This is a genomic window from Paucidesulfovibrio longus DSM 6739 (assembly GCF_000420485.1).
Classification (GTDB): domain Bacteria; phylum Desulfobacterota; class Desulfovibrionia; order Desulfovibrionales; family Desulfovibrionaceae; genus Paucidesulfovibrio; species Paucidesulfovibrio longus.
This window is the reverse complement of record NZ_ATVA01000014.1, coordinates 1-225,841: the sequence shown is the minus strand read 5'-3', so window position 1 is coordinate 225,841 and position 225,841 is coordinate 1. Positions and strand designations below refer to the sequence as shown.

Genomic DNA, 225,841 nt, shown 5'->3' with positions numbered 1-225,841 from the left:
CCGCTCCCGCGCCTCCTGCTCGCTGAGCGCGGCCAGCCGCTCGTAGTCCCCCGCCTTGTCCGCTGCGCCCCGATCCGCACCGGCCCTGGTCAGGACGCCCAGCGTCCCGCCCACGTCCCTGATGACCTTGCCGCCCTCGGCACTCACTCCCATGATTCCTCCTTTCGGCCTCCGCGGCAGCACCGCAAGCCGTGTTTCCTTGCTGCATTTTCAGTTGCTTCAAAATCTCAATTAGTTAAAAATATAACATGATAACAGCTAATTAATATGTGCATCAATCGTTGACGATCACCTCCGGGACAACCATGAGCACGGTCATGGGCAGGGGCTGGGCCTGGACGATGGAAAGCAGGCCGTCCTCGCTCCAGCCCTTGGGGAACTTGACCTTCTTGTCCCCGGTCCAGAGCGGAAGAGCCCGGCCCAGGGGCGCGGAAGGAGTCAGGTAGTGGATCGGCTCCAGATGGTCCTCATCCGGCCCCACCCCGCCGCCGAGGGTGTTGTGGAAGCGCACGGAAACCTGGGTCACGCGCTTGTTCTTGGTCTGGGCCGTGCCCCGCTGCGACCCGCCCTCGCTGCGCATGGGCCGCAGCACGGAAACATAGGGCAGACCGGCATGCACGCGGCTCGCGGGTCGCGGCAGGGCCACGCTGCCGTCCGCCTCCACGGGCACGTCCGAATAGATCAGCCCGTCCGCCAGCACGCTGACGCTCTCCCCGGCGAGATGGGCCAGCCCTTCCAGCCGTTCCAGGGGCTCGCCCTCGTAGGAGAGGCCCGCGTCCAGGAAATAGGCGTCCGCGGTTTCCCCGCTCTCGAAGATCGGCTCCAGGTATTCCACGAACCGTTTCCAGACCCCGGCCACCTGCCGCCGGACCACGACCCAGAGCTCGTCCGTGAGGCTCTGTCCGTTGTAGACCGTGCAGATGCGCTCGACCCGGCCGCGCGTCTCGTGCCTGGCCCAGGCCAGCACGTCCTGGTCCGGCTGGTAGGTCAGGGACAGCAGCACCCCGTCCTCGCGCAGGCACCAGACCAGCGAATCCGGTTCCTGGGCGTAGGCCAGCTGCTTCAATCCCGGCGCGGTGACGTGCTCGGAGAGGATGGTCAGGTCGCGGGAAACGTAGGCGTCCGAGTCGAAGCGGTAGCGCATTTCCCGGACCTTGCGCCCTGCGCGCTGGATGAACAGGCTGGCCGAGGCCACGGATTCGGGCCGGGCCGGGGACGCGCCGCAGGTGCCCTCCTGCCCGGCCTTGATGCTCGACGGCGTCAGAGCCTCCCCGGACGACGCCCCGCCCACGGTCCATTCCCCTCCGCTGGTGCCGATCCAGAGCCGCGACTTGGGCGCGAGAAACTCGATGGCGTTGGCCTGGGCCGCGGAAAGAGTGATCTCGATGCCGTCGTCGGCCAGCGGCTCGCCCGCGTCGGGATTCTCGATGCGGTCCCCCACGGCCAGGGCTTCCCACTTGTCTCCGTCCAGCTCGCCCGTGGCCGAATGCACGCACTCCACCTGGCTGCCTGCGGGCGCGGCCGCAAAGCTCACGGTCTGGTCCGCGCCGTCCGGCAGGAATTCGCGCCCGCCCTTGTAGCGGAAGAAGCGCTTTTCCTTGTCCGGACTCTGCCCGCGCACCACGGAGCCGTTTTCGAAGCGTCCGCCGTCGAGCACCACGAAGCTCTGCCCGGCCCGGCCGTCGCGCGGGGTTCCGCCCGCCTCGCCCACCTCCATCTCGTCCCAGTCCTCCAGGGGCACTTCGCGCGTATTGATGCGGAAATCGTAATGGTCGCCCGTGCGCGAGAACCAGAGCGAGTTCGGCTCCCGCGGGGTGGCCGCGAGCACGAGACGCTGCTCGTAGAAGCAGGCGGTGGAAGGCCAGTTGCCCTCGTCCCATTTTTCCGGCCGACCCGTGAACTGGATTTCCTCCAGGGTCCAGACATGGTGGTCCGAACGCGTCAGCTTGTGCGGCGGGATGTTCGGATGGGTCAGGATCAGGGTGTCGTTGGACTGCACATGCTTGAGGCGCTCCAGATCGGCGGCGGCATACGGCGTGGCAATGGCGGCCTGGAGCCCGGTGTCCGGGTCGAGCACCCTGCCCCTGTCCATGAACACCCGCATCAGGCCCTGGCCTTCGGCGTCCGCGCCGAATTCCAGAACGTAGGACTGCTCGGCGTTGTATTCGAAAGGGACGAGCAGCGAGGGCGCGTCCTGGCTGGCGGCCTCGCAGACGAAGCGCAGCCCGCTGCGGCGCGTGGCCCCGCCGTGGGGGTGGACCACGAAATTCAGCAGGGTCTGGCAGCCGTTGTAGTATTTGGAGAGATCCACCCGCCCTGCCAGGCGGGGGCTGATCTCTCCGGCGGTGAAGTTGGTCAATGCCGGTGTGGCGATGCTCACGACGATTCCTCCTTGGTTTGGACGCGAGCCTAGCCCCGGTTTTTCGGGCCGGATGAAAAGGGAAGCAAAGGGGAAGGCAAAAGGATGTTTTTCCCCTGTTGACAGGGTTTGCGGCCCGGAGCATTCCTTGCGGGCTTCCCCAGGCGGGCGCGCTTTGCTATCGTGCCTGTCTGCGCAGCGCAGGAAGAGCGGGCAGCTTGCGTTCCACGGCCCGCCGGGACTGCACCCCGGCGTCGTCAATCCAGCCGCGCCCTCTTCGGAAACGACCACGACCGGGAGACGATCCGCCATGACCGCACAGGAAATCATCGAACTGCTCCAGCTGACGCCCCACCCGGAGGAAGGCGGCTTTTTCGCCGAGACGTACCGCGCGGACGAGGGCGCGCCGCTTTCCGCGCTGCCCGCGCGCTACTCCGGCCCGCGCAGCTTCGGCACGGCCATCTACTACCTGCTCACGCCGGGCACGTTCTCGGCCCTGCATCGACTGAAAAGCGACGAAATCTTTCATTTCTACGCGGGCGGACCAGTGCGGATGCTCCAGCTCGGCCCGGAGCGGAACCAGGAGCCGGGCGCGCGCGAACTCGTCATCGGCCCGGACCTGCGCGCTGGCCAGCGGCCCCAGGTGGTGGTGCCGCGCGGGGTCTGGCAGGGCGCGCTGCTGGAGCCGGGCGCGGAATTCGCCCTGCTCGGCTGCACCGTTGCCCCGGGCTTCGAATACGCGGACTATGAGCACGGCCGGCGCGAAGCGCTCCTGCGGGAATGGCCCGAACACGCCGCGCTCATCACGCGGCTGACCACGAAGTGAGGACCATGGCTTTGCTGAGACAGTTTTCCCGCTTCCTGCGCTCCGCTGCGCGCCGCATTCCGGCCCTGGCCGCCGCGGCCCTGGCCTGCTGCTCCCTGACCCTGGGACCGGCGGCCCCGGCCAAGGCCGCGAGCTTTCTCTGGCGCGTGGAACGCAACGGCCGCATCGCCTACCTCGCGGGCTCCATGCATTTCGCGGACGAGAGCATGTATCCGCTGGCCCCGGCCTTTGACGAAGCCTTCGGCAAGAGCGCGATCCTGGCCGTGGAGGCCGACGTCACCCGGATCACCCCCGAGCAGGGCCGCATGATGCGCGAGCTGGCCGCCTGCCCGCCGGGCAAGACCCTCGGCGACGAGCTTTCGGACGAGGCCAAGGCCGCCTTCGAGCGCGCGGGCCAGGACTGGACGCGCTATGAGGGCTTCCGGCCCTGGTACGCGCTCACGGCCATGCAGTCCGAGCAGATGGTCCGGCTCGGTTTTCGCTCCGAGCTGGGCATCGACATGCATTTTCTGGAACGCGCGCACGAACGCGGCATGCCCGTGCGCGAGCTGGAAGGCGTGGAGGAGCAGTTCCGGATGCTCGCGGGGCTGGAGGAAATGAACCAGGACGCCTACCTGCGCTTCTCCCTGCTCCAGATGCGGACCATGGACAAGCTGGCCCGCAGGCTGGCCGAGGCCTGGAAGCGCGGCGACGTCCCGGAGCTGGAGCAGATTCTTTTCGGCAGCCCGCTCTTCAACGCCGTCTTCCGTCCGCTGAACGAAAAGCTCTATTTCGAGCGCAACCGGAACATGGCCTCGAAAATCCTGGACTATCTCGAATCCGGGGAAATCCACTTCGTCATCGTGGGCGCCGGCCACGTGGTCGGCGACCAGGGCCTGCTCCAACTGCTTCGGGACCGGGGCTGCGCCCTGGCCCAACTCTAAAGGAGGACGCTCTTGCTCGTCATCGACCTCAGCCACCCGCTTGTTCCGGGGATGCCCGTCTTTCCGGGCACGCCCGAGCCCGCCTTCGACAACGCCGCCACGCTGGAGACCAAAGGCTTCCTGGAGGCCCGCTTCACGCTGACCTCGCACATGGGCACGCACTGCGACGCACCCGCGCACCTTGTGCCCGGCGGCGCGACCCTGGACAGCCTGCCCGCGGGCACCTGGATCGGCCAGGGACGCAGGCTCGACCTGCGCGCGGCCTGCCGCGAGTCCGGCGGGCGCATCGGCCCGGAGCACCTGCGGCCCCACCTGCCCGCGCGCTGCGACTGGCTGCTGCTCCAGACAGGATGGGAGGAACACTGGGGAGCGCCGGATTATTTCACGGAGCATCCGGAACTGACCCCAGCCGCCGCGGAACTCCTGGCCGGGACAGGCGTGACGGGCCTGGGCCTGGACACGCCCTCCCCGGAACGCTGCACCGACACGGACCTACCCGTGCACCGGACCCTGTTCCGCGCGGGCGCGCTGATCGTGGAGAACCTGCGCAACCTGGAGGCCCTGCCCGATTCGGGCTTCACCTTCATCTGCGCGCCCCTGCCCCTGGCCGACGCGGACGGCGCGCCCTGCCGCTGTCTGGCCGAGGTTTTGCGGAGAATCGCGTGACGAACAAGGAGAGCGGGATGGAAAGCAGATTGGTGCGGTTGGAAGAGCTTCAGGCGCTGCGCGACCGCGAGGTCGAGGAACTGAACCGCGTCGTCGCGCAGCAGCAGATGGAAATCACCGAACTGCGCAGGCAGATGGAAATTCTGGCCGGACGCTATCGCGCCCTGCGCACGGCCCTGCCCGAGGGGGAGGAGGGCGAGGATCCGCTCCCGCCCCACTACCTCCCTCGCTAGGCCGCAGCCGCCGCGCCCGGCCCCGGAATCAGCCCCTGCCGAGCTTGGCCGTGAGCCAGGCGTTGGGGGCCACGGACTCGGCCACGCCCTCGCGCGCGTCCACGCCCCGCGCCTCCAGCACCTTTTCGTTGTAGACGTCCCAGTATTCCCTGGCCAGGCTCGTGGACCCCGTGAGCGGATAGGCCAGGACAGCGGCCAGCCGCGCGGAAAAGGCCTCGGAGAGCAGCGCGTCGAAGCGTTGCGGATCGGTCTCGCGCCGCACGTAGGCGATGTAGATGGGCGCGTCCTCGTCGCAGAGGATGTGACGGCCCTGTATTTCCCAGCGGGCGACCTCGTTCTGGCGGCTGTCCACCACGCCCACGATGCGCAGAAAGTCTGCGGGCAGCTCGTAGCGGCAGCGCCATTTCCAGAGCGGCGCGCCCAGGTTCGCGGCCAATTCCGCCTGGGACATGGCGCAGTTCCACGGGTGCGCCCGGAGCACCGCGTCCCGCACGGAGGGCCAGCGCTGGTTGCAGAGCCGGGCGGCCTTGTTCCCTTCCACCAGCGAGGAAATAGGATCCTCGCCCAGATCCTGGAGGGCGTTGTTGCAGATTTCAATAACGCTCGTTGCCATTTGATTCCCCCTTTCGTAAGGTTTGCGCATTGTTCGCGCCGGTTCGCCGACTTCGGCAGGACGCCCCGCGCGCACTCCGCCCGCAGGTAGGCCCATGAACGACTCTGAAAAAGCCCTGGTCCGGGACGTGCTCGGCTGGTACCGCAAGGATCTCGGCCTGCCCTCCCTGGGCCTGAAGCGGGACATGCTCCGCTTCGCGCCCCCGCTCTCCGAGGAGCTGCTGGAAGCGGACCCGGATCCGGGAATCCGCCTCGGCGGATCCAAGCTGCGCCGCGCCGCGCTCTATTCCGCGGTCGGCGCTCTGGCGCTGGCCCTGGTCCTGTTTCTCTGGGCGGGATGGTTCAACCCCGGCGTGGCCCTGTTCACGGCCCTTTGCATCGGCCTGCTCTATTTCTTTCCGCTCCTGCCGAGCATCCTGCCCGACCGCGAAATCGTGATCCGCTACGGTCCGCGCGCCGAGCAGGAACTGGCCCGCGCCCTCGCCCTGGCCTACCTGAACAGGCCCGCCCCGCGCGAAGCGATCCATGCCCTGCTGGACGCCCTGCTCTTCCCGCTCCTGCTCTCCTATCAGGAAGGTCTGGCCTACTGGTTCACGCGGGAGTATTTCCGCGCGCGAGGCCGGGACGGCTTCGACCCTTCCGCCGCGCCCCTGCGCGGGCGCATCGCCTGCGACCTCGTGAGCCTGGCCGCCCGGCTGAGCAAGGGCAGGCTGCCCCGCCTGCTGCTTCTGTACGGCTGAAAGACGCCTCGCCCCGACCTCGCGCTCCGGCGGCCTCCTGCCGCGCTGCGGCGCTTTTTTGGCCGCGTCTGCGACGGATTCCATTCCAAGGCACGTTATAGAAATATCCGAGGCAAACATGTCCCGATCCCGTGTCCCTGAACCGGGAATCGCTGTCTGCGACCCGGCATTCGTGGACATTGCTGTTCTCATTAATTTGTGCTTAAGTTGCATTATTCCATTTTAATTCAGTATAATGATCATATCATTTTTACTGCGATTGGAACCGAATGCATGGCTGCCCGCCAACGCGGGTTTTGTGCAGATTTCACTCCCGAAATCCGCATTCCAGCCCCTGAAAAGATGCATTCCTGCAACCGGATTCAGGCACCTAGGACATTTTGCCTTGCGCTTTACCCATGATTCTTTTACCGAGAGACACCCGTGAAAGCGGAGCCGCTGCATTTCGCACCTGTTTCCTTCTCTCCGCCGCTCGCGGGAACCGAGGTTCCCATGCACAAGACGATCATATATATGGCCCTGGCCATGGTTTTCACCGTTCTCGCCGCCCTGGTTTCCAACGACTTCAACAACCGGACCCCGATGGTGGCCGATGCCGGGCACAGACTGACCATTGCTCCCTTGCCGCCTTCGACCGAACTGGAGACGATTCGGCCCGACCAGCCCCAGCCCGAATCCGAAGGCAACATCACCCTGCCGCAGAAACGCGCCGCCGCCCTGCTCTTCATGGGCGTCCTGCGCGACAACTGACGCGCCCGCGCCTTCGGGCGGCCCGGCCGATGCCGGAACCGCCCTTCCTTGCCCGCCCGGTCAGTTCCGCGAGCCCGGCTCGTATTTGCCGGGGTAGAGCGCCTCAAAGCCCTTGGCCACCTGTTCCACGAACGCGGGGTCGCGCTGCAACGGATCGTGATAGCGCGGATCGCGCATCATTTCCTTGAGCTTGGCCAGGGTCAGGCCCTGGGTCGCGCCCGCGTCGCGGAAGCGAAACCGGCCTTCCAGCATGACCGGGGCAAGCCGCGATAGCGCGTTCACGACCACGGCCCGGTCCGCGGCTCCGGTTTCCTCAAAGACGCGGAGCAGCTCCTCGCCGCCCAGGGCCAGCGCCGCCTGGCGCGCCGCCTCCAGCACGGCCTGGGTCTCGCCGCGATGCACGCTGCGCAGGCTTTCCAGCTCTCCGCCCCGCCGCTTCTCCTGGTCCAGGCTCAGCTCCTGCGCCGCCGAGACGTTCAGCGGCACGAACCACTCGAACAGCCCGCTGACCTGCGTCGGGGTCAGGCCCAGCTCATGCGCCTTGGCCAGGTAGGCGCTGCGCAGCTCCTCGCGCAGCTCGAACCCGTCGGGCAGCTCCACATCGGGCAGGCCGTACCCGTCCGGAGCCTCGGGCAGCCCCAGGGCCGCGCGGAATTCGGCCTGCTCCTCGGGAGCGGCGGCCTCGCCCGGCACGCGCACGTACCCCTCGGGCCGGCGGCCCAGCATGCGCTGCGCATGGACCAAGACCTTCACGGCCTCGTCCTTGCTGGCGTACTTGCGCAGGGCAGGATGCTCCCGCAGGGGCACCTGCCGCTCCACGCCGTCCTCCCCGCGCAAAGGCGCGCTCCATTCCGCAGGCAGTTCAACCCACCAGCCTTGCTCCTGATTCACCTGATCCATGATTTCCTCCATTTTCTCTAGAGTTTTTCTAACATGTCCAATGTTTCCGCTGGCATAGCCCTTGCTCACCCTTTCGGACCGGAAACACGTTCCGGGAACCGGAAACAGGAGAGACCGCCATGCGCCGCCTTCGGTCCTTTTTTCGCGTCACCCTGCTCGGCGTGGCCGCGTACGCCGCCAGCCTGGCCCTGAGCACCTGGGTCACGCACCTCAACTCCCTGCACGCCCTGCAATAGCGCCGCCCGCACGGCCCCGCTCGGCCATGCGCCGGACGTGCAGGGCCAGGCTCCGGCGCCCTTCGGCGTGGGCCAGTTCCAGCGCGTCCGGCGAGAAGATGGGTGCTTCCAGCCGCCCCTGCCGCATCAGATCCGCGAACACGGCTTCGCCTTCCGGACCGTCAAAAACCCGCGCATAGGCCCGCTCCAGCTCGGCCTGCGCCACCGGTCCGGAACCGAACCGGGGAGAACCGCCGCCGTTTTGTCCGGCTCCGCTCATGGCCTTGCCCCTTGTTCCCGCGGCTCGTCGCTCTCCTGGCCGCTGCCCGCGCTGCGCCGCGCGCGGACCTCGACTTCCGGACGCAGGTAGTCGCCGGGCGTGCCGAACATTTCCGCGGCATGCCGCGCGATGCGGTCCGTCTCGAAGTTGTCCATGACTCCGTAGGGGTCGCCCTCCCGCAGGAACGGGCCGAGATATTCGACCACCTGAAGCAGGGACTGGGCCTCGTATTGCTTTTGGGCGCGGGCCACGGGCGAGAGGTATTCCACGTCCAGGTCGCGGGGCCGCAGGCCCGGCGGCAGGGGCGGCAGCTCCCCGGCGCGAAGCAGGATGTTGAAGACCCTGCGGATCAACGGGCTGAGGAATTCGGTCTGCATCCGGCCCAGCACGGGGCCGAGCAGGCGCATCTTTTCGCTCTGGCGGATGACCGCCTCGGTGGCGGTCAGGCCCGGCCCTTCCGGGGAGAGCTGGTCCGTGAGGAAAATCCGACGCACCGACTCCCTGCGCGTGCGCATCATTTCCTCGGCGGCCTTCAGATCCACGGCCACGGGCAGGGCCTCGATGCGGTCGCGGCTTCCGGCGCGGTAGTAGGACAGCCCGCCCGGCCCGGTGTGCACCGGACCGAGAAATCCGTCGTCCGGCACCATCAGCGGCGGATCGCTCATTTTCTCGGCGGCCATGAGCGCTGTGCGCGACATGGCGCTGAGCACGCGCACGTCCGACAGGGAGGTCAGCCCCGGCCCGCGGCCGTACGTCTCCCCGGCGGCCTTGGACCAGCGGGGCACCATGTAGGGCATTTCCAGGTAGCCGCTTTCCTCCAGAACCCGGCCCGTCGCGGTTTCCAGCTGCACGCTGGCCCAGGGAAAGTCCGCGCAGGTGAAGCCCGCGGGGTCGCGGTCGGCGCGGGGAAAGACCGCGTGCAGAATCTCCACCTTGTTTTCGGGCCTGTCCGCCGCCAGGACGCGCACCGCCTCCGAGCAGTCCTCGCCCCATTCCTGCACCGCCTGCCGCGCGGTCAGCTCGTATTGCCGGAAAACCGTATCCACCACGCCGCGCACGTTCTCCGCGACGAAGACCTCGCCCAGGGGCCGGGTGGAAAAGCGCACCACGGTGTCCGGGTCCGCCTCCACGTACATGACGGCCGTGCCCAGGAGCACGATGTCCAGATACAGCTCGTGCACATGGGCCTGAAAGCCGGTGGATTCCGTGTTGAAAAGCCGGACCATGCGCTCGCGCGTCTCCTGCAGGAATTCGCGCACCTCCCTGCGGTCCGCCGTGCGCCTGTCGCGCACGCGGATGCCGAACCAGGGCAGGGCCGGATTGGTCAGAAGCCCCCCCAGGCCCGAAGCGAGCTGCTCCAGGGCATGGGTCGGGGTCGAGTCGAAAATCAGCTCGTCCCCGGCGGAGCCCCGGCCCGCGCCGCTGCCGAAGGAATTCTTGCGCGGCAGTATGTAGTCGCTGAGATCGCGCCAGACCGGTTCCCACTGGGAGCGGCCAGCGCGCATGGCTTCCAGCCGGGCGCGGACCCGCTCCGCAAGTTCCAGTTCGATGCGTGCGTCGCGCGGCCTCATTCGCCCAACTTCCCTTTGAGCCCGGTGCGGCTCACGTCCGGCTCTCCAAGCAGGACCGCGCCTCCGGAGAGCAGCGAGCCCACGCTCGCGCGCTTTTGCCGCGCGTCGGCAAGCTCCCTGGCCTCGTCCTTGCGCTCCCTCGCCTTGCGCCTTTCCTCGGCCTTTCGCTTGCGCTGCTCCTCCAGCTGCTGCGCGCGCAGGTCCGCCGCGCTCGGACCGCTCGTCCCGCCCCCGGAACGCGCCGACCCGGCCCCGGAAACCAACCCCGCCACCGTGGCCACCACGGATGCCGCTCCTCCCATGATCTTCCTCCTTGAGGTCTTTCGCGCCGGGTCATTCCGGCACGAGGCCCATGCTAGGCCCGGTTTTGCGGGGCGGATGAAAATGGCTGGAAGAAGGAAAGGAAAAGGACGGATTTTCCCTGTTGACAGGGTTTGGAGCGCAGCGCTTTCCGGGCGGGCCACGCCCGGCTCGCTTGACAGGTCTTGGCAAACGTGGTTTCGTCGTTATCTGGGATAGACTAGGGGAAGGTTGCGCACGCGCGCCAACACGAATCGGGAGCCCTGCTCATGAACGGCGTCACCGACTTCATCGTGGCCGGACCTCCGGGCCACACCACAGCCGGACCTCCGGGCCACGTCACCGCGGGCCCGGCAGGAGAAGTTCGGCCCGCGCCCGCAGCCTCGGTTCCCGTGTCCCCCGCCGGATTCGTGCCCATCGACACGTCCATGGCCCGCGTGCCCATCGACACCACGCCGGGCTGGGTGCCCATCGACGGCTCAGGCTTCGGCCACGGCGGCGGAGGCGGCGGAGGCGGCCTGGCCACCAGCGGCATGATGGTCTCGGTCGCCCAGAACGCGCCCGCCACGGGCGGTGCGAACCATTTCACGCCCTCCGGCAGCACCCCGGTGCACTCCACCACGGGCGGCGTGTTCACTCCGTCCGGGCATGTGCCCGTGGGCAGCAATTCCGGCGGACACTTCACTCCCGGCGGGGACGTGCGCCCCACTCCCGGCTACTTCCACTTCACGCCCGGCGGAAACGTGCAGCCCACTCCCGGCTTCAGCCATTTCACGCCCGGCGGCAGCGTGCCCATCGGCCTGGGCGGCAGCCATTTCATGCCAGGCGGCTACGTGCCCATCGCGCCCAAGCTCGGCGTCTCCCCGAACACGCCCCCCGGCAGGGTCAACCCGCCGAGTCCCGGACGCGTCTTTCCGCACCAGATGTCCGAGTTTCACGGGCCGCGCTTCCAGCACAACCAGAACTGGCCCAGCGACGAATACAAGCACGTGCTCGACATCAAGGGCTGGGAGCCCAAGGAAACGCATTCCACCTGGAAGCCCATCGAAAAGATGGACTTCATCCTCAGCACCGACGTGGTGGACACCGGCGCCCTGCTCGACCTGCTCGACAACAAGGTTCCGCCGGACCAGACCCGGCCGCAGTCGGTGACGAACTTCAACGATTTCAGCCAGAACACGAGCAACCAAACCGTGAACAACTTCACGGACGTGGACGCCTCCAGCGTGTCCTACAACGATCAGCACCTGCCGACCTTCCTCTTCGAGGACAACCGCGCCAACACCTACGTGCTCGCCGCTCCCGAACGCACCGGCGGAGCGCTCGTCGCCCAGAACGGATAGCCTTCCGCACGCGCGCGTTTCGCACCGGAGCGCCTCGGCTTGCGATCGAGGGGCTTTTGCTCGGCTTTCGCCCGGAAGAAGGCATTGCCTGCTCAAACGCGGACGAGGCCCCGCCTAGGAACCGTTTGCCCTTGGGCTGCTTCTTTTTTTTGGGGGGCGGCGCTAGTGCTGAATGCCGCGTTTTCGCATCTCGATGGCGGTGTCCACGCGCCGCTGGCGCAGCGGGTCGCTTTTGCAGCCCTTGCTCACCGGCTGCCCAACGCTGACCCCGACTCCGGACCAGCCGCCCGTGCCCACTCCGCCGCCCACCGAAACAGTGGCGTCGCCCTGCCCGGAGCGTTCGCAGGCGTCGATGGCCTCGCCGAGATCGTAGTAGTAGCGCACCAGCCCTTCATCGGTCATTTTCGCCGGCTCGTACTGCAAGAGCGGGTGGCTCTGCTTGGCGACGCAGGCGCAGAGCAGCAGCACCGGCAGCAGTACGGCCAGGGTCGCGGCGAAACGGGTCCAGCCCGGTCTGCGGCGAAGATCATGTCCAACGGCGAATCCCATGCGGCCTCCGTGATTGTCGTGCAGAATCAGCCCAGATACTCGCGCGAATCGATTCTGGGCATCAGGGGATCGTCCTCGTAGCTCTCGATGGCCGAGTCGATGCGCGGCGCGTCCAAGCCCATCTGCTCGGCCAGGGCGGCCAGATCCAGATCATGGGGACGCGTGCGCACGCGGTTGCGGTCGAGCACGACGCGCACCGTGGGCAGCAGCGGGGTCGGCGGCGCGCCCTGGACCACCACGCCCGTCTCCCCCGTGGTCAGCCGCACCACCGTGCCCACGGGGTAGATGCCCAGGCAGCGGATGAACCGCTCCACATAACCGGGATGAAAATCGCTTTCGCGCATGCCGTAAATGATCCGCAGGGCGTTGCTCGGCGTCATGCCCCGCTTGTAGACCCGCTCGCTGGTGAGCGCATCGTAGACGTCGGCCACGGCGATGATCCTTCCGAACTCGCCGATCTCGTCCCCGGCCAAGCCGTCCGGATACCCGCCGCCGTTGAATTTCTCATGGTGTTCGAGCGCGCCTCGCAACACGTCCTGGCTCGGACCGCGCGCGCCGTGCAGCAGCTCGAATCCGTTGACGGGGTGGTCGCGAACCACGGCGAATTCCGCCGGGGTCAGCCGTCCGGGCTTGTTCAGGATCTCGTCCGGCACCAGGGCCTTGCCCAGATCGTGCAGAACCGCGGCCTGGCAAAGCTCGCGCAGGCGATCTTCGGAATACCCCAGCGACTTGGCGAAGACCGTGGCCACCACGGCCACGTTGATGCTGTGGTTGTAGGTATATTCGTCGAAGGATTTGAGATACTTGAGCGCGAGAAGCGCGTCCTCGTTGCGCATCACGGAATCCACCAGCGCCCCGGCCAGGGGTTTGGAGGATTCATAATCCACGGGCTTGCCGAGCCTGGCGTCCTTCATGACGCCGCGCGTGTACTCCACAAGCTGGGAATGGACCTGGCGCGCCGTTTCTATCTCCTTGCGGATCGGCACCTTGCGCAGGCGTTCGCGGACGCGGGCCTCGGCTTCCTGCTCCTTCGGCAGGGGGGCCAGCTCTTTCCCGGCCATGCGCCGGGAGAGGTTCGGGCCGCTCCGACCGCGCTCGTCGCCCTCGCGGACAAAAGCGGAAAGATACCCTTCGCCCTGAATGCGCCGCACGTCGTCGGGACCGAAAATGCGCCCCTCGGTCGAGTAGACGAACGGGCGGTCCATCCAGGACAGGCCGGTATCCACCACATACATGCCCGGACGCAGCTCAGAGATCGGAACTTCCTTGACCATCAGGCTCCTCCCATTCCAGGATACAGGATCATGCCCTCCTTGTCTGCCGCAAATCGCGTCCCCGCGCATCGCGCGCAGGTTACGCCTTGACGCGAACCGGCCCCTGGGGGAGAAAAGCGTATGGATCAATGCCTGCTGGATCGCCTGCTCGCGCGCACGGGGGTCGCCGACCTCGTGGAGCGGCTCGGACCTGTCCGCGTGTTCGCGCCGGACGGCGGGGTGCTGCTCGACGGCACAAGCCCGCAGGACATGTGCGGCCCGGCGCACGAAGTCCGGCTGCACGGCAGGCTGCTCGGCTCGGTCGCCGGGGGCGAGGACGAACGCGCCGAAACCGTGGCCGCCCTGCTGCGGCACCTGGCCCTGGCCAGCGAATCCTCCCTGGAGGCGCGCCAGGAGGAAGACCAGTTCCGCGAGGTCATCCTGGCCCTTTCCTCGGAGCTGAACCTGGACCGCCTGCTTGCGAAAATCATGGATTCGGTGACGCGCCTGCTCGGCGCGGAACGCTCGACCCTGTTCCTGCACGACGAAGAACGCCACGAACTCTGGTCCCCCGTGGCCCAGGGCCTGGACGTGGGGGAAATCCGCATTCCCCAGGCAGCGGGCATCGCGGGCCGGGTCTTCAGCACGGGCGACCCCATCAACATCCCGGACGCCTACGCGGACGAACGCTTCGACCCGGAAACGGACCGCCGCACGGGCTACCGCACCCGGACCATCCTCTGCTGCCCGGTCGTGAACAAGGAAGGGCGCATCATCGGCGTGACCCAGGCCCTGAACAAACGGGGCGGACCGTTCAGCCCGCGCGACGAAACGCGGCTCCTGGCCTTTTCGGCCCAGGCTTCCATCGCCATTGAAAACGCAAAGCTCTACAACCACATGGAAGAGCTCGTCAGCGAGCGGACCCGCGAGCTGAACCAGACCCTGGACCTGCTCTCCGCGGAGCTGGAAGCCGCCGCCGAATATGTGCGCCGCCTGCTGCCCCCGCCCCAGGCCGCCGGCCCGCTCCGCTGCGACTGGCGCTACGTGCCGTCCAGCTCCCTGGGCGGCGACGCCTTCGGCTATCACTGGCTCGACGACGAACACTTCGCCATCTACCTCAACGACGTCAGCGGCCACGGCGTGGGCGCGGCCCTGCTTTCCGTCTCGGTGATGAACGTGCTGCACTCGCGGATGCTCCAGGACGTGGACTATCGCGATCCCGGCCAGGTGCTGGCCGCGCTCAACGACGCCTTTCCCATGGAGCGGCACAACAACATGTTCCTGACCATGTGGTACGGGGTTTGGAACCGGCGCGAACGCACGCTGACCTATGCGGGCGGGGGCCACCCTCCGGCCCTGCTCTTCGGGCCGGACGGAGCGCGCAGGCTCTTCACCCACAACATGCTGCTCGGCTGCGTTCCGGGGCAGGCCTACGTCACGGACGCAGCGGACATCGCTCCGGGCGAACGGCTCCTGGTCTTTTCGGACGGGGTCTACGAAATCGAATGCACGGACGGGCGCATCTGGACCTTCGAGGAATTCGAGGGATTCATGGCGGGCGGGAACGGCTCCGGAAAAGGCGGGCCTGCCGGGACGAAAAGCCCCTGTCTCGACGAACTCATGCGCCACACCCAGAGCCTTGCCGGGCGCGAGGGCTGGGAGGACGATTTCTCCATTCTGGAAATCCGCTTCGACTGAATCGGCCCGCAGCTTTCATCCTTCCGGCGCAGAACCTTGCGCGGCGGCAGAGAAGACCGCGCCGACTCCTGCTCCGCCTTTCTCTAGCGAAGCGAGGGGCGCTTGTCTCCGGCGTCCCGACAGAGGGAGTCGAGCGTGCCCGCGAGCTTCTCCATCTTCACGTACTCCTCGGCGGCGCGGCAGTAGAGCCAGTAATTGTTGCGCGCCAGCAGCCAGTCCATGCGCTTGAAGAAGATGGCGTAGGCCGCGCCGGAATCGGTCAGCTCCGAGAGCCAGGTTTCTTCCGGGTCCAGGGTCGCGGGGTCCACGAGCCTGCCGGGCAGGGCTTTCTGCTCCTCCGCGTCCAGGGAGGTCCGGGGATCCGGCTCGGAAGTGCGGCGAATGCGCATGACCACGCCGTTTCCGGAAGGCCTCGCATCCACGTACCAATAGTCCCCGGCTTCGGCGGAAAACAGGCTCGCCTCGCGCTCGCGGTGGGCCACGACGCCCCCCTTGCCGATCAGCACGGCGTATCCGCCGTCGGCCAGCTCGAAAACCCGCGCGGCAGCGGCCAGGGCCTTGTCCACGCCGACATCCGGATATTCATGCGTGCGCTGCTCGTCGTAGGCCCGGCGCAGGGCAAGGGCCTCCTCCCGGGAGATTTCGTCCTCGGCCAGGGCGGGGCGGGCAGGCGCCGCTGCGATCAGGCAAAGGCAAGCCAGCAACAGGGCGGCGATCAAGGGACTGCGGAACATGGGCATGAAGTTCTCCTCGGCAAAAGTGGGCACACCCTAGGCAGGGCCGGGCCGCCTCGTCAAGCGCTCCGCGTGCGCGCGCCCGTTCATGGCAGCGCCGTCCTCCAGAGGATTACCGCTCTCCGTCCAGCTCCAGGAACGCGGCCTGAAGCACGCACTGGCCGGTGAAGCCGTACAGCCGCGTGAACTTGGCCCAGCGCGGGTCCGGCCTGTTGTCCGGCTCCTGGCGAATCCCCGTGATGCGGACCTTGCCCAGGGAACGGGCCTGCGCCTTGAGCCATTCCAGGTCGCGCAGCAGTCCGAGCCTGGCCCGCGCGCCCCAGCGCGTCACCTCCAGGTGCAATTCCAGGCAGTCCTCCCGTTCGGCAACCGCGGCGTATCCGTAGGTTCCGGCATCGTCGAAAAGCCGCAAGTGCCGATATTCCCCAACCGGATAGTGCGCGTGGCAGGGCGGCGGCACCAGCAATCCCGAGCGGCTCATGCGCGCCTCCGAAACGGATCGTAGGCGTTCTCTGCCCTGGCGGGTCGCGGCCCGGATTCGCAGCCGAGCACGGCCCGGCCCTCGCCCGCCCCGATCATCAGGTATTGCGCCGCGTCGCAGACGTGGGAATAGCGGTTCTTTTCCGGCTCGTCCTTGTAGCGTTCCTCCCCGGCCAGCTCCACGCGCCGATAGCGGTAGGCCCCGGCCATGCCCTTGATGAGCACCCGGCACTGCGGATCCACGAGCAGGCCCGGCCTGCCGTCCACCATGCGCGTCAGGGGCAGGGCCACGGCCTCGCGCCGCAGCAGCGGATCGTTGCTCGGAGCCGGACGCGCCGCAATGCCGGAGGCCCGCAGAATGTCGAAGGGGGTGCGCTCGTCCACCTGGGAGCGCTGGGTTCCGGCGGGGTCGCCGTGCACGAGCACCTCCAGGCCGGGCCAGCGCTCGGCGAGAACCCGGCGCAATTCCTCGGCGAAGCGGGTCATGGCCATGTCCTCGGCCACCAGTTCGCCCAGCCAGAGCCAGGCTCCGGAAGCAAGGCGCTGGCCGAACACCGCCGCCGGGGTCAGGCCGAAGTCGAGCCCCACCTGCAACGGAGCGCCTTCCACGGCGCGCAGCTCCTCGCGGGCCACGTGCACCGAGGTGCGAAACTCCGGGAACACGGGCTTGCCGTCCTGCACGCTGCCGTACTTGGAACAATAGTAGACGCGGACGTGGTCGGCGGGCTTCCCGGCCATGCGCCGGGCATAGTAGTGCGGCGGCAGGTTGTCGAGGTTCTCGGCCTGCGGGTTCGGGGCGAAGCGCGGCCCGTCCCCGTCCGGGGAAAGCTCCACCACGCCGCCGGGCTGGCTGAAGAACTCCCATCCGCCGGGCCGCTCCTCCTCGGCGAGCCGATACCACCAATGGTCCGTGTCCGGCGGGTTGGTGTCCATGATCACCCCGGCCCAGGCGCAGCCGCCGTCCCGCTTCGCGGGATACCGCTCCACGCGGTCGCCCATGGCGTCCACGATGGTCTTGGGCATTTCGCGGGCCTCGTTGAACCAGGCCCCGGTCAGCTCCAGGGAAAGCAGCTTCTTGAGGTCGCCGGGCCGCTCCAGCGACCGGAAGAGCACCTCCATGCGCACGTCCGCAAAACGCAGCACGTGGGTCATGGACGAATGTCCGAAGCGCCCGAAGAGATCTTCCGGAAACCAGTCCAGCCAGGTCTTCAGCGTGGTGTCCGCGAGTTCCCGATACGTGTTTCTGACCACGGCGAAGCGGCTCCGGCGAATGCCGTCCGGGCCGGGCCGCTGCCGCTGGGCGCGCTGCACCAGCTCCATGCACATGGCCGTGGACTTGCCGGAGCCGACAGGCCCCATGACGCCGCGATAGAAGGCGTTCGAGGCGTGGAAGCGGGCCAGGGTCGGCGAGGCCACGTACCGTATCCGTCTTGTGAGTTCTGCTGTCGTGTTCATGGCCGGAGCCTAGCCCCGGTTTTTCGGGCCGGATGAAACGGGCGGGAAAGAGGAAAGGAAAAGGACGTTTTTTCCCTGTTGACAGGGGGCCGAGGGAGCGGCCCGCAAACGTTCCGGCAGAATGCGGCGGATGCGCGCCGGAGGTGCGTGACGGACGTGCGCGGCAAACGTGCGCGGCAAACGTGCGCGGTGAATGTGCGCACGGCATGAAAACGGGCGGGCGCTAACGCGGTATCCGCCCGGACAGGTTGCTCCCGTGCGCGGCCAACGGCCCGACCGGAAGACCGCGGCTGCCGGGAGCCGCCCCGGCTGCAAAATCAGCAGGGAAGCTCTTCGCTTTCGTCCGTTGCGGGCGGCTCCCCCGCAAGGTGCAGCTCGAAGACCACCGAGCCGGAACCGGTCTGCCCGGAACCGTCCTCCTCCCCGGCCGCTCCTGTCCCGAAGCGATCGGGTCGGCGCGACTTGAGCAGAAACATGAGCAGCTGATCCGAATACTTCCGCGAAGCGCCGCGCTGCTCGCCCTGGTAGAAATACGGCTCCTCCACTCCGTCCACGGCCCGGCGCACGGCCTCGGCCTCCAGCCGGTCCTCGCTCTCGCGCAGGGCTTCTTCCCATTCGCGGGCGAACTCCGCATCCTGCTTGCGAAGCTCGTAGACCTTCCAGCGGCCCAGCCCCGCATGCTGCGCGGCCTGGGTCACGTTGCCGTGCTGGGCCAGCGATTCCAGAAACGCGCTCCGCTGTTTCCGGGAAAACGTCCTGGCGGCCATCACGTCCTCCTGCGCAGTTCCGTGCGGATGTCCACGAGCATTTCCTGAATGCCGCGCACGCGCTCCTCGATGCGCTCGACCTTGATGGCGGCCTCGCGCGCTTCGTCCACGCGCCGCTCCAGGGTGCAGAGCTTCTCCTCCAGCACCTGAAGCCGCGCGCCCAGTCCGGCCCCGGCGGTCACGGCCATGAGCAGGCAGGAACCGAGAGTCAGCAGCGTGGCCAGATTGATGCGCCGATCCACCCGCCAGCCCTGTGCGTCAACGCTCATGGATCGATCCTCCCACCAGGCCCGGCGCGGACGGGCCGCTTCCCGGCGTGGGCGCTGCGCCCTGGTCCGCTCCGGCGTTTTCCGCGGCCGCTTCCCGCCCCAGGGCCGAGCGCACCCCGCGCAGGGTTCCGGGCAGGTAGTCGCCGATCTTCTTCACGCCGAGCACGGCCGCCACGATCCAGAACGTGACCTGAAGAAACCAGTCGGGCAGGGCCTCCCAGGCCCGCAGCACCTCGCCTGCGCCCGCCGGGTCGAACCCGGACCAGACGAAGAACGCGAGCCAGGCGTAAAAGAGCACGTCGTCCTTCCAGCCCGCGTTTTCCAGTTGCTTCATTTCCCAGGCCTGGTTGAACTCCTGGCTGGACTGGGCCAGCCTGACCTTGTTTTCCACCACGGCGCGCCGGATTTCCTGATTGCCTCTGAGATGCTCGCGCACCCCGTCCACCACGAGGGAAAGCAACCCTGCCAACGCGCCCACGATCGGTATCGCCATGCAAACCTCCTTTGATTTGCCCGCAGCCTAGCCCCGGTTTTCCGGGTCGGACAAAACAGGAAGCCGAAAGCGGCGCAAAAGGACGCGATTGCCCCCTTGACGACGGCTCGGCGGGCGATTCCGCAGGGGACGGCCCCAAAAAAAAACAGCCCCGCAAGGGGCTGCTTTTCAGCAAAGGGCAACGGTCCGGACAACCAAGGCCCGCGCCGGATGCGTCATTCGCAGACGACCCAGCGGCCGTCCTCGGCCTTGAGGGTGAAGAGCTGGTTTTCCTGCTGCTCCTCGCCGCCCAGGGTCGGATGCTCGCGCCTGTAGGTGCCGGTGAGCCGGACCTCGGCCATGCCGCCTTCCTGGCGGACCAGCTCGTAGCGCAGGCCCGAAAAATCGTGCTTCACGTCGGCCCACTTCACGTCCATGCCCTCGAACTCGCGCAGGGCTCCCTCGGCCATGTCCACGAGGCCGGAATCGCGCATGGCCTTGCACATGTTGGCCTGCATGGCCTGGGCGTCGATGCGGTAGACCGCCTCGCAAAAGGCGCGGGCCACCTCCACGGGCGAGGGACCGGACTCCGGCGCCTCCCCGGCCAAAGCCGAGGGGTTCTCAAGCCAGACCCGGTAATCCGAAAGGGGCAGGTTGGAACGGGTCTGGTCGCCGCACATCTTCCATTCCCCGCCGATGCGCTGAACGATGACCACGTCCGGATCCTCGTCCCACTGCGGGCCTGTGGGCGAGAGGATCGCATACGGGCCGCTGATGCGCACGCGGGCGAGATCCTGGTCCTGTTCCAGGAGCGTATATTCCACCTTGCTGAAATCGTAGCCGATCTTGTCGAAATCAACTCCGGCGGCGCGCAGCTCGGCGATCTGGGATTCGAAAAAGGCCTTCAGCTCGGCGCGGTCCTGTTCGCTCATGCAGGCGTGCCGGGCCATCATCTCGTAGTTCAGGCTGTGCCCGCCCTCGTAGACCATGCGCGCGGCATATTCCGGGGAATCGGGAGCGGGACCGGCAACGAGACCGGAATCGTTCGCGGACGATGTTCCGGCCTGGACCGCGACGGCCAGAAGGAACTGAAGAAGGACGATGGAAATGGATGCGAGGCGGGGCATGGGCTTCTCCGTTTGCAGGTTGCTCTGCCCAGGCTATACGCGGCGCTCCTGCCGGGGGTCAACGGGGAAGTGGAACTCCGAAAGGAATGGAAGCCGATATGGCCGGGCGCGGCCGAGCCGGGCGGGCCGCACGGCGGCGACCCCGCAGCCGGGGAGCGAAGCCCCCGGAATCAGGACTGGAGCTCGCTGCAGACGAGCCATTCGTTGTCTTCCTTGCGCAGCTCGATGTCCTGGTTCTGTTCCTGGGACTCTTCCGGCAGGCCCGGAACCTTGACCTTGAGCACGCCGCCCATGTGCACCTTGGCCGTCAGCTCACCCTGGCTGACCACCTCGAAGGTCACGCCGCTCATGTCGTAGCGCACCTGGCTGAGATCGACGCCCATGCCCTTGAGGATGTTCATGGTCTCCTCGAAGTCGCCGCGCTGTTCCTCGATTTCCTTGCGCATCTGCGCGCAGGAAAGGGCGCTCAGCCCGTCCATGTCGTAGGCCAGGGAAACCTCCACGGCCTTCTTGGCCACGGACAGGGGATCGCCGGGCTGCTCGCCGGTCTGGGCGCAGGCCCCCAGCAGCAGCAAAAGACAGAGCGGCGCCGCCAGGGAAGCGATCGCCGGGATTCGTTTGCTCATTCCGATTCTCCTTGCATGCGCGAAACCGCGTCCTTCTGGGTAGCCCGAAAGCCGGAGAGGGTCAACGCGATCCCGGCGAAGAAAGCGTCACATCAGCCCGCCGCAGATCTTCCAGCGGCCGTCCTCCAGACGCAATTGCACGGTTTCGTCCAGCCGCTCCCGGCTGGGGCCCTGGCTGGGATGGTCCGCCTTGAGCAGTCCGGTCATGCGCACGCGGGCCTCGTCCCCGTCCTGCTCCAGCAGCTCGTAGCGCATCTCGGCCAGCTCCATGCGCGCTCCCTGCGCCCTGGCCTCGGCCATGCTTTGCCGCAGCTCGTCCACGGGCGGAGCCGTTTCCGCGCAGAGATAATGAACCAGGCCCACGGCGTCGAGCCGTGCCAGGGCCTGCATGGCGCACTCCACGCTCCGCTCCGGCCCTGCCGAGGGTCCGCAGCAGCAAAGAGAGAACGCCAGCGCGGCGCAAAGCGCGGCCCGCCCTATGTCCCGGCCAATGTCCCGGCCAATGTCCCGGCCAATGCCTCGGCCAATGCCTCGGCGCACCATGCCATTCATTTTGCAAACCTCAATACGCAGGCATATCGAAACATACTGAGACGATATAAGAAAATTTGCATTTTGAAAAGTTGAGAAGATGCGATCCGGGAAAGCCCATTTTCAGCGTCCCGCCCTTTGGAGCGGAGTTCGCAACGCTCTTTCCGCAAGGGCGCTCCCTTTCGCCTCCCCGGACGATGCGGAGCCACCTGCCCGGCGCTCTTTCGTGCCCGGCGCTCTTCCCTACCCGGCGCTCTTCCCTACCCGGCGCTCTTTCGTGGCAGGCGCTCTTTCATGGCCGACGCTCTTTCATGGCCGGGCAAAGCCGCGACACCTGGGCCAAGGCTGCGGTCGTCTTTCCGCAGGTGTGGATTTTCCTTCATGAATGCGCTATCGGTGCGGAGAAAATATCCCTGTGGCCCGAACCCTCGGCAGCAGGCAACGAGGAGTAATCCGATGAAGAAATTCTTTTCCTTCCTGATCTTCGCGGCGGTGGTCGCGGGCGCGGTCGCCTTTGCCCCGGTCATCGGCCAGAAGCTGGACATGCCCTACGAGACGGGCAAGCTCCACGCCCCGGACATCGAGCGCCACCACGGCGCCGCCGCCGGGACGGGTCACGAAGCCCCGGCCCACGAAGAGGCTCCGGCCGAAAGCCACGGCTGATCAGGCTTTGCCCGATCCCCTGGTGCATGACGCGCGCGGGGCTCAGATGTTCAGGACGGAGAACGCGTTCCAGGTCTGGCTGCGTTCCCAGACGCGCATGTAGTCCTCGTGTATGCGCGCGCTGAGCGGATCGGCCGCGGCCGCCTCGTCGATGACCTCGCGGCTGAGCACCCAGATCCGGTTCAGGAACTCATCCGGCAGGGAAGCCACCCGCACCCCGGCCAGCCCGCGCAGCTTGCCCAGGGAGAGCGCGTTGGCCGCGTCGAACCGCGCCTGCATCCAGAGGTCCGTCTCGGCGGCGGCGGCCCGCAGTGCCGCGCGCTGCGGCGCGTCCAGCTGCTCCAGGGCGGCGCGGGAAACCAGCCCTTCCATGCGTCCGGACGGCTCCTGCCAGCCCGGCCCATAGTACCACGCCCCGGCCCCGGCCAGCCCCAGCGCGAGATCATGATGCGGGCCGATCCAGTTGACCCCGTCCAGCGCGCCCGAAGCAAAGGCGTCGCGCAGCTCCTGCCCGGGCAGCATGACCACCCTGGCCCCGGCCCGCTCCAACACCTTGCCCGCCAGGCCGGGAAAGCGCAGGTTCAGGCCCACGAGGTCCGAAACGCTGCGCAGCTCCTTGCGAAACCAGCCGAACATCTGCGCGCCCGTGTCCCCCATGGGCAGCGGCACGACCCCGTAAGGCTCGTAGGCCTGCTCCCAGAAGCGCAGCCCCTCGCCGTCGTAGAGCCAGGAGTTCAGGCAGTTCTTGTCCATGCCGAAGGGCACGGAGGAAAACCACTGGGCCGCCGGGATCCTGTCCGCCCAATAGTAGGCCGAGGCGTGGCCCATTTCGGCGCGGCCCTCGGCCACGGCCTGAAAGACATCCAGCGGACCGGCCAGCTCCCCGGCCGGAAGCGGGGTGATGCGCAGGCCCCCCCCGGTCAGCTCGAAGACGCGGGCCGAAAAACGCTCCAGCCCGTCCCAGAACACGTCCATGTCCCGGCTCCATGCCGTTGCCATACGCCATTCCCGGCGCTTGGCCGCAAAGGCCGCGGGCGCTCCCGTTCCCGCGACCGCCACGGCGGCCGCAGCCAGTCCCACACCCTTGAGCAAATCCCTTCGACGCATGTTCCTCCCGAGGGCCGCGCAGGGCGGCCTTCAGCGTTTGCGGTAGTAGATCACGCTGTCCCCTCCCTGGCCCTTGCCAAGATTGGGATAGTGTCGCACATAGTCGCGGGTGCAGCGCAGAAAGCAGGCGTTGTAGCGGTCCTCCTGGGCGATGCGCTCGCGCTGTTTCGCGGCGGTCTCCCCGGCCTGGTACCGCAGCGAGGGCTTCGGGCAGGCCGCGATGCAGGCGCGCTCCCGGCGCTTCCAGTCCTCGGTACCCTGGGCGCGGGCCAAGCCTGCGCAGAGGCAGAGCTGGCCCAGCAGCAGCGCCGAGACAAGCAGCAGGGGCACCCCCTTCCGCGCGGCGGCGCAGCTTCGTTCGTGCCCGGAATCAGTGGTTCGCCTTGCTTTGCGCATGCTTTCACCATGCCGCCGCGCGCACCGGGAGTCAACAGGGCGGCGGGGCTGCGCTTCGCACTGAAAACTGGTATGAGACCTGCACCGCAGCGGTATGGAAACGACCCAATCCTCGGTTTGAACGGATGATCCCCTTTCGGAGGTAGCATGACCCGCCTGCTCGCCCTGTTCGCGTTCTTCGCCGCCGTCGCCCTGGCGGGGCTTCTTGTGGTCAATAATTTGACCACGGGCATGTCCCAGAACGCGGACGCCTTTTTCCAGACCGTACGGGACGGACGTTTCGACACAGCCTATAATTATCTTTCCAAGGGCTTTCGCAACACGGTCAGCCCGGAAGAGCTGCGCGCGTTTTTGCGGCGCGGCTCCCTGGACCGCTACATGACCTCGGTCTGGACCTCGCGCAGCTACGTCGGCGACAGCGGCGAGCTGGAAGGCACCGTCTACGCGGACGACGGTTCCGTGACCCCCCTGGTCCTGACCTTTGTCCGCGAGGAAGGCGAATGGCGCATCCATTTCATCGACGCGCGCCTTCCCGGCCTGGCCCGCCGGGAGATCACCAAGGATCTCCCCGACCAGGAAGTGCTCGAACGCATGGCCTCGGACACGGCCAAGCTCTTTGCCGAGGCCGTGGAGCAAAAGGACTTTCATCAGTTCCATGCTTCCATATCGGCGCTTTGGGCCAGCCGCATCAGTCCTGAAGAGCTGCTCGAGGCCTTCGAGCCCTTCATTTCCAAGCAGGTGGATCTGACCGGGTTCGACCAGATTTCCCCGGTCTTCAGCGAACCTCCCACGGTCAACGCGGACGGCGTTCTCGTGCTCAAGGGATATTTCCCGCATGAACGCGGCACGCTGCGCTTCCGCATGGAATTCGTGTTCGAATACCCGGAATGGAAGCTCCGGGGCATCGACATGCGCATCTAACACCATGAGCCGCATCGCCAGCACCGCCCTTCTGCTTTTCCTGATCTGCATCGCGCTGCCCTGCGCGGCATCCCCGGCGGACGTGCGCAAGATTCCTGCGGAAAATCTCGTGCGCCAGCTCGACGACAAAAACGACGAGGTGCGCGCAGCCGCACTGGACGAGCTGCTGCGCCGCGGCAGCGAGGCCGTGCCCGCGCTGGTGGACGCCCTGCGGGGCAACAGCCCCGCGCTGCGCGGAGCCGCCACCCAGGCCCTCTCGCGCATCGGCGCTCCGGCCGTGCCGGAACTGGCGCGCGCCCTGGAAGACCAGTCCCGCTTCGCCCGCATCCAGTCCGCCATCGCTCTGGGGCTGATGGGCTCGAACGCCTCGGACGCGGTCCGTCCGCTTTCGCGCGCCCTGGACGACCACGTCGAGGACGTGCGCGGCAACGCCGCCGCAGCCCTGGCCGAGATCGGCGCGGACGCCGCGCCCGCAGCGCCGGAGCTGGAGCGGCTGCTGGAAGACCCCAGCCCCTGGGTGCGGCGCAACGCGGCCATGGCTCTGGGCCGCATCGGCCCCGGCGCGCGCGAATCCGCCGACGCGCTGATGCGGGCCATGCGCGAGGACAAGAGCCCCAAGGTCCGGGCCGAGGCGGTGCGCTCCCTCGGAAAGATCGATCCCGACCCGGCCAGCGCGCGCGATGCCCTGGACGGGGTCATTTCCGGCGACACCACGCAATCGGTCCGTGACGTGGCTTCGGAAACCATTAAAGTATTCAAAAACAGCGGCAAAGAAGATCGGCACCCTTCGGAAGGTGACGATTACGGTTCGGAAGAAGACTCGGAAAACGCTACGAGGCAACACTCCGGCGCTTCCGAAAGCACCCCCGTGGCCGACCTCGTCCGTGACCTCGGCAAGGACGAACACACCGCGAACGCCGCCGCCGACCTCATCGTCAAACGCGGAGCGGACGCGGCTCCGGCCCTGGCCTGGGCCCTGGACAGCGAGGACGCGACGCTGCGCAGGCGGGCCGCCCGGACCCTGGAACGTCTTGGTCCGGACAGCGCTCCGGCCCGCGCCGCCCTGGCCCGGTCCCTGAGCGATACGGATGCGCGCGTGCGCGAAAACGTCGCCCGGGCCCTGGGGAGCATGGGCGAGGCCGGGCTGCACGCCCTGGACGAACTCGGACGGGCCTTGAACGACACCGACCCGTTGGTGCGCACGGCCGCTGCCCAGACCCTGGCCTCGTTCGGAGCCGCTGCCGCGCCTGCCGCGTCTTTCCTGGCCGCGCTGCTCCAGCGCGGACCGGACCAGGCGGCCGTGGCCGCGGCCAAGGCACTGGGCAACATCGGTCCCAAGGCCGCGCAGGCCGTGCCCGAACTGCGGGACGCCCTGACCAGCTCCGACCCGGAACTCCGGCAGGTCGCAGCCGAAGCCCTGGGCAAGATCGGCCCCATATCCCTGCCTGCCGCGCCCAAGCTGCGCGCCCTCAAGAGCGACTCGGATCCCGCCGTGCGCACAGCTGCGGAAAAGGCCCTGCGCGAAATCGACCCCACCGGAGCGCCGCTGGAAGCGGACGCAGGCTCGCCCGCCGAGACCAACGCCTCCGCTGAAACGGCAAATGCGGCCGAAGGAACCGGCAACGATCCCTGGCCCACTTCGCTGGAAGATCTTGCGCCGGATCCGCGCTATCCGGATTTCGCCCGCCAGGAAGCCGCGCAGCCTCCCGCCGCTCCCGCGCCCGAAGCGGAAAAGCCTGCCGATGCTCCCCCGCCGCCGTCCGCTGCGGCCCCGGCCGCGCCCGAAGCGCCCGGAAGCCCGCTGGCCAGGGAATACGCGCAGGGAAGAACGCTCTACGAATCCGGAAAATACGAAGACGCCGCCCAGGTGCTGCTCCGGGCCGCGCGGCAGAACCATTCGCCTTCCCAGGTGCTGCTCGGCCAGATGCGCCGCGACGGCCTGGGCTCGCCCCCGGACAACGAGAAGGCCCTGCGCTGGTTCCGGAGCGCCTCGGCCCTGGGCGACGCGGCGGGATATTTCAACATGGGCTGGATGTACGAGCACGGGCTCGGAGTGGAAAAGGACATACCCACGGCCCTGCGCTGGTATGACCGCGCGGCCAAGCGCGGACACCGGGGCGCCCTGGAGCGCGCCCGGACGCTGCGCCGCTGAAGCCGGGAGGAATCGATGCGCCTGATCCGCATGATTGGACTGACGTGCTGCGCGGGCCTGCTTTTCGCGGGCACGGCCCAGGCCCAGGGGGGCGGATTTCCCAATGCGCGCTGGAAGGCCGAAGAACAGAAGTGCATTGCGGCCTGCCCGCCGTTCCCCCGCTTTTCCGGAACGGAAACGGACGCCCAGTACCAGCGGCGCATCAAGGCCGAAAACGCCTACAACCGCTGTTACGCCGCCTGCACCAAGCAGTACGAGGACCGGGTCAACCTGCCCTACAAGCCCTATGACGACGGAAGTCAGGGCTACATGAAGAGAAATCAGTAAGCGCGAAAACGCTTGAAAGAGCGCCTCCGGCAGCCGGGGATTGCCTCGCCCGACCGCCGGAGGCGGTTTTCCGTTCTAGAACGCCTTGACCTTCTCCATGGCGGGAATCATGGCCTGCACGGCCTGGACCGTGATGTCCTGGAGTCCCTCGGCCATGATCTGGGATGTGGCGTCGCGTTCGAGCACGATGGGCTTTTCCACGACGCCGGTATGCGTGGCGGCGTAGAGCTGCTCGCCGTCGCGGGTCAGGGTGTAGCGCACCTTCATCTGGGTCTTCCAGGTGCTCAGCCCGACCTTGTCGAGCTGGACCTGCTGGACCTCGCCCGTGATGACGAAGCCGGATCCGGCGTTGTCCGCCGTGGCCACGTAGCGGCAGGAGCAGCCCCGGCCCTTCATTTCCTCAAACATGGCGCGGGTGGCCCACTCGGCCACGTCCGATCCCGCGACGTAGCTGGTCTGCTCGTCGAGGGTGCCGAGCAGCTTCGGGGCGGGACGCTGGTCCTGGAAGGCGACCACGGTGATGTCCCAGCGGCACCAGGGCGCGTTGTCCACGGTGGCGGGGTAGGTCAGCGGCACGACGTTCTGCGCGGCGCAGCCCGCAAGGGTCAGCGCCAGAACCGCCAGGCCGAAAATACGAACAGGGAATCGTGAGCGTTTCATACGCGTTTCTCCTCTCTAGTGGTTGGCATGTGCCCGAAAGGGCAATACCCCGCCGCAGGGAAAATGTGAACCGCCTGGAAGATCGAGGCGGGCGGGCCTTTCCGGGCATTGGCTGTCGGGCTGATTTTGTGTATGCACTAGGTCATCGGCGAATCGGCCCTTTTCAAACCGTGAGGTTCGCGTGCTGCTACGACAGGTTCTCGCCCCCGTGCTGCTCGTATTGCTGCTCTGCTCCCCGGCCCTGGGACGCGGCGCGGTTTCCGGCGTTGTCGTGGGGCAGAGCGGACCGCTTTCCGGGGTGCGGGTCGAGGCGCTGGAAACGGGCGAACATACCGTCACCGGCCCGGACGGCCGCTTCACTCTTTCCATTTCCACGGACGGGCCAACCACGCTGCGTTTTTCGCGCAGCGGCTACAAGCCCCTGACCCGGCACATGGACGAAGCGGCCACGGACGTGATCGTTTCCATGAAGATCATGCCCTGACAGCCTCGTCCTCTTGCGTCAAACCTCGTTTTCCCTCATTATGCCACTATCCAATCCTTTGCATCGCCGAAAAAGGCAGGGGGCATGAGCAAGAAAATTCGCGTACTCGTGGTGGACGATCAAGCCCTGGTCCGCCAGACAATGACGGAAATATTGGAATCGGATCCGGACATCGAGGTCATGGCCACGGCTCCGGATCCTTACGTCGCCGCCGAACGCCTGCGCCATGAAATTCCTGACGTGATCACCCTGGACATTGAAATGCCGCGCATGGACGGATTGACTTTTCTGCGCAAGATCATGTCCCAGCATCCCATCCCCGTGATCATCTGTTCCTCCATGGCCCAGGACGGCAGCGACAACGCGCTCAAGGCCCTGGAATACGGGGCGGTGGAGATCGTGACCAAGCCCAGGGTGGGCACCAAGAAATTTCTCGAGGAGTCGCGCATCCGGCTCTGCGACGTGGTCAAGGCCGTGGCCAGGGTCCAGCCCCGCAAGCGCGAGATCTTCTCGGCCCGCGACGCCAAGGTCCAGCCCAAGCTGGACGCGGACGTGGTCATCGCCAAGGGCAAGGGCTACACCATCTCGACCACGGAAAAAATGATGGTGGTGGGCGCGAGCACGGGCGGCACCGAGGCGCTCTCGCAGTTCCTTCAGGCCCTGCCCCTGGACTGCCCGGCCGTGGCCATCGTCCAGCACATGCCCGAAGGATTCACCGCGCGCTTTTCCGAGCGGCTGAACCAGATCTGCCGGATCACGGTCAAGGAAGCCCAGGACAACGACACCATGCTGCGCGGCCAGGCGCTCATCGCGCCCGGCAACAAGCACATGCTGCTCAATCGCGCGGGAGCGCGGTATTACGTCCAGATCAAGGACGGCCCCCTGGTCTCGCGGCACCGCCCTTCGGTGGACGTGCTCTTCCGCTCGGCAGCGCAGTATGCGGGCAAGAACGCGGTGGCCGCGATCATGACGGGCATGGGCGACGACGGCGCCAAGGGCATGCGCGAGCTTTTCGACGCGGGCGGCTGGACCATCGCCCAGGACGAGGCCACTTCCGTGGTTTTCGGCATGCCCAAGGAGGCCATCAAGCTCGGCGGCGTCCGCGAGGTGCTTCCGCTCGGCTCCATCGCTCCGGAGATGGTCCGCCGGGCCTTGACCAACTGGAGCTGAGCAGGCACGCCCCTGCACGAAAACGGACCGGAAGCGCGCCTCGTTTCCGGTCCGTTCTGGTCTCCTTCTCCCATCCGCGCGGCTCAAAGCCGAAGATCATCGCAGCAGCCCGGATCAATGTGGCGGTTGCGCTGGTCGCGCATCCACCGGCTGAGATCCTCGGGCAGCGCCCGCCAGGAACCCCGGTTTTCGCGTTTCCAGGCGGGCAGTCCCTTTTCCCGCACGAGCCGCACTATCTCCTTTGGATTTTCGCCCACCGCCGAGCAGATCGCCTTGGCCCCCTTGATGCAGATGCTGTCGCCCATGCTCGTCCTACCCTGCGTTTCGGATGCGCAGCTCGACCTGGTCGCGGCCTTCCAGAAGCCGCAGAAATCCCGAAAGGGCATTGCGGGAATCCATGATCCCCCGGACCCCGCCGAGCATGCCCACGCCCTGGCCGAGCAGAATGCAGCCGCGCGTGTCGCCTTGCGTGTTGCCGGCGTGGAAGAGGATGTGGTCCCGGCCCGGAACGGCGCAGACCTCGAACGTCTCCCCGAAACGGCTGGAATGTGTCCGACGACAAACATACTCCCCTTCAGGGATGCAGGAGACATTTTGTCGATTGTCCAAATCCTGCGGTTCCAGCGTGCAGCAGACGACACGACCTCCGCAGCGCAAAACCCCGAAGACCCCGTCCTCGGAACGCTCCAGCCGAACCAGATCCATATCCATTCCATTCCCCTTTTGTTTATGAATTTTTTACGCAATTAAACGATAAATTATAGACTGGCGCTTGCAAAGGTCGGGAGAAAACCCACGTCGCCGACCACGCCGCAGCCATGTTTTGAATAGCCATATGACTAATTAATTGTCAACAGCTTTTGTCAAATAACATTAGACAAAAGTCCAAAAATGAGTATATCCAATGTTGAAGACAACATCGCCACCCGGCGGGCAAAGGAGGGTGCATGGGCTTTACGGATGATCTGCGCAACCGGCTGAACAACCTCGTGGGCCGGGGGAGCTGCTTCCCGAACAAGAAGCGCATGGCCGACTCCCTGGAAGTGGACCCCTCCCAGCTGAATCGGTTTCTCTCCGGGGAACGCGGGCTCACGGTGGATTCCCTGGGCCGCATCCTGGACAAGCTCGGCGCGCGCATCGCCTTTCCCGATGATCCGGCGGACGCCGCGCGCGAGGTCTGCTTCGTCACCCCGGAGCGCTCGCAGGTCGGCCGGGATTCTCCGCCGCCCGCGTCCGAAGACTATATCGCCGTCCCCCTGGCCTCCTCTCCCGTGGCGGCCGGGCCGGGCATCATTCCCGAAGACCGCATCGACGGCTGGGTGCTCGTCTGGCGGCACCACGAGGCCGTGCGCTTCCGCTCGAACATGGTCGCCGTGCAGATCGGCAAGTACGAGCAGTCCATGATCCCGACCCTGCACCCCGGCGACATCGTGCTCGTGGACCGCAACGAGCGCGACCCCGTGCCCGCCGGAAAGATCATGCTCGTGACCGAACCCGGCGGCGACGACGCGGGGGCCATGGTCAAGCGCGTGTCCACGCACAAGACCGCCGACGACATGGAGCTGATCTTCTACTCGGACAACAGCAAGGAATTTCCCCCCATGGTCTACCGCCTCGGACGCGACTACGAGGGCGACATCAGCCGCGCCATCGTGGGCAAGGTGGTCTGGGCCTGGAGCGACATGACCCGCAAGTAGCGCGAAAGGCTGGCGCTTCGCCGCGAGTTTGGGTAAACAGGTCTGGTGACCACCCGGTCATCCACCCTTCACAAGGAGCCGTGCCATGAACACCGGAAAAGCTCTCAGGCTGGATCGCATCTTCAACCGCAACACCCGGCGGACCATCATCGTGCCCATGGACCACGGCGTCACGGTAGGCCCCATCAAGGGACTGGAAGACATCCGCGACATCGTGACCAAGCTCGTGAACGGCGGGGCCAACGCCGGGCTCGTGCACAAGGGCTGCGTGGCCTGCGGACACCGCTCCGAAGGCAAGGACTTCGGGCTCATCGTGCACCTCTCCGCCAGCACGACCCTTTCCCCCTACCCCAACCGCAAGGCTCTGGTGACCACCGTGGAGGAGGCCATGCGCCTCGGCGCGGACGGCGTGAGCGTGCACGTGAACATCGGCGACGATAACGAGTCCCTGATGCTCGAACAGCTCGGCCGCACCGCGGAACGCGCCGACTACTGGGGCATGCCGCTGCTGGCCATGGTCTACGCGCGCGGACCCAAGATCAAGAACGAGTACGCCCCGGACGTGGTCGCGCACTGCGCCCGCGTGGGCATGGAACTCGGCGCGGACGTGGTCAAGGTCAACTACACCGGCGACCCCGACTCCTTTCTGCGCGTGACGGAAAGCTGCTGCGTTCCGGTGGTCATCGCGGGCGGCGAAAAGCTCGACTCCACGCGCGACCTGCTCGAAATGGTCAAGAACTCGCTCATGGCGGGCGGCGCAGGCCTTTCCATCGGCCGCAACGTCTTCCAGCACGAAAACCCGACCAGGCTCGTGCAGGCGCTCAACGCCGTGGTCCACGAGAGCGCCTCCGTGGACGAAGCCCTGCATATTTTGGACAACTGACAATAGAGGAGGACCATGCTTCCGAAAATCGTTTACGCGCTGCTTTGCAGCGACGTGATCATCGACCGCGAATCCGGCTCCGCTTCGTTCATCCGCGCCTTCGAGCACGGCACCGTGCGCAGCCTCCCGGCCTCGGTGCCGCCCTGCTACATCGCCACCCTCTGGGAAACCGTGCCCCCGCTGACCGAACCCTTCACCCTGGGGCTGAGCCTTGTGGGCCCGGACGGCGAAGCGCACAACCTGGGCGCGAACACGGTCCAGCCCAACGGCGCGTCCCTGCACAAGGTCAATTTCCGGCTGCCCGGACTGAACGTTTCCCAGCAAGGCCGCCACAACATCGTCCTGGCCGTGCAGATGGGCGAGCAGCGCGAAATCGCCAAGGAATTGCCGCTGTACGTGTTCGTCCAGCCCCAGGAAGAGGGCACGCCCACGGCCTAGCCCCCTGCCCTGCGGGCACACGGGCGGACCTTGCCAAACCACTGGCCGTGCTTATCTCCAGTGGAACAAGGAGGACGCCCATGAGCGAACCCATCCATCTGGTCTGCCCCGGTTGCGGCGCCGTGAACCGAGTGGACCTCTCCCGCGCGGCTCAGGCCGCCTGCGGCAAGTGCGCCCGCCCCGTATTCGAGCCCGCGCCCGCCGAAGCCGACGAACGGCTCTTCCTCAAGCAGACCGCCCGCTCCGATGTTCCCGTGCTCGTGGATTTCTGGGCGCCCTGGTGCGGACCCTGCCGGGGAATGGCCCCGCAGTTCGCCGAGGCCGCACGGCTGCTGCACCCGCACGTCCGGCTGATCAAGGTCAACACCGAAACCGAACAGGCCCTCGCGGCCCGGCTGGGCATCCAGTCCATCCCCACCCTGGCGCTCTACCGGAACGGCAGGGAGATCGCCCGCCAGCCCGGAGCCATGTCCGCCCACGACATCGAGCGCTGGGCAAGGGCAAGACTGGCCTGATGCCGACCGCTCGGAGGGGGGGACTACGGCGCGGCCTTCCGCCCTCCTTCCCTCCTTCGCATCATTGACGCCGTGTCGCGCGGCCCGGTAGAGTTCCCCCATGCGCACCCAGCTTCTTCTTTGCCTGCTCGGCCTGCTCGGCCTGATCGTCCCTGCCGCTGCCTCGGCCGGAAGGCTGGACGTGCTGCGCGTGGCCGCGCCCGAACGCCAGCCCTTTTTCTTCCGCGTGCAGGACGAGCCTGCCGGCCTGGAGGCGGACGTGCTTTCCGAGCTGGCCGAGTCCCTGCGGCTCGACCTTGAATTCGTGCCCTGCGCGGGCGAGCAGTGCCGGGCCATGCTCGCGGACGGCAGGGCCGACCTGGGCTCCGGCGTGCAGGACGAACCCGGCCTTTCCGCAAAACTGCTGTTCGTGCGCCCCGCTTATGCCGTCCGGCCCGATGCGGTCTTCTACCGCCTGCGCGAGGCTCCGCCCGTGACCGGCCAACTGCGCCTGCGCGGCAAGAAGCTGGGCGTGCGCAGCGGCTCCCCCCTGCCCAAGGACATCGCAACGGACCGCCTCATCCCGCTCGTCCGGCAGGACAGCGCGGCCCGGCTGATGAAGCTGCTCCTGGCGGGCACGGTGGATCTGGTCATGCTCGACGAGAACGAGGGCGACGCCGTTCTGCACGCGCTGCATCTGGATCGAAACATCGTCAAATGCGAGTATCGGCTGAAAGGCGGCGAACCGCTCTTCTTCGCCTTTTCCCTGCGCTCGAAACAGCTGGCCAGGGCCGGCGCCTTTGAAAACCGCTTGCGCGACATGGTGGAATCAGGCCGCCTGCGCGAGTTGCAGGATCGCCATCTGAAAGGCGGGGAGTCGAAATGATGCAGGAGTTGATCGAACAGGCCGCGGACCTGCTCCGCGCCTCGCGCTACACCCTGGCCTTCACGGGCGCGGGCATTTCCGTCGAATCCGGCATCGCCCCGTTTCGCGGGCCGGGAGGACTCTGGGAAAAGCAGGATCCGAAATATTTCGAGAAGCGCTACTTCATGCAGCATCCGGGCGAGGTCTGGCCCCTGCTCAAGGAACTCTTCTACGACACCCTGCCCCTGGCCCAGCCCAACGCCGCGCACCTGGCCCTGGCCGAGCTGGAGCGGGCCGGAAGGCTGCACGCCGTGATCACCCAGAACATCGACAATCTGCACCAGCGCGCGGGCAGCCGGGAGGTGCACGAATTCCACGGCAGCATGGCCGCCATGGACTGCCTGCAATGCCGCCGCAAGACGCCGGCAAGCGAGGTCAGCCTGAATCTGCTGCCGCCGCCCTGCCCCATCTGCGGCGGGCTGCTCAAGCCGGACATCGTCTTTTTCGGGGAGCCCATTCCCGAGGGCGCGTACCAGTTCTCCACCCTCGCCGCCCAGAAATGCGAAGCCGTGCTCATCGTGGGCACGTCGGGCAACGTGCATCCGGCGGCGCGCATCCCGCACATGGCCAAACACGCGGGCGCACGGATCATCGAGGTCAACGTCCAGCCTTCTTCCTATACGGAGAGCATCACGGACGTTTTTCTCCAGGGTCCGGCCGGGGCCACGCTCGCGGCCCTGCGGGACGCGCTCTTGGGGTAGGTCAGCCCAGGACCATGAACTGGGCGCTGGCCACGGCCACGCGCGTTTCCCCGGACACGGCCTCGGCTTCGACGAAGAGCACCCGTTTCCCGCCCCGGATCACGCGGGCGAACGCCTCCAGGTCCGCTTCCGGCCTTGCCGGGGCGAAAAACCGCGTTTCCATGGAAATGGTCGCGACCCTGCCCCGGCCCTCGGCCGCGTTCAGGGCCAGCGCCGCGTGGGCCATGGCCTCGTCGAGCAGGGTGGCGAGAACGCCTCCGGCAATCACGCCTCCGCCCTGGACCAGTCCCGGCTTGAAGGGCAGCCGCAGCGTGCATCGGCCTGGGGAAAGCGCGGCCAGCTCCAGGCCGAGAAAGGTGAACAGCGGGTTGACGGTCTGGCCGGGCCGGGCAACGGCCTCCAGATATTCCTTGGGCATGGCCTTCTCCGTTGGGCTTGGCGTTCTTTGCTTTTCGGCCTCGGACGCGAAACGCGCCCTGCCTGCGCCGTGCTTCTGCGTGCATCCTAGCGCGGGAAAGCGCGAAACGCGAGGTTCGCGTTCCTGCGCATCGCAGGCTTCATCTGCCATTATTTCTACATAATTTCAGATCAATGCGCATATTGTAAAGTTTGCGATAGCTTTTCGGTTTGGCAGACGTTTTCCACCCAGTCCGGGCCTCTTTGTGTTGTCGGTGCAACCGGGGTGTGCTAGTTTGCTGAAAATATCGGCAGGATGCGTCGCCTTTCATGCGGCGCACGGCCCTTGTCGGGATTCCCCGGCCACGCGCCGCAACAGCCTGCATCAAGTGACACATCGCGCGGAGCGGCGGAAAGCCGCACCGATCGTCAATTCAAGGAGAAAGACAATGCACGGCATGATTTGGAAACGGCTCGGAGCCCTGTGCGCGATTTTCTGCCTGCTGGCTCTTGCCGCCTGTTCCGGCGGCCTGCCGGACGGCTATTCCGAATACAAGGACGAAAAGGCCGGCTTTGCCCTGGCGCATCCCTCGGACTGGGAAGAGCTGCACGGCATGGGCACGCTCGTCTCCTTCGCCGCCCCCGGCGAATCCACCAAGGGCCGCCCCAATTTCGGCGTCACCAGCGAGCGCCTGGGCCAGGACATGACCCCGGAGCAGTACATCGAGCAGGCCAAGAAGATCATGACACAGGTCATGCCCGGCTTCACGTTCCTGGAGCAGGCTTCCGAAACCATCAACGACCGCAAGGGCGTCCGCTTCAAGTACAGCATCGAGGTGGACGACCAGAAACTGACCCTGGTGGGCTTCGCGGTCATTGAAAAGCAGATGGCCTACGTGGTCACGGGCGGCTGCAAGGACGACCAGTTCAAGGAATTCGAAAGCGTCTTCGACACGGCGGGGCGCTCTCTTCGGGTTCTGTAGCCCGGAACGACGCCCCTGCGCGAGCGCGCACGAGAAGAGCGGATCCCCGGCGGATCCGCTCTTTTTCATTTGTAGGATGGCGATTTTTCGATCAGATCAAGCAGAATCAGCGCGGTCTTCATGTGCTTGACGTTTTCCTCGTCCATGTAGTCGAGGATGTATTCCTTGAGCGGGGCCACTGTCTTGCCGAGATGCGCCTGGCCCAGTTCGTCCACGCGGTAGGCCGCTTCGAGCGCGTCCAGCAGGAGCCTGTCCAGGCCCTCGTCGTACGGCGTGTAGTATCTCAGGGCGTCGCGCACCTTGAGCATTCCGAACAGGATGGCCTCCTCGTCGGTGTAATCGCGGCCCCAGACATCCCCGGCCGTGAACACGGGCCGCCTCGCCTCGACCGGCTCCGGGTCGGGCAGGCGGCGCTCACGCCAGCGGTCCAGGGCGATGACCTGTCCCATCACGCCTCCTTGTCGCCGTTGCAGTCCGTTTTCGGGCGCTTCCCCGCCCGCGTTCTCTTTTCGGACAAAGGGAAAGAATACTTCACCCCTGGCGAGGTTCGCACGCCGAAATCGGACGCGGCCGCACGCGCCCAGGTCGAGCGGTTTCGGCAAAGGCACTCAGGACGTAGCGCTGCGTCCGGATTTGCGTTACCCAAAGAACCAGGAGGTCTGCCCGACGTGCTGCTGGACGTGCCATTTCTGCCCCATGCGGGCTATCTCGATTTCCTGGCGGAAAACGCCCAGGAGCTGGAGTCCGTGCATTTCAGCCTTTACAGCGACCTGCTCGCGGACGCCCGTCCGGCCCTGGAGCGGCGCGACGCGCTGGAAATCGCCGAGATGCTCGGCAGGATCGTGGGGCCGGACAAATACCTGCTGCTCAACGCGGCCTTTCACGGCGAAGCGCATTACCACGACCGGGAGCGGATGCGCTCCGTGGCCAATCTGTTGCGCCTGCTCCTGGAAGGGGCCGAGGTGCGCGGGCTGATCTGGGTGGACGCCTACCTCCTGCGCGCCCTGCACGACGTCGCCCCCGCGCTCTGCGCCCATCTGGAAGCCGTGCCCGGCGTGAACCGCCTCCTGGACCACGAGGACAAGGTCACGGCTCTGCTGGGCTTTGTGCGCGAATGCGGGTTCAAGCAGCCGTCCCGCGTGATCCTGGACCGCAGCCTGAACCGGCGGCCGACCGAACTGCGCCGCGTGCGCGAGGCCCTGCGCCGCAGGCATCCCGACCTGCGCGTCGGCCTGCTCGCCAACGAGGGCTGCCTGCCCCACTGCCCGCACAAGCCTTCCCACGACGCGCTCATAGCCCTGGGACACCTGTCCGGCCATGCCGAACGCACCTTTGCGCTCAACCGCGACTTCGGCTGCATCCGCAGCGTGCTGGAAAAGCCGGAACGCCTGTTTTCCTCGCCCTTTCTGCGGCCCGAAGACCTCGACAAGGTGGAGGATTGCGCGGACCTGATCAAGATATGCGGGCGCAACAACGGCGGGCCCGCTTTCCTGCGGCGGGCCGTGACCGCCTATCTGGACCGGAGCTACGACGGCAATCTGCTCGACCTGCTGGACACCCTCGGCGAATTCGCGGACCGCTACGACGTGCCCAATGCGTCCCTGCCCGCAAACTTCTACGACCAGCTCACCCTCTGCCACGGCATGTGCGGGCTGTCGGAGTCCGGGTGCGAACGCTGCGCCGCCCTCTTTCGCGCGCACGCGCGGCTGCGTCCGAACCCGACATTGCGGCCCATGCCCCGCGAAGACGCATGAACACCCTCGCTTCGATCATGAAATGGGGCCTCGGCGGTGCATTCGCCCTGGCCGCCGCGCTCTGGATCGGGCTGGCTGCTTTTTTGGCGGTCTTTCAATCCCGGCTGATCTACCAACCCATGCGGGGAGTGCAGTCCACGCCTTCGGACGTGGGCCTCGCCTATGAACGGCTCCGGCTTTCTTCCGATTCCGGCGCGCGCATCGAAGCCTGGTTCATCCCTGCCGAGCCGGACCGCATGCCCACGACGGACCTGGGGCCGGGCGGACGCGGCACCGCGCTCTTCTGCCACGGCAACGCGGGAAACCTCGGCCATCGCCTGGAAACCGCGCTGATCCTGCACCGCCTGGGCATGAACGTGCTGCTCTTCGACTACCAGGGCTACGGCGAGAGCGAAGGCCGCCCCTCCGAGGCCGGAACCTATGCGGACGCGCGCGCCTGCTGGGACTGGCTTCTGAACGAACGCGGAGAGAAGCCCGGCCGCGTGGTGGTCATGGGCCGTTCCCTGGGAGGAGCCGTAGCCGCGCAGCTTGCGGAAACGGTCCGCCCGGTCGGGCTCGTGCTCGAATCCACCTTCACCTCCGTCCCGGACATGGGCGCACGCCTCTATCCTTTTCTGCCCGTGCGGGCGCTCTCCCGCTTCCGGTACGACACGCTCTCCCGCCTGGACGCGCTGGCGCGCATGGGCCTGCCCATCCTCTTCATCCACAGCCCGGAAGACGAGATCGTGCCCTTTGCCCTGGGCCGGGAACTCTATGAAAGCTACCAGGGGCCCAAGGTCTTCCAGGAACTCCAGGGCGGGCACAATGAGGGGTTTCTGCTCTCCGGACCTGTGTACGACGACGCGCTCCAGCGCTTCTTCGCGGACGTGCTCGCAGGGGCGTCCGGCACTGCCGCGCGCTGACCTTGCACCAGTCCGCACCAGTCTTGCACGCGACACGCCGCTCCGCCGGGCGACATCCCAGGCCGAGATCACATGCCGACACCATACGCCAACCGACAAGCGACGATTTCGCATGCAACTGAAATACAAATAATAATGACAGACGATTTTGAATGGACTTCATTTATGCATGCCGCGGACCGTGCGCTCCATGCGGGCAACGCAGCCCTTGCCCGGTCCCAAAAATAGCTTGCGCGACACGCCGCGAAGGGGCCGCTTGCGCACGCAGGCGCCATGCGTTTCGGACCCGAAGTCGGGACAGCCCCCTGATACGTGCTTGATTTCGTCCCTGTGTTGCCGGGCGCGCGGCCCGAATCTGCGGCGCGCAGGCGCGAACCCGGCAGGAGTTGCCGTCTTCTGAATATCAACCATATGAAATAATTGCATTCATTCCCTACAGCACGTTCCTTGCTTCATTCCGGGCAACGCAAAGGAGGAACGCTCATGCAGATCAGCAACATCGACCGTCTTTCCCTGGAAAACCTGGCCCCGCAGAAGATGCAGGAAGCCCGCGCCGCGCGCGTGGCCGTCCCCGAAGAAGCCCAGCAAAGCGCCGCTCCCTCGGACAGCCTGGGCATGGATCTCGAAGGACTCGGCGAAATGCACAGCCTGAACGCGGACAGGGTCGCCAGCCTGATCGCGGATCCCTTCGGCGACGAATAGACCGCTCGCGTCGCCCGACGAACAATGGGAAGCAGGCGGCCGGCCACGGGCCGACGGCTCTGAAGCGGGCCGCCGGAGTCTTGGCCGTGCCCTGTCTATTGCGCCTGCGGACCAGGCGCTTCGCATTCTCCTGCGAACATTGGGAAAACCTGCGCCGCAGGAGCGCCCCATCCCAGCGCCGCCGGACAAATCGAGCCTTTGCGCTCCCGGCTGCGCGCACGGGCCGAATCATGCGCCCGAATGCCGTTTTCGACCCCCTGCCTGCTCCGACAACGCAACTTTTTTTCGCGCGCTCGCGCAACTGCCTGTTCACCATGCGGATACGACTGGTGCGGGTTCCTGGAATATTCTGGACACGAAACCATGAGGGGAATATGATGGAATCAAACTTGGAGAGCGCTTCGGCAGCCTCGCCGGAGATGCCTGCAAGAACATCAACGGAGGGTAGGAGGAAATAGACACCGAAGCTTTTCTCGACATGTGGCGAATTGAGTCGCCCCAAGCTGCTACCATGAGCTGTGCGCGGTAAACCAGCCGAGACCCGAAAACCAGCGGTCACGGCAAGCCGGTCACCGGACCCCGCGCACTTTTATTTGCCCGCCATCATTCACTTTTTCTCTCAAAAAATGCGATTTTCCGCCCCTGGAATCTTGACTTCCAGGCTGGCGGGCTTATCATGTAATCGAGGCTGAGGAACAGGTCGCCAACCGCAACGGAGGGTAGAAAGAAATAGAAACCGAGCAGAACATACTGGCGGATGGAGCCGCCCCACACAACACATGAATGCGCAGCATCAGTCTCCAGGGCGATAAGCCGGGGAACCGCCGGGAAAACCGGCCAGCTGCGCAACTCTTTTGTCTTCAGGAATCCTGCCGAACGGGCCGCCGCGCCCGCCCTTTCCTTCCGAATCGCAATCCGGCCTCATCGGCCCGCTGTTTCCCGTCCATGCCTGCCCGGCTCGCGCTCAGGCAGCCCCCATGCACGTCCGCGTTCTTCACCTTCTTGCAGCCGCCGCCCGCGCGAGCGCGGCAGCGGTCCCCCATGCCCCGCTAGGGGCGGCCGGGACGGCAAAGATCGTCCGCGAAGTCGTAAAAATCGTAATTGTCCTGGAGCTTGCCGTTGACGAGAATATCCGTCAGCTCGGCTTCCTTGGTCTCGGGATGGTAGACGAAGCGGTACTCCACCTGGTTGATCCTGCCGTCCGCCGGAGAATAGTAGCTGCGGTGCAGGGCGTGTCCGTTCTTGAGCTGCACGTAGGTCAGTTCGCCTTCCGCCTCGGAGAGCATGTCCACCAGGGGGCGGTTGTACTGCACGATGCGCGCGGACACGCTGCGCGAGGAGAGAAAGTCCGGCGGCACTCCGTCCGAGGTGGCCTGGGCGAAAAAGTCCGGCGAGCCGGTGTGCAGCTCCACGCCTTTGCCCGCTTCCGCGGCCAGCGCAGCGCACACGGGCAGGGCGAGCAGGAGCAGAAGCACGGGGACGCAAGGGATTCGACGGCGGAAGATGCTCGTCGCGCGCGGCGTGGACATGATCGGATTCCTCCCTGTGGCAGACGGATGAAGGGAACGGGCTGCCGGTTTGCGGCAGAATACTTCCTTAGATGTCGAAGGTCCAGGCCTTGCGCAGAAAGATGCCCTTGCGGAATTCAGGCCGCTCGCTGATGAACACGGCGCGCTGCCCCGGATGGACCACGGAAAGCGCCTCTCCGTTCTCGTCCTCCAGGCCGAAGTCCTCCAGAGGGAGACCGGGCCGCTCCAGGCCGGGCACGAGAATCTCCACCGGAAAGCCGAGCACGTCCCAGCGGTGCTTGACCTCCACCCGCCAGCGCCCGTCGCTCAGCTCCTCCTCGATCCGCGCGAGCACGGGCCGGGCATATTCCGCCGCGGGCGGCTGGGCGATGGGCTGCTTTTCCCCGGCGTCGAAAAACCCCCGCGTGAGCGGACGGGACGAGGCATTGACCAGTTCGGCGAGATAGGTTTCCGGGTGAAAAGGCGCTTTGGCCTCGCGCAGATCGCGCAGGGCCGAGGCGTAGGCGTCCGTGACCTGGGCCAGATAGGCCGAGCTTTTGTTCCTGCCCTCGATCTTCAAGGCGGCCACGCCCATGCGCCGCAGCCAGTCGAGATAATGCAGCAGGCAGAGGTCTTCCGCGGCGTAAAACTGGGTGAAGTTCTCCCCGGCGCCGTCTTCCAGCTCCTCCAGTTCCCACATGGGCTTGCCCTTGCGGGTTTCCTCCTCCACGCGCAGCCCCGTGACCCGGTACTCGTAGCGGCAGGGGTGGGAGCAGCGCCCGGAGTTGCCGGAACGGTCGTTGAGATAGGCGGACATGTAGCAGCGGCCCGAAAGCGCCATGCACTGCGCTCCGTGCACGAAGACTTCCAGCTCCAGGGGCGGGTCCAGGCGGCGGCAGACCGCGAGCATCTCCTTGAGCTCTTCGGAGCGCATCTCGCGGGCCAGGTTCACCCGCGCCGCGCCGAAGTCGCGCCAGAAGAGCGCGGCCTGGCTGTTCATGGTGTTGGCCTGGGTGCTCACATGCAGCGGCAGGTCCGGCAGACGCCGCCGCACGCGCCGGATCACGCCGAGGTCCGCCGCGATGACCGCGTCCGGCCCCTTGCCCAGCGCGCAGAGCTTCTGGACGAGATCCAGCTGGGCCTCCACGGCCCGGAGCTGGTTTTCGCGCGGGTAGGCGTTGAGAAGGTAATAGGTCTTGACCCCGTTGGCCCTGGCGTGGCCGATGCCGCGCTTGAGCTGCTCCTCGTCGAAGCCCGCTCCCGTGCGCAGGTTCAGCGCCTTGCCTCCGAGATAGACCGCGTCCGCGCCATACAGCACGGCGGTTTCCAGCTTTTCCAGGTTGCCCGCCGGAGCCAGCAGCTCCGGCCCGCGCTCGGCTGCGTCTAGACCCATTGTCCCCGCTCCCTGCGATGGGCCTTCATGGCCTCCAGCAGATTGTCGTCCACGTAAAGATCGCCCTTGCCCCGTCCGAGGTGGATTCCCGGCTTGACCGAGCCGTGGAAGTCCGAGCCGCCGCTGACCAGCAGGCCCAAACGGTCGGCCAGGGCGCGATACGCCCGGCGGATGTCGTTGGAATGCTCGGTGTAATAGACCTCCATGCCTTCCAGGCCCAGGTCCATGAGCTCGCGCAGGCGCACTTCCAGTTGACTCAGGGGCAGCTGGAGGAGGTAGGGATGGGCCAGGATCGGGGTCGCGCCTTCGGCGCGCAGAACCTCCAGGGCCTGGGCCGGGCTCAGCCGGGTGCGCGGAACGTAGGCCGCGCCGCTGTTGCCGATGTATTTCTCGAAGGCTTCGTTCACGCTGGAAACCAAGCCCCTGGCCATCAGAGCCTGGGCCATGTGCGGCCTGCCCACGGTTCCCCCGGCCCGTTCCGCGACCTCTTCATAGGTGATGTCCAGCCCAAGCTCGTTGAGCTTGGCGATGATCTTGTGGTTGCGGTTGCCGCGCTCGCGGATGACGAACTCCAGGGCCTCGCGCAGCTTCGGGGCCTCGGGCGTGAGCCAGAGCCCCACGATGTGCATGGACTGCCGTCCTTCACCGACGGACAGCTCGCAGCCCGGAATGACTTCCTGGCCAAGTTCGCGTCCGGCCTCCAGGGCCTCGGCCAGCCCGCTCACGGTGTCGTGGTCCGTGACGGCCACGGCCTTCAGGCCGGTCTTCTTGGCCAGGGCCACCAGCTCGCGGGGACTGAGCGTGCCGTCGGAGGCCGTTGTATGCGCGTGCAGATCAATGGTCATGGATGATGTCCTTTGCGGGGTTGCCGCCGTGCGGTTATGGGCCGGACCGCCCGGACGCGGAAATGGGCGCCGCGCACGGCGTAGCCTGGAAGGATGCGGAGTCGGCACGACCCTGTTTCGTCGGGAACCGCTTCTCCGGGCAGTACATCATGCTCCCCGGAGTACGCAAGGGTTCCCGGCCGAAACGGACGCCGCCGGGGCAAGGCCATGGAGCCCGGAAAGGAGACGGCACGAATAGCCTAGCGCAGCCCGCCGCGCTGGGCCGGCCTGCGGGTCGCCCGGCCGAGGAACATCAAAAGCGCGCCGAAATGGACCAGCCAGAGGCCGCCCGTCTGGCGCAGGTCGAAGACCATCGTGTGCAACGAGCCGTAGAGCTCCCGAAGCAGGGGGTGCGAGGCGCTCCCCTCGGCCGCGAACAGATAGCCGTGCACGGCCGCGAGCGTCAGCGCGGGCAGAAGAAAGACCAGGGTCGCCAGGGAGCCGTTCCTGTTCAGCGGCTTGACCATGCAGTAAAGAAAGGCCAGGATCGCCGCCAAACCCGGCAGGGCCAGCGCCGCGAAGTCGAGAACATAGCTCTGGTCGTAGATTCCCGCTTCGTACATGGGCCGGAGCGTGGAAAATCCCTCGGCCACGAGGCTGAACCCGGTCTGCGGTTCCCCCTGGGCCAGGGTCCACGGCAGGAAGTACCCGCCCGCCAGGAGCAGGCATCCGAATACAATGATTTTCTTATACCCGTCCACAGACCACCCCCATGGCGGCGCAGCGCCGTTCCCCCCAGGCCACGGCAGCGCGCCGAATTTGCAGCAAGCATAGACCAATCCCCCGAACGGGTCAACGATCGAATAGCATTCGTGCATAAGCTCAATGCAATTCCAGCACGTTGCACAAAATATCGAGAACTTTCCGATAACCGCTTTCCTGCGCCGTCCCCGCCTGCGAATCCCCCGGCCGGGCGGCCATGCGGCGGCGGCCCGCGCCCATGCGCCTGCGCCCGCCGTTTTTCCGGCCTGCGCGGCCGGCAACGTCATCGTCACATTCTGCTTGCCCTCTTTCAGCCGCTTCGCTAGCTTTGAAAGCTAATTGGGGTAGATTTCAGACCGCACCGAGCAGATGCCTATGACGAACACTCTCCGGCAGGGCAGGTCGCCGGAAACCCTGCAACTCCGCATCGCACTCCCCGCCCTTCTCACGGTGGCTCTTTTCGTGGGCGCCATGCACTTCTATTTCTTGCCCGCCTTCGAGCAGGGCTTCATGAACCAGAAGCGGGAATCCTGCCGCCGCCTGACAGAAGCCGCCTACACCATTCTCTCTTCTTACGGAGCCATGGAGCAGACCGGGCGCATGACCGGGGCCGAAGCCCGCGAGGCCGCCATGCGGCAGCTGCGGACCATGCGCTACGGACCGGAGAACAAAGACTATTTCTGGATCAGCGACTACGATGGGCGGGTTGTCATGCACCCCTATCGCCCGGACCTGGAAAACCGCGACCTCTCCGACTTCCACGACCGCGAGGGCACCCAGGTCTTCGCCCTCTTCGCGGACATCGTCCGCAACCGGGGCGAGGGCTTCGCCGAATACTACTGGCAATGGAAGGACAAGCCCGGCGGGGAACGGCTCAAGATCTCCTACGTCAAGGGATACGCCCCCTGGCGCTGGATCGTGGGCACGGGCGTCTACGTGGACGACGTGCACTCCGAGCTGAACTCGGTGCGCCGCGACATGACCCTGGCTTCCCTCGGCATTCTCGCGGCGGGGCTGGCCCTTGCCGGATACATCATCTTCCAGGCGCGGGCCGCCGGGCGCGAGCGCCAGGACATCTGGCAGCACCGCGAATCTCTGATCCGTGCGCTCGGCGAACAGGAACGGCTCTACCGCAGCCTCGTGGACAACATCACCACGGGCGTGGCCCTGATCAAGCCGGACAAGGAAATCGCGGCCCTGAACCGCCAGATGCTGCAATGGTTTCCCGACCTGGACGCCACGGGCAAGCCCGCCTGCCATCAATTGCTGGCCCCCGGCTCGCTGCCCTGCGAGGTCTGCGCCGTGCAGCAGACCTTCGAAGACGGCCAAAGCCACGAAAAGACCGCGCTGCTCGCCGTGCGCGGCGAGTTGCGGCACTTCCGCGTGGTCGCCAGCCCGGTCAAGAACGTCACGGGCGAAGTCACCGCGGCCATCGAAATGTTCGAAGACGTCACGGACAGGCTGCTGGCCGAGCAGAAGATCCGCGACGCCGAGCAGCGCTATCGCGGAATCTTCGAGAACGCCGTGGAGGGCTTGTTCCAGACCACGCCGGAGGGCCGGTTCCTGACCGCCAACCCCGCCATGGCCAGGATGCTCGGATTCGACAGCGCCGAGGAACTCATGAACTCCGTGACGGACATCGGCAAGGATATCTACCTCACGACGGAAGCGCGCGAGCGGTCCATGCTCGCGCTTGATGAGAACGCCTCGCTCTCGGACTACGAGGTCATGGTCCGCCGCAAGGACGGTGAAACCATCTGGATTTCCGGAAACGTGCGGGTCCACCGCGACGAGAGCGGCAATCCGGTCTGCTTCGAAGGCTCCGCCGTGGACATCACCAAGCGCCGCGCCGCAGAGCTGGAGCTGGCACGCCAGCGCGCCTACTTCCAACAGCTTTTCGAAAGCTCGCCGCTGGCCATCATGCTCGTGGACCCGGACGGCCTGATTCTCGACGTGAACCCCGGATTCACGGCCATGTTCGGCTACGATGCCGAACAGACCAAGGGCAGGCGCGGGCGAAGCCTCCTCGTGCCGGAAAAGCTCATCAGCGAAGGCGAGGCCTTCCACCGGACCATCTTCATGGGCCGGTCCATCCACAAGGAAAGCGTCCGCCGCCACGCGGACGGCAAGCACGTCCCCGTTTCCATCGTGGGCTACCCGCTGCGTTTCGGGGAGCAGATCGCCGGCGCCTATTACATCTACCAGGACATCACTGAGCGCAAGAGCTTCGAACGCCAGCTTTCGCACCAGGCCTTCCACGACTCCCTGACGTCCCTGCCCAACCGCAGCCTGTACATGGAACGGCTGGCCCACGCCCTGGAACGGCTCAAGCGCAGGGACGACTACCATTTCGCGGCCATGATGATCGACCTGAACCGCTTCAAGCGCATCAACGACACCCACGGCCACCAGATCGGCGACCAGCTGCTGATGACCATCGCCCTGCGGCTGCTCTCCTGCATCCGCACCGTGGACACCGTGGCCCGCCTCGGCGGGGACGAGTTCGCCGTGCTCCTGGAGGAATTCGAAAGCCCGCGCGAGGTCATCCAGGTGGCGGACAGGATCACCAAGATGCTCGACGAGCCCGTGCTGCTGGAAGGCCAGGAGCTGCACACCAGCGCCAGCATCGGCATCGTGCTGGACACCCGCGACTACGAGAGCGCCGACGACATCCTCCGCGACGCGGACATCGCCATGTACCAGTCCAAGGAGCGCAACCGCCCCCGTCTGGTCTTCAACAGACGCATGCACACCCAGGCCGCGGAGCTGGGCCGCATGGAGGCGGAGATGCGCCGGGCCTTGGACGAGGGCCAGTTCGTCCTGCACTACCAGCCCATCTACTCCGCCATGAGCAGCGAAATTCAGGGCTTCGAGGCCCTGGTGCGCTGGAACCATCCGGAAAAGGGCCTTATCGGCCCGCTGGAGTTCATCCCCCTGGCGGAAGAGACGGGATTGATCATCCCCCTGGGCCGCTGGGTGCTGCGGGAAGCCTGTCGGCAGATGGCCGCCTGGCGCACGGGCGCGACCTGCTCCGACGACGTCAGCGTGAGCGTGAACATTTCCGCGCGCCAGTTCGCCCAGTCCGATCTCGTGGAATTCATCCGCGGCACCCTGGAAGAGGAAGGGCTCTCCCCCTGTTTCCTCAAGCTGGAGATCACCGAAAGCGTGCTCATGGAAGACGCGGACGGCGCTTCCGCGAAGCTCCGCAGACTCAAGGAGCTGGGCATCAAGCTCATGATCGACGACTTCGGCACCGGATATTCCTCCCTTTCCTACCTCCAGCGCTTCCCGGTGGACTATCTCAAGATCGACCGCTCCTTCATCAGCGGCGGCAGGAACGAACTGGAAAACCGCGAGATCGTGGGCACCATCATCGCCCTGGCCCGCAACCTGGGCCTGCGCGTGGTGGCCGAGGGCGTCGAGGAAATGGGCCAGTTCGAAATGCTCCGGGACATGCACTGCGACGACGTGCAGGGCTTCATGTTTTCCCGCCCCGTGGAGAGCGCCAAGGCGGCGGACCTGCTCGAGGAATACATTTCCGCCATCCGGGCCGGCGCCGTGGTCGAGAAAGACGCGGACGCAGCCCCGGAGCAAGACAACGAAAGCGACAAGGAGTGAACATGCCCCTGGATGAGGAAATGCTCAAACTGCTGGCCTGCCCGAAATGCAAGGGCGGACTGCTTCCCTGCCCGGACCGCGACGGGCTGCTCTGCGCGGCCTGCGAGGTGGTCTACCCCGTCAGAGACGGCATCCCCGTCATGCTGGTGGAAGAAAGCGTGCCCGAAGCGCAATGGCAGGGCAGCCGCTGATCGCGCACCCAGGCCCCGGCTTCCGGACCGGGGCCTTTCTCTTGTTTTTCACCAGCTTTCCAAACAGCTTCACCCCCGCCCTCATTTTTTTGCACACCCTGTTGACAATTCCATGCGCGTACCTATTTCTTTGCTCGTGAGATTACAACAAAGGAGGTATGACATGGTGTTGGACTTCAATACGTTATACCCGTTTCCGGGTCGTTTCGACCGGGTTTTCGAGGATCTGTTCAAAAACCCGTTCCCGGAGTTCCGGCAGATGGCCTATCCCCCGCTGAACCTCAGCGAAGACGGACACACCGTGTTCGTGCGCTGCCAGGCTCCCGGCCTGAGCCTGGACGACATCGACCTGACCCTCACGGACAAGAGCCTGGTCATCAAGGGCGAGCGCAAGGCTCCCGAAGGGAAGTACTACCGCCAGGAACGGCCGGCAGGCTCGTTTCAGCGCGTTGTCCGGCTCAATGTTCCCGTGGACAGGGACAAGGTCAGGGCTTCGCTCGCGGACGGCGTGCTCAGCGTCACCCTGCCGCGCGCGGAAGAAGCCAGACCCCGCAAGATCAGCATCGAAGCGTCCTAAGGAGGTGCGGCATGAGCAATGAGATCAAAAAGAACGAAGCGCGAGCGCTGCCCCGGGTCCGCCCCGCCACCGACATTTTCGAGCGCGAGGACGGGTTCCACGTGATCATGGACGTGCCCGGCGTGCGCAAGGAAAACCTGGTCCTGGACCTGCGGGAGAACGAGCTGCTCGTCAGCGGCAAGACCGGCGAGTTCGGGGGCGCGGAGGAACGCTACGCGGAAGTGGAGTTCGGTCCCGTGGAGTTCGCACGAACCATCTCCATCTCCGACCTTGTGGACCGCGAAAAGATTTCCGCCAATCTCAAGGACGGCGTCCTGGTACTGGACCTGCCCAAGGCGGACAAGGCCCTGCCCCGCAAGATCGAAATCCAGGCGGGCTGACCCCTCCCGTCTGTTCCGACATTCCCTCACCCTCCAGGCCCCGCAAGGGGCCTTTTTTTTCGGCGGCGTTTCGCGTTCCGCCCGCAAAGGCTGACGGCGCGAGTCGAATCAAGTATAAGAATCCGCAATGAACGTTTCCAAACAGCGCATCGGCGGGATCCCTTTTCCGGCAAGCCTTGCGGTCCCAGGCGGGAAGCCGCGCACGGCGGGTTTCCTGCGCGCGGGCGCAGCCGCCGTCTGCGCGCTCCTGCTCGCGGCGGCCACGGCGAACGCGGCCCCCCTCGGCCCCTTGCAGACCGAAGAAATCTTCGGCTGGCTCTTCCTTGCCGTGGCTCCGGTTTTGGTCTTCGCCGTCTGGTGGCTGACCCTGTGGATCAGACGCTATCGCCGCGTCCAGCTTCTGGGACTGGGACTGGATTCCTGCGGCGACGCCATGGCCCTGATCAATGAAAGGCATGTCTACGTCGCCGTGAACGACGCCTACGGCCGGATGCTGGACATCCCGCCGGAAAGGATCGCCGGAAAGCACGTCTCGGAGATCTGGGGCCGGGACATCCACGAGCAGATCATCCGTCCGAACCTGAACCGCTGCTTCGCCGGAGAAACGGTCTACGGCCGGGCCGTGGTTCCTCTCCCTTCCATGAAGGGCCGATACATCGAGGTCGTCTACAATCCGGTGGTCCGCAACGGGCAGGTGCGCTACGCCTCGGCATTCCTGCTGGACGCGACCCGCCGCGTGAAGGCGGAAACGGCGCTGCGGGAGCGCGAAAACATTTACTCCACGCTGGTGGAAGGGGCCAACAGCGTCATCCTGCGCGTCAATCCGGAAGGACGCATCAACTTCATCAACAGCTACGGGCTCGCTTTTTTCGGCTACACCCAGGAGGAAATCCAAGACAGACACCTGCTCGGACTCATCCTGCCGGAAACGGATTCCGAGGGGCGCAATCTGCGGCGCATGTGGTCCGACGTGCTCGCGGACATCGACAAGTTCGCACTGAACAAGAACGAAAACATCAAGAAAAGCGGGGAACGGGTCTGGATGCTCTGGAGCAACCGGGCCTTGCGCGACGAGAACGGCAAGATTTCCGAGGTGCTCTGCATCGGCAACGACATCACCCCCCTGGAAAAGAGCCGGCGCGAAATGGAAGGGCTGCGCGAAGCGCTGAACCAATCCGGCAACGGCATGGCCGTCACCGAACTGGACGGGCGCATCCGCTTCACCAACCCGGCCTGGGACGCGATGCACGGCCTGGAACCTGACGGGCTTGAGCCCATGGAAAACATCGGAGAAAGCTTCGACCCCATGGCCGAGGGCCTGCGCCTGGCCGAGATGCTCGGCCAGGTCCGCACCAAGGGAGGCGTCCAGGCGGAAATGCTGCACCTGCGCAGCGACATGAGCAGCTTCACCGCCCTGACCACCATGACCCTGATGCGCGACCCCGCCGGAAACCCGGACGGACTCGTGTTCATGGCCGTGGACACCAGCGAGCATATCCGGCTCAAGGCCGACCTGGACAAGAATCGGCAGCGCCTCAAGGTCATCGTGGACAACATCGCCGACATCGTCTTCAGCCTCGACCCTTCCGGACGCTTCATCTACATGTCCCCTGCGGTCCGGGAAATGTTCGGCTACGAGCCTTCCGAGGCGGAGGGGCGTCATTTTTCCCTGCTCACCCACCCCGACGACGTGGAAGCCTGCGAGCGGAGCCTGGAACAACTGCGCCGGGGCGAAGAATCCCCCCTCAAGCTGGAGTTGCGCGGCTGCCGCAAGGACGGCGCCGTCATCTGGCTCGTGGTCGGTTTTTCCGGGATCGTGGATCAGGACGGCAAGCTGACGCAGGTGGTGGGCGTGGTCCGCGACATGACCGAACGGCGGCGCATGACCGAGGAGTTGCAGGAAAGCCGGGAGCGCTTCCGGGAGCTGGTCAAGGCCATCGAGGAAGCCTATTGGCTCCACGACGGACAGGGCCTGATCTACGCCAGCCCCGGTTTCCAGCCCATCTTCGGCCTTTCCGGAGAATCGCTGCACACGGACCCGAAACGTCTCCTCGAAGTGATCCATCCAGAAGACCGGCCCATCGCCGATTCTCTCTGGAACGGCAAAAGGAGCCTCTGGGCCTTCCAGGACGTGACCCTGCGCGTGCTGGACCCGGAACAGGGCGTCCGCTGGGTGCGCGCGCGAACCTTCCCCGTGGTCCGCGACGGCGTTGTCGTGCGCACCGCCGGAGTGGCCCAGGACGTCACGGCCTACACCGAGGCCGTGAACACCATCCGCGAGGCCAGGGACGCGGCGGAAAGGGCCAACCACGTCAAGAGCGAATTCCTTTCGCGCATGGGCCACGAATTCCGCACGCCGCTCAACGGCATTCTCGGCATGCTCCAGCTTCTCGAGATCGGCGGACGCCTCGACAAGGACGATGCCGGCCGGGCCGCGGAGGCGGCGCATTCCGCGCGCACCCTCCAGGGCCTGCTCGACCGCCTGCTCGAATACGTCGATCTGGAAGACTGCGAAAGCAATCTGCAGAACATGCCCTTCAGCGTGCGCGACCTGCTGCGGGGGCTCGAATCCGCCTACGCCCCGCTCGCCGAGGAAAAAAATCTCGAACTCCGCATCGATCACGGCAGCACGCTGAAGGACGTGGAAGGCGACGCAGGCATGATTCGCCGCATCCTCAACCAGCTCATGGACAACGCCATCAAGTTCACCGAGGAAGGCACCGTGGCGGTGCTCGTCAGCCAGGAGCCGGAACCGGGCAAGACCGGCATCGTGCGGACCACGTTCCGTGTCGAGGACAGCGGGCCGGGCATTCCCAAAGAATCGCGCACATCCGTCTTCGACCCCTTTGTGCAGGCGGACGGCTCCTACACCCGGCGGCACGGCGGCGCGGGCCTTGGCCTGGGCATCGCCCGCCAGATCAGCCGCTGCATCGGCGGGGAGCTGCTCGTGGACGAAAGCCCCCTCGGCGGCGCGGCCGTGGAATTGATCGTTTCTCTCCCCAAGGCGTGAGCCTCCGGGGTCGGGAGTGGACATTTCGGGCCAGAACGCATACCTATGCCTTTCCCTCAACGTCAAAAAAACGATAGCCTACTGATTATGCGTACTATTCTCTTTAAACACGCTCAAAGCCTGATTCTTATCCTGGCTTTTGCGGGCGCGGCTTTCGCCGTGCAGGGCGCGGAACCCAGCCAAAGCGTCATCAGCCAGGGAGGCGTCTGGGAGCATCCGCTCGCTCCGGGCGAATACGCCTACTGCATCGACTACCTCGACGGCGACATGTTCGTGACGGTCAAGACCCAGTTCCTGGGACCGGAAGGCAACGTGCTCGCCGAGGCGACCCATACCCTGGTCCGCGAACAGCGCATGAGCGTGCGCAAGCAGTTCCGCACGGAAAAGGTTTCCGACCTCGCGGAACCGCAGCGCATCCGCTTCGCGTGCGACTCCGGCAGGGTCCGCGTCTCCCTGCTGCCCGCGGATTCCGAAAAGCTGCTCTAGCCGCCGCCCTTTCCGCCCGCGGCCCCGACAAGACAAGGCCCCGCACCATACGGCGTGCGGGGCCTTGTCTTGTCGCGCGTCGGCGGCTCCGTCTCGTCCCGGAGCCGCGCCCCGGCTAGGGGCTCTGGCTGTCGTCGAGGTATTGCGCCTCGGACAGCCCGGCCCCGCCCGCGAATCCTGGCGCGCGGCTGGCACGGTAGACCGTGCGGTCCTCGTTGAACTGCAAAACCCTGGTGACGTTCTCGCCGTCGCTGTTGCCGATGAGGATCTTCATCCAGGAATCCTCCTCGTTGACCAGCAGCACCCGCCAGGGGTGGTAGCTGCGGGTTCCCTCGGAGCTGACGCCCACGGCCTTGCCCGGCGCGTAGTAGATCTCCATGCCGTCCGCCGTGCGCCAATGGCCGAGCAGGGATTGCTCCAGCCCCTCGGCCGGACGCCCGGAACAGGTCCGGAAGAGCAGCAGCACGGTCAGAACCAGGGCCAACCCGATGGCGTAAGGAAGAAAACGCTTATACATGGCACCTCCGCCCCGGCGCGCCGGAAATGGTCCGGTGCGGCGCGGCATTCGCTTGCGCGGGGAGAGCGCCCCGCATCCTCTCCTCTCTTATGTGAAGAGCGCGAACCGGAGTCAAGGCGCTTCTCCCCTGCCCAAAGCACAATACGCCCCTGAACGGCACGTCCAGAGGCGTTTTCGCGATTTATCGCCGCGCGGGCGCTTTGGCTTACGCGCCGAGCCACCAGCGCGCCCCGGCGACCAGGAACATGCCCACGGCCACCGTGCCGAAAAAGCTGCGCGTCTTGATGCAGAACGGCAGCAAGAGAAGACTGACCCAAAGGAAGACGTTTCCGATGGAAAAGTCCAGGCGCGCGTCCGTGACGACCAGCGAGGGCAGGAGCAGGGCCGAGAGCACGGCCACGGGCACGAAGGAGAGGAAGCGCCGCACGGCGGGGTGCAGGGTGCGCGAGGAGAGCGCCAGGGCAGGCAGCGCCCGCGGCACGTAGGTCACCAGGGCCATGCCCAGAATGGTCAGAAAGAGCGTGCGCTGGTCCATTTTTCCTCCAGATAGGCGCCCAGGGCGGCGGCGCCCACGGTCGCGAAGATGACGTTCCATTGATCCACGCCCGCGAGCAGCAGGCCCGTGGAAAGGGCGCCCGCGCCCAGGCCGATGAAGATGTGCAGGCGGCTCTTCATCTGCCCCACGATGAGGGCGATGAACATGGCGGGCAGGGCGTAGTCCAGGCCGATGGGCCGCACGTCCGCGATGAGCGTGCTGGCCGTGACGCCCAGCCAGGATCCGAAGACCCAGGCGCAATGGGCCGTGACGTTCAGGGCGAAGGTTTCGGCCTTGGCTCCGGGACCGGCCGGGTCCGTTCCGGGCTCCGCGAAGCGGCCCGAATGCAAAGCGAAGGTCTCGTCCGTCAGCTCGAAGGAGAACAGGGCCTGCTGCACCTTGCCGTAGCTCCGCAGGTGCGGGGACAGCGCCGCGGACATGAGCAGGTGGCGCAGATTGACGATGAAGGTGGTGACAACGATGGTCAGGGGCGTTGCCCCGGCCGCGAGCAGCCCCGCCGCGATGAGCTGGGCCGAGCCCGCGTAGACCAGCACGGACATGAGCACCACGTTGAACACGGACGCGCCCACCTTGGCCCCGAGCACTCCGAAGGCGAAGCCCACGGGGATGTAGCCCAGGACCACGGGAAGGGCTTGTCGCATGCCTGAAAAAACATGGCCCGGCATGGCGCTCTCCAATGTGGCTGTTTCTGTCTGCTGCACGGCGGCTCCTTTGCTCCCCGGTCCCGCGTCCGCGGAACTTCCGGCCCGCGCGATTTTCGCAGCCCGGAGGACGGGGTTCGTTTGCTTTTGGCCACTGGAACAGATAACCTGTCACCAGTACAGATACAGATTCAACCGAATTGAAGCAATACAGTTTACGGAGCGACCATGCAGACGAACTGGCAGGAACCGTTTCTCTATCAGGCCGTGGAGCGCCAGATCATGGAGATGATCGAAAGCGGCGCGCTCCTGCGCGGGCAAAAGCTGCCCTCCCTGCGGGCCATGCGCGTGCGCACCGGGCTGTCGCTGTCCACGGTCAACCAGGCCTATCTGGAGCTGGAGACCAAAGGGGTCATCGAGTCCAGGCCGCGATCCGGATTCTTCGTGCGCCGCTCGTTCCGAACCCTGGAAACGCCGCAGGCGCGTCCGGCGGACTCGGCCCCGCGCGCCGTGAGCCGGGGCCAGCTCATCCAGACCGTGCTCGAAGCCGTGGGCAGCCCCCGTCTGGCCCCGCTCGGCGTGATCTGCCCCACTGAGGAGCTGCTGCCCACCAAGGCCCTGGGACGCATCCTCTCCCGCGTGCTGCGCGAGCGGCCGGAACAGGCCATGAGCTACGAAAGCATTCCCGGCAACGCGGAACTGCGCCGCCAGATCTCCTTCCGCTGCACGGACCCGGAAGCCGGCCTCGCCCCCGATGATCTGATCATCACGTCGGGAGCAATGGAAGGACTCTCCATCTGCCTGCGCGCCCTGACCCGCCCCGGCGACAACGTGCTCATCCAGTCGCCCACCTACTACTGCTTTCTCCAGCTCATCGAGAACCTCGGCCTGCGCGCCGTGGAGGTGCCTTCCTGCCCCGGCTCCGGGGTGGACCCGGCGGACGTGGCCGCGGCCCTGGACAAATACCAGGTCAAGGTCTGCATCCTCTGTCCCAACTTCAACAATCCGGACGGCGCGTGGACCCCGGACGCGGCCAAGAAGGACATCCTGAGACTCCTGGAGGCCCGCGACATCCCCCTTGTGGAGGACGACGTCTATACGGACCTGCACTTCACCGGCCCCAGGCCCGGCAGCTTCAAGGCCCTGGACGACAAGGGGCTGGTGCTGCTCTGCTCGTCCTTTTCCAAGACGGTCTGTCCGGGCTGGCGCGTGGGCTGGCTCGCGCCGGGCCGCTTCCGGGACAAGGCCCTTGAGGTCAAGGCCACGACCAACGTCTGCACGGCCAGCCCGAACCAGATGGCCCTGGCCGAGTTCCTGGCGGCCGGACTCTACGAGCGCCAGCTCAAGCGCCTGCGCAGCGCCGTGGAAAAACAGATGCGCCTGATGCGCGCCCACCTGGGGCGCTGCTTTCCGCGCGGCACCCGCGTCACCGAGCCGCGCGGCGGCGTGGTCCTCTGGGTCGAGCTGCCCGGCGAGGCCGACGCCGTGGAATTGTTCTACCGGGCCAAGGCCGAGGGCATCGGCATCGCGCCCGGTCCGATCTTCACCACCCAGGAAGGCTTCGACAACTGTTTGCGCCTGAGCTGCGGCGGGGTCTGGTCCGAGGAGCTGGAACGCGCCCTGGAAACCCTGGGCGCGCTGGCTTCGGACCTGGCCGGGGGCGGCTCCCCGGCCTGAGTTCCGGCCCGGAAACGAAAACGGGCCGGACAAGTCCGGCCCGTTTCATTTCGCCTTGCGGCCCCCGCTAGAAGGTATCCAGCTTGCGCCGCGCCGTCCCTTTCCGCGGAGCTGCGCCCCACTCCCCGTCCGGGGAATTCGGTTCCTCTTCCGCATATTCCCCGTCCCGGCCCGGCAAGTCCGCGTCATCCGCGTCCGCGCCGTGCCCGTTCGCGTAGCCGCCGGGCAGGGCCTCGGCCGCCGCCCTGGTCCGGAACCGGGCCAAGACATTGCGCAGCCAGCCCGCCTGCGAGGAAAGCTCCTCTGCTGCGGAAGCGGTCTGCTCGGCGCTGGCCGTGTTGGCCTGGGTGACCTGCTCCACCTGGGTCAGGCCCTGGTTGACCTGCCCCACGCTCTCGGCCTGCTCCCTGTTGGCCAGGGCGATCTCGTCCACGAGATCCGCGGCCTTGGACGCGGCGCTCACGATGCTGGCCAGGGATTCGCTGGTCTGGGCGGCGATCTCGCTGCCCACGCCGACCTTGCCCAGGGACTCCTCGATGAGCTGGGTGGTTTCCTGGGCGGCCTTGGCGCTGCGCGAGGCCAGGTTGCGCACCTCTTCCGCCACCACGGCGAAGCCCTTGCCGTGGCTGCCCGCCCGCGCCGCCTCCACGGCCGCGTTCAGCGCCAGGAGATTGGTCTGGAAGGCGATCTCGTCGATGACCTTGTTGATCTTGGCCACGGCCTTGCTGGACGCGCTGATCTCCTCCATGGCCTGGATCATCCCGCTCATGCGCTTCTGGCCCTCTTGGGCCTGGTCGCGCGCCTCGCCCGCAAGGCGGGTGGCCTCGCCCGCGTTCTCGGCGTTGATGCGGGTGCGGTTGGCGATCTCGGTCACGGAACTGGTGATCTCCTCCACGGAGGAAGCCTGCTGGGTCGCCCCCTGCGAAAGCTGCTGGCTGGAGTCGGAAACCTGGGTCGATCCCGCCGCGATCTGGTCGGAAGCCGTCTGCACCTGCGTTATCAGATTTTGCAGATTATTCGTCATTTCCTTTAATGATTTTCCAAGAGTATCATTCTCAGATGCTAGTACGACATCCTCGGTCAAATCGCCCTTGGCAATGCGCCCGGCCAAGGCGGCCCGGCCGGACAGCGCCTCGATCAGTTCGCCCAGGGCGCTGTCCATTTCCTCCAGCTCGTCCCCGGTGCACATCCTTTCCCCGCAGGTCAGGTCGCCCAGGGAGAGACGGTGGATGGTGTCGCGCAGGCCGCGCATGGGCAGCAGGACCGCGTAGCGCAGGGCCACGAGGACCAGCAGGCCCGGCAGAAGCAGCACGAGCACGAACGCGCCGGAAAGGGTCGTGAACAGCTCGGTCATGGAAGCGCGCTGCGCCTCGGCGTTCATCACGTAAGCCATGACCCCGATCTGCTCTCCGCGATAGTCGAGCACGGGAAACGCGGCCAGGGCGCGCTCGCCGTCCCAGCGCACGGCGAGCTGCTGCTTGCCGCTTGCGATCAGCGCCTCGTCGATGCCCTGTTCCTCGGCCTTGGCCTTGTCGCCGGCCACGAGCACGAACTCGCCCAGGTGCGGGAATTTGGCCTGGTCCTGAAGCTGGCGGGTGATGTTCAGCCTGTCCGCGTTCATGTAGAGCAGAACGCTGGAGCCGTCCTCGTCCTGGGCCGCGTCCAGGATGGGCTGGAAATCGACGAGCACCTCCACGGAGCCGAGCTGCGTTCCGTTCTCGTCTTGCACCGGGGCCAGCCCGCGGAGCACGAACCCGCCGCGCCCCAGCTCGATGCCCTGCACGGGCTTGCCCGTGCGGTTCACGTCCAGGACGGTCTGGCGGAAGGAAGAGATGTCGTCGGAGACGTCCAGCCACTTGCCGTCCCGCTTGACCTGCTGCTTGCGCCAGAGGCGCACCAGGCTGCGGCCGTTGGGCAGGTGGAAATGCAGCTTGAGCGCTTTTCCTGTCACCTGCTTGAAGCCCGCGAGATCCTGCGCCAGTTCGCGCCGGAGCATTTCGCGCGCGGCCTGGCCCATGGCGTCGTTTTCGTCGTCCATGTTTCCGCTGCGCGCCGTCTCAAACGGCCGGACCACGACGGGACGCGAGCTGAACAGCGCGGCCGTGTCCCTGGCGAGTCCGGAAGAGAGGTCGATCTCCTCGCGTATGGACTCGGCCTTGGCCTCGGCCCGCGCGCGCAGCGAGGCCACATGCAGGCTGTCCAGCTCGGAGCGCACGAAGAGCATGGAAGCCAGTCCGAGCAGCAGGACGCAGATCGCGAAGGGCGCGATCATTTTCCAGCGGATGCTGATGCGATTCAACTTCATGGGAATCCTCCAAATGCAAAACAGGGGATTGGCAGACTGGTTACCAGCTTTTTGCGCGCAGAGGAACGCCTCCCGGCTCTTGTGAGAGATGGCACAAGCGCCTTGGAAGAAGCTGTTCAATGAGGTATGATTATTGCTGAAACATCTCATTCCAACCAGGGAGGCGAAATGACGAACGAGGAAATCCGCGCCGCTTTCGAGGCCTACTTCGAAAAATATAAAAAGACCGAGGGAGACCGCAGCTCCTGGTCCGCGCACTGGATGGACCAGAACGCCGGGGGCGTCTTCGAGATCGTGATGACGAAGTGCCCGGACGGAACCACCTTCAAGCCGTACGCCGACAAGAAAAAGCTGCCGGAAATAGCGGGCTGGGACGATTTTTTCGCGGCCCTGCCAGAGCTGGAACAAAAGCACCCGGCTTTCGACGCGGAGAGCTTTTTCTCCTCCATGCGCGACATGACCTAGCCCCCCGGCCTTGCACAGGGATTCTCTCCTTGCATGTTGCCCGGCCTTGGGCTAGGCCCATTTTGTCACAACAACCCCGCAGAGACCGGAGGGAGCTATGAAACGTAGCCTTATCGTGCTTTTTGTGCTAGCGGCCATGTGCCTGGCCGTCACGGCCCAGGCCGAGGATTCCTGGCAGAAAGTCCAGGCCAAGGGCGAAATGGTCATCGGCCTTGACGATGCCTTCCCGCCCATGGGCTTCCGCACCGACGACGGCAAGCTGGTCGGCTTCGACATCGACGCCGCCGAAGAGGCCGGACGCCGCCTCGGCATCAAGATCGTCTGGCAGCCGACCGCCTGGGAAGGCGTGATCAACTCGCTGAACAGCAACAAGTTCGACGCCATCTGGAACGGCATGACCATCACCGAGGACCGCGCCAAGCAGGTGCTCTTCACCAAGCCCTACATGATGGACGGCCAGATCGCCCTGGTGCGCATGGACGAGAAGAATCTCAAGCAGCTCACGGATCTCGGCGGCAAGAATATCGGCGTCCAGGCCGGCTCCTCCGCTGTCGAGGCCGCCAAGGCCCTGCCCGCTGCCCCGGCCCAGGTCCGCGAGTACGACGACAACCCCAAGGCCTTCCTGGACCTGGAGTCCGGCCGTCTTGACGCCGTGGTCGCGGACAACCTCTCCGGCCTTTATTTCACCGCGGCCCAGCCCGGCAAGTACAAGTCCCTGCCCGGCTTCATCACCAAGGAGCCTTTCGGCGTGGCTTTCCGCAAGAACGACGTCTCCCTGCGCGACAAGATTCAGGAGACCATCGACGCCATGATCGCCGACGGCACCATGGCCAAGATCTCCATCAAGTGGTTCGGCGAGGACATCACCAACCCCGAGAACTTCTAGGCGGTTCAGATCGATGAAAACGCGCGCGAACAGCGACGCGATGAAGCGGAGCGGGGCCGTGCTGGTCCCGCTCCTGATCGTGTTTCTTAGCTGGGCATGGCCCCTGGCCGCAAACACCGCGGCCGCTCCCGCCGACCCGGCCGAGCTGGTGGGGCAGGCCAAACAGGCCCTGAACCAGGGCGACATGGACGCGGCCCGCGAGCTTTTTTCCGGGGTTCCCGCGCCGGACAGCGCCGAGACCGGCGGCGTGTACCTCTTCGCCCGGATGCAGCTTGCGCGCATCGCCTGGGCCGAAAAGGACATGGACGCGGCCGAGGCCTACGTCAACGACGTGCTGCGGGTGTTTCCGGACAACATCGAGGCCAGGACGCTGCTGCGGTCCATTCACGAGGCCCGGCTCCCGGCCTGGAAGAAACTCCTGCAGGACGCGCGGCGCTTCCTGCCCGCCCTGCTCCACGGCACGCTGATGACCCTGCTGCTCGTCTTCGTGACCATGCTCGTCTCCCCTGTGGGCGGGCTGTTCATCGCCCTGGGGCGGCTCTCGCGCTTCAAGCCCCTGTCCACCCTCTGCTGGATGGACATCTGGATCTTCCGGGGCACCCCGCTGCTTCTGCAACTCTTTTTCATCTACTACGGCCTGCCCGCCGTGGGCATCACCTTCGATCCCCTGACCGCGGCGCTCCTGGGCCTGACCCTGAACTACTCGGCCTATCTGGCGGAGATCATCCGCGCCGGCATCGAATCCATCGACGACGGCCAGACCGAGGCCGCCAAGGCCCTGGGCATGACCTACCGCCAGACCATGCGCCGGGTGATCATTCCCCAGACCTACAAGCGGATCATCCCGCCCTTCGCCAACGAGTTCATCGCGCTGATCAAGGACACCGCCCTGGTCTCGACCATCGCCATGGTCGAGCTGATGCGCGCGGCGGACCAGATGTTCAACGCCTACTTCAACGTCAGCGTGCTCTTCTTCGCGGCGCTCATCTATCTCGCCATCACCACGGTCTTCACCGTGACCTTCGAGTGGATCGAACGGCGCGTGGGCGTGTACGAACGGCGCTAGCCCGGAGAATCCGCATGCAGCCCATCCTACAGCTCAAAGGCGTGGTCAAGCGCTTCGGACGGACCCTGGCCGTGGACCACATCGACCTGGACATCCAGCGCGGCGAAAAGGTCGTCATCGTCGGGCCTTCCGGCTCCGGCAAGTCCACCCTGCTGCGGACCATGAACTTCCTGGAAAGCATGGACGAAGGCGCCCTGCTCTTCGAGGGCCGCGAGCGCGGCTGGGTCGAGCGCAAGGGCCGCCGCGTCCCCGCACCCCTTGCCCAGCTCTGCGCGCTGCGCGCGGAAATCGGCATGGTCTTCCAGCAGTTCAACCTCTTTCCGCACATGACCGCCCTCGGCAACGTCATGGAAGGTCCGCTCACGGTCCAGGGCATGCCCCGCGCCGAAGCGGAAAGCATCGCCCTGGCCATGCTCGACAAGGTCGGCATGGGCGACCGCAAGAACCGCTTTCCCGCCACCCTTTCCGGCGGCCAGAAGCAGCGCGTGGCCATTGCCCGCGCCCTGGCCATGCAGCCCAAGCTGATGCTCTTCGACGAGCCCACCTCGGCCCTGGATCCCGAACTGGTCGGCGAGGTCTTCGACACGATCCGCTCCCTGGCCGAGGAAGGCATGACCATGGTCATCGTGACCCACAACATGGGCTTTGCCCGCGAGGTCGCGGACACGGTCATCTTCATGGAGAACGGCAAGTTCCTGGCCAAGGGCGCGCCCGCCAATTTCTTTTCCGAAGGCGCGGACAACGAGCGCATCCGCTCGTTCCTGGACAAGATGCTCTGATCCCTTGGCGGCTTCGCGCCCCTTGCGGGGCCGGGCGTCCCCTTCCGGTCGCCCGGCCCCGTTTTGTTGCCGTTGCGGTGCTCCCCATGCTATTCTCTCAGGCAACAATGCCGACGCTGGAGACACGCATGCGGATACCGTCCCTGTTCCTCGCCCTGTGGATTTTCTGCCTCGCCGCGGGCCACGCCCCGGCACTGGCCGCGGGCCCGGAAGACCTGACCTACCTCACCGAAGACTATTTCCCCTTCAACTACGAACGCGACGGAAAACTCCAGGGACTCTCCGTGGACCTGCTCAAGGAAGCCTGGAAACGCATGGGCGTGGCCGAGCAGCCCATCCAGCTGCTGCCCTGGGCCCGCGCCTACGACATCGTTCAGACCGAGCCGAACACCGTCCTCTTCGCCATGGCCCGCAACGACTCGCGCGAAACGCTCTTCCGCTGGGCCGGTCCCATCTCCCAGGCGCGGTTCGTGCTCACGGGACTGCGCCACCGCCACTTGCAGGTCCGGGACATCGAAGAGCTTCGGAACTACTCGGTGGGCACCGTGATCAAGGACATTTCCGACCTGCTGCTCGACCCGTACAAGGACCGCATCCAGGTGGAACCCGTGACGAGCATGGAATACAACCTCAAGAAGCTCGTGGCCGGACGCATCGACCTCATCTCCTACGAGGAGGGCGCCATGCACCGCTACCTGATCCGCCACGGCTTCAGCCCCTCGGACTTCGAAACCGTGTTCGTGCTCACGGACATGGACGTGTACTACGCCTTCCACAAGGACACGGATCCCGCCCTGGTGGAGCGTTTTCAGAAGGCGCTGGACGAAATCCGCGCCAGCCTCCTGTACCAGCAAATCCTCGACAGGCACCTGGACTAAGGCCCCCCTCGCGCGCGCCGGAACTGTCGGCCAGCCGACGCTTTCCGGGCTTGATCTCCGCAGGCCCAAGGGCCAAGATGCGCTTCCCCGCTTCGCCCCAATCCCGGCTCCGTCCCGCTCTTCGAGGTCGACCGTCCGAAAGGTTATCGAATGCCTACCGAATCTTCATCCAGTGGAAAACTCACGCATATTATTAAGACTCGCATTCTTGGATCGCCCATCCGCCTGCGCCTTGCCGTGCAGGGCGCGTTCGCCCTGTTCCACGTCTATCTGGCCTGGGAGCTGGCCCTGCATGTGGCCTGGGCGCTGGGAGCAAGAGACGTCTATGCGGCCAAGCCCGCCGCTGTGGAGGGCTTTCTGCCCATCGTCTCGCTCATGAGCCTGAAGCGCTGGCTGCTCACCGGGCAATGGGACACGGTGCACCCCGCCGCCCTGACCATTCTCCTGGCCCTGGTGGCCATGTGCATGGTCTTCCGGCGCGGCTTCTGCGGCTGGATCTGTCCCCTGGGGTTCCTCTCCAACCTGCTCGACCGCCTGGGCCGCAGGCTGGGCCTGGCCAAACGCGTTTCCGGGCGCACGCGCTACCTGCTCTGGGTTCCGAAATACCTTCTCCTGGCCGGAGCGCTTGCGGCCTTCGTCGTCTTGCTGACCCTGCCCGCCATCGAGCAGTTCCGCACCACGCCGTACTATTTCGCGGCGGATTCGCGCATGCTGATGTTCTTTGCCCGGCCGTCCCTGCTCCTGCTCGCGGTCCTGGCCGGGCTGGTCCTCGCTTCCCTGCTCGTGCGCAATTTCTGGTGCCGCTTTCTCTGTCCGTACGGCGCGCTGCTCGGGCTCGTCGCGCTCTGCTCGCCCGTGGCCGTGCAGCGCGAGCCGGATTCCTGCATCGCCTGCGGCAAGTGCGCCCGGACCTGCCCCAACGGCATCGCCGTGGACAAGGCCGAACGGGTGAACACGCCGGAATGCGTGGGCTGCGGGGAATGCGTGGGCGCGTGTCCCGTGCCGGGCTGCCTGAGCCTGCGTGCCGGGAATCGGCGCGTGCCGTATTGGCTGGCCGGAGCCGGGGCCGTGGCCGTGCTGCTCGGCTTCTACGCCTGGGGCCGGGCCAGCGGACACTGGGACGCGGACATGCCCCGCGAAATGCTGCGGGGCATCACCCGGCGCGCCCTGGGCATGTAGCCGCAAACGCGCGGGGCCGACGCACGGGTTTCCCCTTGCGCCGGCCCCGTGCCGAAAATCCATTCAATCCCACCGGACGCCGCGCTAGAACGCAGGCTCCTGTCCGGGCTCGGCCGCGTAGTCGTCCGCAGCCCCGGACCCGCCTCCGTAGTGTCCGGCGTCTCTCGCGTCGTCCGGCGCAGGCTCGCTCCCGGCGTGGTCCGCGTCCGTATCCCACGGGCGCACGCCCACGCTGTCCGGATAGCTTTCGTCCGCGCCGCCCGCGCCCGCGCTCTGGCCGGGTTCGGGAAGATCATGCGACACGACCTGCTCATCGGGCCGGACGAGCACGCCCTTTTCGAAAACGCCCTTCACGGATTTGCCGTCCGCATAGGTGAATTCCCCCACGCCGTCGGGCAGGTTGTCCTTGAACTCGCCCTTGTAGCGGTCGCCGTTGGCGTAGTGGTAGACGCCCTGTCCTTCCATGTCGCCCTGCACGAATTCGCCCGTGTACGTGTCGCCGTTGGGAAATTCATATGTGCCGTAGCCCTGGCGATGGTTGTCCACAAACTCGCCGGAATATTTGTGCCCGCGGGTGATCTTGGTTCCCGAGCCGTTGATGCAGTTGCCCTCGACGCATTGCGCGACGGCGGGCGCGGCAAGCAGAAGTCCAGAAAGGACGGCCAGGCCGATGGTACGAGTCAGGCGCATGTATGCTCCGGTCTGCGAGGTTGCGATGAGTTTCGCGGCGCAGCTTACATCATCATCGTGCAGGGGGAAAGAGGGCGGAGCCGCGTGCCGGACCCGCTGAAGGCTCAGCCCGGAATCGAAGAAGTCTTGAAAAAACCGTCCGCCCATTCGTAGGCTTCCACGTACGCCTCGGACACCGAGCCCGTGGGCAGATTGAGATTCAGGGCCAGATGCCCCATGGCGTCCCACTCCCCGTTCTCGATGGTGCGCGCCAGGGCCAGCCAGGGGGAGAACGCGCTCTCGTCTCCGCACAGCGCCTCGGATATCTCGGGAGAAAGATGCACGAGCCGCACGACCTCGGACATGGGCATGTCCAGCAGCGCGTCCAGAAGGGAGAAAAGGCCTACGAGAAACAGGCTCTGGGCCTGTTCCGCCTGCCCCGCCGACGTGGCCAGCAGCTCCAGGAACCTTGCCCGGTGCGCGGAGAGGTAGAGCAGTTCGCTGGTTTTTTCCTGGGGGGTGATGTCCGAGAGCAGGATCAGGCGCAGCCAGTTGCGGACCTTGTGCCAGCCCGCGAGTACAATGGCTTGCCGTACCGAGGAGATTTCCCTGGCGAATCCGAAATGCGGCGAATTCAGGAAGTTCAGCAGCCGGAAACTGATCACGGGATCCGGTTCGATGGCGGTGGCGATGACGTCGAAATCCGGCTCGTCCTGGCTGAGCAGCTCGAAGAGGCGCATGCGCGCCGCCCGGACCGTGGACAGCTTGCGGCCCTCGTGGATGTCCGGCTGCTGGTAGAAATAGCCGTGGAAAAGCTGCACGCCCAGCTCGCGAGCCAGGGCCATCCCCTCGCGCGTCTCGACCTTCTTGGCCATCAGCGTCAGTCCGCCGCGCACAGCCACCCGCGCCAGCGCACGCAGCTGATCCTCGCTCTGGGTGGCGAAATCGAGCACCAGGATGTCCGCCATGCCCACGAGCTTGTCGCCTTCGCAACCAGGGGAAAGATCGTCCACGGCCACGAGGTAGCCTTCCTCCTTGAGCCGCTCGAGAACGAGGATGTCCTCCTGGCTGGAGCAGGACAGCCGGGCCATGATCATGGCCGTGGATTCGGGCCGCAGCGTCACCGGCATTTCCTCGCGGATGGCCCTGGCGGGAAAGCGGATCATGGCCCTGGCGTGCTCCGGCAGCCCCTCCGTGACCATGGGCAGCGTGGAGAGCACGTCCGTGGTGGCCTCGAAGGGATTGTCGATCTCCGCGCAGGTATCCTCCCCGCAGGCCCTGAACAGGAGCATGTACCCCCAAGTGTTCAGAGTCGCATCAAAAATCGGCTGCCGCGCGAGAAAGGATTTTGTGAAATGCGTAATATCGGACACTGTTGAACGAATATTCCTCGGTTTGTGACCTCTTCTTCCACATATGGATTAAGCGCTGCCGTGTGTGCTGTCAATGACCGCGCCTCAAGCCTCCTCCGACCGGACCGGCAGCGGTTCGGAGCGGGAATTCTCGAATTCCTCTTCATCTGGACAGCCTTCATTCCGCCCGCGCGGAGCGACTGCGCACGCCTCTGACACCTGAAATCCCAGGTTCGACAATTCCTCGGCGCTGACCAGGCGACCGCATTCATCCCTTTTGATTATGTAATAATTCATGGTAATGCCCCCCTTCCATCGACTGATTCGATACGGTTTTACGGGACATCTTCTATATGCAGCATACAGCATTGTCAATCGTTAACGCTATATTTTGATGCTATATCAGACATTTGTGTTTGGATATGACTTCAAATAACATTTAATATTTTTGCTTTTGCTATTGTACAACAGTATAATGCTGCCTTAATGCATAATTCGAAATCAATCTAATGTATATTCACCAATTGTATTGGCTTGATTTTCCTTCAGCTCGTACTGCCCTATGGAAATGCAGCCGAATATGTTTTACATCAGAGCCATGAACAATGCGCTGCGCGGCAACCGCGCCTCGACCCTTCCCCCACGGCGCGTCCAGCTCCTCTCGCTGCTCTGCGGCCCGCGCTCCGCGTCGCTGCGCCACATTCTGCTCACGGCTGTTCTGGCCGCGCTGCTCCTGGGCGGCTGCGCCGCCCAGACCCCGGAACCTCCCGCGCCGGGAGCGTCCCTGCCTTCCTTTCCGACGGAACGTCCAGGGCCGGAACCCGCCCTGGCGCCGGATTTCGCCTCCCATGTCCGCAGCGGCGTCGGGTTCGCTCCTCTTCTCGGCGGCAACGCTTCGCAGGCAGACGTCCGCAAGGCCGCCTTTGCGGCCGCCCTGGCCGACGCCCTGGCCTCGGTCGCGCGGCCGGACTCCCTTGAAGCGGACGCTCCGAGCGGCATCCTGGCCGAGACTCTTTCCGGAAAGGCCGGGGAGTTCACGGTCTGGAGGCAGCGGGCATCCTGCGGCGCGCAGCCCCTCACGGACGTGATCCTCGTGAAGAGCGGCGATGCCTATCTGGTCACCGTATCTGGACGCCTGGAGCGTCTTGATCCCGGCTTTCCCCTGCCCGACTGGAGCGATCCCAGGTCCGAAATCGCGGGACTGCGCGTGGTCGAGGCGTCCTTCGAGCCTGTTCCCCAGGGACTGCGCTGCCGCCTTCTGCTCAGCCCCAACAGCGGGCCGCGGGAACCGCCCATCGACGGCGTCGTGGTGGACGCGCGGGATTGCGGCTTTGCGCCCGGCCGCGTTCTGCGGCTGGTGGACCAGGACGGAGAAGCGCTCTACGCGCCGGAGATGGTCGCCGCCGATGTCATCGTGCGGCGCGGCATGGCCGGGTTCACGACCACGCCGGCAAAGGCCGAATCCCTGATCCGCGCCCTTGGAGCCCACCGAGCCCTGACCGTGCAGTGCCTGCGGGCGACAGCGGACGGCGCGCTGGTGCTCAGCCGGGAAGGCGCGGCCGCCCTGCGCAGGGCCGACGCCGAGGAACGAATTTTTGAAAATGCACGGGTCGTGGTGCTGGTCCGCGGCACGAACTGAACCAACGCGACGAGAACAGGAGTCTGCACATGCTGGTACGTTACTGGATGACCGACAAGCCCATGACGCTCGGCAGAAACGAAAACGTGGTGGCGGCGGCGGAAGTGATGCGCGCACAGCACATCCGGCAATTCCCCGTGGTGGAGAAGGACGGAACGGTCGTGGGCATCCTTTCCGACCGGGACATCCGCGACGCCATGCCATCCAAATATCTGCCCGGCGGCATGGCCGCGGAGCAGGGCCACGGCCTCGCCGACCTCAAGGTCGATTCGATCATGACCGAGGATCCCCTTTGCGTCAGCCCGGAAACGGCCATGGACACCGTGGCCGACCTGCTGGCCAAGCACAAGGTCGGCGCGCTGCCCGTCACGGACGCCGCAGGCAAGCTCGTGGGCATCATCACCGAAGTGGACGTCTTCCGCTTCCTGGTCTCGGCCACGGGACTCGCCCGGGGCGGAGCCCAGTTCGCCTTCCGCCTGGAGGCCAAGCCCGGCCCCCTGGCCTCCCTGCTGGAAGACCTGCGGGCGCAGAACGTGCATTTCTCCAGCGTGCTGACCTCCCACGACCTGCAACAGGCCGGCTACCGCCACGCCTACATCCGCGTGGAACACATGGGCGACCACAGCCTCGGTTCGCTGGTGGCCTATCTCAGCGGTGAGCACGACCTGATCTATTACATACTCGACGGCCAGGTCACCTGCCTGGACGACTAGACACGACGAAGGGGCCGCTCCGTGGAGCGGCCCCTTTGCGCGGCGCGGCGCGAAATCGGCTCAGGACACGACCTTGAGGATCTTCCTGCCCAGGTCGTCGGGCTTGAAGGGCTTGACGATGTAGCCGCTGACCCGTTTCTGCACGGCCTCCACCACGGCCTCCTTCTGGGCCTCCGCAGTGACCATCACGAACGGGATGTTGCGGTGCTCCCGGCTCTCGCGGACCTTTTCAAGGAGTTCCATGCCGCTCATGCGCGGCATCTTGTAGTCGCTGAGGATCAACTGTATCGTTTCGGCCTGCAAGACCTCCCAGGCCAGGGCGCCGTCCGCGGCCTCGGTGATGTTCTTGAAGCCGATCTGCTTCAGGGCGGAGGTGACGATGCGCCGGATCGCGCTGGAATCGTCCACGACGAGGATGCGAATGTTCTTGTCCACGGCCATTGCTGCACTCCGGAAAAATTGCGTTGCGGCGCGAAGGGGCTGCGTCGGCAGGCGAAAACGCGCCCCGACATGCCTCAGGAGCCTACTTGATATCCGGCGGCTTCGCAATCCGGACCGCTTTCAAGACCATCTGCTTCAAAGGAGGAAATCCATGAACGGAGCGCCGCAAGCCAACGGCCAAGGGAACCCGGCCGTCCATCGGGCCGCAACGGACACCCTGCGCCGGAGGAGCGCCCTTCTGCTCTCGGCGCTGACGCTGCTCCTCCTCCTGGCAGCGCCCGCTCTGGCGGCTTTTTCCCGTCCCGCCGCCGCTCCCGCGCCTTTGGACGACTATGGGGAGCTTGTCCGCCGGGCGTCCGCACGCGCCTCGGCCCTGGCCGCGCACGAGTTCACCCGCGCGCTGGACGCCGTCACCGCCGTGCACGGCCCGCAGGAACTGCGCGGCTTCACCCCCCGCGAGGTCATTGAACGGCTTCGCGGCGACGGCTGGACCGACCCCATGCTGCCCTATGATTTCGACGCCGCGCCCCTGACCCTCGGACCGGACCAGCGTTTCCGGCCGGCTCCCGAACCGGGTGCCGCACCGGGCGACGAGACGGATACGGACCTGATCCTGAAATGGACGGAGCCGGGAAGAATCACCCCGGAACTGGCCGAACGCGGCCTTGCGGACGAGCGCTACGCCGTGCGCTGGTATGTGCTTTCCTGCCTCGCGGAGTATCCCGGAAACGGGGAACAGGCGCTCGCCGTGCTCAAGGCGTTCCTGCGCGAGCCCCTGCCGTCCATGACCCGCGCCTACGCCCGCGCGCTGCGCCCGCTGCCGCTGTATGCCCGCCTTGCCCAGGGAGCGGACCTGCCCGGACTGGACGCGGCCCTTGCGCGGCTCGCCTCGGACCCGGTCCTTGTGGACGCGCGCTGCCTGGGCCTGCTCCTGGCCTCGGCCACGGGCCGCTCCTTTCCCGGCGCGGACGCCGCCCTGGTTCTGGCCCAACTGGCCCGCGACTACCCTGTCCAGTCGCTGGAAAAGGAAGTGCGCGGCCTGCCCGCCGACGTCCTGAACACCCTGGCCGACGGGCTTCGCCACGCCTGGGCGCAGCCCCAGGACAGGCTCGTGGCGCTGCTGGCCCGCTTCCCGGAGCACGGCCCCAGCTTGGAAGCCCTGGCCCACGCCCTGCTCAACCGCAACCACCCGGACTACTCGGCCTCGCACCGCGCCCTGGTGCGCACCTGGGAACAGCTCACCGGCATCGATTTCAAGGGAAACGCGGAACCTTTTCTGCAATGGTACCATGCGCATAAGCCCATGCCGGGTCCGTCCGGGGCCGGGGGTTGACATGTTCTTTTGCAACACATACCATGCCTATTAGTATAAACTCATAATTTCAGCATGGTAGGTGGTGCAAAATGACGATCGACAACACTTTTTCCATGCATTTCGATCCGTCCCGCGTCCTGCCCCTGGCCGGACGCGCACGCGGACTGAACGACGCCCTGAACAAGCTTCCGATGCTCCCGGCCCTGGCTGACCAGCTGGAACAGGAACTCGTGGAGCTGTCCATCCACGCCACCGCCGCCATCGCGGGAAACCCCATGCGCCTCGACGAAGTCCGCGAGCTGCTGGCCCTGGACTACGCCCAGGCGGACGTGCCCGCCGGCCCCACGGTGGCCCGCGCCCGCCGCGAAATAACCAACCTGGGACTGGCCTACGCGCCCCTGCCCAAACGGCGCGTCGAATCCGGCGTGTTCGGCGTTTCCGAGGGCTTCATGCGCAAGGTCCATGCGGTCATGGTCCAGGGCACCGTGTCCGGCGGCATGGGCGAATACGCCAAGGAGGTGCAGAACAGGGTTCTGGACCTGATCACCCGCACCAACGCGCAGGATCTCTACGACCTGGAACAGGCCGTCCGGGCGGGGCTTTTCCACTACCATCTCTTCCGGCTGCGCCCCTTCAACGAGGGCAACGGACGGGTGGCCCGCTTCTTCGAAAGCTCCATCCTGGCCGTGGGCGGCTTCCGCTTCGCCTGCATGATGCTGCCCATGTACTACCGCCGCCACACGGACGAGTATCTGCGCTTCTTCCCCCTAGACGACTCCCCGGCGGACAACGCCGACCTGACCTCGTTTCTGGTCTTCATGCTCGAAGGGCTGCTGGAAAGCCTGGAGGTGCTGCGGGAACGGCTGACCGCGCCGCTCCGGCGCCTGGCCCTGACCGAACGTTTCCGGCTGCTTCTGGAGGCGAGGGAAATCAACAGGCGCAGCCACGACCTGCTGGTGCTGCTCCTGGACCGGGAAACGGTTCCGGATGCGGAATGGAAGACCGGACTGGGCGCGGAATCGACCGGGCTGCACAAGGGCGGAAGCCCCCTGCCCTTCCAGCTCAAGGATCTGTTCCTGAAGACGCCCTACAAGCTGCTCTACGACAAAGTCAGCGAGCACACGGCGCGGCGCGACCTGAACCGGCTCCTGGAACTCGGCCTGCTCGCCAAGGACGGGACCAGCTACACCTTCCAGGACCGCTGCCTGGGCTGACCGTGGGCACGCGCCCGCCCTCCGTCATTCCCCGTCCGGCGCATCCGGCTCGGCGCGGCCGTCCGCGTCTTCGACGCCCCGGATCCGGGTCACGCTCAGGCGCGGCCCGGTTTCCGCGTCCGGCGAAAGCTGGCAGACGCGGTCCGCGGCCGAGGCAAAGGCGTCCACGGGATGGTGGGAAATGACCAGCAGCTGAAGTTCCAGCCGGCGGGCGATCTGGGCGATGAGCTTCATGAACCGGGGAACCAGTTCGGGCTTGAGCCAGCAATCCTGCTCGTCGAGGACCAGGAAGGGGCGATGCCGCCGGGGATCGAGCTGGGAAAGCGCGATGAGCCGCAGGCCCACGGAAAGGATGTTGGCCACGGACCCGCCCTGGCCGGAGAGGATGTCCTCCTGCCGCTCCTCGTCGCCCCCGCTGTAGATGGAAAAATGGACCTGGAGCTTGTTGTTCTTGGTGCTGCGCTCGCTGGTCACGGTGCGGTCCTGGCCGAGCACCTCGCGGATGGCGTGGGTCAGGTTGGCCTCGATCTCGTCGAGCACCTCGCCGAAGAGCGCGGAGGAAAGCTCCTCCAGGGTTTTTGCCGCCTGGGGCGCCAGGGCCAGAAACGACTCCACCCCGCACAGCTCGCGCCGGGCGCGCACGAATTCCTCGTGGCGGGCCTGGGCCAATCCGGAAAGACGCGCGGCCCGTTCCGCCAATTCGTCCAGCTCGCTGAAATCCATAGCCTAGAATGTTCCTTCGTCGCCCGCGTTGCGCTCGGCGCTTTCCACGGCTTCCAGGTCCGCCCGGATGGCCCGAAGGTGTTCGCGGTAGTCCGCCACGAGGCGCGCGTTTTCCTCGCGCTTTTGCTCCAGCAGGGCGAGCAGCCGCTCCGGGTCCGAGGTGCCGTACTCGGCCTCGGCCTGGAGCTTGAGCTCTTCCAATTGCCGGGTCAGGGTTTCCACGTCCCTGTCCGCACGGATCTTCTCGTCGCGCAGCCGCTCGTACTCGCGCTTCAGCTCGGCCAGCTCCTGCTGGAGCCGGGCGTCCGCGTTTCCGCCGGTTCCGGGAGCGGAGCCGTTGCGGTTATTCACGCTCATTCTTGACGACCTCCTCGTACAATTCCCAGATCAATCCTGTTTCGGGCCGCTCCGGGTTCAGGTTGGCGCTCAGGAAATCCCTCAGACCAGTGCCCTCCCGGCTGCGCCGCCAGGCAAGGCGCTCCAGTCCGGCCAGAAAACGCGATTCGCCTTCGCTCTCCTGTTCCTCCGGCGGGAACTCCTGGCGCGGAAAAACCTCGTAGAAATCCAGATGCGGCACGACCCAGCGTTCCAGCTCCGCGCAGCCCGGCGTCCAGATGGCGGCGGCGGGTTCCCGCTTCAGGGAGCGGCGCGAAAACGTCAGCCGGGTGATGTTGCCGGGATTGGCCCAGAGAGTCCGGCCCGCGCGCACCTGGGGCTGCGGCCTGTGGATGTGCCCGTTGATCAGCCAGTCGATGCCGGGCAGCTCCTTGATGCGCCCGGCCCGGTCCAGAAAATCGGGAAAGCTGATGTTGTGGTGCGCGCACCAGAGCACGGTCTCCGGGTCGCCCTCGGCAGGCATGAACCCCGTGGGCAGCCGCCCGCCGTCCGGGGTCGCGCCCACGAGCACGCGGCCCGCCGGGGTCTTGAGCACGAACTGCGGACCCGGCTCGCCCATGAGCCGGACGACCCCGGCCTCGTGCAGCACGGCCAGGGACACGTCGCGGGTCCAGCGGGCCAGGTGCTTGTCGTGGTTGCCCACGAGCACGAAAGGCCGATGGGGCCGGAAAAGCTCCATCAGGGCCACCAGGAGCGCATTGGAGTTGTCGCGCGGCCAGTGGAACAGGTCGCCCAGGAAAACGGGCACCAGGGACCGTCCGGCGGCCTCCTGGAGGCATCTCTCCAGCTTGTCGAGGATCTGCTCCCGGTAGCCGGGCAGCCGGTGTCCGGGAGGCGCGTCCGCCACGTGCGGGTCGCCCACGAAGAACAGGCCCTCGCCCCGGACCTCCGGCAAATCGTGAACAACGGGCGCGGCGCAGCCGAGGCCGTGCTCCGGGACGTTCGTCGCGCTCATGGCTGGGATTCCTCCCCGCTTCCGGCGCAGGCCCCGGCGCAGCCTTCCGACGCGCCGCCCCCGGTGAAGGCCTCGGCGTCGAGCCTGCCGCCGCAGAGCGGGCAGGAGCCGATGCTGTCCAGCTTCCGCCGAATGTCCTCGCGCACGGCGGCCAGCCGCTCGGCGCGCGCCCCGGCGACCTTGACGCCCGCCTCGAGCCGTTGCCCGGCCAGAGCCAATTCGCCCAGAAGCCCGGACAGGGGATCCTGGTTGAAGAGTTCCGGCGGCGCTTGCAGTCCGGTCAGGGACGCAGCCTTCCCATTTGTAGCTTTCATTAATTTATTCAGCATGTTGATGCTGTCCACAAGCTGCTTGAGCTCGGTTGTGGATGCCGGGGACGGGGTTGCGGTCAAGGTCGCGAGCGCCTGAGCAAGCGCGCGGCTGCGATCCTGCCGAACGCGCAGACGCGCCATCTCCACGATGCGGCGTTCCAGTCCGGGCGCGTCCCAGGGCTGCGGGGGAGCCGCGAGCGGCTTTGTGGCGGCGCTGCGCCTGGCAGCCGCGCGCAGCCCGGTGCGCAACGACCGTCCCCGCGACAGGGCGCGCTCCAGCTCGGGCAGCGCCTTTTCCAGGGCCTGCGCGGCCTTGCCGCTTTCCCTGGCGAGCATTCCGCGCCGAGTGATTTCCGGCAGGGGCGCGAGCCGATCCAGACCCTGGGCGAGCTGCTCCAGACGGACCCGGAGCGTGCGCTCGCGGGTCTTGGCCTCGCGGTTGCGGCTTTGCAGGCTTTTCTGCATGGCCATGAGATGCGCGCTCTCGCTGGACGCGGCAAAAAACTCGGCCATGCGCGCGTCCGCACCGTCCATATCCAAAAGAAATATCGGCTTTTTCTGGTCGCCCACGTGCACGTCCACGGACACGCCGCTTTCCAGGTCCACGAGATCGAGCCGCAGGGCCTCGCGGATTTCATCGGGAACCATGCCCCGGCCGAGCTTGCGGAAATATTCGGGTTCTTCGGCTCCCGGCGGCTTCAGCTCGTACCAGGCCGTGTTCTTCTTGCGGCACCAGGCCACGGAGGTTCCGTCTTCCAGCACGACCTCCACCCGCGCCAGGGTCGCGCCGTGCCGGATGACGTGGCGGGGGGGCGGATTGGTGGCCACGCAGCGCAGGGCCTCGACCATTGCGGACTTGCCGCTGTTGTTGGGGCCGGTCAGCACGGTCACCCCGGGTCCGAGGGCCAGTTCCGTGTGCTTGTGGGCCAGGAAGTCGTCGAGGATGATGCGTTGTATCATAACGTTTTATCGTCGTGGCGGTTTCGTTGTGGCCGTGGCCGCAGCCGCGCCCTACGGATACCTGGGTTTGTCCTTGACGGCTTCGTGGTAGGCCTCGACTCCAACGGACTTCATGCGCTCGTTGTTCGCCTTCCAGCGCGCTGCGAGCATTTCGGGCATGCCGTGCCGCCCGCAGGGGAATTCCGCGCACTGGAAGCAAAAGTCCACTCCCTGTTCCCGCACGCAAAGGCCGACCTTGCAGGCCGTGAACAGGCAGCCCTCGCCCCGGCAGCCTTCGCAGGAACCGGAAGCCAGCCAGTCCAGCAGCGCCTCGAATTGCCCGTAGCCTTCGAACACGGGATTCATGCCCGCGAACCGCTCGGCATAGCTCGCGAAATTCGGGCCGAGCAGGCCGCGCAGGGCCTGGGCGTGCGCCCGGACCGGGCCATCCGAAAACGCGACGCAGGCTCCGCAGTTCAATCCGCACGGGGCCAGCCGTCGCAGCAATTGCTCACGCTCCATGTCCGCTTCCTCCCTTTGCCTCGTCCCCGCGGGCATTGCACTGCAAATACGGGCAAAACGCAAGGGCGCTCGCGGTCACCCCGGAGCGGGCGCTCCGGCCCTCGTAGAGCACCAGGGGCGGCTCCACGCTCATGCCGGGCTTGCCGTTCTTGCGCGCCTCCAGCAGCACCACCCGCGCCTCGGCCTCGGCGTGCCCGTGCACGAAGCGCATCCGCTTCGGCTCCAGGCCGTTGCTCCGCAGCACCTCGACGATTTCCGGCAGGCGCTCCGGGATGTGCACGAGGTAGAGCGGGGCCTTGTCCTTGAGGCTGACGCGCGCCGCAGCCGCAAAGGGCTCCAGCCCGTCCGAGCCTTCGAAGCGGGCCGAGGCGCGCGCCGAGTTGGGGCTGACGCGGCCCCTGTGTCGGGGCCGGAACGGCGGGTTGCAGAGGGCGAACTCGAAGTGGTTGCCCTGGAAATCATAGTCCGCGACGTCGGAGAGCTTGACCGCGAAGCGATCCTCATAGCCGAGGAGCCTGGCGTTTTCCCGCGCGGCGCGGGTCATTTCCGGCTCGCGGTCCACCCCGGTCACGTGCAGGTCCGCGTCCGGGTGGCGCAGAAGATAGGCCAGCCCCACCACGCCGCAGCCCGTGCCCAGGTCCAGCCCCGGGCCCGAGGCGAAGGAGCGCGCGAAGCTGGCCAGGAGCAGGGAATCCCCGGAAAAGCGATAGCCCCCCTCCGGCTGCCGCAGTCCGCGCGGAAACCGCTGCCGGGCCAGCGCGACCTCAAAATCCTTCATGGCGCTCCTCCTCCGCGCTCATCCCCGGTCTTCCCCCTTGCCGCCGCCTTCCGCGTTGGCGCTGCCGGGCTGTTCCTTTGCGGGTTCAGCGCCTTCCGGCCTGTTGCGGCGCACGCGCCTGCGCAGCGCCCCCAGGAAGAGGTCCGCCTCGGGCACGCGCAAGGCCACGGCCCCGGCGACGTAGAAGACGATCCAGACCGGAATCAGCCCGAACCAGAGCAGGGACGGCCCCAGGGCGCTGGCCCAGGCTCCGGCGTAGACCACGGCGGAAAGGCCGAGGCACTTGGCGAAGCTGGCCAGGGGCAGAGGCGCGCGGTCGAGCCTCTTGCGCAGAAAGGTCAGCAGCAGCCCGAAGTTGACCGCCGCGGAAACGCTCACGGCCACCGCCAGACCCACATGCGCGAAATACTGCATCAAATACGCGCCGAGGCCCACGTTGACCACCAGGCTGACCACGGCCACAATCACGGGGGTGCGCGTGTTTTCCAGGGAGTAATACGCCGCCACCAGAGGACGCAGGGCCGCGATGAACGGCAGGCCCGCGGAATAGGCCACCAGGGCCGAGGCCGAGGCCTGCACCGCCTCGGCGGTGAACGCGCCGCGCAGGAAGAGCAGGCGCATCACCGGCTCGGACAGGGCCAGCAATCCGGCGGTGGCCGGAAGGGAAATGAACATGGTCAGGCCCACTGCCGTGCGCAGGGTCCGGTTGAATTCCGGCATGCGTCCCTTGGCCGCCAGCACCGAGAGGCTGGGCAGGGCCGCCGTGCTCACGGCGATGCCGAAAACGCCCAGGGGGAACTGCACGAGCCGGTCCGCGTAGTAGAGATAGGAGACGCTGCCTTCGGGCAGATACGAGGCCAGCAGGGTGCCGAGCAGGATGTTGACCTGATAGACCGCCGCGCCGAAGACCGTCGGCAGCATGAGCAGGGCCATGCGCCGCACGCCCGCGTCCCGCCAGGACCAGGCCCCCCGCCACGTGAAGCCCTGGGCGCGCAGGTAGGGCTGCTGGAGCCACCATTGGAGCAGACCGCCCGCGAGCACGCCAACGGCCATGCACAGGGCCACGTCGCCCCCGGAGTAATACCCGGCCAGGGCCGCCGCGATGAGCGCGATGTTGAGCATCACGGGCGACAAGGCCGGGGCCATGAAGTGGTCGTGGGCGTTGAGGATGCCCATGCACAGCGCCACGCCGCAGATCATGAGCACATAGGGAAAGCAGATCCGCAGGAGCTTCGCGGTCAGCGCGAAGAGTTCGGGATTGTCCGCGAATCCGGGCGCGATGAGAAAGGTCAGAGGCCCGGCGAACACCTCCACCAGCAGCGTGAGCGCTCCGAGGATCAGGCAGAGCCAGATCATGGCGGAGCGGGCCATCTCCCTTGCCGCGGCCTCGCCCTGCTCCTCGCGCACGCGGGCGTAGACCGGGATGAAGGCCATGGTCAGCGAGCCCTCGCCGAAAAGGCGGCGCATCAGGTTGGGGATGCGGAAGGCCACGAAAAAGGCGTCCGCCGAGGCTCCCGCGCCCAGGGCGAAGGCCACGATCACGTCGCGCACGAATCCAAGCCCGCGCGATATCAACGTGGCAGCGGCCACCACCATGGTGTTCCTGGCCAGCCCGCCCCCGCTTCCCGCCTCTTTGGAGGCCTTTCCGCCCGATTCCGGGGCTGCCTTGCAACCTGTCGTATTCATTATTGCTCGATTCTCTAGAAAATGACTAGAGACTTTCTACATATTGAAATTGAACACTGTTTATCTTTCGAGTGCCCATACGTTCGCAATAACGACTATAACCAAGCATTTCAGGTTGTTTGGCAATTGTCGCAATATGTGGACGAACGTCCGGCCACCCGGCAGCCGCAGAGGGTGCGCCCGCAGCGCCCGCAGGGTTCTCCGGCTTTCCCATAGACCTGAAATGAATTCTGAAACGCGCCAGCGTCTCCCCGCGCATTTCTATAGTCACTGATGGAACTGCCGTTTTCCGCAATGGCCTGCCGCAGCACTTCGCAGAGCACCTTGCGCAGACGCTTCAGCCGGGCCGCCGAAAGCCCGGAAGCCACGGCATCCGGGCGGATTCCCGCGCGAAACAGGCTCTCGTCCGCATAGATGTTGCCCACGCCGGCGATGACGCGCTGGTCCAGGAGCAATCCCTTGATCTTCGCCCTGCGGCCCCGGAACAATGCGACGAATTCGGACTCGCCGATCTCCAGGGGTTCCGGCCCCAGGACGTTCCAGAAGGTCCATCGCTCCAGCTCCGCCGGGGTGAAAACCCGGCAACCGCCGAAACGCCGCACGTCCGAAAAGGTCAATACGCTGCCGTCGTTCATGGAGAAACGGATGCGCTCGTGGGATTCCGGCGCGCGGTCCGGTCCGTGCACGACCCGGCCCGTCATGCGCAGGTGCACCGTGAGCACGGACTGCGGCGCGGCGTCGAACTCCAGGTCGAGGAGCAGCAGCTTGCCCCGGCGACGGACGCTCGCCACGGTGCGGCCCCGCGTGCGGCGCACGAACTCCTCCGGCTCGTGGCCGGGCACGGCCCGCAGATCGTAGACCGCGACATCGGCAAAGACGAGCCCCGGCAGGGTTTCGCGCAGCCCGCGAGCGATGGTTTCCACTTCGGGGAGTTCAGGCATCTTGGATTCCTAATGACGGCGGGATGTTCCGCACCAACGGGACCACATGCCCCGGTAGGCCGCTTCCATGTCGCGGGCAAAGCGTTTCGCGTCGCAGAGCGGAGAGGCCAGCAGACGTCCGCGCAGATCGCTGCGCAGCAGGGCGAGGCGCTCGGGCTCGCGCGCAAGACCCACGGCACACGCGATATAGTCGTCCAGGGTCCGAGTTGCAAGCTCTCCGAGGCCCGCCGCCTCCAGGAGGGAGGTGGACAGGCGGCCGGAAAAGCGCCCGCCGCGCAGGCTGACCACGGGCACGCCCATCCAGAGGGCGTCCGCCGTGGTGGCGCCGCCGCCGTACGGGAAGGGGTCCAAGGCCAGATCCACCTCCTGATACGAGGCCAGATAGCCGCGAAGCTCCATATGTGGCCGAAACGCCACGCGATCCCCCACGCCACGGTCCGAGAACATGCTCTGATAGCGGGCGCGCACGTCCTTGTCGGCAAAGGAGCCGGACTGGAGCAGAAGCTCCGATTCCGGTACTTGGCGAAGGATCGCGGCCCAGGCATCCACAACCGTATTGTTGATTTTTGCGGTATTGTTAAAGCACCCGAACGTAATGCTTTTTCTCTCGAAGAAGGGAGTTTCCACAGGCTCCACTTCAACGTCCGGCGGACCATAGCACCAGAAGCTCACCGGCAGCCGCCAGACCCCTTCCGAATAGAATTTTCCCTGTTCCTCGGGGCAAACGTGCCGATCCGCGATGATCCAGTCAACCGCCCGCATTCCCGTGGTGTCGAAATATCCGAGCCAGAGCGCCTGCACCGGAGCGGGCTTTCTGGCCGTGGTCAGGAGTCGGTTGTGCGAGGAATGCCCGCTGAGGTCCACGAGAATGTCTATCTTGTCTTCTCGCATTATTTCGGATGCTTCAATATCTCCGGTTGTACGGATATTACGCCAGAGACTGCAAATTGACCGTAAATGATCTGTAGTACCATCTGAATACGGATTGTTCGCGTAACAGTAAAACTCAACATTTTCAGGATTATGCTCGGCCAAAAGAGGAACGAGAAAACTGCTCACGGCATGACGGCGCAGATCGCCGGAAAGATAGCCGACGCGCAGGGGACGGTCCGGGTCCGGGTCGTTGTCGTGGCTCCTGGCACGCGAAGTCAGGGGATCGGCCAGGTCGTGTCCGAAGGCGAGCGCCTCTTCCAGAAACGTTTCGCGTTGCTCGTCCGCAAGGTAATGCCGGGTCAGCAGGTAATTGCTGCGCGCCGCAGCGAAGTCCGGGTCGGCTTTCCAGGCCTTGCGAAACCAGGATACCGCGTCCCGGATGCGGCCCTGGTCCCGCTTGAGCACGCCCAGGTTGTTCATGGCCCCGCTATGGCCCGGCTCCAGCTCCAGCGCGGCCAGATAGGCCGATTCGGCCTCGGTGGTGCGCCAAGCGTCGTGCAGGGCCGCGCCCAGATGCAGATGCGCGCGCACGGCCAGGGGCCGCAGCTCCGCAGCCCGGCGTGAAATATCCACCGCGTCGCGCCCCCGGCCCAACTCCAGCAGCACGCCGCCCATGTTCACCAGGGACGCGAAGTGGTCCGGGTCGCGGCGAAGCGCCCCGGCATAGCAGGCCAGGGCTTCGCGCAGCTGGCCGTTGTCCTTGAGCAGGTTGCCGAAGCGGGCATACGGTTCGGCCGCGTCCGGGTCCAGGGCCATGCAGGCCTTGTAGGCTTCCACGGCTTCGCCGAGCCTGCCGCAGCCCTCCAGGGCCATGCCCAGGTGCAGACGGACCTGGGCGTTCTCCGGAAGCAGCTCCACGGCGCGGCGCAGCAGGGTTTCGGCGCGGCGATGGCGTCCGGACTGGAGCGCCACCGCTCCGAGCAGGCGCAGCGCGTCCGGCTGGTCGGGTTCCAGCTCCAGGGCCTTGCGGCAAAGCAGCCGCGCCTGGTCCAGACGGTCGAGCCGGTGCTCCGCCGCGGCGCGCTCCAGCAGTTCCCGCACCTCGCTTCCCCCTGCTTCGCGCATCACTTTTCCCCCGGCTCCAGGAAGACCTTCAGGTAAGCTTCCTCCTGCCCCGGCAGCACGGCCAGCCACCAGACCAGCTCGTCGCGGCTCCAGATCAGATGCACCATCCCCAGGCCCTCGGTCCGGTAGAGATCGACCCCGGCCCGGCGTTCCTCCGCAGGCTTCCCAAAGGGCGTGGCCTTGCCGGTGAGCATCCGGTTGACCATCACCGCCAGCTGCTCGCGGGCGGCCGCGCCGTTGGACGCGGTGGACACCCAGACCTGGGCCGCCGGGGGGTGGCCCGCGCCGTACACGGCAACCGCCGCGTCGCGCGCCTGGATGCTCTTGCCGTGCAGCTTGTCCACGGCGCGGAGCGCATCCTCTCCGAGCAGGAATTCCGTGCGCTCCGCTCCGGCGATGTTTTCGGGAAAGAGCGCGGCCAGGTCGCGCTGCTCCCCGCAGCCGCCAGCGCTGAACAACAACAAACCGCAAACGAGCAAGGAGATGAAATATCCAGCTTTCATTTATTGCTTTTCCTCTCCGGACGTACCAGATTTTCCGAGTTTTCCGAGATCGACAACAACAGGCTCCCCGCGCCGGGAGAGGGTGAATACGAGAGACTCGTCCCGGTCGTGGGCCCGCTTGCCCGCGAAGTGCAGGTCGAGCAGCGACTTCACGGCAAGGCCCTGCGCGACTTCGAGCACGTCGCCGGGCCGGATGCCCGCCGTGTCGGCTCGGCTGCCCCGCTCCACCGCGCGGACCACGATGCGGCCCTCGCGCGCTTCCAGGGTCATGCCCATGCGGCTGCGGTACGTTTCCGGGCAGTAGAAGAATCCGTCTCCGTCGCGGCGGTCGAAGTCCGCGCTGTCGCGCAGGGGCAGCAGGAGCACGATGCGGGCCTGCGGGTCCAGGGTGCGCAGGCGGGAGGCGATTCCCCAGCCCCGCTCCACATGTCCGGCTCCGGCCATGATCACGACCGGACGCCCGGTGCTCTTGCGCAGGCCGAAAGCGTTTTCGGCCATGGAGGTGTCCCAGAGAGACTGCACCAGGAGGAAGCGGTCGAGATCTCCGGAACTCCGGCCCTGGCGGGCATGTTCCTCATAGACGCTCTTCAGCTCGTCCCGCTGTTCGGGGATGGGGGGGACGATGACCCGGGGCAGCCGCTCGCGGTCGGCGGGGCTGAGCGCGTCCAGCCCCTTTTCGCTCACGGCCTTGACCAGGGCGCGGGGCGCGTTCAACGCCCCCACGGGCAGGGCGTAGCGCCGGGCGATTTCAAACAGCGGCTCGAAGAGCGAAAACGGGTAGCCCCAGTTCTCCTGCCAATCCAGCGCCTTTCCCATTTCCGAGGGCGGCAGCTCGCCGGAGTTGAACCGGTCCAGCACGGGCTGAAGATCCGTGCCGACCATTTCCAGCCCCACGGCGGGCGGCCGCCCGCCCTCGGCCAGTTCCCGCACGAGAAGCTGCTGCACCGAATGGTCGCAGGCATTGCGGTGCCCCTCGCCCAGGAGCAGATAGTCCGCGGACTTGGCCAGGGCGAGCACCTCTCCCGGCGCGGCCTTGGAACCGTCCACGGTGATGAATTCGCCGCTCTGCGGGAGGAAGTCCATGCCCATGGGGCTCTGCGGCGCGGTGCGCTGCGCGGCGCACGCGGAAAGCAATAACACGGCCAACAGCAAGATTCGCTTCGTTTTCATCATCCATCATCTCCCTGACGGCCCGGCCTCCGGTGACGGATCGCGGGGCTGGGGCGCCCCGCCCATGCCCGGCGGAACGTGAATGACCATGGGCAGCCCCGCCGCGTCACAAGGCGCGTTCCCGCTCAGCGGGTCCAGGCCCAGCCGGGCCAGCCCGCTCCTCGGCCCCCTGTTCGGCCTCGCGTCTCCCGGCGGTTCGGCCAGGGCGAGGCAGACAGCCAGGACCAGCGCATCCAGAAAATCGTCGTGCGCGCAGAGACCGGCGTAGTTTTTCAACCCCTGCACGATACGGTCTTTGGCCTCCGGGCACAAGCCAAGGAGGGTTTTCAGCCGCTGCTCGCGTCCGGCGCGGGTTTTTTTGGGGTGGGTCGCGGGGGCTCCCAGGAGCGCGGCGAAACACAGCTCCGGATGGCACTCCAGCAGCCGCCCGGAAGCTCCCGGCTCGGCCCGCAGCAGCTCGTCCAGCTCCCGGATGCGCCGGGCGATGTTCCAGGCCTGGATGGACAGGCCGCGCCCCGTGACGGCACGGTTCACGGCGCAGGCCTCGGCATGGTCCCCTGCGGCGAGCGCCTCGCGGCAGGGCGGGGAAAACACGCTGGCACGGCGGGGCCCGAGCAGCCTGCGCGCCTCGGCGTCGCAGCGCCGAACGGGCTCCCCGGCATGGGGCAGGCCCATGGGCATGTCCACGAGCATGGTCGTGTCCCGGTGCGCTCCGAACAGCCCGGCAACGGTCCGGTGCAGCTCGAACCGAAGGCCGTCCGGACCGATCGCCGCGGCCAGCCATCCTCCCCGGCAGCCGTCCACGCCGATGTATGCGCGCCCCTGCGGCGTCTTCAGTCCATGCGGCAACTTCATTCCATGCCCTCCTCAGGTTTCGCGGCCGCCCTGCGCGGGCAGTCGTCGCGGCTCCGTGCGCTTGTTTTCCCACAACGCGGCAGCACAGGGCAATGCAAACGAAAACCCCCTGAAAGAAGGCCTTTCAGGGGGTCGGAGATGCCGTTCGCAGCCGGGACTAATCCCAGGTGCGCTTGTCCTCGATGGGACGGATCTGCGGCGGCAGCGTTCCCGGCGCAAGCACCTTGAGCACGGGGCGCAGCTTGATCTTCTCGCGGAAGGTATGCAGCAGCTCGTCCTCGCGCTTGAAGGAGCCGGACTCGATGTTCAGGACCATCTCGTCCACGCCGCCGGGGTTGGTGACCTCGATCTGCCAGCGCTTGATCTCGTCGAACTGGGCCATGACCTGCTCGACCTGGTGCGGGTAGACGAACATGCCCTTGATGCGGGCCGTGGTGTCCACCCGGCCGACGATGCCGCCGAGGCGGGGGCTGGTGCGCCCGCACTGGCAGGAGCTGCGGTCCAGGTAGCCGAGGTCGCCCGTGGCCAGGCGGATGAGCGGGTAGGTCTTGTTGAAGGCCGTGACCACGATCTCGCCCACTTCGCCGTCCTTGAGCGGGATGCCCGTGTCCGGATGGCAGATTTCCACGAAGGCGCGGTTGCTCAGGTGCAGGCCGGACTTGTGGAAGCACTCGTAGCCGATGCAGCCCACGTCCGCTGTGCCGTAGCCCTGGCGCATGATGCAGTCGAACTTCTTCTCCAGGGTGGTGCGCATCTTCTCGGAGAATTTCTCGCCCGTGACGAAGGCCACTTCCATGAAGAGATCCTTGCGCAGGGAAAGTCCCATCTCCTCGGCCTTCTGGGCCAGGTGCATGAGAAAGCTGGGCGTGCCCACGTATCCGGTGACGCGCAGCTTCTGCATGATCTCGATCTGGCTGGCGGTGCTGGAGGGGCCGGCCGGAATCACGGCGCAGGAAAGCGCCTTGAGCGGCTCCTCGAACATCAGGCCCGCCGGGGCGAGATGGTAGTTGAACGTGATCTGGGTCACGTCGCCGGAGCGGAAGCCGGCGGCATAAAAGCCCTCGGTCCAGCCCCAGTAGTCCTCGGTGCGGTCTTCGGGGTCGAAGATCGGTCCGGGGGAGAGAAACACGCGGCGAAGCTCGCCGAGATCCTTGGTCAGCAGTCCGCCCAGGCGCGGTCCCATGGACTGCAAAAAGATCAGCTCTTTCTTTTTGATGATGGGGATATGCTTGAGGTCGGACAGGGTCTTGAACTTCTCGACGTTGAACTGTGCCCTGTCGAAACGCTTCTTCACGTCCTCCGAATACCGGTAGGCGTAGCTCAGAAGCTCCTTAAGCTGCAGCTGGTAGTATTGCCGCCTTTCGGATTCGTCCAGGACTTCGCGCCTGGAGTAGATGCCTTCGGTGCGGTCTTTTCGGGTCATTCTCATATCTCCCTTTCGACTCAGGAGGGTTTTTTGGGGGTAAATGGGATTTGTTCTATACACCAAGCAATGCCCTATTTCAAGCATTATCTTTTTTCGTCAATCATACTAAAGTATTAGAGATTCGTCGTTTGCTGATTATTTTTCTGAAGTTCGTGCTTGACACGCACAAGGGCAAACGTATATCAAAGCGTTCCCTTAACGGGGCCGTTCCAAAGTGGGCCGTTAACTCAGATGGTAGAGTATCTGCCTTTTAAGCAGAGAGTCATTGGTTCGAGCCCAATACGGCCCACCAGTTAAGCTGTGTCCCCATCGTCTAGTGGCCTAGGACGACGGCCTCTCACGCCGTTAACAGGGGTTCAAATCCCCTTGGGGACGCCACGAGAAATCAGGCGGTTAGATCCAGAATCTAGCCGCCTTTTTTTGCGCCCTTGGCCCTCTTCCCTGTTTCGACCGCGAGGACTAAAGCGGTTTTCCTTTCCAATCCCACGGCTGCAATTGCCCCTTGACCGGAACATTTTCCACCATGCGGGAGCCGGAAAGCACCCATGCCCATTTGCCTGCGCACTCGTCACTCGTGAAATCGCCACAATCTCCATCCATGCAAGCCGGGAAAGCATCGTCTGGCCGCAGTGGTCGGCAGTCAACCATATCCACTATGGCGACGGCACACCCCACGGGCAGCGGCTCCCCGTCGTCGTCGAGTTCAATCGGCCGAGCCGTCGCGCAGATCACCAGCTGGTCCCTGTAGGACCACGGTCGATTGCGCACCTCGATAGTTTTATCACCTTGAGCGATGAGCTGCGCCCATGGCTGGCGTACCGACAAAGCCTTCAGATGTACCTCCCAGCAAAACCGGTTGGTTTCCTCTCCCCCCATTTCAACGCATCGACTCCCAGGAGGGTTGAATCCTGCGCCGCCTTCGTCCCAATTTCTGCCCAAAAGCCGCTTTTTGAGTCTCAAAAGAGCTGACAAAATTCTATCAATTTCCTATTTTTAATTCGTATTACTAGATGATTATGATTTGCATAAGCATGGATACGAATCGGCGTGACCCGCTGCCGCGAATTCGCCCCCTCATCCGGGGTGCAGGGCGATGCGCTGAATCTCGCCCGGCAGCCAGAGCCGCATGCGCGGCCCCCAGGTTCCGGTCCCGCGCGAGACGATCAGGGTCATGGGACCGAGGCGATAGGCGCCCGTGAAATAGCGGAATTGCCGTTTCACGAGATAGCCGAAGGGCCAGATCTGTCCGCCGTGGGTGTGTCCGGCGAGCATCAGCCCGATGCCCTTGGCCTCTGCCAGTTTCGCGCCCACGGGCGCGTGCGAAAGCAGAATGGCGGCTCCTTGGGGACGGCCGTCCAGCGTCCTGGAAAAATATGCCGGAATGTTGCGCTGGTCCCCGCGCGAAGAGAGATTGTCCACCCCGGCCAGGACCAATCCGGGCGCGAGCTGCACGCGGGAGTTGCGCAAAAGGCGCACCCCGGACCGGGCAAAGACCGGTCCGATGTCCATGCCGGGCATGTGCAGGTCGTGGTTTCCCAGCACCCCCCAGACGCCGAGCGGCGCGGAAAGCCCGCGCAGCCCCGCGATCAGATCTTCTCCGGGAACGCCGTGCCCCTCGAAGACGTCTCCCGTGAGCACCACCAGGTCGGGGCGCAGGGCCTCGACCTGCCGGACGCGCGCATCCAGCCATTCCCGGCCCAGCAGCGTACCCAGGTGCAGGTCCGAAAGCGCGACCAGCACGGTGCCGTCCAGTTCCGCGGGCAGCCCCGGCAGGTTCACGTCGTATTCCTCGACCTCGGGCGGCCGGAGTCCCTGGATCAGGGCCAGGCAGGAAAAGGCGATCCCGACCAGGAACGCCGCGCCGCGCAGGGTCGGAGCCCGCCGCCGCAGAAGCAGCCCGAAGCAGGTCGCCGCATCCACGGCAAAGACCGCCACGAACATGAGAAAAAGCATGGCCATCCAGGACATGCTCCAGAGTTCCAGAAACACGCCCAGGGCGCTCGCCGCTTCCGGAGCGAGAAGACGGTCCAGGAAGAAGCAGCCCCAGAGCGCCGCTGCCAGTGCGAACAGAACCGCTCGCGGCACGTGCCGCCGGACAACCGGAATCGAGGACAGCCGCCAGAACAGATAGCCGTGCAAAGCCGTGACCACGAGGGCGAGAATGGTGTGAAACAATGGCTTCGCCTAGACCTGCAATACGGTGCAGCCGCTGGTGCGGCGGGATTCCAGATCCGAGTGGGCCAGTCCCACCTCGCGCAGGGGGTATTCCTGATTGATCTTGGCCTTGACCGCGCCCTGTTCCAGCACTCCGAAGAGATCCTCGGCGTGCGCGAGCAGGTCTTCGCGCTTGCGGGTGTATTCCATCAGGCTGGGCCGGGTCAGGAACAGGGAGCCCTTGGAGGCCAGCAGCCCCGGGCTGAACGGCTCCACGCTGCCGGAGGACTGGCCGAAGGAAACCATCATGCCCATGGGCCGCAGGCAGTCCAGGGACTTGAGGAACGTGGCCTGTCCCACGGAATCGTAGACCGCGTCCACGCCCCGGCCCCGCGTGAACTCCCGCACTCCGGCCACGAAGTCCTCCTCGCGGTAGAGGATGACATGGTCGCAGCCGTTTTCCCTGGCCTGGACGGCCTTTGCCTCGCTGCCCACGGTGCCGATGACCGTTGCGCCGAGGGAATGCGCCCACTGCGTCAGCAGCGTGCCCACGCCCCCGGAGGCCGCGTGCACGAGAATGACGCTCTCCGGACCGACCGGGTAGCAGCCCTTGAGCAGGTAGCGCGCGGTCATGCCCCGGAGCATGACTGAGGCGGCGTCGTGAAAGGAGAGAAAAGCGGGCAGCGGCACGAGGCGGTGCGCCGGGATGAGCCGTTTTTCGGCATACGCGCCCGGAGGCCCGCCCGCATAGGCGACCCGGTCGCCCACCGCGACCTCGGTCACGCCCTCGCCCACGGCCTCGACAACTCCCGCCCCTTCCAGGCCGAGCACGGCAGGCAGTTTCGGCAGGGGGTAAAGCCCTGTCCGCTGATAAATGTCGATGAAATTCACGCCCACGGCCTCGTGAGCCACCAGCGCTTCGCCCGGACCAGGGGTTCCGGGTTCGAAATCCTCCCAGGAGAGCGCTTCCGGCCCGCCTGTGGCGTGCAATACGACCGCCTTGCCCATTGCTGAACTCCTTTGCTCACGTGTTGCGAAAAAACGCGCCCGGCCCTTTGTTGTCCGGACCGTCCGCGCTCTGGCGCGACCATATCACGCGGACGGGGTTCTGTCCCGGACGGGCTGCGCATCCGGGCTGCGCGCGCCTGGACCATTGCGCCAAGACCATTGCGCCGAGAACATCCGCACGAACCATCGCGCACGGACCATTGCGCCGCGCGCGTTACATTTTAACCTGTTTTCCGGGCCGCCGGGTGTACTCGTACCGCGCGCCGTGCTAGGTTTGGTCCTTCTCCGGCCTGTGCGCCGTTTCCCATAACCAAGGAGCAATTCATGCTGCCCGCGCCGTATGATGAAATCTACAAGGAATTGGTCAGGGTCATCCCTGAAGACAGACTCTACACGGACCCGCTCCGCACGCTCGCCTACGGCACGGACGCGAGCTTCTACCGCCTGATCCCGAAGATCGTGGCGGACACGGACCGCGAATCCGAAGTGGTGGAGATCCTGCGCATCGTGAACCGGCACCAGGTTCCCGTGACTTTCCGCGCCGCGGGAACCAGCCTCTCCGGCCAGGCCATCAGCGATTCCATCCTCGTGCGCCTGGGCGACGGCTGGAACCGATATGAAATCCTGGACAACGCGGCCAGGATCGCCCTGGAACCGGGCATCATCGGCAGCCACGCCAACCGGATTCTCGCGCCGCACGGCAAGAAGATCGGCCCGGACCCCGCGAGCATCGACACCTGCAAGATCGGCGGCATCGTGGCCAACAACGCCTCCGGCATGTGCTGCGGCGTGGCGGAAAACTCCTACAAGACCCTCGACTCGCTGCGCATCGTGCTGGCCGACGGCACGCCCCTGGACACCGGGGACGCGGCCAGCCGCGAGGCTTTCGCCAAATCCCACGGAAAGATCCTCGACGGGCTCGCGGACCTGCGGGCGCGCGTGCTGGCCGACGAGGAACTGGCCGGGCTCATCCGCCACAAATTCAAGATCAAGAACACCACGGGCTACAGCCTCAACGCCATCGTGGATTTCGAAGACCCCTTCGAAATCCTCCAGCACCTGCTCGTGGGTTCCGAGGGCACGTTGGCCTTCATTTCCCGCGTAGTCTACCGCACCGTGGTGGAGCACGCGCACAAGGCCTCGGCCCTGATGCGTTTTCCCGACATCCGCAGCGCCTGCCGGGCCGCCACCATCCTGCGCGGGCTGCCCGTGGCCGCCGCCGAGATCATGGACCGCGCGGCCATCGCCTCGGTGGAGGCCAAGCCGGGCATGCCCGAAGGCCTGGCCGGGCTCGGTCCGGACGCCGCGGCCCTGCTCGTGGAAGTGCGCGCCGAAACCGCCGCGGAGCTGCAAACCAAGATCGAGGCCGCCCTGGACCTGGTCAAGGACATCCCCCCGCTGGAGCCGCACCGCTTCACGCCCGTGCCCGCCGAGTACAACGTGCTCTGGAACGTGCGCAAGGGACTCTTCCCGGCCGTGGGCGCCGTGCGCGACGCGGGAACCACGGTCATCATCGAGGACGTGGCCTTCCCCATCGCGGACCTGGCGGACGCCACCCTGGAACTTCAGGAACTCTTCCGCAAGCACGGCTACGACAAGGCCATCATCTTCGGCCACGCCCTGGAAGGAAACCTGCATTTCGTCTTCACGCAGGATTTCAACGTCCAGTCCGAGATCGACCGCTACGCGGCGTTCATGGAGGACGTGACCCACATGGTCGCGGACAAGTACAAGGGTTCGCTCAAGGCCGAGCACGGCACGGGCCGGAACATGGCCCACTTCGTGGAGCTGGAATGGGGCCGCGCCGCCTTCGAGCTGATGCGGGAGGTCAAGAACCTGTTCGACCCCAAGGGGCTGCTCAATCCCGGCGTGATCCTCAACGACGACCCCCAGGCGCATCTCAAGGATCTCAAGCCGCTGCCCAAGGCCGACGACCTCATCGACCGCTGCATCGAGTGCGGCTTCTGCGAGCCCATCTGCCCGTCCAAGTCCCTGACCCTGACCCCCAGGCAGCGCATCGTGGCCTTCCGCGAAATCTCCCGCCAGCGCCAGGGCGGCGCGTCCGAGGAAGCCGTCAAGGCCTTCAAGGAACGCTACGACTACGACGGCGACGCCACCTGCGCCGCGGACGGACTCTGCGCCCTGCGCTGTCCCGTGACCATCGACACGGGCAAGTTCATCAAGCTCTACCGCTCCTGGCAGCACGGCGGGTTCGGCAACCGGCTGGCCTCGGCCGCGGCCGGACAGTTCGCCCTGAGCGCGACAGCGGTGCGCGCGGCCCTGAAGTCCGCCGGAGCCGCGCACGACCTGCTCGGCGACCGGATCATGGACGGGCTCTGCAACGGCCTGCACAAGTATTCCGGCAAGCGGATGCCGCGCTGGAACACCTCCATGCCGCGCGCGGGCAACAGCGCCTGCGAACCTTCCCGGCCCGGCGGCGGGCTGCGCGTGGTCTACTTCCCCAGCTGCATCGCCCGGCACATGGGCCCGGAAAAGCGCGACACGGACAAGAGCACCATCTGCGAACACACCCGCAGCGTCCTGGCCAAGGCCGGATACGAAATCGTGCTCCCGCAGGGGCTGAAGAAGCTCTGCTGCGGCCAGCCCTGGGAATCCAAGGGATTCCTCGAACAGGCCGACGCCAAGCTCGCCGAGTTGGAATGCGCGCTGCGCTCCGCCAGCAACAACGGCGAATTCCCCATCCTCTGCGAAACCAGCCCCTGCCTCTACCGCATGAAGGAGCACATCAAGGGGCTCAAGCTCTACGATCCCATCGAGTTCGCGGTCACCCTCCTGGCGGACAAGCTCGAATACACCCCGGTGAACAAGCGGGTGGCCCTGCACGTCACATGCAGCGCGCGCAAGCTCGGCCTGGCTCCGGCCGCCGAGGAGCTGGCCCGGCGCTGCGCCCGCGAGGTCGTGGTTCCGGAGGAGGTCTTCTGCTGCGGCTTCGCCGGGGACCGGGGCTTCAACTACCCCGAACTCAACGAGGCGGCCCTCAAGGGGCTGCGCAGCCAGATCGAGGGCTGCACCGTGGGCTACTCCACCTCGCGCACCTGCGAGATCGGACTCTCCCTGCACGGCGGCGTGCCCTACAAGAACCTCATGTTCCTGCTGGACGAGGCCAGCTGGCCCAAATCCTGACCGCTTCGGAGCAACCTTCGTCCCTTGTGCGGGACGGCGACCCGTCCGGGGATCGCCGTCCCGTTTTTTTCCCTCGCGCCGGTCTTGCGCACGAAGCGCCGTCAAAAGATTTTCACGTTCCCCGACAGCAATTCAACGGCGTTTTGCAATCCGCATCGACTCATATATTTCCTTGCCGGCAAACGTGCATCGTGCAGCAACGAATTCTTTGACGTACATTCATTTGTTGCTGTAGGTTCATCTTGTGTTTCGCCGTTCATCGGCATCGACAATGGCGTGGAGCGATTTCGGAAACCATCTGCGACTTCGGGACAGGCATTTCATGAGCGAAGAGAACAGGGACGAAGAGCTGCAATCGCTCCGGGCGGAAAACCGCCTGCTTCGCCGCCAGATTCTGGAATTCCAGAACGTCTGCACGGAGTACGGCTCGGACAGCGCCTTGTTTCTTTCCGGCCCCATGGTGCTTTTCAAATGGAGCACCGGACCGGGCTGGCCCGTCAACTACGTCAGCCCCAACGTCCACGAACTGCTGGGCTACACCCAGGACCAGTTTCTTCTGGAGGGCCTGGACTACTCCAGCCTGGTTCACCCGGACGATCTCGACCGCGTGGTTGCCGAAGCGAAGGCCAACATCGCCTCCGCAGCCGCGAGCTTCACCCACGCCCCCTATCGAATCCGGCGCAGCGACGGCAGAGTGCGCTGGCTGCTGGACCACACCGTGATCGTGCCGGATGGGGAAGGCTCCCCGGTCTGGTTCGTGGGCTACATCCTGGACATCACGGACCGGGTCCGCATGGAAGAGAGCCTGCGCCGCAGCGAGGAGCGCTGGCAGTTCGCCCTGGAAGGAAACCGGGACGGCGTCTGGGACTGGAACGTGGGCACGAACGAGGTCTTCTTCTCCCGCCGCTGGAAGGAAATGCTCGGCTACGAGGACCATGAGCTTGCGAGCGCCTTTGAGGAATGGGACAATCGGCTGCACCCGGACGACAGGGATCGCGTCTACGCGGATCTCGACGCGCACATGCGGGGCGAGACGCCCTACTACGAGACAGCGTTCCGGCTGCGGGCCAAAAACGGGCGCTGGGTCTGGATCCAGGCCAGGGCCAAGACCATGGAACGGAGCGCGGAAGGCAGGCCGCTGCGCATCATCGGCACGCACACGGACATCACCCAGGAGAAGCGCGCCGAAGAGGATCTCAAGCGTTCCCAGGCCCGGCTGGCCATGGCCCAGCAACTGGCCAAGCTCGGAAGCTGGGCCTGGAACAAGGACAGCGGAGAAATCTACTGGTCCGAGGAAGTCTTCCGCATTTTCGAGCGCGACCCGGCCCAGGGGCCGCCCGATTACGACGAATACATGTCGTACCAGCATCCGGACGACAAGGCGGACATCGACAAGACCATCGCCCGCTCCCTGGAAACCGAAGGCGAATACGACCTCGAACATCGCATCATGCTGCCGTCGGGCCGGATCAAGTACGTTCACGGAGCCGGACGGGTCGATTACGACCCCAAGGGCCGGCCGGCAGGGCTTTTCGGCACTGTGCAGGACATCACGGAACGCAAGAACGCCGAGCGCGAACTGCAATCCTTTGCCGAGCGCATCGCCCTGGCCTCGGACGCGGGCGGCGTGGGCATCTGGGAATGGAACCTGGTCACGGACGAACTGACCTGGGATCAACGCATGTACGGGCTGTATGCGGTCAAGGCCGACGAATTCAGCGGGCTCTACGAAGCCTGGACAGCCAGATTGCACCCCGACGATCGCGCCATGGCGGAAGACAGCCTCAGAAAGGCCATGAACGCCGACCAGGAATGGCACTGCCGCTTCCGCATCCGCCTTCCGGAAGGCGACGTTCGGCACATCCAGGCGGCGGCAAGGGCCGTCCGCGACGCGCACGGCCGCCTCGACCGCGTGTACGGCATCAATCTGGACATTACGGAGAGCGTCCTCGCGCGAGTCCAACTGGAAAAGCTGGCCCACCACGACAGCCTCACCGGACTGCTCAACCGGGGACGGTTCATGGAATTGGCGGCGCTGGAGTTGGAACGGGTGCGCCGCTACCCGCATCGCGTATCCCTGATCATGTTCGATGCGGACCGCTTCAAGGTCGTGAACGACACCCACGGCCACGGCGTGGGCGACTTGGTCCTGAAGCGCATCGCTGCCACCACCAGCGCAATCCTGCGCGACGTGGACATCCTCGGCAGGCTCGGCGGCGAGGAATTCGCCGTGCTGCTTCCGGAGACCGACCTGGAGGGGGCGCTGCTCGTGGCCGAGCGCATCCGCGCGGCCATCGAGGCCGATTCCGTCGCCCTGGAGCAGGGAGGCCGGGTACGCTTCACCGTGAGCCTGGGCGTCGCCGCCCACAGCCCGGAGAACCTCCCCCTCGACAACCTGCTCCAGGCCGCGGACAAGGCGCTCTACAAGGCCAAGGAGAACGGGCGCAACCGCGTGGAGCGCAGCTGATCGCCGCCCCCCGGCACGAAGGCGGATTCTCTTGCATTGTTCTCTCGTGGGATAACTGATAAGCGCCTCTCGAAGAGAGGTAATCACGTCTCATGAGCGGATTCAACCACCTGGGCGAATTCACCGACGCCGCGCTGGAACGGGACTTCCTCGCCGAGGACTGGGTTCCGGCCAGAAAGAGAATGCGCTTCATCTGCCTCGTGACCAGCGTTCTCTATTTGTTCGCGGCCCTCGCGGACTACGGCGAACTCGGCCCGGGTCCGGCGTTCCGCCTGCTCCTTTGCGCCCGCAGCGGCGTCTTCCTCTTCGGGCTTGTCTGCTACGGTTTTTTGTGCCGGCGCGAGAAGCCGAACCATTACCAGAACGTCCTGCTCTGCGGCTACATGTCCGCGATCATGGCCTGCGAATGCCTGGAACTGGGCCTCAAGGCCTCCTACGCCGGCCCCATGAGCATCCCCGGCACGGTCTTCATCGTCCTGGCCTACTATCTCTTCATCCCTCCCCGGCTCTTCGTTCCCCTTGTGGCGGGCGTCGGGGGGACCGTCGCCTATCTGACCACGCTTTTCCTGGCCACCCCCGCCCCGGCTTCCAGCGCGCTCTCCACGGCCTTGTTTTTTGCCCTCGCCAATCTTTTCGGCATCTACTACATGGTCAATTTCGGACGCTCCCGGCGGCGCGAATTCCAGTCCATGCGCCAGCTCCGGGAGCAGGCCGACTTCGACGACCTCACCGGCGTCTGCAACCGCAGACGCACGCTGGAAGCAGGGGAAGCCCTCTTCGTGAGCGCGCGGCGCTACGAAACCCCCTTCTCCGTTCTGATGCTCGACGTGGACAGGTTCAAGCAGATCAACGACCGCTACGGCCACGCCGCCGGGGACGCGGTCCTGCGGGAACTGGCGACGCGCTGCCGCAACCATCTTCGCGAAGTGGACGTATTCGGCCGTCTCGGCGGCGAGGAATTCGCCGCGCTGCTGCCCCATTCCGGGCTGGTCCAGGCTCGGACCGTGGCCGAGAGGATTCGTTCCGCCGTTTGCACGGAACCTTTCATGGACGGCAAGACCAGGATTCAGGCGACCGTGAGCATCGGAGTGCAGACCATGATTCCGGAAGAAGACGAGCGCTTCAGCAGTCTGCTTCGCCGGGCGGACAACGAACTCTACCAGGCCAAGCAGAGCGGGAGAAACCGCGTCTTCCCTCCGGCGGGCGACGCTTCCGGCCCCGCGTCCAAGAACTGAGGCGGCAAGGGTCCGCGCCTGCCGCGTGTTGGTTTCGGATGCGCGCCTTGCACGCGCAGACCGCGCGCAGAGCGGACACGCAATCCGGTTGCCTGGACCTCCCGTGCGGACATGGCGCGCAGGCATGGCGCGCAGACATGAACGGCCAGCGCGCCCGCCTCGCGAGGCAAGCGCGCTCAGGCCTCGGTCTGGTCCGCCGCCGCCACCACGCGACGCATGACTTCCAGCAGCTCTCCCAATTCCACGGGCTTGGAAAGATACCCGCTCATGCCTTCGGCCAGAAACTTCTCCCTGTCGCCGACCATGGCGTGGGCGGTCAGCGCCACGATGGGAACCTTGGAATGGGCCGCGTACTTCTCGTCATAGCGGATGCGGCGCGTGGCTTCGATGCCGTCCATCCTGGGCATGCGGATGTCCATGAGCACCACGTCGTACTCCTCTTCCAACAAACGCTTCAGCGCCTCGGCCCCGTCGGGCACGGCGTCCACCACATGGCCGTTGTGCTCCAGCAGCTTTCGGACCGTGATGCTGTTCACTTCGTCGTCTTCGGCCAAGAGTACCCGCATCTTCTTCATTTCCATATTCATCTCCGTTTTCAGGCGGCGCGGCGAAGGCGCAGCACGCAGCCCACGTCGGTACCCGCGCCCGGTTCGCTCGCTATGCAAAGGCTGCCGTCCATGAGCCGCACGAGCCGCACGACCACCGCGAGGCCCAGTCCGGCACCTTCATACTTTCTCTGATAGGAGACCTCACCGGGGACAAAGGTTGTGAGCAAGTTGCCCACCTGCTCTTCTTCCATGCCGATCCCGTCGTCTCCAACAAGCACCAACAGCGCGACCTCGCCGTCCCGGCCGTTCGTCCCAGCCCGCATCCAGACACGCACGACGCCGCCCTGATGCGTGAATTTCACGGCGTTGCCCACGAGGTTCAGCAAAATCTGGCGAAGCCGCGTCGCGTCGCCGAGAAGGCTCGGCGGCACGCTGTCGTGGCAATCCGTGGTCAACCGCAAGCCCTTGTCCTCGACCGAGGGCTCGAACAAGGCTCGCACCGATTCCAGGACGGACCGGGGATCAAAAGGTTCCGAAGCCAATTCCAGCCGCCCGGACTCGATGCTCGAAAGATCGAGAATGTCGCTGAGCAGCCGGGTCAGCCGCCGGGTGGACGTGATGGCCTTTTCCACGAAGGACTGCTGCTCGCTGTCCAGCGTCGTGGTCTGCATAATCTGGAGCATGCCCTGGATGCCGTTCAGGGGGGTGCGGATCTCGTGGCTCATGTTCGCCAGGAACTCGCTCTTGGCCTGGTTGGCGGCCTCTGCCGCCTCCTTGGCGCGGATCAGATCCTGCTCGGCCAGCTTGCTCTCCGTGACGTTCTCCACCTGGGAGAGAATCGAGACCACCTCGCCGTCCGTATTCCGCAGCACCGAGTTGTACCAGCGACAATAGACCACCTCGCCGTTCTTGTCGTAGTTGCGGATTTCGCTGACGGTCTGGGTCTTGTCCCCCGAAAGCAGGTCGCTCGCCTCGGCCCGGACCCTGGGAAGATCATCCTCGTGGACGAATCTCCACTCTTCCAGAGAACGGCCCAGCACTTCTTCCAGGCGCCAGCCGAAGATGGCCTCGGCCTGGGGGGACCAGCCCGTGACCCGCCCCCGGTGGTTCCATTCGACCACGGCCAGCGGGGAGTTGTGCACGTGGAAGGTGATGCGTTCCAGGGCGGCGCTCAGCTTCTCCTGGTTCATGCGCAGGGTTGTTTCCGCCCGCTTGAGGCGTTCATAGTCCTCGCGGATGGTCAGGGTCTGCCGCCGGACCGTTTCCCGCAGGGACCGCAACAGCAGCCAGAGCCCGCCCGCTCCCATGAGGACAAGGACCGCAAGGGCCCAGAGCAGCCGGACGCTGCGCTCGCTGAGGTGGACATACCCGGCCTCCGGGTAGACCCATCTGCGAAAGAGTTCCCTGTGCCGCGCTTCCGGGATGCTCGCCGTGGCCTTTTCCAGAATCCCGAACAAGACCGAATCGCTGCGGGAGCAGGCCGCCGAAAGGTAGTTCATATAGCCGCTCGCGCCCGCGATCCGCAGTCCCGTCAGCCCTTCCGTCTCGATGATGTAGGACGCATAGGCCTGGTTCAGGATCATGGCCACGCTCTTGCCCGTGGCGACGGCCCGCAGTCCTTCCAGATTGTCGTCGACCTCATGGATGCGGACGGCAGGATGGTTCTCCCGCAGATAATCGTTCACGGCGTAATTGCGCACCGTGCAGACGCTCTTGCCTGCAAGGTCCGCAATCCCGTGCACCTCGGAGGAATCCTGGGTGACGATGGTGTAGGGAATTCTCACGAACGGCGGGGTGAACTGCAAATAGCTCTTCCTGTCCCCGGTCTCGGCGATCCCGACCACGATGAATCCGCTGTGGGTCTTGGAATACTCGATCAACTCGCTCCAGGTCTTGAAATTGCGGAACCGTATCCTGATGCCCATGTTCCGCTCGATTTCACGGAAATAGTCCACCATCAGCCCCACGTACCGGCCCTTGTCATCCGTGAAGGCGTTGGGCGGAGCCTGGTATCCGAAGAGCACCTCGATATTTTCGGCATGGTCCTTGAGCCAGGCGACCTCTTCCTGCGAGTATTCCGGCAGTTCCGAGCCCTCCTGCGAATACAGCTGGATGACGAGCAGCACGCCCGCCGCGACAAGCGTCAGCAGGAGGAGAAGGATATTCAATTTCTTCATGCTGTTCGGCACAGAAAAACTCCAACGATCCGGCAACAAGGGGTGCGAGATTCGCCCGGCTTTCCCAGAGGTACACCGCAGCATCCATCATATACCCTGTATTCCCGGTCGATACAACCTGGTGCGGTTATTTCTCCATCATCCGATTTGCGCACGCAGCCACGCCGGAGGAACGCGGGCCGACAACGCCGCCCCAGACGCGGCGCGATTCCGGACGGCAAGCATCCCATGAACCACCTGGCAACAACCGCGACTTTGCCGGGAGCCGCTTCACGCAACGTTTTGGATCGTTCCAAGACCACCGCGCAGGATATGCGCAAGGCTCCGTCTCTCCAGATGTTTACAATTTGATTCCAATTTGACTTGTTATTGTCCACCATAACGTAATCAAAACACCTCAACCCAATTCCGATTCGATTCGACCCGTTTCGGCGCGCGCAACGGCAAGCCCTGCGGACGCCTCCGCGGTGGAACGAAAAAGGCGGCGCCCGGAGTGGTTCCGGACGCCGCCTGGATACGACGTAATCAGGCCGCTCGCGGCCCAGGCGTCAGCCTATTTGAAGGAGCGGGCAAAGAGGTCCGCGATGGCCTTCTTGCCGTTTTCCTCCAGGAAGCGGGTGCCCATGCCGGAAAAATGCGCATGGGAAATGACCGGGTCGGCCACTTCGACCCATTTCTCCTCCTTCCAGGCGAACCATGCGTTCTTGGCCTGGCTGAAGACGAAAAGCGGCTTGTTGCAGATCTTGGCGTACTCCGCGCCCCAGCCTGTGCCGCCCTTGACCGTGCCGTCGTCCTGCACCGTGCCGATGACGAAGATCTCGTGCCCGGCCTCGACCTGATACATGATGGTCTGGAGCACCTTGCGCATCAGCGTGGCGTTGGTGAACTTGCGGTTCAGGAGCTTGGAAACGTAGGAAAGGCTCACGTCCTTGCGGACGAGCTCTTCCTGGGTCAGGACGCGCAGACCGCGCGTGTGCTCGATTTTGTGACCCTCAAAGGTGAAGTTGACTTCTTCGACACCGTATTTTTCGGCCATGCGGCCGAATTCGGCTTCCGCGCCCTGGGCGCCGCCGCTGTAAAGAGTGCTGTTCATGGCCTTTGTCATGGACTCTCCTTGATCGGTTGAGCATGGAATCGTGACGGGCCTTCCCGCCGGAAACTTCATAATGCCCTGCATCGGCCCGCAAGGCAATGCCCGAAGCCGTATTCGGCCGTAAAAACGCGCACTGGGCGAAAACGGGTTCAACCCAGATCGGCAAACGCCTCGGCCAGCAAATCCGCGAGCAGCGCCGCGGCCGGGCTGCCTGCTCCGCCCCGGCAGCAGTGCAGGGTCACATCGACATCCACCAGGGCGGGCAGCTCCTCGTCCTCCTTCAACAGCCGGCAATCCGGGGCCGCGAGGGATCGGGGCACCGGAGCCACGCCCAGCCCGGCGCGGACGGCGGCCAGCGCCCCGGAAAGACTGGGAGTGGAAAATGCGGCCCGCCAGGGAATGCCTGCCGCGTCCAGGGCGCTTTCCGCGGCGCGGCGGTACGGGCAGCCCTGATGAAACACCGCCAGAGGCAGGGGGCGGGTCAGGTGCGTGTCGAACCCGCGTCCCACGGCCCAGGCCAGGGGAGCGCGATGGATGGCTCTTCCGCCGGATTCCGTGCGGGCGGCTCCGTCCGTGCCCGTGGCCAGGGTCAGGTCCAGCCTCCCGGCGGCCAGCGATTCCAGCAGGCGCGGGGTGGCTTCGCAGTGCAGCTCCACGAGCACGCGCGGATGCGCCCTGGCGAACCGGGCCAGAGCCTGCGCCAGGGGCGCCCCGGCAAAATCCTCGGGCGCTCCGAGACGCACGGTTCCGGCCACATCCGGCTTGACCAGGGCGGCCAGGGCCTCGTCGTGCAGGCCGAGCAGCCTGCGGGCGTAGCCGAGCAACAGCTCCCCTGCCTGGGTCGGGCGAACGCCGCGTCCTTCCCGGTGAAACAGCTCCTGTCCCAGTTCCGACTCCAGCCGCTTGATCTGCATGCTCACGGCGGCCTGGGTCCGGTGCACGATCCGTCCCGCGGACGTGAAGCCGCCGGTTTCCGCCGCGACAACAAAAGTGCGCAGGTGATCCAGGGGCAGTTGCAACCCGGTCTTGTCATTAGCCATGCTTATGTATCGCATAAAATCAATTCGTTTGTCTAATTATTTCCAGCGGTGCATCCTTTCTCCCGTCCAGGGCCGAACACGGAAGAACAGTACTTCCGCGCAGCCGCGCCCGCGTGAATCCGTGCGGATTCCACGCGCCGGGACATTTGGGAAAACACATAAAAACAACGGAGTGGAACATGCCGGAATCGCAGTTGGAGCTGTTTAAAGAAATTCATGAGAATTACGTGGTCTTTGGGGAGCATCAGCCGGAAGTCGCGCAAGGCTCTGCGGACCTCGCGGCCGAGGTCTACAAGGACGGAGAATTGCGCGGCCGCGACAAGCGGCTCATGGCCCTTTGCGCGGCCCTGGTTTCGGGCTGCCGGGCCTGCATTCTCTTCCAGACCCGCCAGGCCCTCGAACTGGGCGTGAGCGCGGCGGAAATACTGGAAACCTGCGGAGTGGCCGTCAGCCTGGGGGGAACCATGGCCGCAGGGGAGTCCTGCCGGGTGGTCGCCTACCTGCGCGAGCGCGAGCTGATCTGACGAGACGCTTCCGGACGGTGGGCGGACGCCCGCCGACCGTCCCGGAGCAACTGCCCGCCGACCGTCCCGGAGCACTTGCCCGCCGACCGTCCCGGAGCGGACGCTTGCCCCTTGTTCGGCTTTGGATGCGGCCACGGCGGCATTCCGGCAACGCCGCTGTCCGGCTGCGGGCAACAGGTGCGGAATGCCGGGCAATGAACGCAAAATTCCCGAACATGACGGCCTGAATTCCCGTACGCCGCCGTTCTTGTCCGGGCGGCCCTGCCCGCGCCACGGATCGTCGCGGGTTTATCACGTCCGGCTTCTTTCCAGGGGAGCGTGCCTGCGCTATGCAGGAGCCATGCAGCCGCCTAGCACGCCCCTTTGGCCCCCTTGCGGGAGTCCCGGACTCGACCTCAAGCCCCGAACGGACAAGACGCGTTCCCAGGTCCGGCCCGGCAGCGCTCCCGACGGCAGACCGGGCAGCAGACCGGGCAGCGAAACCGGGGACCGGTCCGGCCGCGTCCTGGTCTGCCGCGACTGCGCCCGGCCCATCACCCGCCCGGAAGCGCGCACCGTGGTCGAAGGCAAGCATGTGCACGTCTTCTGCAACCCCACGGGCGTGGTCTACGAGGTGGCCTGCTTCGCTTTCGCGTCCGGCCTGACGCCCGAAGGCGGAATCTATGCGGAGTTCAGCTGGTTTCCGGGCCACTCCTGGCAGATCGTGAACTGCTCCGGTTGCGGCGCGCACCTCGGCTGGCGTTTCACGTCCCGTTCCGGCAGCGGGTTTCACGGCCTGCTGCCCGCGATGCTCCGCGAGCAAAGCGCCGATCCGCAATAACTTTCAATCATTTGCATCGTCGGCGATATTTCCGGGAGCATTGACCCCTCCCCGCAGGCCCGCTACACCCCGGACATGCACGCGCGCCACCCCATTCCCGCCCGGATTTGCCGGGTCGAGGAGACCATTCGCCGCAGCCGCTTCATCGCCACTGCGGGCCACGCCCCGGACACGGACGCGGCCAGGGCTTTCGTGGCGAGGGTCAAGGAGGAATTCCCGGACGCCGCCCACAATTGCTGGGCCTTTGTGGCGGGACCGCCGGGCAGCACGGCGCGCATGGGCCAGAGCGACGACGGCGAACCCCACGGAACCGCCGGACGGCCCATGCTCAACGCCCTGCTCCATTCCGGCGTGGGCGAGATCGCCGTGGTCGTCACCCGCTACTTCGGCGGGGTCAAGCTCGGTACGGGCGGACTGGTGCGGGCCTACGGCGACATGGCCCGGCTGGCGCTGGAGAGCCTGCCCCTGCGCGAAAAGGTCGAGCGCATCCGTCTGGACGCGCTCCTGGCCTACGAGCACGTGGACGGTTTCCGCCGCCTGCTGCCCGTCTTCGAGGCCGAGGTCGTTTCCGAGGAATTCGCGGCGGACGCGGCCTTCGCGCTGCGGCTCCCGCGCGAGCATGAAGCCGGGCTGCGCCGGGCCGTCGCGGACCTGACAGGCGGCCTGGCCCTGCTGGAACCAGGCCAGGACTGACCAAGGCGACGCCCCCGCCCCCCCTTCCTCAAGACTGAACCATTGACCTTTTTCGCTTCGCGCGGGTATGCAGAAATGGCCCCCTGCCCTAGTTTGCGACCCCAGCAAGGAGGTTCGTCGTGCTGCGTCGGCATACCTTTATTCTCGCCCTGGCGATCCTCGCGGCCCTGCTTCCGCTGCGGGCCATGCTGCATAGCCCTGCCGCTTCGGCCCAGACGCCTCCCCCCGCCACCCAAAGTGCGGAGCAGGCCAGGGAGCTGCGCAACAAGGGCTTCTCCCTGATGCGCGCGGACCGCACCCAGGAAGCCCTGGACGCCTACCGGGACAGCCTGCGCCACGAGGACGACGAAACCGTGCGCGCCATTGTCCGAAAGCTCGAAGCGCAACTGGAAAAGGCCAAGACCGCCCCGGCCCCGGAGCAGTCGCCCGCCCCTCGCCCGCCCGCCCCGAACATGGCCGAACCGAACATGGCAGCGCCGAAAGCCCCTCCGGCAGGGGACGCGAACCTGGAAACGGCGCGGGAGCTGCGCCGACAGGCCTTTACGCTTTCTTCCCAGGGCCGGACCGGAGAGGCGGCTGAGCTGTATCGGCAAAGCCTGCGCTACGAGGATTCCCCCCAGGTGCGCATGATCCTCTCGCGCATGGAGCAGGCCGAAGCGCGCAAGGCTCAGGCCCGCGACCAGGAACGCAGGCAGCGCGAACTGTCGGATCGCCACGCTCCGGGCATGACCGCCGCGCAGATTCACGACGCGCAGGCCGGGCTCGCCTCCCTGGGCTACGACCCCGGCCCGGCGGACGGGATCATGGGCGAGCGGACCGTGCAGGCCCTGCGCGATTTCCAGCGCAACCAGGGGCTGGCCCAGGACGGCGTGCTTAGCATCCTCCTGGCCGCCAAGATCCAGGAGGCCCCGGTCCGCACCGCCCAGGCCCAAGCCGCCCCCAATCCGCCGGGACCGCCCCCCGCCCCGGCCCCCGCTCCTCCGGCCTCCGCCCTGCCCGCTCCGGGTGCGCCGCCCGCCCCAGCATCCGCGCCGCCCGTGGCCGCCCCCGCGCCTCCGTCCGCGATTCCCGCGGATTGCGAGCAGGGCGAAGCCGCGCTCACCGCCGAGATCGAGCGGCTCATGTCCCAGTCGGATAGCCTGGGAATCTGCATGTCCGCGAAGGAATACCAGCGGGTCATGCGCGAATCCGCGGCCCTGATGCGGCGCTGCCCGCAGATGGACCCGGACGGCGCCCAGGCCCGCGAGTACGACCGCGTGGCCAAGGACACGCAGCAGACCATCGACGCCAGTTGCCAATAGGCGTCCGTTTTTGCCAACTCCCCGCCCCCCTTCGGGGAAAGGAGAAGCCGTGTTTCGATTGCCGCGCGGCGGACAGGCTCTTTCCCGCGTCACGTCCTGCCTGATTTTTCTGTTGCTGCTGCCTGCCGCCCTGCCCTGCCAGGCGCAGGACACGGTGCTGCGTCCCGGCGACGGCGTGTTTTCCCGCGACGTGACCCTTGCGGACGCGGCCAAGCATCTTCAGCTCGGCACGGACGGCGCGGACCAGAGCCTCAAGTTCTGGACCTCGTTCCGCAAGAGCCTGCCGGAGAGCGCGGAGAACTTCAAAAACGCCCTGACCATGCTCGTGCTCGTGGACACCATGCTCAGCGGCCCGGCCGATCCGAAACGGTTCCACAAGGCCCTGAAGACCGTGCTGGACTTCGGGGCGGGCGCGTTCGTCACGGCATACGAGGACGCGGGCTACATGCCCCTGGCCACGGTGAACACCCTCTTCACGCTCTACAATGAATCCCTGATCTTCTTCCGCGACCGCGTGTTCCTGCCCGGCCTGGCCGACGAGTTCTACGACGTCTACAAGAGCCACCGGCTCGGAAGCGGGCTGCGCGAGCACGAGGCCGCCTGGAACCTGACCCACATTCCCGAACCCGTGGTGGCGGACGTGGCCCTGAACGTGGTGCTCAAGGCCCACGGCGTGGAGCCCGGACTCTACGAGGGCCTCAAGTTCGACAAGGAACACCTGGCCAGGGCCGCGCGCAGCGCCGAAGGCAAGGCAGCGGGCAGGACCATCCGCATCGACGCCCAGCCCGGCGCGGACTATTCCGGCCGCAGCTTCCTGATCAACCGCGACATCGGCGAGCGCATCGAGATCAAGACCGGGTTCGTGCAGGGCTACGAGCAGCAGATGCTCTCGATCATGACCACCATCACCTCCCGCGACATGGACCAGCGCGCCGACGCGCAGACAACCGGATACAGACCGCTCTCGGCCTCGGACGAAAAGGCCGTGGAAACGGAAATCCGCGCCCTGTTCGAACGCATGAAGGTCATGGACATGGGCGAGAAGCTGCGGGAGGAAGCCGTGGACCACATCGGCAACACCTTCCGGCTGCGCTACGAGCGCGAACTGGCGGAGCAGGTGCTGCGCGAGCGCGCCGCCGTGGCCAGAAAGGCGCTGGCCGCCGAGGCGGCCCGGCTGCGCGCGTATGCGCGGGTCCGGCTGGTCACGGTGCGCGGGCTCGGACCGGACGGAGAACCCGTGCCCCTGGAAAGCGCGGCCCTGTTCGTGGACGGTTCCCTCTGCCGGAGCGAAACCAACGGGGGCAAACCCTGCGCCACCAACCGATTCGGCCTGGCCGCCCTGCACCTGTCTCCGGGCGGGCACGACGTCCAGGCCCGCGCGCCCGGCTTCAAGCCTGCGGAAATCCGCATTTTCGCGGACACGCCGGACACGGCTTCGGCCCCTCCGGAAGAATACGAAGTGCTGCTCGAACCGGACGCGCCCCGCGACGTTGCGGTATTGCTGACCTCCGGCCAGGACGGGCCGCCCCTGGCCGGCGCCCGGCTGAACCTGCGCGTCGGCAACGCCTCCCCCCTGACCGCGACCACGGACCAGGACGGCCAGGCCCTTTTCGCGGCCGTGCCGCCCGTGGGCCCCTATGGCCTCGACGCCCAGGCCGATTCCCACGCGCCCGGCTCGCTGAATGATCCGGACCTGAGCGACGGAACGCTGCGTTTCTTCCTCGAACCCTACCGGACCGAAATCACGGTGCTCGCCCTTGACCTCGAAGGCGCGCCCCTTGTCGGGGCAACGATCCGCATCGGCGAGCACGAGCTGCCCACCGACGCCCAGGGCCTTGCCGTCTTCAAGAACATGCGCCCCTCGCCCGAGGGCGGGTATGCGCTCACGGGCAGGGCGAGCGGCCTGCCCCCTGTCTCGCAAACGCTTACGGTGCGTCCTGCCCGCCCGGACGAAACCCTGCGCGTGGAGCTGCCCTTCAAGGTCAAGACCGGCATTCTGGCCGTGGTCCGCGACGCGAGCGACCGGGTGGTGCCCGGCGCGATCGTGGTGGTGGACGGGGTGGACGGTCCCTCCCGGCACACGACCGACGCCAACGGCTACCTGCGCCTCCAGGACGTGGGGCTCGGCGGCCACTACCTGCATGCCGAGGCTCCGGGATTCCAGCCCGCGCCGGACGCGGAAGTGCTCGTGACCGTGGACCAGCCCATGCACAAGGTCCGGCTGGAGCTGCGCACGGGCGTGACCCTGAAGGTTCTCGCGCTCGGACCGGACGGCTCGCCCGTTGCCGGGGCCACCCTGACGCTCGACAACGGCAAGGGCGTGCGCGCGCCTGCCGGGTCCGCGACCTTTGCGGACGTGCAGCCCGGCAAGCACGTGCTCACGGCTTCCTCCGATCTTGGCTCGGTCCGGCTGGAACTGGACGTGAGCGCGCAGGACGGTCCGGTCCGCACCGTGGAATTGCGCCTCGCCCCTGTGGGCGGCTCCGTGGTGGTGCAGGCGCGCGGCGCGGACGGCAAGCCCGTGACCGGCGTGCGCGTCGTGCTCCTGAAGGACGGCAAGCCCTTTGGGGAAAAAGCAGGAAACGGCGTACTGTTCGATAATTTGACGGAAGGTTATTATACAGCGGAAGTTACCGCGACTTCGCATGATTCCGCCTCCAGCAAGCCGCGCATGGTCCGGCCCGGCGACCCGGCGGCCACCATCACCGTGAGCCTGCCCGCCCGCGAGGAGGAAAAAGCCGTGCCCGGCAAGCTCCAGCACATGCTCAAGGATCGCGTCGCGGAAAACACCTGGCAGTACAGCGGCATCAGCCTGAGAATGCCGGACGGCTCCTCGCGCAAGCTGGCCTTCAGCCAGGAAGACAAAAGCGCGGCCCTGGCGGCCTTCTGCGCCACGGTGGACGGCGCGCCCGCGACCAAGCAGCGCATGCCCCACGTCGGGTCCACCGCGGGCAAGACCTACGACCTCTCCGGCAGGCTGGTCTGCGACGGCAAGTCCCAGGGCGGCGTGACCTGCGCCACGTACATGTCCATCACCTGCGTGGTCCGGCCGGAGTGCAAGCCCGGCGACCCGAAGTGCGACCCCGCGGCGCCGAAACCGACCCCTCCCGGAGCGGACGCCCCCCCTTCCGGCAACTGGTCGTACTCCTCCTACGGCAGTTCCGGACAGCAGCGCACCTACCGCTTCGTGCGGCTGGGAGGCGATCCCCTGGCCGTCACGGACGCGCAGGCTCCGGCGGCGTTCTGCCGCAGCCAGGGCCTTTCCGCAGCCCCCCAGCCCTCCGGCAACATCACCAACTGGCAGGGCCGGACCGTGAACGCTTCCGGAGGGACGGTCTGCCGCACCAAGAAGGCGGGCGGCACGGAATCGGTCTGCCCGGCCTACCGCGACATCACCTGCACGGTCCCGCAGCAGGCTCCCTGCGACCCGAACGATCCGCTCTGCGGCCTGGACAAGGATCTCTGATCCCCCCTTGCCGGGGCGAACAACAAGGGGAGGGCCGCGACGGCCCTCCCCTTTCTCCATGGAGAGTAACGGATGGAGGTGACGGAAACTATCCGAGAATGGCCTTGAGATCCTCGTCCGGCGTGGAAATCGGTTTGATGTCGTAGTTTTCCACGAGGTAGCCGAGCACGTTCGGCGAAAGGAACGCGGGCAGGGTCGGTCCGAGGCGGATGTCCTTGATGCCCAGGGCCAGCAGGGAAAGCAGGATGACCACGGCCTTCTGCTCGTACCAGGAGAGCACCAGGGAGAGCGGCAGGTCGTTGACGCCGCACTCGAAGGCGTCGGCCAGGGCCAGGGCGATCTTCACGGCGGAGTAGGCATCGTTGCACTGCCCCACGTCCAGCAGGCGGGGAATGCCGCCGATGTCGCCGAGCTGCTTGTCGAAGAAGCGGAACTTGCCGCAGGCCAGGGTCAGGACCACGGTGTCCTTGGGGGCCTTTTCCACGAACTCGGTGTAGTAGTTGCGGCCGGGCTTGGCGCCGTCGCAGCCGCCCACGAGGAAGAAGTGGCGGATGGCCCCGGCCTTGACCGCGTCGATGACCTTGTCGGCCACGCCGAGCACGGCGTTCCGGCCGAAGCCCACGAGCACGGAACCCTTGTCCTCGTCCGCGGGGAAGCCGTCCATTTCCAGAGCCTTCTCGATGACCGGGGTGAAGTCCTCGTTGCCCACGTGGACCACGCCGGGCCAGCCCACCAGCCCGGTGGTGAAGATGTTGTCCTGGTACGCGCCTGGCTTCTGGATGCAGTTCGTGGTCATCAGGATCGCGCCGGGGAACAGGGCGAACTCCTTCTGCTGGTTCTGCCAGGCCGTGCCGTAGTGGCCGTGGAAGTGGGAATGCTTCTTCAGCTCCGGGTAGCCGTGGCAGGGGAGCATCTCGCCGTGGGTGTAGACGTTGATGCCCTTGCCCTCGGTCTGGCGCAGCAGCGTGGCCAGATCCTTGAGGTCATGGCCGGAAACGAGGATGGCCTTGCCCGCCTTGGGACCGAGCGGCACGGGGGTGGGCACGGGGTGGCCGTAGGTGCCGGTGTTGCCCGCGTCGAGCAGTTCCATGGCCCGGACGTTGACCCGGCCGCATTCCAGGGCCATCTCGACCCAGAATCCGAGATCCTTGTCGCGGGTGGTGGTGGCGGCCAGGGCGCGGTGCACGTATTCATAGACTGCGTCATCCCACTGGCCGAGGATGCGGGCATGGTCGGCGTAGGCGCAGAGGCCCTTGATGCCGTAGATCACGGTCTGCTTCAGGGACTTGATGTCCTCGTTCGGCTCCGGGTCGCCGGCGATGCCCACGGATTCGCCCTGGGCCACCAGGGCGTCGTGGCCCACGGCGGGCTCGAAGTCGATTTCGTCGCCAGCGGGCACCTGCACGCCCTTGGCCTTGAGCTTGCCCTTGAGCTCGTCGCGCAGGACCACGGCGCGCCGGATCATGGGAGCGAAGCGGGCCGGGTCGAAATTCACGTTGGTCAGGGTGGAGAAGACGGCCTCGGCGCTGAAGCGGTTCACGCCGTCGTCCACGATGCCGTTCTTGCGGGCCAGGTCCGCCGCGATGGAAAGTCCCTTCATGGCATGGATGAGCAGATCCTGAAGCGCGGCGACTTCGGGGGTCTTGCCGCAGACGCCCATCTTGTCGCAACCCTTGCCTTTGGCCGTTTGTTCGCACTGATAACAAAACATGGATGCTTCTCCTTGGTTTTCGTTTCCGTTGGATGCAACTTGCCTCTTTCGTTCCTCCTGCTGTATGATCCAAGTCAAATCTTGCTGTTCAGAATAACCCTTTTTTGCTTTTTTCCGTATTCGCACCCGTTATTTTATGAGGAACGATCCGATGAAACTTCTTTTCCATCGCTTTTTCCCCCTCTTGATACTTCTTATGGTTGCCTTTCCCGCTTTTGCGAGCCAAAACCCCATCGGCGAGGTCCAGACCCTGCGCGGAACCGCCGTTGCCGTCGACGGCGGACAAAAGCGCATGCTCGCCGCCGGGGACAAGCTCTTCCGCAGCGAGACCGTGGCCACCGGGGCCGAAAGCTTCCTCCAGGTCATGTTCGAGGACGGAACCGTGCTGGCTCTGGACGCCCACACCGAAATGGTCCTCAACGACGTGGCCTACGAACCGGGCGACAGCGAGAACCGCATTTTCGACATCGACATGGTGGCGGGCACCTGCCGCTTCGTCACGGGACAGATCACCAAGCACAGCCCGGACAAGTTCAAGATCGGCAGCCCCCTGGGCACCATCGGCATCCGAGGCACCGAAGGCGGCGTGAGCGCTCCCGCGGACAACGCCGGTGAATACGGCGCGGGCCTGGACGCTGCCATGGGCGCGCCCGGCTCCGGCTGGAATCCCGGTCCCCGGCCCGGCGTATCCCAGGAAACCGTGGCCCACATCAACGGCTCCACCCGCAGGCCCATGTCCTTCACGGACACCTTCGGCAAGACCGTGGAAATCGGACGCGGACAGGCCGTGGACGTGAGCGCGGGCACGGGCGCGGGCGCGCCGCGCGGCATCAGCGCCCAGGACCGCCAGACCTTCAGCCCGGCTGATTTCAGCACCTCGGCCAGCGTTCCCTCGGCCTACAAGCCCAACTTCAGCGGCTACAGCGCTTCTCCCGGCCTTTCCGGCGGTGTCATCGGCGGCGGCGCCGGAGACGGCTCCGCAGGCGCTGTCGGCGGCGGCGGCGAAACCGGTGGCGGGGCCCATCCCTGATCCGGCCCCCAACGCCTTCCGCTGCATCCGCGCGCTTCCAGAACGGCTGCGGCCCGCCTCCCGGCAACGGAAGGCGGGCCTTTTTCGTGAGCGGGATGAGCTTATCCCCTCCGGGCGTGGACTTCGTTTTGCGCAGCTTGTATGGAGATATGGAATGAACACTTCAACCTTCGAGGTCGCCATGTTTCCAAAACGGTCCCTGTTCCTCGTCCTTGCCGGGCTGGCGCTGCTCTCTGCCGGAGCCGCTCCCGCCTCCGCCGAGGACAAGCTCATGATCTATACGGAAACGGCCGCGTTCGTGGACTGGATCAACGTGGTTCCCGACGTGGAGCTGACCCCGGAAAACACCCCGGAAACGTTCACGGCGGTGGTGCGCAAGCCGGGCAAGCTCATGGGCTTCGGCCTGCCCGTGCACCTTGCGGACACCGTGACCATCACCCTGGTGGCCCCTTATACCTGGCGCGTGCAAAAGGGCGAGGACAGCGTGGACATCGACACGAAGAACAAGATCCATTTCTCCCACTACCCCAAGTTCCAATAAGGAGCGTTCATGCCCGCCGCAGCCCCTCCGCTTCTCGGCAACGACTCCGACGAGAGCGTCTTCGTCGCCCGGCAGCCCATTTTCAGCGCCGATCAGGAGGTCTGGGGCTACGAACTGCTTTTCCGTTCCTCGGCATCGGCCCAGACCGCGCAGGTCACGGACGACGACCTGGCCACCTCGCAGGTCATCGCGGACGGATTCACCCTGGCCCGCCCGGGGCTGCACGAGGGGCAGCGCATGCTCGTCAACTTCCCGGAGCGGCTGCTCCTGGAGGAAACCGCCCTGGCCCTGCCCCCGGACATCTGCGTCGTGGAAATTCTGGAAACGGTCGCGCCGACGGAAGCGGTGCTCGACAAGCTCCGCCAACTCAAGGCCGAAGGCTACACCATCGCCATGGACGACTACGCCGGGGAGCCGGAGCTGGAACCCTTTCTCGACGTGGCCGACATTCTCAAGATGGACATCCTGGCCCTCGGCTCCGACCCGCAGCGCATCCGGGACGCCCTGGCCCAGATCGGCGGACGCAAGCTGCGGCTGCTCGCGGAAAAGGTCGAAAACGAGGAGGTCTTCCGAACCTGCGCGGAACTCGGCTTCGAACTTTTCCAGGGCTTCTTCTTCAGCAGGCCCGAAATCATTCCCGGACGCAAGGTTCCGGCGGGCATGGCCGCCAAGCTCGGTCTGCTCAAGGAGCTGTCCGATCCGGACTTCTCCGCCGAACGCATCGCGCAAATCATCAACACCGACCCGTCCCTGTCCTATCGGCTCTTCCGCTACGTGAACTCCGCGGCCTTCGGGCTGCGTTCGCGGGTGGAATCGGTCAGCCACGCCGTGAACATGATCGGCCAGCGTCCCCTGGCGCGCTGGCTTCAGGCCGTGATCCTCGCGGACCTGAACCCATCCTCGCGGGCCTCGGAGGTCAGCTTCCTTTCGCTCCAGCGCGCCAGGTTTCTGGAAAACCTGGCTCCTGCGATCGGGCTGCCCCCGCAGAACGCCTTCACTCTCGGCCTCTTCTCCCTCTTGGATTCGCTCCTGCGCGTCTCCATGGATGAAATCCTGGCGCAGCTCCCCCTGGAAGAAGAGATGGCCTCGGCTCTGATGGGCATCTGCGATTGCCGCATGGGCTTTGCGCTCGACCTCGCGCGCGGCTACGAGCGCGGAGACATCAAGGGCATCGGCTCGGCGGCCCAGGCCCTGGGACTGAAGCGCTCCGATGCGGACAGGGCCTGCGTCGAGGCCCTGGCCTGGGTGCAGGACGTGCTCGCGGAATCAAAGCATTGATCCTGTCCCGCGAGACTTGCCCCGCGCGCCCTGTTCCGGCTACAAGGAGCTTCCGATTCCGAAACGCGAGAGGCCAGGCATGAGCGAACACACTTCTTCCCAATACGTCGAGGACGTACGCAACCTGATCTACGAGCTGGCCCTCAAGGCCTGCCGCAAGCAGGTGCTGGTCTTCTCCAAGGAACTCAAGATGAAGATGAGCTCCCTGGGCATGGAGCGTGCCGTCATCGAAGACGTCATCCGCGCCGCCTTCCAGGGCTACTCGACCATGCAGACCTTCAAGGACGAATCCTCCCAGCAGATGCTGACCATCCTGGACGCCTACCTGCGCCCCAGCAACAGAGGCCGCGACGGCATCGGCCGGCTGATCACGGAATACGGCATCGCGCGGGCCTACAAAAAGACCGTGCTCTACCCCGACGGCTCGCGCCAGGACGACGCCGCCCGCGAAAACTTCACCAAGGGAATCATCCCCCGGCCCCTGCTGCGCTATTTCCTGGTGGCCGTGCGCGGCAGCATCGCGGCTCTGGACGGATTTTCGGCCAAGCCCGTGCTCTTCAGCGAGCACAACGAAGCCATGCAGGAACGGCGCGAAACGCTCAAGGAACTCGTGGAGGAATTCACCACCCAGTACAATTACGGCAAGACCGCCACGGACTGGCGCAGGCTCTGCGACGACGACCGCGCCCGCCGCATCGGCCTTGAGCTGCTGAACGACGTGCTCGCGAACATGCAGTCCCTCGGCGCGGAGCGCTTCCTCAAGATCGTCAACAACGTCCAGAACAGCGACAAGTACCCCGAAGAACGCATGCTCATGAAACGGCCCTTCTCCCTTGCGGACGTGAAGCAGCTCACGGTGGCCCTGACCCGGGGACGCCAGCTGCTGGCCGAGTCCCTCGGCGTCCCCCTCCCGAACTGATTTTCCGCCTTCCGCCCCTCAAGTTTTTTCCCTCTTGCGCCGATAAGGCCCATGAGACGCTTTCCGTTTTTCAGCATCCAGGAGCCCCCGTTGCCATGAAGGTTGTCGAAGGCCAGATTCCCATGTTGGAATTTTTCAGCGACTTCAGCAAAGTCAGCCACAGCTTCGCTTCCGAGAACTTTCGGGAGTTCGTAAGGCGCGTCGCCCAGTCGCAGAAGATCTACGCGGACGTGGTGCCCCGCTGGATCCAGCCCAAGCCCCTCATCAACGCGGACGGCTCCATGAGCGGCGATTTCGTGGACCCCTTCCTGGACGAAGGACGCATCTTCAAGGCCCGCACCTGACCGCTCCCGGCCTTGCGCCGGAAACCGCTCCTCTCCCCCCGCGCGGCTTATTCTTTTTCCGCAAGCCCTTGCAATTATCGGCAAGGCGTCGCATCCTGCGTACCATCCAGAATCGGAGGTAGGCATGAAATTTCCATTGCAGACAATAGGCATCCTGTGTCTGGCCGCGCTGACTCTCGCCACGAGCGGCTGCTCCCGCGATCCGGGGCCGGAAAAGGAAGTGGTCCGCCCCGTGGTGACCATGACTGTCCGCTCCCCGTCCGAAGCGCGGGTGCGAACTTTTTCCGGCGTGGCCCAGACCGCCATCGAATCCAACCTCAGCTTCCGCGTTTCCGGAGAAATCCTCGCCCTGCCCGCCAAGATCGGCATGGCCGTGCGCAAGGGCGACCTCGTCGCCAAGCTCGACCCCACGGATTACGAGCTTCAGGTCAAGGAGGCGGACGCGGCCCTGGCCCAGGCCATGGCTTCCTTCAACCAGCTCAAGGCCGACTGGCAGCGCAAGAAGTCGCTCTACGACTCGCGGACCATCTCCAAAAGCGAGATGGACCAGGCCGAAGCGTCCTACCGCTCGGCAGCTGCCCAGGTGGACGCGGCGCGCAAGCGGCGCGATCTGGCCCAGCAGCAGCTCAACTACACCGTGCTCAACGCCCCGGCGGACGGCTCCCTGGCCCAGGTGCCCGTAAACGTGCACCAGACCGTGCAGGCCGGGCAGACCATCGCCTCGCTCTCGACCACGGGGAACATGGAGTTCGAAACCGCCGTGCCCGAACGGCTGATCTCCTCCATCCGCGAGGGGGACAAGGCCGTGGTCCGCTTCGAAGCCATCCCGGACCGCGATTTCGAGGCCCTGGCCGTGGAGGTGGGCGTGGAGGCCGTGCAGCTCTCCACCTTCGCCGTGACCCTGCGCATCGTGGACGACGATCCGCGCATTCTGCCCGGCATGATCGGACAGGCTGAATTCTCCTTCCGCATTCCCGAAGGCGCGGACATGATCGTGCCGCCCCAGGCCGTGGCCGCCTCGCCCGACGGCGGCCGCTTCGTCTGGATCGTGGACCGCAAGAGCATGACCGTGTCGCGCCGCGACGTGCGCATCGGCGGGCTGAGCACGGAGGGACTGGAGGTGCTGGAGGGGCTTGCGCCCGGCGACGAACTGGTGATCCGCGGGGTGCATCGGCTGGAGGAAGGCCGCAAGGTCCGGCTGCTGGAAGCGGAGGGTTAGAGCATGGCCCTTGCCCAATGGTGCATCAAGAACAACCGGACATTCCTCGTGGCCATGCTCTGCATCGTCTTTTCCGGCATTTCCACCTACATGACCATCTCCCGCCTGGAAGACCCGGAATTCACCATCCGCGACGCCATGGTCGTGACCTACTTCCCCGGAGCCACGCCCTACAAGATGGAATCCCTGGTCACGGAGGAGCTGGAAAAGGCCATCCGGACCATTCCGGAAGTGGAGCACGTGCTTTCGGAATCCATGAACGGAATCTCCATCATCCGGGTCAAGGTCTTTGAACGCTACACGGACATGAAGCCCATCTGGGACCGGCTGCGCAACGAGATCGACGACGTGGCCCCGAAGCTGCCCTCCGGGGTGGTCGGCCCCTACGTCAACGACCAGTTCGGCGACGTGTTCGGCATCGTGGCCGCGCTGCGCGGCGACGGCTACAGCTACCGCGAGCTCAAGGAATACGCCGAGCGCATCCAGGACCGGCTGCTGGCCATGCCGGACGTGGGCAAGGTGGCCATCCACGGCGAGCAGGACGAAGCCATCTACGTGGAGTTCTCCGACGCCAAGCTCGCGGAACTGGGCGTGAATCCCAAGCTCATCCTCGACGTGCTCAAGTCCCAGAACGCCATCACCCCGGGAGGCAACGCCCTGGTCGGGCCGGAGCGCATCGTCATCGAGGCCACGGGCGAGTTCAACAGCATGGAGGACATCGCCCGGACCACCTTCGTCATCCCCGGAACCGCCAGAAACGTCTCCCTCGCGGACATCGCCACCATCCGGCGCGGCTATGAGGATCCGGCCGCGACCATGACCCGCTTCAACGGCGAGAACTGCCTGATGATCGCCGTGAACATGGCCAAGGGCGGCAACATCGTGGAGCTTGGAGACAAGGTCGCCGCGCAGTTCAAGGAAATCCAGGCCGACCTTCCCGTGGGGCTGGATCTCGATTTCGTGGCCTACCAGCCCAAGTTCGTGCAGAGCGCCATCAACGAGTTCATGGTCAACCTGCTGGAAGCCTTCGCCTTCGTGGTCATCGTCATGCTGCTCTACGCCGGGCTGCGCACGGCCGTGGTGGCCGCCATGCTCGTGCCCATGGCCGTGCTCATGAGCATCGCGCTGATGCCCTTCTTCAACGTCGTGCTCCAGCGCGTGTCCATCGCCTCGCTGATCATCGCGCTGGGCATGCTCGTGGACAACGGGGTCGTGGTCAGCGAGGCCATTCTCGTGCGCCTCGCCGCCGGACAGGAGCGCATGAAGGCCGTGGTCGAGTCGGTCAAGGGGCTGCGCATTCCGCTCCTGGCCGCTTCCCTGACCACGATCTTCGCCTTCCTGCCCATCGCCACAGCCCAGAGCATGGTCGGCGAATACTGCCTGTCCATGTTCATCGTCATCACGCTGACGCTGCTCAGCTCCTGGGTACTCTCCCTGACCTTCGTGCCCTTCTGCTGCTACTACTTCCTCAAGCCGAAGCTCCAGCGCCAGACCTTCGAGAACGTCTTCTACCGCCTCTATCGCGGCTTCCTGCTCCTGGGCCTGAAGCAGCGCACCCTTTCCGTGGGCGTGGCCGTGGCGCTCATGGCCGTGGCGAGCTGGGGCTTCACCAAGCTGCCGCAGACCTTCTTCCCGCCCAACGAACGGGACATGTTCATCATCGACTTCTGGCAGCCCTACGGCACGGACATCGGCACCACGTCGCAGCGCGTGGCCGACCTGGAAAACTGGCTGCTGGCCCAGGACGAGACCGCCTCGGTCGGCTCCATCGTCGGCTCCGGCGGACCGCGCTGGTATCTGGCCCTCTCCCCGGAGCAGGACAACCCCAACTACGCCTTCATGATCGTGAACACCAAGACCATCGAAGGCGCGGCCACCCTGCTGGACCGGACCCGCGAAGAGATCGCGGCCCACTTCCCGGACACCCGTGCGGACGTGAAGATGCTCGAAAACGGGCCGCCCGTGGGCGCGCCCATCCAGGTCCGGCTCTCCGGGCCGAGCATGAAGACGCTCTATTCCCTGCGCGACCGGGTCAACACGATTCTTGAATCCACTCCGGGCGTCTACGACATCTGGGACGACTGGGGGGAATGGACCAAGAAGCTCCAGGTGGACGTGCAGCAGGAGAACGCCAAGCGCGTCGGCATATCCACCCAGGACATCGGCTTCTCCCTGAACGCCATCGTCAACGGCACCACCCCCACCAAATATCGGGAGGGGACAGAAGACATCCCCATCGTGCTCCGGCTCAAGGAGTCCGAACGCGTGGGCCTGGGCCGCATCGAGGACGCCAGCGTCTACAACGTCAATTCCTATTCCAGGGTGCCCCTCTCGCAGGTCGCCACGGTACGGCTGGTCTGGCAGCCCAGCGACATCCGCCGCCGCGACCACCAGCGGACCATGACCGTCAAGGCCACGCTTTCCGGACGCTTCGCCAGCGACGCCCTGGCCGACATCCAGCCGCGCATCGACGCGCTGACCCAGAGTCCGGACTGGCCGCGGGGCTACAAGGTCGAGTACGGCGGCGAGCAGGAGGAAACCGCCAAGGCGCAGCGCTCCATCTACGTGGGCCTGCCCCTGGCCATGCTGCTCATCGTGCTGACCCTCGTCTCCCAGTTCAACTCCATCCGACGCACCCTGATCATCCTGCTGGCCATCCCGCCCATGATCATCGGCGTGACCTTCGGGCTGCACGTCTCGGACGCGCCCTTCGGGTTCATGGCCATGCTCGGCATGATCAGCCTCATGGGCATCATCATCAACAACGCCATCATCTTCATCGACCAGGTGGACATCGAGAACAAACGGGGGCACACGCCCCAGGACGCCATCGTGGTCGCGGCCCAGCGGCGGCTGCGGCCCATCCTGATGACGGCCAGCACCACGGTCATCGGCCTGATTCCGCTCTCCCTCCAGGGGGGCGAGATGTGGCGGCCCATGGCCAACACCCTGATCTTCGGCCTCTCCTTCGCCACCTTCCTGACCCTCGGCCTCGCGCCCGTGCTCTACTCCATCTTCTTCAAGGCCGGCTTCAAGGGCTACGAGTACGACCCCGAAATCCTGAACGACGGGGACTAATCGCCGTCCGTGAAAAGACGAACCGGGGGAACCCTTTCTTGCAGAAAGGGTTCCCCCGGACCCCCTCCCAAAGACCGTTCATGGGCCGGATGCCGGACGGCATCCGGCGGGAGGGTTGCTTCTTTTCCCGACTGATAGCGGGGGATTCATGCTATCAAAACTTATCGATAGCTTATTTTAAAGACCTTTCACTCCAGACCTGTAATTCCACGAGCACATTCTCCCCTCCGCAGTCCCTTCCGCGCCGAAGCGCGGATGCGCAGCATCGAGCTTCGGCGCACAAAGGGGTTCCAGGGGCCGCGGGCCCCTGGGCCGCCGGAGGCATGCCTTTCTGTTTCGCGCGCCCCGCCGGGCCGCTTCAGGGCAGGAGGTAGCGCGCCTGGATCTTTCGGTAGGTTCCGTCCGCGAGCATGTCGCCGAGCACCAGTTCCATGAGCCGGACGAGATCTTCGGGCTTGTGTCCCCGAATGTCCCTGGCCACGGCCACATAGCTGGAGTCGCGCCCCACGTTCTGCTTTGCGGCGAGGATGGTGCTGGTCATGCCCATTTTGGTGAGCATGTCGTAGCTGGCTTCGGTCTGGCCCACGAAGGCGTCGACCTGGTTCATGAGCAGCAGCCGGACGCAGCCGGATTCGCCCGGCGCGCGCAGGGTCTGAAAGACGCCCTGGGCCTCGGCGTCGCCAAAGGCGCGGCCGGGGTCCACGCCCAGGGGCAGGGCGATGCGCTTGCCTGCCAGGGAGGCGGGACCGTCGTAGGCGACCCGGCGGGCCACATGGGAAAAGAGATCGTAGGAGTTGGAACGCATGGCCTGCCTGCGTGCGAAGAGCAGCGCGGGGACCAGTTCGGACTGGTAGCCGAGGGCCACGGCACCGTCGGCCTCACCGTTCCTGAGCATGTCGATCATCCTGTCGCGGGGCGCGAGTTCGATGACCGCGTCGAGGGAGAGCCGCCGCGCGAGTTCCTGGAACAGTTCGCAATCGATGCCGCGCGCCTCGTCGCCATAGGCGAAGGAATAGGGGGCGTAGCCCGCCTCGGCCAGAAAGCGCAGGGGTTCGGCCTTGGCCGGTCCGGCCGCGAGCAGCGTCAGGCCGAGCAGCAAGGCGAACGCGGCCAGACTCGATGCGCGTTGCGGGTTGGCGGATGTGCTCATGCGGACTCCCGTGTTGGGATTGAAATGCAGGGGGTTGCCCGGGATGAAACCTCATTTGGAGGGTAGCCTTTCGGCGTGGGGAACACAAGCGGGCCGGAATCTCGGCCTTGAGCGTGCGACGCTTCCGGCATGGCCCAGGCCGGGCACCTGCCCCGGCCGGACAACCGGCCGGACAACCTGTGGCGCGAACCGCGCGCCGCGCAGGACTCCGGACGGGAAAAGGCGCAATATCGACAAGCGACGATATTATAATTATCTATTATTATGTATTTTTTAAGCGACGATATTTTTGCGGTCGTCTCTGGCGGCATGAATTTCGCTTCGCCGCTGCGGGGAATTGCGCTGCGGCTCGGACCTTACCTCTGCATCCGGTCCGGGTGGCCCGTCCGGGCCGCAGCGAAGAATGTCTCGGTGCGGCGCACCGCTTGCTCAGACCTTGGTGATTTCTAGGATGTCCTCGAACGCCGCAGTCATCTTGTACTTCTTGCCTCCGGCCTCGTAAAAGAAATCGTTGGACGGGAACAGCGTCACGGCAGGGCTGAAGTCTTCGTTGATCATGATGTCCTTGGCCTCGCCGTTGCTCTCGAAGCGGATGGTGCTGCCGTTGTCCAGCGTCAGCATTTCGCCATGCTTGAGCGACAGCGGAAGATCGGATTCCTTGAAGTTCATGCTCTCATCCCCTGTTTGCGGTTGCCCGGATCGGATTCTTGCCTTCTGCATACTCCCCTTTTTTCGTCTTGTGAATCATAACCGCATGATAACCCGCCCAATCCCGCCTGATTCGGTAGGCTACCCCAGCCCAAACGCACAGCCCCCCCTGGCGCAACCTCTCCGCTCGCGCTATGCTCCCCGCATGAACACGACACCTTCGCGCTCCTGCGTTTATTCCCTGCGTCGATTCCGCTTCGCGGTCCTGCTCGCGCTTTTCGTTCTTCTTGCGGGCTGCGCGGCCAAGTCGCCGCGCGGATTCGTCCGCGACATCGAACGCCTGCCCCAGGATCTGACCGCGTATCTCGACCCGGCCACGGAACACGCGCGCATGGTTTCGCCGGAAGCGCAGCAGGAACTGGCGGCGCATTTCCTCGACCGCCACTTCGAGCCCTGGCGGCGCAGCACGCCGAGCTTCCCTGCGGACGAGTTCACTCCGTACCTGGACCGCGCCGCGACCCGGACGATCTACGGCGAAAACACCCTGCCCCGCCCCGCGAGCTGGGCTGCGGACCTTCGCCGCAACGCGGACATGGCCTCCTTTCCGAACCTGAACCGGAAGGCCGTGGCCGTGGCCGATTCCTCGCTCCGGCTGCTGCCCACCCTGGACCCCATGTTCAACGACTTCAGCGAGCCGGGAGAGGGCTTTCCCTTCGACATGGCCCAGAACAGCGCGGTCTGGGCGGGAACGCCGCTCTTCGTGGCCCACCTCAGCGCGGACCGCGACTGGGCGCTCGTGGAAACGCGCTACGCCGGGGGCTGGATGCCGGTCACGGATCTGGCCTTCACGGACCAGGACTTCATGGACCGCTTTCGCGCCGGGCCGTTCGCAGCGATCGTGCGCGACAGGGTGCCCGTCATCGACGACCAGGGCCTTTTCCGCCAGCGCGCCCGGATCGGCGCCCTGCTGCCCGTGGAGCCCGGCCCGCTCGGAGACGACGCGTCCTCCCTGGCCGAACGCGTGCTCACGCCCGTGCGCCGTCCCGACGGAAGCGCGGACCTGATTCCGGCGCGGCTGCCCAGAGGCGCGGCCTCGCTTTTCCCCCTGGCCCTGACGCCGTGGAACGTGGCCGCCGTGGGCAACCAGCTCCTGGGCGAACCCTACGGATGGGGCGGACTGTTCATGAAGCGGGACTGCTCCGCCACCATGCTCGACCTGTTCGCGCCCTTCGGCGTGATCCTGCCGCGCAATTCCAAGGCCCAGGCCCAGGCAGGACGGTTCGTGAGCCTGGCCGGTCTTTCCGCCCCGAACAAGGAAGCAGCCATCGCGGCCCAGGCCGCGCCTCTGTCCACCCTGCTCTACAAGCCGGGGCACATCATGCTTTACGCGGGTCAGCGGGACGGTCGGGCCGTGATCCTGCACAATCTCTGGGGATTGCGCAGCGACGAGAAAAACGGCCCCACTCCGGGGCGCATCGTCATCGGCCGCGCCGTGATCACCACCCTGACCCCCGGAGCGGAGCGCTCCGATTTGGTCAAGCCGCGCGGCCTGCTGCTGGAGGGCATCAGCGGCATGACCCTGCTGCTCGACCGGAATTGACGCTGGCTTTCGCGGATCAGGGCTGGTATGTTCCTCACGGAGGGACTTTGGGAGCGGATATCGTGGAACAACGGGTCTGGAACATCACCCTGCCCAATCGCATGTCCGAGCTGGAACGCCTGGCCCGCGAGGCCGAACGGTTCATGCTCGCGAACCTGCTTTCCGAACGCAGCCGTTTCACCGTGCACATGGTCATCGAGGAATTGGTGACCAACAGCATCAAGTATTCCTTTTCCGACGAGGCCGAACACATCATCCGGCTTTCCCTGGCCCTGGAGGGCCGCCGGATGCGCCTGACCCTGGCGGACGACGGCGAGGAGTTCGACCCCCGCGAAGCGCCCCGCCCCTGTCTGAACTGCACCCTTTGCGAGGCGCCCATCGGCGGGCTCGGCCTGAGCATGGTCCGCAGCGTGGCCAGCGAATTCAGCTACTGCCGCCGCGACGACCACAACCACATCGAACTGCTCATCGACCTGGACTGATCCGCTCCGGCGGGATCCGCGGCCTGCCCGCGTCCGCGCCCGGACCTCGACATATTCACTCGCGACCCATTCTCTCAGGAGCCTTTCGCCATGATATTCGGCTGTTCCAAGACGATCCCCGCCATGTGCGCGCTGCTGGCCTGCCTGCTCCTCGCGGGCTGCCTGTCCGGTCCGGCGTCGGATCTGGGCATCGATGCCGCGCCCTATGTTTCCAAGCGCTCCTTCCCGGACGGCGCGAAACCGGCCGCGCAGGACGGGAAAGACCTGCTCCAGGAGATCAACCGGACCCGGCTGCGGCTCGGCGCGGCCCCGCTTCGGCCCGACGTCCTGCTCGACGCCATCGCCGCCCGTCAGAACGACTTCATGGCCAGGCAGGGCCGCATGAGCCACGACGGCTTCGACGAACGCTTCGCCCTGTCCGGTTCCGACCACTGCGTTGAAAACCTGGCCTGGAACTATCCGAACGCCGAATCCACGGTCCAGGGCTGGCTGAACTCCCCCCAGCACCGGACCAATCTGCTCGATCCCGAAATCACCCACGCCGGGACCGCCCTGGGCCGCGGCTACGCCACCTTCTTCGCTTGCAGGCGTTCTCTTGCGCCCGCGTCGGATTGAGCGCGCGCACGCCCTGCGCCGCTTTTGCCCACCCCACCCGGAAATCGGCCCGCATCGCCCCTCAGGGCGCACAAAAAGACCCCGGCAGGCAATGCCGGGGCCTCTGTTCCAAAACTACGCCTCAGGGCCGTTTGCACACGAATCAGCGCCTACCAGGACGCCTCCGCCTCGTAGAGCAGGGTCACGGGCTTCGACCCTCCGGGAACCGGGAGAATCCAGCGCGCGGTGTTTGCAGATTCCTTTGCATAATCCTGGTTGAAACTCGTAATCTTCCAGTCTCCCTGGAAGGTTTCCAGTACCACCACGTCCCGCATTTTCTTGCCCGCGTTGCGCAGCTCCACGGCCCAGCGGACCCTGGCCCTGTTCTTGCCGATCCGTTCGTAGGACTGCATGGTCCGGCGTGCCGTCACGTCAAAAGCCGTGCCCAGGGTCAGGCGCGCGGTCTCGCCGGCGGGAAGATTGTCGAGGGAAACCTCGCCCTCGAGAATGCGGCCTGCGCCGGACACGTCCCGATACACGCGCACCAGGGATGCGGGAAGCGGCTCTCCAAGGCCGTTTTCCTTGGTATTTCGCAGCACCAGGACGTTGTCCACGGTCTGGGGCCTCGGCTCGGAACCGCCGGGATTCTGAAAGGCGTGGCCCCGGAGGACCAGCTCCCGCCCGACCGCAACCGGGTCCGCCGCGCTCAGGGCCAGCCGCGTGACCTGTCCTTCGGTCAGATCGGCGGGGTACGGCACCGTGAACATGTGATATTCGCCCGCCTGCATCTGCGGAGCGCCCATGGCCATGTCCGCTTCGAGCATGGGCGCAGCCGCCTTGAAGCGGGCCATGGGAGCGGGAGAGACGGCGCGTCGGGGCTCTCCGGCCACCAGCCGGACCACGGCATCGTCAAAGGCGCGGCCCGTGTCGTTGCGCAGCGTGGCCCAGCAGGACAGCGCGCCCCGTTCGCCGCTCTCGTCCAGGGTCAGGGCGCAGTCGCCGCTCCAGCTCAACCCTGCCGCAAGATAGGAAATTTCCACGCGCTGACGCCGCTCCCCGCTGTTGCGTAAGTCGAGCAGCAGCGCGGCCTCGGCGCGCGGCTTTTCCGCGTCCGCAGGCAGCAGCACCGCCTCGAGCGGCCCCACGTAGATCTCGTCGCCGAGGTCGAGAACCGCCTGGGAACCCACGGAGAGCAACGTGGCCTTGCGCGTGACGCGTGCCCGTGCGTCCGAGGGGTCGGGCAGCACGACGCGGACCTCGCGGCCGATGTGGCTTCGGAGCACGGCGGCCGGGTCCGAGGCCGAAGGCAGCAGCCGCAGGGAACCGACAGCGACCTTGCCCGGCTGGGAAAGGGAGCGCAACGCCACCGAGGTCAGGTCCAGAGTGGAGGGCGCCCCGGCGAAAGGCACCTCCCCGGACGCGGGAAGGTCCATGTCGCGCTCCTCCGTGACCAGGGCCTGGCCGGAAGCGTAGGCTGTGATCGACACGCTCCCGGAGCGCTCCTTTCCGGCTGAAAACGACTCGGAAGCGGCAAGGAGCAGCGAACAGGCAAAAACCAACGACATCATCGCGTATTTCTTCATTTCATTCTCCTGGACCAACCCTGTTCCTAGTTTTCTATATTTTGTCTAGACTATTTCTAATAATTGAAATGCCACATCTTCGTATTTCTCGTATTAATGCGGCCCTTCGTAGAAAAAACGGCCCAGGCCGATGCTGAAGACAAGCAGTCCGTAAACCGCGTGTTCCAGGGATGTCCAGAACAACGACCCGGTTTTCCGGTAGGTGTCCGCAAAGACGAGCCCCCCGATCAGGGAGAGGATCAGGGCGGGCGCGTTGTCGTAGACCACATGCATCCAGGCGAAGGCCGCGGCGCTCGCCGCCATCAGGGAGGCGCTTCGCGGAAAGAGCGTTTCGTATCGCCGGAAAAAGAATCCCCGATAGATCAACTCCTGGGGAAAGGCCGAGAGCAGCGGGTAGAGCACGAAAACAGCCAGCCAGAGCAGGGGCCTGCGCTTCGGAAATCCGAACAGTTGGTCCGGTACGAGCAGCAGGGTCAGCAGGAGCACGGCCGACGCGGCCAGCGCGACGCGAAGGCAGAAGTGCCACAGATTTGGCCTGTTTCCGGCTCGGAGCAGGTCGCCCATGCCCAAGCCGGAATCCCTGGAGAGCCAGAGCAGGCAACCCGCCGTGGCTGCTCCGAGCCAGATGATCTTGTGTCCGGGAAGATACCCGAACGCGAGGAGCAAGGGCGCTCCCAAAAACAACGCTATCAGTTCGAGCCAAAGCAGCGGTCGCCTCATCTCTCATCCCGTTTCCACGCGGCGCGTGCCTGTTTTCCGGAAAGGTCGTCTCTATGCGGAACCGATTTCGAGCACAAGAAAATCTATCCCGGTTTTACTTGAAGTAATTCATTGGCAGTAGTATTTTGAGTCTGGTCCCGGTGGGCGCTGGTTTTTGATATTCCCTCGTGCCCCTCTCGGAAATCGCGCCCATCGGACCATTCCCATCCATGCCCGCCTCTTCCAATCCTTCCCTGTTTCTGGCATTCTGCGCATTCGGGCCACACCAACAGAACACCAGGACGGAACATGGAACCAGCCAAGGGTACGGAACTCGAAAAGTTGCAGACCATCTTGGAACAGGCAGGCCTCGGTCGCAACCTGAATCTCCTGACTGCCGTCCTGTTCGTGCGCAATCTCGTCTGCCATCTCGGCATCTACAGCGAGGCGGACAAGTCCAAGATCCAGCAGGTCGTGCTGCGCGAGATCGGCAAGCGCAACGTGGATCACGACGCCTTTCCCGTGATCATCAAGGCCTTGGAGCAATTCCTGCTCCGGACCAACCGCGTCGCGGACCTCGAGGACCAGCTTGCCCGCGAAAAGCGCTCCACCGAGGCCCTTGTCGAGGAAATGAGCCATTTCTTCGAGAGCATGCGCGCCTCGCGCGACCGCCAGGAACAAAGCCTGACGCAGTTCAACACCGCCACCACCGAAGCCGTCAAGGCCGCACCCAGCCGCAAGGACATTCTCAAGCAGGTCCGCGGGCTGCTCACGGAATTCGTCACCGAGTTCCGCGAAGAGGCGCGCCAATGGGAAGCGCGGGCCAAGGCCCTGGAACACACCGCGAATTTCGACGCCCTGCTCTCCGAACTCTACAACCGCCGCTCCCTGGACGCCTTCCTGGCCGAGAGCGTGGTCACGAGCAACAGCCGCGGGCTGCCCTTCTCCATGTGCATGATCGACGTGGACCACTTCAAGAACGTCAACGACACCTACGGCCATCAGGTCGGCGACGACGTGCTGCGCGCCCTGGCCAAGATCGTCAAGACCCACGCGAGCCAGCACGACGGCTACGCGGCCCGCTACGGCGGCGAGGAGCTAGTCCTGGCCCTGCCCATGCCCATGGACAAGGCCGCCATGGTCGCCGAGGAACTGCGGCGCGACGTGGAGGATTACGACTTCCAGTCACGCCAGGGCGGCAAGCTCACGGGCGACATGATCCACTTCACGGTCAGCATCGGCGTGGCCGAGGTGGTCAAGGGCTGGAACACCGCACAGCTCGTGGAGGCCGCGGACAAGGCCCTGTATCTGGCCAAGCGGTCCGGGCGCAACCTCGTGGCGCGCCATACGGAAGACGGATCCGGTCGGGTGGGCTGGGTCTAGCAGGCCTTTATAACCACATTCCCGTCTCTTTTTTGCTGCAACCCGCAATCATTTCGGCTACCCTGCACCAAGGAGGGTTTTGCCGTGCCTGACTTTCTGACCCAAGCCTACGTGATCTGGTTCGCCATCGGCTTCTGTTTGGCCCTGGCGGAGTTGGCCGCCCCCGGATTCATCATCATTTTTTTCGGAATCGGCTGCTGGCTGACGTCCCTTGCAAGCGCCCTCTTCGACCTCTCCCTTTCCGCGCAACTTGCCATCTTCATTGTCGGATCGCTGGCCTCGCTGATCTTTCTGCGCCGCATCTTCATGCGCGTGTTCACGGGCGCGAGCCAGGAATCGGACGGCGATGACGGCCTGCGCGAACCCGGCGACCTGGGACGCCAGGTGCTCGTCACCCGCGAGGTGCGTCCGGACCTCCCCGGCGAGATCAAGTATCGCGGCAGCTTCTGGCGCGCCGTCAGCGACCGCTCCATCCCCGAAGGGAGCGCCGCATTGATCGTGGCCGAGTTCGAGGACGACCGCAGCACCTTCAAGATCGAACCCCTGAACAAAGGAGAGTGACCGTGGGCTTCATCGACGGTTCCCTGATTATTCTGATTCTCATCGCGGCCCTGGTCATCGTCATATTTCTCAAAACCGCGGTCGTGGTTCCCCAAAAATCCGAATTCGTCATCGAACGACTCGGCAAGTACAGCCGCACCCTGGCCGCAGGCTTCCACATCCTGATCCCCTTCCTGGACCGGGTTGCCTACAAGCGCTCGCTCAAGGAGGAAGTGCTCGACATCCCCTCCCAGGTCTGCATCACCCGCGACAACGTCTCCGTTGAAATCGACGGCGTGATCTACCTCCAGGTCCAGGATGCCAAGATGTCCGCCTACGGCATCACCGACTACTACCGCGCCGCCAGCCAGCTGGCCCAGACCTCGCTGCGCTCGGCCATCGGCAAGATCGAACTGGACAAAACCTTCGAGGAGCGCGAAGCCATCAACCAGGAAGTGGTCCACGCCGTGGACGAGGCCGCCCAGAGCTGGGGGGTCAAGGTGCTGCGCTACGAGATCAAGGACATCACCCCGCCCCAGTCCGTCATGGCCGCCATGGAATCGCTGATGAAGGCCGACCGCGAAAAGCGCGCCGAAATCGCGCGCTCCGAGGGCGAGCGCCAGTCCCAGATCAACCGCGCGGAAGGCGAACGCCAGCAGAACATCCTCGTCTCCGAGGGCGAAAAGATGAAGCGCATCAACGAGGCCGAAGGCCGCGCCAGGGAAATCGAACTCGTGGCCATCGCCACGGCCGAAGGACTGCGCAAGGTCGCGGAAAGCCTCGGCGAGGAAGGCGGCGTGCAGGCCGCGAACCTGCGCGTGGCCGAGCGGTACATCTCGGAATTCGGCAAGCTGGCCAAGACGTCCAACAGCATGATCATTCCCACCAACCTCGCGGACCTCTCCGGCATCGTGGCCACGGCCACCTCCGTTCTCGGCAACGTTCGCGGGAACGAGACACCGGGAATGGCCAAGGGCAAGGCCGAGTAGGCTTCGGCAACAGGGAACAACGCAACATCCGGAGGGAGCATGGCAGACCAGAACGCCAACGAAACCAACCAATATCTGACCTTCACGCTCGGCAAGGAAGTGTTCGCCCTGGACATCTCCACCGTGCGCGAGGTGCTCGAGCTCATCCACGTCACGCGCATCCCCCGCACGCCCGACTACATGCGCGGGGTCATCAACCTGCGCGGCCATGCGGTTCCCGTGGTGGGCATGCGCCGCAAGCTGAACATGAAGGAGATCGAGGACACCATCAACACCTGCATCATCATCGTCGAGGTCGAGTTCGAAGGCGAACGCACCATCCTCGGCGCGCTGGTGGATTCCGTCCGCGAGGTCTTCGAAATGACGCCCGACTCCATCGAGGCGCCGCCCAAGATGGGCGCGGCGGTCAAGTCCGAATACATCAAGGGCATGGGCAGGCAGGCGGACGAGTTCATCATCATTCTGGACATCGCGCGGATCTTCTCCGCCGAGGAACTGGCCGCCGTGCAGCGCATCGGCCAGCAGGCCCCGGTGCCGGCGGAGGCGCAGGCGTAGCGAGCGGCCAACGCCCGGCCTGCGGCGACCATGCGCCTCTCCTCCTCGTTCCCGCTGGAATTCGCCAAGCGATTCCTGCTGCTCGCTTCCGGACTGGCGCTGGTCGGGACGGCCTTTTTCCTGTTCCAGTCCGGGCGCTACGAAGCCTTGCGCCGGGCCGAAGCGGAAGCCCTCGTTTCCGTGGAGAGCCAAATTTTCCACGAAACCCTGGAAAACACCGCCTCGGACGTGCGCTTCCTGGCTTCGGTCTTTGAGGACCGGGCGGACAACCTGCGCGTACCGCCCGACTCGTCTTCCGCCCTTTCCCGCCTTTTGAGCGCGTTCATGCTCACCCGGCCGCAGTATCATCAGATCCGATTTCTCGACTCGGAGGGAATGGAAAAGCTGCGCATGATCCGCGGCCCCAAAGGCCCGCAACTCATGCCCGCCTCGGAGCTTCAGGACAAGTCCCACAGGACGTACTACAAACGCACCGCTGCCCAGGACGCTGAAACCGTCTACGTTTCGGCCTTTGACCTGAATGTGGAGCACGGCGTGATCGAACGCCCCTTCCGGCCGACCTTGCGCGTGGCCACGCAGGTGCGCCTCCCTGACGGAAGCGTGGGCGTCGCGATCATCAACCTGGACGGGTCCAAGCTCATCGAGATGCTCCGCAACGCCCGTCATGGCGAGGACATCCAGGCGCTCATCATCAACGACCAGGGAAACTGGCTGGTGGGGCCGCACCGACGCATGGAATGGGGCAACAGCCTCCCGGAACGCCAGGGCTACACTCTTGCTGCCCGGCAGCCGGACCTCTGGATGCTGATCGGTTCGCAACCCCAGGGCGTCGTTCTCAATTCATCCGGGATGTACGCCTTCTCCCGTGTGACGACGGACGGGGAAAACCGTTCCGGCTTCCGGGTGGAAGGCGACGAATACTGGACCATGCTCGCGTTCGTCCCCAGGCACGCTCTCAGTCCGGACTGGGCGGGTTCGTTCCTGCTCCTTGGGGGGGTGACGCTCCTTTTTCTGGCCCTGGTTTCCGCCCTGCTCACGCGGGCCTTGCTCCACCGCAGGCAGGTCGAACAGTCGCTCCAGGAAACCGAAGAAAAGATCCAGGCCATCAGCCATTCCTCCCACGACGCCCTGATCATGGTGGACGAGCGCGGGCGCATCGCCTTCTGGAACCCGGCCGCGGAATCCATGCTCGGCTACCGCTCCGGCGAGGTGCTCAACGCCCCTGCGGCCGGTTTTCTCAATTTTACTCCCTGCGCCGGAAACAATTCCGGTCCGGCGCTCAAAGCCGGTCCGTTCAGCGACTTTTCCTGCGTAGATCCCATTTCCTTCAAAAGAAAGGATGGCACGGAATTCCCTGCGGAAGTGGCTCTTTCCTCCTTCCGCCTGCACGGCAGCTGGTGGACGGTCAACGCGGTCCGCGACATCACCAAACGGGTTTCCGCCATTCATGAACTGGAAAAGAGCCGGGATTTGCTCATGGAAGCCCAGAGCATCTCGCGCATGGGCGGGTTTTCCCTGTCCACCTCCACGGAATCGGGGGTGGAAACGGTTGGCTGGACCGATGAAATGCGCCAACTGCACGGCGTGGACCGCGACTTCGTCCCTTCCGTGGACGCCATGGCCGACTTTGTGGAGCACAGCCACCGCACGGCCTTCCTGAACGCCGTGGGCGAAGCCCGCAAGGGCAACCCCGTGGAACTGGAAATGCGCCTGAAAACGGCCAAGGGCCGACGGCTCTGGATCAGGCTGAACATCCGCGCCCACTTCAAGGCGGACAAGGTCACCCGCCTTTCCGGCATCTACCAGGACGTCACGGATCGAAAACTGGAACGCATCCGCATGGAGCAGCTTTCCACGGCGGTGGAACACAGCCCGGCCTCGGTCCTGATCATGACCGCCGACGGAGTGGTCGAGTATGTCAATCCGCGCTTTACCGAGGTCTGCGGCTACAAGCCCGCCGAAATCATCGGCAATAGCGCCGAAATGCTGCAATCGGACACGCTGGACGCGAATTTCTACGAGAGCCTGCGCCGTTCCCCGGAAGGGGCGACTCACTGGTCCGGCGAGATATCCAGCCGCACCAAGGACGGCAGGACCATCTGGCAGCAGCTTTCCATCTCGCCCATCAAGGACGAGGAAGGGCATGTCCGCCATTTCGTCGGGGTCATGGAAGACGTGACCGAGCGGCGAAGATCGCTGGAAGCGCTCCAGGCTTCGGAACGCAAGATCAGGGCCATGAGCGAAGCGACCCTGGACGCCATGGTCGTCATCGACGAAACCGGACGCATTTCCTTCTGGAACCCCGCGGCTTCGACCATTTTCGGCTATTCGGAAGATGAGGCCCTGGGGCGGGAAATCCATGCGCTCATCGCCGCGCCGACGGAACGGGTCGCGGCGACCGAGGCCATGGAGGACTTCGGCATGACGGGCCACGGCCCGGTGGTGGGGGTCACCCGCGAACTCATGGCCAAGAGAAAGGGCGGAGCGCTCTTCCCCTGCGAAATCACCGTGTCCTCCTTTGCGCTGGACACCCAGTGGTACGCCGTGGGCACCATCCGCGACATTACCCGGCGCAAGGAATACGAGCGCCGCCTGCGCGCCCTGGCCACCACGGACGAACTGACCGGCCTGCTCAACCGCCGCGCCCTGCTGGAACTGGCGGAAAGCGAACTGGACCGCGCGCGCCGCTACAGGCGGCCCTTCACCCTGCTGATGATCGACCTGGACCGCTTCAAGCGGGTCAACGACACCTACGGTCACGACGTGGGAGACAAGGTCTTGAAGAACGTGGCCTCGACCGGGGCGCAGGCCCTGCGGGAAACGGACACGCTGGGCCGCCTGGGAGGGGAGGAGTTCGCCGCCATTTTGCCGGAAACCTCTGCGGATCAGGCGCTCGAAGTGGCCGAACGCCTGCGCGCTGCCATCGGCCGGGCCGAGGTGGAGGAACCCGCCGCGCCCGGAGGTCGGCTGCGGGTGACCATCAGCATCGGCATCGCGGACTTCCGCCCGGACCGCGACACCGTGGAGGCCATTCTCAAGGCGGCGGACACCGCCCTCTACCGCGCCAAGGACAACGGCAGAAACCGCACGGAAACCGCCTGAGCCATCCGAGCCCTATGCTTCCGACGCTGCGCGGCGCTCACCCGTGAGCCGGGCAATGATCTTGTAAAGCTTTTCCATGTCCACGGGCTTGCTCAGATAGTCGTCCATGCCCGCCTTGAGCATCCTTTCCCGATCGCCCTTCATGGCGTAGGCCGTCAGCGCCACGATGGGAATGTCCCTGGGGGCTGCGGTTTCTCCGGCCCGAATGTGCGCCGTGGTTTCCAGACCGTCCATTTCCGGCATCTGGATATCCATGAGCACCAGGTCGAACGTCTCCTCCCGTAGCGCCGTCAGCACTTCGTGGCCATTGCAAGCCACCCGCACGGAGTGGCCCGCGTCCTTGAGGAAGAACGTCAGAAACTCCTGGTTCAGCTCGTTGTCTTCGGCCAGGAGCACGCGCCGCCCTTCCTGGGACACGTTTTCGCGCTCCGTCTCCTGCGCTTCGGCCGACGGTTCCGCGAACGGCAGTTCGAGCCGGAAGGTGAAGCAGCTGCCCTCTCCCACCCGGCTGCGCACGAAAATCTCACCGCCCATCATCTCCACCAGCCGCTTGGAAATGGCCAGTCCCAGGCCCGTGCCGCGATGGCGCTTGCTCAGGGATGGCTCCAGCTGGGAAAAGACGTCGAACAGGCGTCCCTGGTCCGCTTCGGAGATGCCGATGCCCGTATCCGTGACGCTGAATTCCAGCCGGGCGGAATCCTCGGTTCGTTCGAGCATGCGCACGCGCATCTCCACGAACCCTTCTTCCGTGAACTTGACCGCGTTGCCCACGAGATTGGAAAGCACCTGCCCGATGCGGCAGGCGTCGCCCATGTAGCCGTCGGGAAGATCGTCCGGCACGACGCTGCGCAATTCCAGGCTCTTTTCCATGGCCGCGAGCCGGAACGTGCCGACCACGATCTCCAGCCGTTCCCGGAGCTGGAACGGTTCCAGGGCGATCTCCATCTTGCGTGCCTCGATCTTGGAGAAATCTAAAATATCGTTGATGATTTCCAGAAGCGAGCGGGAAGCCTCCTTGATGCCCTTGACGTATTCCGCCTGCTGCGGCTGGAGGCCCGCGCCCAGGACCATGTCCGTCATGCCGATGATCCCCCCCAGCGGGGTTCGGATTTCATGACTCATGTTGGCCAGGAATTCGCTCTTGGCCTGGCTGGCCTGCTCGGCTTCCTCCTTGGCGCTGCGCAGCGCACCTTCCATGGCCGTGCGCTCGGTGTTGTCGCGGAGCATGGCCAGGATACGCCCCCCTTCCAGCAGACGGGCGCTGAGGTCCGCCGTGATTTCCCGTCCGGAGCCGGTCCGCAGGTTCAGCTCCAGTCGCAGGGTCTTGCCGCTCTTGACCGCCCTCAGTTCCTCGCGGATGCGTTCCATGTCCCGCGTGATCAGGTCGCGCGGATCCATGGCCCGGATTTCGTCCAGGCCGTAGCCCAATATCTCCGTGACCATGGGGTTCGCGTCCAGGACGCGGCCCTTGAGATCAAGCAGGAAAATGGCCTCCGAGGCCTGCTCGTAAAGGATCCTGTAGTCGCGCTGGCTTTGTTCCAGCCGCTGCTGAAAGGCCTTGCTCTCGGACATGTCCTCGATGAAGCCCTCGAGATACGGGTAGTTGTCCCTGCGGTCGCGAAGCAGCCGGATATGCGTGCGCCCGGTGAAGACCGAGCCGTCCGCGCGGCGATATTCGTACTCGAAGGGTTCGAAGTCCTCTCCGGCCAGCAGCCGCTTTTGCAGCTCCTCCCGGTTGCGCATGTCGCCGTGCAGCGATTCCGGCCGCTCCTGGCTGGCCTGGATCAGCTCTTCCGCGCTCTCGTAGCCGAACATCCTGGCCAGGGATTGGTTGCAGACCAGCACCCGCCCGTCCAGATTCATGCGGAAGATGCCCAGGATGGAGTTTTCGAAAATGCTGCGGAACTTCTCTTCGGCGATGCGCAGGCGTTCGTTGACGCCCAAAAGCTCGGCGGTGCGCTGCTCCACGCGGCGCTCCAGATCGTCGTGCGCCTTGCGGATCTCGCCCTCGGCCCGGACCCGGTCCGTGATGTTCTCCACGATGCCGAGAATGGCGTCGGCTTTGCCCTCGGCGTCCATCACCGGGATCTTGACGACGTGATACACGGTTTCCTCGCCGTCCGGAGTGCGCTCGCGCGAGCAGGCCTCCACGGGAAGCCCGGTCCGGATCGCTTCCTGATCCGTCATGTTTCTCCAGTTCAAGCCGTTTTCGCGGAACAGCTCCCGGTCCGTCTTGCCGATGGCCTTTTCCCGGGGATGGCCGGTCATCTCCTCCATCCTGCTGTTCCAAAGCGTATAGCGCAGGTCGTTCTTGACCTTCTTGACGAAGAGCCCCACCGGAAGATTCTTGATGATCTGGGAAAGGAACACCTTCTGTTCCAGGATGATCTCCTCGGCCACCTTGCGCGCCGAGATGTCCCTGGCGATGCTGAGGACCACGTCCTGCTCGCCGTGGGTCACGATGCGCGCGCTGACCTCCACGGGAACCTGCCGCCCCCCCTTGGACACGAAGACCGTCTCGAAGGAGTAGTTGCCCCGGCTGACGACCCTGCCGAGCACGTATTCGATCCGGTCTTTCGTATGCGAGCCGGTGAGCATGCTGAAATGGCTGCCCTGCATTTCCTCCAGCGTGTACCCCAGGCGGTTGCAGGTGATCCGGTTCGCGTCGATGATCTGGCCGTCCAGCCCGTGCATGATGATGATGTCCCCGGCGCAGCTGAAAAAGGTGCTGTATATGTTTTCCCGGGTACGATCCGTATCGGAGGGCAGCGGCGATTCCGGCGCGGCGCGGACCTTTTCGAAGAGTCGCCGCAACTCTTCGGCCCGCTCCTCGTCCAATCCCTTGATGAGTTCTTCGAGCTGCTGTTTCCAAAACACCTGAACGTCCTTTGCTGGATACGCTTCCGTCATGGGGCGTCCCCTCATGGCGACGCTTCTGCCTCATAGCTCATGAACCGTTTGCATGTCCATGTCGCGCAGCACCGCAAGGCTTGCATTCCACGGTTCTTTTCCCAGCGGCGAGCATGAACGCTGTTGACAGCCCGGCAAGTACGTTCTTAAATGGATTCAACACCCTAGACAGCAGGAATATGCAATGCCGACTATCTTTTCCCCTTTCGGGGCGCTGAATCTTTCCGGGATCAAATGGAAGGTTCTTTTCATTGCCCTCTGCGGCCCCCTGGTCATCGCTCTGGTGCTGGCGGCCATGAACATGCGCGAAAGCGAAAGCGCCGCCATGGAAACCGTGCTCGCACGCAGCCGAACCGTGGTCGGCATGGCCGAGTCCATCCGCAACGAGTTCGCCGCCAAGATCCAGCGCGGCGTGATCCGTCCGTTTTCCGAACTTCCTCCGGACCAGGTCATGGACGCCGTGCCCATCGTGGTGGCCATGCGCATGGCCCAGGCCAGCGCGGAAAAGGGCGAGTTCCAGGTGCGCACGCCCAAGGTCGGCCCCCGCAATCCGGCCAACGAGCCTGACGCCGTGGAACGCCGCGCCCTTGAGCAAATCAAGGCAAAGAACCTGAGCGAATACGTTGTCACCGAGTCCGACCATGTGCGCTACTTCCGACCCATCAAGCTCACCGAGGATTGCCTCTACTGCCACGGCGCGCCCAGGGGCGAGCGCGACGTCACCGGCGGAATCAAGGAAGACTGGAAGGTGGGCGAGGTGCACGGCGCGTTCGAAATCATCTCTTCGCTGCAATCCGCCCGGGCCGAAGCGTTTCGATCGCAGCTGACCATCGGCGGCGTCACCCTCGCTGTGCTTCTGGCGGTCACGGCCTTTGCCTGGTTCGTCACCCAGGGCAAGATCGTCCGGCCCATGCGCAGCATCGAACGGTATGCCCGGCAGGTCGCGGACGGCGACCTGGAAGCCATTCCGGAAGGCACGTTCAACGCGGAATTGCTGCGCATGAAGGAATCCATCGCCGACATGGTCGCCCGCCTGCGGCAGAAGATGCTCGAATCGGAACAGACCAGCCGCGAGGCCGAGGCCCAGGCCGAGCGCGCCGAAACGGCCCTTGCCGAATCCCGCCGCCAGGAGGAAAAGGTTTCCGACCTGCTGCGGACCATGCGGGACATCGCTTCCCGCTCCGAAGAAATCGCCCACCAGGTTTCCGCGGCGTCCGAGGAACTCTCCGCGCAGATCGTGCAGGTCAGCGGCGGCGCAAGCGTGCAGGACCAGCGCACCGCCGAGACCGCCATCTCCATGGAGGAGATGACCGCCACGGTGCTGGAGGTGGCCCGCAACTCGGCCATCACCGCCGAAGCCGCAGAAAACACCCGCTCCCAGGCCAACGCCGGCTACAAGATCGTGGACAACGCGGTTTCCTCCATCCTGGAGGTGGCGGAAAGCTCGAACCGGCTCAAGCAGGACATGCTCGACCTGGGCGCGCGCGCCAACGGCATCAGCAAGATCATGGGCGTGATCAACGACATCGCGGACCAGACCAACCTCCTGGCCCTGAACGCGGCCATCGAGGCGGCGCGGGCGGGCGAGGCGGGCCGAGGCTTCGCCGTGGTCGCGGACGAGGTGCGCAAGCTGGCGGAAAAAACCGTCATCGCCACCAAGGAAGTGGGCCAGGCCATCGGCAGCATGCAGGAAAGCGCCCGCGTGAACATCGCCAGCGTGGAGCAGTCCACGGTCACGGCCAACCGCGCCGCGGACCTGGCCGAGCAATCCGGTCAGGCCCTGCGGGAAATCGTCCGCCTCGCCGAGGAAACCTCAGATCAGGTGCGCAGCATCGCCACCGCGGCCGAAGAGCAATCCGCCACCAGCGAAGAGATCAACCGCGCGGTGGACGATGTCCGGCGCATCGCCGGAGAGACCTCCCAGGGCATGGACGAGGCGGCCAAGGCCACCAACGAACTGGCCAGGCTTTCCCAGCAGCTCCTGAGCCTCATCGAACGGATGAACACCGAAGGCTGATCTCCATTCTCCCCTGCGACAGGAAAGGGCGCCCGCGAAAGCGGACGCCCTTTTCGTTTTCCGGTTCGGTCGGCAATTTTCTCCCGGCACGGAGATTGCTTACTCTTCCCCGGCGGCTTTGAAGCCGACCATGAAGCACCGGAGAAACGAACCATGAGCCAGATCCCCATAGATTGCTCTGCCAGCGTCATACAGGAGCTTTTCGCCTCCGGGCAGACTCCCATATACGAACTGACGGAAGAAAAGAGCCTGGACGAACTGATGGCCGAATTCGGCTGGACGGAACAACGCCAGCCCAGGACGGAAGAACCCGATCACCTCCGCCGCAGCGTCGTCAATCCGCACGGAGACAAGGCAGGAGCCTGGTAGAGCCGCAAACCGTCATTTCTTCGACGCCTTGCGCCGCTTGTGATCAGTCCTGCCTACGCGATCCTTCCCTGCTCCCGGTTTCGGGACAATTTCATTTCGTAATACATATGCAATTCTTTTTGTAAACATCTCTCGTCTCCGCCTGCTCGGCATGCCTGCATGAACAACGACGAATGGCCGGCGCCCCGAAAGGCGACCGGCCATTTTTGCCCGCCGCGCGCGGCAGGATGATCGCCCCGACGATCAGGAGCGCATTTCGTCGATCATGCGGCTGAGGTGCTGGGCCACCCGTGCGATCTCGTCCACGGCCCTGGCGGCCTGCCGCATCACGTCCGAAGTTTCCCCCGCAATGGCGTTGATTTCCGTGGTGGCGCGGCCCACCTCCTCGCTGGCTGCGGCCTGTTCCTCGGAAGCCGTGGCGATGTTTCGGACCTGATCGGCGGTGTCGTCCACCAATTCGACGATTTCGCGCAGGGCCGCTCCCGACGCCTCGGCCAGCCGCGCTCCTTCCTCGATGGATGCCGCTGCGCTCTGGGTGCCCTCGATGCTCAGGGCGGCGCTGTTCTGGATGGCGGCGATGAACCCGCCGACCTCCTTGGTGGCGATGACGGTTTTTTCCGCCAGCTTGCGCACCTCGTCCGCGACCACGGCAAAGCCCCGGCCCGCCTCGCCCGCCCGCGCCGCCTCGATGGCCGCGTTCAGGGCCAGGAGGTTGGTCTGGTCCGCGATGTCGTTGATGACGTTCATGATCTTGCTGATGCCTTCGGCCTTGGATCCCAATTCGTCCATGTTCCTGCGCAGGTTCGCCGAAAGCTTCGTGGCTTCCTGGATATTGTTCACGACCTTGGTCACGACCTCGGCGCCTTCCTGGGCCTTTGCGCGGGAACGCTCGGCCAGCTCCGACGCGCTGGTGGCGTTGCGCGCCACTTCGACCACGCTGGCGCTCATCTGGTCCACGGCCGTGGCCGTGGTGTCCGCGCGCTCCTTCTGGGCCACGGCTCCCCGGCTGGCCTGCTCCACCTGCGCGGAAAGCTCGCTCGTGGCCGAGACCACCTGGTCGGAAATGGCGTCCACCTCGGCGGAGGCCCGTTCGATCTTGGCGTTCTTCTCCTCCACGGCCTGGAGGGTCTGCTTGATCTGGGTCAGATCGACCAGCACCGCAAAGGCTCCGATGAGATTGCCGTCAAGGTCGTGCAGCGGAACCACGTCCATGGTCACGAGCACGGTTTTCCCGGAGGGCAGGACGCGCGTCAATTCCACGTCGCGGATAGCCACGTTCTCGCGCATGCACCTGCCCGTGAGGGTGTCCTTTTCCTTGTCGCCGTAGAAGAACTCGTTGAGCTTCTTGCCGTAATGCTCTTCCGGTTCGCCTTCGACCTCGTAGAGCTTCATGTAGGTCTCGCCGATGAAGGTCACCCGCTCTTCCCGGTCCACCACGAAGCATGGCTGCGGCAGCCCCTTGAGCACGCCGGAAACGAAGCCGAAGCGCCGCTTCAACTCCTCGACCATGCCTTCGATGACCCCGCGCAGACGGCCCATCTCCCCCTTGTCCAGCCCTTCCGCCGTGGCGTTCCAGTCGCCCCCGGCAACCTTCTCGGCGTATTCCGAAAGAACCCTGATGGGATGGGAAACGGAACGCAGCAGGGACAGCCCGGCCACCAGCGAGGCCAGCAGGGACACGCCCAGAATGGCGGCGAGCAGCATTTCCGTGCGCAGCGCGTCGGACCGCAGTTCCGCCAGGCTCTGCTCCAGAATCTCGTTGCCCACGCGCGCCTTCTCGAAGGTCGTTTCGAACTCGGCCACCGAAGGTTCCATCGGCTCCATCAACTTGCGGGCGCGCTGCGGATTGACGGACGGGTCGCTTTCGATGCCGGCCATGACCTCTCTGAAAGCCTTGACGTATTTTTCCAATAGCGGGCGCATGCTCTTGACCGCGCTGAGTTCCTCCCGGCGCACCAGGGTGCTCTCCTCGGCCAGTTCGCCCAGGCGGGTCAGCTCTCCGACCATGGTCTGGTATTCGTCCTCGAACCGCTGCATCGCAATCCTGCGCGAAACGCCGTCGTCCACGTAGAGCAGGCTTTCCTTCTCGAATCGGCGCAAGCGCTGAAGCCCGCCCCTTGCGCGGCTCAGGGAGTCGGCCAGGCCGGCTTCGACGCGCAAGAGCTCACCGGCGCGGTTCGCGCCGAGACTCAGCTGCATCCAGCTCAAACCGCCCAGAAGCAGAATGAGCCCCATCAGCACGCCCAGGGTGGAAATCAGCTTGCCACGGATGGAACGCGGCACAAGGCGAATAGCCATGAAGCGAAACTCCTCTTGAAAACATATTTTATTTCGATGAAATAAGTCATCTACAACAATCTACGACACGTAGGTTCAGCCATTGAGCCAGTCTTTCAGGATGGGCGGCGTTGGGCATCCGCGCAGGGTCTTCAGCGCGCAGGCGGCAGTCAGCTCGATGCCGCCCTGGATGATGGACACCGGACGGTCCGAGGACACGACCACCACGATGGCCGAGTCGTGCTGGGCGGTGTAGCGCAGGGCCGAATTGTAGCGCGCGCCCCTGGCCAGGTTTTCTCCGGGAACGCTGTGCCCGTCGAGCAGGCAGCCGAAGCCGTGCAGCTTGAGGTCCGCGCCGATGTGCAGCGCCCCGTCGATCTTGGACAGGGCCTTGGCCAGTTCCAGGAACCGCCCCAGGCGCAGGTCCAGGGGGTGGACCAGATATTGCCCGGACATGCGCTCCGGCGCAGGCGCGAAGTCGAGCACCAGGGTGCAGCCGTGGCGCTTTTCCGTGGAGCTGTCCACCAGGGCCGTGACGATGTTCTTGAGCGAATGCTGTTCCGAAAGATTGAGCCGGGAATCGACGAAGAGTTCCTCCAGCTCCACAAGGTTCGCCTTGCGGTTCGACGAACTGAAATTGCCCTCGGAAAAGCTGCACACCAGCAGGCCGTTGAGCAGCAGGAAACCGTGGGAACCGTGATAGCGCGCCACGATGCAGGAATCCGGGACCGTCCCCACGGCAATGCCCACGATGTTCCTGCCGTCGGAAACGAGCTTGCGCTCCGAGCCTTCCACGCTTTGCAGAAGCTTGCGGACGCGCTTGAAGTTGTGGATTTCCGGCCGGTCGTTGTCCGGGAACAGCGCGAGGTAGTTGAGCTGGTACTGCTCGTTCGGCTCGACAAAGACCAGCTCGCCGCGCGGCCAGCAACCCTCCTCCATGGTCTTGGACACGCCGATGACCGCGTCCAGGATGGGATAGACCCGAAGCTGGGTGTCCCATTTGCCCATGTTCGCGCGCTCGTCCACGATGTAGTCCCGAATGGCGTGGGACGCGCATTGCTGCAGGACATACCCGGACGTGTCGATGTTGAGGACGTTCTGCAGCTCGTAGTTCTGGGAAAACAGCCGGGTCGCGTATTCCATCCAGTGCAGGGTCGGCCCGGTGCTGCACATGGTCGGATGCTCCTCCGTGAACCAGACCTGATAGGGCACGGAGCGCGAGCGGCCCCCAAAGGCCAGCAGTCCCGCCATCTGGAGCTGCTTGAGATGCTCCGGGCGCAGGAAGTCCACTTCCGGCCCTTCGGGCAGCGGGCCGCGCCAGTTTTCCGATTCCAGATAAAAATCCAGCAGCTTGGGTTCGTGGCCCCGCAGAAGATCCTGGGGGTCGTAGACGCGCAGCGGCCCTGCGGGATCCGTGGCGTAGATCAGCGCGGCCCTGGCTCCGTCCGAGAAGTGGGACAACCCGTCGCGCAGGCCGTCCAGGATATGGAATATGCAGATGTTCTCAAACGAGCTTCGCACCATGCCCTCTCCTCGTCCACGTTTGCCCCGCGACGATTCCCCTTGCTTGATTGTGGACCATTCCCCAAGGCATGTCCACGCCGCATGGAACGCCGCCCCCGGTCCCCAGCCGCGCGCAGGCCCGGCCTGCTCTCCGCCGCAGCCGAAACCGCGGCTCCTGCGTCAGGACCGGGCCCGGCCCTCGTTGCCGGACGATCCTGCGCACCCGGCCCCGGCAGCGAAGCGCAGCGCACGCTCCAGAAGCTCGAACGGGTCCAGGTCGCCATAAACCACCTTGATCCTGCCGCTGTTGATCAGGCAGGCCAGTCCGTGGAACATGGACCAAAGGGAGAAGAGCAGCGTTTGTTCGTCCACTCCCTCGAAGCGGCCCGAAGCAAAACTCTCGGCCACGACCTGGGTGAAGTAGTCGAAGGTGGCCGTGGGCTCGGCGCTGCCCTCGAAGATGTCTTCCGGTCCCTGTCCCGCCAGATTGTACATCAGCGCGAAGGACTCCTGGTTGGACGTGGCGAAGCGAACGTATCCGCGCCCGAACTCCACCAGCCGCTCGCACGGGTCGTTGCTGCGCATTTCCGCCCGGAGCATCTCCAACATCTTGTCGAAGCCTTCGTGCCGCAATGCGTCCATGATCTCGCGCTTGTTCCGGAAATGCCTGTAGATGGCCGCCGCGCTGCATCCCACCTTGCGGCCGATGGCGCGCATGGTCACGTTTGAATAGCCCTGCTCCCGAAACAGCGTGCGCGCGCCGTTCATGATCTTCGCTCTCACGTTCTCTCCCCTGTGTGCGTGCTGCGTCCCGAATCCGGCGCTCCGACGCGCTCACTTTGCCGGATTCGACGCCGCACCGTTCGATCAAGACTTGAGCACGTCCAAAATTTCTATCCGCGACGCCTGCCATGCGGGATACGATCCCGCGAACAGCCCCAGCACGCCGGAGCCGACAAGAGTCATCCCGAAGACGCCCGAACTGAGCACCAGGGGATACTCCGTGAACCCGGCAAAGCCCAGGACGCCGAGCAGGCAGACCAGCACTCCGGCGCTGCCGCCGCAGGCCGAGAGCATGCCCGCCTCGTACATGAACTGCCGGACGATGTCCGAACGCCTGGCACCCACGGCCCGCCGGATGCCGATTTCCACCCGCCGCGCGCGCACCATCAGGATCATGATCGAGAGGATGCCCATGCCGCCCACGGCGAACGAAAGGCTCGAAGAGATCAGGCCCAGCGTCTGCATCAGGTCCAGGGCCTCGCGCTGAAGCTGGATGACGTCCTTGGCCTCGAGCATGCTGAAATCGTCCTCGACTCCGGGCCGCAGGCGGTGCCGCTCGCGCATCAGGCTGCGGACGCTTTCCCGGACCGACTCCAGGTCCGCGCCGTCCGCAAGGCTCATGCTCACCCCGCTGATCCAGTCCACGTTGGCGGCGCGCCGCATGTACGTGGACAGGGGCATGAAGATCTGCTCGTCCTGATTGACCCCGGACAAGTCCTGGCCTTTGACTTCCATGACGCCCAGGACGCGGTATCCTGCTCCGCGAATGAGCACCAGCTTTCCCAGCGCGGCTTCCGGCTCGCCGAAGAGCCTGTCCGCGATCTCGCGGCCCAGGACCACGACGCGGGCCTTGTCCCGCACCTCGGCCAGGTTGAAAAACCTGCCGTATGCCGGAATGAAGCTCCGCACCTGCTGGTACTCCGGCCAGGTCGCCGTGATCAGGGCGTTGGTCACGGTGCCCTGCCCGCGCACGGGCAGGCTCAGGTTGATGTAGGGCGCGCCCGCTGCCACGGCCGGAATCTTGTCCAGAATGCTCACCGCGTCGGACAGTTTGAAATTCGTATTGAAGTTGCTGAACTGGATGCCGCCCCCCCGGCGAAACCGCACCCGCCCCGCCAGCACGGAAAACAGGTTCGGCCCCATTTTCTCGGCCTGTATCTCGGCGTTGCGGACCATGATGTCGCTGACGCTCTGCACGCCCGTGAAGGCAAGCGCACCGAGAAACACGCCGAGCATGGCCAGGATCGTGCGCAGCTTTCGGGCGGTCAGCGAGGCGTAGGCGATGCGCATGTTCAGCAAAGCGGACACGTCAGTCCCCCAGGCCTTCGGCCAGTTCGCGCTCGGCGCGGCGTACCGCCTGCAAGGTCAGGTCGGAGAGCTTCTCGGCCACGCCTTCCAGTTGCCTGTCTCCGTGCTGCTGCCGCAGCTTCACGAGATTTCCCAGCGCGTTGCCTGCGGCGCTTGCGCCCCGCCGGGCCGCCTCGCCCGTGCGCTTGAGATGCTCCACGCGCAAGAATCCCTGGCAGACGGCGTAGCCGCCGGACTCGGCAACGCGCAGGTCGCGGTCCAGGTCGTCGAATTGGGATGGCGAGAAGCGGATGTCGAATCCGCCCTGCTCCGTGAGACTGCGGGTGCGGAAGAGGTGGCAACAGCCCGTGACCGAGACGCAGGTACGCAGGCTGTCGAACTGGCCAAGGTCGAACCCCTGGTGTTGCAGATCGCAGACCGGGAGGGCGGGCAGCTGCCCGCCCCCGGCGTCCGCCCGGTTTTCCCGGCCCAGGTCCGGACGCAGATGCAGGTCCGCATTCTGAACGACCCAGGGTCTGCCCGCGTCCACGACCTTGCAGCCCCATGCGTCCGCGCCGGGCTCGGAGCGGACCGCGGCGGCAAGTCTGCCGAGCCAGTCTTCCGGCACCAGGGCGTCGTCGTCGAGAAAGGCCGCGAACGGACGCGCCCGCACATCCTCGCGGGCAAGGAGCCAGTTCCGCGCGGCAGGCGCGCCCACGTTCACGTCCAGCCGCACGGCGGAAATACGTTCTGTGCCCCATTTCGACTTCCAACGCGAAAGCACGGCCGGAGTGGCGTCCGTGCTCGCGTTGTCCAGTGCCACGACATGGCAGCCGTCCAGGCCCGCGGCGTCGAGCCGGGCCAGACAGTTCTCCAGTTCGTCAGATTTTTCGTACGTATAGAGCAGAATGGAGCAATCGCCCGGCAGCGCGGCGGTTTCCCCGTCCCGCCCCAGGAGAACGTCCCTGGCGCGCAGGAGCGTGTTCACGTTCCAGGGCTGGGCCTTGAGCACGCCTTTCCAGAGCCGGAGCGCCAACTCCGGTTCGCCGAGCCCGTGGCGGCAGTGGGCCAGCCGGGTCAATCTGCCCGGCAGGGGCAATTCGCCCGCAAGCCTTTCCAGCTCGCCGCAAACGGAATAATCCCGCAGGATCAGCCGGGTTTCCGCCCGGACAACGTCCAGCAGGAACCGCCCAGGACCGTCCCAGCCCCTGCGCTCCAGTCCGCCGAAAAGCGCGGGCAGGCGCCCCGCATCCCCCTCCACGAGCAGCGACTCCACGCAGGCCCGGAGCAGGAAGGGATCGGCCTCGGCCCGGCCGGAGTGCATGTCCAGAAGCCGTTCATGGTCGCCCTTGGCGAGGTATCGGTCCGCGCGGGCGTCCGGCTTCCATTGTTCCGCGAGCCAGGTCAGCGCTCCGCGCAATTTCGGCGAGAAGGAATCCCGGCCCAGGGTCAGCAGGGGCTCGGCCAGGGAGCCGTTGAGCGGATCCTCTTCCCAGGCCGCCAGGAGGACATCGAACCCCAGCCGGGCCAGAAAGCCCGCCAGTTCGTGATCCGTTCCGGGAACGCGCGCGGAAGAGAGCGCGGCGTGGGCCAGTCCGGCCAGATGCGAACGCCCGACCCCTCCGGCGAGCAGGCCGCGGCGCAGCCTGCAAGGCAATCTTTCCCAGGCGAAATCCATGATGCACCCCCATGCACCCCAACAAGCCGCCGAGGCGCTCCACAACATTGACAAGAGCTTGCAGCCGCGTAAGAACCTTATCAATCCGCAACGGAAAACGCCAGCGCCGCCCGGCTGGACGCCTGTTTGACACTTCAACCCGCAAGGAAGCACCTGCCGAGGGAGTCACGTGGCCCTGCCAACGAGAGTCCGCCCCATACGAATCTGCGCCGTAATCCTGCATTACGGCGATCCGACGCTGACGGACCGGGTCCGGCGGCAGCTCCTGGATTCCGAGCACGAACTCGCGCCGGACATCCGCGTGCTGGACAATGCCGCACCGATTCCAGCGGTCGGAGCCTGGGTCCGGCTGCCGGAAAACATCTACTGGGCCGGAGCGCTGCGCTGGACCCTCGAACGCCTGGAGCAGGACGGCTCCCGCTACACGCATCTCTGGTTCCTGAACAACGACATTTCCTTTGCAACGCCCGGCCCCATGATCCGGCGCGTCGGCCAGCGGCTGGACTGGATCGAGTCCCGGCTCGGACCCGTGGGCGCGTACTCGCCGTCCGCCTTGCGCAACCCCTACCACGCGCAGATGGTCCGCGCGGCGGACAAGCAAATCCGCACGGTCGCCTATCTTGACGGAATCGCGCCTCTTTTCAATCTGGAAGCTCTGCGCGCCGCGGGCGGCATCGATCTGGAGGGCAACCCCTACGGATACGGGGTGGACGTCGTGACGAGCCTGCGCCTGCACGAAGCCGGGTGCGTCGTGGCCGTGGACCATCAGGTGGCCCTGCGCCACACCTACCACAGCACGGCCAGAACGGTTTCCGGTTTTCTGGAAGCCGCGTCCAAGGCCGAACATTCCTACCTTGCCGCCCGATTGGGCCAGGGCTACGCGCGCCGAATCGACGCGCTGCAACACGATTTCACGGACTACGACCGGCTTTGACCCCCCCCGGAGCGACCGCCCACGGTGGAGCCCCGGCCCGTCCCTGGATTGCCTGCCCCGTTCCCTGCCGTACGCAATACTTCAGCCCTGACTGCAACGCTGCCCGCCCCCTCTCAGAGGCGTTCGAAATGCCGCTCCGCAAGCTGAACCACAGCCTTTGAATGGCATTTCTTCATTGATCGCCTTGTAATCTTTCTTTGCGGCAACATGCACGAATGACATGTTTAGCTTTTATGATCGAATGAACGATCGCATATGGCTCACAGCTTGATCTCCGAATGCTCGATGGTCAAACCGCAACACTCCGCAAGTCACATTTTCTTGACTGTTCCGCAGGCTTCAGCGATGTTTTTCGCTGCATCTGCGAATTATCCACTCCAAGCCGAAAAAACGCTCACGTCCATGCTGATCAGTTCATCACGTTTTGCATGTCGGAGCTCTTTTTCACTTCGAGCGCTCTTCACCGACATTGAAAGCGAGAAACGCGATTCCCTTTCCGCATGGCCGGGAAAGGCGCGCACGAAACGGCAAAATGCCACCTCACAACATATCAACTTGAAATAATTGGCAATGCTGAAGTTGAGTCTTTGACGAAGCCCAGGCCGCTCTCCTGCATTGGAGGTCCCGAACCACGGCAACGGCCATTTCTTTCTGGACTATGCCAACCAACTATAATCATGTTCGATTTTCTCCGGAAGCGCGGTAGACATACCCGGCCAGGGTCAGCCCCAGGCCCTTGATCGTCTGCATGATCCTGGCGTGCGCTTTTTCAAGCAATGGTTCGGAACCAAAGGGGATTTCAAGGATCATCTTCAGATCGTCCAGGCGGGCGCGCACATCCTCGAAGCCCTCTTCGCGCAGAACCTCCTCCACGCGGGCCACTCTGGCAAGGTCTTCACGCCGGATGACTCGGCCCGCGATCAAGCGCGTGGCCAAGCAACTGTTCGATGGACGATTTGCGTTGGGAAGACCGAGGTTTTCCGCCAGTTCCCGGACATGATGCTTGCCCAGGCCGCACTCCTCCAGCGGCGAGCGGACATGATACTCGCGCAAGGCGCGCCTGCCCGGACGTGCGGGATCATCGTCGGCGTTTGTTCCGTCCAGCAGCAAGGCGTCCGGTGCGAGTTGTCTGGCCTGCGCGCAGAGAATCCGCTTGCAGCGCAGGCAGCGGTCGCTCTCGTGCGCGAGGATGCCGGGATCGTCCAGAAGACGCACACGCCCGAAGAGGTGGGCAATGCCGATGTGGGCGGCTATGCGCGCGGCCCATTCGGCATCGCAGCCGGAGGTGAACTCGCTGCGAAGGGTCACGGCCACGGCCCTGCCGCCCAGAGCGGCAAAAGCGCACGCGGCCACCACGGCGCTGTCCACCCCGCCGGACAGGAGCACGGCCACGCGCTCTTCCCGGTCCAGGGACGCGAAGAGCTGTTCCAATCGATCACCGAGGACGCTCATTCCCCTTTGTACCCCAGGATTCCGGGCTGTCAAACCCAACAGCGCAAACCTCCCCAAAACGGCAGCGGCTCGCCCTGGGCAAGACGGCGACGGTTCCTCCTGCGCTGCGTCAGGGCTTGATCACGGAAGCCTCGGTCCAGACATCGTCCTCGATGACCCGCATGGAACGCCACTTTCCCTGCCGGAAGCGTAGGCCGAAGATCAGCGCGAGCACGAGCACGTAGAACGAAAGCAGCGTCCAGGGCACCATGTAGCCCGATCCGAACCATTCCACGGCCAGATAGAGCGGCACGACCATGATCCCCAAAGAGCAGGCCCCGATGGTCCACATTACGAAACGGGTATCTCCCGCGCCCTTGAGCGCGCCCGAATACATCAGCATCAAGGCGTCCAGGAGGCTGTACGCCGCCACGAAGCGCAGCATGATCGTGCCCATCTCCAGGACAGGCTCGAACTCCGCGTCGCTCATGCCCAGCGGCCGGAACAGCTCCAGCAGGAAATGCGGCGCAAATAGAAAGAGAAGCGACATGCCGCCCATGTAGAGCATGCTCAGGCGGATGGCGTTGCCCGTGGCGCGTGCGCCGTGGTCCGGCTTGCCCGCGCCCAGGGACTGGCCCACGAGCACGCTGGTGGCGATGTGGAAACCGACGCAGGGCAGGAAAGCAAGGAGATCCAAGGAGATGATGATGTTCGTGGCGGCCAGCTCGGCCTTGCCCAGCCGGCCGATGATGTACACGAAGAAGGTGATCGCGAACATGTCCACGAAGAACTGTACCCCTCCGGGCAGTCCGAAGCGCATCAGCCTGCGGAAAATGCGCCAGTCCGGCCGCCACGCGCTGAGCACGTGGAAAGCCTCCTCGTTCGAGCGCCGGAAGATCAGCACGCCGAACATGACGGAAATGAGCGCGGTGCCTATGACCGTGGCCAACCCCGCTCCGGCGATGCCCAATTCGGGAAACGGTCCGATTCCGTATATCAGCATGTAATCCAAGGGAATGTTCACCGCTGCGCCGATGGTGTTCACGATCATCACGGATTTCGTCAGGCCGCGCCCGGAATAGAAGCAGGCCAGGCTCGCCGAGAGCACCGCGAATCCCGCTCCGAAGCTGAGAATTTGGAAATAGGTCACTTCCAGGGCCAGTATTTCGTGCGAGTGTCCCGCCATGGAAAAGATGGCTTCCCCGGCGAAACCCAGGCTCGCCAGGATGATCCAGGACGGGACGCAGAACCAGATGCCCTGCCAGAGCGAAGCTCCCACACGCTCCAGCTTGCCCGCGCCCATGTACTGGGCCACGAAGACGCTGACGTAATCCGCAACGCCGATGAAGAAGGCGAGGAACAGAAAGCTGGTGATGCTCGCGGGCAGCGATGCCGCGATGGCGTCCAGCGAATAGTTGGCCAGAAAGATCCTGTCCGTGAACTGCATCACGGTATTGGACACCATGCTCATGACCAGGGGCACGCCCACGGAAAGTACCTGGGAATAGCCTCCCGGACCGTTCCAGGCTTTGCGAATGCCGCTCTCGTCCATTTTATCCTTCCGTTTCCTTTTTGATCCGCGCCGCGTTGACATACGCGCCCGCCTATGTATGATCGTAGTGTTTCACTGCATCCGCGACACACCAGAACGAAGGAGAAGCATATGTCCTCATCCCGTTCCAAAGCCTGGAGCCCCTATGTGGCGGGCGCTCTTTCCGGGCTCGTGCTCGTGTTGTCCGTCTGGATCGCCGGAGAGTACTTCGGCGCGTCCACATCCTTTGTCCGCACTGCCGGGCTCATCGAACAAACCGTAGCGCCGGACCATGTTTCCGGACTTTCCTATTTCATGCATTACTTCGAGAAGAACGCGGGCATCGACTGGCAGTGGATGTTCGTTCTCGGCATCTTCCTCGGCTCGTTCTTCTCGTCCAACGCCTCCGGCAGCTTCCGCTGGATGGCGGTTCCGGATTCCTGGAAAGATCGTTTCGGTGCGAATGCCGCTAAACGCGGTCTCGTGGCCTTTCTCGGCGGGACCGTGGCTCTTTTCGGCGCCCGGCTCGCGGGCGGCTGCCCCAGCGGGCACGGCCTTTCCGGACTGGCCCAGCTCGCGGCGAGCGGCTATCTGGCCTTGATCATGTTCTTTGTCGGCGGGCTCGTGGTCGCGCGCCTGCTCTACGGAAGGAGGTAGACCCATGCAGCTCATCTATGGACTCGCCACGGGCATCCTCTTCGGAATCCTGCTCCAGAAGGCCCGCGTGCTGCGCTACGACAAGCAGCTCGGCGCGCTGCGCCTCAAGGACATGACCATCGTCAAGTACATGCTTTCGGCCATTCTCGTGGCCATGATCGGAATCTATCTCCTCAACGACCTGGGCATGATCGCCCTCAAGATCAAGGGCACCTCCCTGGGCGCTCAGATCCTCGGCGGGTTGATCTTCGGTGCGGGTTGGGCCTTGCTCGGCTATTGCCCCGGCACCTCCTGGGGCGCTCTGGGCGAAGGCCGCTACGACGCGCTCTGGGGCATCTTCGGCGGCTGGGCCGGATCCGCGCTCTACGCCGAGGTCTACCCGACCATGCAGCAAAGCGTCCTGCCCCTGGGCGATTACGGCAAGCTGACCTTGCCCGCTCTGTTCGGCGTCAACCACTGGGTGGTCATCGCCGTGCTCGCCGCGGCCTTCCTGGGCCTGTTCCGATTCTTCGAGCGCAAGGGGCTTTGAGCCGCGCCGCCGCACCTAACTCCAACAGACCGCAAAAGGGGCCGCAAGGCCCCTTTTCTCGTCTAAAGCGGACTCTTGCAGGCCACCGGCATTCGCCAGCCTGAGCCGAACGAACGCGCCCTGACCTTGACTCCGGGCACGGCCTGACGGCGTTTGAACTCCGCCCGCCGGACCAGTCCGAGCACGCTGTCCACAACCTCATCCGCAAAGCCCAGGGCCTTGATCTCGCGCCCGGCCATGCGCTGCTCCACGTGCAGCTCCAGGATGGCGTCGAGCGTCTCGTAATCGGGCAGGCTGTCCTGGTCGGTCTGTTCCGGCCGCAGCTCGGCCGAAGGGGCCTTGGTGAGGATCGCGGGCGGGATGATCTCCCCGAATTCCGCGTTCATCCAGGCGGCCAGCCGATACACGTCCGTCTTCGGCAGGTCCGAGATGGGCGCGAAGCCTCCGGCCATGTCGCCGTAGATGGTGCAGTAGCCCACGGCCAGTTCGCTCTTGTTGCCCGTGGCCAGGAGCATGGCTCCCGTCTTGTTCGAGATGGCCATGAGCAGATTGCCGCGGATGCGCGCCTGGATGTTTTCCTCGGTCACGTCCGGGTCGAGCCCCCGAAAAGGCTCTGCCAGCGTCTGCTGCATGGACTCCATGAGCGGGCCGATGGGCAGGGTGTGCGTGCGGATGCCGAGGCGCTTGGCCAGCTCCAGGGAATCGTCCACGCTGCCCTTGCTCGAATGGGGCGACGGCATGAGCACGCCGAGCACGTTGCCCCGGCCCAGGGCGTGCACGGCCAGAGCCGCTGTCAGGGCCGAGTCGATGCCGCCGGAAAGGCCGATGACGGCGCGGTGGAATCCGCTTTTGTTCAGGTAGTCCCGCAGCCCGGTGACCAGGGCGCGGTACGTCTCGGATTCCGGCGTGAAATCATCCTCGTCCAGCCGTCCGGATTTCTCGGAAAGGTCCACGATCAAGGTTTCCTCGCAAAAGCCGCAGGCACGGGCAAAGACCTTGCCGTCCGGGCCGATGGCCATGCTCCTGCCGTCGAAGACGAGATCGTCGTTGCCCCCGGTCTGGTTGGCGTAGACGATGGGGTAACCGTATTTGGCGGCCACCGCGCCGAGCATGGCCTCGCGCATCTGCTGCTTGCCCACGCTGAAGGGCGAGGCGGAGAGGTTGATCATCAGGTCGAGGTGCTCCCTGGAAAGCTGGTCCACCGGATCGTTCCGATAGGTGCAGATCGGATGGAAATCCTTGTCGTTCCAGGCGTCCTCGCAGATGGTCACGCCGATGCGGCGATCCATGAAGCGAAAGGTGTTGCGCGGATATTCCCCGCCCGTGCAGGACTCGGCGGATTCGAAGTAGCGCGCCTCGTCGAACACGTCGTAGGTGGGCAGCAGGGTCTTGCGGAATGTCCGGACAATCTCCCCTTCCATGAGCAGATACGCCGAGTTGTAGACCGGCTTGCCCACCCCGGAAAGGTTGGCTTCCGGCGCGCCCACCAGCAACGGCAGCGAATCCGAAAGCGATTCCGCGAGATTGAGGATGACCCGCTGGGAGGCGCGCACCACTTCGGGATAGAGCAGCAGGTCGCGCGGGGGGTAGCCCAGCAGGGCCAGCTCCGGCGCGACGCAGAAATGCGCTCCGGCGGACCGCGCTTCCTCGACCCCGCGGCGCAGTCGCTCGGCGTTGCCGTCCAGGTCTCCGACCACGGAATTGATCTGAAGTATTGCGATCTTCACAGGCTACCCTTCCGTTTCATCGTTCTGCTGCTGGACGATTTCCCGAATCACGTAGTTCTTGCGGTTCAGGACGCTGTCCAGGGTGTCGCCGAGGGCTTCCAGGATGAAGCCCGTGGACATGGCCCCCAGGGAGGCGATGTAGAGCAAGATCGCCCCCAGAAAAGGCGGACGGGTGCCCATGTGCTCGCCCAGAAAGACCTTTTCGTAAAGCAGCCAGGTCATGATCGCGGAGGCGGCCAGAAAGAGCAGCAGCGCGGCGCGCCCGAAAAGATACAGGGGCCGCTGCTTGAAGGAGTTCTGGAACCAGAGCATGACGATGTCGAAGAGCACGTCCACGCTGCGGCCGATGCCGTAGTGGCTCTTGCCCGCGAAGCGCGGCGGAGCCGTGGTCGGCACTTCCGTGACCGATCCGCCCATGCGGTGGATCAAGGCCGGAATCAGGCGGTGGTGCCCCTCGCGGAGCTGGAGCGACCGGGCCAGGTCGCCCTTGAGCACGGACAGGCCGCCCATGTCCTGGACCTGGCAGCCGCTGCTGCGGCGCAGCATCCAGTTGGCGATGCGGCTCGGCAGGCGGCGCAGGAGCATGCTTTCGCTGCGGTCCGTGCGGCGGCCCGAAACAAGATCCCACCCCTTGCGGATTTCCTCGATGAGCGAGGGCACCTCTTCGGGCTTGTGCTGAAGGTCGCCGTCCATGATCACGACATACCTGCCCCGGCTCTGCTGGATGCCCGCGTAGATGGCCGTGCACTGGCCCCGGTTGCGTGCCAGGAACACGCCGCGCAGGTTCGGGTCCTGCTTTGCCAGCTCGCGGATGATCTCCGGCGTGGAGTCCGTGGAGCCGTCGTTGACCAGAACGATCTCGTGGCTTGCGCCCATGCCCCGCAGGGCCGCGCTGATGCGGGTGTGGAACTCGCGCACGCAGAGTTCCTCGTTGTGCATGGGCGTGACGATGCTGACTTCGATTTCTTTGCTCATTGATTTGCCCCGGCTAGGCCATGGCTTGGATTCATTCGATATCTTCGGGCCGGATCTGGCCGTAGTGGACCAGCCGCGCGTCCATCTCCCGCAGCACGTCGCGCCAGCGGGGATCAGAGAGCCGGTCGAATTCGACGCTCCACTGGGAGCCGACGCGCATGGCCCCGAACTCGACCGGAAGCGGCGGATCACCCTCTTGCGGATCGCCGGGATGGCAGCAGATTTCCACCACCCGGTCGTTGCTGCCCGCCATATACTCTTTGAAGGCGTCGGGCAACAACCGCTCCCCCTGGTCCGCGATGCCCCAGATGCGGTCCGGCCAGGACACCGCTTCGGGCTTCTTCTGCATCAAGGCGCAGACATTGAGGAATTTCGTTCGCAGCCCGCCCTTGTCGAAGCGCAGAAGCCCGGCGCACTCCCGCGGCCTGCGCACCCAGCGAATGCCGTAGCGCTCGGCCAGCCGCCCGGCCACGGCCATCATGCCCGGCCAGGCGTGGATGTGCTTTTCGCTGTCCAGGTGCGTCGGACGCACGCCCAGGTCCATGATTTTTTCGATCTGGGCCGCCCATTCGGACTCGACCTGGCGCAGGTCCACGCGCCCGGCAAAATACCTGCCCATGAGCTTGCCGTAGTCGCCCAGAAAAAGATCGTCGTCCCCTAGGAGACTGGACACGAGGCGCGGCTGGAGCACGGACCTGCCGCGCAGCACGTTCATGTGCACGCCCAGCCCGACCCCGCCGATGCGCGCGGATTCTTCGAGGTCCGGTCCATTGGCCATGAGAGTCGAGGAAGTGACGATGCCCTCTGTCGACAAGGCGACCACGGCCCGCCGCACCGCAGGGTGCAGGCCCAGGTCGTCCACGTTTACGATGATGAACATGCGGCGCATCCTAGTCTTTCCGACCTGCAAGGTAAAGCGTGCGGGAGCGGCGCAATTCCGCTGCGGCATTGACATCTTTCAATTGCGGAAGCTATCTATATTTTCGACTATAAGAATCTCCATCCTGCGAGGTCTGATATGTCTTCCAGCTACGAGCAGTCCCCTTGCTCCCTGGCCGGCGCCCTTGCCCGCCTCCATGTCCAGGCCGTCCAGGCCAGGCTGGCCCCGCACAAGGCCACCGCTGCCGAGTTTCCCGTATTGCAGTGTCTCTGGCAGCGCGACGGCCAAACCCAAAGCGAGCTTTGCCGCAGCCTCAGCGTGGAGCAGCCCACCCTGGCCAACACGCTGAACCGCATGGTGCGCGACAATCTCGTGCGCAAGACCAAGGATACCAACGACCGCCGCCAAGTGATCATCAAGCTGACCCGGCGCGGGCGCGAGCTGGAGAACGTGCTTTCCGGCAGCGTGGACGAGGTGCTCGCCGCCGCGGAGCAAGGGCTTTCCGCAGAGGAGGTCCGGACCTATCTCGAACTGACGAGACGCATGATGGACAATCTCCGCCAGGATCTGGACCAGACTCCGGTGGTCCTGGACGAATCCCTGGCCCTTGCGGAAGAGGCAGAGCCGACGTCCACGCCGCCGCGGCCCGAGGAGGATGCCGCGGAAGAGGAAGTGCTCGTGCTCGGCGACGAGTACGAGGTGGAAGCCTGAGCCGCGCCTTCTTGCTTTCGCGGCCCGGAGAGGCTACGTCAGCAACGACCAGCGCCGCCGGGCCGGACGCCGAGCGCCCGCCTCAATCCCTGGCGCCGGGGGAAACATGCACAGCCTGACCCATTCCATGACCCGCTCCCTCAACGAACGCCCCGGTCTTTGGGCTTTTCTGATCATCCTGACGACCTTCGCCGTCCGCGTCGCCTATGTGGCCAGCGGGCAGGTCACCCTCGTCCAGGACGAGGCGCAATACTGGGACTGGACCCGGCATCTTCAGCTGACCTACTATTCCAAAGGCCCGCTCATCGCCTGGATCATCCATCTCTGGACCAGCGTGTTCGGGGACACGGAACTGGGCGTGCGATTCGGGTCCATCTTCGGGTCCGTGCTCACCCAGGCCGTGCTCTACCTCGGCATCGCCAAGCTCTGGAAGCAGCCCCGCGTCGCGCTCTGGACCCTGTTCATCTACAATACCACCGTGATCTTCAGCGGCCTGAGCATCCTGATGACCACGGACAATCCCTTCACCCTGACCTGGACCTGCTGCCTTTTCCTGCTCTACCTCGGCTCCCGGCCCCTGCGGGGCGAGCGCGCTCCCTGGTGGCCTTTCGCGCTGCTCAGCGTGGCTTTCGGCATCGGCGTGCTGGCCAAGTACACCATGCTCGGCTTCATCGGTCTCGCCGGGCTCTACTGGCTGATCCTGCTGCGCCAGAAAGCCTGCCCCAAAGGATTTTTCGCCAAGCTGGCCACGGCTCTCGGCGTGGGCCTTTTCCTCGGATTTCTGCCCACCCTGATCTGGAACATGCAGAACGATTTCGTGGGCTACAAGCACGTGCTGCATCTCATCGGCGCGCAAGGCAAGGAGGCACGGCACCTCTTCGACCTCCAGCGCGTGCCGGAACACCTGCTCGCCCAGATCGGGCTGGCCCTGCCCTGGTGGCTCTTCTTCATGTTCGTCGGGTCCGGTCGCGCACTGCGCCTCGCTTTTCGCCGCCGCCCGCCCGAAGATCGCGCCGAGATCGAAGAGCGCAAGCGCGCCGCCCTGCTGATGGTCCTGTTTCTCCCGGTCTGGCTGTTCTTCTTCTTCTGGAGCTTCCACGCCAAGATAATGCCCAACTGGACCACGGTCAGCTACGTTGCGGGCTGCATTCTCGCGGCCCGCGCCGTGGACCGCGCGCTCCAGAAGCGGGACGGCTTTCTGCAGCGCCATCGCAAGCTGCTCCCCGCACTGGGCATCGGCCTTTTCCTGTTGATGCACACGGCCCAGCTCCTGCCGCTGCCGAGCAGCATCGACCCCACGCGCCGGGTCAAGGGTTGGCGCGAACTCGGGCAGGTCATCGAAGAGCACCGGCTGCACGACTTCGCCGATCCGGACAAGGTCTTCATCTTCAGCAATCTCTACGACATGACCGCGGCTCTGGCCTTCTACACCCCTGGCCAGCCCCGCACCTACTGCGGCTGGGTCGATTCGCGGCGCATGAACCAGTACGACCTCTGGCCCGGCCCGGACGCGGACAAGGTCGGCTGGGACGCGGTCTACGTGCTCAAAGGCTACGACGACCTGCCCGCCAACGAGGTCCAGAAGATGTTCGACAGCTTCAGCGATCCCATCTACGTGCAGACCACCTTCAATGGCCGCGAGGCCCGGCGCTTCACCCTCTTCCTCTGCAAGGGCTACAACGGCTACTGGCCAAAGCGCCACAACCAGAAATTTTAATCTTTTTTTTCTCTCCTTTTCAAAAGACTCCGCAACCCAGCGGAGTCTTTTCTTTTCCATTTTCTAGACTTTTTTACGACAACGTATGACAGCTTTGACAATCTGTGACCAAGTATGACAAATGGAGTACAACCATTGCCAGCATGGGACAGAACAGTCATGAGCGACTCGCCGAAACCACCGACCTTGCTCACGGTGCAAGAGGTGGCCGACCTGCTCCGGGTGCATCAGCGCACGGCATACCGCCTGATCACGCGTGGAGACATCAAGGCCATCAAAATCGGCAGCCAGTGGCGCGTGGCCGAGGCGGCCCTGCTGGAGTTCATAGAATCTGGCTGGAAAACGGCGGCCAAGCGCCAGCCCAAGCCGGGAAAAGGTCCGCAGCAATTGCGGCTTCCCCTGGACGAGGAGTAGGGACGATGTCGGAGAAAGAGAAAGAGACGATGTGCAGGCAGCTTGTGGAAAACGTTGACCTTCCCAACGACCACGGGCACATGATCCGCGTCAGCGGCGCGATTCTCGCCGAGGACATGCACTTCAACGACAAAACCGGAATGCTCACCGTGGAAAAGGTCTACGACGCCGGGCAGGGCAAGCTCGCCTACGGCGCCATTTCCGCCGTGGACGATCGCCGCGACCGCAGGGCCTACATCATCGAGGAGCGCGGAGAGCGCTGCCTGGCCTCCAACGGCTCCATCACCCTTGATCTGCGCTCCAGCGACCTCATCCATCTGCTCGCGCTGGCACTGGAAGAGAGCAGGAATGTTTCGAGCCGCGCTCCCGGACTCGAACACATCCACCGCAAGCTGGCGGCCAACGCCTAGCTGATCCTCTCCTCATCCGGCTGCCGCGATTTCCACGATGGCAATGAAAAAGGGTCTTTCGGCCCTTTTTCATGTTCCGCGCACGTCCGGATGATCCGATCATCGCGCCGCGCACGCTGCGCACTTTTCCGCCAGGCGACGCCGCCCAGTATCAGCCGTTTTCCGGGAATCCGTTGCGCGTCGCGCTCTTGCAATGCCGCAGTTCCTGTCCCGTGGATTCGAGAACGGCGTGCCAGAAATCGGACTTGACCTTGACCGTTTTCCGGTTGCGGGTCACGAGGTGCAGCGGCAGATGCACGTAGCGGGACTGAAGCTGGGATACGACCATCCCGGTCTTGCCCGCCATGGCGGCGTGCACGGCATGCTGTCCGAGGAATCCGCAATAGACGCGGTCGTTCGCGTTGGCCGGGACCGAGCGGATGATGTAGCTGGGATCGATGAACTTGATGGTCACGTTCTTGTTCTTTTCCCGGAAGTAAGCCTTGATGCGGTCGATGAGCAGGGAACTGATGTCGCAGAGTACGGGATTTCCCGAAGCATCGGTCTGGCCCGAAGAGGAGCAGAACTCCTGCCCTGCTCCCTCCGCGCAGACGATCACCGCATGACGCCGGTTTTCCAGCCGCCGATCCAGAGATTCCAGCAGCCCGTCCGGCCCGTCCAGGTCGAAGCGGCATTCCGGGATGAGCACGTAGTTGACTTCCTTGAGCGCCAGAGCGGCCTGTCCGGCAATGAACCCGGATTCTCGGCCCATGACCTTGACCATGCCGATGCCCCGATCCACACCCGTGGCTTCCACATGCGCGCATTGGATGGCCTCGGTAGCCTTTTCCACCGCGGTATCGAACCCGAAGGAGCGGGTCACGAAGCTGATGTCGTTGTCGATGGTCTTGGGCACGCCGATGACCGCGATCTTGATGCCGCGCCGCGTGATCTCCTCCACGATGGCCTGGGCCGCGCGCATGGTGCCGTCTCCGCCGATGATGAACAGGCAGTTCACGTTCATGCGTTCCAGGGTGTCCACGATCACGGCGGGATCCTGCGGCCCGCGCGAGGAGCCGAGCATGGTTCCGCCGAACTGGTGGATGTTGGCCACGCTTTCCGGAGTCAGGGCTATCGGCTCGTGACCGTAGGACGGGACGAATCCCTGGAGGCCGAAGGGGATCCCGATCACGGACTGGACGTTGTAGTTGTGGAAGGACTCCAGGACGATGGCCCTGATCACGTCGTTGATTCCGGGGCAGAGCCCGCCGCAGGTGACCACGGCGCAGCGCGTCTTGGAGGGATCGAAGTAGAGATATTGCCTGGGACCGGCCTTTTCCATGGTCACGTTCTGCCCGGTCCGGAATTCAGCAAGATCCTCGTCGAGATCCTCGTCCGTGAGGTTGATGTGGTACTCCTCGCAGGAGTCCACGAACCGGCATGTATCCACGCCGGTTTTGACCTTTGGTTCGCCCAGAACCGGAATTGCCGTGTCCAGCCGAATTCCGGTCTCCTTGCTCTTGCTCATTTCCGCTCTCCCGGACAGTTTTGGTTCACCTTCATGCCACTCTACGTCATTGCGGGCGCGTGCGTAAAGCATCCGCCGACGTTCTGCCGTACAATGCCCTTCGCCCCTGGATGAGAAAAAGCCCCGGAAAGGGGCTTTCCTCTTTCCGGGGGGTACAGCGAATGATCCGCAATGCTCCGCGAAGACAACCGCAAACGAAGACATGTGCGAATATCATATTTTACTGCGGCTAGTTATGCCACGTCGATATATCCGGCTCCGGGAGGTTTCTCGCCGCTTCCACAAGCTCATCCAAGGTGGCGACGGCAGCGCCGATCTGACCCACAACGATCCCAGCGGCGTAGTTCGCAAAGACGCAGGACGTGAGCAGGTCGAGATCACTGGCGAGTCCGAGAGCCAGGGTCGCGATGACCGTGTCTCCCGCGCCGGTAACATCGAAGACTTTCCGGGCGAATGTCGGAATGTGATACACCTTGTCCCTGGTATCGAACAGCGCCATGCCCTGCCCGCCAAGGGTGATCAGCAGATGCTTGCAGCTCAGGCGGTCGAAGATCGCCTGACCGGCCGCGATGATCTCTTCGCGGCTGTTCACGGGAAGATGCGCGCCCTCGCTCGCTTCCTTGGCATTCGGGGTGAGCAGATCAACCCCGCCATAGAGATCATAGTTCCGGGTTTTCGGGTCCACGAGAATCATGGGCCGCTGCGGAAGAGCCGCGATCAGGGCATTGAATCTAGTCATAAACTCCCTGGATAGCAGCCCTTTGCCGTAATCGGAAAGGATGATCACCTTGCGTCCCGGAAGTTCGTCGCGGATCATCTTCAGGAGGACATCGTAATCAGCGGGATCAAGCGGATCAGTGTGTTCCTTGTCCACCCTGACCACCTGCTGATTATGTGCAATGATCCTGGTTTTTACCGTGGTCGGGCGCGTGGGAATCCTGTGAACGCGCAGGTTGATGTTTGCCTGGTCGCAGTGTCCGCCAAGGCAGATGGCGTGCTCGTCCTCGCCGGCCACGGTGATCAGGGTCGGCAGACCGCCCAGGGCGGCGATGTTCCGGGCCACGTTGCCCGCTCCGCCAAGGAGGGATTCCTCACGAGTGACCGCCACCACTGGCACGGGGGCCTCCGGTGAAATGCGGTCCACGGTCCCGATGAGATAATGGTCCAGCATCAAATCGCCGATGATCAGCACATCATGCCCGGCGAGCTGGGGAATGCGTTCTTTCATCACGGAAAAAATATCCTCATACGCTTACGCAACAATTCGTATGACCGCGCGCGCGACGTTTGCGCCGTATCTGCCCTGGTCATGTCGTGAACACGCCTGTGGCGGCCGTGATCAGCCTTCCCGAAAAGCAAGGCTCAGCGGACGCCGAGCAGTTCCGCCAGTTCGTGCAGGTCTTCCAAGGAGGAGAACGGCACGGTCAACTTTCCCTGGGTCGCGTCTCCGGAAATGGAAACCTTGCGCGAAAGCGCCTTGCTGAGTTCCCGCTGGACCTCGACGATTTCAGGATTGACCTCCCGCGTCCCGCTCTGTGGGCGCTTCTTCGGCCTTTCATCCAGCCGCTCCAGCGCCTCCGCGTCCGGAAGGGAGCCATGCTCCTTCCAGTAGGAAGCCTGGGCCTCGGCCTGTCGAACCGAAAGCCCCTCGCCGAGGATGCGCTCGTGCAGTTTGGCTGCGGTTTCGGCATCCGCCACGGCCATGAGCGCCCTGCCGTGGCCGGCGGTCATGCGGCCCTGCTTGATGTCGTCCTGCACGGGCTGGGCAAGGTTGAGCAGGCGCATGGAGTTGGCCAGGGCCGAGCGGCTCTTGCCCACGCTCTTGGCCAGGTCTTCCTGGCTGAGGCCGAACTGCTCCATGAGCTGCTTGTAGCCGAGCGCCTCTTCAATGGCGTTGAGATCCTCCCGCTGAAGGTTCTCGATGAGCGCGATGGCCAGGCTTTCCTGGTCGTTCATTTCCCGCACGAGCGCGGGAATTTCCCGAAGGCCTGCCATCTTGGAAGCCCGCAGACGGCGTTCGCCGGCGACCAGCTCGAACTGTCCTGCCGTGAGGGGCCGGACGAGAATGGGCTGCAAGACGCCCTGGGTTTTGATGCTGGCAGACAAATCCGCGAGTCCCTGCTCGGAGAATTCCATGCGGGGCTGGTGCGGATTGGGCCGGATGGAATGAATGGGAAGCTGCCTCACCTCGGCCGGATTGACCGGCTCGTCGCGGTTTGCGCCGCCCAAGAGGGCGTCCAGACCGCGACCAAGTCCCCTCGAACCTGTAGACATGCTCATCTCCTGTTTTTCTTCGCGCATCCCGGCCTTGCCGCCCCGGATGGAGGTGTATATATTCCCGCCACCAATACATGAAGGAGCAAATACGCATGAGCCAGGAACACGTTATTGAAATCTTCGACAAGGAAGGCAACAGTCTCGGCGCGATCATCGACGCCGAAGCCTGGCCGGCCATCAAACCTATCCTTGCGCGCGAGTTCGGCCTTTTCAGCAAGCAGGGTCCGGAAGCGAAACCCGAACCCATGCAGGACTGGGAATATCTCCTGCAATACTGGGACTTCCCCTACCCGCCGGACTACGACGTGGCCTGCGGACACTGCGGCCAGCAGACCGAAAACTGGTCCAAGGACGATCCCAGGCTGTTCCGCCTGCGCGCCGCCAGCCTTTCGGGCCTGGTCACGTTCATCTGCCAGAAATGCAACGCGCGCATCATCAAGAAGCACTTCAAGAACGAAATCCTCACCGAGACGCATCCCTACCTCGACGACAAGGACGCCCTCAAGGAAGCGCGTTACAACACGTCCGCGAAGTAATCCCGCATCTGATCATGGGCGGCCTTCGGGCCGCCCATATCCTTCAAGAATCCCTTCACACGCATGGCTTGCTTCCGTCCCCGCCGCAGCTAGGCCACGGCAGTCTGGCTGTTTTCCACTTCCTGGGCCAGTTGCAGGTACGCCTCGGCTCCCTTGGACTTGATGTCGTAGGTGATTACGGATTTGCCGAAGCTGGGAGCCTCGGACAGGCGCACATTGCGGGGGATGATCGATTCGAAGAGGTGCTGCGGGAACGCCCGGCGAACCTCATTCTTGACCTGCCAGGAGAGCCTGTTGCGCGAATCGTACATGGTCAGCACCACGCCAAGAATCGCAAGGTCCGGATTGAGGCGTTTGCGCACGAGCTCGTAGGTCATCAAGAGCTGCGCAATGCCCTCCAGAGCGTAATACTCGCACTGAAGAGGGACAAGCAGCTCGCGGGCCGCGCACAACGCGTTCACGGTCAGGATGCCGAGCGAAGGCGGGCAGTCGAGCAGGATATAGTCATAATCATCATCCAGAGGCGCAATCAGGTCGCGCACGTAATATTCGCGACCAATCTTGTCGGCGAGTTCGACTTCAGCGCCGGCCATGTCCGGGGTTCCCGGAAGCAGAGAAAGAAAAGGAATCTCCGTCTGGCAAATGGCATTGCGCACGTTCTCAGGATTGAAAAGCGACGTATAGATGTTCTCGCGCTGATCGCTGGGATAAAAGCCGAGGCCGCTGGACGCGTTGCCCTGAGGATCGCAATCCACGATCAAGACTTTCTTTTCCATGACGGCAAGGCAAGCGCCAAGGTTCACTGCGGTCGTGGTCTTACCGACACCGCCCTTCTGGTTTGCCATGACAATGATTCTAGCCACTCTGATACCCCCTGAATTAGGCCGTTCGGCTCCTGAAGCTTCCCGTTGATGGACAGCCCGGCTTACCATTTTGACCATGTTTCACGTGAAACAATTCGGTTGACGGGTTCCATGCGTGAACGTTTCACGTGAAACATACATTCGCATGTGAGAAGGTAGTAAGACGGATGGGGGGAGAAAGCAAGACCAGGAGGGCGGGAAACCGCCCTCCTGCGAAAGAAAAGATGTTACATCTTGAAATAGGAGCGATACCACTCCACAAAACGGGCGATTCCGACCTCGATGGAGGTGCTCGGCTGGAAGTCAACGTCCCGCACCAAGTCGTCCACATCGGCCCAGGTGGCGGGAACATCACCGGGCTGCATGGGCAGGAGGTTGCGCTCCGCCTTCTTGCCAAGCTGTTTTTCAAGCTCTTCGATGTATTTGTTCAGCTCAACCTTGTTGTTGTTGCCGATGTTATAGATCTGGTAAGGCTTGGGGCTCGTGGCCGGGTCCGGATTGTTCCCGTCCCAGTCGGGGTTCCCTTGCGGGATGTGAAACATGACGCGCGCGACGCCTTCGACAATATCATCTACATAAGTAAAGTCGCGCTCCATCTTACCGTAGTTGAATACGTTGATGGGCTCGCCTGCGAGGATGGCTTTCGTGAAGAGGAACAGCGCCATGTCCGGGCGGCCCCAGGGACCGTAAACAGTGAAGAACCGAAGGCCCGTGGTCGGCAGGTCGAAAAGGTTGCTGTAGGAATGGGCCATCATCTCATTGGATTTCTTGCTGGCCGCATACAAGCTCATGGGATGATCGACCGCGTCATGCGTGCTCAGCGGCATCTTCGTATTCATTCCGTAAACGGAGCTGGAAGAGGCGTAGCAAAGATGCTTGACCTTGTTATGGCGGCAGCCTTCCAGAATGTTGAAAAAGCCGACGATGTTGGAATCGACGTAGCTGCGCGGGTTTTCAATGCTGTAGCGCACTCCGGCCTGAGCCGCGAGGTTGACCACGATGTCGAAGCCCTCTTCCTGAAACAGCCGTTCCATGGCGGGCGCGTCGGCAAGGTTGATGCGGGCGTGGCGGAAATCAGGGTTCTTCTGAAGAATCGCCAGCCGGGCCAGCTTGAGGTTCACATCATAATAGTCGTTGAGAATATCCAGGCCAACGACGCTGTGACCCTGTCCCAGCAGTTTGCGGGAAAGATGAAAGCCTATGAATCCGGCGGCGCCAGTGACGAGTATCTTCATGAACATATCCTTTCAGGGGTTGATCGAATCGGACTCATACTTCAGGCCCGCCCGATGCGCAAGAGCGACTCGGAAACGATTTAGAACGAGAGCTGCTTGACGATCTGCAAGGCGATCAGGCGCTCGTGGGGCAGCATGGGCAGAAGCTCCGCCAGGGTGGGAAGCGTATAGAGCGTGACCTCCCCGACCCGGACTCCGGTTGCATGCGCGGGCGCGTCCGGCGCCACCAGCGGCAGCACGTCCGGCCCGAAGATGGCGACATGCCGGGTTCCGAGCCTGTCCACGCCGCGCCAGAACATGTCCACGTTCGGTACGCAGTCCTCTCCTGCAAGCTCGCTCATGGGCCAAAAGGCGATGGTCCCCTTGGGCCACCGGAAATAGTAGATCAGGGACTGCAAAAGCTTGCCGATTTCCGGATCAGGACGTCCGCCCATGTGCGCGCCGAGATCGTAGTAAGTCCAGACGATCTTGGGGTCGTGCGGCGTCTTCAGCCAGAGGGATCGCCATGGTTCAGGCCAGTTCGTATAATCGTCGGACTGCGCCGGACCGGAATCCGGAGAGGTATCCGCAGCAGCAGCGCCCTGCGGAACCATGCCCCCGCCTGCATCGGCTGCGGGGCGGGATATGCTTGGGGTCGGGGACTCTTGCGGGGCGGCTGGGATGCGAGAAGATTCCGCCGCGTGTGCGGTCGTCGCCGCCGGGGATCCGGCGGCCGAGTCGGAACCGGGCGCGGAAGCATCCGCAGGTGCTGTTGGTCCGGCCTGTCCCGCATCGCCCGCAGGGCTTTTCAGAACATAGTGCAGCCCGGCTTCATGCCAGGCGCGCAGCTGTTCCGGTATGTTCAGATTTCGGCCAGGTGATCCCATATCCGCCACGCGACTTCCGATTTATCCAAAGAGGGCCACTCTTCCCTGCGTCCGGTGCGATCAAGGACGAGCACGCTGTTGGTCCTGCTGCCGAATCCGGAACCATGCGCGTTCACGGGATTCGCCACGATAAGATCAAGATTCTTGCGCTCCAGCTTGGCCGCGGCATTGGCGCGCAAGTCGTCCGTTTCCGCGGCAAAGCCGATCAGGCGTTGATCACGGCGCTTGGACGCGCCCAGACCGGCAAGAATATCGGGGTTGGAATCGAACGCGACCGTCAATCCCCCCTCGCCGATGACGTCCTTCTTCATCTTGGTCTCGCCGAAGGGACGAGGCCGGAAATCCGCCACCGCAGCCGTGCAGCAGGCAATGTCCATATCGGGCCAAAGATCGGAAACCGCAGCGTGCATCTCCCTGGCGGAAGTCACGTCCGTGCGCGCGACCCCGTCCGGAAGCTGCAACGAGCATGGACCGGCAACCACGTGCACCTGGGCGCCGCGCAGCCAGGCCGCCGTGGCAAGGCAGGCTCCCATGCGTCCGGTGGAGGGGTTGGACCAGAAGCGCACCGCGTCGAATTTCTCGCGGGTGGGGCCGAGAGTGAGCAGCACACGAACACCGGAAAGATCCTGCGGAGAGAGCAGACGGCACACATGGCCTAAAATCGCCGCCACAGGGGCCAGACGGCCGTTTCCAACATCGCCGCAGGCTACCTTCCCGGAACCGGGAAAAACCAGCTCTACGCCCCTGTCACGAAGACGGGCCACGTTTTCCTTGGTGGCCGGGGCTTCCCACATGGCGGGGTTCATGGCCGGGGCCAAAAGCAAGGGACCGGCATGGGCGAGCACCTGGCAGGAGAGCATGTCGTCTGCCAGACCGCAGGCGAACTTGGCCAGGCTGTTCGCCGTGCAGGGAGCCACGGCCAGAACGTCGGCCGCCCTGCCCGGCCCGAGGTGGGCATAGGGGTCGTCCCCGTCCGCGAACATGGCCCCGTAGACAGGGTCCGCGCCGAGCGCGGCAAAGGAAAGCGGAGTCACGAATTTCGCGGCCGCATCCGTGAGCGTGGCCGAAACGGAAACGTTGCAGTCCAGAAGGCCGCGCACAAGGTCGATCGCCTTGTACGCGGCCACGCTTCCGGTCACGCCGAGATGGACCCGCTTACCCAGATATCCGCGAAAGAGCAGATCGGTGTCCATGGGTTCGCGCCTATTGCGGCAGATCCTGGCCCATGGGCGCGGAGCCGGAGAACGACCCGGCAGCGGCGTCCTTGAACTCGATGGCGAAGATGGTGACCTTGGTCTTGAAACCGTCCTCGATCTGGATCGTGCAGCTCTTGTTGGCCTTTTCAAAGGCCAGGACGGACTTTTCGGCCTTGAGGGAGAACTTCTTGCGCCAGTTGTCCTTGGCCATGTTGTTCACGAAGAAGTTGAACACGTCCTCGGCCACGACGCGGCCGGAGAAAATGCGGAATCCCGCGAGAAAACGGGGATCGTCAAAGACATACTTCTCGTCGTCGATGGGTTCCAGCTCGCGCGGCACGAGAATGTCGTTGAAATCGTAATAGAAATTCGGGTTGTCATACGTTTCCTGGTAGGCCGTGGCCAAGGGCTGCGACTGTGTGTCCTCGCCCGTGGGCTCGGTGCCGGTGGACTTGGTGGCACAGCCGGCCGCGAAAACGATGAGCAAAAGCAGCAAAGGAAGAAGAGCTTTACGCATGGCGATACTCCTGGGCGAAAAGGGTTCTTCGGCGCGAGCGCCGATGGATGGTCTGTTACAACAGAGGCCGAACAACCGCAAACAATGGAGAGAGGGCCGAATCAGTCCTCTTCCCGCATACGGTCTATCTTGGACTGGAAAAACTTTTCCATCTCGCGGCGATCCTTGCGCAGCCGGATCAGTTCGGATTCCAGTATCTGAAGCTTGGCCTTGATGTCGGAGGTATCGAAGGAAAGATTCAAAGCCATTTCTTCCAGCTCGGAATCCTTTTTGGCCAGCAGGGCGGTTCGCTCTTCCAGGACGCTGGTGTCCAGGGCGGCAGGTGCAGGCGCAGGAAGCTGGCGAAGCCGCTTCTGGCTGCGGGAAAGAAGCACGAAGGCGGTCTTCAGTTTTTGAATGTCTTCGCGCTGCCGTTCGATCATGGTTTTCTGGTCCGCGATGATCTGAAGGCATTGCCCGAACTTGTCCATGACTTCCTTGAAGGAGTTCGCAAAATCGCCTCCCATGCCGATGGCGGGTATGTCCGCCTGGTCCGGGGCGAGTTCCGCGGAGCGGGAATACTCCTGCTTGAGGGCGTCCTCGATCTCGCCGGTGACGTGGCCCTCCTGGTAGAGGCTGGAAATGGTCTCGAAGATGCGCACGGCATCCTCGGAATATTTCATGACCCTTCCGACCTTGCGGCTGGGCAGGAAATCACGGAACAGCGAAGCGTAGCGCCGCGCCGTAGGCGCGGGTATCCGGGTTATTTTGGCTACTTCCGCCACGGACAACCAGTTCATGCCACAAGTATGTATCAGGATTATGAGGGGAATCAAGTAAAGAAGCTGTCCGGAAAGCCGCGGCTTGCAAAGTCGTGCCCGGCAAACTAGGATGGCGCGCCGCCAGAGAGGAACAATGCACCCAGACAACGAACTGAAAAGCTACACGTACGAACTGCCGGAAGACCGCATCGCCCAGACTCCTGCCGCCCGCCGCCAGGACTCCAGGCTGCTGCATCTCGACCGCGCGGCCGGGCGCACCAGCCTCGGAATGTTCGCGGACCTTCCCGCGCTGCTGCCGCCGGGCGCCCTGCTCGTGGCAAACAATTCCAAGGTGGTGCCAGCGCGCCTCTTCGGCCAGAAGCCCACCGGGGGCAAGGTCGAATTCCTGCTGCTGACCCCCCTGCCCCTGCTCGACTTCATCGAGGACGCTTCGGGACTGAAAACCGCCGAGGCCTGGGGCCTTTTGCGCGCGTCCAAGGCTCCGAAACCGGGCGAAGCCGTCCAGCTCGGACCGCGCCTTTCCCTGCGGGTGCTGGAGCGGGCCGAATTCGGCCGCTGCCGTGTGGCGCTCTTCTGGCGCGGAAGCATCAAGGAAATCGTCGAATCCGAAGGTCGCATGCCGCTGCCGCCCTATATCCACCGCCAGGCCGGGGACGAGGACGTGAGCCGCTACCAGACGGTCTACGCCCGCGAGGACAAGGCCGGGAGCGTCGCCGCGCCCACAGCCGGGCTCCACTTCACCCCGCAGGTGCGCGAGGCCCTGCTGGCGAAAGGCTGCCGCTGGGCCGAGGTCACGCTCTACGTGGGCTACGGCACCTTCAGCCCGGTGCGGGCCGAAGACATCCGCGAGCACGTCATGCACGAGGAATACATCGAAGTTCCACGTGAAACAGCCGAAGCCGTACGCCTGGCCAAGGCCGAGGGCCGTCCCGTGGTGGCCGTGGGGACCACGAGCGCCCGGAGCCTGGAGGGCATGCACCGCGCCCTGGGCGAAATAGGGCCCTACAAGGGCATGACGGACATCTTCATCAAACCCGGATACGAATTCCAGGTGGTGGATAAACTGCTGACGAATTTCCATTTGCCAGAGTCATCTCTTCTTATTATGGTTTCAGCCCTAGCTGGAAGAGTAACCACCCTCGATGCCTACAGCGAGGCTCTCCGTAACGGATTTCGCTTCTTTTCGTACGGTGACGCCATGCTCATTTCTTGAAGCTGCAACAGGAGGGCAAGATGTCCCGAATCGAAGTATTGGAAGACCGTTGCAAAGGTTGCCTGCTCTGCACCACGGTCTGCCCCGTGCAGATCATCGTGCAGTCCGAGCGGTTCAACCAGAACGGGTACAAGGTCGCCGAAGTGCCGGACGAAGATAAGGACAAGTGCACGGGCTGCACATCCTGCGCGCTGATTTGCCCGGACCTGGCCATCCGCGTGTACAAGACCCCGAAAGCCAAGAAGGGGGAGGACTGATGGCGGACAAGATTTTCATCAAGGGGAACGAGGCAGTGGCGCGCGGCGCGCTGGCCGCGGGCTGCAAATGCTTCTTCGGCTACCCCATCACCCCGCAGAACGACATTCCCGAATTCATGTCCAAGGCCATCGTGGACGCGGGCGGCGAGTTCGTCCAGGCCGAGTCCGAGGTGGCCGCGGCCAACATGCTGCTCGGCGCGGGCGCCACGGGCGTGCGCTCCATGACCTCCTCCTCCTCGCCCGGCATCTCGCTGAAGCAGGAGGCCATTTCCTACATGGCCGGCAGCGGCATTCCCGCCGTGGTCGTGAACATGAACCGCGGCGGCCCGGGACTCGGCGACATCGGCCCGGCCCAGGGCGACTACTACCAGTCCACGCGCGGCGGCGGACACGGCGACTACCGCCTACTCGTCTACGCCCCGGCCACGGGCCAGGAGGCCTACGACCTGACCATCAAGGCCTTTGACATGGCCTTCAAGTACCGCAACCCGGTCATGATCCTGGGCGACGCCATTCTCGGCCAGATGAAGGAGCCCATCGTGCCCTGGCAGCCGGAGCTTCCCGGCGACGAGGAAGGCGCGGAATGGCGTCTGCAAGGCACCGGAGGCCGCGAAAAGAGGCTGATCAAGTCCCTGTTCCTGGAGGAAGGCGCCCTGGCCGGGCAAAACCAGTACCTCCAGGCCAAGTATGAAAAGATGCAGGGCGAGATCGAGTACGAAGCTTTCGAGACGGACGACGCCGACCTGATCGTCTGCGCCTACGGCTCCATCGGCCGCATCGCCAAGAGCGCGGTCCGCAAGCTGCGCAAGGCCGGACACAAGGTCGGACTGTTCCGGCCCATCACGCTCTATCCTTTCCCGGCGGCGCCGCTGCTGGAAATGGCCAAGGCGGGCAAACGCTTTCTCACCGTCGAGCACAACCTCGGCCAGATGGTGGACGACGTCAGGCTTTCCATCCGCACCGTGGCGGATTCGGATTTCTTCGCCATCTACCCCGGCAACCTGCCCACCCCGGACGAATTCGAGGAACCCATCCTCAAGAGCCTGGAGGGGAAATAAATGACCGACATGAATGAAAAACTGGTCTTCGAAAGACCGGAATCCGTGGTGGACCGCGCCACGCACTACTGCCCCGGCTGCCACCACGGCGTAGCCCATCGGCTCGTGGGCGAGCTTCTGGACGAGATGAACCTGCGCGAAAAAGCCCTGCTCATCGGCTCCATCGGCTGCTCCGTGTTCCTCTACAACTACCTCGACGTGGACGCCGTGGAAGCCCCGCACGGACGCGCGCCCGCCGTGGCCACGGGCGCCAAGCGCGCCCGCAACGACTGCTTCGTCTTCACCTACCAGGGCGACGGCGACCTCGCTTCCATCGGCATGGCCGAGATCATGCACGCCGCCAACCGCGGCGAGCGCATCGCCGTTGTCTTCGTGAACAACACGGTTTACGGCATGACCGGCGGCCAGATGGCCCCGACCACCCTCGTGGGCCAGAAGACCACCACCTGCCCCGGCGGACGCTGCCGCGACAAGGAAGGCATGCCCATCAAGATGACCGAGATCATCTCCCAGCTGGGCGGCGTGGCCTTTGCCGCGCGCGGCTCCCTGGACAGCGTGAAGAACATCCGCACGGCCAAGAAGTATCTGCGCAAGGCCTTCGAATGCCAGACGAACAACCTCGGCTTCGGATTCGTGGAGCTGCTCTCGGCCTGCCCCACGAACTGGAAAATGACTCCGGTGAAGGCCAACGAACGCATCGGCGAGGAAATGATCCCCTACTTCCCGCTGGGCGTGTACAAGGACGTGACCGAGGAAGGAGGCGCCTGCTGATGGCCAAATATCTCGACGCGATCATCGCCGGATTCGGCGGCCAGGGCGTCATGCTCATCGGCAACCTCCTGGCCTATGCGGGCATGAACCAGGGCCTGAACGTCACCTACATCCCGGTCTACGGCCCGGAAATGCGCGGCGGCACGGCCAACTGCACGGTGGTCCTCTCCAGCGAGGACATCGGCTCGCCCATCATCCATCGGCCCAAAAGCCTGATCGTCATGAACCGCCCTTCCCTGGACAAGTTCCAGTCGCGGCTCCAGGACGGCGGCGTGCAGATCATCAACTCCTCGCTCGTGGACGCGGACCTCGTCGAAGAAGGGCGCGTCAAGACCGTGCTCGTCCCGGCCAACGAGATCGCGGACAAGATCGGCAACACCCGCATGGCCAACATGGTCGCCATCGGCGCGTACCTCCAGGCCACGGGCCTGATTTCGGTCCAGGCCGCCATCGACAGCCTGGAAAACGTGATCTCCCCGCACTACGCCAAGCTGATCCCCATGAACGCGCAGGCCATCGAGGCGGGCGCGGCCCACGTAAGCTGAAGCATAACAACCGAATGACAAGGGCCGGGACGTGCAAGCGTTCCGGCCCTTTTTACGTGGATTCGTCCAGGTGCCGGATTGTTACGATGCGCCGCGCGGCGTTGAGCGCGCTGGATTCCCGTACGGGACTCAGGTATGCAAAGTCAGCTTCGCGATTTCAGACCAGGGAGAGAGAAAATGGATCAGTACGGAATCATCGGCCACCCGCTCGGCCACAGCCTCAGCCCCGTCCTGCACAATTGGGGCTATGCGCAGCATGGCCTGGAAGCCCGCTACGACGCCTGGGACACGCCGCACGAAGCTCTCCCCGCCTTTATCGCGCGCGTGCGCGCAGAGGGCATCCAGGGCGTCAGCGTGACCATTCCCCACAAGCAGGCGGTCATGCCGCTGCTGGACAGGGTTTCCACCAAGGCGCGGGCCGTGGGAGCCGTGAACACCCTGCTCTGGGATCGCGGGCTGCTCAAGGGCACGAACACGGACGTCACGGGCTGCCTGATCCCGCTTCAGGAACTGGGACGAACCCTGCGGACGGGGCTTGTGCTCGGCGCGGGGGGCGCGGCCAGGGCCGCTGTGGCGGCGCTGAACGAACTGGGCCTGGATTGGGTCGGGGTTTCCAACCGGAACCGGGACAAGGCGGACAAGCTCGCCCTGGAATTCGGCGTCGAAGCCGTGGATTGGCAGGAGCGGTACAAGAATCCGCCCGACGTGCTGGTCAACTCCACCCCGCTGGGCATGTCCGGTTCCCTTGAGAACGAGAATCCCTGGCCCATGCGCTCCCTGCCGTCGGAAACCGTGGTCTTCGATCTGGTTTACAATCCCTTGAAGACGAAGCTCCTGCTCCTGGCCGAGCAAAGCGGCTGCACCACGATTTCCGGCCTGGAAATGTTCCTGCATCAGGGACTGAAGCAGTTCAAGCTCTGGACCGGGCTGGACCTGGACGCGGACGCGGCCAGGGAGGTGCTCCTGGCGCGGCTCAACCAGGGCTGAGCCGTTCCGGAGACGAAAAAAGCCGACGGCGAGGGCCGTCGGCTTTTTCATTGTGGCAGTGGAATGGTCCGTTACTGCACGTAGACCTTGAGAACCTGGTTCGCGTAGATCGTGCTCTTGCTGCCCAGCTTGTTCCAGGAGCGGATCTGGTCGATGCTGACCCCGAACTTGCGGGCAATGGCGGAAAGCGTGTCGCCTCGGCGGACCTTGTAGCGCACCAGTTCGGCGTGCATGGTCTCGGCCTGTCCCTTGGACGCGCGCTGGGTGCTGCCCGTGGCGTCGGGGATGTAGAGACGCTGGCCCGACTTGAGGGTGCTGCGCTGGGTCAGTCCGTTGGCCTGCTGGAGCGTGCGCACGCTGACGTTGTAGCGCTTGGAGATGTCCCAGAGAGTGTCGCCGGGCTGGATCACGTAGTTGCTGCGCGACTGCGCGACCTTGCGGGTCTTGGTCCGGCTGCTCGTGCGGTCCGTGTCCTTGTCCGAGGCCGCGGCCACGGCGTCGGCCGATCCCGCTCCGGGAACCATGATCATCTGGCCGGGATGCAGCGTGTTGGAGTTGCGGTTGTTGACCTTCTTCAGGATGGAGATGGGCACGCCGAAACGGCGGGAGATGGCCCACCAGGAGTCGCCGTTGCGGACGCGGTAAGCCTGATATCCCGCGTAGGGCCGGGTGGGCGCGTCCTTGAGGTAGGCGATCATGGCCGGAGCCTTGTCGCTGGGAAGGTGCGCGGTGGTCACGCCCTTGGGCGGGCTGACCTGGCGGCGGTACGCAGGGTTCAGGGCATGGAAATCGCTCCAGCTCATGCCGCCGGCCTTGGCCAGGGCGAGCAGGTCCGTGCCGCCGGGAACCTCGACGTGATCCAGTTCGGGAGCCTCGGCCCAGCTCACGGATTCGAATCCGAGCGCCTCGAGGTTCTGGAAGATCTTGGAAATGGCGATGAACTTGGGAACGTATTGCAGGGTTTCGCGACGCAGGCGCGCCTTGTAGGACAGGCGATTGTTGTTGGCGGCCAGTTCGAAGAAATTGGAAACGTCGAGCGCGTCGATGGCCCGCTTGATCTTGCCTTCGCCCGCGTTGTAGGCCGCGAGGGCCAGGTGCCAGTCGCCGAAGAGGTCGTAGAGATCCTTGAGGTAGCGGGCAGCCGCGTCCGTGGCCAGGTACGGGTCGCGCCGTTCGTCGATCCACCAGTCCACCCGCAGCCCGTACTTGCGGCCCGTGTAGGGCATGAACTGCCAGAGCCCGCCCGCGCCGGCCCAGGAATAAGCCTTGACGTTGTAGCCGCTCTCGGCGAAGGGCAGGAGCACGAGATCCTGCGGGATGCCGTATTTGGTGAAGACCTGGCGCACCATGGGCAGATGCTGCTCGGCGCGCTTGAGCCATTTTTCAAAGGTTCCCCGCGCCCGGTGCGTGAAATACGTGAAGAAATGCTCGACTTCCTTCGTGTTGTGAAGATCGAGATCGAAGAAGATGCCGTTGCGGGAGTAAAAGATGGAACGTTCGCTGGAAGTCAGCTCGCCGCCGTCGGTGGGTTCGGCGCTGAGTTCTGGATCAAGGGGTTCCGCGTCCTCGGTCATGATCAGCGAGGACGGATCCTTGACGGTGTCGACCACCGGGGAAGGGTTCTTCTGGGCGCATGAAACCAGAACCGTGACGATGACCACGATCCACATGGCCCAGGCAAAGCATCTGGCAGCCAAATAAGACAAGGAGACCTCCGCGAAGTGTTGCCGTTCCTAGCTCTGAAGCATATTTTATGCTTGGTGACAAGACAAATCTAGACATTTTCTAAGGGTTGTGCGCATCCCTGGACAAGATGCGGGAGCAGGGTAGAATGGATCGTGAAAAATGGAAAGCAGCCAACATACCGGAATTATTGAATGGAGAAAAAATGCCAGAATCCAAAGCCGGCAGCGGCATGAAAAAAGACCGGGAACCGGGTTCGGATCGGGACCAGAACCGGAATCAGGATTCCAGACAGGAGAACGGCAAGGGCGACAAAAACTTCGTGGCCGGAAGAAAGCCCGTGGCCGAACTGCTCAAGACCGCGCCCGGCCGGGTGGACTACGTCAACCTGCGCAAGGGACGGGTGGACGCCAAGATCGGAGCCATCGTGGACCTTTGCGCGCAGGCGGGGGTTCGCTATAAGTTCGTGGACTCCGCCAGCCTGGACAGGCTCTTCCGGGGTGCGCACCAGGGCGTCGTGGCCCAGGTCGCCGGGCTGGAATACGCGGAAATGGAAACCCTGCTGGACAACGGCCTGGACGCCCCTCTGCCCCTGGTGCTCATCCTCGACAGGGTCCAGGACACGGGCAACGTGGGCGCGCTGGCGCGCACGCTCTACGCCCTGGGCGGCGCGGGCATCGTGGTGCCGCAGCACGAGGGCGCGTACATCGGCGCGGGCGCAATCAAGGCCAGCGCCGGAGCCCTGAACATGCTGCCCGTGGCCAAGGTGGTCAACGTGGCCCGGGCCGTGGACCAATTCGCGGAGCGCGGCTGGATGACGTATTGCGCAGGAGAATCCGAAACGTCTGAAAACGTCTTCGACCCCAAGGTGCGCCTGCATCTGCCCGCCGCGCTGGTGCTCGGCAACGAGGAAAAAGGCGTGCGCCCGGGCGTGGCCAAGGCCTGCGGCAGAACCCTGCACATCCCCTTTGCCAGGAAGTTCGATTCCCTGAACGTCTCTTCGGCCGGGTCCGCGCTGATGACGCTCTTCGCGCTCCAGGCCGCCTCGAAATAAAAGAGATCGGCACCGGATATCGTCCGGTGCCGATTTCATATCTGCCTATAAATGATAGCGATCAGGGCGACGATTCAGCGGATGTAGTTCGGCAGGTTCAGAAAGATGTCTCGGGTGTACGTGACCATCTTGTCCATGATCCAGGGAAAGGAAATGATCAGGGCCAGGAAGATGGCCACGATCTTGGGCACCATGGTCAGGGTCATTTCCTGAATCTGCGTCGCGGCCTGAATGACGCTGACGAGAATGCCCACGATCATCCCGATGCCGAGCATGGGCAGCGAAATGACCAGGGTGACCTCGATGGCCTGTCTGGCGAATCCGACGATGAATTCAGGCGTCATGACGCAGCTCTCCTCTGGTTATGGGGCGACGTCAGCCGAAGGTGTTCACAAGGGAGCCAACAAGCAGGCTCCAGCCGTCCACGAGAATGAACAGAAGGATCTTGAACGGCAGTGAAATCATGGCCGGCGGCAGCATCATCATGCCCATGGAAAGCAGGATCGAGGCCACGACCATGTCCAGGATCAGGAACGGGATGTAGATCAAGAAGCCGATGGTGAAGCCCGTCTTCAGCTCGCTGATGGTGAAGGCGGCCACCAGCATCATGGTGGGCACCTCGTCCTTGTTCTGGGGCCGCTCCATCTTCGTGATGGAGTAGAAAATGGAAAGATCCTTTTCCCGCGTGTGCTTGAAGAGAAATTCGCGCGCGGGAATCTGGGCCTTTTCCAGCGCCTCGTCAAAGCCGATCTCCTCGTTGAGATACGGCTGGAGCGCGGTGTCGTTGATGGCCTTGCCCACGGGCATCATGATCACGACGGTCATGAAGATGGCCAGACTGGCGAGAATCTGGTTCGGGGGCATCTGCTGCGTGCCCATGGCCTGGCGCAGGAAGTGGAAGACGATGATGATCCGCGTGAAGGACGTCATGGTCAGCACGATGGCCGGAGCCATGGACAACACCGTGAGCAGGAAGAGAATCTCCAGCAGGACGGAGACCTTTTCCGGCTCGGCCTGACCCGCGGCAAGCTCCATGGTCAGGGTCGGTATGGTTTGCGCGGCGGCTGGAAAGGCCAGCAAGAGGCCGGCGGTCAGAAGGCTAAGCGCCGTCAGCAGCGTCTTTGCGCTTCTCGGCCAGCTCTTCCGCGAAACGGGTGAAGTCATCTTCGTCCTCGTCCTCGTAACAGCGCCCGGCCGGGGTGTCTGTCTCGGCCAGCAGGTTGATGCGTTGCTCGGTGACGCCGAGTATCAGGTTGCGCTCGTGCACGCGCACGACGCAGACGCTCTGCTTGGGTCCGAGCATGAGCCGCCCGATGAGCCGGGGGTTGTCCGGTCCCTTGGTCCGGGAGACGGATGCCGGGCCGTACCGCCGCAGCAGCCAGACCGCAAGAAAAATCACGCCCAGGATCAGGCAGAGATAGGCCGCCGTGACCAGGGTGGTGCCGAGCAGGGAGTGGCTCGCGTCGATCATGGACCCGGTCGTGGAAGGATCCACCGTGCCCAGCGCGCCGGTGTGCGCCGCAGAGGGGTCCAGAAGCGGCGGGCTCATGCCCGGGAGGGAGCCGGTCGCATTGGCGGCGGGTGCGGCCGCGTGACTCGTCGCTCCAAGGGCCTGCCCCACGCCGGAAGACGCGGCCGAGGCCGGAGGCGCGAGGCTGGTGGCGTTCAGGGCTGCGCTTTCGGCCAGGGCCGAAGTGGCCTGGGAAGCCTGTTCCGCGGCCTGCGTGGCATTGGCCGCGATGACCTGCAATGTGGCGTCAGGCAAGTTGTTTTACCCGTTCGATGGGGCTGATGATGTCCGTCAGCCGGATGCCGAATTTCTCGTTGATGACCACGGCTTCGCCGCGCGCAACGAGCTTGCCGTTGACATAGATTTCCAGCGGTTCGCCCGCGAGCTTGTTCAGCTCCACGACGGACCCCTGGCCGAGCTGGAGCAGCTCGTTGATGAGCAGCTTGGTGCGGCCAAGCTCCGCGGAAACCTCCAGCGGAATGTCCAGGATGAAGTCCAGGTCGCGCCGGGAACCTTCGGGCTTGGGGCCCTTGGCCTGGGCGGTCATGTCGCGGAACTCCGCGTCCTTCATCTGGGTGGAGAGGTATTCCTGCTCCTTTTCCTTCTTCAGCCCGATTTCCTCGGATTCGGCGAGGGCCGCGGCCCATTCGTTGGCCAGCGCGTCGTCCCCGCCCTGGCTCTGGTCGTCGGAGCCGCCCGCATCAAGGGAAGTCTCCTCGTCGCCGCTGTCCCGCAGGGCCTCTTCCCATTCCTGGGCCAACTTATCCTGATCATCCGGGCACATGTCATAAACCTCGTGGTTTGCGCGTGACGAAATATTGACGCCCAGACCGCGACGGCAGGGGCCATGTCGTCACTATGCAAAGACCGTGCACATCCATACTCGCTCGCGGTTACTGGAGGATGTAGACGGTGAAATAAACTTGCAGCACCTTGCCCTCTCCGATGAGCTGATTGATGCGGTCCACGATTTCCTGCTGGAGCTGGATCTGGTTCTTGGGACCGAGCATCTCCTGCGGCTTCTTGCTGCCGAGCAGGATGAGGAGCATGTTCTTGACCTTGATCTGCGCGGCCTCGAACTCGACCACGGCTTCCTTGTCGATCAGCTCCACTTCCAGGCCGAGCTTGATGTAGCGCTTGCCCAGAGGGTCGTTGAGGTTGGCCACGAAAGGCTCGACCGCGGACATCTCGCCCTTGAATCCCGGAGCCGGCGCCTTGGACTGGTCAGCGGGCTGGGACTCCTCCGTGGCGTTGCCGCCCATGCCGATCATCTCCATGATCGTGTCCTTGAAGAAAAAGGCCGCAGCCGCGATGCCCAGGATGAGCACCAGGATGATGATCCATTTGAGCAGGCCTTTCTTTTTTTTCGGCTGATCCAGAGCGGCTTCTTCGGCCAAGGCACACCTCGCAGGTTCTTTCGTTGATCCGTCAGCGGGGAGTTTACAACGAACGGCGGGGATTATCCAGGCCTATCAGGAATAGCTTCCTATGGCCCGGTTCGTGCGGATGAGGATCTCGATGCGGCGGTTCGCGGCGCGGTGTTCGCCGGAATCGTTGGGATACATGGGCTTGGTGTCGCCGTAGGCGGCGATGGAGAACTGTTCGTTCCTGAGCCCGGATTCGATGAAATACGCGAGCACGGACTCGACGCGCTTGGCCGAAAGCTCGAAAAGCTGCTCGCGCGGCGCTTCAGCGTCGTCGGTATGGGCCGAGATGAACACGGGCTCGTTGGCGTAGCCGAGCAGCGGCGTGACCTGGTCCAAGATTTCGCGGGCCGTGTCGTCCAGCTCGTACCCGCCGCGCGGGAACAGGAGCTTGTCCGTAAGCACCAGGGCCACGCCGTCGTCGCGCGCCAGCACCTTGAGATTCTCGTTCAGCGTGGAGCGGGACACGTCGTTCGGCAGGTTCTCGTCCGGATAGAGCAGATCCTTGATGCGCTCGACCTTGTCCAGCACTTCCCACGGCTCGTCGATGAGCTCCAGCACCTCCTGGAGCGCGATGGAAATGCGGCCCGCGCCCTTGGAGTCCATGACGCCGAGGTCCAGCGGCATGACCGTGACGCGGGTGATGAAGCTCTGGTCCATGGAAGACATGGTCAGCAGGAGCACGAAAAAGGTCAGCAGCAGCGTAACCAGGTCCGAGAACGTGACCAGCCAGAGGGCCAGAGGCGCGCAAACGGTCCGCTTTTCGCGCTTCATGGCGCAGTCCCTCCCTCGGGGGGGGTGCCTTCGGGCGCGGGCGGGGCTTCGGGGTCCGTGAGCCGGAATTCGAAGCCGTTTACGTCATAGGTATCCTTGCGGACCTTGGGGTTCATCTCCTGAACCGTCCGGTCCACGGCGCTTGCGCTGTCCGGGGCATTGCGCTTGTCCAGCACGAGATCGACCCGGCGGTTCCTGGCCCTCTCCTCGGGATCGTTGGTATTGTAGAGCGGGCGGAAGCGGCCGAAGCTCTCCATGCGCAGCATGTCCGGATTCATGCCCTGGCCCAGCAGGTAGGAATAGACGGCCAGGGCGCGATTGATGGAGATGCGCCAGGAAAGGTCGGGCACGATGTCCGCGTCGCCGCTGCGATAGTCCGTGCCCAGTTCGTCGCGCAGGCTTCCGGTGTGTCCGGCGATGAGCAGCGGATACTTGAGCTCGAGCAGCACGGGCAGCATGCGGTCGAGCAGTTCGGTGCCCTTGGCGCTCAGGGCGGTTTGCCCCGGAGCGAAGAGCAGCTCCGCGTTGATGGAGAGAATCTGCACGAAGCGGTCGGACTGGAAGTCGAGATCCTTTTCCACGTCCTCCCAGAGCATGGGCTTGAGCGCGGCCAGGTCTTCCTCGTTCTCGATGACGCCGGGATCCACGGTCCGCTTGGTGTCTTTGAGGGTCATGACGTCGTAGCTGGTGTCGAGCCCGAACGCGCCCACGATGGAACCGAGCACCACGAGCTTGCGGCGCTCGTCGATCTTGGACATGGAGACCAGGAGCACGAAAAAGGTCAGCATGAGCGTCATCACGTCCGAGAACGTGATCATCCAGGGAGGCATCTCCTCGCAGGTGATCTTTCTCTTGCGTCTGCCCATGCTCCCTTCCTGGCGTGCAGAGGGCTAGTCGCCCTGCCTGCGGTCCTTGGGGGAAATGTAGCTGTTGAGCTTTTCCTCGATGATGCGGGGGTTTTCGCCCTTGGAGATGGAGAGGATGCCCTCCAGGATCATCTCGCGGATCAGCTGTTCCTGCTTGTGGCGAACCTTGAGCTTGCCCGCCATGGGGTTGAAGACGAGGTTGGAAAGCACCGCGCCGTAGAGGGTTGTCAGCAGGGCCACGGCCATGGCCGGGCCGATGGTGGACGGGTCGGACATGGTCTGGAGCATCTGGACAAGGCCGATGACCGTGCCGATCATGCCCATGGCCGGGGCCAGCGCGCCCATGACGCCGAGCAGCTCCGCGCCCGCGTCGTGGCGCTGTTCGAGGTAGGAAATCTCCGTTTCGAGGATTTCCTGGATCGTCTGCGGCTCCAGGCCGTCCACGGTGAGCTGAAGCCCCTTGCGCAGATAATCGTCGTCGATTTCCTTGATCACCGGCTCCAGCGAGAGGATGCCCTCGCGGCGGGCGCGGTTGGAGAAGTCGAGGAATTGGGCGATGACTTCGCCGGGCGCCTGGATGGAGTGGAAGAACGTGTTCTTCATGACCCCGATGACGCCGAGCATGTAGTTCGTGGGGTAGTTGACCAGACAGGCGCCGATGGTCCCGCCGATGACGATGAGGAAGGACGGGACGGAAATGAAGATCACCAGGCTGGACCCGGTCAGAATGGCTGATACGACCAGACCGAAGGAAAGGACGATGCCGATTACGGTTGCCAGATCCATAGTTCCCGCCCGTTGAAGTCCGTTTGTTCAGAGCCTGGGGCCGAAAATCCGCGTGCCGATGCGAACCAGGGTCGCGCCCTCCAGCACGGCCTGCACGAAGTCGCCGGTCATGCCCATGGAAAGCTCGGGCAGCCGGACCCCGAATCGCCGTTCCAGCCCGTCGCGCAGTTCGCGAAGCCGGGAAAAAACAGGGCGTACCCGCTCCGGCTGGTCGCAGAACCACGGCATCGTCATCAATCCGACGATGCGCAGGTGATCCAGCGCAAGGGCCTCCTCAAGCAGTGCGTCCACATCTTCTTCAAGAATTCCGCACTTCTGGTCCTCACAACAGAGATTCACCTGAAGCATGGCCCGCTGTACCGTGTTCAACTCTCCGGCTTTCTTGTGCAATACGCGAGCCAGCTTGATGGAGTCAACGCTGTGCACAACCGCAAAGCGTCCGGCCACGAATTTGGCCTTGTTGCTTTGCAGCCCGCCGATGAAATGCCATTCCAGGTCGAGGTCCGCCAGGGCGTCCTGCTTGGCGCAGGCCTCCTGCACGTAGTTCTCGCCGAAGACGCGCTGGCCCGCGCGGTGCAGCGCGGCCACGTCCTCGGCGGGATGGTGCTTGGAGACCGCCACCAGCCGCACGTCCGCGGGGTCGCGGCCCGCGGCCCTTGCCGCCGCCGCGATGTCCTCGCGCACGGCGGCGAGATTGTCCGCCAGAATTCGTTCCCGATCAGTGGTCATTGAGCATGGTCCCACGCGAACATACACTCTATCGGCATGTCGCGGCAAAGGTTTATGAACGTCTCGCCCTCACTCGCCGAGGCCGATGGAGCGCAGGAAGCCCGGATGCTCGGTCCAGTCCTCCTTGACCTTGACCCACAGCTCCAGCATGACCTTGCGTTCCAGCATCTCCTCCAGCTCCTCGCGGGCCTGCTGGCCGATGAGCTTGAGGTTCTGGCCGCCCTTGCCGATGATCATGCCCTTGTGGTTCTTGCGCGAGGCATAGATGGCCGCAGCGATGTGGATGGTCGCCCCGGTTTCGTCGAAAAGCTCGATCTCCACGGCCGTGGAGTACGGCAGCTCCTCGCGCAGGGACATGAACAGCTTTTCGCGGATGATCTCCGAGGCCAGAAAGCGCATGGGCACCGTGGAAATCTGGTCTTCCGGGAACATGGCCGGGCCTTCGGGCAGAATGCCCAGCAGCTTGTCCAGCAGCTTGTCCCGGCCCTCGCCCGTTACGGCGGAAAGGGGCAGCAGCTCGAATTCCGGGAACGTCTCGCTGATGCGCTGCATCAACGGCAGGAGCTGGGCCTTGTCCTTGACGCGGTCCACCTTGTTCAGGGCCACGATCACGGGCAGATGGCAGCCGCGCAGCGGCTCGATCATGGGCTCGACCTCCTTCTCAAAGAGGTGCGGCTTTCCCGAATAGAGCGCGGCGTCGAACAGGGCCACGACCACGTCGCAGGAGCCCAGCGCGCTCCAGGCGGAGTCGAGCAGGAAACGGTTCATGCGTCCGCGCAGGCGGTGGATGCCCGGCGTGTCCAGAAACACGATCTGGGCGTCGTCGCGGGAGAGGATGCCGCTGATGCGGTTGCGCGTGGTCTGGGGCTTCGGCGTGACGATGGCCAGCTTCTGCCCGAGAAAGGCGTTCATCAGGGTGGACTTGCCCGCGTTGGGCGGCCCGATCAACGCCACCATGCCGAACTTGTGTTCCTGGGTCATCGCGTCCTCCCGGAGCGGGCGCCGCAGCGGGGCGACGCCGAATATCGATACGTTTTCAATTTTATATCCTTCTGAAAATACATTTTAATTGCCTTACCGAAGGCCGCCGAAAAGCAGCGGGCGCAGCCTCTCCGGCGGCCATGGAAAAGCGCGAAAAAAGGTGCGGGCGCAGCGGAAACGGCCGGAGAAGACCAGACGCGAAACACGCCGGGGGCGCATCCCCGTGGAGCGCCGTCCGCAGCCATCCGCCGGTCCCGGAGAAAGGGGATCAGGACTCGTCGTCCATGAGCGAATAGCCGCAACCCTTCTGCGGACAGGCCACGTGGTCGCCCTTTGCCTTGGTGCGCTTCTGTACCAGTACCGGGTGTCCGCATTCGGGACAAGGCCCAGGCACGGGATAATTCCAGAGCGCGTAATCGCACTTGGGGTAGTTGGAGCAGGAGAAGAAGATCTTGCCGCCACGGGAGGAGCGCTCCACGAGCTCGCCGTCGCAGCCTTCCTTGGGGCAGGGCACGCCCGTGGAAAAGGGCGCGGTATGCTTGCATTTCGGATAGTTGGAACAGGCGATGAAGCGGCTGCCCGTGCGCGCCCGCTTGACCACGAGGTCGTGGCCGCAGTCCGGGCACTTGCCCACCACTTCGGGCTCTTCCTGGGCGATGGGCACGATGCGGCCGTCGTCGTCGCGCTTGAAGTTGAGGATGTTGCGGCAGTCCGGATATCCGGAGCAGCCGAGAAATTCGCCCCGGCGGCTGTTCTTGACGACCATGGGCTGTCCGCACTTCTCGCAGGTCACGCCCGTGTCCTCGTCCTGGCCGGATTCGACCACCTGGATGCCGCCCTGCTCGTCGCGGGTGAAGTTCTTGATGGTCTTGCAGTCCGGATACCCGGAGCAGCCCAGGAACTCGCCCGTGCGGCCGAACTTGACGACCATGGGCTTGCCGCAGTTCTCGCACTTGATGCCCGTGTCCATGACCGCCTTGGCCATGCCCGTGCGGGCCTTTTCCAGCGTGGGGTAAAACCCGCCCGCGAACTGGTTGAGCAGCTCCGTCCAGTTGGACTTGCCCTCGGCCACGTCGTCCAGCTGGTTTTCCATGTTGGCGGTGAATTCCACGTCCATGAGCTCGCGGAAATGTTCGGAAAGCTGGTCGCTGACCATGAAGCCCAGCTCCGTGGGGGCGAAGCGCTTGTCCTCCATGCGCACGTAGTCGCGGTCGCGCAGGGTGGAAATGATGCTCGCGTAGGTGGAGGGGCGTCCGATGCCGTTCTCCTCCAGCTCCTTGACGAGGGAGGCTTCCGAGTAGCGGGCGGGCGGCTGGGTGAACTTCTGTTCCTTGCTCATGTCCTGGACCGTGAGCTGTTCGCCGACGGTCAGCTTGGGCATCTCCACGGCCTGCTCGTCCGTGGTCCGGCCCATGGCCTGGAGAAAGCCCGGAAAGAGCAGCCGCTCGCCCCTGGAGCGCCAGAGCGTGCGCGCGGCCTTGACCGTGACCACCGTGTCCTTGAACACGGCGGGGGCCATCTGCGAGGCCATGAAGCGCTGCCAGATCAGCGAGTAGAGCTTGTATTGCTCGTCGGGCAGGAAGGGGCGCACGGATTCGGGGTCGATAGCGGCATCGACCGGGCGGATGGCTTCGTGCGCGTCCTGGGCCGAGCCCTTGGATTTGTAGGCGTTGGGCTTGGAGGGGTAATATTCCTTGCCCCAGCGCGAGAGGATCAGCTCCTTGGCCTGGTCGCGCGCGTCCTTGGCGATGCGCACCGAGTCGGTACGCATGTAGGTGATCAGCGCGGTCACGCCCTTGTCGCCGAGCTCCACGCCCTCGTAGAGCCGCTGGGCCACGGTCATGGTCCGGCGGGCGGAAAAGCCCAGGCGGCGGTTGGCGTCCTGTTGCAGGGTGGAGGTGATGAAGGGCGGCATGGCCTTCTTCTTGCGCTCCTTCTCCTCGACGCTTTCCACCAGGAACGGGGCCTTTTCCAGCTCCGCGGCGAGCTTTCCGGCCTCGTCCGCGTTGCCTACGGGGTGGGTCTTCACGGCCTTGCCGCCGACCTTCCACAGCTCCGAGGCGAAGGGCGGGGGATTCTCCCCGGCGAACACGGCCTTGAAGAGCCAGTATTCTTCGGGGACAAAGGCCCGGCGGGCCTTTTCGCGCTCCACGATGATCTTCAGGGCCACGGACTGGACCCGCCCGGCGGAAATGCCGCGCTTGACGTTCTTCCAGAGGATCGGGGAAATCTTGTAGCCCACGAGCCGATCCAGGATGCGCCGCGCCTGCTGGGAATCGAAGAGGTTGCCGTCGAGCTCCTTGGGGTGCTCCAGGGCTTCCTTCACGGCGCGGGAGGTGATTTCGTTGAACTGGATGCGGCTGACGTTGGAATTCTGCTTGCGGATCAATTCGGCCACGTGCCAGGCAATGGCCTCGCCCTCGCGGTCCGGGTCAGGGGCGAGGTAGACGCGCTCGGCCTTTTTCGCGGCTTTCTGGAGGCGCTTGACCACCTCCTCCTTGCCGTCGATGACCTGGTATCGCGGAGCGAATCCGTTTTCCTCGTCCACTCCCAGCTCCTTGGTGGGCAGGTCGCGGACGTGGCCGACGGAGGCTTCCACGAGAAAATCCTTCCCGAGAAACTTGCTGATGGTCTTCACCTTGGCGGGAGACTCGACGATGATGAGATCCTTTGGCATGACGGTTCGCGTATAACCACCCGCCGCTGTCATGGCAAGGGCGGGGCCGGGGCGGCGGGAAAAGGGAAATGGGGCTTTGCGTCCTGCCCGGCCCTCGCAGGGGCGCGGCCTGCGGGCCGGGGCGGCATTGCCGGGCGGTCTCGGCGGGCACGGGAAGAAAAATAAAATATCAGAGTTCGCCTTCGAGAAGCACGATCTTGCCCTTGGGGCCGGACGGGGACGTTCCGGAATTCCGCTTCCCGGCGGACGGTCCGGCCTCGCCTTCCTCCTGGATGCGGCGGGCGAGCTTGCGCACGTATTCCGCGAATTCCTGCGCCTCGTGGTGGCAGGCGTTCATGCCCAGGCAGGTTTCGAGGTGTTCCAGGCACTTGGCGGCGTCGCCCTTTTCGAAAAAGGCGCGGGCGATGTTGTAGTGCAGGTTCTCGTCGGCGGGAGCCATGGCCAGCGCCCTGGAATAATACTCCACGGCCTGGTCGAGCAGTCCGCTCTTGCGCAGATTGATCCCGAAGTCGTTGAAGAGGTGCTTGTGCTCCTCGCTGAAGGCGGCCTCCAGGTGCACGATGCGCTGGAAGATGTCGTCCGCGCGCGCGGTGTCGCCCCGGTCCATGTAGGTCAGGCCCAGGCCGAAGTTGGCCCGGACGTTGTCCACGTCGATATCCAGGGCCTTGCCGAATTCGAACTCCGCGCTGTAGGCGCGGCCGTTCTCGCGGGCCTTTTCCGCGCGGTCGATGGTTTCCTCCAGCTCGCGCAGCTTGGGGTAGACCTTTTGCTGGTAGTACTCCGGCTCCGGGTTGTAGTCGCGCAGAAAGCTCTCGCGCTGCACCTCGACCTTGGGTCCGGAGGGCACGAAGGCCGCGTTGATGGGCTGGACCAGGATCTGGCCGGCGTCGTTTTCCTCGGCGAACCAGTAGGTCTTGCTGATGGCCCGGCGCAGGGTCGTGCCCGTGCCCACGTTTTCCACGGTCTGGGTGGAAAAAAGCCCCCGGATGGCGCGGTCGCTTTTCTTGCGGGGCGCGGGAGCCGTGGCGAAGCCGTCGTCCACGACGAGCTGCGCTTCGCCGTCTTGGGCCTGCTCCGGGTCGGACCGCTCCGCAGAGAGCGTCCGCAGCTGTTCGGTTTCGGTTTCCTGAGGCATAAAAATCTCCGGGTCTCGCGAGGTTGCGCGCGCGTGGTTCCGCCCGTGGACAGCCGACCGTCTCGAATACGATTTGCCGGGGGATACTACCTTCGGGCATTGCACAACGCAACCGGATCGTATTAAGGAATCGGGGCGCGTGAACAGCGATAACAGACAACCCACCGGGTACCCTGCTCTTTTATGTGACAATCGGCCTGCTTTCTGGTAGTCGCGCACGTAAGGCTCCGTCCCCTCTCGGCGGAGGGCCGGACCAAGAACACGTCATAGGAGGATTTCATGGAAAACGGTAAAGTTGGGGCTCGCATCCGCACGTTTCGCGAAAAGGCGGAACTGAGCCCCGCGGACCTCGCGGAACGGACCGGCCTGGACATCACGTTCATCAAGGCCATCGAGGACGACGACCTCTACCCCTCTCTCCAGCCCCTGGTGAAGATCGCCCGCGCCCTGGGCGTCCGGCTCGGAACCTTCATGGACGACCAGGTCTCCCGCGACCCTCTCGTCGTCCGCCAGAGCCAGCGCCGCGAGGAGCTGACCATGCACCACACGGGCAAGGACGAGCCCGCCCTGCGCTTCCACTCCCTGGGCCGGGGCAAGTCCGACCGCCACATGGAACCGTTCTACATTGAAATCCTACCCGAATCCGCCGAAGACGCCAGCCTCTCCTCCCACGAGGGCGAAGAATTCATCGTGGTCATTTCCGGCAAGGTGGCGATCCGCTACGGCCAGGAAACCACCGTGCTCGAAGAGGGGGACTCGGCCTATTTCAACTCCATCGTGCCCCACCACGTGGGCGCGGCCGGAGACGAGCCCGCGAAAATCTACGCCGTGCTGTACTTCCCGGAATAGGAGCGCGGCATGAGCAATCTGAGAGAACGAACCCTCGGCCAGATCCTGGACGAGACCGTCGCAAAGTGGCCCGACAACGAGGCCGTGGTCTATGTGGACCGCGACTTCCGGCTGACCTACCGCGAATTCGCCGAAAAGGTGGACACCCTGGCCAAGGGCCTCATGGGCCTGGGCGTCAAGAAGGGCGAAAAAGTGGCCATCTGGGCCACCAACGTGCCCTACTGGGTGGCCTTCCAGTTCGCCACGGCCAAGATCGGCGCGGTCCTGCTCACGGTCAACACCTACTACCGCAACCACGAGCTGGACTACCTCCTCAAGCAGTCCGACGCCGAAAACCTGATCCTCATCGACGGCTTCCGCGACGTGGACTACGTGGGCACGGCCTACGAGCTGGTGCCCGAACTGAAGACCATGGAACGCGGCCGCCTGAAGAGCGAGCGCTACCCGCACCTCAAGCGGGTGCTCTTCCTCGGGCAGGAAAAGCATCGCGGCATGTACTCCATGCCCGAGCTGGAAGCCATGTCCGTGATGGTCTCGGACGAGCAGTACAAGGCGCGCCAGGACGAGCTGGACCCGCACGACGTGGTCAACATGCAGTACACCTCCGGGACCACGGGCTTTCCCAAGGGCGTGCAGCTCACGCACTACAACATCGGCAACAACGGCTTCTGGATCGGCGAGAACCAGCGGTTCACCGAGAAGGACCGGGTCTGCCTGCCCGTGCCCCTGTTCCACTGCTTCGGCTGCGTGCTCGGCGTGCTCGCCAGCGTGACCCACGGCGCCACCATGGTCATCCTGGAGGGCTTCGACCCGCTGCTGGTCATGGCCAGCGTGGATTCGGAGCGCTGCACCGCGCTCTACGGCGTGCCGACCATGTACATCGCCGTGCTGGAACACCGCAGCTTCAAGCGCTTCGACTACTCCAGCTTGCGCACCGGCATCATGGCGGGCTCGCCCTGCCCCGTGCCGGTCATGCGCCGGGTCATGGAAAGCATGAACATGAAGGACATCACCATCTGCTACGGGCTCACCGAGTCCAGCCCGGTGATGACCCAGACCCGCATCGGCGACCCCATCGAAAAGATGACCGAGACGGTGGGCCGGCCCATGCCCGAGGTGGAGGTGGCCGTCATCGACCCGGAAACGGGCGAGCACTGCGGCGTGGGCGTGCAGGGCGAGGTCTGCTGCCGGGGCTACCTCGTGATGAAGGGCTACTACAACAACCCCGAAGCCACGGAAAAGGCCATCGACAAGGACGGCTGGCTCCACTCCGGCGACCTGGGCACCTTTGACGAGGACGGCTACCTGGCCATCACCGGCCGGCTCAAGGACATGATCATCCGGGGCGGCGAAAACGTCTACCCGCGCGAGATCGAGGAATTCCTCTACACCATGGAGGGCATCCAGGACGTGCAGGTGGCGGGCGTGCCCAGCCGCAAGTACGGCGAGGAGATCGGCGCGTTCATCATCCTCAAGCAGGGGGTCGAGATGAACCCCGAAGACGTGCGCGACTATTGCCGAGGCAAAATCTCGCGCTACAAGATACCGAAATACATCGCTTTCGTGGACGAGTATCCCATGACGGCCAGCGGCAAGATCCAGAAATACAAGCTGCGCGACATGGGAGCCGAGCTCTTCCCGGAAGCAATGAAATAGATCAGGGCGAGCGCCCGGCGGCCCGCTGGCTGCCGGGCGCGTCCATTTTGGGCCGCATGGGACGCACCGTCCCGCTGCGCTGCGCGGACGACCCGCGCGAGGAGGACAGATGGAACAGGCGTACAAGGAAATCGCGCCCAGGCTCGCGGGCCTGCGCGACGCGCTCGGCGAGAGCGTGGAGGAATTCGCGGCGCGCGTCGGCGTGGACGCGGCCGCGGTGCGGCGATACGAAGCTGGCCAAACCGAAATCCCGGTGGGCTACCTCATGGAGGTATCCAAGTCCACGGGCGTGGAGCTGAACACGCTCATCGCGGGTTCGGAATCGCACCTGATCTCGCACAGCGTGGTGCGCGCGGGCAAGGGCCTGAGCGTGGACCGCCGCAAGGACTACGACTACAAGAACCTCGCCTACCGCTTCAAGGGCCGCAAGATGGAGCCCTTCGAGATCCGCGTTCCGGCCAAGTCCGAAAGCGAGATCAGCTACACGCGCCACTCCGGCCAGGAATTCATCTACATGCTCGAGGGACGGCTGGAAATCCGCCTCGGCGACAAGGTGGAGGTGCTGGAACCCGGCGACAGCCTGTATTTCGACTCCCAGACCCCCCACGGCATGCGCGGCCTGGACGGCGCGCCCGCCCGCTTTCTCGACGTGATTCTCTAGGGCTGTCCAGGCGACCTGGTCAGCCCCGGCGCAAGCCCGGAATACCGAAATCCCCGGCCTCCCGGTCGCACGCACCGGAAGACCCAGCGCAACAAGACGAATCACGGAGAGAGAAAGACCATGCAGAAACTGAGGCCCGCCAGTTACGAGGAATTTCAGGAACAATTCAAGGTCGAGGTGCCCGAAGGCTACAACTTCGCCTTCGATTTCGTGGACAAGATCGCGGCCGAGGATCCCACGCGCCCCGCGCTGGTGCACGTGGACACCCACGGCACGCGCCGGGATCTGGACTACGCCTGGCTGAGGCAGCGCTCCAACCGCCTGGCCGCCGCGCTCAAGGCCAGGGGCATCGGCAAGGGCGACCGGGTCATGCTCATCCTCTTCCGCCGCGCCGAATATTGGGAAACCATGCTCGCCCTGCACAAGATCGGCGCGCTGCCCATCCCCTCGCCTTCGCTGCTGACCCCCAAGGACATCACCCAGCGCGCGAACTACGCGGGCATCAAGGCCGTGATCTGCGAAGATACCATCGCGGAGCGCGTGGAGGCGGCCAAGGCCGACTGCCCTTCCTTCAGCCTGCTCGTGCAGGTGGACGGCAAAGCCGTTCCGGACGGCTGGACCGGGTACGAGGCGCTCATGGCCGAAGGCTCGCCCGACTACCCCCGCCCGGCGGACGCGCCCGGCGGCGACGATCCCATGGTCATCTTCTTCACCTCCGGCACCACGGGCATGCCCAAGATGGTGGTCCACCCCCACTCCTACCCCCTCGGCCACTACACCACCGGCGCCTACTGGCACGACCTGGAGCCGGGCGACCTGCACCTGACCCTCTCGGAAACGGGCTGGGCCAAGTCGGTCTGGGGCAAGTTCTACGGGCAGTTCCTGGCCGGGGCCACGGTCTTCGTCTGGGACTTCCGGGGCAAGTTCGTGCCCGCCGAGCTGCTGGACATCATCAGCGAACACAAGATCACCACCTTTTGCGCGCCGCCCACGGTCTACCGCTTCCTGATCCGCGAAGACCTGACCAAGTGGGATCTCTCGGCCCTGCGCCACTGCACCACCGCGGGCGAGCTGCTCAACGACTCGGTCTTCGAGGCCTGGAAGGCCGCCACGGGCAAGCCCATCTACGAAGGCTACGGCCAGACCGAAACCTGCCTCCAGATCGCGACCATGACCTTCATGGAGCCCAAGCCCGGCTCCATCGGCAAGCCCACCCCCGGCTGGGACATCGTGCTCCTGGACGAAACCGGCGCACCCTGCCCGGCGGGCGAGGAAGGCGAAATCTGCATCCGGCTGAAGAACAAGGACAACGCCCAGGGCGTGCTCGGCCTGTTCCACGGCTACATGGACGAGCCGGGCAAGACCGGGTCCGTGATGTTCGACGGCTTCTACCACACGGGCGACAAGGCCTGGGTGGACGAGGACGGGTACTTCTGGTTCCTGGGCCGCACGGACGACCTGATCAAGGCCTCGGGCTACCGCATCGGCCCGTTCGAGGTGGAAAGCGCGCTGATCACCCACGACGCGATCATCGAGGCCGCGGTCACGGGCGTGCCCGACCCGGCGCGCGGCCAGTCCGTCAAGGCCACCGTGGTGCTCGCGCCCGGATACGAGCCTTCGGACGAGCTGACCAAGTCCATCCAGGACCACGTCAAAAAGGTCACGGCCCCGTACAAGTATCCCCGCTTCGTGGAATACGTGGACGAGCTGCCCAAGACCATCTCCGGCAAGATCAAGCGCAAGGAAATCCGCGACCGCGACCTGGAAAAATACTCGGATTAAAGCAAGTTGCGCAGTCGCATCCGTTTCACGTGAAAAAAAAGGGCGGCCCCGCAAGGAGCCGCCCTTTTCATGATTCCGGGGGAAGACGGACTAGTGGCAGCCGCCGTCGCCGCAGGAGCCGGTGCCGCAGCTGGAGCAGCCGCAGCCGCCGCCCTGGGGGAATTCCAGGCTGGAGTCCACGGAAAAGCCCATGGGGCCCATGTCGATGCTCACGGGCTGGGCGTCGTTGAGCAGCTCCTCTTCCATGACGACCTTGATGCCGCCGTCGAAATCAAAGCTCTTGTCGCCGTCGCGGACCTCGTCCAGGCCAAGGGCCAGGGAAGCGCCGGAGCAGCTCTGGGCCACGAAAACGCGTATCGGAGCCACATCATTGGTTTCAAAGTATTTCTTCAGCCCGGAAAGGGCCGCTTCCGTCAAATTCAGCATGATTCCTCCTAGGGGTTTTAATCAATCCTGAGGTTCAATCTATACATCAAATCGGGGCTGTCAATGACCTGCGGGATTTCAGAGTCCGGCACCCGGCGCTGCCAGCGCCGTGGCGCGGGGATAAAAGAAAACGAAAAAAAGGGGAAACGAACCGCAGCGCCGCCGGATTTCCGCAATCGGGATTCCGCTCAGCGCTTTTCCATGTCTTCCAGAAGAATGTCCAGGGCGTTCACGGAAATGCGTATTTCCAGGAACGAAACCCAGAGCGAGGCCATGAGCAGCGCGAGGCTGAGGCCGAAGAGCACCTCCCCGGCCAGGGTCCAGTCCTCCACGAGGCAGATCATGGAGAGGATGCAGCTGAGCATGGAGAGCACGCCCAGGCCCTGCATCTGCCGGATCATGTAGATGCGCTTGCGCAGGTTGCTGATCTGCTTGCGCGCGGATTCCTCCTCGCTGCGCAGAAAATGGTCGTGCAGGGAGCGGATGCGGCTGCCCAGGGAGAGAAAGCGGTTGGTGAAGGCCAGCATGAACAGGGAAATGGCCGGAAAAAGCAAAGCGGGTGTGGTCACGGTTATCTGCACGTCTCGGCTCCTTGCTTGCGTCGGAAAAAAGGGCGCGCCGCCAGGGGCGCGAAGCGAGCATTGGACATGCCGGGCCGGGCGTCAAGAAAAAGAGGAAAGACCCACGGCGGGACCGGCCGTTCCCAAGAAGCCCGAAAGGACGGACCTGAACCCGATCCGCCTGGCCAATCAGCTCGGCCAATCAGCTCGGCCAATCCGTTCGATCAATCCGCGCGACCAATCCGCTCGATCAATCCATGCGACCGATCCATGCGACCGATCCGTTCGATCAATCCGCGCGATCAATCCGTTCGATCAATCCATGCGCCCGATCCATGCCACCGATCCGCCTGACCAATACGAAAACAGCGCCGAGGGAGCGGGCAAAGCCGGAACAGGCCCATTTCAGCGGCATTGCCGCGTTCAGGCAGCGCGAGCAACCGTCCCGGCGCGCCCGCGCACCTCTCCGGCAATATGGACGAGCCGTTTTCGCCGGAGAAACGGCAACATTTCCCGGTGCCCGCCGCTTTGACAACCGGGGCCTGATGGACTAACGAAAATCGTTTCCAGCAAACAATGATGCGGCCTGTGGCCGTTCGCATGGCCCCCTGCGGCCCGGAGCGTATTCGAGCATGAGCAACAAGATTCAGAAGATCAAGGGATTCGCGGATCTCTTCCCCAACGAGGCGGCGGTGTTCACCTTCATGGAAGCCACGGCCCGCGAGGTGTTCGAGCGCTTCGGCTTCGGCGAGCTGCGCACGCCCCTGCTGGAGAAGACCGAACTCTTCCAGAAGTCCATCGGCGAGGACACGGACGTGGTCGGCAAGGAGATGTTCACCTTCCCGGACCGCAAGGGACGCTCCCTGACCCTGCGGCCCGAAGCCACGGCCGGGGTCATGCGCGCCTTTGTGGAGCAGGGCGGCTACCAGCCCGGCATGGTCGCCAAGTATTACACCTTCGGCCCCATGTTCCGCTACGAGCGTCCCCAGAAGGGCCGCCAGCGCCAGTTCCACCAGATCAACGCCGAGATCGTGGGCGCGCCCGAAGCCCAGTCCGACGCCGAGCTGATCCTCATGCTCGACACCTTTCTGCGCGCCCTCGGCCTGGAAAAGCTCTCCATCGAGCTGAACTCCCTGGGCTGCCCGGCCTGCCGCCCGCTCTACCGCCAGGCCCTCACGGACTTCTTCAACACCCTGCCCGCGGACGAGCTGTGCGAAGACTGCCGCCGCCGCAAGGACACCAACCCCCTGCGCGTGCTGGACTGCAAGGTGCCGGGCTGCAAGGCCCTGGTCGCGGCCGCGCCCAGCGTCACGGACCACCTCTGCGACGAGTGCGCCGAACATTTCGCCCAGGTCCGCGAAGTCCTGGACGCCGCCGGACTGACCTACGTGCTCAATCCCCGGCTCGTGCGCGGGCTGGACTACTACCAGCGCACCACCTTCGAGATCACCTCCGGGGACATCGGCGCGCAGACCGCCGTGGCCGGAGGCGGCCGCTACGACGGCCTGGTCAAGAACCTGGGCGGCCCGGACGTGCCCGCCACGGGCTTCGCCTGCGGCATGGAGCGGCTGGCCCTGCTGCTCGGCGATAAAGCCCCGGCCGCGCCCGACTTCTACGTGGCCGTGACTGCGCCCCAGGCCGCCAACGCGGCCCTGCTCCTGGCCCAGAAGCTGCGCGCCTCCGGCCTGGGCGGCGAGGTCAGCTACGGCGCGGGCAGCATGAAGAGCCGCCTGCGCGCCGCCAACAGGATCAGCGCCAAGCACTGCCTGATCCTGGGCGAAGAGGAATTCGTTAACAATACCGTGACCATCAAGGACATGGTCGGCGACAAGGAACAGGTCACCGTTGCGCACGAAGAGTGCCTGCGCCTGCTCCTGGAGTCGCGGTCGGCGTCCTGTTCCGAAGGCAGATAATCAACGGTCCGCCCCACGGGCGGAAATGGGAATTTTGGATACGGCCCCCCGGCCCCGACCAAGCGTCGGCAACTTTGGCCCCAGCATAGAGGACCACACATGAGCGAGCAGAAATTCCAGGACGACAGCGTCTACGACAAATACCGCTGGATCGACGATCTCGGCGGCTGGCGCCGCACGCACCACAACAACCAGCTCACCGCCGCCAATCTGGACGAGACCGTCTGCCTCATGGGCTGGGTCCAGTTCCGGCGCGACCACGGCGGGCTGATCTTCATCGACCTGCGCGACCGCGAGGGACTGACCCAGGTCGTCTTCAGCCCGGAGCACAACACCGAGGCCCATGAACGCGCCCACGCCATCCGCCCGGAATACGTGGTCGCCATCCTGGGCAAGGTGCGCCCCCGGCCCGAAGGCATGGCCAACCCGAACCTCGTCACCGGCGAGGTCGAGATCGTGGTGGACGACTGGAAGCTCCTGAACACCTCCGAAACGCCGCCCTTCCCCATCGAGGACCGCGTGGAGGTCAGCGAGAACCTGCGCCTCAAGTACCGTTTCCTGGACCTGCGCAGGCCCAGCCTGGCCCGCAACTTCGTGCTGCGCAACAAGGCCGCCCAGAGCGTGCGCCGCTACCTCGACGGCCTCGGCTTCCTGGAGATCGAAACCCCGGTGCTGACCAAGTCCACGCCCGAAGGCGCGCGCGACTTCCTGGTGCCCAGCCGCCTGAACCAGGGCCAGTTCTTCGCCCTGCCGCAGTCGCCCCAGCTCTTCAAGCAGATGCTCATGGTCGCGGGCATGGAGCGCTATTTCCAGATCGTGAAATGCTTCCGCGACGAAGATCTGCGCGCCGACCGCCAGCCCGAATTCACCCAGATCGACATCGAGATGAGCTTCGTGGATGAGCAAATCGTGCAGGACATGGCCGAAGGCATGGTCCGCACCCTCTTCCGCGAAACCCTGAACCAGGAGCTGCCCGACCCGTTCCCGCGCATGACCTTTGCCGACGCCATGCGCGACTACGGCGTGGACAAGCCGGACGTGCGCTTCGGACTGAAGCTCCAGGACGTCAGCGAGGTCTTCAAGGGCTCCGGCTTCAAGGTCTTTGCCCAGGCCTCCCTGGTCAAGCTGCTGCGCGTGCCCGCCGGGGGCCAGCTCTCCCGCAAGGAAATCGACGACTACACCAAGTTCGTGGAAATCTACGGCTCCAAGGGCCTGGCCTGGATCAAGGTCAAGGAGGACGGCGAATGGCAGTCGCCCATCGTCAAGTTCTTCTCCGAGGATGAAAAGGCCCGCATCGCGGAAATCTCCGGCGTGCAGCCCGGCGACATCCTCTTCTTCCAGGCCGGTCAGGTCGATATCGTCAACGCCGCCCTGGGCAACCTGCGCCTCAAGATCGGCGAGCGCTTCGGACTCATCGAAGAAGGCACCTTCGCCCCGCTCTGGATCACGGACTTCCCGCTGCTGGAATGGGACGAGGAGGACAAGCGCTGGGTCGCCCGGCACCATCCCTTCACCTCGGCCCAGCCCGGACAGCTGGAAACGCTGACCGACAATCCCGGAGACGCCCTGGCCCGCGCCTACGACCTCGTGCTCAACGGACACGAGATCGGCGGCGGCTCCATCCGCATCCACACCCCGGAAATGCAGCAGAAGATGTTCGCCGCCCTGGGCATCGACGAGGAAGAGGCCCGCGCCAAGTTCGGGTTCCTCATGGACGCGCTCAAGTTCGGCGCGCCGCCCCACGGCGGCATCGCCTTCGGCCTGGACCGGCTGATCATGATCATGACCGGGGCCAAGTCCATCCGCGACGTCATCGCCTTCCCCAAGACCCAGAAGGCCACCTGCATGATGACCGAGGCTCCGTCCGGAGTGGCCACGAAGCAGCTGCGGGAACTGGGCATCCGGCTGCGGGAGAAGAAAGAGGAAGAATAGGGGGAATCGCCTCCGGCGGCATAGGGGCCCGCGGCCCCTATGAACCCCATTTTGCGCCGGGAACCGATGCTTGCGCATCGGTTCCCGGCGCGGTCCTTTTGCTGGGCGAAGAAGGGCGGGCGGGACACTTTTCGCACGAACAAGCGGCCGGGGCATCATGCCGGGCAGCGCGCCCAATAAGTTTTGCCAAACGGGCCGAGCGTGATTATGCTTGCCTTCTGGAGGACGCATGAAGCTTGAGATACTCACCTATCCCGACGATGTTCTTTCCACGCCGTGCGAACGGGTGGAAGAGATCACGCCGGAACTGAAACAACTCATCGAAGACATGGTCGAAACCATGTACGCGGACGACGGCGTGGGCCTGGCGGCCCCGCAGGTGGGCCGCAATATTCGCCTGATCACCGTGGACCAGTCCGGACCCAAGGAACGCAAGGATCTGCGCGTGATCGTGAACCCGGAAATCGTGGAGCGCGAAGGCGAGGTGGATTCCCAGGAAGCGTGCCTGAGCTGCCCCGGATTCCAGGCCAAGATCAAGCGCAGCGAGCGCGTGCGCGTGAAGGGCCTCGACGCCAAGGGCAAGGACGTCTGCATCGACGCGGACGAGCTGCTGGCCATCATCCTGCAACACGAGATCGACCACCTGGACGGCAAGACCATCGTGGACCGCGCCGGACGCCTGAAGCGGGCCATGTACGACAAGAAAGTGAAGAAATGGAAGAAGTAGCCGGATTGCAGCCGCTGCGCGCGGTGTTCATGGGTACGCCCGACTTCGCGGCCGAGGTGCTTCGGCATCTGGCCGCGTGGCCGGGCTGCGAGCTGGTGGGGGTCTATACGCAGCCGGACCGGCCCTGCGGGCGCGGACGCCACTGCCAGCCGAGCCCCGTGAAGACCCTGGCCCTGGAACTGGGCGCGCCCATTTTCCAGCCGGAGAATTTCAAGAATCCCGAAGCCGTGGAAGAACTTCGCGCCCTCAGGCCGGACGTGCTTGTGGTCGCGGCCTACGGCCTGATCCTGCCGCAAGCCGTGCTGGACGTTCCCAGGCTGATGCCCCTGAACGTGCACGCCTCGCTGCTGCCCAAATATCGCGGGGCCGCGCCCATCCAGCGGGCCATCGAAGCGGGCGAGGTCATCACGGGCACCACGATCATGCGCATGGAGGCCGGGCTGGACACGGGTCCGATCCTGCTCCAGCGCGCCCTGCGCATCGGCCACGACCAGCACGCCGGGGAAATCCACGACGAGCTGGCCGAGCAGGGCGGCAAGATGATCGTGGAGGCCCTGGAGCGGCTCTGGCGCGGCGCGCTGGTCGAGATTCCCCAGGACGACGCCAAATCCACCTATGCGCCCAAGCTGACCAAGGAAGAGGGCGAGGTGGACTGGAACCGTCCCGCGCAAGCGGTGCACGACCACATCCGGGCCATGTATCCCTGGCCCGGTCCGTTCTGGTTCTGGTCGGGCCGGGGCGAGCCGCTGCGGCTGAACGTGCTGCCGGGCCGGGTCGGACGCGAGCTGGCCGAGGGCGAGGCCGCGCCGGGCGAGATCCTGGGCGAGGAAGAAGGCCTCCTGGCCGTGGCCTGCGCGGACAAGGTCTACCTCACGCCGGGCGTGAAGCCCCAAGGCCGCAAGGAATTGGACGCGACCGCCTTTTGCTGCGGGTACATGAGCATTTGCAAATAATGCTCTCATTCATGGAATGAGGATGTTTTTTCAGAAAGATAGCCATAGCAAAACGTGTTGCTTGAAATCGAGGTCGCGGCACGGCGGCAGCGCACTTCCACGGCGCTGCGCGCAAGCGAGGGCCACGGCATGACGGCCTCCAGGAAACGCCTCTTCATCGGGCTCATCTCCGGTTCCTGCGCCCTGGTCTGCGGGCTGCTCGCGCTGCTCTGGATCGTGCCCTACGTGGGCCTGGACAACATCCACCCCTCCCTGAAATGGGTCTGGGGGGCGCTGCTGGCCGGGTTGCTGCTGCTGATCTCCTGGGCCACCCTCGGACTGATCCTGAACATCTGGACCGGGCGCACCTTTCTTTTCACCCGGCGGCTGCGCGGCGTGACCATCAAGCTCTTCCTGCCGCTCATGGTCCTGCTCGGCAGGCTCGTGGGCGTGGGCAAGGAGCGCATCCGCTCCTCGTTCATCAACGTGAACAACGAGATGGTCCTCACCGAGGCCGGGAACTTCAAGCCCCGCGAAATCCTGCTGCTCATGCCGCACTGCCTGCAAAACAGCCGCTGCGACATGCGCCTGACCTACGACATCAACAACTGCAAGCGCTGCGGCAAGTGCCCGCTCAAGGGCCTGCTGGAGCTGCACGACAAATACGGCGTGCATCTGGCCATCGCCACGGGCGGCACCATCGCCCGGCGCATCGTGGTCCAGAAGCGGCCCCGCATGATCATCGCCGTGGCCTGCGAGCGCGACCTTTCCAGCGGCATCCAGGACACCTACCCCCTGCCCGTGTACGGCGTGCTCAACGAGCGGCCCAACGGTCCCTGCCTGGACACCTTCGTGGCCCTGGACCTCGTGGAAAAGGCGCTGCTGCGCTTTCTCGCGCCCGAATATCACCACGGCGCGGGCGAGGCCCAGCGGGGCCAGGCCATCGCCACAGCCGGAGCCGCCGGAGCAGACAATGAAGCCGAATAAGCCCACCAAGCGTCACGATGCTTCTCATAACCCCGCAGCGAAACGATCGAACGTGCCCCCGGCGCGCGCCGCCGCCCTGGAAGCGCTGGAGCGCTGCCTGGGCCTGGCCGCTCCGGAGCGGCGGCAAGTCCGCGAAACAGACGCCCAGGCCGCCCTGGACGCGACCCTTTCCGCCCGGCCGCTCGACCCGCGCGACGCGGCCCTGGCCACGGAGCTGTTCTACGGCGTGCTGCGCAGCAAAACGCGCGTCGAGTACATCTTGTCGCGCTTTTTGGACCGGCCCGAATCCCTGCCGCCGGGCGTGCTGCTGATCCTCTGCGCCGCCAGCCACGAGATGCTCCACCTGGACCGCGTGCCAGCGCGCGCCTCGGTCAATTGGGGCGTGGACGCCGTGCGCGAGGCCGCGAACGACGGGCTGGCCGGACTGGCCAACGCCGTGCTGCGCAAGGTGGCCGCCCTGGCGGAACAGCCCCTGCCCGAAGGCTTCTTCGGTCCGGAGACCCCGCCGGAAGAGCACCCCGACACCCTGGCCCGGAAATACGCCTGCCCGGACTGGCTCGTGGAGCTTTGGCTCGACGAATACGGCCCGGAAACGGGCCTGCGCTACCTCCAGGCCCAGGCCCTGCCGCCCGCGCTGGGCATCGCCGTGCAGCACAGGCACCCCAGGGCCGCGGAAATCGCCGCGTCCCTCGCGGCCCGGCCCGGTCTGCTCGGCAGCTCCGGCCTGGGGCTGGCCTTTGCCGCCGGAACGCACCTGGACGATCTGCCGGACGAAACCCTGGTCCGGCAGAGCTTTGCCGGGCGCGAGGCCCTGCTCGCCCTGGATCCCGGCTCCTGGCCCGACCCGGTCTGGGACGCCTGCTCCGGACGCGGCGGCAAGACGCGCCTGCTGCTGGAGCTGGGCAAGAGCGTCCTGGCCTCGGACATTCACCGGGGGCGCATCCGCGCCCTCCAGGCCGAGCAGCCCGAAGTGGAAGCCGTGGCGGCCTCGGCCCTGGAAAGGCCGCCCTTTTCCACGCCGCCGCGCACCATCCTGCTCGACGCGCCCTGTTCCGGCCTGGGCACTCTTTCGCGCAGGCCGGACATCAAATGGAAACGTTCCGAGGACGATTTCGACGACCTCGTGGAACTCCAGGCCGCCATGCTGGAAAACGCCTGGAAGCGCCTCCCGCGGGGCGGACTGCTCGCCTATTTGACCTGCACGCTCAATCCCGACGAGAACGAACGCCAGATCGCCGCGTTCCTGGCCGGGCACCCCGACGCCGAGCTGCGCACGGAATGGACCACCGATCCCGACGCGAAATGGGGCGAATTCTTCTACGCCGCGCTGCTGGCGAAGTAGCGGCAATCCGGACGAATCCCGCCGGACCTCCGCCGTGGCGTCGCCGCGCACGGTCCGTTTGCGGACGACAATTCTCAGCTGCCATGGGAGAGCATCGGCAATGAATCACGAAGGCAGTCCGAGCAGCGCCGCGCTGACGCCGCTGCTCCTGTTCCTGGTCCTGTTCGTGGGCACGGGAGCCGTGCTGAGCGCGCAGGGGGTCGAAATGGCCTTCTACCAGCTCTCGGCCGCCGTGGCCATTCTTCCCGGCATTGCGCTCGGCCTGATCCAGGGCCGGGGCGGGCTGAACACGAAGATCAACGTCTTTCTCAAGGGCGCGGGAGAGATCAGCATCGTGACCATGTGCATGATCTATCTCCTTGCGGGCGGTTTCGCCGCCGTGGCCGAGTCCATCGGCGGGGTGGACGCCACGGTCAATCTCGGACTCTCCTACATCCCGGTGCGGCTCGTCCTGCCCGGCCTGTTCGCCATCGCCGCCTTCGTGGCCACGGCCATGGGCACCTCCATGGGCACGGTGGCGGCCATCGCGCCCATCGCCGCGGGCATCGCCCAGCAGACCGGCATTTCCGGCGGGCTGCTCATGGGCACCATCGTGGGCGGGGCCATGTTCGGGGACAACCTTTCCATGATCTCGGACACGACCATCGCGGCGACGCGCACCCAGGGCTGCGCCATGAGCGACAAGTTCAAGATGAACCTCAAGATCGTCGCGCCCGCGGCCCTGGCCACCCTGCTGCTGCTCGGCGCGGTCGGCGTTTCCGGCTCCGTGGCCCATGCCGGGAGCTGGGAGTTCATCCGCGTGGCGCCCTATCTGGTCATTCTCGCGCTCGCGCTGGCCGGGGTGAACGTCTTCGCGGTGCTCGCCTGCGGCATCCTCCTGGCCGGAGGCGTGGGGCTGGCCGTGCTGCCCGACTATTCGCTGCTGAAGCTGTCCGGGGACATCTATTCCGGATTCGCTTCCATGCACGAGATCCTCGTGCTCTCCATGCTCGTGGGCGGCCTCGGCGAGCTGATCCGCTTCAACGGCGGCCTGGCCTGGCTGCTGGAGCGGGTCAACAGCCTGGCCCGCAAGGCGGGCAGGGGCAACAAGCGCCGCTCCGGAGAATTCGGCATCGCCGCGCTCGTCTCCTTCGCCGACATCTGCACCGCGAACAACACCGTGGCCATCATCCTGACGGGCAACCTGGCCAGGGGCATCGCCTCGGACACCGGGGTGGACCCGCGCCGAAGCGCCAGCCTGCTGGACATTTTTTCCTGCGTCTTCCAGGGGCTGACCCCTTATGCGGCCCAGGTGCTGCTGGCCGGATCCATCGCGGGCATCTCGCCCGTGGCCGTGGCCGGGGGCAACTGGTACTGCATGCTGCTCGCGGGCATTTCCCTGGCGGCCGTGGCCACGGGCTGGCCCCAGCCGAAGAATCCCATGCCGGATGATCCCCAGGCCCGCGCAGCGGACCCGGAGCCGAGGCTCCCTTCCGAGGCTGTTGACGCGCCGCGAACGTAAGGCTATTTCTCCCGCAACGACCCTCAGGGGAGTAGCCTGCCCCGGCGCGCGCCGGGGAGCGGACGCCAACAAGCCCGGGGACATCCCCTGGCGTCCGCGGGCCAAGAGCCTCGGCAAGACCTGGGAAACGGCAGACGCATGGACCGTCTGCGGTTTCTTCATGGTTCCGAACCCCGTCCGCACAAGGGCCGCGTCATGTTCGAATGGCTTTTCGACCCCAACGCCTGGATCGGCCTGCTCACGCTCACCGCGCTGGAGCTGGTTCTCGGCATCGACAACATCGTCTTCCTGACCCTGGTGGTTTCCCGGCTGCCCTGGGAGCAGCAGCACAAGGCCCGGCGCATCGGCCTGCTCCTGGCCATGCTCATGCGCCTGGGGCTGCTGGCGTCCATCAGCTGGGTCATGTCCCTGACCATGCCGCTCTTCTCCGCCCTCGGCCGCGACGTTTCCGGCCGCGACCTGATCCTGCTCCTGGGCGGGCTCTTCCTGATCGTCAAGGCCACGCATGAAATCCACCATTCCGTGGAAGGCGCTTCCGGCGGCGGCGCGCCCAGGGCCACGACCTTTTCCTCGGCCCTGTTCCAGATCGTGCTCCTGGACATCATCTTTTCGCTGGATTCCGTAATCACGGCCGTGGGCCTCGTGGAGCATCTGCCCGTCATGATGATCGCCGTGATCCTCTCGGTGATCGTCATGCTCTACGCGGCCAAACCCATAGCGGAATTCGTGGAGAAACGGCCCTCCTTCAAGATCCTGGCCCTGGCCTTCCTGCTGCTCGTGGGCTTCACGCTCATGGCGGAAGGGCTGGGCCTGCACGTGCCCAAGGGCTACATCTACTTCGCCATGTGCTTCAGCCTCGGCGTGGAGCTGCTCAACCAGAAGCGGGCGCGCAACGCGGAGCAGGCCGGCAGGGACCGCTAGCGGGCCGCCGCCGGGAAAGCCGGACCGTGGAGGCGGAAGCCGCCGTTCGCATTGGCCTTTGCGGGCCGTGGGGCGGCGGGGCTCAGGCGCGGGTGCCCTGAACCCAGGAGGCGATGGGGGTGAGCGGGGTCTGGTCGCGGAAGTCCACGCGGGCCGCGGTGAAGGCTCCGAACCAGGGAGGAATGCAGCGCGAGTTGAGGAGGCGGTAGGGCTGCTTGTTCTTCCAGGTCTTCACGGGCCCGGGCAGCACGGAAAAGGCGTGGTCCGCGCTGCGGCCCACGTTGACGCTGATCATGCGCCGCATCTCGCCCCAGCTGAACCAGTGCGCGCGCCCAAGGGTGGTGTTCTTGTCGCGGCCGTGGGAGAGGTAGTAGAGGGACCAGCGGTTGAGAAAGCCCACGAGCACGCCCTGGTCGGCCACGCGCGAGGCCTCGCGCAGCAGGGCCGCGGGGTCGCGGCAGAATTCGAGCACGGTCCAGAGCATCACGAAATCGAATTCCCCGGCGCGGAAGGGCAGGCACTCGCCGTTGCCCACCTCGACTTCCGCACGCTTGCCCATGCGGTTTCGGGCCGCTTCGACCATTTCCGGGGAGCGGTCCACCCCGCGCACGTCGAAGCCCTTCTGCCAGAGCGATTCGAGGAACAGGCCCGTGCCGCAGCCGACCTCGAGCAGCTTGGTGCCGCGCCTGGGCCAGCCCGCGACCATGAAGTCGAGCAGACGCCGCTCGCAATCGAGCGCCACCGCGCCGGGATCGGTGGAGAACCAGTTCTCGTATCGGATCGGATCCCAGCTCATGGACGCTCCGGGGACTTGCGCCGGGGGCCGCCACGGGGTAAGGCGTGGCGGCCCGGACGCAGTTAGTCGTTCAACGATTCATAGACCTTGCCCACGAGTTCCTCGCCGGGCAGCAGGGTCTTCTGGCCGGGAGTCCAGCGGGCAGGGCAGGCCTGCTCGGGGTGCTCGCGCACGTGCACGTTGGCCGCGAGCTTGCGCAGCAGCTCGTCGGCGTTGCGGCCCACGTTGTAGAAGTTGACCTCGGAGGAGACGAGCAATCCGTCGGGGTCGATGAGGAAGGTGCCGCGCAGGGCCAGGCCGGAGTCCGGATCCCAGACGTCGAAGTAGCGGGAAAGCTCTCCCGCCGGGTCCGAGGCCATCTTGAAGCGCACCTTTTCAAGCAGGCGCTCGCTCGTCTTCCAGGCCATGTGCACGAACTTGGTGTCCGTGGACACGGAGAGCACCTCGGCGCCGAGCTTCTCCAGAGCCTCGTGCTTTTCGGCCAGGTCCGCAAGCTCGGTGGGGCAGACAAAGGTGAAGTCCGCCGGGTAGAAGACCAGGACGGTCCACTTTCCCCGGCTCTGGATATCGGAAAGCGTCACCTCGCCGAACGCGCCCTCCACGGGATCAAAGACCTCGACGGTGAAATCTTTGACCTGGGAGCCCACGCGGGCGCATTCGAGCAGATCCTCGAAGTGGTCGTGTTCGCAGTTCATATTTCTATCTCCTTCAATTTATGCGATATGCGCTCTTAACAAAGCGGGCGCAGCTGATTATACAGAGGTAGGACGCGTTGCTGGTGGCGTCAAGTCGCCGGCTTTGCTATTCTTGGAAATCGGGAATCAATAACCTGCGGGATGAGATAATGGCCAAAAAGCACGGATTCACCCTTGTAGCGGACCGGGAAATTCCGGAAATGTCTTCCAGGGCGCTGCTCTACGAACACGACCGGACCGGGGGGCGCGTGCTCTCCGTGGTCAACTCGGACGAAAACAAGGTCTTCGGGATCAGCTTTCGGACCACCCCGGCGGACTCCACGGGCCTGCCCCACATCCTGGAGCACTCCGTGCTCTGCGGCTCGCGCAAGTATCCGGTCCGGGAGCCTTTCGTGGAGCTGCTCAAAGGCTCGCTCCAGACCTTCCTGAACGCCCTGACCTTTCCGGACAAGACCTGCTATCCCGTGGCCAGCGCCAATCTCCAGGATTTCTACAACCTCGTGGACGTCTACCTGGACGCGGTCTTCTTCCCCAGGCTGACGCGGAACACCCTGCGCCAGGAAGGCTGGCACTACGAGCAGGAAGGTCCGGGAATGCCCCTGACCTACAAGGGCGTGGTCTTCAACGAGATGAAGGGCGCGTATTCCTCCCCGGACAACATCCTGCACGAGCAGTCCCAGAACGCGCTCCACCCGGACACGGCCTACGGCCTGGATTCGGGCGGCAATCCGGAGGTCATCCCGGAACTCAGCTTCGAGCGCTTCATGGCCTTCCACAAGGCCCACTACCATCCCTCCAACGCCTTCGCCTTTTTCTGGGGCGACGACGATCCGGAAAAGCGGCTGGCCGTTCTGGACGAATATTTCGACAAGTTCGAGCGCACGCAGCCCGGAACCATGGTCCGGCTGCAACCGGCCTTCGAGGCCCCGCGCACCCTGGTCAAGCCGTATCCCGGCGGCGACGGCAAGGCCATGGTCACGGTCAACTTCTGCCTGCCCGAAACCCGCGACCCGGAGCTGAACCTGGCGCTGCACGCCCTGGAGCATGTGCTCGTCGGGCTTTCCTCCTCGCCGCTGCGCAAGGCGCTGCTCGACTCGGAGCTGGGCGAGGACATGGCCGGGGTGGGCCTGGAGGCGGACATCCGCCAGATGTACTTTTCCGTGGGACTCAAAGGCGTGGACCCCGAAGACGCGGACAAGGTCGAGCCGCTGATCCTGCGGACGCTGACCGACATCGTGGAGCAGGGCGCGCACCCCCACGACGTGGAAGCGGCCATGAACAGCGAGGAATTCGCCCTGCGCGAGAACAATACCGGCAACTACCCGCGCGGGCTGTCGGCCATGTTCCGGGCGCTCTCCACCTGGCTCTACGACGGCGACCCCGTGGACCTGATCGCCTTCGAAGCACCGCTCCTGCGGCTCAAGGAGCGCATCGCCTCGGGCGAGCCCGTGTTCGAAAACCTGATCCGCGCCCATCTCATCGACAATCCGCACCGGGCCACGCTCAAGCTCCTGCCGGACCCGGAACTTTCGGACAAGGTCCGCAAGCGGGAAAAGGAACGCCTGGAAACCGTGCGCGCCAGCATGACCGAGGGCGAGCAGGCCCGCCTGCGCGAGATTGCGGAACAGCTGCGCGAGGAGCAGAGCAAGCCCGACAGCCCCGAGGCCCTGGCCGCCATTCCGCGCCTCTCCCTGAACGACCTGCCCCGGCGCAACCAGATCATTCCCATCGAGTCCTACGAACGGGACGAGTCGCGCACCCTGCTGCACGACCTGGACACGGCCGGGCTGCTCTATCTCGACCTCGGCTTCGACCTCTGCCGCCTGCCGGAACGGCTCCTGCCCTACGTCCCGCTCTTCGGCGAGGCCCTGCTGGAAATGGGCACCGAGACCAGCGACTACGTGACGCTGACCAAGCGCATCGCCCGCAAGACCGGCGGCATCGAATCCATGACCTACGCCGCGCCCGCCCTGGGCACCGCCGAAGGCTGCGTTTCCAAGCTCTTCCTGCGCTGCAAGGCCACGGTGGAGCGCAGCGAGGAGCTTTTCAAGATCCTGCTCGAAGTGCTCATGCTCTGCCGCCTGGACAACAAGGACCGCTTCCGTCAGATGGTCCTGGAAGCCAAGGCCCAGGCCGAGCATCGCCTGATACCCTCCGGGCACATGGCCGTGGCCGCGCGGCTGCGCGCGGGCATGCACGAGGCCGGGCTGACCAACGAGCTGATGCACGGAGTCACCAACCTCTTCTACCTGCGCGAGCTGGCCGATCGGGTGGAGAACGACTTCGAAAGCGTGCACCGCGACCTGGAGGAGATGCGCCGCCTGCTCTTCTCCCGCAACAATCTGATCATCAACGTCACGGCCAGCGAGGACGATTTCGCGAGCATCATGCCCGGCATCACCTCCCTGACCCGCGCGCTGCCCGATGCGACGAACCCCCGGCTGGAGCGCACCCCGTGCAGCTACCCGAAGCTTGAGGCCCTGACCCTGCCCGCGCAGGTCAACTACGTGGGCCGGGGCGCGAACCTCCGGGATCTGGGCATGCAGTTCACGGGCGCGGCCAACGCCGTGAGCAAGTTCCTGCGCGCGGGCTACCTCTGGGAAAAGGTGCGGGTGCTGGGCGGGGCCTACGGCGCGTTCAGCATGTTCGACCTCGTGGCGGGCACGCTCTGCTTCGTTTCCTACCGCGACCCGAACCTGACCAAGACCCTGGACGCCTTCGACCACATCGGAGCCTACCTGCGCGACGCCGCGCTGAGCCACGACGACATCGAGAAAAGCGTCATCGGGGCCATCGGCGAGATGGACAGCTACATGCTGCCGGACGCCAAGGGCTTCACCTCCATGATCCGCTACCTTTCCGGCATCACCGATGCCTGGCGGCAGCAGGTCCGAGGGGAAATCCTGGGCACCACCAGCGGCGACTTCCGGCATTTCGCCGAGGCCGCGCGGCTGGTGGCCGAGCATGGCCGCGCCGTTGTGGTGGGCTCGCCCGAAGCGGTTCAGGAATCGGGCCTGGAATTCATTTCCAGCAAACTGCTCTGATCCCGGGCCAGCCGGTTTGCGGACCTGAAAAGCCCTCCGGGCCGGAAAGCGGATCACGTCGCGCTTTCCGGCCCGGTCCTTGACTTCCCTGTCCCATGTCGATATCGATCAGTTACTGATCATTGCCCTGCAAGGATTTACAGGGTGACGATCGGTGACGAAATGATTCCGGCGATGCTGCGCCGCAGCGAGACGAAGACACGGAGATAAAAGCGAATGCCAGACAAGACCCTGACCCACAAGGATCTCGGAGACGCCCTGGGCGTGTCCGTGACCACGGTGAAAAGCTATCGTCGCAAATTTCCGGGCTACATTCCCGTGGCGGGGTACGGCAAGCCCATCCGCTTCCAGCCCAAGGCGCTGGAGGTCTGCAAGAAAATCCGCGAATGCTTCGAGCAGGGCCTTTCCGTGGCCGAAACCGAGAAGCGCCTCAAGCAGGCCGGGTTCCGCTCCGAGGGCGGACGTCGGGAAACCGCCCCCGAAGGGCAGAGCGTCTCGGCCATGGCCGGAGCCTCTCCGGAATATCTGGAAAAATTCTTCAAGACCGCCGGGCAGATGATGCAGGGCATGGCCCAGCTGGCCACGGCCCAGGCAAGGTCGGAGCAGCGCCTTTCCAGGCTGGAGGAGGCCCTGCGCGGCCTGCTGGAAGCCGAAGCCGGGAATCAGGTGCTGCTCGGCGAGCTGGCCGCGGGATTCCGCACCGATCGGCAGTCGGGCGACGCCTCCTCCGGTCAGCTGCCGGGCGGGGAAGCGAGCGCCCCGCAGGATCGCACCGCCGAGGATCGGACCATGGAAACAGACGGCCTTGCTGCGCAAGAACGCGGCGACGCAGAAGCGGATTCCGCGGGCGAGGACGGGGAAACTCCCTCCCCACAGGAAGAGCAGGGCACCCCGGAGCGCCGCGTCCGCGCCAAGAAGATCGTCAACGTGCGCGGCCGGGACGGCGTGGACAGCTATGCCCTGGAAAAAGGGGGCCAGCCCGACGCAAGCCGCCCCGCAGAGCCGGAAACGGATCAGCCGGGCGCGGAATTCCTGGCCATGCCCGTGGCCATCCGTTCCGAACGCGGCGATTTTCTCGGTCTGCCGGGTCGGCTCTCCCTGGGCGACTTCACCAGCTTTCTCGTGCGCCAGGAGCGCGAAAGCGGTCCCGTGCTCTCCACCTGGAGCGGCGTGGGCGACACCTGGACGCTCTCCCTGCGCTCCTCCACGGCCAAGCGCCGCGAGCTGGGCTTTTCCAAGCACACCACCAACCGGGGCGTGGACCTCGCCGTGCTCCTGCACCTGAACCAGGGCGGAGTCGTGGCCGACCGCGAGGAACTCATGGAGTTCTTCCGGGAGATGAAAGACCTCATTCATATGATCGGTGAAAACTGAACTTCGCAGAGCAATCGCTCGAGCGGGGAATCGAAAATAACACTTTCGTTCTATGCAAGCCGGAATGAACGCGTTTCAGGCCTCATGAAACCGTAAATTTCTTGTTTCGGCAGAAATTGGAAGAGATCATCCCCCAAAAAGCATCCGGAGCGGCCCAGTTCGGCCGCAGGGGCAAAAGTCCGCGAATCGGCTCTGGGAGTCGATTCGCGGACTCTTTTTTGCCCGTGGAAGGGGTTCCGGCTCCGGTTTCGGCCATTTCAAGACAGGACGAGGAAATGCCTCCGCAGGGCGAAATGCGCTTGACGCGAGGCCCAAAAAATGGCTCATTCAACCCCGACGAGGCGAAAAACAGGTCCAAAGTTGACAATAATGTGTGGTCTACGGTTCCATTTCCGGTTTTTTCAAGCTCTTTTGTTGACAATATTGTTTCATTTTTGAAGCGGGCTTGTTTTTCCATCACAAAATTGTAATTTTTTATGGGAATCTGATGCTGCCAAAGGCGTCAACATGAAGATAACAGTTTGAAATTTCGCAACTAATTAGTATTGGCATCGAACTTGTTAATCAGGAACCCATTCGCATCCAAGTCGTGAAACCCAACAACCCTTTTTGGAGGTCCGGCACATGAATATCCCCGTGTTTGATTGCAAAAACGCCGACGACGTGCTGAAAGCCGTCAAGGATTACAACGTCAGCTTCATTCAGTACTGGTTCGTCGACATCCTCGGCACCCTGAAATCTTTCCAGATCACCCCGAACGAGATCGAAGCTTCCTTCGAGGAAGGCATGGGCTTTGACGGCTCCTCGATCCTGGGCTTCTGCCGCATCGACGAGTCCGACATGGTCGCCATGCCGGATCCGACCACCTTCCAGATCTGCTCCTGGCGTCCGACCGAGCGTCCGGTCGCCCGCATGTTCTGCGACGTGGTCAACCCCGACGGCACCCCGTTCACCGCCGATTCCCGCTACGTGCTGAAGAAGGTTCTCGCCAAGGCCGCCGAGAAGGGCTACACCTCCTACGTCGGTCCCGAGCTGGAGTTCTTCCTCTTCGCCGACGACCAGGACACCGAGATCCTCGACCACGGCGGATACTTCGACGCTCCGCCGCTGGACCTGGGCAACAACATCCGCCGCGAGATCATCTTCGCCCTCGAAGCCATGGGCATGCAGGTCGAGTACTCCCACCACGAGGTGGCCCCGTCCCAGCATGAGATCGACCTGCGCTACGCCGAGGCCCTGCGCATGGCCGACATCGCCATGACCTACCGCGTGGTCGTCAAGGAAACCGCCCGCAAGCACGGCTGCTACGCCTCCTTCATGCCCAAGCCCATCTTCGGCGAGAACGGCTCCGGCATGCACGTGCACCAGTCCCTGTTCAAGAACGGCAAAAACGTCTTCTACGAAGGATCCGACAAGTACCATCTGTCCGCCGAGGGCAAGAGCTACATCGCCGGCATCCTCAAGCACGCTCCCGAATTCGTCTGCGTGACCAACCAGTGGGTCAACTCCTACAAGCGCCTGGTCCCCGGCTACGAAGCCCCGGTCTACATCGCCTGGGCCCGCCGCAACCGTTCCGCCCTTGTCCGCGTGCCCATGTACAAGCCCGGCAAGGAACTGGCCACCCGCATGGAGCTGCGCTGCCCGGATCCGGCGGCCAACCCCTACCTGGCCTTCGCCGTCATGATCGCGGCCGGTCTGAAGGGCATCGAAGAAAACTACACCCTGACCACCCCGGTCGAGGAAGACATCTTCCACATGAACGACCGCCAGCTGAAGCGCAACAAGATCAAGGCGCTTCCCGGCTCCCTGTTCGAAGCCGCCATGAACCTGAAGAAGTCCAAGTTCATGAAGGAAGTCCTGGGCGACCACCTGCACAACGCCCTGGTCGAGAACAAGGTCGCCGAGTGGGACGAATACCGCACTCAGGTCACCGAGTACGAACTGGACAAGTACCTGCCCATTCTGTAGTTCGACGCCGACCCTCATCGCCGTCATTCCTGGGCCCCCGTTCGCGGGGGCCTTTTTCGTTTCCGCACGTTTCCGCACGGTTCCATAGAGCGCGCGGCCGCCGCGCACGTGCGTGCGCTCCTTTGGGCCGCGCATGAAAACAGGCGCGCATGAAAAAAGGGAGGACCGTTTCCGATCCTCCCTGGAATGCCGTTGATGCGTTGTCCGGCTAATGGCCCTTGCCCATGTTCTTCAGCCGGATCTGGATGACCTTGGGATTCGGGTAGGTGTCTTCTATGGAATGGAAGAGCTCGCGCGCCCGGTCGAAGTCCATTTCCTGCTCGTAGACGTCGGCCAGCAGGAACACGGCCAGGGCCTGGGTGTCCTTGTCGGCCACGCCGTCCGCCATGATCACTTCCAGCACTTCCTTGGCCTGGCCCCAGCTCTGCATGAAGCTGTAGGTCTGGGCCTCCTCGTACTGGCAGCGCGCGCGGGTCGGCCCGTCCGGGGCCAGCTCCTCGCACTGCTGAAGCAGGGTCAGGGCGCGGTCGTAGTTGCGCAGCACCCGGTGCACTCCGGCCATGCGCAGCAGGGTTTCCACCTTGCGCTGCTGGTCGTCCCCGCTCAGCTCCAGGCATTTCTGCCAGGTGTCCAGCGCCTTGGTCCGGTCGCCGCGCTGGTCGTAGAGCTCGCCGAGCTGGAACATCAGGGTCCAGGCCGAATTGGACTTTTCCCCGTACTCCAGGATCATGGCTTCCAGCAGCACGATGGAGCGGTCCAGGTCGCCCTTGACGTTGAGCGCGATTTCCAGAAGCCGCTCCCAGGCTTCGAGCCGGTTCTCGCCCTTGGGGTAGCGCTGAAGGTAGCGTTCGTACCCTTCCTTGGCCTCGATGTAGAAGCCGTTCATGTACGCAGTGCGCACCTCTTCCAGGTCCGAGCGCTCGCTGGAACCGGGAACGGAACAGCCCGCAAGCAGACAGCCGAGGCTCGCCAGCAGAGCCAGAATGAGCGCAACGCGATGGGGGGTCGCCATCTAGTCTTCCTCGTCGAGTCCCTTGTCGAGCACCAGGTCGAATCCGGCCACCTGTCCGCCGTCCATCTGCACGAGGCGCACGCCCTGGGTGGCGCGTCCGCGCGTTTCGCTGATCTCGGAGACGTCCATGCGGATGATCTTGTTGCCGGAGGTCAGGAGCACGACCTCGTCGTTCTCGCCGACCATGATGGCGCCGAGCACGGGTCCGGTCTTGGCGGTAACGCGCATGTTGATGATGCCCTTGCCGCCGCGCGTCTGGACCCGGTACTGGTCCAGGCCGGTGCGCTTGCCGTAGCCCCCTTCGGACACGGTCAGCAGGCTGTCGCGGCCGTTGCCGGTGATGACCGCGGCCACCACGCGGTCCGCGTCGCGCAGGGCCATGCCCTTGACTCCGGCGGCCACGCGGCCCATGGGCCGGGCGTCCTGCATGTTGAAGCGGATGGAGATGCCGTCCGCGGAGATGAGCAGGCAGTCCGCGTCGCTCGGAACCTCCTTCACGGTCATCAGCTCGTCGTGTTCCTTGAGGGTCACGGCCTTGATGCCCGTGGAGCGGCAGTTGCCGTACAGCTCCATGCTGGAACGCTTGATCATGCCGCGCTTGGTCACGAAGAGCAGGTAGCGCTCCTTGTCGAACTCGCGGGTGGCCAGGGCCGCTGCCACGTACTCGTCCTTGCTCAGGGGCAGCAGGTTGGCGATGTGCACGCCCTTGGCGTAGCGGCTGCCTTCGGGCACCTGGTGGACCTTGAGCTGGTACATCCGGCCCAGGTTGGTGAAGAGCAGCAGGGTCTGGTGGTTCGTGGTCAGGAGGAAGTTGTGCACGAAGTCGCCGTCGCCCGTCTGGACGCCCGCCACGCCCTTTCCGCCCCTCTTCTGGGACTGGTAGTTGGAAAGGGGGGTTCGCTTCACGTAGCCGCGCTGGGAGAGCGTAATAACGGTCTCGTCGTCGGCGATGAGATCCTCGATGTTGATGTCGTAGGGATTGTCTTCCAGGAGCACGCTGCGGCGCGGGGTGCTGTAGGTCTTGCGGATCTCGGTCAGCTCGTCGTCGATGACGCCCTTGAGCACGCTTTCGTTTTCAAGGATGCTCTTGAAGTATTTGATCTTCTCCATGAGATCCAGGTACTCGGCCTCCAGCTTGTCCCGCTCCAGACCGGTCAGACGCTGCAGACGCATGTCCAGGATGGCCTGGGCCTGCACGTCGGACAGCTCGAAGCGCGCCTTCAGGGCGGCCTTGGCCTCGTCCGGGCTGGAAGAGGCGCGGATCAGCCGCACGACCTCGTCGATGTTGTCCACCGCGATCTTGAGGCCTTCCAGGATGTGGGCGCGCTTTTCGCTCTTGTCCAGGTCGAAGCGGGTGCGCCGGATGATGACCTCGCGCCGATGCTCCAGGAAGTAGGCCAGCACCTGCTTGAGGTTCAGGAGCATGGGCCGGTTGCCGGCCACGGCCATCATGTTGATGCCGAAGCTCGTCTCCAGCGGGGTGAACTTGTAGAGCGCGTTGACGATGATGTCGGCGATGGAGCCGCGCTTGAGTTCGAGCACGATGCGGATGCCGTTGCGGTCGGACTCGTCGCGCAGGTCCGAAACGCCGTCGATCTTCTTCTCGTGCACGAGCTGGGCGATCTTCTCCACCAGGGTGGACTTGTTCAGCGCGTAGGGAATTTCCTTGATGATGATCGACTCGCGGTTGCCCTTGAGCTGCTCGATCTCGATCTTGCCCCGGATGCGGATGCTGCCGCGCCCGGTGTGGTAGGCGTCGCGCAGGCCCTGGCCGCCGTAGATGGAGGCGCCCGTGGGGAAGTCCGGACCCTTGATGTGCTGCATCAGGTCGCTGACGCTGCAATCCGGGTTGCGCAGCAGGTGCAGGGTGCCGTCCACCAGCTCGCCCAGGTTGTGGGGCGGGATGTTGGTGGCCATGCCCACGGCGATGCCGGCCGTGCCGTTGAGCAGCAGGTTGGGCACCTTGGTGGGCAGGACCGCGGGCTCCTGCATGGTGTTGTCGTAGTTGGGCCGGAAATCCACGGTCTGCTTGTCGATGTCCGCCAGGAACTCGCTGGCCAGACGCGCCATGCGCACCTCGGTGTAACGCATGGCCGCGGCGGCGTCGCCGTCGATGGAGCCGAAGTTGCCCTGGCCGTCCACGAGCGGATCGCGCATGGAGAATTCCTGGGCCATGCGCACCAGCGCGTCGTACACGGCGGAGTCGCCGTGCGGATGGTATTTACCGATGACGTCACCGACCACGCGGGCGGACTTCTTGTAGGCTCGGTTGTACGAGTTTCCGAGATCGTGCATGGCGAAGAGAATCCGCCTGTGCACGGGCTTGAGCCCGTCGCGCACGTCCGGAATGGCGCGACCGATGATCACGCTCAAGGAATACTCAAGATAACTTTTCTTGAGTTCTTCCTCGATGGTTATGAAATCGTTCATGTATCCTCCATGGCGAAGGGCGGGGCCGCTGCTTCCGGTTCACGCCGTGACCTCGGAAAAGCCGGACCGAACCCTTCGTAATGCTGCTAGATGTCCAGTTCGCGGACGGCCAGGGCGTTGCGCTCGATGAACAGGCGACGCGGCTCCACGGAATCCCCCATGAGATCCTGGAAGATGTCGTCCGCCTCGGACATGTCGTCGATCTTCACCTGGAGCATGGTCCGCTTGGTCGGGTCCATGGTCGTCTCCCAGAGCTGCTCCGGGTTCATTTCGCCCAGACCCTTGTAGCGCTGGATCTGATAGCCCTTGTGCGCTTCTTCGAGAATGGCCTCCAGGGTCTTGAAAAGCCCCGTCACCGGCGTCTGCTCCGCGCCCTTGACCAGCAGGAACTCCACCCCGCCGCATTCGTCCTTGATCTTGCGGTTGGTGTCGTAGGCCTGGCGGTAGAGCTTGGAATTGAAGAATTCCATGGCCAGGCGCGTGCGGTGCCCGTTCTGGTTCTCGAAGACGAGGAAGGTGCGGTCCTTTTCGGACTCTTCGTCATGCTCGCTCTCCAGGCGGACGCTGTAGCCACGTTCGGCCATGTCCGCGTAGAAGGCTTCGGGATCGTTTTCCTCCTTCTCGAACCAGCGGAACGAGAGGCGCTGCTGCGAGTCGAGCAGATGCATGAAGAGCGGCTCCTCGATGGCCATGTTCACGGCGTCGTGGACCTTGCCGCGCACGAAGCGGATCTGGTTGGCGAAGTCCACGAGCTTTTCGCCCGTGTATTCGTAGCCGTTCACCGAGCGGACCACGAGATCCTTGCTCACGCTGGTGAGCAGAAAGTCGTTCAGCTCCGTCTCTTCCTTGATGAACTTCTCGAACTTGCCCTTGTGCACGCGGAACAGGGGCGGCTGCGCGATGTAGAGATTGCCGCGCTCGATCAGCTCCGGGTACTGCCGGAAGAAGAAGGTCAGCAGCAGGGTGCGGATGTGCGAGCCGTCCACGTCGGCGTCCGTCATGATGACGATCTTGTGGTAGCGCAGCTTGTCGTAGTCCTTTTCCTGGTCGTCGCCCACGCCGATGCCCACGCCGAGCGCCGTGATCATGGCCCGGATTTCCTTGTTGGAGAGCATCTTGTCCACGCGGGTCTTTTCCACGTTCAGGATCTTGCCGCGCAGGGGCAAAATGGCCTGGCAGCGCGGGTCGCGGCCCTGCTTGGCCGAGCCGCCTGCGGAGTCGCCCTCGACGATGAAGATCTCGGATTCCTCGGCCTTCTTGGTCTGGCAGTCCGCGAGCTTGCCCGGCAGGGCGTTGTCCGAAAGCGCTCCCTTGCGCCGGACCAGATCGCGCGCCTTGCGGGCGGCGTCGCGGGCGCGGGCCGCGTCGATGACCTTTTCCAGGATGGCCTTGATGTCCTTGGGATTTTCCTCGAAAAACTGGGTCAGCTTCTCGTAGACCAATCCGGCCACCAGGCCGCTGACCTCGGAGTTGCCGAGCTTGGTCTTGGTCTGGCCCTCGAACTGCGGCATGGGCAGCTTGACGCTGACGATGGCTGTCAGGCCCTCGCGCACGTCGTCGCCCGAAACCTTGCGGATCAGCTTCTTGGGCAGGTCCGCGTTGGCGATGTAGTTGTTCAGGGCGCGGGTCAGCGCCGTGCGGAAGCCCGCGAGGTGCGTGCCGCCTTCCACGGTGCGGATGTTGTTGGCGAACGTGTAGACGTTCTCCTTGTAGCCCGTGTTGTACTGCACCGCGAACTCGGTGACCATGTTCTCGGCTTCGCCGATGCCGTAGATCACGTCCGTGACCACGGTCTGCCCGCTGTTGATGTCCTGGGTGTAGGAGCGGATGCCGCCCTCGAAGTGGAAGCTGTCCGAATCCCCGGTGCGCTCGTCCATGAAGTCGATCTGCAGGCCGGAGTTGAGGTAGGCCAGTTCCTGGAGCCGCTTTTTCAGCGTGCCGTAGTCGAACTGGTTGACCTCGAAGATCTCCTCGTCCGGACGAAAGCGGATGGCGGTTCCCGTGCTGGTGGACTCGCCCACCAGTTCCAGGCCGGAAACGGGCACGCCGCGCTCGTAGGTCTGACGCCAGGTCTTGCCGTCGCGCTTGACCGTGGCCTCCAGGAATTCGGAAAGCGCGTTCACGCAGGACACGCCCACGCCGTGCAGGCCGCCGGAAACCTTGTAGGAGTCGTTGTCGAACTTGCCGCCCGCGTGCAGCGTGGTCATGACCACTTCCAGCGCGGGACGATGCTCCTTGGGGTGCATGTCCACGGGAATGCCGCGGCCGTTGTCCGTGACGGTCACGGAGTTGTCCATGTGCAGCTGGACCTTGATGCGGTTGCAATACCCGCCCATGGCCTCGTCGATGGAGTTGTCCACCACCTCGTAGACCAGGTGGTGCAGGCCGCGCCCGTCCGTGGAACCGATGTACATGGCGGGGCGTTTCCGTACGGCGGAAAGCCCCTCGAGAATGGTGATGCTGTCAGCCGTATAGCTGTTGGTCTGCCTCTGTTCGGTCATTAAGCGTCTTCCTCGGTATAATAAGTCTCTTCCTGAATCATCATGGGCATGACGATGACCTGATAGTCGGCGTCGTCGGTGCCGGTGATGCCGCAGGGCGCTTCGCCGCCGGTGAGAACCATCTCCACGGTCTGCGAGCTGAAATGGTTGAGGATCTCGATGAGATTCTTGGTCGGGAACGCGATGCGCTCCAGATCGCCGCTGAACTGCGACTCCATGGACTCCGTGGCCGTGCCGGTTTCCTGGCCCTGGCTGTAGAGCACGAGCTCGCCGGGCTGGAGCATGAAATGGGTGCAGCGGTTGGAATCGGTGTTGAAGATGGAGATGCGGTCCAGGGAATTGATCATTTCCGCCCGGTTGAACGAAAGACGGGAAACCCCTTCCTCGCCGAGCTTGGAAAGGAAGTTGTTGTAGTTCGGATACTGGTAATACGAAAGCGGCAGGCTGAAGGTTTCCTGCTGGTCCCCGGTGCGGAAGAAGAGCCGCTTGTCCGAGATGTTCAGCTCGATCTCGTCCGCGGTCAGCCATTTCTTCAGCTCGGCCAGATATTTCTTCTGGATGAGCACGCCTTCTTCCGGGAGCATTTCAAAGATGTCGTCGTTGACGAACTTGATCATGGCGAACTGGTGGCCGTTCAGCCCGCAGACCTCGATGGCCTTGTCGCCGTTCTTGGCCCTGGCGAAATAGATGCACGCGATGGCCTCCATGGAGTCCTCGTCGCTGATGCAGTAGGCGATCTTGTCGATGATCTCGTGCAGGAAATCGCCGGACCAGAAGACCGTGCCCTCGTCCGGGAAGGAGGAAAACTTCTGGAACCACTCCTCGTCGTTCACGGGCAGCTTGTACTTGCGCGCTCCCTGCTCGACCAGGACGTTCTGCTTGTCCGCGTCGGTCTTGATGATCAGCTCGCCCGAAGGCAGCTTGCGGACCAGCTCGTAGAAGGCGCGGCCCTGGATGCCGGCCAGGCCCTCTTCCTGGATCTGGGCGGGATAGGAACCGCAGAACTCCAGGTTGGAATCCGTGGACATTATGTTGAGCCTTCCGTCCTCGCACTTCAGCCAGATCGTGCGCAGGAAGGCGGCGCCCGTCTTGGCCGGAATGATGTTGGCCGACTTCTGCAAACCTTCGATGATCTCGTCTCTTTGTACTCTTAAGAACATAAAGAAGACTCCTTGTTGCTTTTATAAGGCCTGTCACTTGGTAGATAACCATGTTATCAGGCTGTATTTTATAGAAAAAATATCTACACGCCTTGTCGAGGACAAGGAACTTCACCGACACCCCCCCGCACGGGGATCACTCTCTGCCGTAAAGCAGACATTTCTTCTTCAACTCTTTCAACAGGCTGTTCATTGTGGGGTCATCTTCCCGAAGTTGCTCTATTTTTTTTACCGAGTAGAGCACGGTGGAGTGGTCCTTGCCGCCGAAAGTCCTGCCCAGCGCCGGGTAGGAAACCGGCAGGAGCGTCTTGCACAGGTACATGGAAACCTGGCGGGCCTGGGCGATGTGGGCGTGGCGCTTGCTGCCTTTCAGCTCCTTGACGCTGACCCCGAAATGGTCGGCCACCAGGGAGATGACGTGCTCGGACTTGAGCGTTTCCGTGGTGGTTTCTTCCGTGTTGTTCAGGATCTGCTCGAAATCCCGTTTGGAGATGTCCTTGCGGACCAGCTCGCGGAAGGCCACCAGCTTGATGAGGATGCCCTGAAGGTAGCGGAAATCCTTGAAGCGCTGGGCCAGGGTCAGGATCTGTTCCTTGGACAGGGGCAGCTTCTTGAGCTTGGCCTGCTCGCGGATGTAGTCGATGCGCACTTCCAGGTCCGGCTGCTTGAGCGAGACCATCAGCCCCCATTCCAGCCGGGAGAGCAGCACCGGATCAAGATAGTCGTAGGAGGATATCTTGTCCTGGCAGCAGAAGACCATCTGTTTCTTTCGATCGAAGAAATGGTTGAAAATAATGATCATTTCCTGCTGCATGCCGTCGTACTTCTGGATCTGGTGGAAGTCGTCGATGAACAGGAAGTCGTGGGAGAAAATATGGTTGCGCGCCCGGAAGACGTCGCCGGAAAAGGTGGTGCTGTAGAGGTTCTTCAGCTCGTCCATGGAGAGCAGCAGCAGGGAGGCGGGGTCGGCTTTCTTGCTGATCTCGTTGGCGATGGCGCGCAGGAGGTGGGACTTGCCCGAACCGTGCTCCCCGCAGATGAGGAAGGGATTGAAGAGCGTGCCCGCCTGCTTGGTCACCTCCCGGGCCGAGGCCAGCGGGAAGTAGTTTTTCTTGTTCACCAGGAAGGAATCGAAGATGAACTGGGAATCAAAGGGGAAGCCCACGGCCTTGGTGCTTGTCTCCACCGCGCGGCCGTTCTCCCCGCCGTTGGAGGGGGTGTTGTAGCGGATCGTGTATTCGCCGCCGAGGAACGAGTTCAGCTGCGCTTCGAACTTGTCCTGAATCGTGCCCTCGAACCAGCGCGCGAAGAAGCCGTGCGGAAAGAGCACGGAGGCGCGACGTTCCGCCGGGACGATGTCCACGTCCAGCGGGTCGAACCAGCGGCGGAGCTCCTGTTCCGAACTGGTCTGAAGAAGGTGTTCTCGAAGTGCTTGCTTTGCGTTCAAGGCCGGGTCTTTGCTGACTTTTCAGGTTGTAGAAATAATTGCAGAAATTCTGGAATGAAGAGCAACGCTTCTGACTGCGTCGGAACGTATCATTATATAGCTCAAAAAAGCCCCCAAGCCAAGGGCGCACAAGGGGCCGCAGGCAGGTTCCCGGAAAAAAATTGCCTTCGGAAACGATTTGAGACACTATCAAAGACTTCCAAGCCATATGTATGAACGGAGGTACCCGTGGCCACCCATCAGGTCAATAAAACCATCCAGGAAATCAACGACCGCATCCGCAAAGGCAAGGCGGTCGTGCTCAACGCGGAAGAAATGACCGCGGAAGTGCGCCGCCTCGGCAAGGTCAAGGCGGCCAAGGAAGTGGACGTGGTCACCACGGGAACGTTCTCGACCATGTGCTCTTCCGGCATGCTCTTCAACATCGGGCAGGAACCGCCCGTGATGAAGGTTTCCCAGCTCTGGCTGAACAACGTGCCCGCCTATTCCGGCCTGGCCGCGGTGGACGGCTACATGGGCGCCACCGAGCCCGCCGAGGACGATCCCCTGAACAAGGTCTATCCCGGCCGCTTCGTCTACGGCGGCGGCCACGTCATCGAAGACCTGCTGCGCGGCAAGGCCGTGCATCTCAAGGCCCGCGCCTACGGAACGGACTGCTATCCGCGCCGCAAGCTCGACAAGGACGTGACCCTGGCGGACCTGCCCAATGCCTGGCTGCTCAACCCGCGCAACTGCTACCAGAACTACAACTGCGCCGTGAACCTGACCAGCCGGACCATCTACACCTACATGGGCCCGCTGAAGCCCAAGTCCCGCAACGCCAACTACGCCACGGCGGGCGAGCTTTCGCCCCTGTTCAACGATCCGCTGTTCAAGACCATCGGCCTGGGCACGCGCATCTTCCTGGGCGGCGGCGTGGGCTATGTGATCGGCTCCGGAACGCAGCACAACCCCAAGCCGCCCCGCAACGAGTACGGCATTCCGACCACGCCGTCCGGAACCCTGATGCTCAAGGGCGACATGAAGAAGATGAACCCGCGCTATGTGCGCGGCGTGTCCATCGTGGGCTACGGCTGCTCCTTGGCCGTGGGCGTGGGCATCCCCATTCCCATCCTCAACGAGGAGATCGCCTGGCATACGGGCGTGTCCAACGCGGACATCCAGGTGCCCGTGCGCGATTACGGCTATGATTATCCCAACGGCGTGCCCCGCGTGCTCGGACATGTGACCTTCGAGGAACTCCAGTCCGGGGAGATCGTGCTCGACGGCAAGAAGGTGGCCACCGTGCCGCTGACTTCCTATCCCATGTCCGTGGAAGTGGCCGACGAGCTCAAGAAGTGGATTCTGGACGGGAACTTCAGCCTGACCCAGCCGGTCGAGGAGATCGACTGCTTCTTCTAGCCTGAAGCGAAGCAAGCGGTGATATTTCTCCTTTCCAGAGAGAAATACCCGCGATCAAACAAAACGTATCGGAAAATTCCAGCCGGACGCTCCAGGGCGTCCGGCTTTTTTTCGTCTCATAGCCGGTCCGCGCCCGAATCCAGCTTTCCGAACCTCTCCAGCTCTCTATTGCACCCGCCCGACCGCGCTGGTCGCGGTCGGCAAAAGGGGTTCCCAGGGGCCGCGGGCCCCTGGGCCGCCGGAGGCATCTTCTCCAAGCATTTTTCTCTTGGCCTTTTTTCTGCCCTTTTTCTCGCCTCATCCCAAAATGCTTCAGTCCCATTCCCAGCGTTTCCTGCGCAGCAGGGCGTAGCTCCGTTCGCCGTGGACCATTTCTGCGAGTTTGGACCCTCCGGCTTTCAGAAACAGGGACACGGGCGCATAGCCGTGGACGCGCACGGCGGTCAGCAGGATTTTTCTGAGCATATTCGAAGCTTTGAGTTCAGGAAAAAGATTCCTTTCCAGCCGCCGCCGATAGAGCGCGTCCGCGCTGCCCAGGTTGCGGACCTGATCGAGCACGGAGAGCGCCGCGTATTTGCCGCTCATGAGGGCGTAGAAAATGCCTTCGCCCAGGGTCGGCTCCACGAGCCCGGCCGCGTCGCCCGCGAGCAGCAGGGGGCCTTTGCCGCTGATTTTGAGCCAATTGCCGTAGGGCAGGGGATGGCCCTGCATCGGAGGCCGCTGCTCGGTGCGGATGTGGAGGGTGTCGAGATATTCCTGGAGGCTGGCGCGCAAGGGGCGTTTCTCCCGCAGCCCGCACATGCCGATGACGAGGTGTTCCGGGTTGGGAAAAACCCAGCCGTACCCGGCCTTGTTGAAGCCGAGGTGCAGCAGCGGCTTTTGGAGATCGCGCAGGGGGGAGGCCAGGCCGTCGCGGGGGATGCGCAGCTCGATGCTGTCCGCGAGGTTGCAGCGCCAGCGGTTCTTGTCGGGCTGAAGCGCGCGGCGCACGCGGCTGTTGGCTCCGTCCGCGCCGATGATGAAGCGCGCCTGGAAGGTTCGTCCGTCTTCGGTTGCCACCGTGCCCCGCTGCGGATTACAGTCGATTGCCCTGGCCTGGACGAGTTCGGCCCCGGCCTCGACGGCCTTGCGGAGCAGCAGGTGGTCCATTGCGCTTCTGCTCGCGAAGTGGAAGGGAAAAGGCGCGGTGCCGGAATGGAGCAGCCTGTCCCGATGGTAGAGGGAAAAGGCGTCGGACTGGCCGAAGATGACGCCCTGTTCGACGAGGGCTTCGCGGCATAGCCCAAAGGCGGCGTCCAGGGCGCGTAGGGTTTTTTTCGTCAGCAGCCCGCCGCAGAGCTTGGGCCTGGGGAAAAGGGCGCGGTCCATGAGCGCGACGCGCAGGCCTCCGAGGGCCAGGGTGCGCGCCGCAGCGGATCCGGCCGGACCGGCCCCGACCACGAGTGCGTCGAAGCCACCGGGATTGTTGTCGGAACGGTCCATGAATTGGATATTTACTCCGAGCCGCGAGGAATCGCAAGAAGTGCGCGCGGCAGGATCGAAATTGCATGAACTTCAAGCGTGAACGCGGAAAGCGGAAGCGGAACCGGAGCAGGCGTGAGCATGGGAAAGATTCGGGCCATAATTTTTGATTTCGACGGGACGCTCGCCGAGCTGACCATCGATTTCGATCTGATGAAGCGGCGGGTCAGGGCGCTGGCCGCCGCGTTTCTGGGCGAGGAGCCCGAAGCCAACGGGATGCCCGTGCTGGAATGGATGGCCGAGCTGGCCGCGGAAGTGGAAGAGAACGAAGGCCGCGACATGGGCCTGGAATTTCATTCGCGGGCGCGGCTGGTGGTCAACGCCACGGAGCTGGACGCGGCCCGCGAGGGCAGGCTCTTTGCCTTCACCGAGCCGCTGCTGGCGGAACTTGCGGCGCGGGGCGTGGGCGTGGGCGTGATCACGCGCAATTCCACGGCGGCCGTGCGCACGGTCTTTCCGGAGATAGTCCGGCGATGCGGCGTGTTCCTGCCGCGCGAGGACGCCCGCGCGCTCAAGCCGGACCCGGCGCACGTGCTCCAGGCCCTGGAGCGGCTCGGCGTGGAGCCGGGAAGCGCGCTCATGGTCGGGGACCACGGCATGGACATCGCGGCGGGCAGGGCCGCGGGCTGCCGGACGGCCGGAGTGCTCAGCGGGAACCTGGGCCGGGAGGCGCTGGAAGCGTTCCATCCCGACTACATCGAGACGGATGCCGAGGCTCTGGTGCGGCGGCTCGCGGCCGAGGGGCGGCTCTAAGGCCGCGGCCCGGACGAAAAGACCAAGATCGGAAAGCGGGGAATCGGCGTGACCACGAACAGCAGGATGAAGATCGTCAAGAAGATCAGCCTGAAACAGGGCATGTTCGTGGTGCAGTACGGCAAGGGCACCGAGGCGGAGCCGTTCGCCATCGTGAACCAGCCGATCCATTCCTGGGAGGACGTGAAGCGCCTGATTCCCGAAGGCGTCAGCGAGGTCATGATCGATCCGGAATTCGATTACGAAGCCTGGAAGCGGGAGCAGGCGGAGCAGTCGCGCGGCGAGGCCGAGCGGCGCAAGGCCGAGGAGCGCAGCCGGGAGGAAGAGCGCCGAAAGGACGACGAGGCCCGCGCCCGCCGGGAAGAAGAGGAGGCGGCCCGCGCAGCGGCCATGGCCCGTGCGCGCGAGCAGAAACGGCAGGCCGAGGAAAAGCGCCGCGCCGAGGAAAATGCCCGGCAGCAGGCCGAAGAGGCGGCCAGGCGCGCCGAAGCCGAACGCATTCGGATCGAACGTCTCCGGGCCGAGGAAAAGCAAGCCGAGGAAAAGCGCAAGGCCGAGCAGGCCGAGCGGGAACGCCGCGAGGCGCAGCAGCGGAAGCTGGCCGAGGAAACCGCCCGTGCGGAGGCGGAACGCGCGGCGCGCGCCGCAGCGGAACGCGAAGCCCGCCTCAGAGCCGAGGAAGAAGCCCGTCTTAAGGCCGAGGAAGAAGCCCGGCAACAAGCCGAGGAAGAGGCCCGCCGCAGAGCCGAAGAAGAAGCCCGGCAACGGGCGTTGCAGGAACGCAGGCAGGCCGAGGAAAAGGCCCGGCAGCAGGCCGAGGCCGAAGCCGCGCGAAAGGAGCGGGAACGCCGCAGGATCGCCGAAGAGAAGCGGGTCCGGGAAGAGAAGCGAATACGGGAAGAAGAGCGGATTCGGGAAGAAGAGCGGCTGCGGGCGCAGCAGGAAGCCGTCCGCCGGGCCGAAGAGGAATTTCGCCGCCAGGAAGCCGAGCGGCTTGAACGCCTGCGTGCCCAGGAACAAAAACTCGCCGAGGATAAATCCCGGCAGCTTGCCGAAGAGGCTGCCCGGCGTGCCGAGGCCGAACGCATTCGCTCTGAACGCCTCCGGGCCGAGGAAGAGCAAAAAAGGGCGGAAGCTCTCCGGAAACGCCATCTTGCCGAGGCCTCCAAAAAACAGGCGCAAGAGCAGGCAGCCCGCCGGGCCGAGGAAGAACGCGCCCGCCAGGAAGCCGAGGAACGGGCGCGCCTGCAAAGGGAAGCGCAAGAGGCGGCACGCAAGGCCGAAGAGGAGGCGCGCAAGGCCGAAGAGGAGGCGCGGCAGCGGGAAATCCGCAAGCGCAGGCTCCAGGAGGAGGCGCGCCGGCGCGAGCAGGAAGCGGCCCGCCAACGCGCCGAGCAGGAAGCGCGGGAAAAGGCCGAGGCCGAAGCCCGCCGCAAGGCCGAACAGGAGGCGCGCCGGCGCGAGGAGCAGGAACGCCTCCGCGCGGCCGAGGAACAGGCGCGCAAGGCCGAACTGGAGCGCAGACGCAAGGAAGAGCAGGCCGCCCGCGAACGCGAACAGGCGCAGCGGGACGCCGAAGAGCAGGCCCGCCGCAAGAGCGAGCAGGAAGCGCGGGAGCGTGCCGAGGCCGAGGCCCGGCGCAAGGCCGAAGAGGAGGCGCGCCGGCGCGAGGAGGAAATGGAGCTTCGTCGCCGGGAGCAGGCCCAGGCCAGGGCGCGGGAAGAGGAGCGGCAGCGCCGCGAGGCCGAGGAGGAGGAACGCCGCCGGACAGAGGCCCTCAAGGAACGGGCCGCCGAGCTGGCCGAGCAGGAGCGCCGCCGCAGGGCCGAGGAGGCCGCCCGCGAAAAGGCCCGCCGCGCCCGGCGCGAGCAGCTTCAGCAGGAGCAGATCGGTTCCCTGGCGCGGGAACTTCCCGAAGCGGAAAAGCTCTATGCCCAGGCGCTCGCGTTCGAGCGCAAGGCCCTGGAGCTGGCCCGGCGGGAAGGCAAGCTCGACCTGGAGCGCGCCGAGGCCCTGGTGGAGCGCTTCATTCAGTCCCTGGAACGCAACGGCACGGCCCTGGCTTCCATGCTCAAGCTGCGCCATTTCGGCGAGTTCAGCCTGACCCATCCGATCAACGTTTCGGTCCTCTCCATCGCCCTGGCCCACCACATGGACCGCAGCCGCGAGGAGATGCGGCTCGTGGGGCTGGCCGGGCTGCTGCACGACCTGGGCAACGCGCGCATTCCCCTGGTGATCCTGAACAAGCCGGGAAAGCTGACGGAGCGGGAATACAAGATCGTGCGGGCGCATCCCGAAGAAGGCGCGGACATGCTCCGGGCCTACCCGTCACTGGATCCTGTGGTGGGCCGCATCGTGGCCGAGCATCACGAGCGGGCCGACGGCAGCGGCTATCCCAAGAGCCTGACCCAGGAGCAACTGCACCCGCTCACGCCCATCGTTTCCGTGACCGAGGTCTTCGACGCCCAGACCAGCAGACGGATCTACGCCGGACCCATTCCCGGCTCGGCGGCCATGAGCCGCATCTACCGCATGGGCGGAACGCAGCTCCATGCGGAAACCGTGGAACGGTTCATCAAGTTCATGGGCATCTATCCCGTGGGCAGCCTCGTGCGGCTGAGCAGCGGGGAACACGGCGTGGTGCTGTCCGTGGACCCGGCCCTGCCGCTGAAGCCGCTGGTGAAGGTCGTCTACGACGCCAAGCTGCGCAGCGTGCCGACGCGGTACGTGGACCTCGCCTCGCCCCGCAGCGCGGACAAGGATGTCAGGATCACCGAGCACGTCAACCACCACGACCTCAACCTGGACGTGTTCAACCTCATGGGCTGACGCGGCCCGCACGGCCCGCGCCCCAGCGGGCTCACGTCTTGATCAGCTCATACGCGCGGCTGCCCAGGCCGATTTCTTCGGCATATCCCAGTCCGAAATCTTCGGGCACGTGGCCATGCACCGCGCGGAACTTGTCCTCGCCGGGCTGGTAGGAAAGGGGCAGCTTGCTCGGGCTGGAGGCCGGAGCCCGGTTGACCAGATCCAGGGAGGCCTGATCCACGGCCACCGGGTCGAGCGAGGCCAGCACGCCGATGTCCGGGCAGAGCGGCGCGTCCGAGTAGCCCGCGCAGTCGCATTCGGGAATGACGTCCACCACGAAGTTGACGTGCAGGCAGGGGCGGCCCTTGGGTTCCAGCACGGCCTTGGCGTAGTCCATCATCCGCTCCAGGAATTCGCCCACGTTGGTGCGCCAGTCGATGACCAGGCCGCCGCTCTTGCAGGCCAGGAAACAGCCGCCGCAGCCCACGCAGCGTTCCTGGTCGATGGTGATGCGCCCCTCGCCCTTGGGCCCGTCCAGGGCCAGGGCCTCGGCGGCGCAGGCCGTGACGCAGAGGCCGCAGCCGATGCAGTCGTCGCGGTTCAGGGACGGGCCGGTGGTCAGGTGCTGCTGCATCTTGCCCTGCTTGCTGGCGCAGCCCATGCCGATGTTCTTGAGCGCGCCTCCGTAGCCCGCCAGTTCGTGTCCCTTGAAGTGGTTCAGGCTCACGAACCAGTCCGCGGCGTGGATGTCGCCCGCGATGTAGGCGGTTTCGATGCGCTTGCCGTGCACGGGCACCGCGACCTGGTGCTGGCCCTTGAGCCCGTCCGCCACGATGACGGGCGCGCCCAGGGCCAGGCCGTCGAATCCGTGGCGCTGGGCCAGCAGCGCATGGGAAACGGCCTCGCCGCGATGGCCGACGTAGAGCGTGCTCGCGTCGGTCAGAAAGGGTCTGCCGCCGGCGGCGCGGATATAGTCGAGCACGGCGCGCACCCAGATGGGCCGCAGGAAGGTGGTGGTGCCTTCCTCGCCGAAATGCAGCTTGACCGCGGTCAGATCGCCCGGATTGACGTGCTCGGCCGCGCCCGTGGCCCGGAGCAGCTTAGCGATGCGTTTTGCGAACGGGGATTTCATGCTCGCCCGCAGGTTCCAGAAGTACACGTTCGAGGGCATGGCGCTTCTCCTTGGAAAAAGGCTTGGTGCTGGACTGGCCACCAGCTTACGGACTCTCGGCGGTTTTTGAAAGGCGGAGCAGGAAGCAGCGCGGTATTCCTTGCTTCCGTCAATGGAAATGCAAAATATATTTATTTGTAATAATGGAAATAATCTTATATTCAACGAATATTCTGCACGCGAATGTACAGCACCAGTCCCAGCATGGTCAGGCTGATTCCGGTCCAGCCGAGAGGGCCGGGCAGTCCCGCGCCGAGCAGGGTGATTTCCCCTGCCAGGGAGAAAATCACCTCCATGGACTGGGTGCAATCCACGGCCGCGAGCTGCGCCGAGCTGCGGGCGCGGTGCCGCGCCGCCAGGAACAGGCTGGTGGCCAGCACTCCGGAGAATACCGCCACCAAAAAAGTGTTCAGGAGCTGGCCCGGTTCGGGCGGCGGCGGGCAGGTGGCGGCGAGGAGCGCGGCCCAGAGCGGCAGGGAGCCGAGGGTCAGCAGCAGCACGCGGCAAAAAGGATCGGCCATGACCCGCAGGGCTTCGGGCGTTTCGTTCAGGGCGGGAATGCGCCGCGAGCCGCCGCTCTGGGCTTCCCAGACGAGCTGGTTTCCGAAAGGATAGGCGAACGCGGCCAGAAGCACGGGCAGGGCGCCGAGCAGCACCTGGGAAACCGGAGCGTTGTCCGTCTGCTCCAGGTTCACGAGCACGATGCCAGCAAAGATGATGCCCGTCAGCAGCAGGGCGCGCAGGGGCACGCGCCGACCAAAGGCGAGCAGCACGAGGGGCGTGGCCAGGATGGTGGTCTGCCAGGTGGCGGCCACGACCCAGCCCGGAGCGAGGGTCGAGCTGAACGTGATCAGCGCGTAGAAGCAGCCGAACCCCACGCTGCCCGCCAGGGTCCAGAAGCGCCAGTGCCGGACGTAGAGCCGCAGGGCGTCCGCCAGGAGAGGGCCGCGCCCGGAAAGCAGCAGCCCGCCGCCGAGCAGGCCGAGCATCCAGAAATACCGCAGGCTCGCGGACCAGACCCAAGGCCCGCCCGCAAGGCTCATGGCCCGGTTGAGCACGAAGGTGGCGCTGAAGAACAGCGCGGCCAGGGTTCCGAGAAGCAGTATGCGCATGAGCGTTGTCCCCGCTGGAGAATTGTGGAGGCGCGTCTTGGTGGTAGGAAATTCAGCGCGTTTCGTCCATCGTCGGAAACGTGCGCTCCCGCTTTCGGCAAGGGACATCTCTGCTTGCCGTAGGCCGGGGATTTCGCTAAACCGCCAGTCCCGCGTTCACGACCGGACAGATTGCGTTTTTATTTTGCTGATAAAATTCAGCAGCTAGAAAAAATCTAGAAAAAATAATGATCGACTAACCCCGCTTTTTTGAAGGGTTGCGCCGTCCGGGTCGGACGGATCGGCCCTTTGGCATGATCCCCTACTAGTCATCGCCGCGAATCTTTCCTATTATGCTTTCTTACGAACGACATCTCGCCGATTTTCTTGATTTTAATTGCAACCAGTTGAGACAAAAGAGATTATGACGAAAATTCCCATGCCGAAGTCGTTACAGGAACCGGAGATCAATCCCAACGCCAAAGTCGTGCTCGAACGCCGCTACCAGCGCAAGGACGAGAACGGCAAGCCCTATGAAAGCTCCAAGGAGCTGTTCTGGCGGGTGGCCTCGGCCATCGCCGCGGAAGAGGCCAAGTACGACGCCTCGCCGGTCAAGCCCGAGGCCCTGGCGCGCGATTTCTACGAGCTGATGACCTCCTGGACCTTCCTGCCCAACTCGCCCACCCTGATGAACGCCGGAACCGATCTCGGACAGCTCGCGGCCTGCTTCGTGCTGCCGGTGGAAGACTCCATGGAGGGCATTTTCGACGCGGTCAAGAACGCGGCCATGATCCACAAATCCGGCGGCGGCACGGGCTTCTCCTTCTCCCGGCTGCGGCCCCAGGACGCCCGCGTCGGCTCCACCGGCGGCATCGCCTCCGGACCCATCTCCTTCCTGAAGATATTCAACACCGCCACCGAACAGGTCAAACAGGGCGGCACCCGGCGCGGCGCGAACATGGCCATCCTGCGCGTGGACCATCCGGACATCCTGCACTTCATCAAGGCCAAGGAACGCGAGGGCGAGCTGAACAACTTCAACCTCTCCGTGGCCCTGACCGAAAAATTCATGCGCGCCGTGGAAAAAGGCGATGACTACGACCTCGTGGCGCCGCACACGAAAAAGACCACGGGCAAGCTCAACGCCCGCGAAGTCTTCGAAATCCTCGTGCGCAAGGCCTGGGAATCCGGCGATCCCGGCATCGTCTTCCTCGACCGCATCAACCGCGACAACCCGACCCCGGCCCTGGGCGAGATCGAGTCCACCAACCCCTGCGGCGAACAGCCCCTGCTGCCCTTCGAGGCCTGCAACCTCGGCTCCATCAACCTCGGCAAGTTCGTGCTGCCCGGCGAGTCCGCCAACGGCGGCTCCGACCTCGTGGACTGGGACGCCTTCAAGCGCGCCATCCATCTCGCCGTGCGCTTCCTGGACAACGTCATCGACGCCTCGCGCTATCCCCTGCCCGCCATCACCGAGCGCGTCCTGGCCACCCGCAAGATCGGCCTGGGCGTCATGGGCTGGGCCGACATGCTCTTCCAGCTCCACCTGGCCTACGACTCGCGCCAGGCCGTGGAACTGGGCGAGAAGGTCATGGAATTCCTGCGCGCCGAGGCCCGCAGCGCCTCCAAAAAACTCGCCGAAGAACGCGGCCCCTTCCCGGCCTACCCGGACTCCACCTTCGGCAAGCGCAACCTCGGACCCTACCGCAACGCCACCACCACGACCATCGCGCCCACAGGCACCCTCTCCATCATCGCGGGCTGCTCCTCCGGCGTGGAGCCGCTCTTCGCCCTCAGCTTCTCGCGCAACGTCATGGACGGCGATGTGCTCGTGGAAACCAACCCCTTCTTCGAACAGGCCGTGCGCGCGGCCGACGCCTACAGCCCCAAGCTGATGCAGGAGGTCGCCAAGCTCGGCTCCATCCGCTCCATGGAGTTCCTGCCCGAAGAACTGCGCCGCGTCTTCGTCACGGCCATGGACATCGAGCCGCTCTGGCACCTGAAGATGCAGGCCGGATTCCAGAAGCACACGGACAACGCCGTCTCCAAGACCGTGAACCTGCCCAACGCCGCCACCCAGGAAGACATCTGGGACATCTACTGGAAAGCCTACGAGTACGGCTGCAAGGGCGTGACCGTGTACCGCGACGGCTGCCGCTCCTCCCAGGTGCTCTGCACCGGCGAAGGCCAGGAAAAGAAGGACGGAAAACAGCCCGCCAAACTCGTGCGCGAACGGCCCGACGTGGTCTACGGGTTCACCCAGAAGGTCGAGACCGGCCTCGGAACCCTCTACCTGACCATCAACGAGATGGACGGCAAACCCTTCGAGGTCTTCGCCACCATCGGCAAGTCCGGCGCGTCCATCACCGCCAAGGCCGAAGCCATCGGCAGACTCGTGTCCCTGGCGCTGCGCTCCGGCGTGGGCCCGCGCGCCATCGTCGAGCAGCTCAAGGACATCGGCGGCGAACACCCCAAGTTCCAAAAGAAATTCCTCTGCAAATCCATCCCGGACGCCATCGCCTGGGTCTTCGAAACCCGCTACCTGCGCGGCGAGCACATCGATTCGGGCAACGGCTCCCTGACCAACCCCGTCTGCCCCGACTGCGGCACCGAACTCGTGTTCGAGGAAGGCTGCCACATCTGCAAGCAGTGCGGCTTCACCAAATGCGGGTAAAGGGCAGATAGAAAAGAGAAGAAATTCGGGGGAGGGGAAACCCTTTAAAAAGGGTTCTCCCCTCC

At 64.8% G+C, this 225,841-nt stretch carries 208 protein-coding genes and 2 tRNA genes (1 of these 210 cut by a window edge); 103 read left to right on the top strand and 107 right to left on the bottom strand.

Annotation, left to right across the window (positions count from 1 at the left end; translation table 11 throughout):
• Both G452_RS0110220 and G452_RS0110215 read right to left on the bottom strand, forming a co-directional pair.
• A protein-coding gene (locus G452_RS0110220) for a hypothetical protein (protein WP_022662166.1) crosses the window boundary here: on the bottom strand, positions 1–153 show its beginning. It extends 357 nt beyond the left edge of the window; the window shows 153 of its 510 coding nt (coding positions 1–153); its start codon is at positions 151–153; the stop codon falls past the left edge of the window.
• A gap of 121 nt (positions 154–274) precedes the next feature.
• The gene (locus tag G452_RS0110215; protein ID WP_022662165.1) at positions 275–2,380 is read right to left on the bottom strand and encodes a hypothetical protein; all 2,106 of its coding nucleotides are present in this window, start codon (positions 2,378–2,380) and stop codon (positions 275–277) included.
• A gap of 289 nt (positions 2,381–2,669) precedes the next feature.
• Between G452_RS0110215 and G452_RS0110210 the strand changes: the two genes are divergently transcribed.
• From G452_RS0110210 to G452_RS0110195, 4 genes are read left to right on the top strand one after another with little or no spacing between them, the layout of a single operon-like run.
• The gene (locus tag G452_RS0110210) at positions 2,670–3,185 is read left to right on the top strand and encodes a cupin domain-containing protein (protein ID WP_027189163.1); all 516 of its coding nucleotides are present in this window, start codon (positions 2,670–2,672) and stop codon (positions 3,183–3,185) included.
• 5 nt (positions 3,186–3,190) lie between these two features.
• The gene (locus tag G452_RS0110205; protein ID WP_022662163.1) at positions 3,191–4,108 is read left to right on the top strand and encodes a TraB/GumN family protein; all 918 of its coding nucleotides are present in this window, start codon (positions 3,191–3,193) and stop codon (positions 4,106–4,108) included.
• Between the two features lie 12 nt (positions 4,109–4,120).
• A complete protein-coding gene (locus G452_RS0110200) occupies positions 4,121–4,774 on the top strand; it encodes a cyclase family protein (RefSeq protein WP_022662162.1) in 654 nt (217 codons plus the stop codon).
• 17 nt (positions 4,775–4,791) lie between these two features.
• Entirely contained in the window at positions 4,792–5,007 is a 216-nt protein-coding gene (locus G452_RS0110195) for a SlyX family protein (protein ID WP_022662161.1), read from the top strand.
• A 28-nt stretch (positions 5,008–5,035) separates the two neighbouring features.
• Here G452_RS0110195 and G452_RS0110190 read toward each other — a convergent pair whose 3' ends face one another.
• Positions 5,036–5,620, bottom strand: coding sequence for a hypothetical protein (locus G452_RS0110190; protein WP_022662160.1), 585 nt, complete (start codon positions 5,618–5,620; stop codon positions 5,036–5,038).
• A gap of 94 nt (positions 5,621–5,714) precedes the next feature.
• Here G452_RS0110190 and G452_RS0110185 point away from each other — a divergent pair, with 94 nt between their 5' ends.
• Both G452_RS0110185 and G452_RS0110180 read left to right on the top strand, forming a co-directional pair.
• Complete coding sequence (locus G452_RS0110185) at positions 5,715–6,359, top strand: hypothetical protein (RefSeq protein ID WP_022662159.1); 645 nt, start codon at positions 5,715–5,717, stop codon at positions 6,357–6,359.
• 492 nt (positions 6,360–6,851) lie between these two features.
• The gene (locus G452_RS0110180; RefSeq protein WP_155887658.1) at positions 6,852–7,109 is read left to right on the top strand and encodes a hypothetical protein; all 258 of its coding nucleotides are present in this window, start codon (positions 6,852–6,854) and stop codon (positions 7,107–7,109) included.
• A gap of 60 nt (positions 7,110–7,169) precedes the next feature.
• On the opposite strand, the gene G452_RS0110175 is transcribed toward G452_RS0110180, so the two are convergent.
• The 4 genes from G452_RS0110175 to G452_RS0110155 form a co-directional block, all read right to left on the bottom strand.
• A complete protein-coding gene (locus G452_RS0110175) occupies positions 7,170–8,009 on the bottom strand; it encodes a hypothetical protein (protein ID WP_040368604.1) in 840 nt (279 codons plus the stop codon).
• Positions 8,010–8,219: 210 nt separating this feature from the next.
• A complete protein-coding gene (locus tag G452_RS18980; RefSeq protein ID WP_022662155.1) occupies positions 8,220–8,504 on the bottom strand; it encodes a Bbp19 family protein in 285 nt (94 codons plus the stop codon).
• Positions 8,501–10,075 carry a portal protein gene (locus tag G452_RS18975; protein ID WP_022662154.1) on the bottom strand — a complete coding sequence of 525 codons (1,575 nt, stop codon included), beginning with the start codon at positions 10,073–10,075 and terminating at the stop codon, positions 8,501–8,503. Before G452_RS18975 ends, G452_RS18980 begins: the two co-directional genes overlap by 4 nt.
• Positions 10,072–10,377: a hypothetical protein gene (locus tag G452_RS0110155; protein WP_022662153.1), complete on the bottom strand. Its 306-nt coding sequence runs from the start codon at positions 10,375–10,377 to the stop codon at positions 10,072–10,074. The genes G452_RS18975 and G452_RS0110155 overlap by 4 nt, the downstream gene beginning before the upstream one ends.
• A 267-nt stretch (positions 10,378–10,644) precedes the next feature.
• Between G452_RS0110155 and G452_RS0110150 the strand changes: the two genes are divergently transcribed.
• Complete coding sequence (locus G452_RS0110150; protein ID WP_022662152.1) at positions 10,645–11,718, top strand: hypothetical protein; 1,074 nt, start codon at positions 10,645–10,647, stop codon at positions 11,716–11,718.
• Between the two features lie 162 nt (positions 11,719–11,880).
• Here G452_RS0110150 and G452_RS0110145 read toward each other — a convergent pair whose 3' ends face one another.
• Both G452_RS0110145 and G452_RS18970 read right to left on the bottom strand, forming a co-directional pair.
• Complete coding sequence (locus G452_RS0110145) at positions 11,881–12,267, bottom strand: hypothetical protein (RefSeq protein ID WP_022662151.1); 387 nt, start codon at positions 12,265–12,267, stop codon at positions 11,881–11,883.
• Between the two features lie 26 nt (positions 12,268–12,293).
• Positions 12,294–13,541 (bottom strand): HD-GYP domain-containing protein, encoded by a 1,248-nt coding sequence (locus G452_RS18970; RefSeq protein ID WP_022662150.1) that lies wholly within the window; start codon positions 13,539–13,541, stop codon positions 12,294–12,296.
• A 120-nt stretch (positions 13,542–13,661) separates the two neighbouring features.
• Here G452_RS18970 and G452_RS20620 point away from each other — a divergent pair, with 120 nt between their 5' ends.
• Complete coding sequence (locus tag G452_RS20620) at positions 13,662–15,218, top strand: PP2C family protein-serine/threonine phosphatase (RefSeq protein WP_022662149.1); 1,557 nt, start codon at positions 13,662–13,664, stop codon at positions 15,216–15,218.
• A gap of 83 nt (positions 15,219–15,301) precedes the next feature.
• Here the strand turns inward: G452_RS20620 and G452_RS0110130 are convergent, their stop codons facing one another.
• From G452_RS0110130 to G452_RS0110090, 9 genes are all read right to left on the bottom strand, one after another.
• Positions 15,302–15,958, bottom strand: coding sequence for a hypothetical protein (locus tag G452_RS0110130; protein WP_022662148.1), 657 nt, complete (start codon positions 15,956–15,958; stop codon positions 15,302–15,304).
• 106 nt (positions 15,959–16,064) lie between these two features.
• On the bottom strand, positions 16,065–16,433 hold the full coding sequence (locus G452_RS0110125; protein WP_022662147.1) for a hypothetical protein: 369 nt from the start codon (positions 16,431–16,433) through the stop codon (positions 16,065–16,067).
• The gene (locus tag G452_RS18960) at positions 16,430–17,887 is read right to left on the bottom strand and encodes a TerL (RefSeq protein ID WP_155887656.1); all 1,458 of its coding nucleotides are present in this window, start codon (positions 17,885–17,887) and stop codon (positions 16,430–16,432) included. The genes G452_RS0110125 and G452_RS18960 overlap by 4 nt, the downstream gene beginning before the upstream one ends.
• A gap of 317 nt (positions 17,888–18,204) precedes the next feature.
• Positions 18,205–18,654 carry a hypothetical protein gene (locus G452_RS18955; RefSeq protein ID WP_022662145.1) on the bottom strand — a complete coding sequence of 150 codons (450 nt, stop codon included), beginning with the start codon at positions 18,652–18,654 and terminating at the stop codon, positions 18,205–18,207.
• Entirely contained in the window at positions 18,654–18,923 is a 270-nt protein-coding gene (locus tag G452_RS0110110) for a hypothetical protein (protein WP_022662144.1), read from the bottom strand. Before G452_RS0110110 ends, G452_RS18955 begins: the two co-directional genes overlap by 1 nt.
• Positions 18,913–19,416, bottom strand: coding sequence for a hypothetical protein (locus G452_RS18950; RefSeq protein WP_022662143.1), 504 nt, complete (start codon positions 19,414–19,416; stop codon positions 18,913–18,915). Before G452_RS18950 ends, G452_RS0110110 begins: the two co-directional genes overlap by 11 nt.
• 215 nt (positions 19,417–19,631) lie before the next feature.
• Positions 19,632–20,522, bottom strand: a complete 891-nt coding sequence (locus G452_RS0110100; RefSeq protein WP_022662142.1) for a hypothetical protein — start codon at positions 20,520–20,522, stop codon at positions 19,632–19,634.
• 170 nt (positions 20,523–20,692) lie between these two features.
• Positions 20,693–21,148: a hypothetical protein gene (locus G452_RS0110095; RefSeq protein WP_022662141.1), complete on the bottom strand. Its 456-nt coding sequence runs from the start codon at positions 21,146–21,148 to the stop codon at positions 20,693–20,695.
• An 87-nt stretch (positions 21,149–21,235) separates the two neighbouring features.
• A complete protein-coding gene (locus tag G452_RS0110090; RefSeq protein WP_022662140.1) occupies positions 21,236–21,538 on the bottom strand; it encodes a hypothetical protein in 303 nt (100 codons plus the stop codon).
• Between the two features lie 597 nt (positions 21,539–22,135).
• Between G452_RS0110090 and G452_RS0110085 the strand changes: the two genes are divergently transcribed.
• Positions 22,136–22,342, top strand: coding sequence for a hypothetical protein (locus tag G452_RS0110085; protein WP_022662139.1), 207 nt, complete (start codon positions 22,136–22,138; stop codon positions 22,340–22,342).
• Between the two features lie 42 nt (positions 22,343–22,384).
• Here G452_RS0110085 and G452_RS18945 read toward each other — a convergent pair whose 3' ends face one another.
• Together G452_RS18945 and G452_RS0110075 are read right to left on the bottom strand one after the other, a co-directional pair.
• A complete protein-coding gene (locus G452_RS18945; RefSeq protein WP_081650571.1) occupies positions 22,385–23,449 on the bottom strand; it encodes a TRAP transporter substrate-binding protein in 1,065 nt (354 codons plus the stop codon).
• A 30-nt stretch (positions 23,450–23,479) separates the two neighbouring features.
• Positions 23,480–23,845, bottom strand: a complete 366-nt coding sequence (locus G452_RS0110075) for a hypothetical protein (RefSeq protein ID WP_155887652.1) — start codon at positions 23,843–23,845, stop codon at positions 23,480–23,482.
• Positions 23,846–23,992: 147 nt separating this feature from the next.
• Here G452_RS0110075 and G452_RS0110070 point away from each other — a divergent pair, with 147 nt between their 5' ends.
• From G452_RS0110070 to G452_RS0110060, 3 genes are read left to right on the top strand one after another with little or no spacing between them, the layout of a single operon-like run.
• A complete protein-coding gene (locus tag G452_RS0110070; RefSeq protein WP_022662136.1) occupies positions 23,993–24,766 on the top strand; it encodes a nuclear transport factor 2 family protein in 774 nt (257 codons plus the stop codon).
• Positions 24,767–24,770: 4 nt separating this feature from the next.
• On the top strand, positions 24,771–26,918 hold the full coding sequence (locus G452_RS0110065; protein WP_022662135.1) for a HEAT repeat domain-containing protein: 2,148 nt from the start codon (positions 24,771–24,773) through the stop codon (positions 26,916–26,918).
• A gap of 15 nt (positions 26,919–26,933) precedes the next feature.
• Positions 26,934–27,245 (top strand): hypothetical protein, encoded by a 312-nt coding sequence (locus G452_RS0110060; protein WP_022662134.1) that lies wholly within the window; start codon positions 26,934–26,936, stop codon positions 27,243–27,245.
• Between the two features lie 75 nt (positions 27,246–27,320).
• Here the strand turns inward: G452_RS0110060 and G452_RS0110055 are convergent, their stop codons facing one another.
• Positions 27,321–27,905, bottom strand: a complete 585-nt coding sequence (locus G452_RS0110055; protein WP_022662133.1) for a hypothetical protein — start codon at positions 27,903–27,905, stop codon at positions 27,321–27,323.
• A 181-nt stretch (positions 27,906–28,086) separates the two neighbouring features.
• On the opposite strand from G452_RS0110055, the gene G452_RS0110050 reads away from it, so the two are divergent.
• Together G452_RS0110050 and G452_RS0110045 are read left to right on the top strand one after the other, a co-directional pair.
• Complete coding sequence (locus G452_RS0110050; protein ID WP_081650569.1) at positions 28,087–28,389, top strand: carboxypeptidase regulatory-like domain-containing protein; 303 nt, start codon at positions 28,087–28,089, stop codon at positions 28,387–28,389.
• An 84-nt stretch (positions 28,390–28,473) separates the two neighbouring features.
• Entirely contained in the window at positions 28,474–29,559 is a 1,086-nt protein-coding gene (locus tag G452_RS0110045; protein WP_022662131.1) for a protein-glutamate methylesterase/protein-glutamine glutaminase, read from the top strand.
• 83 nt (positions 29,560–29,642) lie between these two features.
• On the opposite strand, the gene G452_RS0110040 is transcribed toward G452_RS0110045, so the two are convergent.
• Entirely contained in the window at positions 29,643–29,864 is a 222-nt protein-coding gene (locus G452_RS0110040; RefSeq protein WP_022662130.1) for a hypothetical protein, read from the bottom strand.
• Positions 29,865–29,871: 7 nt separating this feature from the next.
• Complete coding sequence (locus tag G452_RS18940; protein ID WP_040368528.1) at positions 29,872–30,270, bottom strand: DUF5675 family protein; 399 nt, start codon at positions 30,268–30,270, stop codon at positions 29,872–29,874.
• Between the two features lie 236 nt (positions 30,271–30,506).
• On the opposite strand from G452_RS18940, the gene G452_RS0110030 reads away from it, so the two are divergent.
• The 6 genes from G452_RS0110030 to G452_RS0110005 all read left to right on the top strand — a co-directional run bounded on the left by G452_RS0110030 (position 30,507) and on the right by G452_RS0110005 (position 34,697).
• On the top strand, positions 30,507–31,256 hold the full coding sequence (locus G452_RS0110030; RefSeq protein ID WP_022662128.1) for a S24 family peptidase: 750 nt from the start codon (positions 30,507–30,509) through the stop codon (positions 31,254–31,256).
• Positions 31,257–31,341: 85 nt separating this feature from the next.
• A complete protein-coding gene (locus G452_RS0110025; RefSeq protein ID WP_022662127.1) occupies positions 31,342–32,139 on the top strand; it encodes a 2-amino-3,7-dideoxy-D-threo-hept-6-ulosonate synthase in 798 nt (265 codons plus the stop codon).
• A 15-nt stretch (positions 32,140–32,154) separates the two neighbouring features.
• Positions 32,155–32,577, top strand: coding sequence for a DUF6941 family protein (locus tag G452_RS0110020; RefSeq protein WP_022662126.1), 423 nt, complete (start codon positions 32,155–32,157; stop codon positions 32,575–32,577).
• Between the two features lie 80 nt (positions 32,578–32,657).
• Complete coding sequence (trxC, locus tag G452_RS0110015; RefSeq protein ID WP_022662125.1) at positions 32,658–33,092, top strand: thioredoxin TrxC; 435 nt, start codon at positions 32,658–32,660, stop codon at positions 33,090–33,092.
• 100 nt (positions 33,093–33,192) lie between these two features.
• Positions 33,193–33,957: a substrate-binding periplasmic protein gene (locus tag G452_RS0110010; RefSeq protein WP_022662124.1), complete on the top strand. Its 765-nt coding sequence runs from the start codon at positions 33,193–33,195 to the stop codon at positions 33,955–33,957.
• Positions 33,954–34,697, top strand: a complete 744-nt coding sequence (locus tag G452_RS0110005; RefSeq protein WP_022662123.1) for an SIR2 family NAD-dependent protein deacylase — start codon at positions 33,954–33,956, stop codon at positions 34,695–34,697. The genes G452_RS0110010 and G452_RS0110005 overlap by 4 nt, the downstream gene beginning before the upstream one ends.
• Position 34,698: 1 nt before the next feature.
• Here G452_RS0110005 and G452_RS0110000 read toward each other — a convergent pair whose 3' ends face one another.
• A complete protein-coding gene (locus G452_RS0110000) occupies positions 34,699–35,115 on the bottom strand; it encodes a PaaI family thioesterase (protein ID WP_022662122.1) in 417 nt (138 codons plus the stop codon).
• 427 nt (positions 35,116–35,542) lie between these two features.
• Between G452_RS0110000 and G452_RS0109995 the strand changes: the two genes are divergently transcribed.
• Positions 35,543–36,076: a PsbP-related protein gene (locus tag G452_RS0109995; RefSeq protein WP_022662121.1), complete on the top strand. Its 534-nt coding sequence runs from the start codon at positions 35,543–35,545 to the stop codon at positions 36,074–36,076.
• Between the two features lie 65 nt (positions 36,077–36,141).
• Here the strand turns inward: G452_RS0109995 and G452_RS0109990 are convergent, their stop codons facing one another.
• Positions 36,142–36,525, bottom strand: a complete 384-nt coding sequence (locus G452_RS0109990; RefSeq protein WP_022662120.1) for a hypothetical protein — start codon at positions 36,523–36,525, stop codon at positions 36,142–36,144.
• Positions 36,526–36,744: 219 nt separating this feature from the next.
• On the opposite strand from G452_RS0109990, the gene G452_RS18935 reads away from it, so the two are divergent.
• From G452_RS18935 to G452_RS0109975, 3 genes are all read left to right on the top strand, one after another.
• Positions 36,745–37,830 (top strand): hypothetical protein, encoded by a 1,086-nt coding sequence (locus G452_RS18935; RefSeq protein ID WP_022662119.1) that lies wholly within the window; start codon positions 36,745–36,747, stop codon positions 37,828–37,830.
• Positions 37,827–38,732, top strand: a complete 906-nt coding sequence (locus tag G452_RS0109980; RefSeq protein ID WP_022662118.1) for an alpha/beta hydrolase — start codon at positions 37,827–37,829, stop codon at positions 38,730–38,732. The genes G452_RS18935 and G452_RS0109980 overlap by 4 nt, the downstream gene beginning before the upstream one ends.
• A 483-nt stretch (positions 38,733–39,215) precedes the next feature.
• The gene (locus G452_RS0109975) at positions 39,216–39,434 is read left to right on the top strand and encodes a hypothetical protein (RefSeq protein ID WP_022662117.1); all 219 of its coding nucleotides are present in this window, start codon (positions 39,216–39,218) and stop codon (positions 39,432–39,434) included.
• Positions 39,435–40,483: 1,049 nt separating this feature from the next.
• Here G452_RS0109975 and G452_RS0109970 read toward each other — a convergent pair.
• From G452_RS0109970 to G452_RS20615, 4 genes are all read right to left on the bottom strand, one after another.
• Entirely contained in the window at positions 40,484–40,963 is a 480-nt protein-coding gene (locus tag G452_RS0109970; protein WP_022662116.1) for a hypothetical protein, read from the bottom strand.
• 67 nt (positions 40,964–41,030) lie between these two features.
• Positions 41,031–42,335 (bottom strand): U32 family peptidase, encoded by a 1,305-nt coding sequence (locus tag G452_RS0109965; RefSeq protein ID WP_022662115.1) that lies wholly within the window; start codon positions 42,333–42,335, stop codon positions 41,031–41,033.
• Positions 42,326–43,180 carry a PHP domain-containing protein gene (locus tag G452_RS0109960; protein ID WP_022662114.1) on the bottom strand — a complete coding sequence of 285 codons (855 nt, stop codon included), beginning with the start codon at positions 43,178–43,180 and terminating at the stop codon, positions 42,326–42,328. Before G452_RS0109960 ends, G452_RS0109965 begins: the two co-directional genes overlap by 10 nt.
• A 239-nt stretch (positions 43,181–43,419) precedes the next feature.
• A complete protein-coding gene (locus G452_RS20615) occupies positions 43,420–43,920 on the bottom strand; it encodes a hypothetical protein (RefSeq protein ID WP_022662113.1) in 501 nt (166 codons plus the stop codon).
• Between the two features lie 376 nt (positions 43,921–44,296).
• On the opposite strand from G452_RS20615, the gene G452_RS18925 reads away from it, so the two are divergent.
• From G452_RS18925 to G452_RS0109920, 6 genes are all read left to right on the top strand, one after another.
• Complete coding sequence (locus G452_RS18925; RefSeq protein ID WP_022662111.1) at positions 44,297–47,539, top strand: EAL domain-containing protein; 3,243 nt, start codon at positions 44,297–44,299, stop codon at positions 47,537–47,539.
• Between the two features lie 2 nt (positions 47,540–47,541).
• A complete protein-coding gene (locus G452_RS0109940) occupies positions 47,542–47,730 on the top strand; it encodes a Trm112 family protein (RefSeq protein WP_022662110.1) in 189 nt (62 codons plus the stop codon).
• A 163-nt stretch (positions 47,731–47,893) separates the two neighbouring features.
• A complete protein-coding gene (locus G452_RS0109935) occupies positions 47,894–48,307 on the top strand; it encodes an Hsp20/alpha crystallin family protein (RefSeq protein ID WP_022662109.1) in 414 nt (137 codons plus the stop codon).
• An 11-nt stretch (positions 48,308–48,318) separates the two neighbouring features.
• Complete coding sequence (locus tag G452_RS0109930; protein WP_022662108.1) at positions 48,319–48,687, top strand: Hsp20/alpha crystallin family protein; 369 nt, start codon at positions 48,319–48,321, stop codon at positions 48,685–48,687.
• A gap of 127 nt (positions 48,688–48,814) precedes the next feature.
• Positions 48,815–51,697 carry a PAS domain-containing sensor histidine kinase gene (locus G452_RS0109925; RefSeq protein ID WP_022662107.1) on the top strand — a complete coding sequence of 961 codons (2,883 nt, stop codon included), beginning with the start codon at positions 48,815–48,817 and terminating at the stop codon, positions 51,695–51,697.
• Positions 51,698–51,784: 87 nt separating this feature from the next.
• On the top strand, positions 51,785–52,183 hold the full coding sequence (locus G452_RS0109920; RefSeq protein ID WP_155887646.1) for a hypothetical protein: 399 nt from the start codon (positions 51,785–51,787) through the stop codon (positions 52,181–52,183).
• Between the two features lie 115 nt (positions 52,184–52,298).
• On the opposite strand, the gene G452_RS0109915 is transcribed toward G452_RS0109920, so the two are convergent.
• The 3 genes from G452_RS0109915 to G452_RS0109905 form a co-directional block, all read right to left on the bottom strand.
• Positions 52,299–52,700: a hypothetical protein gene (locus tag G452_RS0109915; RefSeq protein ID WP_022662105.1), complete on the bottom strand. Its 402-nt coding sequence runs from the start codon at positions 52,698–52,700 to the stop codon at positions 52,299–52,301.
• 205 nt (positions 52,701–52,905) lie between these two features.
• Complete coding sequence (locus tag G452_RS0109910) at positions 52,906–53,235, bottom strand: AzlD domain-containing protein (protein ID WP_022662104.1); 330 nt, start codon at positions 53,233–53,235, stop codon at positions 52,906–52,908.
• Positions 53,211–53,957 carry an AzlC family ABC transporter permease gene (locus G452_RS0109905; RefSeq protein WP_235619610.1) on the bottom strand — a complete coding sequence of 249 codons (747 nt, stop codon included), beginning with the start codon at positions 53,955–53,957 and terminating at the stop codon, positions 53,211–53,213. The genes G452_RS0109910 and G452_RS0109905 overlap by 25 nt, the downstream gene beginning before the upstream one ends.
• 168 nt (positions 53,958–54,125) lie before the next feature.
• Between G452_RS0109905 and G452_RS0109900 the strand changes: the two genes are divergently transcribed.
• Positions 54,126–55,574 (top strand): aminotransferase-like domain-containing protein, encoded by a 1,449-nt coding sequence (locus G452_RS0109900; RefSeq protein WP_022662102.1) that lies wholly within the window; start codon positions 54,126–54,128, stop codon positions 55,572–55,574.
• Between the two features lie 67 nt (positions 55,575–55,641).
• On the opposite strand, the gene G452_RS20610 is transcribed toward G452_RS0109900, so the two are convergent.
• The gene (locus G452_RS20610) at positions 55,642–57,879 is read right to left on the bottom strand and encodes a methyl-accepting chemotaxis protein (protein ID WP_022662101.1); all 2,238 of its coding nucleotides are present in this window, start codon (positions 57,877–57,879) and stop codon (positions 55,642–55,644) included.
• Between the two features lie 168 nt (positions 57,880–58,047).
• Between G452_RS20610 and G452_RS0109890 the strand changes: the two genes are divergently transcribed.
• The 6 genes from G452_RS0109890 to G452_RS0109865 all read left to right on the top strand — a co-directional run bounded on the left by G452_RS0109890 (position 58,048) and on the right by G452_RS0109865 (position 63,132).
• The gene (locus G452_RS0109890) at positions 58,048–58,344 is read left to right on the top strand and encodes a hypothetical protein (protein ID WP_022662100.1); all 297 of its coding nucleotides are present in this window, start codon (positions 58,048–58,050) and stop codon (positions 58,342–58,344) included.
• A gap of 97 nt (positions 58,345–58,441) precedes the next feature.
• Positions 58,442–59,230, top strand: a complete 789-nt coding sequence (locus G452_RS0109885) for an amino acid ABC transporter substrate-binding protein (RefSeq protein ID WP_022662099.1) — start codon at positions 58,442–58,444, stop codon at positions 59,228–59,230.
• A 58-nt stretch (positions 59,231–59,288) separates the two neighbouring features.
• A complete protein-coding gene (locus G452_RS0109880; protein WP_027189159.1) occupies positions 59,289–60,296 on the top strand; it encodes an amino acid ABC transporter permease in 1,008 nt (335 codons plus the stop codon).
• A gap of 14 nt (positions 60,297–60,310) precedes the next feature.
• The gene (locus G452_RS0109875) at positions 60,311–61,075 is read left to right on the top strand and encodes an amino acid ABC transporter ATP-binding protein (RefSeq protein WP_022662097.1); all 765 of its coding nucleotides are present in this window, start codon (positions 60,311–60,313) and stop codon (positions 61,073–61,075) included.
• A 128-nt stretch (positions 61,076–61,203) separates the two neighbouring features.
• Positions 61,204–61,953, top strand: a complete 750-nt coding sequence (locus G452_RS18915; protein WP_022662096.1) for a substrate-binding periplasmic protein — start codon at positions 61,204–61,206, stop codon at positions 61,951–61,953.
• 150 nt (positions 61,954–62,103) lie between these two features.
• Positions 62,104–63,132 carry a 4Fe-4S binding protein gene (locus G452_RS0109865; RefSeq protein ID WP_022662095.1) on the top strand — a complete coding sequence of 343 codons (1,029 nt, stop codon included), beginning with the start codon at positions 62,104–62,106 and terminating at the stop codon, positions 63,130–63,132.
• Positions 63,133–63,216: 84 nt separating this feature from the next.
• Here G452_RS0109865 and G452_RS20605 read toward each other — a convergent pair whose 3' ends face one another.
• Positions 63,217–63,822: an MORN repeat-containing protein gene (locus G452_RS20605; protein ID WP_022662094.1), complete on the bottom strand. Its 606-nt coding sequence runs from the start codon at positions 63,820–63,822 to the stop codon at positions 63,217–63,219.
• A gap of 104 nt (positions 63,823–63,926) precedes the next feature.
• Positions 63,927–65,093 (bottom strand): EAL and HDOD domain-containing protein, encoded by a 1,167-nt coding sequence (locus G452_RS0109855; RefSeq protein ID WP_051142033.1) that lies wholly within the window; start codon positions 65,091–65,093, stop codon positions 63,927–63,929.
• A gap of 640 nt (positions 65,094–65,733) precedes the next feature.
• Here G452_RS0109855 and G452_RS0109850 point away from each other — a divergent pair.
• Positions 65,734–66,792, top strand: coding sequence for a hypothetical protein (locus G452_RS0109850; RefSeq protein ID WP_022662092.1), 1,059 nt, complete (start codon positions 65,734–65,736; stop codon positions 66,790–66,792).
• Positions 66,793–66,821: 29 nt separating this feature from the next.
• Positions 66,822–67,505, top strand: a complete 684-nt coding sequence (locus G452_RS0109845; RefSeq protein WP_022662091.1) for a CBS domain-containing protein — start codon at positions 66,822–66,824, stop codon at positions 67,503–67,505.
• Between the two features lie 60 nt (positions 67,506–67,565).
• On the opposite strand, the gene G452_RS0109840 is transcribed toward G452_RS0109845, so the two are convergent.
• Positions 67,566–67,946 carry a response regulator gene (locus tag G452_RS0109840; RefSeq protein WP_022662090.1) on the bottom strand — a complete coding sequence of 127 codons (381 nt, stop codon included), beginning with the start codon at positions 67,944–67,946 and terminating at the stop codon, positions 67,566–67,568.
• 151 nt (positions 67,947–68,097) lie between these two features.
• Here G452_RS0109840 and G452_RS0109835 point away from each other — a divergent pair, with 151 nt between their 5' ends.
• On the top strand, positions 68,098–69,279 hold the full coding sequence (locus tag G452_RS0109835; RefSeq protein ID WP_022662089.1) for a hypothetical protein: 1,182 nt from the start codon (positions 68,098–68,100) through the stop codon (positions 69,277–69,279).
• Positions 69,280–69,350: 71 nt separating this feature from the next.
• Positions 69,351–70,475 carry a Fic family protein gene (locus tag G452_RS0109830; RefSeq protein WP_022662088.1) on the top strand — a complete coding sequence of 375 codons (1,125 nt, stop codon included), beginning with the start codon at positions 69,351–69,353 and terminating at the stop codon, positions 70,473–70,475.
• A 24-nt stretch (positions 70,476–70,499) separates the two neighbouring features.
• Here G452_RS0109830 and G452_RS18905 read toward each other — a convergent pair whose 3' ends face one another.
• From G452_RS18905 to G452_RS0109765, 13 genes are all read right to left on the bottom strand, one after another.
• Positions 70,500–71,198 (bottom strand): hypothetical protein, encoded by a 699-nt coding sequence (locus G452_RS18905; protein WP_022662087.1) that lies wholly within the window; start codon positions 71,196–71,198, stop codon positions 70,500–70,502.
• Between the two features lie 3 nt (positions 71,199–71,201).
• Entirely contained in the window at positions 71,202–71,555 is a 354-nt protein-coding gene (locus G452_RS0109820; protein ID WP_022662086.1) for a hypothetical protein, read from the bottom strand.
• Positions 71,542–72,549 carry a metallophosphoesterase gene (locus tag G452_RS0109815; RefSeq protein ID WP_022662085.1) on the bottom strand — a complete coding sequence of 336 codons (1,008 nt, stop codon included), beginning with the start codon at positions 72,547–72,549 and terminating at the stop codon, positions 71,542–71,544. Before G452_RS0109815 ends, G452_RS0109820 begins: the two co-directional genes overlap by 14 nt.
• Positions 72,546–73,820 carry an AAA family ATPase gene (locus G452_RS18900; protein WP_022662084.1) on the bottom strand — a complete coding sequence of 425 codons (1,275 nt, stop codon included), beginning with the start codon at positions 73,818–73,820 and terminating at the stop codon, positions 72,546–72,548. The genes G452_RS0109815 and G452_RS18900 overlap by 4 nt, the downstream gene beginning before the upstream one ends.
• A 51-nt stretch (positions 73,821–73,871) precedes the next feature.
• Positions 73,872–74,321 carry a DUF3795 domain-containing protein gene (locus G452_RS0109805; protein ID WP_022662083.1) on the bottom strand — a complete coding sequence of 150 codons (450 nt, stop codon included), beginning with the start codon at positions 74,319–74,321 and terminating at the stop codon, positions 73,872–73,874.
• Entirely contained in the window at positions 74,311–75,099 is a 789-nt protein-coding gene (locus tag G452_RS18895) for a tRNA1(Val) (adenine(37)-N6)-methyltransferase (RefSeq protein ID WP_022662082.1), read from the bottom strand. Before G452_RS18895 ends, G452_RS0109805 begins: the two co-directional genes overlap by 11 nt.
• Before the next feature lie 18 nt (positions 75,100–75,117).
• A complete protein-coding gene (gene murJ / locus G452_RS18890) occupies positions 75,118–76,785 on the bottom strand; it encodes a murein biosynthesis integral membrane protein MurJ (RefSeq protein WP_022662081.1) in 1,668 nt (555 codons plus the stop codon).
• Between the two features lie 110 nt (positions 76,786–76,895).
• Positions 76,896–77,726, bottom strand: coding sequence for a bifunctional DNA-formamidopyrimidine glycosylase/DNA-(apurinic or apyrimidinic site) lyase (gene mutM, locus G452_RS0109790; protein ID WP_022662080.1), 831 nt, complete (start codon positions 77,724–77,726; stop codon positions 76,896–76,898).
• A gap of 9 nt (positions 77,727–77,735) precedes the next feature.
• Positions 77,736–79,724 carry an O-linked N-acetylglucosamine transferase, SPINDLY family protein gene (locus tag G452_RS18885; protein WP_022662079.1) on the bottom strand — a complete coding sequence of 663 codons (1,989 nt, stop codon included), beginning with the start codon at positions 79,722–79,724 and terminating at the stop codon, positions 77,736–77,738.
• A complete protein-coding gene (locus tag G452_RS0109780; RefSeq protein WP_022662078.1) occupies positions 79,724–80,227 on the bottom strand; it encodes a hypothetical protein in 504 nt (167 codons plus the stop codon). Before G452_RS0109780 ends, G452_RS18885 begins: the two co-directional genes overlap by 1 nt.
• A complete protein-coding gene (locus tag G452_RS0109775; protein ID WP_022662077.1) occupies positions 80,228–81,400 on the bottom strand; it encodes a ChaN family lipoprotein in 1,173 nt (390 codons plus the stop codon). It lies immediately after the preceding gene.
• 3 nt (positions 81,401–81,403) lie between these two features.
• The gene (locus tag G452_RS18880; RefSeq protein WP_022662076.1) at positions 81,404–82,252 is read right to left on the bottom strand and encodes a DUF429 domain-containing protein; all 849 of its coding nucleotides are present in this window, start codon (positions 82,250–82,252) and stop codon (positions 81,404–81,406) included.
• A 157-nt stretch (positions 82,253–82,409) separates the two neighbouring features.
• On the bottom strand, positions 82,410–83,675 hold the full coding sequence (locus G452_RS0109765) for a phenylacetate--CoA ligase family protein (protein WP_022662075.1): 1,266 nt from the start codon (positions 83,673–83,675) through the stop codon (positions 82,410–82,412).
• Between the two features lie 219 nt (positions 83,676–83,894).
• On the opposite strand from G452_RS0109765, the gene G452_RS0109760 reads away from it, so the two are divergent.
• Both G452_RS0109760 and G452_RS0109755 read left to right on the top strand, forming a co-directional pair.
• Positions 83,895–83,970, top strand: a tRNA-Lys gene (locus G452_RS0109760).
• A gap of 10 nt (positions 83,971–83,980) precedes the next feature.
• Positions 83,981–84,056 (top strand) — tRNA-Glu (locus tag G452_RS0109755).
• Positions 84,057–84,137: 81 nt separating this feature from the next.
• Here the strand turns inward: G452_RS0109755 and G452_RS18875 are convergent.
• From G452_RS18875 to G452_RS0109740, 3 genes are all read right to left on the bottom strand, one after another.
• Positions 84,138–84,554, bottom strand: coding sequence for an ASCH domain-containing protein (locus G452_RS18875; RefSeq protein ID WP_022662074.1), 417 nt, complete (start codon positions 84,552–84,554; stop codon positions 84,138–84,140).
• A 198-nt stretch (positions 84,555–84,752) separates the two neighbouring features.
• Positions 84,753–85,853: a metallophosphoesterase gene (locus tag G452_RS0109745; protein ID WP_022662073.1), complete on the bottom strand. Its 1,101-nt coding sequence runs from the start codon at positions 85,851–85,853 to the stop codon at positions 84,753–84,755.
• 9 nt (positions 85,854–85,862) lie between these two features.
• On the bottom strand, positions 85,863–86,840 hold the full coding sequence (locus G452_RS0109740) for a quinone oxidoreductase family protein (protein WP_022662072.1): 978 nt from the start codon (positions 86,838–86,840) through the stop codon (positions 85,863–85,865).
• Positions 86,841–87,164: 324 nt separating this feature from the next.
• Here G452_RS0109740 and G452_RS0109735 point away from each other — a divergent pair, with 324 nt between their 5' ends.
• The 3 genes from G452_RS0109735 to G452_RS18865 all read left to right on the top strand — a co-directional run bounded on the left by G452_RS0109735 (position 87,165) and on the right by G452_RS18865 (position 93,686).
• Positions 87,165–89,984 (top strand): FAD-binding and (Fe-S)-binding domain-containing protein, encoded by a 2,820-nt coding sequence (locus G452_RS0109735; protein ID WP_022662071.1) that lies wholly within the window; start codon positions 87,165–87,167, stop codon positions 89,982–89,984.
• Positions 89,985–90,306: 322 nt separating this feature from the next.
• The gene (locus G452_RS20600) at positions 90,307–92,451 is read left to right on the top strand and encodes a bifunctional diguanylate cyclase/phosphodiesterase (RefSeq protein WP_051142032.1); all 2,145 of its coding nucleotides are present in this window, start codon (positions 90,307–90,309) and stop codon (positions 92,449–92,451) included.
• A gap of 92 nt (positions 92,452–92,543) precedes the next feature.
• The gene (locus G452_RS18865) at positions 92,544–93,686 is read left to right on the top strand and encodes a GGDEF domain-containing protein (RefSeq protein WP_022662069.1); all 1,143 of its coding nucleotides are present in this window, start codon (positions 92,544–92,546) and stop codon (positions 93,684–93,686) included.
• A 176-nt stretch (positions 93,687–93,862) separates the two neighbouring features.
• Here G452_RS18865 and G452_RS20595 read toward each other — a convergent pair whose 3' ends face one another.
• The 4 genes from G452_RS20595 to G452_RS0109705 all read right to left on the bottom strand — a co-directional run bounded on the left by G452_RS20595 (position 93,863) and on the right by G452_RS0109705 (position 98,544).
• Positions 93,863–94,267 carry a response regulator gene (locus G452_RS20595; protein ID WP_027189155.1) on the bottom strand — a complete coding sequence of 135 codons (405 nt, stop codon included), beginning with the start codon at positions 94,265–94,267 and terminating at the stop codon, positions 93,863–93,865.
• 14 nt (positions 94,268–94,281) lie between these two features.
• Complete coding sequence (locus G452_RS20590; protein WP_027189154.1) at positions 94,282–96,411, bottom strand: histidine kinase dimerization/phospho-acceptor domain-containing protein; 2,130 nt, start codon at positions 96,409–96,411, stop codon at positions 94,282–94,284.
• Between the two features lie 553 nt (positions 96,412–96,964).
• Complete coding sequence (locus tag G452_RS0109710; protein WP_022662068.1) at positions 96,965–97,516, bottom strand: hypothetical protein; 552 nt, start codon at positions 97,514–97,516, stop codon at positions 96,965–96,967.
• Positions 97,517–97,653: 137 nt separating this feature from the next.
• Entirely contained in the window at positions 97,654–98,544 is an 891-nt protein-coding gene (locus G452_RS0109705) for a LysR substrate-binding domain-containing protein (RefSeq protein WP_027189153.1), read from the bottom strand.
• A gap of 179 nt (positions 98,545–98,723) precedes the next feature.
• Between G452_RS0109705 and G452_RS0109700 the strand changes: the two genes are divergently transcribed.
• From G452_RS0109700 to G452_RS0109680, 5 genes are all read left to right on the top strand, one after another.
• Positions 98,724–99,068 (top strand): carboxymuconolactone decarboxylase family protein, encoded by a 345-nt coding sequence (locus G452_RS0109700; protein WP_022662066.1) that lies wholly within the window; start codon positions 98,724–98,726, stop codon positions 99,066–99,068.
• Positions 99,069–99,408: 340 nt separating this feature from the next.
• Complete coding sequence (locus G452_RS18855) at positions 99,409–99,888, top strand: cereblon family protein (RefSeq protein WP_022662065.1); 480 nt, start codon at positions 99,409–99,411, stop codon at positions 99,886–99,888.
• 75 nt (positions 99,889–99,963) lie between these two features.
• Positions 99,964–100,581 carry a YigZ family protein gene (locus G452_RS0109690; RefSeq protein WP_022662064.1) on the top strand — a complete coding sequence of 206 codons (618 nt, stop codon included), beginning with the start codon at positions 99,964–99,966 and terminating at the stop codon, positions 100,579–100,581.
• Positions 100,582–100,700: 119 nt separating this feature from the next.
• Positions 100,701–101,882, top strand: coding sequence for a peptidoglycan-binding domain-containing protein (locus G452_RS0109685; RefSeq protein ID WP_022662063.1), 1,182 nt, complete (start codon positions 100,701–100,703; stop codon positions 101,880–101,882).
• Between the two features lie 49 nt (positions 101,883–101,931).
• Positions 101,932–105,348, top strand: coding sequence for a carboxypeptidase-like regulatory domain-containing protein (locus G452_RS0109680; RefSeq protein WP_155887644.1), 3,417 nt, complete (start codon positions 101,932–101,934; stop codon positions 105,346–105,348).
• Between the two features lie 88 nt (positions 105,349–105,436).
• On the opposite strand, the gene hcp is transcribed toward G452_RS0109680, so the two are convergent.
• Positions 105,437–107,059, bottom strand: coding sequence for a hydroxylamine reductase (hcp, locus tag G452_RS0109675; protein WP_022662061.1), 1,623 nt, complete (start codon positions 107,057–107,059; stop codon positions 105,437–105,439).
• 151 nt (positions 107,060–107,210) lie between these two features.
• Between hcp and G452_RS0109670 the strand changes: the two genes are divergently transcribed.
• The 7 genes from G452_RS0109670 (at position 107,211) to G452_RS0109640 (ending at position 115,468) form a co-directional block, all read left to right on the top strand.
• Positions 107,211–108,089, top strand: coding sequence for a FecR family protein (locus G452_RS0109670; protein ID WP_022662060.1), 879 nt, complete (start codon positions 107,211–107,213; stop codon positions 108,087–108,089).
• 154 nt (positions 108,090–108,243) lie between these two features.
• Positions 108,244–108,630 carry a hypothetical protein gene (locus G452_RS0109665; RefSeq protein WP_022662059.1) on the top strand — a complete coding sequence of 129 codons (387 nt, stop codon included), beginning with the start codon at positions 108,244–108,246 and terminating at the stop codon, positions 108,628–108,630.
• Between the two features lie 9 nt (positions 108,631–108,639).
• Positions 108,640–109,908 (top strand): EAL and HDOD domain-containing protein, encoded by a 1,269-nt coding sequence (locus tag G452_RS18850; protein ID WP_022662058.1) that lies wholly within the window; start codon positions 108,640–108,642, stop codon positions 109,906–109,908.
• Positions 109,909–109,987: 79 nt separating this feature from the next.
• Positions 109,988–110,827 (top strand): hypothetical protein, encoded by an 840-nt coding sequence (locus G452_RS0109655; RefSeq protein ID WP_022662057.1) that lies wholly within the window; start codon positions 109,988–109,990, stop codon positions 110,825–110,827.
• A gap of 95 nt (positions 110,828–110,922) precedes the next feature.
• Positions 110,923–111,171: a hypothetical protein gene (locus tag G452_RS0109650; RefSeq protein ID WP_022662056.1), complete on the top strand. Its 249-nt coding sequence runs from the start codon at positions 110,923–110,925 to the stop codon at positions 111,169–111,171.
• Between the two features lie 124 nt (positions 111,172–111,295).
• Positions 111,296–112,390, top strand: coding sequence for an efflux RND transporter periplasmic adaptor subunit (locus G452_RS0109645; RefSeq protein ID WP_022662055.1), 1,095 nt, complete (start codon positions 111,296–111,298; stop codon positions 112,388–112,390).
• A 3-nt stretch (positions 112,391–112,393) separates the two neighbouring features.
• On the top strand, positions 112,394–115,468 hold the full coding sequence (locus tag G452_RS0109640; RefSeq protein ID WP_022662054.1) for an efflux RND transporter permease subunit: 3,075 nt from the start codon (positions 112,394–112,396) through the stop codon (positions 115,466–115,468).
• 358 nt (positions 115,469–115,826) lie between these two features.
• Here the strand turns inward: G452_RS0109640 and G452_RS0109635 are convergent, their stop codons facing one another.
• Both G452_RS0109635 and G452_RS0109630 read right to left on the bottom strand, forming a co-directional pair.
• The gene (locus G452_RS0109635) at positions 115,827–116,618 is read right to left on the bottom strand and encodes a substrate-binding periplasmic protein (protein WP_022662053.1); all 792 of its coding nucleotides are present in this window, start codon (positions 116,616–116,618) and stop codon (positions 115,827–115,829) included.
• 429 nt (positions 116,619–117,047) lie between these two features.
• Positions 117,048–117,287, bottom strand: a complete 240-nt coding sequence (locus tag G452_RS0109630) for a hypothetical protein (protein ID WP_022662052.1) — start codon at positions 117,285–117,287, stop codon at positions 117,048–117,050.
• A gap of 184 nt (positions 117,288–117,471) precedes the next feature.
• On the opposite strand from G452_RS0109630, the gene G452_RS0109625 reads away from it, so the two are divergent.
• The 3 genes from G452_RS0109625 to G452_RS20585 all read left to right on the top strand — a co-directional run bounded on the left by G452_RS0109625 (position 117,472) and on the right by G452_RS20585 (position 119,963).
• Positions 117,472–118,866 (top strand): SH3 domain-containing protein, encoded by a 1,395-nt coding sequence (locus G452_RS0109625; RefSeq protein ID WP_022662051.1) that lies wholly within the window; start codon positions 117,472–117,474, stop codon positions 118,864–118,866.
• A gap of 47 nt (positions 118,867–118,913) precedes the next feature.
• Positions 118,914–119,348, top strand: coding sequence for an ATP-binding protein (locus G452_RS18845; protein WP_022662050.1), 435 nt, complete (start codon positions 118,914–118,916; stop codon positions 119,346–119,348).
• 90 nt (positions 119,349–119,438) lie between these two features.
• Positions 119,439–119,963, top strand: coding sequence for a CAP domain-containing protein (locus tag G452_RS20585; RefSeq protein ID WP_022662049.1), 525 nt, complete (start codon positions 119,439–119,441; stop codon positions 119,961–119,963).
• Positions 119,964–120,112: 149 nt separating this feature from the next.
• Here G452_RS20585 and G452_RS0109610 read toward each other — a convergent pair whose 3' ends face one another.
• On the bottom strand, positions 120,113–121,429 hold the full coding sequence (locus tag G452_RS0109610; protein WP_155887635.1) for a DUF4139 domain-containing protein: 1,317 nt from the start codon (positions 121,427–121,429) through the stop codon (positions 120,113–120,115).
• On the opposite strand from G452_RS0109610, the gene G452_RS21470 reads away from it, so the two are divergent.
• Positions 121,419–121,574 (top strand): hypothetical protein, encoded by a 156-nt coding sequence (locus G452_RS21470; protein WP_155887633.1) that lies wholly within the window; start codon positions 121,419–121,421, stop codon positions 121,572–121,574. The genes G452_RS0109610 and G452_RS21470 overlap by 11 nt on opposite strands.
• A 44-nt stretch (positions 121,575–121,618) precedes the next feature.
• Here G452_RS21470 and G452_RS0109605 read toward each other — a convergent pair whose 3' ends face one another.
• Entirely contained in the window at positions 121,619–122,245 is a 627-nt protein-coding gene (locus G452_RS0109605) for a CPBP family glutamic-type intramembrane protease (RefSeq protein ID WP_022662047.1), read from the bottom strand.
• Between the two features lie 288 nt (positions 122,246–122,533).
• On the opposite strand from G452_RS0109605, the gene G452_RS0109600 reads away from it, so the two are divergent.
• The 5 genes from G452_RS0109600 (at position 122,534) to G452_RS20580 (ending at position 128,793) form a co-directional block, all read left to right on the top strand.
• A complete protein-coding gene (locus G452_RS0109600; protein ID WP_022662046.1) occupies positions 122,534–123,607 on the top strand; it encodes a GGDEF domain-containing protein in 1,074 nt (357 codons plus the stop codon).
• 84 nt (positions 123,608–123,691) lie between these two features.
• Positions 123,692–124,168: an NfeD family protein gene (locus tag G452_RS0109595; RefSeq protein WP_022662045.1), complete on the top strand. Its 477-nt coding sequence runs from the start codon at positions 123,692–123,694 to the stop codon at positions 124,166–124,168.
• Between the two features lie 11 nt (positions 124,169–124,179).
• Positions 124,180–125,136 (top strand): SPFH domain-containing protein, encoded by a 957-nt coding sequence (locus tag G452_RS18835; protein ID WP_051142042.1) that lies wholly within the window; start codon positions 124,180–124,182, stop codon positions 125,134–125,136.
• 39 nt (positions 125,137–125,175) lie between these two features.
• Positions 125,176–125,691: a chemotaxis protein CheW gene (locus G452_RS0109585; RefSeq protein WP_022662043.1), complete on the top strand. Its 516-nt coding sequence runs from the start codon at positions 125,176–125,178 to the stop codon at positions 125,689–125,691.
• A 30-nt stretch (positions 125,692–125,721) separates the two neighbouring features.
• Positions 125,722–128,793 (top strand): PAS domain S-box protein, encoded by a 3,072-nt coding sequence (locus G452_RS20580; protein WP_022662042.1) that lies wholly within the window; start codon positions 125,722–125,724, stop codon positions 128,791–128,793.
• Between the two features lie 12 nt (positions 128,794–128,805).
• Here G452_RS20580 and G452_RS20575 read toward each other — a convergent pair whose 3' ends face one another.
• Positions 128,806–131,670 (bottom strand): PAS domain S-box protein, encoded by a 2,865-nt coding sequence (locus G452_RS20575; protein WP_162141295.1) that lies wholly within the window; start codon positions 131,668–131,670, stop codon positions 128,806–128,808.
• 217 nt (positions 131,671–131,887) lie between these two features.
• Between G452_RS20575 and G452_RS0109570 the strand changes: the two genes are divergently transcribed.
• Both G452_RS0109570 and G452_RS0109565 read left to right on the top strand, forming a co-directional pair.
• Entirely contained in the window at positions 131,888–133,720 is a 1,833-nt protein-coding gene (locus G452_RS0109570) for a methyl-accepting chemotaxis protein (RefSeq protein ID WP_022662040.1), read from the top strand.
• Between the two features lie 153 nt (positions 133,721–133,873).
• Positions 133,874–134,089, top strand: coding sequence for a hypothetical protein (locus G452_RS0109565; RefSeq protein WP_022662039.1), 216 nt, complete (start codon positions 133,874–133,876; stop codon positions 134,087–134,089).
• A gap of 243 nt (positions 134,090–134,332) precedes the next feature.
• Here G452_RS0109565 and G452_RS18820 read toward each other — a convergent pair whose 3' ends face one another.
• From G452_RS18820 to G452_RS18810, 5 genes are all read right to left on the bottom strand, one after another.
• On the bottom strand, positions 134,333–136,387 hold the full coding sequence (locus G452_RS18820) for a methyl-accepting chemotaxis protein (protein ID WP_022662038.1): 2,055 nt from the start codon (positions 136,385–136,387) through the stop codon (positions 134,333–134,335).
• A gap of 75 nt (positions 136,388–136,462) precedes the next feature.
• Entirely contained in the window at positions 136,463–137,890 is a 1,428-nt protein-coding gene (locus G452_RS0109555) for a DNA integrity scanning protein DisA nucleotide-binding domain protein (protein WP_022662037.1), read from the bottom strand.
• Between the two features lie 159 nt (positions 137,891–138,049).
• Positions 138,050–138,652 carry a TetR/AcrR family transcriptional regulator gene (locus G452_RS20570; RefSeq protein WP_155887631.1) on the bottom strand — a complete coding sequence of 201 codons (603 nt, stop codon included), beginning with the start codon at positions 138,650–138,652 and terminating at the stop codon, positions 138,050–138,052.
• A gap of 84 nt (positions 138,653–138,736) precedes the next feature.
• Positions 138,737–139,960 (bottom strand): ABC transporter permease, encoded by a 1,224-nt coding sequence (locus G452_RS0109545; RefSeq protein WP_022662035.1) that lies wholly within the window; start codon positions 139,958–139,960, stop codon positions 138,737–138,739.
• 1 nt (position 139,961) lies between these two features.
• Positions 139,962–141,617 carry a glycosyltransferase family 2 protein gene (locus G452_RS18810; RefSeq protein ID WP_022662034.1) on the bottom strand — a complete coding sequence of 552 codons (1,656 nt, stop codon included), beginning with the start codon at positions 141,615–141,617 and terminating at the stop codon, positions 139,962–139,964.
• 169 nt (positions 141,618–141,786) lie between these two features.
• Between G452_RS18810 and G452_RS0109535 the strand changes: the two genes are divergently transcribed.
• Complete coding sequence (locus G452_RS0109535; RefSeq protein ID WP_022662033.1) at positions 141,787–142,551, top strand: glycosyltransferase family 2 protein; 765 nt, start codon at positions 141,787–141,789, stop codon at positions 142,549–142,551.
• Positions 142,552–143,226: 675 nt separating this feature from the next.
• On the opposite strand, the gene G452_RS18805 is transcribed toward G452_RS0109535, so the two are convergent.
• Together G452_RS18805 and G452_RS0109525 are read right to left on the bottom strand one after the other, a co-directional pair.
• Positions 143,227–144,003, bottom strand: coding sequence for an asparagine synthase-related protein (locus G452_RS18805; protein ID WP_155887629.1), 777 nt, complete (start codon positions 144,001–144,003; stop codon positions 143,227–143,229).
• 109 nt (positions 144,004–144,112) lie between these two features.
• Positions 144,113–145,534 carry an MATE family efflux transporter gene (locus tag G452_RS0109525; protein WP_022662031.1) on the bottom strand — a complete coding sequence of 474 codons (1,422 nt, stop codon included), beginning with the start codon at positions 145,532–145,534 and terminating at the stop codon, positions 144,113–144,115.
• Between the two features lie 54 nt (positions 145,535–145,588).
• On the opposite strand from G452_RS0109525, the gene G452_RS0109520 reads away from it, so the two are divergent.
• Both G452_RS0109520 and G452_RS0109515 read left to right on the top strand, forming a co-directional pair.
• On the top strand, positions 145,589–146,170 hold the full coding sequence (locus tag G452_RS0109520; protein ID WP_081650556.1) for a YeeE/YedE thiosulfate transporter family protein: 582 nt from the start codon (positions 145,589–145,591) through the stop codon (positions 146,168–146,170).
• Positions 146,171–146,174: 4 nt separating this feature from the next.
• Positions 146,175–146,699, top strand: coding sequence for a DUF6691 family protein (locus G452_RS0109515; RefSeq protein ID WP_022662029.1), 525 nt, complete (start codon positions 146,175–146,177; stop codon positions 146,697–146,699).
• A 62-nt stretch (positions 146,700–146,761) separates the two neighbouring features.
• Here the strand turns inward: G452_RS0109515 and G452_RS0109510 are convergent, their stop codons facing one another.
• The 3 genes from G452_RS0109510 to G452_RS18800 are packed head-to-tail and all read right to left on the bottom strand — an operon-like array spanning position 146,762 to position 150,281.
• Positions 146,762–148,426 carry an NAD+ synthase gene (locus tag G452_RS0109510; RefSeq protein ID WP_022662028.1) on the bottom strand — a complete coding sequence of 555 codons (1,665 nt, stop codon included), beginning with the start codon at positions 148,424–148,426 and terminating at the stop codon, positions 146,762–146,764.
• Positions 148,427–148,429: 3 nt separating this feature from the next.
• Positions 148,430–149,401, bottom strand: a complete 972-nt coding sequence (locus G452_RS0109505) for a glycosyltransferase family 2 protein (protein ID WP_022662027.1) — start codon at positions 149,399–149,401, stop codon at positions 148,430–148,432.
• Between the two features lie 31 nt (positions 149,402–149,432).
• Positions 149,433–150,281: a ChbG/HpnK family deacetylase gene (locus G452_RS18800; protein WP_040368563.1), complete on the bottom strand. Its 849-nt coding sequence runs from the start codon at positions 150,279–150,281 to the stop codon at positions 149,433–149,435.
• A gap of 138 nt (positions 150,282–150,419) precedes the next feature.
• Here G452_RS18800 and G452_RS18795 point away from each other — a divergent pair, with 138 nt between their 5' ends.
• From G452_RS18795 to G452_RS0109480, 4 genes are all read left to right on the top strand, one after another.
• Complete coding sequence (locus G452_RS18795) at positions 150,420–150,992, top strand: MarR family winged helix-turn-helix transcriptional regulator (RefSeq protein ID WP_022662025.1); 573 nt, start codon at positions 150,420–150,422, stop codon at positions 150,990–150,992.
• A gap of 106 nt (positions 150,993–151,098) precedes the next feature.
• Positions 151,099–152,709, top strand: a complete 1,611-nt coding sequence (locus tag G452_RS0109490) for an ArnT family glycosyltransferase (RefSeq protein WP_022662024.1) — start codon at positions 151,099–151,101, stop codon at positions 152,707–152,709.
• 159 nt (positions 152,710–152,868) lie between these two features.
• Positions 152,869–153,123, top strand: a complete 255-nt coding sequence (locus tag G452_RS0109485; RefSeq protein ID WP_022662023.1) for a helix-turn-helix domain-containing protein — start codon at positions 152,869–152,871, stop codon at positions 153,121–153,123.
• A 29-nt stretch (positions 153,124–153,152) separates the two neighbouring features.
• Positions 153,153–153,533: a hypothetical protein gene (locus G452_RS0109480; RefSeq protein ID WP_027189145.1), complete on the top strand. Its 381-nt coding sequence runs from the start codon at positions 153,153–153,155 to the stop codon at positions 153,531–153,533.
• Positions 153,534–153,684: 151 nt separating this feature from the next.
• On the opposite strand, the gene G452_RS0109475 is transcribed toward G452_RS0109480, so the two are convergent.
• The 3 genes from G452_RS0109475 to G452_RS0109465 form a co-directional block, all read right to left on the bottom strand.
• Positions 153,685–155,040, bottom strand: a complete 1,356-nt coding sequence (locus G452_RS0109475) for an ATP-dependent 6-phosphofructokinase (protein ID WP_022662021.1) — start codon at positions 155,038–155,040, stop codon at positions 153,685–153,687.
• A gap of 229 nt (positions 155,041–155,269) precedes the next feature.
• The gene (rfaE1, locus tag G452_RS0109470; protein WP_022662020.1) at positions 155,270–156,268 is read right to left on the bottom strand and encodes a D-glycero-beta-D-manno-heptose-7-phosphate kinase; all 999 of its coding nucleotides are present in this window, start codon (positions 156,266–156,268) and stop codon (positions 155,270–155,272) included.
• Between the two features lie 134 nt (positions 156,269–156,402).
• Positions 156,403–157,314 carry a ParB/RepB/Spo0J family partition protein gene (locus G452_RS0109465; RefSeq protein WP_027189144.1) on the bottom strand — a complete coding sequence of 304 codons (912 nt, stop codon included), beginning with the start codon at positions 157,312–157,314 and terminating at the stop codon, positions 156,403–156,405.
• 95 nt (positions 157,315–157,409) lie between these two features.
• Here G452_RS0109465 and G452_RS0109460 point away from each other — a divergent pair, with 95 nt between their 5' ends.
• On the top strand, positions 157,410–157,853 hold the full coding sequence (locus tag G452_RS0109460) for a hypothetical protein (RefSeq protein ID WP_022662018.1): 444 nt from the start codon (positions 157,410–157,412) through the stop codon (positions 157,851–157,853).
• Between the two features lie 89 nt (positions 157,854–157,942).
• On the opposite strand, the gene G452_RS0109450 is transcribed toward G452_RS0109460, so the two are convergent.
• The 6 genes from G452_RS0109450 to G452_RS0109425 form a co-directional block, all read right to left on the bottom strand.
• Positions 157,943–158,716: a ParA family protein gene (locus G452_RS0109450; protein ID WP_022662017.1), complete on the bottom strand. Its 774-nt coding sequence runs from the start codon at positions 158,714–158,716 to the stop codon at positions 157,943–157,945.
• Between the two features lie 227 nt (positions 158,717–158,943).
• Positions 158,944–159,951: an NAD-dependent epimerase gene (locus G452_RS0109445; protein ID WP_027189143.1), complete on the bottom strand. Its 1,008-nt coding sequence runs from the start codon at positions 159,949–159,951 to the stop codon at positions 158,944–158,946.
• Between the two features lie 80 nt (positions 159,952–160,031).
• Positions 160,032–160,544, bottom strand: a complete 513-nt coding sequence (locus tag G452_RS0109440; protein WP_022662015.1) for a hypothetical protein — start codon at positions 160,542–160,544, stop codon at positions 160,032–160,034.
• A 248-nt stretch (positions 160,545–160,792) separates the two neighbouring features.
• The gene (gene coaBC, locus G452_RS0109435) at positions 160,793–162,010 is read right to left on the bottom strand and encodes a bifunctional phosphopantothenoylcysteine decarboxylase/phosphopantothenate--cysteine ligase CoaBC (RefSeq protein ID WP_022662014.1); all 1,218 of its coding nucleotides are present in this window, start codon (positions 162,008–162,010) and stop codon (positions 160,793–160,795) included.
• A 10-nt stretch (positions 162,011–162,020) separates the two neighbouring features.
• On the bottom strand, positions 162,021–162,530 hold the full coding sequence (locus tag G452_RS18790) for a hypothetical protein (protein ID WP_051142030.1): 510 nt from the start codon (positions 162,528–162,530) through the stop codon (positions 162,021–162,023).
• A 101-nt stretch (positions 162,531–162,631) separates the two neighbouring features.
• Positions 162,632–163,309 carry a helix-turn-helix domain-containing protein gene (locus G452_RS0109425; protein ID WP_022662011.1) on the bottom strand — a complete coding sequence of 226 codons (678 nt, stop codon included), beginning with the start codon at positions 163,307–163,309 and terminating at the stop codon, positions 162,632–162,634.
• Between the two features lie 115 nt (positions 163,310–163,424).
• Between G452_RS0109425 and queA the strand changes: the two genes are divergently transcribed.
• The 6 genes from queA (at position 163,425) to aroE (ending at position 168,122) form a co-directional block, all read left to right on the top strand.
• A complete protein-coding gene (queA, locus tag G452_RS0109420) occupies positions 163,425–164,504 on the top strand; it encodes a tRNA preQ1(34) S-adenosylmethionine ribosyltransferase-isomerase QueA (protein ID WP_022662010.1) in 1,080 nt (359 codons plus the stop codon).
• A gap of 20 nt (positions 164,505–164,524) precedes the next feature.
• Positions 164,525–164,761, top strand: a complete 237-nt coding sequence (locus G452_RS0109415) for a 4Fe-4S binding protein (RefSeq protein WP_022662009.1) — start codon at positions 164,525–164,527, stop codon at positions 164,759–164,761.
• The gene (locus G452_RS0109410; protein ID WP_022662008.1) at positions 164,761–165,819 is read left to right on the top strand and encodes a 3-methyl-2-oxobutanoate dehydrogenase subunit VorB; all 1,059 of its coding nucleotides are present in this window, start codon (positions 164,761–164,763) and stop codon (positions 165,817–165,819) included. Before G452_RS0109415 ends, G452_RS0109410 begins: the two co-directional genes overlap by 1 nt.
• On the top strand, positions 165,820–166,590 hold the full coding sequence (locus G452_RS0109405; RefSeq protein WP_022662007.1) for a thiamine pyrophosphate-dependent enzyme: 771 nt from the start codon (positions 165,820–165,822) through the stop codon (positions 166,588–166,590).
• A complete protein-coding gene (locus G452_RS0109400; protein WP_022662006.1) occupies positions 166,590–167,135 on the top strand; it encodes a 2-oxoacid:acceptor oxidoreductase family protein in 546 nt (181 codons plus the stop codon). Before G452_RS0109405 ends, G452_RS0109400 begins: the two co-directional genes overlap by 1 nt.
• Before the next feature lie 177 nt (positions 167,136–167,312).
• Positions 167,313–168,122, top strand: coding sequence for a shikimate dehydrogenase (gene aroE, locus G452_RS0109395; protein ID WP_022662005.1), 810 nt, complete (start codon positions 167,313–167,315; stop codon positions 168,120–168,122).
• A gap of 71 nt (positions 168,123–168,193) precedes the next feature.
• On the opposite strand, the gene G452_RS0109390 is transcribed toward aroE, so the two are convergent.
• Positions 168,194–169,828, bottom strand: coding sequence for a LysM peptidoglycan-binding domain-containing protein (locus G452_RS0109390; RefSeq protein WP_235619609.1), 1,635 nt, complete (start codon positions 169,826–169,828; stop codon positions 168,194–168,196).
• A gap of 182 nt (positions 169,829–170,010) precedes the next feature.
• Here G452_RS0109390 and G452_RS18785 point away from each other — a divergent pair, with 182 nt between their 5' ends.
• Complete coding sequence (locus G452_RS18785; protein WP_022662003.1) at positions 170,011–170,859, top strand: TrmH family RNA methyltransferase; 849 nt, start codon at positions 170,011–170,013, stop codon at positions 170,857–170,859.
• Between the two features lie 74 nt (positions 170,860–170,933).
• On the opposite strand, the gene fliQ is transcribed toward G452_RS18785, so the two are convergent.
• The 12 genes from fliQ to G452_RS18775 form a co-directional block, all read right to left on the bottom strand.
• Positions 170,934–171,203: a flagellar biosynthesis protein FliQ gene (gene fliQ / locus G452_RS0109380; RefSeq protein WP_022662002.1), complete on the bottom strand. Its 270-nt coding sequence runs from the start codon at positions 171,201–171,203 to the stop codon at positions 170,934–170,936.
• A gap of 31 nt (positions 171,204–171,234) precedes the next feature.
• Positions 171,235–172,023, bottom strand: coding sequence for a flagellar type III secretion system pore protein FliP (gene fliP, locus G452_RS0109375; protein WP_051142029.1), 789 nt, complete (start codon positions 172,021–172,023; stop codon positions 171,235–171,237).
• A complete protein-coding gene (fliO, locus tag G452_RS21465; RefSeq protein ID WP_155887627.1) occupies positions 171,959–172,624 on the bottom strand; it encodes a flagellar biosynthetic protein FliO in 666 nt (221 codons plus the stop codon). Before fliO ends, fliP begins: the two co-directional genes overlap by 65 nt.
• Complete coding sequence (gene fliN / locus G452_RS0109365) at positions 172,617–173,153, bottom strand: flagellar motor switch protein FliN (protein WP_022661999.1); 537 nt, start codon at positions 173,151–173,153, stop codon at positions 172,617–172,619. The genes fliO and fliN overlap by 8 nt, the downstream gene beginning before the upstream one ends.
• Before the next feature lie 109 nt (positions 173,154–173,262).
• Positions 173,263–173,766, bottom strand: a complete 504-nt coding sequence (locus tag G452_RS0109360; RefSeq protein WP_022661998.1) for a flagellar basal body-associated FliL family protein — start codon at positions 173,764–173,766, stop codon at positions 173,263–173,265.
• 75 nt (positions 173,767–173,841) lie between these two features.
• Complete coding sequence (locus G452_RS0109355) at positions 173,842–174,567, bottom strand: OmpA/MotB family protein (RefSeq protein ID WP_022661997.1); 726 nt, start codon at positions 174,565–174,567, stop codon at positions 173,842–173,844.
• Complete coding sequence (locus tag G452_RS0109350) at positions 174,564–175,433, bottom strand: OmpA/MotB family protein (protein ID WP_022661996.1); 870 nt, start codon at positions 175,431–175,433, stop codon at positions 174,564–174,566. Before G452_RS0109350 ends, G452_RS0109355 begins: the two co-directional genes overlap by 4 nt.
• A gap of 24 nt (positions 175,434–175,457) precedes the next feature.
• On the bottom strand, positions 175,458–176,219 hold the full coding sequence (locus G452_RS0109345; protein WP_022661995.1) for a motility protein A: 762 nt from the start codon (positions 176,217–176,219) through the stop codon (positions 175,458–175,460).
• Between the two features lie 27 nt (positions 176,220–176,246).
• Positions 176,247–176,948 carry a YggS family pyridoxal phosphate-dependent enzyme gene (locus G452_RS0109340; protein ID WP_022661994.1) on the bottom strand — a complete coding sequence of 234 codons (702 nt, stop codon included), beginning with the start codon at positions 176,946–176,948 and terminating at the stop codon, positions 176,247–176,249.
• 69 nt (positions 176,949–177,017) lie between these two features.
• A complete protein-coding gene (gene era / locus G452_RS0109335; protein WP_022661993.1) occupies positions 177,018–177,929 on the bottom strand; it encodes a GTPase Era in 912 nt (303 codons plus the stop codon).
• A 268-nt stretch (positions 177,930–178,197) separates the two neighbouring features.
• Positions 178,198–180,606 carry a type I DNA topoisomerase gene (gene topA / locus G452_RS0109330; RefSeq protein WP_022661992.1) on the bottom strand — a complete coding sequence of 803 codons (2,409 nt, stop codon included), beginning with the start codon at positions 180,604–180,606 and terminating at the stop codon, positions 178,198–178,200.
• 169 nt (positions 180,607–180,775) lie between these two features.
• The gene (locus tag G452_RS18775; protein WP_022661991.1) at positions 180,776–181,741 is read right to left on the bottom strand and encodes a tetratricopeptide repeat protein; all 966 of its coding nucleotides are present in this window, start codon (positions 181,739–181,741) and stop codon (positions 180,776–180,778) included.
• A 279-nt stretch (positions 181,742–182,020) separates the two neighbouring features.
• Here G452_RS18775 and G452_RS0109320 point away from each other — a divergent pair, with 279 nt between their 5' ends.
• The 4 genes from G452_RS0109320 (at position 182,021) to G452_RS0109305 (ending at position 186,689) form a co-directional block, all read left to right on the top strand.
• Positions 182,021–182,590: a helix-turn-helix domain-containing protein gene (locus tag G452_RS0109320; protein WP_022661990.1), complete on the top strand. Its 570-nt coding sequence runs from the start codon at positions 182,021–182,023 to the stop codon at positions 182,588–182,590.
• A gap of 9 nt (positions 182,591–182,599) precedes the next feature.
• On the top strand, positions 182,600–184,246 hold the full coding sequence (locus G452_RS0109315) for an AMP-binding protein (protein ID WP_022661989.1): 1,647 nt from the start codon (positions 182,600–182,602) through the stop codon (positions 184,244–184,246).
• Positions 184,247–184,355: 109 nt separating this feature from the next.
• Complete coding sequence (locus tag G452_RS0109310; RefSeq protein ID WP_022661988.1) at positions 184,356–184,907, top strand: helix-turn-helix domain-containing protein; 552 nt, start codon at positions 184,356–184,358, stop codon at positions 184,905–184,907.
• Positions 184,908–185,027: 120 nt separating this feature from the next.
• Positions 185,028–186,689, top strand: coding sequence for an AMP-binding protein (locus G452_RS0109305; protein ID WP_022661987.1), 1,662 nt, complete (start codon positions 185,028–185,030; stop codon positions 186,687–186,689).
• A 90-nt stretch (positions 186,690–186,779) separates the two neighbouring features.
• Here G452_RS0109305 and G452_RS0109300 read toward each other — a convergent pair whose 3' ends face one another.
• Entirely contained in the window at positions 186,780–187,115 is a 336-nt protein-coding gene (locus G452_RS0109300) for an IscA/HesB family protein (protein ID WP_022661986.1), read from the bottom strand.
• Between the two features lie 188 nt (positions 187,116–187,303).
• Entirely contained in the window at positions 187,304–187,696 is a 393-nt protein-coding gene (locus tag G452_RS0109295) for a DUF2721 domain-containing protein (RefSeq protein ID WP_022661985.1), read from the bottom strand.
• A 611-nt stretch (positions 187,697–188,307) separates the two neighbouring features.
• On the opposite strand from G452_RS0109295, the gene hisS reads away from it, so the two are divergent.
• The 8 genes from hisS (at position 188,308) to G452_RS0109255 (ending at position 197,930) form a co-directional block, all read left to right on the top strand.
• Positions 188,308–189,588 carry a histidine--tRNA ligase gene (gene hisS, locus G452_RS0109290; RefSeq protein WP_022661984.1) on the top strand — a complete coding sequence of 427 codons (1,281 nt, stop codon included), beginning with the start codon at positions 188,308–188,310 and terminating at the stop codon, positions 189,586–189,588.
• Positions 189,589–189,687: 99 nt separating this feature from the next.
• Positions 189,688–191,520, top strand: a complete 1,833-nt coding sequence (gene aspS, locus G452_RS0109285) for an aspartate--tRNA ligase (protein ID WP_022661983.1) — start codon at positions 189,688–189,690, stop codon at positions 191,518–191,520.
• Between the two features lie 229 nt (positions 191,521–191,749).
• Positions 191,750–192,247, top strand: a complete 498-nt coding sequence (gene def / locus G452_RS0109280; protein ID WP_022661982.1) for a peptide deformylase — start codon at positions 191,750–191,752, stop codon at positions 192,245–192,247.
• Positions 192,235–193,200, top strand: coding sequence for a methionyl-tRNA formyltransferase (fmt, locus tag G452_RS0109275; RefSeq protein WP_027189141.1), 966 nt, complete (start codon positions 192,235–192,237; stop codon positions 193,198–193,200). The genes def and fmt overlap by 13 nt, the downstream gene beginning before the upstream one ends.
• 129 nt (positions 193,201–193,329) lie before the next feature.
• Positions 193,330–194,166: a DUF116 domain-containing protein gene (locus G452_RS0109270; RefSeq protein ID WP_040368547.1), complete on the top strand. Its 837-nt coding sequence runs from the start codon at positions 193,330–193,332 to the stop codon at positions 194,164–194,166.
• A complete protein-coding gene (locus G452_RS0109265) occupies positions 194,153–195,508 on the top strand; it encodes a transcription antitermination factor NusB (RefSeq protein WP_081650555.1) in 1,356 nt (451 codons plus the stop codon). Before G452_RS0109270 ends, G452_RS0109265 begins: the two co-directional genes overlap by 14 nt.
• A 100-nt stretch (positions 195,509–195,608) precedes the next feature.
• Positions 195,609–197,009 carry a Na+/H+ antiporter NhaC family protein gene (locus G452_RS18770; protein WP_022661978.1) on the top strand — a complete coding sequence of 467 codons (1,401 nt, stop codon included), beginning with the start codon at positions 195,609–195,611 and terminating at the stop codon, positions 197,007–197,009.
• A gap of 138 nt (positions 197,010–197,147) precedes the next feature.
• Positions 197,148–197,930 (top strand): TerC family protein, encoded by a 783-nt coding sequence (locus tag G452_RS0109255; protein ID WP_022661977.1) that lies wholly within the window; start codon positions 197,148–197,150, stop codon positions 197,928–197,930.
• 82 nt (positions 197,931–198,012) lie between these two features.
• Here the strand turns inward: G452_RS0109255 and G452_RS0109250 are convergent, their stop codons facing one another.
• Together G452_RS0109250 and G452_RS0109245 are read right to left on the bottom strand one after the other, a co-directional pair.
• Entirely contained in the window at positions 198,013–198,726 is a 714-nt protein-coding gene (locus G452_RS0109250; RefSeq protein WP_022661976.1) for a class I SAM-dependent methyltransferase, read from the bottom strand.
• Between the two features lie 62 nt (positions 198,727–198,788).
• A complete protein-coding gene (locus G452_RS0109245; protein ID WP_022661975.1) occupies positions 198,789–199,421 on the bottom strand; it encodes a peroxiredoxin in 633 nt (210 codons plus the stop codon).
• A gap of 149 nt (positions 199,422–199,570) precedes the next feature.
• Here G452_RS0109245 and G452_RS0109240 point away from each other — a divergent pair, with 149 nt between their 5' ends.
• Positions 199,571–202,465 carry an insulinase family protein gene (locus G452_RS0109240; protein ID WP_022661974.1) on the top strand — a complete coding sequence of 965 codons (2,895 nt, stop codon included), beginning with the start codon at positions 199,571–199,573 and terminating at the stop codon, positions 202,463–202,465.
• A 216-nt stretch (positions 202,466–202,681) separates the two neighbouring features.
• Positions 202,682–203,839: a helix-turn-helix domain-containing protein gene (locus tag G452_RS0109235; protein ID WP_022661973.1), complete on the top strand. Its 1,158-nt coding sequence runs from the start codon at positions 202,682–202,684 to the stop codon at positions 203,837–203,839.
• A gap of 82 nt (positions 203,840–203,921) precedes the next feature.
• Here the strand turns inward: G452_RS0109235 and G452_RS21460 are convergent, their stop codons facing one another.
• A complete protein-coding gene (locus G452_RS21460) occupies positions 203,922–204,296 on the bottom strand; it encodes a hypothetical protein (protein WP_162141294.1) in 375 nt (124 codons plus the stop codon).
• Positions 204,297–204,463: 167 nt separating this feature from the next.
• Here G452_RS21460 and G452_RS0109230 point away from each other — a divergent pair, with 167 nt between their 5' ends.
• Positions 204,464–205,807: a glutamine synthetase family protein gene (locus tag G452_RS0109230; protein ID WP_022661972.1), complete on the top strand. Its 1,344-nt coding sequence runs from the start codon at positions 204,464–204,466 to the stop codon at positions 205,805–205,807.
• 208 nt (positions 205,808–206,015) lie between these two features.
• Here G452_RS0109230 and G452_RS0109225 read toward each other — a convergent pair whose 3' ends face one another.
• The 5 genes from G452_RS0109225 to G452_RS0109205 all read right to left on the bottom strand — a co-directional run bounded on the left by G452_RS0109225 (position 206,016) and on the right by G452_RS0109205 (position 214,357).
• Positions 206,016–206,819 (bottom strand): tetratricopeptide repeat protein, encoded by an 804-nt coding sequence (locus tag G452_RS0109225; RefSeq protein ID WP_022661971.1) that lies wholly within the window; start codon positions 206,817–206,819, stop codon positions 206,016–206,018.
• Positions 206,820–209,249, bottom strand: coding sequence for a DNA gyrase subunit A (gyrA, locus tag G452_RS0109220; protein ID WP_022661970.1), 2,430 nt, complete (start codon positions 209,247–209,249; stop codon positions 206,820–206,822). It abuts the gene before it with no gap.
• A gap of 86 nt (positions 209,250–209,335) precedes the next feature.
• A complete protein-coding gene (gyrB, locus tag G452_RS0109215) occupies positions 209,336–211,750 on the bottom strand; it encodes a DNA topoisomerase (ATP-hydrolyzing) subunit B (protein WP_022661969.1) in 2,415 nt (804 codons plus the stop codon).
• Positions 211,750–212,910 (bottom strand): DNA polymerase III subunit beta, encoded by a 1,161-nt coding sequence (gene dnaN, locus G452_RS0109210; protein WP_022661968.1) that lies wholly within the window; start codon positions 212,908–212,910, stop codon positions 211,750–211,752. The genes gyrB and dnaN overlap by 1 nt, the downstream gene beginning before the upstream one ends.
• Before the next feature lie 136 nt (positions 212,911–213,046).
• Positions 213,047–214,357 (bottom strand): DnaA ATPase domain-containing protein, encoded by a 1,311-nt coding sequence (locus tag G452_RS0109205; RefSeq protein ID WP_022661967.1) that lies wholly within the window; start codon positions 214,355–214,357, stop codon positions 213,047–213,049.
• Positions 214,358–214,585: 228 nt separating this feature from the next.
• On the opposite strand from G452_RS0109205, the gene G452_RS0109200 reads away from it, so the two are divergent.
• Positions 214,586–215,758 carry a homocysteine biosynthesis protein gene (locus G452_RS0109200; RefSeq protein ID WP_022661966.1) on the top strand — a complete coding sequence of 391 codons (1,173 nt, stop codon included), beginning with the start codon at positions 214,586–214,588 and terminating at the stop codon, positions 215,756–215,758.
• A 312-nt stretch (positions 215,759–216,070) separates the two neighbouring features.
• Here G452_RS0109200 and G452_RS0109195 read toward each other — a convergent pair whose 3' ends face one another.
• Positions 216,071–217,240, bottom strand: coding sequence for a geranylgeranyl reductase family protein (locus G452_RS0109195; RefSeq protein ID WP_022661965.1), 1,170 nt, complete (start codon positions 217,238–217,240; stop codon positions 216,071–216,073).
• A gap of 120 nt (positions 217,241–217,360) precedes the next feature.
• Here G452_RS0109195 and G452_RS0109190 point away from each other — a divergent pair, with 120 nt between their 5' ends.
• A complete protein-coding gene (locus G452_RS0109190) occupies positions 217,361–218,032 on the top strand; it encodes an HAD family hydrolase (RefSeq protein WP_027189138.1) in 672 nt (223 codons plus the stop codon).
• A gap of 48 nt (positions 218,033–218,080) precedes the next feature.
• Complete coding sequence (locus G452_RS20565; protein ID WP_155887623.1) at positions 218,081–220,861, top strand: HD domain-containing phosphohydrolase; 2,781 nt, start codon at positions 218,081–218,083, stop codon at positions 220,859–220,861.
• A gap of 31 nt (positions 220,862–220,892) precedes the next feature.
• Here the strand turns inward: G452_RS20565 and G452_RS0109180 are convergent, their stop codons facing one another.
• Both G452_RS0109180 and G452_RS0109175 read right to left on the bottom strand, forming a co-directional pair.
• Positions 220,893–222,011: a DUF362 domain-containing protein gene (locus tag G452_RS0109180; protein WP_022661962.1), complete on the bottom strand. Its 1,119-nt coding sequence runs from the start codon at positions 222,009–222,011 to the stop codon at positions 220,893–220,895.
• A 161-nt stretch (positions 222,012–222,172) separates the two neighbouring features.
• Complete coding sequence (locus G452_RS0109175; protein ID WP_022661961.1) at positions 222,173–223,123, bottom strand: DMT family transporter; 951 nt, start codon at positions 223,121–223,123, stop codon at positions 222,173–222,175.
• Between the two features lie 403 nt (positions 223,124–223,526).
• Between G452_RS0109175 and G452_RS0109170 the strand changes: the two genes are divergently transcribed.
• Entirely contained in the window at positions 223,527–225,776 is a 2,250-nt protein-coding gene (locus G452_RS0109170; protein ID WP_022661960.1) for a vitamin B12-dependent ribonucleotide reductase, read from the top strand.
• Positions 225,777–225,841 lie beyond the last annotated feature (65 nt).

Bases quoted from the DNA above. Each gene is read 5' to 3' on its own strand.
- G452_RS0109765 (WP_022662075.1), bottom strand. From the start codon at position 83,675: ATGACCCGAAAAGACCGCACCGAAGGCATCTACTCCAGGCGCGAAGTC.
- def (WP_022661982.1), top strand. From the start codon at position 191,750: ATGAAGCTTGAGATACTCACCTATCCCGACGATGTTCTTTCCACGCCG.
- G452_RS0109780 (WP_022662078.1), bottom strand. From the start codon at position 80,227: ATGAAAGCTGGATATTTCATCTCCTTGCTCGTTTGCGGTTTGTTGTTG.
- G452_RS0109690 (WP_022662064.1), top strand. From the start codon at position 99,964: ATGCACGCGCGCCACCCCATTCCCGCCCGGATTTGCCGGGTCGAGGAG.
- G452_RS0109735 (WP_022662071.1), top strand. From the start codon at position 87,165: ATGCTGCCCGCGCCGTATGATGAAATCTACAAGGAATTGGTCAGGGTC.
- G452_RS0109605 (WP_022662047.1), bottom strand. From the start codon at position 122,245: ATGAGGCGACCGCTGCTTTGGCTCGAACTGATAGCGTTGTTTTTGGGA.
- G452_RS0109600 (WP_022662046.1), top strand. From the start codon at position 122,534: ATGGAACCAGCCAAGGGTACGGAACTCGAAAAGTTGCAGACCATCTTG.
- G452_RS18975 (WP_022662154.1), bottom strand. From the start codon at position 10,075: ATGAGGCCGCGCGACGCACGCATCGAACTGGAACTTGCGGAGCGGGTC.
- fliQ (WP_022662002.1), bottom strand. From the start codon at position 171,203: ATGACGCCTGAATTCATCGTCGGATTCGCCAGACAGGCCATCGAGGTC.
- G452_RS18770 (WP_022661978.1), top strand. From the start codon at position 195,609: ATGAATCACGAAGGCAGTCCGAGCAGCGCCGCGCTGACGCCGCTGCTC.
- G452_RS0109270 (WP_040368547.1), top strand. From the start codon at position 193,330: ATGACGGCCTCCAGGAAACGCCTCTTCATCGGGCTCATCTCCGGTTCC.
- G452_RS18950 (WP_022662143.1), bottom strand. From the start codon at position 19,416: ATGGCGATACCGATCGTGGGCGCGTTGGCAGGGTTGCTTTCCCTCGTG.
- G452_RS0109415 (WP_022662009.1), top strand. From the start codon at position 164,525: ATGTCCCGAATCGAAGTATTGGAAGACCGTTGCAAAGGTTGCCTGCTC.
- G452_RS0109740 (WP_022662072.1), bottom strand. From the start codon at position 86,840: ATGGGCAAGGCGGTCGTATTGCACGCCACAGGCGGGCCGGAAGCGCTC.
- G452_RS0109940 (WP_022662110.1), top strand. From the start codon at position 47,542: ATGCCCCTGGATGAGGAAATGCTCAAACTGCTGGCCTGCCCGAAATGC.
- G452_RS18820 (WP_022662038.1), bottom strand. From the start codon at position 136,387: ATGGCTATTCGCCTTGTGCCGCGTTCCATCCGTGGCAAGCTGATTTCC.
- G452_RS18885 (WP_022662079.1), bottom strand. From the start codon at position 79,724: ATGCGCGAAGCAGGGGGAAGCGAGGTGCGGGAACTGCTGGAGCGCGCC.
- G452_RS0110045 (WP_022662131.1), top strand. From the start codon at position 28,474: ATGAGCAAGAAAATTCGCGTACTCGTGGTGGACGATCAAGCCCTGGTC.
- G452_RS0109505 (WP_022662027.1), bottom strand. From the start codon at position 149,401: ATGAGCAAAGAAATCGAAGTCAGCATCGTCACGCCCATGCACAACGAG.
- G452_RS0109425 (WP_022662011.1), bottom strand. From the start codon at position 163,309: ATGAACTGGTTGTCCGTGGCGGAAGTAGCCAAAATAACCCGGATACCC.
- G452_RS0109310 (WP_022661988.1), top strand. From the start codon at position 184,356: ATGGAACAGGCGTACAAGGAAATCGCGCCCAGGCTCGCGGGCCTGCGC.
- G452_RS0109710 (WP_022662068.1), bottom strand. From the start codon at position 97,516: ATGACAAAGGCCATGAACAGCACTCTTTACAGCGGCGGCGCCCAGGGC.
- G452_RS0109855 (WP_051142033.1), bottom strand. From the start codon at position 65,093: ATGCTCCTGTTCAGGGCCTGCGGGGAGGATACCTGCGCGGAGATCGAC.
- G452_RS0110085 (WP_022662139.1), top strand. From the start codon at position 22,136: ATGAAGAAATTCTTTTCCTTCCTGATCTTCGCGGCGGTGGTCGCGGGC.
- G452_RS0109650 (WP_022662056.1), top strand. From the start codon at position 110,923: ATGAAGGTTGTCGAAGGCCAGATTCCCATGTTGGAATTTTTCAGCGAC.
- G452_RS0109525 (WP_022662031.1), bottom strand. From the start codon at position 145,534: ATGGACGAGAGCGGCATTCGCAAAGCCTGGAACGGTCCGGGAGGCTAT.
- G452_RS0110055 (WP_022662133.1), bottom strand. From the start codon at position 27,905: ATGAAACGCTCACGATTCCCTGTTCGTATTTTCGGCCTGGCGGTTCTG.
- G452_RS0109175 (WP_022661961.1), bottom strand. From the start codon at position 223,123: ATGCGCATACTGCTTCTCGGAACCCTGGCCGCGCTGTTCTTCAGCGCC.
- G452_RS0109250 (WP_022661976.1), bottom strand. From the start codon at position 198,726: ATGAGCTGGGATCCGATCCGATACGAGAACTGGTTCTCCACCGATCCC.
- G452_RS0109630 (WP_022662052.1), bottom strand. From the start codon at position 117,287: ATGAACTTCAAGGAATCCGATCTTCCGCTGTCGCTCAAGCATGGCGAA.
- G452_RS18805 (WP_155887629.1), bottom strand. From the start codon at position 144,003: ATGAGCGTCCTCGGTGATCGATTGGAACAGCTCTTCGCGTCCCTGGAC.
- G452_RS0109265 (WP_081650555.1), top strand. From the start codon at position 194,153: ATGAAGCCGAATAAGCCCACCAAGCGTCACGATGCTTCTCATAACCCC.
- G452_RS18775 (WP_022661991.1), bottom strand. From the start codon at position 181,741: ATGCCTCAGGAAACCGAAACCGAACAGCTGCGGACGCTCTCTGCGGAG.
- G452_RS0109930 (WP_022662108.1), top strand. From the start codon at position 48,319: ATGAGCAATGAGATCAAAAAGAACGAAGCGCGAGCGCTGCCCCGGGTC.
- G452_RS20620 (WP_022662149.1), top strand. From the start codon at position 13,662: ATGGATCAATGCCTGCTGGATCGCCTGCTCGCGCGCACGGGGGTCGCC.
- G452_RS0109815 (WP_022662085.1), bottom strand. From the start codon at position 72,549: ATGAGCGCGACGAACGTCCCGGAGCACGGCCTCGGCTGCGCCGCGCCC.
- G452_RS18800 (WP_040368563.1), bottom strand. From the start codon at position 150,281: ATGTTCATCATCGTAAACGTGGACGACCTGGGCCTGCACCCTGCGGTG.
- G452_RS0109410 (WP_022662008.1), top strand. From the start codon at position 164,761: ATGGCGGACAAGATTTTCATCAAGGGGAACGAGGCAGTGGCGCGCGGC.
- G452_RS18895 (WP_022662082.1), bottom strand. From the start codon at position 75,099: ATGAAGGATTTTGAGGTCGCGCTGGCCCGGCAGCGGTTTCCGCGCGGA.
- G452_RS0109245 (WP_022661975.1), bottom strand. From the start codon at position 199,421: ATGAACTGCGAACACGACCACTTCGAGGATCTGCTCGAATGCGCCCGC.
- G452_RS0109480 (WP_027189145.1), top strand. From the start codon at position 153,153: ATGTGCAGGCAGCTTGTGGAAAACGTTGACCTTCCCAACGACCACGGG.
- G452_RS18880 (WP_022662076.1), bottom strand. From the start codon at position 82,252: ATGAAGTTGCCGCATGGACTGAAGACGCCGCAGGGGCGCGCATACATC.
- G452_RS0109910 (WP_022662104.1), bottom strand. From the start codon at position 53,235: ATGGACCAGCGCACGCTCTTTCTGACCATTCTGGGCATGGCCCTGGTG.
- mutM (WP_022662080.1), bottom strand. From the start codon at position 77,726: ATGCCTGAACTCCCCGAAGTGGAAACCATCGCTCGCGGGCTGCGCGAA.
- G452_RS0109320 (WP_022661990.1), top strand. From the start codon at position 182,021: ATGGAAAACGGTAAAGTTGGGGCTCGCATCCGCACGTTTCGCGAAAAG.
- G452_RS20595 (WP_027189155.1), bottom strand. From the start codon at position 94,267: ATGGAAATGAAGAAGATGCGGGTACTCTTGGCCGAAGACGACGAAGTG.
- G452_RS0109820 (WP_022662086.1), bottom strand. From the start codon at position 71,555: ATGAGCGTGAATAACCGCAACGGCTCCGCTCCCGGAACCGGCGGAAAC.
- G452_RS20590 (WP_027189154.1), bottom strand. From the start codon at position 96,411: ATGAAGAAATTGAATATCCTTCTCCTCCTGCTGACGCTTGTCGCGGCG.
- G452_RS0109170 (WP_022661960.1), top strand. From the start codon at position 223,527: ATGACGAAAATTCCCATGCCGAAGTCGTTACAGGAACCGGAGATCAAT.
- G452_RS18960 (WP_155887656.1), bottom strand. From the start codon at position 17,887: ATGAACACGACAGCAGAACTCACAAGACGGATACGGTACGTGGCCTCG.
- G452_RS0110110 (WP_022662144.1), bottom strand. From the start codon at position 18,923: ATGAGCGTTGACGCACAGGGCTGGCGGGTGGATCGGCGCATCAATCTG.
- G452_RS0110175 (WP_040368604.1), bottom strand. From the start codon at position 8,009: ATGGATCAGGTGAATCAGGAGCAAGGCTGGTGGGTTGAACTGCCTGCG.
- G452_RS0109670 (WP_022662060.1), top strand. From the start codon at position 107,211: ATGAAACTTCTTTTCCATCGCTTTTTCCCCCTCTTGATACTTCTTATG.
- G452_RS0109830 (WP_022662088.1), top strand. From the start codon at position 69,351: ATGACGATCGACAACACTTTTTCCATGCATTTCGATCCGTCCCGCGTC.
- fliN (WP_022661999.1), bottom strand. From the start codon at position 173,153: ATGTGCCCGGATGATCAGGATAAGTTGGCCCAGGAATGGGAAGAGGCC.
- G452_RS0109235 (WP_022661973.1), top strand. From the start codon at position 202,682: ATGCCAGACAAGACCCTGACCCACAAGGATCTCGGAGACGCCCTGGGC.
- G452_RS20610 (WP_022662101.1), bottom strand. From the start codon at position 57,879: ATGAAGTTGAATCGCATCAGCATCCGCTGGAAAATGATCGCGCCCTTC.
- G452_RS0110065 (WP_022662135.1), top strand. From the start codon at position 24,771: ATGAGCCGCATCGCCAGCACCGCCCTTCTGCTTTTCCTGATCTGCATC.
- G452_RS0110185 (WP_022662159.1), top strand. From the start codon at position 5,715: ATGAACGACTCTGAAAAAGCCCTGGTCCGGGACGTGCTCGGCTGGTAC.
- G452_RS0109190 (WP_027189138.1), top strand. From the start codon at position 217,361: ATGGGAAAGATTCGGGCCATAATTTTTGATTTCGACGGGACGCTCGCC.
- G452_RS0109465 (WP_027189144.1), bottom strand. From the start codon at position 157,314: ATGTCTACAGGTTCGAGGGGACTTGGTCGCGGTCTGGACGCCCTCTTG.
- G452_RS0109705 (WP_027189153.1), bottom strand. From the start codon at position 98,544: ATGGCTAATGACAAGACCGGGTTGCAACTGCCCCTGGATCACCTGCGC.
- trxC (WP_022662125.1), top strand. From the start codon at position 32,658: ATGAGCGAACCCATCCATCTGGTCTGCCCCGGTTGCGGCGCCGTGAAC.
- G452_RS20605 (WP_022662094.1), bottom strand. From the start codon at position 63,822: ATGCGCCTGACTCGTACCATCGGCCTGGCCGTCCTTTCTGGACTTCTG.
- G452_RS0109890 (WP_022662100.1), top strand. From the start codon at position 58,048: ATGACGAACGAGGAAATCCGCGCCGCTTTCGAGGCCTACTTCGAAAAA.
- G452_RS0110190 (WP_022662160.1), bottom strand. From the start codon at position 5,620: ATGGCAACGAGCGTTATTGAAATCTGCAACAACGCCCTCCAGGATCTG.
- G452_RS18785 (WP_022662003.1), top strand. From the start codon at position 170,011: ATGCCAGAATCCAAAGCCGGCAGCGGCATGAAAAAAGACCGGGAACCG.
- G452_RS0109970 (WP_022662116.1), bottom strand. From the start codon at position 40,963: ATGTCCACGCCGCGCGCGACGAGCATCTTCCGCCGTCGAATCCCTTGC.
- G452_RS0110070 (WP_022662136.1), top strand. From the start codon at position 23,993: ATGACCCGCCTGCTCGCCCTGTTCGCGTTCTTCGCCGCCGTCGCCCTG.
- G452_RS0110195 (WP_022662161.1), top strand. From the start codon at position 4,792: ATGGAAAGCAGATTGGTGCGGTTGGAAGAGCTTCAGGCGCTGCGCGAC.
- G452_RS0110205 (WP_022662163.1), top strand. From the start codon at position 3,191: ATGGCTTTGCTGAGACAGTTTTCCCGCTTCCTGCGCTCCGCTGCGCGC.
- G452_RS18795 (WP_022662025.1), top strand. From the start codon at position 150,420: ATGTCTTCCAGCTACGAGCAGTCCCCTTGCTCCCTGGCCGGCGCCCTT.
- G452_RS18980 (WP_022662155.1), bottom strand. From the start codon at position 8,504: ATGAGCGGAGCCGGACAAAACGGCGGCGGTTCTCCCCGGTTCGGTTCC.
- G452_RS0109990 (WP_022662120.1), bottom strand. From the start codon at position 36,525: ATGGGACAGGTCATCGCCCTGGACCGCTGGCGTGAGCGCCGCCTGCCC.
- G452_RS21460 (WP_162141294.1), bottom strand. From the start codon at position 204,296: ATGGAAAAACAAGCCCGCTTCAAAAATGAAACAATATTGTCAACAAAA.
- G452_RS0109230 (WP_022661972.1), top strand. From the start codon at position 204,464: ATGAATATCCCCGTGTTTGATTGCAAAAACGCCGACGACGTGCTGAAA.
- G452_RS0109935 (WP_022662109.1), top strand. From the start codon at position 47,894: ATGGTGTTGGACTTCAATACGTTATACCCGTTTCCGGGTCGTTTCGAC.
- G452_RS0110095 (WP_022662141.1), bottom strand. From the start codon at position 21,148: ATGAGCAAACGAATCCCGGCGATCGCTTCCCTGGCGGCGCCGCTCTGT.
- G452_RS0109490 (WP_022662024.1), top strand. From the start codon at position 151,099: ATGCACAGCCTGACCCATTCCATGACCCGCTCCCTCAACGAACGCCCC.
- G452_RS0109240 (WP_022661974.1), top strand. From the start codon at position 199,571: ATGGCCAAAAAGCACGGATTCACCCTTGTAGCGGACCGGGAAATTCCG.
- G452_RS0110005 (WP_022662123.1), top strand. From the start codon at position 33,954: ATGATGCAGGAGTTGATCGAACAGGCCGCGGACCTGCTCCGCGCCTCG.
- G452_RS0110020 (WP_022662126.1), top strand. From the start codon at position 32,155: ATGCTTCCGAAAATCGTTTACGCGCTGCTTTGCAGCGACGTGATCATC.
- G452_RS0110210 (WP_027189163.1), top strand. From the start codon at position 2,670: ATGACCGCACAGGAAATCATCGAACTGCTCCAGCTGACGCCCCACCCG.
- G452_RS0109475 (WP_022662021.1), bottom strand. From the start codon at position 155,040: ATGAGCAAGAGCAAGGAGACCGGAATTCGGCTGGACACGGCAATTCCG.
- G452_RS0109460 (WP_022662018.1), top strand. From the start codon at position 157,410: ATGAGCCAGGAACACGTTATTGAAATCTTCGACAAGGAAGGCAACAGT.
- G452_RS0109315 (WP_022661989.1), top strand. From the start codon at position 182,600: ATGAGCAATCTGAGAGAACGAACCCTCGGCCAGATCCTGGACGAGACC.
- G452_RS0109700 (WP_022662066.1), top strand. From the start codon at position 98,724: ATGCCGGAATCGCAGTTGGAGCTGTTTAAAGAAATTCATGAGAATTAC.
- G452_RS0109520 (WP_081650556.1), top strand. From the start codon at position 145,589: ATGTATGATCGTAGTGTTTCACTGCATCCGCGACACACCAGAACGAAG.
- G452_RS18970 (WP_022662150.1), bottom strand. From the start codon at position 13,541: ATGGTCAAGGAAGTTCCGATCTCTGAGCTGCGTCCGGGCATGTATGTG.
- G452_RS18810 (WP_022662034.1), bottom strand. From the start codon at position 141,617: ATGGATTTCGCCTGGGAAAGATTGCCTTGCAGGCTGCGCCGCGGCCTG.
- G452_RS0109405 (WP_022662007.1), top strand. From the start codon at position 165,820: ATGACCGACATGAATGAAAAACTGGTCTTCGAAAGACCGGAATCCGTG.
- G452_RS0109485 (WP_022662023.1), top strand. From the start codon at position 152,869: ATGAGCGACTCGCCGAAACCACCGACCTTGCTCACGGTGCAAGAGGTG.
- G452_RS18955 (WP_022662145.1), bottom strand. From the start codon at position 18,654: ATGGCCGCCAGGACGTTTTCCCGGAAACAGCGGAGCGCGTTTCTGGAA.
- topA (WP_022661992.1), bottom strand. From the start codon at position 180,606: ATGCCAAAGGATCTCATCATCGTCGAGTCTCCCGCCAAGGTGAAGACC.
- G452_RS0109640 (WP_022662054.1), top strand. From the start codon at position 112,394: ATGGCCCTTGCCCAATGGTGCATCAAGAACAACCGGACATTCCTCGTG.
- G452_RS0110145 (WP_022662151.1), bottom strand. From the start codon at position 12,267: ATGGGATTCGCCGTTGGACATGATCTTCGCCGCAGACCGGGCTGGACC.
- G452_RS0109445 (WP_027189143.1), bottom strand. From the start codon at position 159,951: ATGAAGATACTCGTCACTGGCGCCGCCGGATTCATAGGCTTTCATCTT.
- G452_RS0110150 (WP_022662152.1), top strand. From the start codon at position 10,645: ATGAACGGCGTCACCGACTTCATCGTGGCCGGACCTCCGGGCCACACC.
- G452_RS0109655 (WP_022662057.1), top strand. From the start codon at position 109,988: ATGAGCGAACACACTTCTTCCCAATACGTCGAGGACGTACGCAACCTG.
- G452_RS0110180 (WP_155887658.1), top strand. From the start codon at position 6,852: ATGCACAAGACGATCATATATATGGCCCTGGCCATGGTTTTCACCGTT.
- G452_RS0109925 (WP_022662107.1), top strand. From the start codon at position 48,815: ATGAACGTTTCCAAACAGCGCATCGGCGGGATCCCTTTTCCGGCAAGC.
- G452_RS0109960 (WP_022662114.1), bottom strand. From the start codon at position 43,180: ATGACCATTGATCTGCACGCGCATACAACGGCCTCCGACGGCACGCTC.
- G452_RS0110125 (WP_022662147.1), bottom strand. From the start codon at position 16,433: ATGAGCCGCTCGGGATTGCTGGTGCCGCCGCCCTGCCACGCGCACTAT.
- G452_RS0109400 (WP_022662006.1), top strand. From the start codon at position 166,590: ATGGCCAAATATCTCGACGCGATCATCGCCGGATTCGGCGGCCAGGGC.
- G452_RS0110130 (WP_022662148.1), bottom strand. From the start codon at position 15,958: ATGCCCATGTTCCGCAGTCCCTTGATCGCCGCCCTGTTGCTGGCTTGC.
- fliP (WP_051142029.1), bottom strand. From the start codon at position 172,023: ATGACTTCACCCGTTTCGCGGAAGAGCTGGCCGAGAAGCGCAAAGACG.
- G452_RS0109865 (WP_022662095.1), top strand. From the start codon at position 62,104: ATGCCTACCGAATCTTCATCCAGTGGAAAACTCACGCATATTATTAAG.
- G452_RS18865 (WP_022662069.1), top strand. From the start codon at position 92,544: ATGAGCGGATTCAACCACCTGGGCGAATTCACCGACGCCGCGCTGGAA.
- G452_RS0109555 (WP_022662037.1), bottom strand. From the start codon at position 137,890: ATGGTGCGAAGCTCGTTTGAGAACATCTGCATATTCCATATCCTGGAC.
- G452_RS0109585 (WP_022662043.1), top strand. From the start codon at position 125,176: ATGGCAGACCAGAACGCCAACGAAACCAACCAATATCTGACCTTCACG.
- dnaN (WP_022661968.1), bottom strand. From the start codon at position 212,910: ATGTTCTTAAGAGTACAAAGAGACGAGATCATCGAAGGTTTGCAGAAG.
- rfaE1 (WP_022662020.1), bottom strand. From the start codon at position 156,268: ATGAAAGAACGCATTCCCCAGCTCGCCGGGCATGATGTGCTGATCATC.
- G452_RS0109995 (WP_022662121.1), top strand. From the start codon at position 35,543: ATGCACGGCATGATTTGGAAACGGCTCGGAGCCCTGTGCGCGATTTTC.
- G452_RS18855 (WP_022662065.1), top strand. From the start codon at position 99,409: ATGCAGCCGCCTAGCACGCCCCTTTGGCCCCCTTGCGGGAGTCCCGGA.
- G452_RS0110025 (WP_022662127.1), top strand. From the start codon at position 31,342: ATGAACACCGGAAAAGCTCTCAGGCTGGATCGCATCTTCAACCGCAAC.
- G452_RS18900 (WP_022662084.1), bottom strand. From the start codon at position 73,820: ATGATACAACGCATCATCCTCGACGACTTCCTGGCCCACAAGCACACG.
- G452_RS18915 (WP_022662096.1), top strand. From the start codon at position 61,204: ATGCGGATACCGTCCCTGTTCCTCGCCCTGTGGATTTTCTGCCTCGCC.
- fmt (WP_027189141.1), top strand. From the start codon at position 192,235: ATGGAAGAAGTAGCCGGATTGCAGCCGCTGCGCGCGGTGTTCATGGGT.
- era (WP_022661993.1), bottom strand. From the start codon at position 177,929: ATGACCCAGGAACACAAGTTCGGCATGGTGGCGTTGATCGGGCCGCCC.
- G452_RS0109665 (WP_022662059.1), top strand. From the start codon at position 108,244: ATGAACACTTCAACCTTCGAGGTCGCCATGTTTCCAAAACGGTCCCTG.
- G452_RS0109980 (WP_022662118.1), top strand. From the start codon at position 37,827: ATGAACACCCTCGCTTCGATCATGAAATGGGGCCTCGGCGGTGCATTC.
- G452_RS18945 (WP_081650571.1), bottom strand. From the start codon at position 23,449: ATGCGTCGAAGGGATTTGCTCAAGGGTGTGGGACTGGCTGCGGCCGCC.
- G452_RS0109635 (WP_022662053.1), bottom strand. From the start codon at position 116,618: ATGAGCACATCCGCCAACCCGCAACGCGCATCGAGTCTGGCCGCGTTC.
- G452_RS0109570 (WP_022662040.1), top strand. From the start codon at position 131,888: ATGCCGACTATCTTTTCCCCTTTCGGGGCGCTGAATCTTTCCGGGATC.
- G452_RS0109340 (WP_022661994.1), bottom strand. From the start codon at position 176,948: ATGACCACTGATCGGGAACGAATTCTGGCGGACAATCTCGCCGCCGTG.
- G452_RS0110030 (WP_022662128.1), top strand. From the start codon at position 30,507: ATGGGCTTTACGGATGATCTGCGCAACCGGCTGAACAACCTCGTGGGC.
- G452_RS0109875 (WP_022662097.1), top strand. From the start codon at position 60,311: ATGCAGCCCATCCTACAGCTCAAAGGCGTGGTCAAGCGCTTCGGACGG.
- G452_RS0109440 (WP_022662015.1), bottom strand. From the start codon at position 160,544: ATGGTTCCGCAGGGCGCTGCTGCTGCGGATACCTCTCCGGATTCCGGT.
- G452_RS0109775 (WP_022662077.1), bottom strand. From the start codon at position 81,400: ATGATGAAAACGAAGCGAATCTTGCTGTTGGCCGTGTTATTGCTTTCC.
- G452_RS0110100 (WP_022662142.1), bottom strand. From the start codon at position 20,522: ATGCCCCGCCTCGCATCCATTTCCATCGTCCTTCTTCAGTTCCTTCTG.
- G452_RS0109885 (WP_022662099.1), top strand. From the start codon at position 58,442: ATGAAACGTAGCCTTATCGTGCTTTTTGTGCTAGCGGCCATGTGCCTG.
- G452_RS0109625 (WP_022662051.1), top strand. From the start codon at position 117,472: ATGAACACGACACCTTCGCGCTCCTGCGTTTATTCCCTGCGTCGATTC.
- G452_RS18875 (WP_022662074.1), bottom strand. From the start codon at position 84,554: ATGGGGGGAGAGGAAACCAACCGGTTTTGCTGGGAGGTACATCTGAAG.
- G452_RS20585 (WP_022662049.1), top strand. From the start codon at position 119,439: ATGATATTCGGCTGTTCCAAGACGATCCCCGCCATGTGCGCGCTGCTG.
- gyrA (WP_022661970.1), bottom strand. From the start codon at position 209,249: ATGAACGATTTCATAACCATCGAGGAAGAACTCAAGAAAAGTTATCTT.
- aspS (WP_022661983.1), top strand. From the start codon at position 189,688: ATGAGCGAGCAGAAATTCCAGGACGACAGCGTCTACGACAAATACCGC.
- G452_RS0109305 (WP_022661987.1), top strand. From the start codon at position 185,028: ATGCAGAAACTGAGGCCCGCCAGTTACGAGGAATTTCAGGAACAATTC.
- G452_RS0109565 (WP_022662039.1), top strand. From the start codon at position 133,874: ATGAGCCAGATCCCCATAGATTGCTCTGCCAGCGTCATACAGGAGCTT.
- G452_RS0109915 (WP_022662105.1), bottom strand. From the start codon at position 52,700: ATGTATAAGCGTTTTCTTCCTTACGCCATCGGGTTGGCCCTGGTTCTG.
- G452_RS0109850 (WP_022662092.1), top strand. From the start codon at position 65,734: ATGTTTTACATCAGAGCCATGAACAATGCGCTGCGCGGCAACCGCGCC.
- G452_RS0109835 (WP_022662089.1), top strand. From the start codon at position 68,098: ATGAACGGAGCGCCGCAAGCCAACGGCCAAGGGAACCCGGCCGTCCAT.
- G452_RS0110090 (WP_022662140.1), bottom strand. From the start codon at position 21,538: ATGCAGGCCCTGGCACGGCTCGACGCCGTGGGCCTGGTTCATTATCTC.
- G452_RS18925 (WP_022662111.1), top strand. From the start codon at position 44,297: ATGACGAACACTCTCCGGCAGGGCAGGTCGCCGGAAACCCTGCAACTC.
- G452_RS0109965 (WP_022662115.1), bottom strand. From the start codon at position 42,335: ATGGGTCTAGACGCAGCCGAGCGCGGGCCGGAGCTGCTGGCTCCGGCG.
- queA (WP_022662010.1), top strand. From the start codon at position 163,425: ATGCACCCAGACAACGAACTGAAAAGCTACACGTACGAACTGCCGGAA.
- G452_RS0109845 (WP_022662091.1), top strand. From the start codon at position 66,822: ATGCTGGTACGTTACTGGATGACCGACAAGCCCATGACGCTCGGCAGA.
- G452_RS0109900 (WP_022662102.1), top strand. From the start codon at position 54,126: ATGCAGACGAACTGGCAGGAACCGTTTCTCTATCAGGCCGTGGAGCGC.
- coaBC (WP_022662014.1), bottom strand. From the start codon at position 162,010: ATGGACACCGATCTGCTCTTTCGCGGATATCTGGGTAAGCGGGTCCAT.
- G452_RS18850 (WP_022662058.1), top strand. From the start codon at position 108,640: ATGCCCGCCGCAGCCCCTCCGCTTCTCGGCAACGACTCCGACGAGAGC.
- gyrB (WP_022661969.1), bottom strand. From the start codon at position 211,750: ATGACCGAACAGAGGCAGACCAACAGCTATACGGCTGACAGCATCACC.
- G452_RS0109515 (WP_022662029.1), top strand. From the start codon at position 146,175: ATGCAGCTCATCTATGGACTCGCCACGGGCATCCTCTTCGGAATCCTG.
- G452_RS0110060 (WP_022662134.1), top strand. From the start codon at position 26,934: ATGCGCCTGATCCGCATGATTGGACTGACGTGCTGCGCGGGCCTGCTT.
- G452_RS18790 (WP_051142030.1), bottom strand. From the start codon at position 162,530: ATGCGTAAAGCTCTTCTTCCTTTGCTGCTTTTGCTCATCGTTTTCGCG.
- G452_RS0109645 (WP_022662055.1), top strand. From the start codon at position 111,296: ATGAAATTTCCATTGCAGACAATAGGCATCCTGTGTCTGGCCGCGCTG.
- G452_RS0109345 (WP_022661995.1), bottom strand. From the start codon at position 176,219: ATGGATCTGGCAACCGTAATCGGCATCGTCCTTTCCTTCGGTCTGGTC.
- G452_RS0109195 (WP_022661965.1), bottom strand. From the start codon at position 217,240: ATGGACCGTTCCGACAACAATCCCGGTGGCTTCGACGCACTCGTGGTC.
- aroE (WP_022662005.1), top strand. From the start codon at position 167,313: ATGGATCAGTACGGAATCATCGGCCACCCGCTCGGCCACAGCCTCAGC.
- G452_RS0110000 (WP_022662122.1), bottom strand. From the start codon at position 35,115: ATGCCCAAGGAATATCTGGAGGCCGTTGCCCGGCCCGGCCAGACCGTC.
- G452_RS0109180 (WP_022661962.1), bottom strand. From the start codon at position 222,011: ATGCCCTCGAACGTGTACTTCTGGAACCTGCGGGCGAGCATGAAATCC.
- G452_RS0109225 (WP_022661971.1), bottom strand. From the start codon at position 206,819: ATGGCGACCCCCCATCGCGTTGCGCTCATTCTGGCTCTGCTGGCGAGC.
- G452_RS0110040 (WP_022662130.1), bottom strand. From the start codon at position 29,864: ATGGGCGACAGCATCTGCATCAAGGGGGCCAAGGCGATCTGCTCGGCG.
- G452_RS0110075 (WP_155887652.1), bottom strand. From the start codon at position 23,845: ATGCGCAAAGCAAGGCGAACCACTGATTCCGGGCACGAACGAAGCTGC.
- G452_RS0110010 (WP_022662124.1), top strand. From the start codon at position 33,193: ATGCGCACCCAGCTTCTTCTTTGCCTGCTCGGCCTGCTCGGCCTGATC.
- G452_RS0109920 (WP_155887646.1), top strand. From the start codon at position 51,785: ATGCGTACTATTCTCTTTAAACACGCTCAAAGCCTGATTCTTATCCTG.
- G452_RS0109300 (WP_022661986.1), bottom strand. From the start codon at position 187,115: ATGCTGAATTTGACGGAAGCGGCCCTTTCCGGGCTGAAGAAATACTTT.
- G452_RS0109840 (WP_022662090.1), bottom strand. From the start codon at position 67,946: ATGGCCGTGGACAAGAACATTCGCATCCTCGTCGTGGACGATTCCAGC.
- G452_RS0109355 (WP_022661997.1), bottom strand. From the start codon at position 174,567: ATGAAGCGCGAAAAGCGGACCGTTTGCGCGCCTCTGGCCCTCTGGCTG.
- G452_RS0109975 (WP_022662117.1), top strand. From the start codon at position 39,216: ATGCAGATCAGCAACATCGACCGTCTTTCCCTGGAAAACCTGGCCCCG.
- hisS (WP_022661984.1), top strand. From the start codon at position 188,308: ATGAGCAACAAGATTCAGAAGATCAAGGGATTCGCGGATCTCTTCCCC.
- G452_RS0110155 (WP_022662153.1), bottom strand. From the start codon at position 10,377: ATGGGAGGAGCGGCATCCGTGGTGGCCACGGTGGCGGGGTTGGTTTCC.
- G452_RS18905 (WP_022662087.1), bottom strand. From the start codon at position 71,198: ATGGATTTCAGCGAGCTGGACGAATTGGCGGAACGGGCCGCGCGTCTT.
- G452_RS0109805 (WP_022662083.1), bottom strand. From the start codon at position 74,321: ATGGAGCGTGAGCAATTGCTGCGACGGCTGGCCCCGTGCGGATTGAAC.
- G452_RS20580 (WP_022662042.1), top strand. From the start codon at position 125,722: ATGCGCCTCTCCTCCTCGTTCCCGCTGGAATTCGCCAAGCGATTCCTG.
- G452_RS0109350 (WP_022661996.1), bottom strand. From the start codon at position 175,433: ATGGGCAGACGCAAGAGAAAGATCACCTGCGAGGAGATGCCTCCCTGG.
- hcp (WP_022662061.1), bottom strand. From the start codon at position 107,059: ATGTTTTGTTATCAGTGCGAACAAACGGCCAAAGGCAAGGGTTGCGAC.
- G452_RS20600 (WP_051142032.1), top strand. From the start codon at position 90,307: ATGAGCGAAGAGAACAGGGACGAAGAGCTGCAATCGCTCCGGGCGGAA.
- G452_RS0109255 (WP_022661977.1), top strand. From the start codon at position 197,148: ATGGACCGTCTGCGGTTTCTTCATGGTTCCGAACCCCGTCCGCACAAG.
- murJ (WP_022662081.1), bottom strand. From the start codon at position 76,785: ATGAATACGACAGGTTGCAAGGCAGCCCCGGAATCGGGCGGAAAGGCC.
- G452_RS18940 (WP_040368528.1), bottom strand. From the start codon at position 30,270: ATGGATATGGATCTGGTTCGGCTGGAGCGTTCCGAGGACGGGGTCTTC.